We start from the raw sequence: 195,412 nt of genomic DNA, 5'->3' as shown, positions 1-195,412 counted from the left end.
CACTCATTCAAAAAACCATGGACTTTCAGGCAAAGAACTTGGCAACGCTCAGCATGGTGCGGTAGATGCCCCAGCACAGGGGAAGGCCTACTGCAACCCAGGCAAACACCACAACCGCCGGGCTGACGGCATCGGCACCACCACCTTGGGCGCGGTGCAGCTCATTGGAGACCGCCTTGTCATGCGCCAGGCGCTTTTCCTCAGCCAATTCTGCTTCGGTCATGAACCATTTATTGTCCAGCGGGCGAACCAACAGATTGCAAATGAGACCCACAGCCAGCATGCCGACAAGGATATACATGGTCTGGTTGTAGACCTGCTCGCGTGGAATGCCCAGGCCCAGCTGGTATTCACGCATGTAGTTCACCACCACCGGACCCAACACACCGGCCGTAGCCCAGGCGGTGAGGAGACGGCCGTGAATGGCGCCCACCATCTGCGTGCCGAAAATGTCGGCCAAGTAGGCAGGCACGGTGGCAAAGCCGCCGCCGTACATGCTCAGGATCACACAGAAGGCGGAGACGAACAGCAGGATGCTGCCAGCCGCAGCGCTGCCGGGCACGCTGAAATACATGGCGCCCCCCAGCACGAAGAACACCACGTAGGTCATTCTGCGGCCCAATTTGTCGGACAGGCTGGCCCAAAAGAAACGACCACCGATGTTGAACAGGCTCAGCAACGCGGTAAAGCCGGCCGCCACCGTGGCGATGGACGCCAATTGCGCCTTGTCCAGCTCCCCGAACTTCTTGGCCACACCGATCAGCGAACCACCAAAGACTTCCTGCAACATGGGCGACGCCATGCCGATCACGCCAATGCCGGCGCTCACGTTCATGCACAGCACCATCCAGATCAGCCAGAACTGGGGAATGCCCCAGACCTTATTCACGTGCACATGGTGCTTGGTGATCATCACGTTGCTCACCTGGGCCTGGGGTGCCACCCAGCCTTTAGGTGTCCAGCCGGTCTCGGGTACGCGGTAGCCAAAGGCGCCAGCCATCATGAATACAAAGTAGATCAGCGCCATGACCACAAAGGTCTGCATCACGCCTACGTCGGTAGGAGAGGCGAAATACTTCATCAGGTCGGCCGCCAGAGGGGAACCGATCATGGCTCCGCCGCCAAAGCCCATGATGGCCATGCCAGTGGCCATGCCGCGCCGGTCAGGGAACCACTTGATCAGCGTGGACACCGGAGAGATGTAGCCCAGGCCCAGCCCGATGCCACCGATCACTCCGGAGCCCAAGATCATCATCCAGAACTGGTGCAGGTACACGCCCAGGGCAGAAATCAGCATGCCGCCGCACCAGCACAGCGCCGACACCACACCGGCCTTGCGCGGACCGGCCCGCTCCAGCCAGCCGCCCCAGGTGGCCGCACTGGTGCCCAGCAGCACAAAGAACAGGGTGTACATCCAACCCAGGGTGGAAATCTGCCAGTCGCAGGTGGTGGTGAACAGCTGGCCGATGAAGCCAACGTCTGGGCCGCACTTGATAGCCTCCTTGATACCGAGCGCCTTGCTCAAAGGCAGCCAGAACACCGAGAAGCCGTAGGCCATGCCGATACACAGGTGAATGGCCAGGGCGGCCGGAGGTACCAGCCAGCGGTTGAAACCGGGGCCGGCAATGATGCGCTCTTTATCCAGCAGTCCAGGGGAAGCAGTGGTCATGTTGTCTCCATACGTATTTGTCTTTTGATTTCCAACGCCAATGCGACATTGAAACCACGTCTTTGCGACGTGGGCGGAGTATGCAATTGGGCCGCGATAGGCGTCCAATTGATTCGCCACATGGTTTGATACAAGTTTTGAATGTGGCGGCGCACCAAGTGATGTCTACACATCATGATTCGATCAAGTGACTGTTTTAGAACCCAGAGAAGATTCTGCCGACGCAATCGCTTTGCAATGACCCAAAGACAGGATGCGTGAAGTCGATCCCATACCCGTTTGACAGATACCGAGACATGAAACAGCTGCTCTTTGCCTTTGCCATCCAAATCACCTTTTCAGTGGCATTTGCGATAGACGTTACTCCCCTCCAGAAGCCACACCAAACGCCCGACGGCGCAAAGGTCGTCGATCTGCGCCTGGACCCACACTACCTCTACCTCAAGACTGGTACGAATGAACACGGATCAGACAACGATTTCGTGCGCATCGACAAAGCCGCTCTGCTGGAAGGACGAACCGAATTCGAAACAACGACCTCCAATATTTGGAATTCGATCCAGGCTTCACGTTCGAACCTGAAAGTCGTTGAAGACAACAGGCGACCAGATGAGAACACCTGGCTGTTTGGCAAACAAAAAATTGAAGTCGGACGAGCCTACTGTGCAGAAAACTTGCGCAAGTCGCACAGCTTACGAATAGATGGCAAAAAAATCGCCACGGGGATACCAAACTGCATGGCGCTGCTGGAGCCTGTGCTTTTTGACGGGAAACTATGGTTTGGCACGACCTACCCGGGTGAATATGGTGACTCCCCCGGCGTCGGCATCCTGCTAATTGATGTCACAAGCCGACGCCGCCTGGCCCCCATTCGCAAAGACCTAATAGATAGCCAATCGGGGATCATGCGTGTTGACCCAGACCTTCAAGGAGTTTGGGTTGTCAACGACCACGCCGTTCACTTCTTTGATCGCGCACTAAAGAGAAGGGCGTTGGCTTTCTATAGCGAGCAATTCGATCCCGCACACGATAACTGGTCAACCATACAGATTTCCATCGATCGCAAGATGCACAATCCTTTCGCAGTCGCTGCGCGAATCGTCATGGCACGCGATAGGGACACACAAGATGTAGAGCGCGCATCGCGCCAGTCTTTTGGCCGCTGGCGGTCCATGGTGGGGATTGGTGCTTACGAGAAGGCAGTTGCCGAGCTTCCGCAGCATATTCGCTCCAACTTCTGGATTCAATACGATCCTCTTGAGAGACGTCCTGTCCCTTATTGGGGAAACAGTCTTATGACGTACAAAAATGGCGGGAGAGAGTTCAGGCGAGCGAGCAAGCTTCTCTCGTGCATATACGAATCGGCTGGCTACCCAGATTGGGGAGTCCAGTCGTTGATTCTCAACATTGTGGTTGCTGCAGAGAACATGAAGAACACCTCTGACGCGCAGCTTTACCAGCCGAATTGCGAAAAACAGGCGGCCGTCCCCTGAGTGTGCGGACCATATAGATCACGCCATCAGCAGCCCGCTGTGCGCAGCCGCATGGCGCAGCCAGGCTCCGTCTTGCGCCAATACAAGGCCCGCCTCCAGGGCACGGGAGGGACGCGCCAGGGCGTGGGTAATGAAGCCAATGCGGGTCTTGACGTCAGGCTCCACCAGGGGCAGCGCCTCCAGCTCGCTGTAGCCGCGCACCGTGTCCACCAAGGAGCCGGGTAGCACGCTGCAGACGCTGCCCTCCACCACGCTGAGCATCATGGTCATGATGGAGTTGGTCTCTATGGCCGGGATGACCCGCACACCTGCCGTGGTGAAGGCCGCGTCCACAATGGCCCGGTTGTGCATGGTGGACGTAAGCAGACACAGGGGTAGCATTGTTGCGTCCTTCCAAGACATGGGCTTGCCGATCTGCAAGCCGTTGGCACCGGGCTTTGCCGCCTTGCGCAGCAGAAAGTAGTGCTCCACATACTGCGGCCATACACGCAGCTTGCCGCCCTGCACCTTCATGCGGTCGCTGTAGCCCAGGGCCATGTCAATGGATAGGTCTTCCAAGCCCTGCTCCAGCTCATTGGAGCTCAGCGACAGCACCACTGGCTGAATGCCGTTGTGGCGCGTGTGCAGCATGGCGGCAAAACGCGCGGCAATCGGGATGGCTGTGGGCACGGCGCCAATGTGCACCGCGCCGCGGGGCAGCATGGTTTCGCTCTGCAATTCCTGCTGCAAGTTGGCATGCTCGTGCAGCATGAGCTGGGCCGACGCCAGCACCCGCTCGCCCTGGGGCGTCAACCCGGCAAAGTTGCGGTCGCGCTTGACGATGACCACATTGAACTCACGCTCCAGCGCCCGTATGGCATTGGACAGCGCGGGCTGGGTGATGTGGCACGCCTGCGCTGCCCGGCCAAAATGCTTGTGTTCTTGCAGCGCAACCAGATAGCGCAGGGAGGAAAGAAGGTTCATGGGTGGGCAGCAGGCTTCATGGCGGACCCATGATAAGTGAGGCGGTCGACCTTGCGCGCAAATGTCTTCTGCTTAACGTGCGGATGTGGTAACTTAGCTTCCAAATAAATCGCACGTCCAAACCAAGCCACATCGCTCGTCCCCATGTCATCCGCTGAAAATGCCTTGAAAGACGAGCTGCTGCAGGCCCAGTTGACGGTGCGGGAGCTCAAGACAGCGGTAGCCATCCTGCGCAGCAAGCTGGAGCAAGCCAGTTTCGAGCGCGAGCAGGCGGTCCAGAACGAACGCGTCACCCAGACCAACGAAGCCAACCAACTCCAGAAAACCATTGCGGCGCTGCGTCAGGCTCTGGAAAACATGATGGCGGACAACTACAAGGTGGAGCAGTCCTCCAGTTCGCGCTACCAGAGCGAGATTGAGCAGCTCAAGGGCACCATCATCGGTCTGCGCATTTCCATCGAAAGCCTGAATCAGCAGAACCTGAACATGGAACGCAAGATCAATCAGCAGTATGCAGACGAACGGGCGCAACTGATGCGAACCATTCGCGAATTGCGCTCCAAACTGGAAACGGTTGCGCCCCATGCCTGATAGGTCTGCAGCCCCGGCGCTTACCACCGAAGCAGACTGGGAGGCTGCGCGCGAGCGCTTGCAGCGCTGTGAAATGCTGCTGGATGTGAGCTTTCGCCTGAGCAAGTGCAAGACCCTGGACGAAATCATCGACACCCTGGTGAGCGTGTTCTCCAACGAATTGCGCTGTGAGCGCGGCTCCCTGTTCCTGAATGACCCCAATTCCAGCGAGCTGTATTCGCGCATCCTGCTGCACGGTGCCTTTCGCGAGATCCGCATCCTGAATTCCCTGGGCATTGCCGGTCATGTGTTCACGGAGGGGCAGCCCCTCATCGTTGACGACGCCTATGCCGACATGCGCTTCAACCGCTCGGTGGACGAGCAGACCGGCTTTGGAACGCGCAGCATTTTGTGCCTACCGATCCGCACCTTTACCGGCGAAATCATGGGCGTGGCCGAGGCGCTGAACAAGATAGGCGGCAACTTTACCGAGCAGGACATGCAGTTGCTGGAAGAAATCGTGCGCCAGGGCACCATGGCACTGCAGGGCGCGCAGCTGATTGAGAGCATGCAGGCCAAGCGCCGCCAGGAGATGCAGTTCATCGACGTGGTGTCGGAGATGACCGAGGACATCAAGCTGGGTTCCCTGCTGCAACGGGTGATGGGCGAAGCCACGCGGCTGCTCAATGCCGAGCGCTCTACCCTGTTCCTCAACGACGAAAAGACCGGAGAGCTGTGGTCGGAAGTGGGCCAAGGTCTGGAGAGCGTGCAGATCCGCCTGCCCAACAATGTCGGCATTGCGGGTGCGGTGTTCAGCTCGGGCAAGTCCATCAACATCCCCTACGCCTACGCCGATTTGCGCTTCAACCCCGAGTTCGACCGCAAGACCGGTTTCTTTACCCGCTCGATTCTGTGCGTGCCCATCGTCAACAAGCGCGGCATGACCATTGGCGTCACCCAGGTGCTCAATCGGCGCGGCGGTGCCTTTACCGACGAGGACGAGTCGCGCCTGCGCGCCTTTACTGCCCAGATTTCCATCGCCCTGGAAAACGCCAAGCTGTTTGCCGACGTGCAGGCGATGAAGAACTACAACGAGTCCATGCTGGAGTCCATGTCCAGCGGCGTGATCACCTTTGATGCAGAAGACCGCATCGTCACCTGCAACGCGGCCGGGCTGCGCATTCTGCGGGTGCAGGCGGAGCAGATACTGCACAAGCCGGCAGCCGACTTCTTTGGTACCGACAACGCCTGGTTTGTGGAACGGCTGCGCCTGCTGGTGGGTGAAAAGAGCGTGGTGGCACTGATGGATGCCGAGTTCAAGCTGGGCGACGACAAGGTCTCGGTCAACCTGACCTTGCAGCCTCTGTTGTCTGCCGAAGGGCAGCGCATGGGCGCCATGGCCCTCTTGGACAACATCTCCAACGAGAAGCGCCTGAAGTCCACCATGGCGCGCTACATGGACCCCGGCATTGCCGACCAGATGCTGGCCCATGGGGCCGAGGCCTTGGGCGGCAAGAGCGTGATGGCCACCGTGCTGTTCTCGGACATACGCGGCTTCACCACACTGACCGAGGCGCTGGGCGCGCAGGAGACCGTGTCGCTCCTCAACGAGTATTTCTCGCTGATGGTGGCCTGCATCAAGAACGAAGACGGCATGCTCGACAAGTTCATCGGCGACGCCATCATGTCGGCCTTTGGCATTCCGATGGAGCACAACGACGACCCGGACCGGGCCGTGCGTGCAGCCATCCAGATGATGCGCGAACTGGCCGAATGGAACCGCGCCCGTGCCGCGCAAGGCAAACTCACGGTAGATATCGGCATAGGCATCAACACCGACAACGTGGTGTCCGGCAACATCGGGTCGCAAAAGCGCATGGACTACACCATCATCGGCGACGGTGTGAACCTGGCCGCGCGGTTGGAGTCGGCATGCAAGATGTACGGCACGCATATCCTGATCAGCGAGTACACCTACAAGCAGCTCCGTGGCACCTACTACTGCCGTGAGGTGGACTTGGTCATCGTCAAAGGCAAGACGCAGCCCGTGGCTGTGTACGAAGTGATGGACTACCACACGCCGCAGAGTTACCCCAATCTGGCCGATGCGTTGCACGTGTACCGGGTGGCTCTGGGCAAGTACCGCTCAGCACGCTGGGCCTCGGCCATTGAAGAGTTCGAGCGCCTGCTCGACCTGAACCCGTTGGACAACCTCGCGCCGCTCTATCTGGAGCGCTGCCGGTTCTTTGCCATTAACCCACCTGGTGCAGAATGGTCCGGCGTGTGGGAAATGCAGGAGAAGTGATGTAGCGCAGCATTTCTTGCGCCGGGGCGCCCGGACATTACGGCAGAATGCCGCTGTGAAGCGGTTCAGCAAGGACAGGCGTGGGGGCAACCGTTGCCAGCCACGCAGAGGATTCAACAATAATGAAGTTATCTATCGATCACGGACCCGGCATGTATGCCCTGTTGCAAAGCAATGGTGGGAGCAGAACATGACCGAAGCCAGCGAAACGTTCGTGACCCCAGCATCCAGCACAGATGAGCTGCTGGAATGCCTGCTGATCGTCGCCCGCTCCCACGGGGAATCGCCCACCCGCGAAACGGTGATGGCCGGTCTGCCCGCACAAGATGCCCGCCTGAGCCCTGCCCTGTTTGAGCGTGCCGCCAAGCGCGCCCGCCTGAGCAGCCGGCTTGCCAAGACGCCGCTGGAGCAACTCAAGGACGGCTTGCTGCCGGCCATTGTGTTGCTGCAGCACAAAAAAGCCTGCGTGTTGCTGGGCTTCAACGAAGACCGCAGCCAGGCCCAGGTGGTGTATCCCGAGCTGCCGGACGCGCCGGTCAGCGTGCCCTTGGGCGATCTCAACGCCCAGTACCTGGGAACCACCATTTACGCCCGACCAGCGCACCGCTTTGACGCGCGCACGCCGCAGGTGCGCAAGGCGCGCCAGGGCCACTGGTTCTGGAGCGTGATGGCTGAAAGCCGCCCGCTCTACATGGACGTGCTGTTTGCCGCCCTGCTGGCCAATCTGTTTGCGCTGGGCATGCCGCTGTTCACCATGAACGTGTACGACCGGGTGGTGCCCAACCACGCCTTCGAGACGCTGTGGGTGCTGGCCTTCGGGCTGCTGCTGATGCTGCTGGGCGACCTGGTGCTGCGCACCATGCGCAGCCGCTTTGTGGACCTGGCCAGCAGCCGGGTGGACGTCAAGCTGTCGGCCTTCATCATGGAACGGGTGCTGGGCACGCGCATGGAGCAGCGTCCGGCCTCGGCAGGCTCGTTTGCCTCCAACCTGCGGGCATTCGAATCGGTTCGGGACTTCATTGGCTCGGCCACCGTGGTGGCGTTCATCGACCTGCCGTTTTCGCTGATCTTCATGGTCACCATCGCCTGGATCTCCTGGATGATGCTGATACCGCTGGTGGTGGGCTCGCTCATCATGCTGCTGTATTCGCTGGCCGTGCAGGACCGTATGCATGAGCTGGCGGAAACCACCTACCGAGCCAGCGCGCAGCGCAACGCCACGCTGATTGAAGGCCTGGTCGGCTTTGAAACCATCAAGGCGCTGTCGGCCGAGTCCAATATCCAGACCAAATGGGAAAAGAGTGCCGCCCTGCTGGCCCGTGTGGGCGCACAGCTGCGGCTGCTGTCCTCCACGGCGGCCAGCTCATCGGCCTTTGTGCAGCAACTGGTCAACCTTGCGATTGTGGTGATTGGCGTCTATGCCATCTCCGAAAAGGAACTCACCATGGGCGGCCTGATTGCCTGCACCATGCTGGCCTCACGCGCCATGGCGCCGGTGGGCCAGGTGGCTGGCTTGCTGGTGCAGTTCCATACCGCTTCCACCGCGCTGACCTCGCTCGACGAGATGATGAAGCGCGACGTCGAACGCCCGACAGACGCCAACTACATCAACCGGGGCCGTCTGCAGGGCGCCATCGATTTCCGCGGCGTGGGCTTTACCTATCCCGGCCAGACCACACCGTCCCTGCAGAACCTGAACTTCAGGATCAAGCCGGGTGAAAAAGTGGCCATTCTGGGCCGTATCGGTTCGGGCAAGACCACGCTGGAAAAACTCATCCTGGGCCTGTACCAGCCCACCGAAGGCGCGGTGCTGGTAGACGGCATCGACTTGCGCCAACTGGACCCGGCCGAGCTGCGCAGCCAGATTGGCTATGTGCAGCAGGACATCATGCTGTTTTACGGCACCCTGCGTGAAAACATCACGCTGGGCGCACCACTGGCCTCGCACCAGGACATCGTGCGCGCCGCTGAAATTGGTGGCGTGATCAATCTGGTGAACCAGCACCCGCAAGGCTTTGACATGCTGGTAGGCGAGCGCGGTGAGTCCCTCTCCGGCGGTCAGCGCCAGGGCGTGGCGATTGCCCGCGCCGTCATCAACGATCCACCAATATTGCTGCTGGACGAGCCCACCTCGAGCATGGACTACTCCAGCGAGGAGGACATCAAGCGCCGCATTACCGAGTTTGCGCACGACAAGACCGTGATCCTGATCAGCCACCGCACCGCGCTGCTGGATCTGGTGGACCGCATCATCGTGATGGACGGTGGTCGCATCGTTGCAGATGGTCCCAAGGAACAGGTCGTTACCGCCCTGCGCCAGGGCCGCATTGGAAAGGCTGCATGATGGCTTGGTTTGGCGAAAAAGCATTCAACCGCACCGGCAAACTGGTGGCAAAAACCGCTGCCACCAGCACCGCAACCTTTGGCCCCTTTGTCAAACGGCTGACGCCGGTAGAGGACGAGGTGGATACCGACTGGGCTGGCGAGGCCGACTGGGCCCGTCTGCAGCAGGACCCGATGCGCGCGCGCCTGCTCATGCGGGTGGTTGGTATCACCTTGATCGGATTGATCGTATGGGCCGCGTTTGCCAAGGTGGACGAAGTGACCCGGGGCGAAGCCCGCGTGGTGCCCACCAGCCAGGTGCAGGTGGTGCAAAGCGTGGATGGCGGCGTGGTGGAAGAGCTGCTGGTCAAGGAGGGGCAGATTGTCGAAGCCGGACAGTTGCTGATGCGGGTGGACCCCACCCGCTTCGTTTCCAACCTGCAGGAAAGCAAGGTCAGCCAGGCCGCCCTCAAGGCCAAGGTGCTGCGGCTGGAAGCGCTCACCCGCGGTACCGCCTTCAACCCGCCGCCCGACCTGATCAAGGAAGCGCCTGAAGCGGTTGCCCAGGAGGCCCGGCTGTATGAATCGCGCCGCGCCGAAATCAGTGCACAGGTATCCATCTCGCAGAACCAGTTGTCCCAGCGTCAGCAGGAGCTCAATGAGGTCAAGGCGCGCAAGGAACAGGCCGAACGCACCCTGGAGCTGATGACCAAGGAGCTCAATGCCACCCGCCCCATGATTGCCACCGGCGCGGTCTCGGAAGTGGAGGTACTGCGGCTGGAGCGCGAAATCGCACGCATGAAGGGTGACCGCGAGCAGGCCACGGCGCAGATTTCACGCGTGCAGGCAGCGATTCAGGAAGCCTCCCGCAAGATCGAGGAAGTGACGCTGACCAGCCGCAACCAGATGAGTGGCGAGCTGTCTGAAACCATGGGCAAGCTTGCCGCCCTGAACGAAAGTGGCAAGACCCTGGAAGACAAGGTCAAGAAGGCCGATGTGCGCTCCCCCATGCGTGGCACGGTCAAGCGTCTGCTGGTCAACACGCTGGGTGCGGTGGTGCAACCCGGCAAGGAACTGGTGGAAGTGGTGCCGCTGGATGACGCCCTCATTCTGGAAGTGCAGATCGCGCCCAAGGACATCGGCTTCCTCAGGCCCAACCAACAGGCCACGGTCAAGTTCACCGCCTATGACTACTCCATCTATGGCGGGCTGACTGCCGATGTGATCAACATCGGCGCCGACTCGGTGCTGGACGAAAAAGGCAATGCGTTCTACCACGTGCGTGTGCGCACGCACAAACCCAGCCTGGGCCCCGGCCTGCCCATCATTCCGGGCATGGTGGCCCAGGTGGACATCCTGACCGGCAAGAAGACCGTGTTGTCCTACCTGCTCAAACCGGTGCTGCGCGCCCGCGCCAATGCCCTGACCGAACGATGAATACGCAACACCTGTTTCTTTGCGCCAACGCCAGCCGGCCCAGCCCGCGCTGGCTGGAAGCCTTTCCTCAGGGCAGGAAGGTCGATGCCGCGACACTGAATGCACAGATCGCCGATGGGAAAACCACCTCGTACATCGTCTGGCTGGGTACGGATAACCCGCAATGGCGGCAGACGCTGCAGCAGACCATGGCATCACATGCCGGTACACGGTTTGTGGTGGTAAGTGGTTCCCCGGAGCCCGCCGAGGGCCTGAGTGCGCTGGATGCCGGTGCCATGGGCTATACCCATTCCTATGCCCTGCCCGAACTGTTGCGCGAGGTGGCCATGGTGGTCGATCACGGTGGCCTGTGGGCCGGCCCGGACCTGATCAAACGCTTGGTGGCATCCACCAGCGCCGCCCTGGCGCGCCTGCCGGAACCCGCCCATGGCCCCGGCACCGTGGCGCAGGGCTACGCAAAGGCCTGGGCTACCCTCTCTGCCCGCGAGGCACAGGTAGCCAGCCACGTCGCCCAAGGCAAGTCCAACAAGGAAGTTGCGGACCAGCTCTTTGTTTCGGAACGCACCATCAAGGCCCATCTGGGCTCCATCTTCGAGAAGCTGGGCGTGCGCGACCGGTTGCAGCTGGCCCTGCTGGTGGCAGCCATCCCCGTTGAAAACCGGGTTATCAAGGACACATCCCCATGAGCGAATCCATGCCCGAACTGCCAGAAGACCCCGAAGCGCAGCAAGCCGAGGAATTGCTCAGCCAGTCCGACACCGCCATTGCCCGTGTGCTGGAGGATTTGATCGATGTCCTGATCACCCGTGGCGTCATCCAGTTCACCGATCTGCCGGAGGCCGCACAGGACAAACTCCTGTCACGCCGTCAGACCCGTGCCCGACTCAAGGATTCGCTGCAACTGCTTCCCGGCGACGGCGACGGCGGCTTGCTGTAGCCGGTCTGCTGCAGGCGGTTTGACCGCAAATTTGTACCTTAGTCCAATACCCAAAAAAGCGCCGGGCGCCTAACCTTGGGCCAAGCTCGCGCCATGCCACAGGGCATTGCGTGGGACTTCCAACGACATACATGGAGTTCTCACATGGCCACCATTGCAACCATCGCCGCCATCAATGGCACCGGTTCCGTCTACGCAGTCAATGCCCAGGGCGTGCAACGCCTACTCAAGGCCGGTGACGCACTGGAAAAGGGCGAAACCATACGCACCGTGGGTGATGTCAATGTGGAGCTCCTGTCGGAAGACATGCGTGCCCTGCACATCAACCCCGATCAAGTCGTCAAGCTCGACGACAACGTGTTCCAGTCTGAGCAGACCCCCACGACTGCGGATGCAGCGGTCACCACGCCAGCGACAACCAACACCGTTATCCAGGCCCTGGAGAACGGCCAGGATCTGAGCACCCAGCTCGATGCCACTGCGGCCGGTCTGGGTGACGGCGGAGGAGGTGGTGGCGCCAGCTTTGTGCAGCTGACGCGCATTAGCGAAGGCGTCAACGGCAATACCTATGGGTTTGATTTCAATGGCCTGGGTACTCCGGGAATCGACCCCGGCGTGGGCACCGCATCGTCTACCGGCACGACTGCACCCACGACAACCACTACCTCCACCACGCTGACACTGACCGCCGATCCCGCCAGCGTGGCCGAGGGCGGGCATGTCACCTATACGGTGAAGTTGGGCGCACCTGTCACGTCGGACATGACCATTACCCTGAGCAATGGCGCAACCATTCTGGTGACGGCAGGCTCTTCCACCGGTGTCTCCCAGCCCATCGATGTCCGTTCCAATGACGTCTATGTCGAAGGCAATGTCGATGTAAAGGTCACGGTTGCAACGGCGCAAGGCGGCGGCTTTGACCACTTGGTCGTCAACGATGGCAATGTCGTGACCGTAGTCGGTGACTCCATCGACACCACCACCGTTACCCTGAGCGTTTCCGGCCAGTCCTCCGGGGAAGGCTCTGAAGCCGTTGTGGTCGCCAATGGTTCCACCGTCACGGTGACTGCCCATGTGGATCATGCTCCGCAGACCGATCTGGTCATCACGCTCAACACCAGCACCAATGGCGTTGCCGACACCATCACCATCAAGGCAGGCCAACTCAGTGGTTCGACCAATGTGGTGGCGCATGCCGATATCTCCGAGACCCAGACTGCCCCGGTCAACGTCAACGTGACTGCCGCCACGGGTGGCAACTACGAGAACCTGGACACGTCCGGCGCCGCGGCTTCCGTCACGGTTACCGACATCAAGAACATCACCACCGTCACCATCACCTCCAGCGGCGATGTGACCGAGAACGATGCCGGTGTGACCTTCACCGTCCAGCTCAGCAACCCGCCACAGACTGGTACCACCGCCACGGCCACTGTCACGGTAGATGGGGTCGCTCACGCGGTGACGCTGGACGCCAATGGCAAGGGCACGTTGGTCATCGACACGCACAACCCGGACGTCTACAAGGACGGCCATACCGTCACCGCCACCGTGACTGGCGTCACCGGCGGCAACTTCGAAGCCATCAGTCTGAATGGTGCCACTGCTTCCGCCCATGTTGCGGATGTGACTGACACCACCACCGTCACCATCACCTCCAGCGGCAACGTGACCGAGAACGACGCCGGTGTGACCTTCACCGTGCAGCTCAGCAATCCACCACAAACAGGTACCACCGCCACGGCCACCGTCATGGTGGGTGAGGTCGCTCACGTGGTGACACTGGATGCCAACGGCAAGGGCACGTTGGTCATCGACACGCACAACCCGGACGTCTACAAGGACGGCCATACCGTCACCGCCACCGTGACCGGTGTCACCGGCGGCAACTTCGAAGCCACCAGCGTCGAAGGCGCCACTGCCACGGCTCAAGTTACGGATGTGACTGACACCACCACTGTCACCATCACCTCCAGCGGCAATGTGACCGAGAACGACGCCGGTGTGACCTTCACCGTGCAGCTCAGCAACCCACCACAAACAGGTACCACCGCCACGGCCACCGTCATGGTGGGTGAGGTCGCTCACGTGGTCACACTGGATGCCAACGGCAAGGGAACATTGTTTGTAGAAACACAGAACCCCGACGTTTACAAGGATGGCCATACCGTCACCGCCACGGTGACCGCCATCAACGGCGGCAACTTCGAAGCCACCAGCGTCGAAGGCGCCACTGCCACGGCTCAAGTTACGGATGTGACTGACACCACCACTGTCACCATCACCTCCAGCGGCAATGTGACCGAGAACGACGCCGGTGTGACCTTCACGGTGCAGCTCAGCAATCCACCACAAACAGGTACCACCGCCACGGCCACCGTCATGGTGGGTGAGGTCGCTCACGTGGTGACACTGGATGCCAACGGCAAGGGAACATTGTTTGTAGAAACACAGAACCCCGACGTTTACAAGGACGGCCATACCGTCACCGCCACGGTGACCGCCATCAACGGCGGCAACTTCGAAGCCACCAGCGTGGAAGGCGCCACCGCTTCGGCATATGTTGCTGACACTGTTGATGCCTACAAGGTTGTTCTCTCCTCCGTAAGCTCGGTGGTTGAGGGCTCCGGCGTGGTTACCTACACAGCCACATTGGTTCATGTGAAATCGGACGGAACCACTGAGGCGGTGACCAGCAATCCCTATGGTCAGGCCATTACTGTCACCCTCAGCGACAACAGTACGATCACCATTCCTGCCAACGGCTTGACCGCTACGCATGACATGGTCGTACAAGGCAATGACGTTTATCACGACCCTTCCACAATTTCGCTTTCCATCACAGGCCTTGCCCTTGCCGGTACTGCGCAGGCTGAGTCCCTGACTCCCGATACGACACCGGTCACAGTGTCTGTGACAGACTCCATTGACCCCACCACGGTCACCTTGGGCGCCATCTCGGTAGATCCCACTACCGGATTGACGACGATCTCGGCAACGGTGGATCACGCGCCGCAGGCGGGTTCTCCACTGACGGTCACACTGAGCAATGGTGCAATCATTACTTTTGATGCGGACCACACGTCGGCCACTTCGACGGCGTTCGTGGCGCCCACTGCCACGACAACGTACTCCATCGACTCCAGCCAAACATCTGGTGGCAATTTCGAACAGTTGAATTTGACCAGCACGGCGACGTTGACGGTTACCGATACGCTGATCATTGGTGGCACAGGTGATGACACCAACCTGAATGGCGGCATAGGCAAGGACATCGTTGTCGGCGACCCGGGCAGCACCGCACTGAAGGCGGGACAAAGCGCCAATATTGTCTTCGTGCTTGATACATCCGGCAGCATGATCAGTCCGATCAGCTTCACAAATAGCACGGGAACGCATACCGAAACGCGCCTGCAGGCTCTGGAGGATTCCGTCATTGCAACATTGAAGCAATTGGCGAGCTCGGGCGCTCATGTGGTAGTCCACCTGGACCAGTTCAGTGACACGGCCAGCTCCATTGGAACGTTTGACCTGAGTGAGCCGGGCAAATTGGATCTGGCCATATCGGCAGTGAAAGGCCTTACCCCTGGCGGCAACACCAACTACGAAGCAGGGTTGCAATCCGCGTTGAATTGGATCAATACCGCGACGGTTGCCGATGTGAACAAGGTGGTATTCGTCTCCGACGGACAACCCAATGCTTTGAACAACAACACCGGAAATGGCACCGAGACCACCAACGAATCGTCCAGCACGAGCGACCAGGCCATTGCGGCCGTGCTGGGAACGCTCTCCGCTTCCGGCTCCATCCATGCCGACCATGTTTCCGAAGTGGCCGCCATTGCTGCCAAGGGCTACGACCTGCAAGCCGTTGGCATCAACGTAGGAAGTGGCTTGGGCACCTCTGCTTCTCCTACTGCACTGGGCTTCCTGAGCGAACTCGAAGGTTACAACTACGGCACGGTCACCACCGGACACACAGCCGACAACATCACCACCGCCAATCAACTGGCCAGCACCATCGGATCGCTCACGGGATCACAAACGATAGCAACAGCTGCCGGAAGCGACGTGTTGCACGGCGGCGCTGGCAACGATCTGATCTTTGGCGACGCCATGAATACCGACAAGCTGGCTGCCGACCATGGCTTGACCGGCCTGTACCCTGCAGGTTCCGGCAGCGCGGTGTTCACGGCGCTGGAGAGCGGCAACTCCGGCTGGACCCGTACCGACACAGTGAACTACATCCAGACCCATGCGGATGAACTGGGTGCGGAAAGCGGTCGCAGCGGTGGCAACGATGTCATTTACGGCGACGCTGGCGATGACCGCATCTATGGGCAAGAAGGCAACGACATCCTCAATGGCGGCTTTGGCAACGACACCATCAATGGCGGATCCGGCAATGACATCCTCAATGGTGGTGCCGGAAACGACACGCTGACAGGCGGTGTGGGCGCCGACGTGTTCGCCTGGAGCCTGGGAGACCAGGGCACTTCTTCCGCCAAGGCGGTGGACCACATCACGGACTTCCAAGCCAATATGGCAGGCGAAGCCATCGATTTGCGCGACCTGCTGCAGGGCGAGCACTCCGCAGCGGCCATGGGTGGCACGGCAGCCTCTGGCAGCCTGACCCAGTTCGTCAAGTTCGACCTCACCACGGACGGCAAGCTGGAGATGCTGGTCACGCACGATCCGGTTCACAACAGCGGAGTGACCCAGGCCATTGTGCTGGACAACTTCACCGGGGCCAATGTAGATGTGGCCAAGGCCAGTCTGGCGCACACGCTGGATGCGTCGTTTAGTGCAAGCTCCATCAGTGATGCCGATCTGCTGAAGAAGCTGATTGACACCGGCCACCTGAAGACAGACGCATAAGGCTGTGCCCGCCCGCTTGTGCCAATGGTGCAGGCGGGCCTTGCAACGGAGAAGGTAACTAAGAACTTTGCGTCAATTTATGCGTTGATTGCAGTGAATGCATGTAGTATCGTCGGCAACAGTTGGGAGTGGCATGGCTCCGGTGTCTTAGAGGCCCCAGCTGAATTGACGAAAAGAATATGAATACCACATTGAAACGATCCTTCGTTGCCGCATCCGTGGCGTTGGCATTCACCGCCAGTGCGCAGACCAAGGCGCCTTTACCCGAACCCCTGCTGCAAGCGATCCACAAAGCTGTCGCCACCAATCCCGATGTACAGGCCAAGTGGAATGCCTTCAAGGCTGCGGACAGCCAGCGGGATGTGGCCAAGGCAGGTTTCTTTCCCACCGTTGATCTGTCTGCCTCTGCCGGCAGCGAGAGCCGTGTCACCGGCGGTGTTGATCTGGGCAGCTACAGCGTCAACTCGGCCCAGATCACCCTGGACCAGATCCTTTTTGACGGCCTCTATACCGTCAATGAAGTCAAGCGTCTGGGTGCTGCCAAGCTGACGCGCTACTACGAACTGCTGGACGCATCTGAAAACGCTGCATTGGAAGCAGCGAAAGCCTACGCCGACGTGGTGCGATACCGGGAACTGGTGGACCTGGCCACACAGAACTACGTGGAACACAAGCAGTCCACCATGCTGGTGGAAGAACGTGCCAATTCCGGCGTGGGGAGGCGCGTGGACGTAGAGCAGGCCAATGGCCGTCTGGCCCTGGCGGAATCCAACCTTCTGACCGAGCTGACCAATTTGCACGACGTGAGTGCCCGTTACCTGCGCGTGGTGGGTGAGCAGCCTCCGGCCAGTTTGCCCAGCCTGCCTGATCCATTCAAACTGGTCACCCTGCCCGCTTCCGCTCAAGCCCTGATGCTGGAAGGCATGAGGAACAGCCCCACGCTGCTGGCTGCCATTCAGAATGCCCGCGCCAGCCGCATTGCCGTGGACTCTGCAAAGGCCGCCTACATGCCCCGTGTGGATTTTCAGGTGTACGCCAACCAGGGCAACAACTCGGGTGGCGTCATTGGAGACAGCCGCGCAACCGGCGCGGCCGTTGCGCTAACCTACAACCTGTTCCGTGGCGGCGCCGACAAGGCCAAGGAAAAGCAGGCGGTCTACCTCGCAGCACAGGCGGTCAATCTGCAGGAAAAGGCCTGCCGGGATTTGCGCCAGACGCTGTCCGTGGCCTATAGCGACACACGCTCATTGAACGAGCAACTCATCTACATTGACCAGCACCGTCTGTCTGCCGAGAAGACGCGGGAAGCGTACCGCCAGCAATTTGACATCGGCCAGCGAACGCTGCTGGACTTGCTGGATACCCAGAACGAATTCTTTGAGGCATCGCGCTCCTACATCAACTCCCGGCACGACCAGGCCATTGCCCAGGCCCGCACGCTGGCCGGCATAGGTCAGCTGGTGGTAACCACCGGAGCCAACCGCGATGACGTACCCAGCCCGCAGGATGCGGGTCTGGACACTGCCGACCTGTCACAGACGGAAAGCCTCTGTCCGATTGAAGAGACCGTGGTGGACACCTTGGAAAAGATCAAGGCAGAAGCAGTCATCCCCAGCCGCGCCAAACCGGCACCTGCCGCCGTGGAAATGCCCACGCCCGCTGGCGCTGACAAGTGCGGACGCATCACCCTGCTGCCCGATGAAGACGGCAAAGTGGGCCGTGTCTTTGTCAAGGACGGCAAGGGTGACGAGGTCAAACTGGAAACCGCCTACGCTGCCAGCCTGGACGACTGCCAGAAGGTGACTCCAGGGCAGTCCACAGACCCGCGTTACAAGGCAATGGTGAAGAAGCTGCCAGAAGCAGCACGCTACTACCGCATCAACTTCGTTCTGGGCAAGGATGAGATGCTGCCCGAGTCGGCCACCGTCTTCAAATTCCTGCTGGAGGACTATCGCAAGACGGCCGCTCCCGAGGTCACCCTCATCGGCCACTCCGACAAGGTCGGCGATCCGGCAACCAACCTGCGGCTGTCCCAGAAACGCGCCAAGGCCGTTTACGACTTGCTGACCAAGGATGGGGCTGTACCCAAGTCCGACATTGAGCAAGCCTGGCGTGGTGACAAGGAGCCCTTGCCCGGCACCGAGGGCGCCAAGTCCGAACCACGCAACCGCCGTGTGGAAGTCAAGATTCAATAAAACCGCGAATTGCCAACCAGCCTGTTTCGCAAAGGATTACCCATGAATTCCCTGACCTTTCTACCTGCAAAAAAAATGCTGCTGGCCAGCCTGACGGTCTTTTGCCTCGTGGCGACTGGCGCGAGCCACGCGCAATCCGTGGCCGGTGTCGTGAAAAAGAAAGAGGGCACCGTCGAAATCGTTCGCAATGGCAAGTCCATTCCCGTGGAGGTCGGCAGCACCGTATCGGCGGGAGACACGGTCAAAACGTCCAAGGACTCCACCGTCGGCCTGATGCTCAAAGACTCATCCCGCATGTCACTGGGCCCCAACAGCGAAATGTCGCTCGACAAGTTTGGCTTCAATGCCAACACCTACAGCGGCAACCTGTTGGTCAGCGTGGTCAAGGGCACCTTTGCCATGATCTCCGGGTTGGTCGTCAAGAACAATCCGGCCAATTCGATGATCAAGACGCCCACCTCCACCGCCGGCATTCGCGGCACAACCTTCGTGGTGGAAGTGCCCTGAATTCAGGAGATGCCAGGGCCAGTTGCGCCGTCAAAGCCCAACTTGGCCAGTAGCGGCAGGTCTTCCTTCTTCTCCACCCCCTGCGCCACCACGGTGATACCGATGGCATGTGCGACCTTGCACAGGCCCGTGAGGAATTCCTGATTGCCCACGTTGTCGGCAATGCCGCGGATGTAACTGGGGTGCACCTTGATGTAGTCCAGCGCCAGATCCGCCAGCTTGTCGCTCTCGGCAAATCGCTGGCCGAAGTACTCCACACCGATGCGGCAGCCCAGCGACTTGAGCGTGCGAGCCAGGTCGCGGAAGGCATCAAACTGACGGAACACACCGTACTCAGGCACCTCAAACAACAGGCGCTTGCAGACATCCGGATAGGCCTTGAGCAGGAGGGCCAATTCGTTGCGGAAGTGGAAGTCGGCAATGGTCTCGGCAGAGAGATTGACCGCCACATCGCCACTGCTTTTCTGCAGGTATTCGATGGCCAGTTTGACCACGCCCAAGTCCAGTGGCGCGGTCAAGTTGAGTTGGGCCGCCATGGGCATGAAGTCGCCGGCGGTCATCAGGGTGCCTGCGTCGTCCATCTTCAGGCGGATCACACTTTCGCGGTGCAAGGAACTCTTGCCGTCACCCGACATCACGGGGTAGAAGCTCAGTGCCAGCCGCCCTCCCCCTACCGCTTCGGTCAATAGGGTGCGCCAAGTCTCGGCCGCGATGGCCGGCTTGGCATTGGCATCGTCCAATGCCTCGTAGGTATTGCTGCCCTTGGCTGCCGCCTTGGCCAGCGCTTCATCCGCACTGGACAGCAAGCTGCCCAGATTCTGGTTGCGCGCATAGCGCACGGCACCGATATGGAACAGGTCAGGCACCTTGTCCTTCCACTTGGGCAGCACCTTGTCATGCAGGCGCTCGTAGATTTCCTTGGCGGCCGCTTCGGCCGTGGCATGGCTGGGACAGACCACCGCGAACTCGGCCCCCTTGACGCGGCCCGCGCGCTGACCGATGCGGCCATTCCCGCTTTCATACAACTCGGTTCCGATCTCCTTGAGCAGCGCGTCTGCCCCTTGGCGACCCAGCGCCGTATTGAGATCGTTCAGGTCAGTCAGGCGCACCAGCACCAGGCTGCCGCTGGCGCCAAACTGCTCACCAGTCAGCACCTCGCGCAGGTGCGACAAAAAGTATTCCCGGCTGGACAGACCCGTCACCGCATCGCGATTGACTTTCTTGCGCAGCGCATCCAGGCGTGCGGACTCCTCGTTGAACATGGTCTTGAGTCGCCCCACCATGTCGTTCATGCCGCGTGCCAGGGCCTTGAGCTCCGGTGTGCGTGGCTCGGGGATCAGCACAAAGCGCCGCTCCGTGATTGCCTCGGCCTGACCAACCACCGCATCCAGCGGACGGGTAATGAATCGCAGCAGAAAGGTACCCACAATGCCGGTACCAATGCCGCCCACAACAAACCACAGCAACAGTTCCAGCGTTTCGTCCCAGAGGGTCTTGTAGACGTACTGCTCCTGGCTGGCCAGCGTCAGCGTGCCGTACTGGATCCATTTGTCCTGGATCAGCGCCTGCCCCGGATGGACCACGATGGGAATCAGGTCAATGAACCACTGGGGTGCCCCTTCGATCTTGCCTTCGAACACGCGCTCCACAATCAGTTCCCCCTTGGGAGAGACGATGCGGATGAAGCGGTAGTGCCCGGCATCGAACTGCGCTGCCACCTGCAGCTCCACCGTAACCGGGTCCTTGGGCAACTGCGACAGCGACAAGGCCAGCGCGGTGGCGTTGTCGACGTTCTTCACCTGCAGCTGCTGCTGCAGATACTGCCGCGCCGACAGGACGCTGGTGACCGTGCTGGCGGCAAATGCCATGGCCATGACCAGGATGATGGCAGCCCAAAGTTGTTTGATAAGTGACATGGAGGTCTCGCTGAAAAAACTATAGGTCGGTATCAAAGTCCGTCCTGGCGCATGCGCTCGAGCACATCGCGCCAGCGTGACAGGCGGGTCGTAGGATCGGCACTGGAGGTTGTCGCACCGCCAACCCACAGTCCGTCGCTATTGAAGCTGTACACCGGGGTCAGGTCGGTACGCATGGAGGCCGGGCGAATGCTGGTGACCATGTTGTCCAGAATCACGGGCTCTTCGGTCGGTTGGGCGTAATAGCCCAGCACCATGTGCGCAATGGGGGCCGTGTTGCCGGTCTGGTAACGCACGTACACCAGCCGCAGGCGTTCATTCGGCACGCCCAGGGCCCGCAGCGTCATGTATTTGGCAATCACGAAGTCCTCGCAGTCCCCGGCTCCATGGCCCATGAACTCCAGCGGCGTGGCCCAGTAGTCCTCCACCTTGTAGACCTCCATGTCGGTCTTGTAGAGGATGCGACGGTTGAAGAAGGTGTTGACCTTGTTGAGCTTGTCGTTCTCCGCCAAGTTGGCAGACTCTTCGATCAACTTGCGCCACGCGGCTACGGTTTGTGCGGCATTGGCGCCATATTGCTGCTGCGCCAACATCAGCATGCGGTCAAAGTCAGGCGCCGCAATGCCCAGTGCAAACAGGCCAGCCAACAGCGCCGCGGCCAGACTCCAACGCAAGGCGCGAAGAGCTGCCACCCTGCGCAGGCTTTGAACGGCAACGCGCAAGCCCACCCGGCATTGGGGGGTGAGTGGGTTTGCCATCAGCATGGTGGGGAGATTGCCGCTTACTGGAATACGCTTCTGAGAACCGTGTTCACCTTGTCGAATGGCGGGCAGCCATTGGCAAACACGGGCGACACCACCATTTCGATGTCGGCCTTGCCGCCTGGTGCAATATCGGTCAACGGACTGGAGAGGTCGCGATACAGCTGCGTGCCCTGCCCAAACACCGCCACATCCAGCACCGATTTCCTGGACAAGGTCTTTCCAGACTGGTTGTTCAGCTTGCCGGTGATGAAGGCAAAGCAGCTCTTGCTATTGACCTTGGAAGCCTTTTTTTCCACCTGGTAGTCCAGCGAAAAGCCGTCCCCCAATTCGGCATGGAAACGCTCCACCGTGTGGACGACAGCCGGAGGTGCGGCCGGTTCGGCAACCGGAGCAGGCGCATTGGCGCACCCTGCCAGCAGAGCGCTGGCCACCAGCACTGCGGCATACCCGTCTTGGCCTAGGCCCTTGTTGCGAAGGGCTGCACTGCCAGCCTTTGTATTTGGTTCAAACATCTACGCTCCCGGGTGCATGGTGCACCTCTGTCGCAATTATGGCGGGGACTGCGCCAGCGGCACAGTCCGCGCCAGCAGGCTCTGCAACAGCGCTACGCGCTCAGGTGTTCTTGCTGATGGTGATGGTGGGGAACTTGGAGGAAAAGTCCTTGTTCTTGGCCGCTACCGACAAGGCCACCTTGCGTGCCACGTCCTTGTACAACCCGGCAACTTCCCCATCGGGCTCGGCCACCACCGTAGGCTTGCCACCATCGGCCTGGATACGGATCTGCATGGCCAGGGGCAATGCACCCAGGTAGTCCATGCCGTACTGCGCCGCCATGGTCTTGCCGCCGTCCACACCAAAGATGTGTTCGACGTGACCGCAGTTGCTGCACACGTGCACCGCCATGTTTTCCACGATGCCCAGGATGGGCACACCCACCTTTTCGAACATCTTGATGCCTTTCTTGGCATCCAGCAGCGCAATGTCCTGCGGCGTGGTCACCACCACGGCGCCGGTCAGCGGCACGCGCTGGGACAGTGTCAGCTGGATGTCACCGGTGCCGGGCGGCATGTCCACGATCAGGTAATCCAGGTCCTTCCAGTGGGTCTGGCGCAGCAGTTGCTCCAGCGCCTGGGTCGCCATGGGGCCGCGCCAGATCATGGCTTCGTCTTGCGCCACCAGGAACCCAATGGACATGACCTGCACGCCGTAGTTCTGCATAGGCTCCATGGTCTTGCCGTCCTCGGACTCGGGGCGGCCCTCGATGCCCATCATCATGGGCTGGCTGGGGCCGTAGATATCGGCGTCCAGCAGACCCACCCTGGCGCCTTCGGCCGCCAGTGCCAATGCCAGATTGGCCGCCGTGGTGCTCTTGCCCACGCCGCCTTTGCCGGAGGCCACGGCCACGATGTTCTTCACGCCCGGCAGAAGCTGTACACCGCGCTGCACCGCATGGGCCAGCACATTCAGCCGGGGCGTGACTTCCACACTCTGTACTCCATCCACCGTTCGGGCGGCGGCACTGAGTGCATCGGCAAACTGCTGCTCCTGGCTCTTGGCGGGATACCCTAGTTCCAATGTGAAACGCACGGCACCACCACTGACGGTGAGCTCCTTGATGCATTTGCTGGAAACAAAATCCTTGCCCGTATTCGGGTCGATGACGCTTTGCAAAGCGCCCATGATTGCTTGCTCGGTAACGGCCATTCAATGCTCCTTCTGAGCCCAGAGTCTAGCTCTGCACGCCTTGCCCTTTGCTGCGCAGGCCCAAAGACTGCTGCGACGGACCGGGTTTGTGATGCGCTCTAGGGTTAACCCCCTTCGCCCGGATGCTTGGCGTTTGGCCGCTACACCCCATAATGAATTCATGGATCGTGCCGCAGCAGAAATCCGCGCCACCGTGAAACCCGCCGGGCTCATGCTCTCGGGCGGTGGTGCACGTGCCGCCTACCAGGTCGGCGTGCTCGAAGCCATTGCCGACATCCGCCTGCAATGCGGAGCCGGCCAGGAGCCCAACCCCTTTCCCATCATCACCGGCACCTCTGCCGGTGCCATCAATGCCTCGGCACTGGCCTGCGGCAGTGACAACTTTGATGCCGCGGTGCGTCTGATTGCCCACACCTGGCGCAACTTCAGCGCGGACCAGGTCTATTGCGCCGACCACATCAGCATGCTGCGCTCCGGTGCGAAATGGATGACATTGCTGTCGCTGGGCTGGCTGCTGGCCAAATGGCGGCGCATCAAACCGCGCTCCCTGCTGGACAACAGCCCGCTGGGTGAACTGCTGCGGCGCCTGGTACCGCTGGAACGGCTGCCCGAACTGATCCGCCAGGGCCACATCCAGGCACTTGCCGTCACGGCTTCCAGCTACAGCTCGGGCGAGCACGTGACTTTTTTTGAAGGGGACAAGCGCCTCTTGCCGTGGGTGCGCTCCCAACGCATATCGGTGCGGGACCACATCACCCATGACCATCTGCTGGCTTCCAGCGCCATTCCCTTTGTGTTTCCGGCAACCGAACTGCACATCAACGGTCATACCGAGTACTTCGGGGACGGCTCCATGCGCCAGAGCGCACCGGTGGCGCCAGCCATCCATCTGGGCGCGGAACGTCTGTTGGTCGTAGGTGCCGGGCGCATGAATGAGCCCAAGGGCGAGGCCCCTTCCGCCCTTGCCAATGGCTACCCGAGCATTGCGCAGATTGCCGGACACGCGCTGTCCAACATCTTTCTGGATGCGCTGGCCGTCGATGTCGAGCGCGTGCGTCGCATCAACCACACACTGAACCTGGTTCCCGAAGCCCTGCGCCAGCAGAGCGCTCTCAAGCCCATCGATCTGCTGGTGATCTCACCCAGCCAGCGACTGGACGTGGTTGCCTCACGCCACATCGACGATCTGCCCCACGCGGTGCGCACCATGCTCAACGGGGTAGGCATCTCGTCCGCCAAGGCCGATGTCAAGGGCTCTGCCCTGGCAAGCTACCTGCTATTCGAGTCCAGCTACACCGGCGAGCTGATGGCGCTGGGCTACGCGGACGCACAGAAACAGCGGGCCGAAGTGTGCGCATTCTTTGGCTGGACCGATCCCCATGCAGCCACTGACACAGGCAAAACCAGACCTGGCAAGGAGCGTCGCCAGGATCCGTTGCGGGTGCGGTGATTTCATGATCCAGCTCAATTACTATCCAAAACGGCAGTGATCAAATGCGCCGGAGGGCTGCACCCCGCGTGTGCGTTCCGGGCGGGTCGACCAAATTCAAGGCAGGGAGTTCTCAATGCACGCTGCAGGGCGGCAAACCACGGTGCTGGTAGTAGATGACACCAAGGAAAACTTGTTGATCATTGGCCAGTTGCTGCGCCCCCACTACCACGTGCGGGTGGCCAATTCCGGCATGCAGGCCCTGCGCGTGGCGGAGTCCGAACCCCGTCCCGACCTGATTCTGCTGGACGTCATGATGCCGGACATGGACGGCTACCAGGTACTGCGGATTCTGCGCAGCAAGCCGCAAACCCAGTCAATACCGGTGATCTTTGTCACGGCGATGGATGCGGATGCAGACGAGGAACACGGTCTGTCCCTGGGTGCCGTGGACTACGTCACCAAACCGGTCAAGCCGGGTCTGCTGCTGGCCCGGGTACACGCCCACCTCGAACTCAAGGCGGCCCGCGACGCGCTGGCACGACAGAACGCCGAACTGGACGCCGAGGTCCACCGACGCATGGCCGAGAACGACCTGATCAAGGACTTCAGCCTGCATGCCCTGGCCACCCTGGCCGAAAAGCGAGACAACGAAACCGGCAACCATCTGCGCCGCACCCAGGCCTACATGGAAGTCCTGATGCAGCACCTGAAGGACCACCCGCGCTTTTCAGCAGAGCTGGCGGACCCCGCCGCGCGCGACCGCATTGCCAAGGCGACGCCCTTGCATGACATCGGAAAGGTGGGCATACCCGACGCCATTCTGCTCAAGCCGGGTCGACTCACGGTCGAAGAGTTCGCCATCATGAAAACCCACGCCAGCATTGGCGCCCAGGCCATTGGGGAAGCCATTCGCAGCGTGCAGGCAGCCCGCAGCCTGGACGAACCCGCCGTTTCCCCGAGCGACGCTGCGCTCAGGGCCCAGTCGCTGAGTTTTTTGGAAACCACGCGCCAGATTGCAGGCAGCCACCACGAGAAATGGGACGGCAGCGGCTACCCCGACAGGCTCTCGGGTGCGGCCATTCCGCTGCCAGCCAGGCTCATGGCGCTGGCCGACGTGTTTGATGCCCTCATTTCCAAGCGCCACTACAAGGAAGCCTATTCCATGCAGCAAACCGTGGAGACCATCCTCCAGGGCAAGGGGGGGCACTTCGACCCGGACATTGTTGACGCCTTCATTGCCGTACAGGACCAGTTTGCCGACATTGCAAAACGCTACGTAGATCCACCGCCGCAGGAGCACTGAACCATGACCCGCCATTCGCTACTGATCCGAATCCTCGCCGCTTGCGCCACCGTCCTGACCGCCACCGGCATTGTGTGGGCACAAGGCGCTGAGACTGCCTTTGTGGAAAAAATGGCCACCCCGGAGCTGCTGACCGAACTGCGCAAGGGCGGCTACGTGCTCTACATGCGCCACGGCACCACCGACAACAGCCGTGCAGACCGCGCACCATCCGTCGACCTGAACGACTGCTCGACACAGCGTGTGCTCAACGATGAAGGGCGCAAGTTGTCCGCAGCCATCGGACGGGAACTGGTCAAGGCAAGGATTCCCGTTGGCGAGGTTTTCTTCAGCCCGCTCTGCCGTGCCCGTGAAAGCGCCGAGCTGGCCTTTCCCGCGATGAAAGGGAAAATGCACTCCGATCTGAATCTGGCCTATTCCGCCAACCTCACGGCCGAGGAAAAGAAACCGGTGCTGGCCGCCACACGCAAGCTCGTGTCCGCCCCTGTTGCGCCAGGCACCAACCGCGTACTGGTGGCGCATGCGCCCAACATGGCAGACCTGATGGGCTACTTCGTCAAACCCGAAGGCACGGTGGTCGTGCTCCGCCCCCTAGGGCAAGACCGGTTTGAATACCTCGGCAGCATACCGCCCACCTTGTGGGCAACTCTGCTCAAATGAGTCACACCAACCGCAGCCAGCTGCGGCGCATTCTCTTTCTGCTGTATTTCTTTGTGCCGGTGGCGGTGGCGCTGAGTTGCGGTGCGGCGTTTGACCGTTGGGCACAGTCCAGTCTGCGCGAGAAGCAAGAAGCACTCTCGGCAGAGTTTGACGCGGATGCGCGCACCGCGTCCGACGCGGCCGACATCAGCCGCAACCTGCTGCTGGTTCAACAACGCGTCATGTTGGCACTGAATGAGGCCGAGGAAGGCAAGATAGACGAAGCCCAAGCGTACAGGCTGCATAGCCAGATCGTCGAGCAGGTTGCAGTGCTGCAAAAGCGTCTTTCCGAGCTGGGAAGCGCCAGAGACCAAGTCCTGGTGCAGGCCAAACTGTCGCTGGCTCTGGCGTCTTTTCTGCAATTCCGGCAGTTCGTCCTGATGAGCACGGACATCATTTCCGTGGATCACAAGCAGGCGGCAAAGTACCTGGCAGACGCCAATCCGCATTACGCCGACTTCGCCCTGCAGATCGCAGACATTGCCTCCATCTACACCGACCACGCCATGAAGAGTGGTGCCGAGGGCCGCGCCCGCCTGGCTTATGAAGCAAAAAAACTCAGCGCGTTCAGCACATTGGCCACCATGGGGATGATCTTGCTGTGGTTGATGGCTTCGGTAACCCTGACGCGGCGCCTGGACCTGCTGCAGAACAGTCTGCAGAACCTGAGCGAGGGACACACCGGACCTGCCGATGAGCAGGCTTTCAGCGCCATCGCAACGATGGCCAAACGCAGCGGCACATTGATCGGCGAAATGGCCAACGCGGTGCTGGCCTTCCGTCGGGTCCAGCAGGAACACCTGATCGCACAAGAAGAGCTGCGTGATCGGGAAGAGCTGTACTCCAATATCGTGAGCCAGGCCCCTATCGGCATAGGGGTGCTGGACCTGAAGACGCTGCATTTCTCCAGCTTCAACCGCGCCACCCATGAGGCGCTGGGCTATACGGCCGAAGAGTTTGCAAAGCTGACCATTTACGACCTGCAGGTCGACATGGATCGCGCCGGTGTGGACGAACGCGTGCTCCGCATCATGGACGGAACCGGCCAGACCTTCGAAAACCGGCGCCGCACCAAGTCCGGCCAGCTGCGCGATTTCTGGATCTCCATGCGCCCGCTGGTACTGCGCAACGGAACTTTCCTGACCGGGGTCTGGGTGGACATCACCGACCGCAAACGCAGCGAGCGTGAGCTAGCGCGCTACCGCGAAGAGCTGGAAACCATGGTGAAGGACCGCACTGCCGCACTGGAAAAGACCAGCCAGGCGCTGGAGCTGCAAACGCAGGAGCTGCAAAAAACCAACGAGGCACTGCGCGCTGCCAAGGAAGTGGCAGAAGAGGCCAACCGGGCCAAGAGCTCGTTCCTGGCCAATATGAGCCACGAAATCCGCACGCCCATGAACGCCATCATTGGTCTCACGCACCTGATACGCCGCGACACCACCAAGAACCGCCATATACAACAGCTCGACAAGATTTCCGGCGCGGCCATCCACCTGCTGGCCGTCATCAACGACATCCTGGACTTTTCCAAGATCGAAGCCGGCAAGATGACCCTGGACCCCACCAACTTCGAGCTGGAGCGCGTGGTGGCCAACATCTTCACCCTCACCCACGACAAGGCCGAAGAGAAGGGCCTGGAAGTGGTGGCCGACATCCGCAACGTGCCGGAAGTGCTGCATGGCGACGGCGTGCGCCTGGGGCAGATCCTGCTCAACTTTGTGGCCAATGCCATCAAGTTCACCCAGCGCGGCAGCGTGGTTCTGCACGGTGAAGTGGTGCGCCGCGAAGGCGATGTCGACCACGTGCGCTTCGAGGTGCGCGACACCGGCATCGGCCTGAGTCCGGAACAACAGTCCAGGCTGTTTGCAGCGTTTCAGCAGGCTGACGTGTCCACCACCCGCACCTACGGCGGTACCGGTCTGGGCCTGGCCATCTCGCGGCGCCTGGCCGACCTCATGGGTGGCAGCGTGGGCGTCAGCAGTGAGGTAGGCAGAGGCAGCACCTTCTGGCTGGAAGCCCCATTTGGCGTGTGCTCCGCCAAGCCATCCCGCGCCGCGGGCGCCATGCCGCCGCGCACCCGGGTATTGGTCATCGATGACATGGAAGAGGCGCGCGAGCCTCTGGTGGACATGCTCACCAGCCTGGGGGCCCGAGCTGACGCGGTATCCAACGGGACCATGGCGCTGGAACGCGTCACCGAGGCCGATGCCAACGGTGACCCCTACCAGATGATTTTTACCGACTGGCAGATGCCGGGCCTCAATGGAACGCAGACCTGGCAACGTATCCGGCAGTTGCCGCTACGCCTCAAGCCGGTTTGCGTGCTGGTCAGCGGCAGCAGCGGCTGTCCGGACAACGTGCTGGATGACAACGAGTTCGCCGACTTCATCGCCAAGCCGGTGATGCCCGCGCGGCTGGCGGAGAGCATTGCCAAGACCTGGGGCCTGGCCCAGGTGGCCGACGACCATCCGAACCCGCCGGATACCGTGCCCCGCTTTTTGCCCGGCAAGAAGGTATTGCTGGTCGAAGACAACGCGCTCAACCAGGAAGTGGCCACCGAACTGCTGCTGGACATGGGTTTTGATGTGGACCTTGCCGAAGACGGCGTGATCGCCGTAGACAAGGCAGGCCGCAAGGCCTATGACCTGATCCTGATGGACATGCAGATGCCGCGCATGGACGGACTGGAAGCCACCCGCCGGATCCGCAAGCTCAGCGGCCATGCCGACACGCCCATAGTCGCCATGACGGCCAACGCCTTTGCCGAAGACCGGGCAGCCTCCGTGGAGGCCGGCATGAATGACCACCTGTCCAAACCGGTGGACCCGGAGCTGCTGGCCCATGTGCTGGCCCTGTGGCTACCCGGTGCGGTGAGCCACATGGAGGAATCCCAATGGACCTCACAATGGCCCGAGCAGGTGGACGCCGATCCGGCACTGGGCCACTTGATGCGGCAGCTGGACTGCGTTCCGGGGCTCAGCCTCAGGCACGGGCTGCGCAGCTTCCGGGGCAATGCCGAGCATCTGGCGCGACTGTTGCAGCGTTTTGTCAATGACCATGGCAATGACCTGCAGCTCACCCGCCAGCAGCTGCAAGCCGGCGACAGCGCAGCTGCGCAACGCACACTGCACACATTCAAGGGCCTTGCAGGCACAGCCGGTCTGCTGGATTTGCAAGCCCTGGCCGCCGACGCGGAACGGCATGTGCGCCAGGGCGACTCCGACGAGCAGGTTGCCAATGCACTGCAACAGATGGCGCCGGCAATGGCTGCGTTGCAGGACGCGCTGCACGACTGGGAGCCGCACAGCCCTGCCGCCAATGCCAGCAGCCGCGAAGAGCTGCTGCAGCGTCTGCTCACCCTGCGTACCCTGCTTTCCACCGACGACCTGGACGCCGCCGACTACTACGCCGGTGTGCGGGATTCCATGGCAATGCACTTTCCCGGGCAGTGCCAGGCCCTGGGCAAGGCCATGGATGACTTTGCCTTCAACGACGCCCTGCAACTGCTGGAACCGCTGCTGGCGCAGGCCAGCGGGCCATCCTGAAGCCACCTTCGCGCAGCTCTGCCTGACCCCCGGACTAAAATCGGGGACTGTCTTTGAAAGTCTTCCCCCATGTCCCGCCAACTATTTGTCACCACTGCGCTGCCCTACGCCAACGGCAACTTCCATATCGGCCACATCATGGAATACATCCAGGCCGACATCTGGGTGCGTTTCCAGCGCATGCAGGGCCATGCGGTGAACTTTGTAGGTGCAGACGACACGCACGGCGCGCCCATCATGATCGCCGCCGAAAAGGTCGGCAAGACGCCGCAGCAGTTCGTAGCCGACATTGCCGCTGGCCGCAAGCAATATCTGGATGGCTTTCATATCAGCTTTGACAACTGGCACAGCACCGACGGCCCCGAGAACCACGAGCTAGCCCGTCAGATCTACCGCGACCTGCGCGACCGCGCGGACGGCTCGCTGATCGAGACCAAGACCATCGAACAGTTCTTCGACCCCGAGAAGAACATGTTCCTGCCAGACCGCTACATCAAGGGCGAATGCCCCAAGTGCCACGCCAAGGACCAGTACGGCGACAACTGCGAGGTCTGCGGCTCGGTCTATGCGCCCACCGACCTGATCAACCCCTACTCGGCGCTCTCCGGTGCCAAGCCGGAACTCAAAGCTTCGGAGCACTTCTTCTTCAAACTCTCCGACCCGCGCTGCGTGGCCTTCCTGGAACAGTGGACGCAAGACGGCAAGCTGCAGCCCGAGGTGGCCAACAAGATCAAGGAATGGTTCACCGTACGTACCAACCCGGACGGCTCCACGAGCGAAGGGCTGGGCGACTGGGACATCAGTCGCGATGCGCCCTATTTCGGCATCGAGATTCCGGATGCCCCGGGCAAGTATTTCTACGTGTGGCTGGATGCGCCCGTGGGCTACCTGGCCTCGCTCAAGAACCTGCTGGACAAGCGCGGCGAGAACTACGACGCCTATATGGCCAACCCGGCGCTGGAGCAGTACCACTTCATCGGCAAGGACATCGTCACCTTCCACACCCTGTTCTGGCCCGCCATGCTGCATTTCAGCGGTCGCAAGACGCCAGACAACGTGTTCGTGCACGGCTTCCTGACCGTCAACAACGGCGAAAAGATGAGCAAGAGCCGCGGCACCGGCCTGGACCCGCTCAAATACCTCAGCTTAGGGATGAACCCCGAATGGCTGCGCTACTACCTGGCGGCCAAACTGTCAGCACGCAACGAGGACATCGACTTCAATGCCGATGACTTCATGGCGCGGGTCAATAGCGACCTGATCGGCAAGTTCGTCAACATCGCCAGCCGCGCCGCGGGCTTTCTGACCAAGCGCTTCGAAGGCAAGCTCACCCACCAGTTCGGCACGCAAGGCGCCGCACTGGTCCATGAGCTGCGCGGCGCTGCCGACGGCATTGCGCAGATGTATGAAGCCCGCGAATACGGCAAGGCTACCCGGGAGATCATGCTGCTGGCCGACAAGGTCAATGCCTATGTGGATCAGAACAAGCCCTGGGACCTGGCCAAGGACGTGGCCAACAATGAGGCACTGCACCAGGTGTGCTCGGTGCTGATCAACAGCTTTGCGGTGCTGACGCGCTACCTGGCACCGGTGCTGCCGGGCCTGGCGCGGGCAGTGGAGCAATTCACCGGCAGCAGCATGGGAGAGTGGAATCTGGTGAAGCACGACGTCCAGGCCATCCAGCCCTACCAGCACCTGATGCAACGCGTCACCCCCGAGCAGCTCGACGCCCTGTTCGAGCCCCCCCCCGCGCCGGTAGTAGAAAAGTTGCATCCCGGCGGCGAGGAGATCGCCCCCACCATCAGCATCGACGACTTCGCCAAGATCGACCTGCGCATTGCCAAAATCGTGAACTGCGAAGCAGTGGAAGGCTCTACCAAGCTGCTGCGCCTCACGCTGGACGTGGGCGAGACCGATGACGCGGGCCAGTTGAAGACGCGCAATGTGTTCAGCGGCATTGCCAGCATGTACAAGCCTGAACAGCTCATTGGTCTGTACACGGTGCTGGTGGCCAACCTGGCGCCGCGCAAGATGAAGTTCGGCGTGTCCGAAGGCATGGTGCTGGCCGCCAGCCACGCCGACGAGAAGGAAGACCCCGGCATCTACATCCTGACTCCCCGCCCCGGTGCCATGCCGGGCATGCGGATCCATTAAGCGCAGAACGCCATGATCCCCCTGCTGCGCGGCTGGACTTCGGTACAGCGTACCGCCCAAAACAATCTGCGGCTGGGGGTCACTTTGTGTTTTGTGGCGGGCGCCACCAACGCCGGCGGCTTTCTCGCGGTGGGCCAATACACCTCGCACATGAGCGGCATCGTGTCATCGGTCGCTGACAATCTGGTGCTCGGTCAGTTGGGCTTGGCTCTGGCAGGTCTGGCGGCCGTGATGGCATTCATCTCCGGTGCCATGACCACCGCCTGGATGGTGAACTGGGCGCTGCGCCGCAATCTGCAAAGCGCCTATGGCAGGCCGCTGCTGCTCGAAGCCGTGTTGCTGCTGGTGTTTGGCCTGTTCGGCGCCGGCATCAATGTATGGGCCGGCTTTTTTGCGCCGCTTACCGTGCTGCTGCTGTGCTACATCATGGGTTTGCAAAACGCAGTCATCACCAAGATTTCGCATGCAGAAATACGCACCACCCACATGACCGGGCTGATCACCGACATGGGCATTGAGCTGGGCAAGCTGTTCTACGTCAACCGTCTCACGCGGGACAACAAGGTAGTAGCCAACCGGCAGCGGCTGGCCATCCACTTCAAGCTGGTAGGCAGTTTCTTCGTCGGTGCGCTGACTGGGGCCGTCGGCTTCAAGACCGTGGGCTACGTGGCCACCGTTCCCCTGTCCATTTTGCTGTTGCTGCTGGTCATGCGCCCCGTACTGGACGATGCCAGAAACTGGATTGACCCGCACTAAGCACCATGTCAAATATCGCGTCAAGCAAGAAGACCCAGCGCTTCTTCCACCCCCGTCTGCTGGATTGCCTGCAGGCTTACAACCGGCAAAAGTTGACCAAGGACATTGGCGCTGGCCTCACGGTGGGGGTGGTCGCATTGCCATTGGCCATGGCCTTTGCCATTGCCAGTGGGCTCAAGCCGGAGGCGGGTCTGTTCACCGCCATCATTGCGGGCTTTCTGGTTTCGTTGCTGGGTGGCAGCAAGGTGCAAATCGGTGGGCCAGCGGGCGCTTTCATCGTCATCGTCTACGGCATCGTGGAGCGCTACGGGCTGGCCAATCTGGTCATTGCCACCGCCATGTCCGGGGTGATGCTGTTTGCCATGGGCGTGTTCAAGATGGGCACCCTGGTGCGCTTCATACCGATCTCGGTCATCATCGGCTTTACCAATGGCATTGCAGTGCTGATTGCGCTCTCGCAGGTCAAGGACTTTCTGGGTCTGCGCATCGCCAAGCTGCCGGGCGAATTCTTTGGCATGGCATCTACATTGATCCATGCGCTGCCCAGTTTCAACCTGCCGGCCACCTGTGTGGCACTGGCGTCCCTGGCGTTGATTGTCTGCTGGCGCTTTTTGGTGCCAACCTGGGTCAAAGACCCGGTCTGGAACGAGCGCGTGCAGCTGATTCCAGGCTCGGTGCTGGCGCTGGTGCTGACTACCGCATTCGTTTCCATCACGCATCTCCCGGTCGAGACCATAGGCAGCAAGTTCGGTGGCATTCCTTCGAGCCTGCCGGCATTGGCTTGGCCGGACTTCTCCTGGGACACCGTACGCTTTCTGTTCATACCCGCCACCACGCTGGCCATGCTGGGCGCCATCGAGTCGCTGCTGTGCGCGCGGGTGGCCGACGGCATGATTGACGACCGCCACAACCCCAACCAGGAGCTGATGGCGCAGGGCATTGCCAACTTCATCACGCCCTTCTTTGGCGGTATGCCGGCCACCGGAACCATTGCGCGCACGGTTACCAATGTGAAGGGCGGCGCCACGTCACCCATCGCGGGCGTGGTGCACGCGTTCACCCTGCTGCTGGTCATGCTGGTGGCGGCTCCCCTGGCGCAGAACATTCCGCTAGCTGCCATGGCGGCCATCCTGATGTTCGTGGCATGGAACATGGGCGAGTGGCGTGAGTTCTGGCACCTGCGCCAGTTCCGCCTGCCCTACCGCGTCACGCTGCTGGCGGTGTTTTTCCTGACCGTGGTGTTCGACCTGACCGTGGCCGTGGAAGTGGGCCTGGTGGCAGCCTGCATCACCTTCATCTACCGCATCTCCAGCCTGTCGCGCTCGGAAGAGCTGACCGCAGCAGACTATCCGGATCTGGCCGGGCTGCAAGGCCAGGTCTCGGCCTACCGGCTGTATGGCGCCCTGTTTTTTGGCGCAGTGAAGATCATTGAGGAGATTCAGGACACCCTGCCTGCGCGCACCATTGTCCTGGACCTCAAGAATGTCATCTACGTGGATTCCAGCGGCGCCGATACGCTCAATGATCTGGCCCGAGCCTGCCACAAGAACCGCGTGCGTCTGGTCATCTGCGGCCTGATGCATCAGCCGCTGGACATTGCCCGGCGCAGCGGCTTTGTGGGCGCCGTGGGGCCGCAGCACATCTACCCGGACGTGGCCACTGCCATACGCGCCAGTTTCGGTCTGGCCCACCTGGATGCACCCCACACGCCCGCCACCACGTAAAATAGCGCAAAGAGGTTCCACCATGTCGATTTTCCGCCGCCCCGATTACCGTTCCGATACCACCCAGTTCCTGGACCAGCTCAAGACCACCCGCCCGGCGCTGGAAGAAGAGCAACGCAAGGGCCGCTCCCTGCTGTGGGACAAAGCCATTGACCGCTTGGCCCTCTTGGGCTTTCGCAAGGCGAAAGTGGCGCAAAAGCCCTACGTGTACCAGACGGACAACACCTAAGCTGTGTCCGATACGCCCGAGGTCGTAGACCAGGTTGCGCTGGCACGCCTCTACGGTGAGCCGCTGTTTGCGCTGCCGCAGGACCTCTACATCCCGCCGGATGCGCTGGAAGTGTTTCTGGAGGCCTTTGAAGGCCCGCTGGACTTGCTGCTCTACCTGATCCGCAAGCAGAACTTCAACATCCTCGACATCCCCATGCTCAGCGTGACCAAGCAGTACCTGGTCTACGTGGAGCAGATCCGCAAGCGCAACCTGGAACTGGCTGCTGAATACCTGCTGATGGCGGCCATGCTGATCGAGATCAAGTCGCGCATGCTGCTGCCGCCCAAGAAGGTGGCCGAAGGCGAAGAGGCCGAAGACCCGCGTGCCGAACTGGTACGCCGTCTGCTCGAATACGAGCAGATGAAGCTGGCCGCAGCACGCCTGAATGCCATCCCTCAATTCGGCCGCGACTTCCTCAAGGCCAGCATCTTCATCGAGCAAAGCCTGCAGCCGCGCTTTCCGGAGGTGCATTTGGTGGACTTGCAGGAAGCCTGGCGCGACATCCTCAAGCGTGCCAAGCTGGTGCAGCACCACAAGATCAGCCGTGCCGAGCTGTCGGTGCGTGAGCACATGAGCATCGTGCTCAAGAAGCTGCAAGGCCGCCGTTTTGTCGGTTTTGAAGACCTTTTCGATCCCGAGCTGGGCACTCCGGTATTGGTGGTGACCTTCATCGCCATGCTGGAGCTGGCCAAGGAAACTTTGATTGAAATCACCCAGGCCGAGGCCTTTGCGCCGATTTATGTGCGCCTAGCCTACTCGCCCACCTGATCCAGGCCCTCCACAAGAGCGGTTAGTATTCGGGCCAATTTCGCTGTCTTCTTGGAGATGTTATGAGCCCCCACGTTTGTCACTTCGTGTACATACTGCCCCCCAAGGGGGCCGTGCTCTCCTTGGGGCGGCCCGTCGGAGAGCTGCCATGACCGAAGCCACCACAGGCAACGCCGCTTTACATGCCACGCCCTACGGCACGTTTGCCCCGGCGTCGCCCATGCCGAGCCGCCGCCCCATGAGCCTGCCACGCCTGCAGGAAATGCGCACCCGCGGCGAAAAGATCTGCATGCTCACCGCCTACGACGCCACCTTTGCCGCAGTGGCCGATGCAGCTGGCGTGGAAACCATACTGATCGGTGATTCCCTGGGCATGGTCTGCCAGGGCCTGGCCAGCACCGTCGGCGTGAGTCTGGAAACCATGCGCTACCACACCGAGAGTGTGACCCGCGGCCTGTACCGTGCCCAGGCCACTGCCTGGGTGATTGCCGACCTGCCCTATGGCAGCTACCACGAGTCGCGCGAACAGGCCATCCGCAGCGCTTCCGTGCTGATGCAGGCGGGCGCCCATATGGTCAAACTCGAAGGCGGTGGCTGGACCACCGACACCGTGCACTTCCTGGTGGAGCGCGGCATACCAGTGTGCGCCCACCTGGGCCTGACACCCCAGACCGTACATGCGCTGGGTGGCTACCGTGTGCAGGGCAAGACCGAAGCCGGTGCCGTACAGCTCAAAAAACATGCGCATGAACTGCAGGATGCCGGCGCAGCCATGCTGGTGCTGGAAATGGTGCCGCACCAGATTGCCACCGAGCTGACCCAGGAACTGTTGCACTGCGCCACCATCGGCATCGGTGCGGGCAATGGCACCGCTGGACAAGTGCTGGTGTTGCACGACATGCTGGGCATGAACCTGGGCAAGATGCCCAAGTTCGTGCGCAACTTCATGCAGGACGCCGGCAGCGTGCGCGGCGCCATGGAAGCCTATGTTGCCGCAGTCAAAAACGGCAGCTTCCCTGACAACGCAGTCCACGCTTGGTGATCCATGAAGCTCATACACACCATTTCTGACCTGCACTCCTTGCTGGGCGCCTATCGTCATCCCGCCGTGGTACCCACCATGGGCAATCTGCATGCGGGCCACATCGCACTGGTACAGGCAGCCAAATCGCTGGGGGACGTTACCGTCGCCACGGTGTTCGTGAACCGCTTGCAGTTCGGCCCCAACGAAGACTTCGATACCTATCCGCGCACGCTGGAGCAGGACTGCGCCAAGCTCGAGGAAGTGGGTTGCGACATCGTGTTTGCCCCGGCGGAAAAAGAGCTGTATCCGCGGCCCCAGACCTATCTGGTGCAACCGCCGCCCGAGTTGGCCAACATCTTGGAAGGCGAGTTTCGCCCCGGTTTTTTCACTGGTGTGGCCACCGTGGTGATGAAGTTGCTCAGCGCCACGCAGGCGCGCACGGCGGTGTTCGGCAAGAAGGACTATCAGCAGCTGATGGTGATCCGCCAGATGGTGCAGCAGTTCGCCATGCCAGTGGACATCGTGGGCCTGGACACGCGCCGCGCCGACGATGGCCTGGCCATGTCATCCCGCAACGGTTACCTGAGCTCCTCCGAACGCCAGGCCGCGGTATTGCTGTCGCAAACCCTGAAGACCTTTGCCGATGCATTGCGCAGCGGACGCACGGACTATGCCGCGTTGGAGGCGCAAGCTATGCAAACGCTGACAGATGCGGGCTGGAAGCCGGACTATGTGACGGCACGCCGTCGCACCGACTTGCAGGCACCACACAACGGCGACGCCTTGGTGGTGCTGGCCGCTGCGCGACTGGGCACGACAAGACTGATCGACAACCTGGAAGTTTGATACGGCTTGCCCTGCATAGAAGCAGCCTACAGAAACCGATCCAATATCCGCTTGCTCTCCGCATTCAACGCAAACTGGTCCCGCACCAGATACTGAATGCCATGCGTATCCGCGATCAGCAAGGCGTTGTCCTTGCCGATGCGGCGAATGTCCTCATCACCCCGCAAGACAAACTCGGTCTCCCCACGATCGGTCTCCACCGTCCAGGTGCACGGCGTGGAAAAGCTGGTCACTGACACGATCTGCTGAATGACTGGCATGAACTCACGCGCTGCCAACTCAGCACGGATCAGGCCCTGCGTGGGCTCAGGCACATCGACCAAACGGTCCACCCGGCCCACTTCCTGGCCATCGGTGCTCACAATCGAAATGCCCACATCCGGCGACTGGATGGGGAAGGCACGTACCGGCACCACGGCCTCATGGCGATCCCCTTCGGGCGTGGTCAGGATCAGCTTGCCGAACGCATTGCGTTCCAGCACAAATGGGGTACGGTCAGGTGTGTGTGGGACGCTCATCACGCGCCCTCCTTCTCAGCGTTGTCGGAAGCCTGGTCGGCATCCATGTCCACATCCATGTTGCGTGCCTGCGCCTGGTAGAGGTTGTAGTAGGCACCTTGCTTGGCCATCAGCGCGTCATGCGTGCCCTCTTCCACCACCGAGCCACGGTCCAGCACCACCAGCCGGTCGGCGCGGTGCAAGGTGGAGAGCCGGTGGGCAATGGCGATGGTGGTGCGGCCTTGCACCAGGTTTTCCAGGGCCTTCTGGATTTCCTTTTCGGTCTCGGAGTCCACCGACGAGGTGGCCTCGTCCAGGATCAGGATGCGCGGATCGATCAGCAAGGCGCGCGCAATCGAAATGCGTTGACGCTCGCCACCCGAGAGGCCCTGGCCACGCTCACCCACCATGGAGTCATAGCCCTGCGGGAGCCGCAGGATGAACTCGTGTGCATGGGCCGCGCGTGCTGCAGCAATGATTTCCTCGCGCGAGGCATCCGGCTTGCCGTAGGCAATGTTTTCCGCAATCGTGCCGAAAAACAGGAAAGGCTCCTGCAGCACCAGACCAATATTCTTGCGAAAGTCGGCAATGGCGTAGGAGCGGATGTCCACACCGTCCACCAGAATCGCACCTTCGGACACATCGTAGAAGCGGCAGATCAGATTCACCAGGGTGCTCTTGCCGGAGCCGCTGTGGCCCACCAGCCCGATCATCTCGCCGGGCGCAATGTTCAGGTTGATGCCTTTGGTGACTTCCCGGTTGCCATAGCGGAAGCCCACCTCGCGCACCTCGATGCGACCCTGCACCTTGTCCACGTGAACCGGGTTGGCGGGCTCGGGCACGCTGGAGACGTGGTCCAGAATGTCAAATATGCGCTTGGCTGCAGAAGCCGACTTTTGTGTGACCGAGACAATGCGGCTCATGGAGTCCAGCCGCCCATAGAAGCGGCCGATGTAGGCAATGGCCGCCAGCAACATACCGACGGTGATATCGCCCTTGGACACCTGCCAGATGCCAAAGCCCCAGACCACCAGCAGACCGATCTCGGTGAGCAGCGACACGCTGGGTGAGAACAGGGACCAGATCTTGTTGATGCGATCATTCACCAACAGGTTGTGGCGGTTGGCCTCGCGAAAACGCTTGGCCTCGCGCTGCTCTTGGGCGAAGGCCTTGACCACGCGAATGCCGGGAATGGTGTCGGACAGCACGTTGGTGACCTCACCCCAGACCCGGTCGATCTTCTCGAACCCGGTGCGTAGGCGGTAGCGCACAAAGTGGATCATCCAGCCGATGAAGGGCAACGGCACCAGGGTGATCAGTGCCAGATAGGGATTCATGGAAAACAGGATGACGGCCGTCATCACGATCATCACCACGTCGCTGGCAAAGTCCGTGAGGTGCAGGGACAGGTAGACCGCAATACGGTCGCTCTCGCTGCCCACGCGCGACAGCAGGTCGCCCGTGCGTTTGCCGCCAAAGTATTCCAGCGAGAGGCGCAGCAAATGCTCATAGGTGGTGGTGCGCAGATCCGCGGCAATGCGCTCAGAGGCCAGCGCAAGAATGTAGGTCTTGGCCCAGCTCAGAATCCAGGCCAGCAAGCCCGCCCCCAACAGACCCGCCAGGTACCAGGCGATGGTGGAAGGCTCGATATGCTGGCCGTTCTGGAACGGAATCAGCACCTTGTCCACCAGTGGAATGGTCAGGTAGGGCGGCACCTGGCTGGCGGCAGTGCCCAGCAGCATCAGCAGGAAACCCCAGAACAACTGGCCACGGTAGGGTTTGGCAAAGCGCCACAGGCGAAACAGGGTCCAAGTGGACGGTGGCGTGTGGATCACCTTGGTGCAGACCGGGCACTCCTCCTGGCCCGGCTCCAGCGGCGCCTTGCAACTCGGGCACACGTTCTTGAGCGCCTGCACCAGCGGCTTGCCCGACACCACGCTCTCCAGCTGCAGCGTGAACTGGTCTACCAGGCGGATCGCGTGCAGGTTCTGCCCCAGGGTAAAGCGCCAGCTTGCCAGCAGGCCGGTGGCGTCCACCAGCTCCAGATGCCCCACGCCGGCATAGTCGTGGTGCTGCAGGGTCAGGCCCTTGGTCAGCGGCCAGTCCTGCCAATGCGCCGCGCCGCCATCGGTGCTAAGGACGCGCTCATTGGTCACCACCACCAGTCCCCTGACGAAGTGCAGCCGGGCGTCCAGGTCAACCTCCAGGGCGGCAAGAACGTTTTCCTGAGGGTGCAGACGGGCCTGCAAGGCGGAACGCCAAGGTACGGCAATCTCACCTGGCACAGATCGGACTAGGGAAATATCAGTGGTCATTGCAAACAAAATTCATTTTTCTTGGAATCGCAGACAGCGCTCTGGGCAGGTAGCCTTGGCAGGCGTTCCTGAAGATACCACCCCCAGGGTTGGGTCCACTGAACAGGCAACCCGTCAGTGAGCGAGAATACACAACGCGGACAGCGCCATGTCGGTGGACTGCCCATGCCACAAAGTGCCATGCAAGCCAAGATCAATATAGACATTATTCGGGTAACCCACTTACGCGGACCCAACATCTGGACCTATCGCCCGGTTATTGAGGCATGGGTTGACATTGGCGAGCTGGAGAACCATCCCTCCAACACCATCCCTGGCTTCTACGACCGCCTTACCGCCCAGCTGCCCGGCCTGATAGAGCATGAATGCAGCCCCGGCGTGCGCGGCGGCTTCCTCATGCGCCTGCAAGAAGGCACCTGGGCTGCCCACATTCTGGAACACGTCTGCCTGGAGTTGCAGAACATGGCTGGCATGCGCACCGGCTTTGGCAAGGCGCGCAGCACGTCCACCAAGGGCATTTACAAGATCGCCTTTCGCACCCGGCACGAAGACGTGGGCCGCGCCGCGTTGGCAGCCGGGCGCGAGCTGCTATTGGCCGCCATTCAAGACAAGCCATTTGACATCACCAAGACCGTGGCCGACCTGACCGACATGGTCGATGACCTGTGCCTGGGCCCCAGCACCGCGCACATTGTGGACGCCGCCACGGCACGCCGTATTCCCTCCATCCGCCTGACCGACGGCAACCTGGTGCAACTGGGCTACGGCATCGCCCAGCGCCGCATCTGGACGGCAGAAACCGACCAGACCTCGGCCATTGCCGAAGAGATCGCCAGCGACAAGGATCTGACCAAGTCCCTGCTGCAATCCTGTGGCGTACCTGTGCCCGAAGGCGAACTGGTACGCAGTGCCGATGCTGCATGGGAGGCCGCGCAGGACGTGGGCGTTCCCGTGGTGCTCAAGCCCTACGACGGCAACCACGGTCGCGGCGTTTCACTGGACCTCTGCACCGAGGCCGAAGTGCGCGCAGCCTACGAACTGGCGCACCGCAAGGGTGGCGGGGGTCCCGTGATCGTGGAGAAATACATCTCCGGCAATGAACACCGTCTGCTGGTTGTGGGCAAGAAGGTGGTGGCCGCAGCCGCGGGGGAAAACCTCTGGGTCACCGGCGACGGCGTGCACAACATCGACGAGCTGACCGACCTGCAGATCAATATCGACCCGCGCCGCGGCACCGGTGAAGACTTCCCGCTCAACGCCCTGATGCCCAGCAAGAGCGGGGAGATCATTCTGGAGCTGGAGCGTGCCGGCCTCAAACCGGAAACCGTGCCTGCCGCTGGCCAGAAGGTGCTGATACAGCGCAACGGCAACGTCCAGTTCGACATCACCGACAAGGTACACCCCAGCGTGGCCAATGCCGCCGCACTGGCCGCCCGCGTAGTAGGTCTGGACATTGCGGGTGTGGACATGGTGCTGGAAGACGCCGGCAAGCCCCTGGAGAGCCAGCGTGGCTGTGTCATCGAGGTCAACGCCAGCCCGGGTCTGCTGGCCCACATCCGCCCTGCCAACGGCAACGGCCAACCGGTGGGACGCGCCATCATTGATCACCTGTTCAGCGAGGGCAAGGACGGCCGCATTCCCATCGTCGGCATCACCGGCACCCGGAACACCGGCCGCATCGCGCGCTTGGTGGCCTGGCTGGTACACATCAGTGGCAAGCATGTGGGCCTGGCATGCAGCGAAGGCCTGTATCTGGACGGCCGCCGCATCGACGAAGCCAACTGCGCCACCTGGGAAGCGGGTCAGCGCGTGCTGATCAACCGCTCGGTGCAGGCCGCCGTTTTCGAGAATCCGGGAGCCGTCATTCTGGGTGAAGGACTGGCCTACGACAAATGCACCGTGGGCGTGATCACCGACGTGAACTGGCATGAAAGCCTGGCCCACTATGACATCCACGACGACGAGCAGACCTACAAGGTGGCTCGCACCCAGGTGGACGTGGTGCTGCCCAGTGGCACCGCCGTGCTCAACGCAGCGGACCACCAGGCCGTGGAAATGGCCGAGCTGTGCGATGGCAAGGTCATCTTCTACGGCATGCATGCCGACAACCCAGCCATCGCCGCGCATCGCGAAGCCGGTGAGCGCGTGGTGGTGCTGCAGGGTGAAGCCATCGTCCTGGCCCAAGGCGCCCAGATCGCTGCCAGCCTGCCGCTGTCCAGTCTGACGCCGGCCAAGGCATCCAAGCCCGAGATGGTGATGGCCGCTGTAGCCGCAGCCTGGGCATTGAACATTCCCGTCGAATTGATTGGCGCCGGATTGCGCACCTTCGAATCCGCCCCCAAGAAAACCCCTTACTGAGCACGCCACATGGAAGTCACACGCATTCGCGCCCTGCGCGGTCCCAATCTGTGGAGCCACCACACGGCCATCCAATCCATCGTGTCCTGTGCGCCGCAAGAAAACTCGATTGACGAGTTGCCCGGCTTTGAGGTGCGGCTGCGCGAGCGCTTTCCCGAACTCAGCCCGCTGCAGCCTACAGGCCACAACGACAGAATTTCACTGGCCCACGTGCTGGAGCTGGTGACGCTGGGGTTGCAGGCACAGGCCGGCTGTCCGGTGACCTTCAGTTGCACAACACCCACGTTGGACGACAACGTGTACCAGGTGGTAGTGGAGTACAGCGAGGAAGAGGTTGGTCGCAAGGCGCTGGAGATCGCTGAGCAGCTATGCAATGCCGCACTCAGCGACACACCTTTTGATGTGGCTACCGCACTGGCCGCGCTGCGTGAACTGGATGAAGACGTTCGCTTAGGGCCAAGTACCGGTTCCATCGTGGATGCTGCCGTCGCGCGTGGCATTCCCTATGCCCGCATGACCTCAGGCAGCATGGTGCGCTTTGGTTGGGGCAGCAAAAAGCGCCGCATCCAGGCGGCCGAAATTGACGCCACCAGCGCCATTTCTGAAGCCATTGCGCAGGACAAGCAACTCACCAAGAAGCTGCTGGCCGCTGCCGGAGTGCCCGTACCCACAGGGCGCGCGGTCAGCGACGCGGATGACGCCTGGAAGGCGGCCCTGGAAATCGGCCTGCCGGTGGTGGTCAAGCCGCTGGACGGCAATCAGGGCAAGGGTGTAACAGTCAACATCACCAGCGAAGAGCAATTGCGCAAGGCCTACGAGGTTGCCAGCACGTTCAGCGACGACATCCTGGTGGAGCGCTACATGCCGGGCAACGATTTCCGCCTGCTGGTGGTGGGTGACCGTCTAGTGGCCGCCGCCCGACGCGATCCACCCAAAGTGGTGGGTGACGGCGTGAGCACCATTGCGCAACTGGTGGAGCAGGTCAACAAGGACCCGCGTCGTGGCTCAGGACACTCCACTTCGCTCACCAAGATCCGCTTCGATGAAATCGCCAAGGAATGCCTGGCCAACCAGGGTTTCACCGCCGATTCGGTGCCGCTCAAGGGACAGCGCGTCAATCTGCGCAACAACGCCAACCTGTCCACCGGCGGCTCCGCCACCGACGTGACAGATGACGTGCATCCGGACGTAGCCGCCCGCGCCGTCGCCGCCGCCCACATGGTGGGCCTGGACATCTGCGGCGTTGACGTGGTGAGCGACAGCATCCTGCGCCCCCTGGAAGAACAGGGTGGCGGGGTCGTGGAAGTAAACGCGGCCCCGGGGTTGCGCATGCACCTGGCCCCCTCGTTTGGCAAAGGTCGCGCCGTGGGTGAGGCCATCATTTCGCTGCTGTTCAAGAATGGTGACAACGGGCGCATTCCGGTAGTCGCCGTCACAGGAACCAATGGCAAGACCACGACCGTGCGTCTGATTTCGCACCTGCTCAAGACCAACGGCCTGCGGGTGGGCATGACCAATACCGACGGCGTCTACGTGGATGGCCAGTGTATTGACACGGGCGACTGCAGCGGCCCCAAGAGTGCACGCAGTGTTCTGCTGCACCCTGACGTGGATGCGGCGGTTCTGGAAACCGCCCGCGGTGGCGTGCTACGCGAGGGGCTTGCCTTCGACCGTTGTGACGTGGCCGTGGTCACCAATGTGGGCAGCGGCGACCACCTCGGCCTGAACTACATCACCACGGTGCAGGAGCTCGCCGTTCTCAAGCGCGTCATCGTGCAGAACGTGGCGCCCACCGGCGTTGCCGTTCTCAATGCGGCCGACCCCAATGTGGCCAGCATGGCCAGCAAATGCAAGGGTTCGGTCACCTTCTTCACTCAGGACCGGCACCATCCGGTGATGGCCACGCACCGAGCCCAAGGGCATGCGGTGGTCTACGTGGATGAAGGCAATCTGGTGGCAGCCAAGGGCGACTTCAAGCACCACATTCCCCTCAACAAAGTCCCGATCACCATGGGTGGGGCCATCGGCTTTCAGGTTGAGAACGTGATGGCTTCGGTAGCGGCCGCCTGGGCACTGAAGGTGGACTGGGTGACCATTGAAACCGGACTGTCTTCGTTCTCCAACGACAGTGACAACGCGGCGGGCCGATTCAATATGTTCAAGCATCGCGGTGCCACCGTGATTGCTGACTACGGACACAACCCCGATGCCATGGCGGCGTTGGTACAAGCCGTCGAGAGCATTCCCGCCACCCGCCGCAGTGTCGTCATCAGCGGGGCTGGCGACCGGCGTGACCAGGACATCCGGCAACAAACCGAGATTCTGGGCCGCGCCTTTGACGAGGTGGTGATGTTCGAAGACCAGTGCCAACGTGGTCGCAGCGACGGCGAAGTCATTGCCTTGTTGCGCGAAGGACTCAAGGGCGCACCGCGCACCAAGGAGTCATCTGAAATCTACGGTGAATTTCTGGCCATCGACAAGGCCATGGACAAACTCAAGGAAGGCGAGCTCTGCCTCATTCTGGTGGACCAAGTGGAAGAAGCCATGGCCCACATCGCGGCCAAGGTGGCTGCGGGTTGAGTGGTACTGCAGGCTCAGGCCTGCGGCACTTCCATGCGCGGCTCACGCCCCATCAGCAAGGCCACGGCCTGCGCGGGCTGAATATGTCCTTCCAGCAAAGCGACTACGCACTCGGTGATGGGAACTTCCACATTGAGGCTGCGTGAACGCTGCAACACGGTGTGGGCGCAGTACACGCCTTCGGCCACATGGCCCAGCTCATGTACAGCCTGCTCCAAGGATTTGCCCTGCGCCAATGCCAGACCGACACGTCGGTTGCGCGACAGGTCGCCGGTGGCAGTCAGCACCAGATCGCCCAGGCCGCTCAGCCCCATGAAAGTCTCGGCCTTGGCTCCCAGCGCCAAACCCAGACGGGTGATTTCCGTCAGCCCCCGGGTGATCAGCGCGGCACGGGCATTGAGGCCCAACTGCAGTCCGTCACACAGTCCGGTGGCGATGGCCAGCACGTTCTTCACGGCACCGCCGACCTCCACACCCACCACGTCATCGTTGGCATAGACGCGCAAGCTGCTGTTGTGAAACGCCGCCACCAGCGCATCACGCACCTCGGGGTGGGTGCTGGCGGCTACCAGTGCCGTGGGTTTGCACAAGGCAACCTCCTGGGCAAAGCTGGGGCCACTGAGCACTCCGGCCAGCATTGCCGGAGCCACCTGGGCCTGCACTTCATGCCCCAGCAACCCAAAGTTGTCTTCGCGCTCGGCTTCAAATCCCTTGCACAGCCAGGCCACCGGCTTCTGGAACCCACGCAATTGGGCAAGCATGTCGCGCAGACCGGCCATGGGTGAGGCGATTACCAGCAAGTCCTGTTGTGCCAACAATGCTGGCAACGCCTCCAGGCTGCTGCAGGTGATCCGCAATGCCTCGGGGAACGCAATGCCGGGCAGATAACGCGCATTGCTGCGGCTGCTTTGCATGGCAGCCGCCTGACCCTGGTCGCGGGCCCAGAGGGTTACCTGGTGCACGCCAGAAGCCTGGGCTGCATTCAACGCCAGTGCAGTGCCCCAGGCACCTGCTCCCAGTACGAGGATATTCATGACAGTCCGTTGTGCAAACGGGGTTCTGCCCGTTTGCCAGTGGATTTACTGCGGCAGGCTATCGGAAGCGCCAGCTGCTTCGTTGCGCTGTTGCTCATACATGGCCTGGAAGTTGATTTCCTGCAGATGTACGGGCGGGAAGCCAGCGCGCTGCACCAGGTCTGCCACGTTGCCGCGCAGATAGGGGTAGACGATTTGCGGGCAGGCGATGCCCATGATCTGGCCCAGCTGTGCTTCATCCAGGTTGCGGATTTCGAAAATGCCGGCCTGCTTGGCTTCCACCAGGAAAACGGTCTTTTCCTTGATCTTGGTGTGCACCGTGGCGGTAACGCTCACCTCAAACACGCCATCGGCCACGGGTGCGGCCTCCACACCCAACTGGATATCCACCGAGGGCTGTTCCTGCTCCAGCAGGATGGCAGGCGAGTTGGGCTGCTCCAGGGAGGCTTCTTTGAGGTACACGCGTTGAATCTGGAAAACAGGAGCTTGATCAGCCATGGGAACGGTCTTTCTAGGTAAAGAAAAGCCCACTTCAGAACGTCAGCGGGCTGGAATTGGAATTGTCGCAGGCGATTATGTCAGGCGCCGTTCAGCAGGGGCACCAGCCCCCCTTTGCCATCCAGCGCCATCAAATCATCGCAGCCCCCCACATGGGTGCTACCGATGAAAATTTGCGGCACGGTGCGCCGGCCGGTGATCTCCATCATGCGCAAGCGCTCCTGCGGATTGGCATCCACCCGGACTTCTTCAATGGCAGTGACGCCGCGCGACTGCAGCAGGCGTTTGGCCTGAATGCAATAGGGGCAGACTGCCGTGGTGTACATCTTGACGGTTTGCATGGGCATTCGCTCGCCAATCAGGCTTTTTCAATGGGCAAGTTGGCGCCCTTCCACGCGGTCAGACCGCCACCCAGGCTCTGGGCCTGCTCATAGCCCAGTTTCTTGGCAATGGCTACAGCCCGGCCCGAGCGCGCACCGGTCTGGCATACCAGGATCAGGGGTAGCGTCTTGTTTTTCACGGTGGCCACCAGCTTGTTCTCCAGTTCACCCAAGGGAATATTCTTGGCGCTGCCCAAGTGACCAGCGGCAAATTCACCGGGTTCCGACACGTCAACAACCACCGCCTTTTCACGGTTGATCAGCAATACGGCGCCTGCCGGGCTCAGACCCGCTGTGGCCGCACCTTGCAGCACCGGCCACAAAAGCAGGCCGCCGGAGACCATCGCCAGGGAGATCAACATCCAGTTATCGAGAATAAATTTCACTTTGTTCCTTGTTCGTACTTGCGCACCTGCGAAAGCATTAGCCCTCCATTTTAGAATGCTGAACCTGGCCCATGTTGGGCATGGGCCATTGATCACTCCACCACAGTCCGTTCACCATGTACAAACTTGTTCTTGTTCGCCACGGCGAATCCACCTGGAATCTTGAAAACCGCTTTACCGGCTGGACCGATGTGGATTTGACCCCCACTGGCGTGGAACAGGCCAAGAATGCGGGCCGACTGCTCAAGGCCGAAGGCTACGAATTTGACCTGGCCTACACCAGCGTGCTCAAGCGTGCGACCCGTACCCTGTGGCACTGCCTGGACGAGATGGACCGCACCTGGCTGCCCGTGGTGCACTCCTGGCGCCTCAACGAGCGCCATTACGGCGCCCTGCAGGGATTGAACAAGACCGACATGGCCAAGCAGTACGGCGATGCCCAGGTGCTGATCTGGCGCCGCAGCTACGACACGCCCCCCCCCGCCCTGGAGCCGACCGACCCCCGCAGTGAACGTGGCGATCTGCGCTATGCCAAGCTGCAGCCCGAACAGGTGCCTCTGACCGAATGCCTGAAGGACACCGTGGCCCGCGTGCTGCCGTTCTGGAACGAGTCCATTGCACCGGCCATCCGTTCAGGCAAGAAGGTCCTGATTGCTGCGCACGGCAACTCCATCCGCGCGTTGGTAAAGTACCTTGACAATATTGCGGACGATGCCATCGTGGGCGTGAACATTCCCAACGGCATCCCGCTGGTGTATGAGTTGGATGCGGACCTCAAACCCATCCGCAACTACTACCTGGGTGATGCAGAAGCCGCCGCCAAGGCCGCTGCAGCGGTGGCATCCCAAGGTAAAGCGTAAGTAAAAAAGACCCTATTCCATCCGAGGAGCCCGGGCCGGGTCTGCCCGGTGTTTACCTCACGGTGTATATTGGCGCGAGACAGGAACACATATGGGTCAAAAATTGAAAATCACCGGATGGATAGCCGTCGGCGCGCTCGCGGGTGCGCTGACAACTGTGTCCCTGCAGACGGTTGCGCGGAGTGCCATGGCGCCGCTACCACTGGAAGAGTTGCAGCAACTCGCCGCGGTATTTGGCATGATCAAGAGTGATTATGTGGAGCCGGTGGACGAGAAGAAACTGATCACCGACGCCATCGCTGGCATGGTCTCCAGCCTGGATCCGCATTCGCAATATTTTGACAAGAAGTCCTTCAAGGAATTCAAGGAAGGCACCTCCGGCAAGTTCGTAGGCGTAGGCATCGAGATCACCCAGGAAGACGGTTTGGTCAAGGTGGTTTCGCCCATTGAGGACTCCCCTGCCTTCCGCGCCGGCCTCAAGCCCAATGACCTGATCACCAAGATTGACGATACCGCCGTCAAGGGTCTGAGCATGAATGAGGCGGTCAAGCGTATGCGTGGCGAGCCCGCCACCAAGGTGGTGCTCACGATTTACCGCAAAGATGAGAACCGCACGTTCCCGGTGACCATCATCCGCGAAGAAATCAAGCAGCAGTCGGTGCGCGGCAAGCTGGTGGAACCCGGCTATGCCTGGATTCGGTTGAACCAGTTCCAGGAACGTACCGTGGACGACTTTGTGCGCAAGGTCAACGAGATCTACCACCAGGACCCCAAGATCAAGGGCTTTGTGCTGGACTTGCGCAACGACCCCGGCGGTTTGCTCAATGCGGCCGTAGCGATCTCGGCGGCCTTTCTTCCCGAAGACGTGACCGTGGTTTCGACCAACGGGCAGACGCCTGAAAGCAAGCAGGTGCTCAAGGCCACGCCGGCAGACTTCCGTGGCATTCCCGGTGCGGATGCCATCAAGACACTGCCGCCTGAGCTGAAGAAAGTGCCTTTGGTGGTTTTGGTGAACGAAGGCTCGGCCTCCGCCAGTGAAATCGTGGCTGGCGCCTTGCAGGACCACAAGCGGGCCACCCTGATGGGCAGCCAGACCTTTGGCAAGGGCTCGGTGCAGACCTTCCGCGCCCTGGGGCCTGACACGGGACTGAAGATCACCACTTCACGTTACTACACACCGAGCGGACGCTCGATTCAGGCCAAGGGCATTGTCCCTGACGTCATGGTGGACGAAACCGAAGAAGGCAGCCCTTACGCCGTGCTGCGCATGCGCGAAGCGGATTACGACAAGCACCTGACCAGTGGCCAGGGCGAGGAAAAGAAAGATCCGGAACGGGAAAAGGCCAGGGACGAGGCACTCAAGCGCCTGGAAGAGGAGTCGCGCAAGCCAGTCTCCGAGCGCAAGGCTCCCGAGTTCGGCTCCGATAAGGACTTCCAGTTGATGCAGGCCATCAACCAGCTCAAGGGCAAGCCTGTACTGGTCAGCAAGACCATGGTCGAACGCAAGGAAGAGCAGAAAGAAGAGTAAGCGCAGTATGCAGGACGAAGAGCTGCTGCGCTATTCGCGGCATATCCTGCTCGATGACATCGGTATCGAGGGTCAGGAGCGGATTCGTGCCGCACACGCATTGGTCATCGGTGCCGGCGGGCTGGGTTCCCCGGTTGCGATGTACCTGGCCTGCGCAGGAGTGGGCACTATCACGGTCACGGACGACGACACGGTGGACCTGACCAATCTGCAACGTCAAATTGCCCACCGGACCGAGTCGGTCGGAACGCCCAAGGTTGCGTCACTCAAGAACACCTTGCAAGCGCTCAATCCACACACGCAGGTCAACGCAATGCAAACCCGAGTCGACGCCAAGGCGCTTGACGCACTGGTTCAGCATGCTGACGTCGTACTGGACTGCTGTGACAACTTCAAGACGCGCCAAGCCGTCAACGCCGCATGTGTCCAACATCGCAAGCCGCTGGTTTCTGGAGCCGCCATTCAATTCGATGGACAGATCAGCGTATATGACTCAGGTCAAGCAGATGCCCCTTGTTACGCCTGCATCTTTCCACCGGAAGCCACCTTCGAGGAAGTTCGATGTTCCACCATGGGCGTGTTTGCTCCCTTGGTCGGAATCATTGGCTCCATGCAGGCTGCAGAGGCGCTCAAATTGATCGTTGGAATCGGACGCAGCCTACAGGGCCGATTGCTGATGCTGGACGGGCGTGCCATGGAATGGAATGAAATCCGCATGCCGCGCAATCCGACTTGTCCGGTTTGTGGTACGAGCCCATCAAAGCAGGAACTGGCGGGGGAACACGCGGCATAAAGTTGTAACTGATACGGGTCTTGCTGTTAGACTTTGAGCTGAACTTTATTTCCCGACAGTGGCATCTTCCCCTCCCGCACCCCTTTTAGCGTTAGATCAATTGCGTCTCGATGACGCAAAGGCGCTTTTGGATCGGGACAGTGCGGTCGCCTTGCCCTCCCCTACCGCCTCACCCTTGGAATATCTTCAGGGAGTGATCGATGGTTTGTGCGAACTGTCGCTCAAGGACCCACTGACCGGATTGTCCAATCGGCGCCACTTCCGCTCGGTGCTGGACCGAACAACCGAGATGGTGGCACGCTCAGGTGATCCGGCGCTGCTATTGATGGTGGACATAGACCACTTCAAAAGCGTAAATGACACCCATGGTCACCAAGCTGGAGATCAGGTTCTACAGGCCGTGGCCATGGCGCTGGCCAAGTGCGTGCGCCCCATGGATACTTTGTCGCGCTACGGTGGTGAAGAATTTGCCGTGGTACTGCCGAATTGCCATACCTTCTTTGGTGGCACGGTCGCGGAGCGGATCCGCCAGACCATTCAGAACATGCCGATAGAACTGGCTTCCGGCCAGGTACTCAATATCACCGTCAGTATTGGAGGCGCATACGCCCCGGAATGGGTGCGCTCCACTGCAGCGCTTTGGACCGAGCGTGCCGACGTGCAGCTGTACCGGGCCAAGCGGGAGGGACGCAATCGTGTGTTCCTGGATACCCAGCAGGAAATTTTTGTCAGTGCCGAAGAAAAAAATATGTTGTTTGGACATCTGTCGTTGGGTGACCCGGCGTGGATTGAAGCTGGAACGGGTGAAGTTTCAGCGAGTGGTACGGGGCAAAGGGTTAATTGATGTCTGATGCTGTAATTCCGAGCGCTGAAGAAGGCGCTTTACCGGAGGTGCCCCTGACCCCATTGGGCAAGGTGGTGGCCGTGACCAGCGGCAAGGGCGGCGTGGGCAAGACTTTTGTTTCCGCCAACCTGGCTGCTGCATTGGCCAAACGCGGCTTGCGCGTGTTGGTGCTGGACGCCGACTTGGGACTGGCCAATCTGGATGTAGTGCTCAACCTGTACCCCAAGATTACGCTGCATGACGTGTTCACAGGCAAGGCCAAGATTGAAGAGGCCATCATCAAGGCGCCCGGCGGTTTCTCCGTGCTTCTGGCAGGCTCAGGCATGGTGGAGTATTCGCGCCTGACTCCGGAAGTGCGTGGCGATTTCCTGAAGATTATGTCCAGCATGGTGCCGCACTACGATATCGTGCTGCTGGACACCGGTGCCGGTATCTCCGACGTAGTCCTGTTTGCCGTATCCCTGGCCTCCGAGGTGATTGTTGTTGCAACGCCCGAACCCACCTCACTTACGGACGCATACGCCACCATCAAGGTATTGGTGGGACAGCAAAAGCGCCAGAACATCCGCATGGTGATCAACCAAACAGCTCGCTTGGGCGACGGCCGTGCCATCACCGTGCAATTGCAGCAGGTGCTGGACCGCTTCGTTACGACCGAACCAGGGCGCCCCATCAAGCTGGTGCACATGGGTGATATCCCGGCGGATCCATCGGTGCGTCAGGCCGTCATGCGCAGGCAGTTGCTGATCCAGTCTGCCCCCGGTTGCGCGGCGTCGCTGGCCATTACGCAATTGGCCCAGAAGATTCAGGAAACGGTGATTCCTCGCATCTGAATGCCTGCCGCTGTGTGGCGGATTTCAGGCACTTAATATCCAGCCCTCCAGTGGATCCAGGTCCGGCGGCAAGCCATACAACGGTTTTCCCAGGCTATGCTGGTGCTGCGCCCACGCCGCCTGCACCAGGCACAGCGTTGCATCCAGACTATCGCCACTGGCATCCGCAATCAGCGTATCGCGTTGGGCATGGCTCAGCTTCAATCGCAGACCCAACCGCGTTTGCCCCAGCTCCAATGCGTTGATCAGGTCCTTGCGGGCAATCAGTCGCTCTGCTGTTTGCTTGGCGCGATCGTCACTCTTGTAACTGCGGCTTCCGAGTATTTCGCGAGCCAGCAGGCCGGGGTAGGCCTCCAACGCCACACGTTCTTTCGCAGCACTCAGAGACTGCAGTCCCGGCAGATAAACTCCCGCGTCGAGCAACCGGGGCACGCCCGCGTGCAGCATGTAGGCGACCGGCGGATTCACCCATTTCATGGATGGACTGCTGAGTGCCGGCCTGTCGGTGGCACGGTGTGCGAACTTCCCGCCCACAGGTCGCGCATTGCAAAAGCCCGCAAACAGGTCGCGGATTTCGGCACGGCTCAGGCTTGCATAGTGGTGCATGCAGTCCTGCCATTCCAGAGGCCAGCCCAAGGTTTCAACCAGCTCACGCGGCAGACCGAAAGGCAGATCAAAGCCTCCCACCCAGGCGGGCTCGCGAACCAGCATGTCCGAAAAAGCCTGCAAGCTCGCCAGTTGCTCCAGTTCCACCAGTTGAACACGAGCGCCTTGCACCCTGCCCCACGCCACCACAATGGGTTTTCGCGGGCTCGGACTACTGGAAAAATCGCACCCCAGTAACTGCACCATAGGGCGCTACCCCAGGGACAGGGCAACCACGCCCAAACCGATGCAGGCGGCCCCTGTCAGGCGTGCCAAACGATCCCCCTCGCCCAACAAATGGCCGCCCAGCAAGGCGGCAAACAGCATGGACACTTCCCTGGCTGGTGCCACATGGCTCATGGGCGCTATCTGCAGCGCGTACAGCACCATCACATAAGACACCGGACTGACGGCCCCTACGATCAGCGCATATTTCCACTGCTTCTGCCAATGCTGGCGCGTCTGCTGCCGGTCCCTCCATACGGTCGGCGCCAGCAGCACCGTCTGCGTGAAACTGGACATGTAGAACAGCAGCATGGGAGACAGCAGCAAGGCCTTGATGGAATAGCCATCCACCACGGTGTAGCTGGCTATGGTCAAGCCCGTGAGCAGCCCATAGACAATGCCTTTGCGGGTACGGGCGCGCTGCTTAGCGTCATGGGCGTTGCGCCAGATACCGGGGCCACCCGCAATCAGAAAGACACCCAGTCCCACCACGGCAATGCCGGACAGCCCCAGAACAGAAACCTTTTCACCAAACAGCGCTATGGCTACCAAAGAGGAAACCATGGGCCCGGAACCGCGCGCCAATGGGTAGACAACCGTCAGGTCCGCCTTGCGATAGCCGCGCAACAGTACGACAAAATAGGCCACATGGATCAGTCCGCTGGCAACAGCTCCCATCCACGCCGCTAGTCCCCAAGCAGGCAATTGTTGCCAGCCCAGAAACGCGCCCACGGGCAACCAGATCACCACGGTTACTGCGGAGATGAAGAAAGCAAAGCGGACGTCGCCATTGGCCTTCTTGGCGGCGATATTCCAGAACGCGTGAACCAGCCCTGCCAGGACGACCAGAACCAGGGCGGAAAAAGGCATCTACGGGTTCAGGCCCGGCCCATGATGGAAGCAGTAGCCATCAGTTCTTCCAGCAAGGCCAGAGATACGGAGCCCGAAACGGAATACGGGTCGAGTTCAGGCTTCTCTGCGTACTTGAGCAGGATGCTGGCATTGACCTTGGCCATGTTGACCTGTCCCATGGTCCAGCCGCCAAAACGGCGCTCATTGATTTCCTCGTAGTGCAGCAGCACCACGTCCTTGTGGCGAGGGTCTTTCTGGATGTGTCCGTAAAGGTCATTGACCGCCATGCGTCCGCCTTCGATGGCCTGCAAGAAGATGCCGCCGCCGTAACACAGGATCCCGGTGATTCCGCTGATGGGATTGAACTGGCGGCAATGCGCCAGGATTTCCTCTACTGCACTGCAAGCAGGGTCAGTAGCACGACTGGCATACAACAAGCGGACCAACATGGTTCAGCCTTTCCGAGGGATCAGGGACAGGAATTCACGACGCAGATTAGGGTCTTTGAGGAACACTCCGCGCATCACGGAGTTGATCATCTTGCTATCCATATCCTTCACCCCGCGCCAAGCCATGCAGTAGTGGCTGGCTTCCATGACAATCGCTAGACCATCGGGTTGGGTCTTTTGCTGGATCAGGTCAGCCAGTTGCACGACCGCTTCTTCCTGGATCTGTGGACGGCCCATGATCCATTCAGCCAAACGCGCGTACTTGGACAGTCCAATGACATTGGTGTGCTCGTTGGGCATGACGCCAATCCAGATCTTGCCGATCACAGGACAGAAATGGTGACTGCAAGCGCTGCGCACCGTGATGGGCCCAACAATCATCAGCTCATTGAGGTGTTCCGCATTGGGGAACTCGGTAATCGTGGGCGCCTCCACGTAGCGGCCACGGAACACTTCGTTCACGTACATCTTGGCCACGCGGCGCGCGGTGTTGTCGGTGTTGTGGTCTGACTCGGTATCGATGACCAGGCTGCTGAGCACACCCTTCATCTTCTCTTCCACTTCGTCCAGCAGAAGCGCCAGCTCACCCGGCTCTACGAACGCAGCAATATTGTCATTGGCATTGAAGCGCTTGCGCGCGGCCAGAATGCGCTCGCGGATCTTGACGGAAACCGGGATCCCCTCTTCGGCATCAGTTGGGTTCATGCTGCTCTGCATTTTCATTAACATGGAATGATGTTACCAGTCTTTGCGCCATAGGGTTATAGGCCATTTGCGCCTATGGATATTGGATGCTGCGCTATCAATTTAGTAGTCTTTGCCGCTCAGGAACAGGGTCAGGCGCATCACGATGTAGGCCGCGCGGTCCTTCAGTCGCTGCCACAGTGGCCGGTGCTCAAACCGGGCTTTGTCCAATTGGGAGCTATGGCGTTGAATCGCATCGTTCAGGTGCCCACGCAGGTTTTGCGCGAATGCCGCATCGGAAACCACCACATTGGCTTCCCTGGCCAACAGCAGACTCAAAGGGTCCAGATTCGACGAACCCACTGTCGCCCATTTGCCATCGATGACAGCAACCTTGGCGTGCAGAAAGCCGGCCTGGTATTCATGGATTTCCACTCCCGCGTCCAGCATGGCGCCGTAGAACGGCTTGGCGGCGTGGAATTGCATGAAGAATTCATAGCGCCCCTGCAGCAGCAACCGCACTCGCACGCCGCGCTGCACGGCGTGCACCAGGGCTCGGCGCAATTTGACGCCGGGCATGAAGTAGGCGTTGGCAATCAGGACTTCAGATTTAGCGTGGGCAATGGCCTGTCGGTAGGCACGCTCAATGCGTCTGCGGTTGCGCACGTTGTCGCGCAGCAGAAGTCCGGCATGCACATCGCCATCCCCTTTGTCTTGGGCACGTGCGAGCCCGTCCGCCCCCGGCCTGCCGCCCATGTGTTCGAACTCGCGCCGCGCATCGCCGAACTGACCGCGCTCAATTTGCCGCGTGACCTGCAGACGGCTCCAAAACTGCTCCATGACAGCATGAACCTGCTTCACCAGAGGACCGCGGACCTGGACCGCAAAGTCGAATCGCGGCGTGGGCTGGCGACCATGGTTGAGTTCGAAGAAGTCATCCAGCACATTGATGCCACCACAGAAGGCCAATGCACAATCCACCACGCACAGCTTACGGTGCAGGCGCCGCCAGCGACCGGGGATCAGCATGCCGAAGTTTCCCAACGGTGAGAACTGTTGCCAACGCACACCACTGGCGTTCAGGCGCTCCTGCCAGGTCTTCGGTATCTGGGGTGTGCCGATGCCATCCATCACCAGATACACCGCCACTCCACGTCGCGCAGCCCGCTCCAGGGCACCCAGGACGGACTCTCCTGCATCGTCTTCGTGAAAGATGTAGGTCTCAAAGCGCACTTCCTGTAGCGCCGCCTCTATCGCTTCGATCAGCGCCGGGAAGAACTGCTGCCCGCTTACCAGCAACTGCACGGAATGCCCGCCATGAAGAGGATGCGTGCTCACCCGTGCTGGTCCATCAACTCAAACTCTGCGATCAAAGGCAGGTGATCCGACATGCGCCACCAGATACGGCCACGCGGAACATGGTGGGACAGCGGCGTCATGCCACGCACGAACACGTGGTCGAATTGCACGATGGGCAGTCGTGCCGGAAACGTGGGCGTTTGCGGCAAGCCACCAGCGTGGAGCCCCACGGTTGCCATGGGCCTGGTCAATATGGCCCCCCAGTCGTTGAAGTCACCGGCGACGATGACCGGATCGTGCTGAGGGATGTCGCGAGCGATATAGCGGGCCAGTTGTGCCATCTGGCGCACGCGGCTACCGCGTATCAGCCCGAGATGCACCACCACCACATGGATGTGATGACCGTCCACTTCCACTTCGGCATGCAGCAGTCCGCGTTGTTCGAACCGATGGTCTGACATGTCCTCGTGCTGGTGCCCCAGGACCGGCCAGCGCGACAGCATGGCATTGCCATGCTCTCCGTGCCGGGTAACGGCATTGGTGCGGTAGACGGCATGGTATCCCTCGGGTGCCAGGTAGTCTGCCTGGGGTTGTTGTGGCCAGTGTTCGAAATAGGTGGCACCCCGGTTATGGATCTTGCGCACCTCCTGCAGGCAGACGATGTCTGCGTCGAACTGCTCCACCGCCAATCCCAGGTTGTGGATTTCCAGACGGCGGTTGGGGCCGAGCCCCTGAACGCCCTTGTGGATGTTGTAGGTGGCAACCCGGATACGTGTCATGGCTCAGCCCTTGGTATGCGGTTGGGTGTCAGTAGCGGGACCGCAAAGCGCGGCAGCGTCAGAATCGCCTCGGCATTGGATGGCGAAAAACACAAGGAGGCGGCTTCCTGATAAGGCAACCACTGGTAATCCGTATGCTCTCGCGGGCTCAGTCGCACAGGTATTCCAGCCGGGACGCGCAGGCCAAACACCCGTTCGGTGTTGTGCACGGTGCCTGGAGCGTAGCGGTGCAGCCAGCGGGGGTAAATGCTGTACACGTTCTCCAGCCCCCAGTCCTGCAAACCCGCGTACAGGGTCGTACCTTGCGAACAGTCTATGCCAGTTTCCTCGCCCACTTCACGGATGGCGGTGGCCTCATAGCTGTGCTCGGGCGCATCTTTGGAACCGGTGACGGACTGCCAGAAATCTTCCGGCGTATCCGCGCGGCGTATCAACAACACGTCCAACTGTGGCGTGTAGATCACCACCAGAACCGACTGCGCAATCTTGAATGTTGGGGCCATAAAAAAGGGCGCTGGATAAGCGCCCTTTCATTGTGCACTAGTGTATGTCGCCAAACAGAAGCTCAGCTAGACGCCACCGGCTTACGCCGCCTTGGTCAGATCGGCATTGCGCAGCCGGATGTGCAACTCACGCAACTGCTTTTCGTCCACCGGGCTGGGCGCCTGTGTCAGCAGACACTGGGCACGCTGGGTCTTGGGGAAGGCGATCACGTCACGGATGGACTCGGCACCGGTCATCAGGGTGATGATGCGGTCCAGGCCGAAGGCCAGGCCACCGTGCGGGGGAGCACCATACTGCAGCGCGTCCAGCAGGAAACCAAACTTGGCCTGTGCTTCTTCGGGCGTGATCTTCAGGGCATCAAACACTTTCTGCTGCACATCGGCACGGTGGATACGCACCGAACCACCACCCATCTCCCAGCCGTTCAACACCATGTCGTAGCCCTGGGAAATGCACTTCTCCGGAGCGGTGACCATCCAGTCCTCATGACCTTCCTTGGGCGCGGTAAAGGGATGGTGCACAGCGGTATAGCGCTGGTTTTCCTCGTCGAACTCGAACATGGGGAAGTCCACCACCCACATCGGGCGCCAGCCCGCGGTGAACAAGCCGTTCTTCTTGCCAAACTCGCTGTGGCCGATCTTGATGCGCAAGGCGCCGATGGCGTCGTTGACGATCTTCTCTTTGTCGGCGCCGAAGAAGATCAGGTCACCGTCCTGCGCACCGGTGCGCTCCAGCACGGCTTGCAGCGCCTTGTCGTGGATGTTCTTGACGATGGGGCTTTGCAGGCCGTCGCGGCCCTTCGCCAATTCGTTGACGCGGATATAGGCCAGACCCTTGGCGCCGTAAATCTTGACGAACTCGGTGTAGGCGTCGATTTCGCCGCGGCTGATGCCGCCGCCTTCCTTGGAGCCGCCCGGAACGCGCAGGGCGACCACGCGACCACCCTTCATGGTGGCAGCACCCGAGAAGACTTTGAAGTCCACATCGGCCATCACGTCGGTCAACTCCGCGAACTGCAGGTTGACACGCAAATCGGGCTTGTCCGAGCCGTACAGATGCATCGCATCCTGGTAGGTCATGACCGGGAATTCGCCCAGGTCCACACCAATGGTGTTCTTGAACACGGTGGTGATCATGCCCTGGAACATTTCACGGATGTCTTCTTCGCTCAGAAAAGAAGTCTCGATATCGATCTGGGTAAATTCAGGCTGGCGGTCGGCGCGTAAGTCCTCGTCACGGAAACACTTGGTGATCTGGTAGTAGCGGTCAAAGCCCGCCACCATCAGCAACTGCTTGAAGAGCTGGGGCGATTGCGGCAGCGCAAAGAAATGACCGTCGTGCACGCGGCTGGGCACCAGGTAATCGCGCGCACCTTCAGGCGTGCTCTTGGTCAGCATGGGTGTTTCGATGTCCACAAAGCCATTGGCGTCGAGGAATTTGCGCACTTCCATGGCCACACGGTAACGCAACATCAGATTGTTCTGCATGTAGGGGCGGCGCAGGTCCAGCACGCGGTGGGTCAGACGTGTGGTTTCCGACAGATTGTCGTCATCGAGCTGGAACGGAGGGGTGACCGACGGATTGAGCACGGTCAACTCGTGGCACAGCACTTCGATCTTGCCGCTCTTGAGGTTCTCGTTAACGGTACCTTCGGGGCGTGCACGCACCAGGCCCTTGATCTGCACGCAAAATTCGTTGCGCAGGTCTTCCGCGACCTTGAACATCTCCGCGCGATCGGGATCGCACACGACCTGCACATAACCCTCACGGTCGCGCAGGTCGACAAAGATCACGCCGCCATGGTCACGGCGACGGTTCACCCATCCGCACAGGGTAACGGTTTGGCCCATCAGGGCTTCGGTCACAAGACCGCAATAGTGGGAACGCATGGCCATAGCTTGCTTTCTTGACACTGCACTGGAGGCAGCTTGGTTTCTAAAAAATTAATGGGAAGAGACGGGGTTTGGTTTGACCGGAAGGGCCTGCTCGGCAGGTGCCACCGAACCCATGGAAATCACATACGTCAATGCCTCATCCACACTCATGTTGAGCTCGATGACCTCGGAACGCGGCAGCATCAAAAAGAAGCCGCTGGTCGGGTTGGGCGTGGTGGGAACATACACGCTGACAAAGTCATCACCCAAGTGGGATCGCACCTCTCCGCCGGGGATACCCGTCTGGAAGGCGATGGTCCAGCTACCTGCGCGCGGATACTGAATCAGCATGGCAGTGCGGAAGGCATTGCCATTGCTGGAGAACAGCGTATCAGAGACTTTCTTGACGCTGTTGTAGATCGACTTGACGATGGGAATGTTGGTAAACAAGGTATCCCATTGGCGCAACCACCAGCGACCCGCCACGTTGGAGACGAGAGCGCCAGTCAACAGCAGCGCGGCAGCTACCAGCACCACGCCCAGCCCGGGAATACCGTGCAGGCGTTCAACCATCGGACCCATTGCTGTCGGCGCAACGGCAGAAAAGCCAGCCAGCACACCGAAGAACACGGAGTCCAGCGTGCCAACCAGCCACAGCAGGACCCAGATGGTGATGGCCAGGGGCAGCCAGACCATCAGGCCGGTGAGCAGGTATTTCTTGAAGGGCACGGTAACTCCGGTGGGTGTGTACGGCGTATCAGCTGGCTGTCGGCTTGGCGGCAGGTGCAGCGGGCACAGCCGTTTCGGTCTTGCTGGAAGACGACTCGGCTGCAGTGCTGGCTGCCGGAGCCGCACTCTCCCCGGTCGCTGGTGCCGTGGCGGGAGCGGATGTCGAGCCGGAAGAGCCCTTGAAGTCCGTTACGTACCAGCCCGAACCCTTGAGCTGGAAGCCCGCGGCGGTGACCTGTTTCTGGAAGCTGGACTTGCCGCAGGAGGGGCATTCGGTCAGCACCGGATCAGAGATTTTTTGCAGCACGTCCTTGGCAAACCCGCAGGACTCGCATTTATAAGCGTATATAGGCATGGGATGAGACTTTGACCAGTGGTTGCAAAGCCTTAAATTATAAAGCCGTGCCTAAAATGGCCGTACTCTGACCAGGAACATCATTACGCCCGCGCCGAAGCATGCGCCGAAAAAGACTGCAATCAGCATCTGCAGCATGCGGTTGGTGCGCTTTTGCTCCAGCAGCAGCTCGGTTACCAGCTTGTCGGAAATGGCTGGTTCGTTGCTACGCTTGAGGTAGCTGTGCAGCAGCATGGGCAACTCCGGTAGCAGCTTGGCGTAGTGCGGCGCCTGGTCCTTGAGCTGGTGGAAGAATTTTTGCGGTCCAACCTGCTCCAGCATCCATTTTTCAAGGAAAGGCTTGGCGGTGGCCCACAGGTCCAGCTCCGGGTCCAGGTCTCGCCCCAAGCCCTCGATATTGAGCAGCGTTTTCTGCAACAACACCAGCTGTGGCTGGATTTCCACCTGGAACCGGCGCGACATCTGGAACAGACGCATCAGCAGCAGGCCCAGTGAGATTTCCTTCAACGGCCGGTCGAAATACGGCTCGCAGACCGACCGCACCGACGCTTCCAGCTCGTCCACGCGGGTCGTGGCGGGCACCCAGCCGGACTCGACGTGCAACTCGGCCACCCGCTTGTAGTCGCGCCGGAAGAACGCGGCAAAGTTCTGTGCCAGGTATTCCTTGTCGACCTCGGTGAGTGTGCCCACGATGCCAAAGTCCAGCGAGATGTAACGGCCAAAGGTTTTGGGATCCAGGCTGACCTGGATATTGCCCGGATGCATGTCCGCGTGGAAGAAGCCATCCCGGAACACCTGGGTAAAAAACAGGGTGACGCCGTCACGTGCGAGTTTGCGGATATCCACTCCAGCACTGCGCAGCTTTTCCACCTGGTTGATGGGAACGCCCACCATGCGCTCCATGACCAGCACCTCGGTCGTGCAGAAATCCCACAGCATCTCGGGGATCAGCACCAGTTGCAGGCCTTCCATGTTGCGGCGCAGTTGTGCGGCGCTGGAGGCCTCGCGAATCAGATCCAGTTCGTCGTGCAGATACTTGTCAAACTCGGCCACCACCTCGCGCGGCTTGAGTCGCTTTCCATCTCCTGAGAGGCCTTCCACCCAACCGGCCATCATGCGCATCAGGCTCAGGTCTTTGTCGATAGTGGACAGCATGCCGGGGCGAAGCACTTTGACTGCCACATCGCGAACCTGGCCGCTACGGTCCTTCACCACGGCAAAGTGCACCTGCGCAATGGAAGCACTGGCAACCGGCACCTGGTCAAAAGACACAAAAATCTCTGCCAAAGGCTTGCGCAATGTGCGCTCGATGATGGCAATAGCCTGCTCTACCGGAAACGGCGGAACCCGGTCCTGTAATTTGGCCAACTCATCCGCAATATCCACGGGCATCAGATCACGGCGAGTGGACATCACCTGACCGAACTTGACGAAGATCGGGCCCAGCCGCTCCAGTGCCTCCCGCAGCCGCTGGCCGCGCGGCGCATCACGTCGGCCCACGGACACCACACGTGCAATCCAGTGCAGCCAGGGTTTCTGGAAACTACTGAGGACCAGTTCGTCCAGCCCGTAGCGCAGGACGATCCAGACAATGAACAAGCCGCGGCCCAGGCGACTCATGGGGTATTGCCGGTGCTTGCGTCGGATGCGGACTTGTCGCCCGCTCTTTTACCCAGAAAATCCCGTAGCGCACCCGTGATCTTGCGTCCGGCCTCCATCAGCATATGGGAAGGTGCATCACCCACAATGCGGGAGAGATCCTCTTCCACGTCCCAGCGCAGGTTGTCTGCCAGCCAGTTGACCTCCGCGGCAAGTTGCACGTCCCCTTCGATACGCACTGGAGGCTTCTCGCCCTGCATCAGGCACCCAGCCAGTGCGAGAGGCGACTCTTCCGTCAGCACCAGCGTGAGATCGGGGGTGGCATCTTCAGTGGCCAGATCGAGCAGCCCTGCGGGTGTTACCAGCAGCCTGAACGTGAAACTGCGCCATTGCGCCAGAATCACCCTGCCCGACTGTCGCACCAGCCGCTGCATGGCTTGGGGCTCCTGCATCAGCACATGGTTGAGCATCAGCACGCATTTGCGATGTGCCTCGTCTACCGCCCAGGCCGGGGGTGTGGGAAGGGGAAACTTCTGAAAGACATCTTCCAGAAAGGAAAAAGGGGACTGTGTTGCCATAGTCCCCGATTATTCCCTGAAAGTGATGCGCTTTGATGTCTATTGCAGCGCCTGCACGCCGGCCACCAGCCAACCGCCGCCACTCTTGGGCTTGGTCATGTTCCACACCTCGCGGAACGGGCTCGGGCCTGCGGAAGGTTCTTCGCGGATCATGCCCGAGAACTCCACACTGGCCATGTATTCGCTGGGCAACTCCTCAATGCCCAGAAGGCGTGCCTCGATCATCACCACTTCCGTGCTGTTGGGAGTTGATCCGGCGTGTGCCTCACGTTCGGCCAACTGGGTGCGGATTTCGCTCAGCATTTCGTCGGTCATCATGGCGCGCAGAGCCGGTATGTCCGAACGGTCCCAGGCCGCCTGCAGCGTCACGAAGTTGGTCTTGGCTGCGCGCAGGAAGCCCTCCGTATCGAATCCGGCCGGTATACCCCAGGTTTGCGAACCCGAAAGTGCCGAACCAATGATGGAGGCGCCATTGCCATCCAGCGGTGACATGCCGCTGCGCTCAAAGGGGCGTGCCGAAGCATCATTGCCAACGTTCTCCGGCCTGTAGGGAACGGTGGGAGGCATGACACCTCCACTGCCCTGGAAGGCAAATGGACTGGCCACGGCAGCATCGGCGTTGCGTTTGCGCATGAAGAAACTCAGCAGCATGAACACGCCCAAAGCCAGCACGGCAAACATCAGCACTTGGCCAAATGCCTCACCCATGCCCAGGGACTGCGCCAACCAGGCCAGCCCCAGGCCGGCGGCCAGACCGCCCAGCATGGCGCCCCAAGGACGTCGCTGCGGCGCGACCGACGGAACAGCTGCGGGTGCGGGTTTGGCGGCCGTGTTGTTGACACCCTGGCTGGGTGCTGCAGGCGCCACCTGGCGTTGGGTCACATTGCTGGACTGCTTGCCCAGGGATCCGCCGCCGCCCAATCGTTTGGCTGCCTCGGCATTCATAGCACCGAGCGCCAGGGCGATAGCCAAAATCCAGACTGACCACTTCATCGAATACTCCAAAAAATTACTTGCTTAGCACTTGATTCCAACATGCAACGCCGCCACACCGGCGGTGAGGTTGTGGTAGTCCACATGTCCGAAACCACCTTTGTGCATCATGGCCTTTAGCTCCTGCTGACCGGGATGCATGCGGATGGACTCGGCCAGATAGCGGTAACTGGCATCATCCCCAGCCACCAGCTTGCCAAGGCGCGGCAACACCTTGAAGGAATACCAGTCATAGGCCTTTTCCAGTGGCTTGGCCACCTTGGAGAATTCCAGTACCAGCAGCTTGCCGCCGGGTTTGAGGACCCGGTTCATTTCGGCCAAAGCCACGTCCTTGTGGGTCATGTTGCGCAAGCCGAACGCCACACTGACCAGATCGAAATAGTTGTCGGCAAACGGCAGCTTTTCGGCATCACAGACGATGGTTGGCAGCACCACGCCAGCGTCCAGCAGGCGGTTACGCCCGGTGCTGAGCATGGCTTCGTTGATATCGGTGTGCACCACCTGTCCGCTGGCGCCGACCTTCTTGGCAAAGGCCATGGCCAGATCGCCCGTGCCCCCTGCAATGTCGAGTGCACGGTCCCCTTCCTTCAGGTTGGCGACCATCACGGTGTAGGCCTTCCATGCACGGTGCAGGCCCGCCGACATGAGGTCGTTCATCAGGTCGTATTTGGGTGCGACAGAGTCAAACACACCGCGCACTTTGCGCGCTTTTTCCGCCTCGTCGACGGATTCGAAACCAAAATGGGTGGTAGTCATGCACTGATTTTATGCAGTTCACCACCCTGCACCCGATTAATGCAGCCTGAATTGCCATTCGGTCGCATATGCGTTGTGTTTGTGCACGCAGCCGTGCATGCACAGGGAGGATCTAGTCAGTGGCTGGCGCAGCCATGACCGGCCTTTTCGGGCATGGGCGCATCACGATCCATTCCTGCGGCCTTGAGCTTCTGCTCGTATTCCTGCCAGAGCTGCTCCTGCTGAGAGCCCAGAAAGTACAAGTAATCCCAGGTGAACAGCCCGCTGTCGTGGCCGTCCGAGAAGCTAGGCTGAACCGCGTAATTGCCCACCGGCTCCAGGCCGGTCAGGGTCACGTTGCGCTTACCGGTTTGCAATGTCTCCTGGCCCGGGCCGTGGCCCTGTACTTCGGCCGAAGGAGAATAGACACGCATCAATTCGAACGGAATGCGAAAGTTCGCACCGTCAGAGAAACGGATTTCCAGCACGCGCGACTGCGCGTGCACCGTGAGCGCCTCTGGAGTGGGCGAGCCTGTTTGTAATCCAGCCATGCGGGCATTGTACGAAGCACCCAATCCTGGGTGCTTCGCAAGGCCAAAGCCCAGTCTTAGACCAGTACCCGCTCAATACCGCCGGCGTTGGCCTTTTGCACGTAGGCCTGCAGCCACTCCTCACCCAAAATCTTGCGTGCCATCTCGACCACAATGTAGTCGGCCTCCAGCAAGCCGTTGTTGAGGTCATTGCCGTAGCGTGTCAGACCCTGCAGACAACTGGGGCAGCTGGTGAGTATCTTCAGGTTGCCTTTGTCCTGGGAGCCATCTCCAGATGTTGCCGTCAATGCGCGCAGCTCGGCCTCGCCCTTGCGCAGCTCCTCTTCCTTACGGAAGCGGATCTGGGTCGAGATATCGGGGCGCGACACACCCAGCGTGCCCGACTCGCCGCAGCAGCGATCGCTCTTGAGAACGGTATCACCTACCAACGCCTTGACCGTCTTCATGGGGTCCTGCAGCTTCATGGGGCTGTGGCAGGGGTCGTGGAACAGGTAACCGTCTCCCGTACCACCTTGCGGCACCAGGGTGATGCCCTTCTCCAGGAGGTACTCATGGATGTCGATGATGCGGCTACCAGGGAATATCTTGTCGAACTCGTAACCCTGCAGCTGGTCATAACAGGTACCGCAGCTCACCACCACGGTCTTGATGTCCAGGTAGTTCAAGGTATTGGCCACGCGGTGGAACAGCACCCGGTTGTCGGTGATGATTTTCTCGGCCTTGTCGGCCTGGCCGGAGCCGCGCTGCGGATAACCGCAGCACAGGTAACCCGGTGGCAACACGGTCTGCACCCCGGCATGCCAGAGCATGGCCTGGGTGGCCAGCCCCACCTGGCTGAACAGGCGCTCAGAGCCACAGCCGGGGAAGTAGAACACTGCTTCCGTCTCGGGTGTGGTGTCCTTGGGGTTTCGGATGATGGGCACGTAATCCCCATCCTCGATGTCCAGTAGGGCACGCGCGGTCTTCTTGGGCAAACCACCGGGCATCTTCTTGTTGATGAAGTGGATCACCTGTTCCTTGATGGGCGCAGTACCCACGGTGGCTGGCGGCTTGTTGGTCTGCGCCCTGGCAGCCAATCGCAACACCTGATTGGCAAAGCGCTGCACCTTGAAGCCAATGCCCACCATGCCTGCACGCACCAGCTTGATGGTCTGCGGGTTGGTGGCATTCAGGAAGAACATGGCCGCAGCGTTGCCAGGCCGGAAGCTTTTCTGCCCCATCTTGCGCAGCAGGTTGCGCATGTTCATGGTGACGTCACCGAAGTCGATCTTCACCGGACAAGGCGACTCGCATTTGTGGCAGACGGTGCAGTGGTCAGCCACATCCTCGAACTCTTCCCAATGGCGGATGCTGATGCCGCGACGGGTCTGCTCTTCGTACAAGAAGGCTTCCACCAGCAGCGAAGTGGCCAGGATCTTGTTGCGGGGGCTATAGAGCAGGTTGGCACGCGGCACGTGAGTGGCACATACCGGCTTGCATTTGCCGCAGCGCAGGCAGTCCTTGACCGAGTCGGCAATGGCGCCGATATCGCTCTGCTGCATGATCAGCGACTCGTGGCCCATCAACCCAAAGGACGGCGTGTAGGCGTTGGTCAGGTCGGCATGGGCATCCGGACTACGCAGCAATTTGCCCTTGTTGAAATGCCCGTCTGGATCGATCTTGGCCTTGTAGGCACTGAACGGTGCCAGTTCGGCATCGCTCAAAAATTCCAGCTTGGTGATGCCAATGCCGTGCTCACCAGAGATCACCCCGTCTAGCGAGCGGGCCAAGGCCATGATGCGTTTGACGGCACCGTGCGCCGCCTGCAGCATGTCGTAATCATCGCTGTTGACCGGGATGTTGGTGTGCACATTGCCGTCGCCAGCATGCATGTGCAGCGCCACCCAGACCCGGCCCTTGAGCACGCGCTGGTGAATGGCATTGCATTCCTTGAGCACGGCTTCGAACGCGCCACCGGTGAAGATGCCTTGCAAGGGTGCGCGGATCTGGGTCTTCCAGCTTGCACGCAGGTTGTGGTTCTGCAATTGCGTGAACAGGTCTGCAACATTGCTCAGCCAGTCCTGCCATTGCCCACGTACTTCGGCAATCAAGGCAATCGCCTGATCCACCTTTTCCTGCAACAGCGCAGGCTCGGGCACATCGTTGGTGTCGCTGGCCTTGCTCAGCGGCAAATTGCCTTGCTGCAGGAACTCAGTCAACGCATCGCACAGGGCCAGCTTGTTCTGCAGGCTCAGCTCGATGTTGATGCGCTCGATGCCGTCGGTGTATTCGGCCATGCGCGGCAGCGGGATCACTACGTCTTCATTGATCTTGAAGGCGTTGGTGTGGCGGCTGATGGCTGCGGTCTTCTTGCGATCCAGCCAGAATTTCTTGCGCGCTTCCGCGCTGATGGCAATAAAGCCCTCGCCGCTGCGCGAATTGGCAATGCGCACGACTTCGGAAGTGGCGCGCGCCACCGCGTCGGCATCGTCACCCGCAATGTCGCCAAACAAGGCCATCTTGGGCAAGCCGCCGCGCTTGGACTTGGTGGCGTAGCCCACCGCCTTGAGGTAGCGGTCATCCAGGTGCTCCAACCCGGCCAGCAGGACGCCGCTGCGCTTTTGCTCGGCAAACATGAAGTCGATGATCTCGACGATGCTGGGCACCGCCAGCTTGGCATCGCCAAAAAACTCCAGGCACACGGTGCGGGTGTGCTGGGGCATGCGGTGCACCACCCAGCGTGCGCTGGTGATGAGGCCGTCACAACCCTCCTTCTGGATGCCGGGCAGGCCACTCAGGAACTTGTCGGTCACATCCTTGCCCAGGCCTTCCTTGCGGAAGGACCGCCCGGGAATATCCAGGCGCTCGGTGCGCAGCCGCGTCTTGCCATCGGCCTTGAAATACTGCAACTCGAAGCTGGCCACGTCCGCATCATGGATCTTGCCCATGTTGTGGTTGATGCGGGTCACTTCCAGCCACTCGGCCTGCGGCGTCACCATACGCCAGCTGGCCAGGTTGTCCAAGGCCGTACCCCACAGCACAGCCTTCTTGCCGCCTGCATTCATGGCGATATTGCCGCCTATGCAGCTGGCCTCGGCCGATGTGGGGTCTACCGCGAACACATAGCCGGCACGTTCGGCCGCATCGGCCACGCGCTGGGTCACCACGCCCGCCTCGCTCCAGACAGTGGCTACTTCGCGGTCCATGCCAGGCAAGCGTTTCATCTCCACCTCGGTCATGGCCTCCAGCTTTTCGGTGTTGATGACCGCGCTCTTCCAGGTCAGCGGGACGGCGCCGCCGGTGTAGCCCGTGCCACCTCCGCGGGGAATGATGGTCAGACCAAGGTCGATACAGCCCTTGACCAGGCCCGCCATCTCTTCTTCCGAGTCCGGCGTAAGCACCACAAAGGGGTATTCCACGCGCCAGTCGGTGGCGTCGGTGACGTGGCTGACGCGCGAGAGGCCGTCAAACTTGATGTTGTCCTTGGCCGTGACCCGGTTCAGCTGGCGCAGTGCCTTGCGGCGCAACGCGGCGACTTCCTCAAAGGCGGCATCAAAAGCCTTGACCGATGCGCTGGCGGCGGTCAGCAACTCGCCCACCATGGCGTCGCGTTCCGGGTCCACGTCCGGGGTGCGGCGCTTGGCCACTTCGCTCAGCCGATGGTGCAAAGCCTCCACCAGCATGCCGCGGCGCTTGGGGTTGTCCAGCAGGTCGTCCTGCAGGTAGGGGTTGCGCTGGACCACCCAGATGTCGCCCAGCACCTCGTACAACATACGGGCAGAGCGGCCGGTACGGCGCTCCTCACGCAGCTTGTTGAGCGTCTCCCAGGCCTGTTCGCCCAGCAGTCGGATGACGATTTCCCGATCGGAAAAGGAGGTGTAGTTGTAAGGGATCTCGCGAATGCGCTCGTGCGGATGGGCTGCAGCCGCTTGAGCGGCAGGGTCGGCGCTGGTCAGATGCGTGATTAGAGTGGGTGCGTTCATCGGGTAGGGTCTGGGCAACCGGAGGAGCTGAAAGGCCAGTCCACAGGCTGAAATGGCAGACCTGCGATGGTACCGCAGTGCACCAAAGCGACCGTTTCTGTTCTGAAAAGGCCACACCGGCAGCACAGTCTGCAACAGTGCCCGGCTGACGCACAATGTTGAAATAACCTTTGCCCGATTTGATCCCTCATGAACCCACGCACTTTGCCTGCCTGGCCTTATCCCCGCTGGATTGCCCACCGCGGAGCCGGAAAGCTGGCCCCCGAAAACACCCTGGCGTCTTTCCGTACCGGTGCCGGCCATGGCTACCGCATGTTCGAGTGCGACGTGAAACTCAGCGCCGATGGCGTGCCATTCCTGATGCATGACGCAGAACTGCAGCGAACCACCAACGCTGCCGAGCGACTGGGTGTGGGGCAGCCAGGCGTCAGTGACATTGCGGGAAGCCACGGTTGGCACGCACTGTCCCAGTTGGACGCCGGCAGTTGGCACTCCCGCATTTTTGTAGCGGAGCCACTACCTACTTTCGAGGCCATAGCGCGGTTTTGCGTACGCAACAGTTTTTTTCTGAACGTTGAAATCAAGCCCACGCCGGGCACCGAATACCGCACCGGTGAAGTGGTGGCGCAACACGCTGCACGCCATTTCAACGGCGTTGCAATTCCACCACTGCTCACTTCCTTTGACATTCCCGCACTGGAAGGTGCCCTGGCATCGCAACCCGAACTGCCGCGCGGGTTGTTGATCGATGCGCTGGAAGAGCTGCCCTGGTCCGCCTGGCTCTCCAAGGCACAGACACTGCAATGCCAGGCCATCGTGTGCAACCACACGCTATGGAATGCAGACACCGTGTTGCAAGCCAAGGCAGCCGGCTTCAGAACCTTGAGCTATACGGTGAACGACACACAAGAGGCGGCACGTCTGATTTCCTTGGGCACCGACGGCGTGATCACGGACCGGGTGGACTTGTTCAGTCCTGCTGCATAGCGCAAAAAATTTCTTGTTTCCGACATCGCGCGCTGTGTTTTTTTAGCCACTTTGGGTTTATTCACCTTAGGTCTATTGTTCTCTTTCGGTAAACCCCAACTTTCATTGAAACGTTTGGATTAGTATGGAAACAATACCTACACTTCCGGCATCGGAGTGATTGGTTGTGTTGCTGTTACTTGCCAGGAGTTCTTATGGACGCGATTGGTAATTACGTAGCCCGCTTTGCGCGTAGCCGCGAAGAAGAGATGAGCCTCGACGAGTATCTGCTCGAGTGCAAACGCAATCCTTTGGCCTACGCAACTGCGGCGGAGCGCATGCTCAAAGCCATCGGTGAGCCACAGGTGCTGGACACCCGCAACGACCCACGCTTGTCGCGCATATTTGCCAACAAGCTGATCAAGATCTACCCCGCCTTTTCCGAGTTCTTCGGCATGGAAGAGGTGGTGGAACAGGTCGTGAGCTACTTCCGCCACGCCGCGCAGGGCCTGGAAGAGCGCAAGCAGATTCTGTATCTGCTAGGCCCGGTTGGTGGTGGCAAGAGTTCGCTCGCAGAGCGCCTCAAACACTTGATGCAACAGGTGCCCTTCTATGCCATCAAAGGATCCCCGGTCAATGAAAGCCCACTAGGCCTGTTCGATGCGGTTGAAGACGGGCCGATATTGCAGGATAGCTACGGTATTCCAACGCGCTATCTGCAGCGCATCCTGTCACCTTGGGCCGTCAAGCGTTTGGATGAGTTCGGCGGAGACATACGCCAGTTCCGGGTGGTCAAGCGCTACCCCAACGTGCTCAAGCAGATCGCCATTTCCAAGACCGAACCGGGTGACGAAAACAACCAGGACATTTCGTCCCTGGTCGGCAAGGTGGATATCCGCAAGCTGGAAACCTTCTCCCAGGATGATCCGGACGCTTACAGTTTCTCTGGCGGTCTGTGCCAGGCCAACCAGGGCCTGCTGGAATTCGTGGAAATGTTCAAGGCGCCCATCAAGGTGCTGCACCCACTGCTCACGGCAACGCAGGAAGGCAACTTCAAGGGAACGGAAGGCTTCGGCGCCATTCCGTTTGATGGGGTGGTGCTGGCGCACAGCAACGAAAGTGAATGGAAGACCTTTCGGAACAACAAGCACAACGAGGCCTTCCTGGATCGCATCTACATCGTTAAGGTGCCCTACTGTCTGCGCGTGAGCGACGAGATCAAGATCTATGAAAAACTGATCCGCGAGTCGTCACTCGGTTCCGCCACCTGTGCACCGGGTACGTTCAAGATGATGAGTCAGTTCGCAGTCTTGACCCGACTCAAGGAGCCCGAGAACTCCAGCCTGTTCAGCAAGATGGCGGTGTATGACGGTGAAAGCCTCAAGGACACCGACCCGCGTGCCAAGAGCTATCTGGAATACCGCGACTATGCTGGCATGGATGAAGGGATGACGGGCGTGTCCACCCGCTTTGCTTTCAAGATCCTGTCCAAGGTGTTCAACTTTGACAGCACCGAAGTGGCCGCCAATCCGGTTCACCTGATGTACGTGCTGGAGCAACAGATCGAGCGCGAACAGCTTCCGCCCGAGTTGGAACAGAAGTACACCGGCTTTATCAAGGAGCTGTTGGCGCCCCGCTACGCGGAGTTCATTGGCAAGGAAATCCAGACCGCCTATCTGGAGAGCTACAGCGAATACGGCCAGAACATCTTTGATCGCTACGTCACCTACGCGGACTACTGGATTCAGGACAACGAATACCGCGACACCGACACAGGTGAGGTGTTTGACCGTGTGGCCCTGAACGCCGAGCTGGAGAAGATCGAAAAGCCTGCAGGCATTGCCAATCCCAAGGATTTCCGCAACGAGATCGTCAACTTCGTGCTGCGTGCCCGTGCCAACAACCAGGGCAAGAATCCATCCTGGACCAGCTACGAAAAGCTGCGGGTGGTCATCGAAAAGAAGATGTTCTCGAATACCGAAGAGCTGTTGCCCGTCATCAGCTTCAATGCCAAGGCCAGCGCCGACGATGCGCGCAAGCACGAGGACTTCGTGACACGCATGGTGGCCAAGGGCTACACATCCAAGCAAGTGCGGCTGCTGTGTGAGTGGTATTTGCGGGTGCGCAAGAGTTCCTGAGGTCGCCCAACCTGAAGTCACCCTATGGCCCTACACATTGTTGACCGCCGGCTTGCCGGCAAAAACAAGTCCATCGGCAACAGGGAGCGGTTCTTGCGCCGCCATCAGGAGCAGATTCGGGAGGCCGTGCGCAAGGCCGTTGCGGGACGCAGCATCCGCGACATGGAGCAGGCCGAAGACGTCACCATTCCCAGGAAAGACATCAGCGAACCCGTGTTTCACCATGGGTCGGGAGGCGTGCGTGATTTGGTGCATCCGGGCAACACCGACCATTTGCGTGGCGACCGCATCAAGCGCCCGCAAGACGGAGGTGGTGGCAAGGGGGGCGGCAAAGCCAGCGACTCCGGTGAAGGCGAAGACGATTTCATCTTCACCCTGAGCAAAGAGGAGTTCATGCAAGTCTTCTTTGACGGGCTTGCTTTACCGCGCCTGATTCGCAACCAGATCGGCGAAACGCCGGAGTGGAAATCGCACCGGGCCGGCTACACCAAGGACGGCACACCCAGCAACCTGCATATCGTGCGGTCCATGCGGCATGCGCTGGGTCGACGCCTGTCACTGGGTGCGGGCGCACGCCAGGATTTGAAAGACAAGATTGCCGCTCTAGCGGAGCTGGAGCGCTTTCCCTTGGGGCATGAGGCTGCCATCCGGGCGCTGCGTCAGGAGATCAAGGACCTGGAACTGCGGCTCAAGCGCATCCCATTTCTGGACCCGCTGGACCTGCGCTTTCGCGGTGTGGTGAAGACGCCGGTGCCCATGGTCAAGGCCGTCATGTTTTGCCTGATGGATGTGTCAGGCTCCATGGACGAGGGGCGCAAGAACCTGGCCAAGCAATTTTTCATCTTGCTGTACCTGTTCCTGACCCGCCATTACGAAAAGATCGACATCGTCTTCATCCGCCATCACACCCAGGCGCAGGAAGTGGATGAGGACACCTTCTTCCACGCCACGGAGAGCGGGGGCACGGTAGTCAGCAGCGCGCTGGACCTGATGCAGAAGATCATCTCTCAGCGCTATTCGCCCAGCGAATGGAACATCTACGGTGCCCAGGCCAGCGATGGCGACAACTTCAGCAGCGACAGCGGCCGCTGCCGCGAGTTGCTGGCCGACACACTGCTGCCACTGTGCCGTTATTACGCTTACATCCAGGTTGCCGAGGAGGAACAGAACCTCTGGGAAGAATACGCAGCAATCGGTGCTGACCATGCCAACTTTGCGATGCGCAAGGTCATCGAACCCACCGACATCTACCCCATCTTCCGGGATCTGTTCAAAAAGGAAGGGGCCAACGCATGAACACGCCGCTCACCAGCGTCAGTGGTCGAACGGCCGAAAACCGGCACATGGATGATGTCGCACGCATTCCTGTGGCCGGGGAACGCAGGGCGCGCCACACATTGCAGCAACCCTTGCCAGCACCTCCACGAGCCCACCACCCTTTGCCTGATACCAGTGACTGGACGTTTGACATCATCGAGCAGTACCACGACGTGATTCGCGATACGGCGCAGCGCTTTGGCCTGGACACCTATCCCAACCAGCTGGAAATCATCACCGCCGAACAAATGATGGACGCATACGCCAGTGTGGGCATGCCCATCAACTACCGGCATTGGAGCTATGGCAAGGAGTTCATTGCCACCGACAAGCGCTACCGCCGCGGCAACATGGGACTGGCCTATGAAATCGTCATCAACTCCAACCCCTGCATCAGCTACCTGATGGAAGAGAACACCACCGCCATGCAGGCCCTGGTGATTGCCCATGCGGCCTACGGCCACAACAGCTTCTTCAAGGGCAATTACCTCTTTCGCATGTGGACGGATGCCTCGTCCATCATCGATTACCTGGTCTTTGCGCGCAGCTACATCGCCGAATGCGAGGAACGCTATGGGCTGGACGCGGTGGAATCCGTGCTCGACTCCTGCCATGCCTTGGCTAATTTCGGCGTGGACCGCTATCGCCGCCCCAGCAAGAAAAGTCTGGCGGTGGAGCTGGCGGAGCGACGTGCACGTGAGGCCCATGCCCAGCTCCAGGTCAATGATCTCTGGCGCACCCTGCCCCAGCGCCTGGACAAGGCGGAAGATGCACCGGCAGCGCAGCGCTTTCCCAGCGAGCCCCAGGAAAACCTGCTGTACTTCATTGAAAAGAACTCTCCGCTGCTGGAGCCTTGGCAACGCGAAGTAGTGCGCTTGGTGCGCAAGATCGCCCAATACTTCTACCCGCAGCGGCAGACACAGGTCATGAACGAAGGCTGGGCCACCTTCTGGCACCACAAATTGCTCAACACCATGTACGACGACGGTCAACTGAGCGACGGCGTGATGATGGAATGGCTGAGTTCGCATACCAATGTGATCTACCAGCCGCCGGTTGGGCACCGCGCCTACAGCGGAATCAACCCCTACGCGCTGGGCTTTGCCATGTACACCGACATCCAGCGCATTTGCGAACACCCGACCGAGGAAGACCGGCGCTGGTTTCCCGACATGGCCGGAGCGCCGTGGCTGCCCACGCTGGACCATGCCATGCGCAACTACAAGGACGAGAGCTTTATCGGCCAGTTTCTCAGTCCCAAGCTGATGCGCGACTTCCGGCTATTTGCCATTCATGACGACGAGCGCAAGGTCGAACTGGAGGTGGGCGCCATCCACGACGAGGCGGGCTACGCCGAACTGCGCCAGGCCCTGTCGCAGCAGTACGACCTGGGTACGCGCGAGCCCAACATTCAGGTCTGGAATGTCAATCTGCGCGGGGACCGCACGCTGATACTGCGCCATTTCCCCTACCAGGACCGGCCTTTAGGAGACAGCACGCAGGAAGTGCTGAAGCATACGGCGCGCCTTTGGGGATTCGGCGTGAAGCTGGAGAGTGTCAATGCCAACAGTGACGTCACCAAGCAGTGGAGCGTTCCCGCCCCGACGGTTTGAAGGCGAGCTTCAGCTGCGCCAGGCACCAGCCATCAACCATTGGCAGCTTGCGCAGGCCAATACCATGGCCGCATAACTGGCCATCTTGCCGTCGTGACCGAAAAACCAAAGCCCACTAAGCAGGGCAATAAAACATGCTAGAGAATTGATAGCGCCCTGCATGAGCCAGCTATGATGGGTGCGCGCCTTCTTGATCACCAGCGGCGCCAACACAGCGACCAGGAGCCCGACGGTGAACGCTGGCAGCAGGAAATTCAGCAGGTGATCGATCAAGCCAAACAGACTCATGGGAAGGGGCGAAGTCCGTAAAACGGCTCAACTTTGGTATAGCAATGGCCGGGATTTTATAATCCACTAATAAACGTATGGCAGTCTGGGCATTAGGAATCAACCACACCACCGCACCGCTGGACCTGCGCGGTCGGTTTGCGTTCGCCATGGACTCGGTGGAGCCCCATCTGGTAGCCCTGCGGGAAAGCCTGGCCCGCAACCCGGAGGCCGCTATTGTTTCCACCTGCAATCGCACCGAGATCTATTGCGCAGGTGACGAAGCTGCACTGGAACAAACGCTGAACTGGCTGGCCCAGTCGGGCGGTGTTTCTCCCCATGAGCTGCGCTCTCACACCTACCACCTGGAGGGCGATCAGGCCGCCCGCCATGCCTTTCGCGTAGCCAGCGGGCTGGACTCGATGGTGCTGGGCGAGCCCCAGATCCTGGGTCAAATAAAGGATGCTGTGCGTGCTGCCGATGCGGCTGGCGCGCTGGGCACCACGCTGTCGCAGATGTTCCAGCGCTCGTTTGCTGTGGCCAAGGAGGTTCGCACCTCCACGGAAATCGGCGCACATTCGATCAGCATGGCCGCTGCCGCCGTGCGCTTGTCGTCGCAATTGTTCGAAGACCTGGCCAAGGTCAAGGTGCTGTTTGTAGGTGCGGGCGAAATGATCGAACTCTGCGCCACCCACTTCGCAGCCAAGAATCCCCAATCCATCGCCATTGCCAACCGCACCCTGGAACGCGGTGAAAAGCTGGCCGTGCGCTTTGGTGCTGAAGTCATGCGTCTGGCCGACCTGCCTGAGCGCCTGCACGAGTTTGACGCGGTGATCAGCTGCACCGCCAGCTCCCTGCCCATCATCGGCTTGGGTGCCGTGGAGCGTGCGCTCAAGAAGCGCCGCCACCGCCCTATGTTCATGGTGGACCTGGCCGTGCCGCGCGACATTGAGCCTGAGGTCAAGGCGCTGGGCGATGTGTACCTCTACACCGTGGACGATCTGGCCAGCGTGGTGCAGACCGCCCAGGCCAACCGCCAGGCAGCGGTGGCACAGGCCGAGGCCATCGTGGATGCCGGGGTGCAGAGCTTCATGCACTGGATCGAACAGCGCAACTCGGTGCCGCTGATCCAGCAACTCAACTCCCAGGCCGAGCAGTGGCGTGCCACCGAACTGGCGCGCGCCCGCAAGCTGCTGGCGCGTGACGGCGATGTGGACGCAGCCCTGGAAGCACTGGCCAAGGGTCTCACGCAAAAGATGCTGCACGGCGCCATGGCCGAACTGCATGCGGGCGACGTGACTGCGCGCGAGCGTGCCAGCACCGCCATCCAACGCTTTTTCCTGCGCAAAGAACGTTAGCGGCCCTGCCCTGTCGCCGCCTCTGCCCGCTTCATTGGGGCAGTTTCTTTGTTCTTTGTCTTTTGCAACACCATGAAACCATTTCTGCGCCAACAACTTGCCCGCTACGCCGACCGTCTGGGAGAGCTCGAATTCCTGCTCTCACGCGAAGACATCATGCAGGACATGAAGCAATTCCTGGCGCTCTCACGGGAACACACCGAAGTGGGCGCAGTGGCCAGCCGCTGGGCGCGTTACCAGCAGCGCGAGGCCGATCTGGCAGCCGGGCAAGAGATGTTGAAGGCCTCTGCCGACGACGAGGATATGCTGGCCATGGCGCAAGAAGAGGTAGACAGCGCCACCGCCGAGCTAGCCCAGTTGGACCAAGAGTTGCAGCGCATGCTGTTGCCCAAGGACCCGGACGATCAGCGACCTGCCTTTGTGGAAATCCGCGCCGGCACCGGTGGCGATGAATCCGCCCTGTTTGCGGCGGACCTGGCCCGCATGTACACCCGCTATTGCGATGCCCAGGGCCTCAAGACGGAAATCATGAGCTCGTCGGAGAGCGAACTGGGTGGCTACAAGGAAGTGGTGCTGCGGGTGGAGGGCACGGTGATGACCAGTACCGGCGCCTGTGGCGCCTATGGGCTGCTCAAGTTTGAGTCGGGCGGCCACCGCGTGCAACGTGTGCCAGCGACCGAAACCCAGGGCCGCATCCACACCAGTGCCTGCACGGTGGCCGTGCTGGCCGAGCAAGACGAGGCTGAGGCCATCAAGATCAATCCATCGGATTTGCGCATTGACACCTTCCGCGCCAGCGGCGCCGGCGGCCAGCACATCAACAAGACCGACTCGGCCGTGCGCATCACCCACATTCCCACCGGCATCGTGGCTGAGTGCCAGGACGGGCGCAGCCAGCACAGCAACAAGGCGCAGGCCCTCAAGGTGCTGACTGCCCGCATCCATGAGAAAGAGCGTTCCGAACGCGCCGCAAAGGATGCCGCAGAGCGCAAGAGCCTGGTGGGCAGCGGCGATCGCAGCGACCGCATCCGCACCTACAACTTCCCGCAAGGCCGCCTCACCGACCACCGCATCAACCTCACGCTGTACAAGCTGTTGTCCATCATGGAAGGCGATCTGGGCGACGTGATTGAAGCCCTGCAGGCCTATGAAGCCGCACAGCAAATGGCAGCCCTGGAGCTCAACGCGTGAACCTGACGCAGGCCATGTTGCATGTCCAGTCCCTGGGCATCGATCGGTTGGACGCGCAGATGTTGGTGCTGCATGCCCTGCAGCGCCCCACCAGCGACCGGGCCTGGCTGCTGGCGCATGGCAGTGACGAGCTCAGTGCGCAGACGCAAGACCACGTGCACACCCTGGCGCAACGCCGCGCGCGCGGGGAACCCATGGCCTATATCACCGGGCACAAGGAGTTCTATGGCCTGGATTTGGCCGTGGACGCGCGCGTGCTGGATCCGCGCGCAGATACTGAATCCCTGGTGGACTGGGCGCTTGAGGTGATGGATGCCTGGCACTCGATCGGAGCCGAAGCGCTCAGCGCCATCGACTTGGGCACCGGCAGTGGCGCCATTGCGCTGGCGCTAAAGCACCAACGCCCCCATTGGCAGATCCATGCGCTGGACTTCAGCACGGACGCCCTGGCGGTGGCAGAGGGCAATGCAGCACGACTGCGGCTTGCCGTTCACTTCCACAAGGGTTCCTGGCTGCAAAACGTGCAAGAACGCTTTTCGCTGATCGTCTCCAACCCTCCGTATATCGCGGCACAGGATGCGCATCTGGCTGCGCTGACGCATGAGCCCCTGCAGGCGTTGGTCAGTGGAGAGGACGGACTGGATGCAATCCGTACCATCGTTGCGCAATCGCCCACGTGTTTGCTGCCAGGCGGATGGCTGTTGCTGGAGCATGGCTATGACCAAGCCCCTGCCGTACGCACCCTGTTGCAAAATGCCGGCTTTCACAACGTCCAATCCCGCCGCGACCTGCCAGGCATTGAGCGCTGCAGCGGCGGCCAATGGCAGGCTTGAACAGAAAGCACAAAACCCTATGCAGACCATCAATGTACGGCTGGCAACGCCAGCTGATCTGGATACCGTAGCTCTTCTGTTCAATGGCTACCGGCAGTTCTACGAACAGCCGGATGATCTGGCGCTGGCCAGACGGTTCATTGGCGAGCGCATGGCCAAAGGGCAGTCCACCATCCTGATCGCCGAGGACGCCATGGGCACTGCACGGGGTTTCAGCCAGCTCTACCCAAGCTTTTGCTCGGTGATTGCAGCCCCGATTTATGTGCTGTATGACTTGTATGTGGCCCCGGGGGAACGCAAGTCCGGCGTGGGCAAAGCGCTGCTGCAGTTTGCGGCACAGTATGCGAGGCAACAGGGCGCTGCCCGCATGGACCTCACCACGGCGCGCACCAATCAGCCGGCGCAAGCGCTGTACGCTTCCTTGGGCTGGCAGCTCGACGAAGTCTTCCTGGCCTACAACCTGAACCTTTGAACCTGCCTTCAGCTGCTACGCGCGCCCATCAGGGCGCCGCTTCTTCGGCATGGCAGCACACACAGAGCTTGTTGCCGTCCAGGTCGCGGAAGTAGGCGCCATAGTAGTTGGCGTGGTACTGCGGCCTCAGGCCCGGCGCCCCTTCGCTGTGGGCCCCTTGGGCTAAGGCGGTGGCATAGGTTTGGTCCACCACGGCCCTGGTGGGCGCCAGCAGTGCCACCATCTGGCCGTTGCCAGCCGCGTGGGGCTGTCCGTCGAAAGGTCTGCCAATCAGAAACAGTGGTCGCGCCTGGTGGGGCACCATCCAGCCAGCCCACGCTTTTTCGGGCTCACTGAACTTCAACACCCAGCCCAACGCAGACAGCACCCGCTCGTAGAAGGCAAAGGCCCTATCGAAGTCGGTAATGCCGATGTGCGTGTGGGAGATCACGCTACGGCCTCCTCCACCTTGTCGTGCGCGCCCTCGATCTGCAAGCCCAGCCGATTCACGCCGCTGACCAATGCCTTGAGCGAGGCCGTGACGATATTGCTGTCCAGTCCAACGCCATAGCGCTCCATGCGGTTGCCAACGGCCGCCAACTCGATGAAGGCACAGGCCTGCGCATCGCCGGCATGCTGGCTGGCCTTGATGGAGCGCTCTTCAAAGCTGCGCACCTGCACCTCCAGACCTGCGCTTTGCAGCGCATGCACGGCTGCGTCAATGGGGCCATTGCCCACACCTCTGAGCTGCACGGAACGCCCTTCCATGCTCAGTTGCAACTCGATGCCTTGCGCCGGTGTCTTGCCATGCCCGGCGACTTCAAACAGGTGGTGGCCCAGGTAACGCACGCTGGCGTTGTCGGCGTCCAAATAGGTGGCATCGAACAGGCTCCAGATGTCCTGTGCCGTCATCTCACCGCCGTGGGTATCGGTGTAGCTCTGCACTTCACTGGAGAACTCCACTTGCAGGCGGCGCGGCATGACCACGCCGTATTCCACCTCCATGAGATACGCCACGCCGCCCTTGCCACTTTGGCTGTTGACGCGGATGACCGAGTCGTAGCTGCGCCCCAGGTCTGCTGGATCAATCGGCATGTAAGGCACATCCCAGATCGTGTCCTTCTTCTGCGCGGCAAGCCCCTTCTTGATGGCATCCTGGTGCGAGCCGCTGAAGGCCGTGAAGACCAGATCGCCCACATAAGGGTGACGGGGATGGATGGGAAGCTGGTTGCAGTATTCCACCGTGCGCGCCACTGCATTGATGTCGGAAAAGTCCAGGCCAGGCGCCACGCCCTGCGTGTACAGATTGAGCGCCAACGTCACGATATCCACATTACCGGTACGCTCGCCATTGCCGAACAGGCAACCCTCCACCCGGTCGGCGCCAGCCAGCAAACCCAACTCGGCGGCAGCAACCGCAGTACCCCGGTCATTGTGCGGGTGCAGGCTCAGGACAATGCTGTCACGCCGTGCCAGATGGCGATGCATCCACTCGATCTGGTCTGCGTAGACATTGGGGGTTGCGCCTTCCACGGTGGCGGGCAGGTTGAGGATGACCCTGTTGGAAGGTGTTGCGCCCCATTCCGCCGTTACTGCATTGCAGATTTCGAGTGCGAATTCGGGCTCGGTACTGCTAAAGACCTCAGGGCTGTACTCCAACTGGAACTCCGTGCCCGGCTGCTGGGCCGCCAGATCCTTGATGAGGCGCACCGACTGCACGGCCATTTCCACGACCTCGGCCTTCTGCATGCCAAAGACCACCTCACGGAATACGGGTGCAGTGGCGTTGTAGACGTGCACGATGGCGCGGCGTGCCCCTTGGAGGGACTCGAAAGTGCGACGAATCAGATGTTCGCGTGACTGGGTCAGCACTTCAATGGTCACGTCTGCCGGAATGTGACCGCCCTCGATCAGGTTGCGCACGAAATCGAAGTCGGTCTGGGATGCGCTGGGAAAGGCCACCTCGATTTCCTTGAAGCCCACTTCACACAGCTTGCGGAACATGCGCATCTTGCGCTCGCCGTTCATGGGTTCAAACAGGGACTGGTTGCCATCACGCAAGTCGCTGCTCATCCAGATGGGAGCCGCGGTCAGCGTTTTGGAAGGCCATTGGCGGTCAGCAAGCTGGACGCCCTGGAAAGGTCGGTACTTGGAAGCGGGATTGGCTAACACGGGCAAACTCCTTATAAGACTTACGAACGGGTATAAGAAGCATGTTATGCCATTGCAGTGCGCAGATTATTGCCAATGCATGCTTTAAATCAAATTTATTTGGCAACAACTACCAATTTTTAATAAAATTAAGCATTATTTATGATAATTCGAACGTTTTCTCGCCAGCATACTTACCGACCAGTGCACGCAGTCGATCTGCATTTACCGGTTTGCTGAGAAAGTCATTGGCGCCTGCAGCCAGAGCCTGGCCATTGGCGTCGTTCATGACGTCAGCGGTAAGCACCACAATCGTCAGTTTGGAAGCTGCACCTTGCAGAGCACGAATGGCGCGGGTCGCGGTCAGACCGTCCATGACCGGCATGTTCACATCCATCAGCACCATGTCAAAGGGTTTGCGTTGAACCCAGTCCAGTGCCTGTTCCCCGTTTTCACAGAACGTGGCCTCACAGCCCATGCGACGCAACAGGACCGCAACCAGCTTTTGGTTGATCGGGTGGTCTTCCACCACCAGCACCCGCATATCCTGTGTGACCACGTCTGCTGTAGCGCCTTCGCCCGTCACAGTCGGCTCCTGAGTCACAGGATTCGGCTGAACCAATGGTGAGTTGGCTGCCGCAGCACTCAGCCCTGGATGAAATGGCACCCGCACTTTGACCGTGAAGGTCGACCCGGTCCCCACCACGCTTCGCACCGTGATCTCACCATCCATCATGCGCGCCAGGGACTGCGATATTTCCAAGCCGAGGCCGGCGCCACCGAACCTGCGTGTACGGCTGTCATCCCCCTGAGAGAAGCGCTGGAACAACCGCGAAAGTGTCAGGGAATCCATACCAATGCCGGTATCGGTGATTTCAAATTCCAGGGCAATGGTCTGCTCCATGCGCATGGCCTCGAAAACCTTCAGGTGCACATGACCGATTTCGGTGAACTTGATGGCGTTGTTCAACAGATTGAACAGGATTTGCTTGAGACGCGTCTCATCCACGAAGACCAGAGGCAGCACAGCCTGCGGCAGATCGATGTGAAATTCCAGGCCCTTGCTTTTGGCCAGCGGCTGCATCAGGGCTGCCACGTCCGCCAGCACATGCGGAACTGCCACATAGGTGGATTTCAGTGAAAGTTTGCCGGACTCTAGCGCGGACAAGTCCAGCACATCGTTCAACAACGTCAGCAGATGGCCGGCAGATGTGCGTGCCATCTGGACATAGTCGGTTTGCTCGGCGTTCATGGGCGTGCTTTGCAGCAGGTCCAGCATGCCGATGAGCCCGTTGAACGGGGTACGAAGCTCGTGGCTCATGTTCGCCAGGAACTGACTTTTGCCCCGGCTTGCAGACTCGGCACGATAGCGAGCTTCACGCAATTCCTGGGTGAGTTGCTCCATGGCCCTCCGCTCGGCCTCCAGGCGCCTGTGGCGCATGACAAGGGCGCCCGAGGCGATCGTCAGCAAAGCCAGTTGTGCAATAGTCAGCCAGACAATGAGGCCGTTTTGCCTGCCCATGGCGTCCGATTGGTGCTCCAGCAGCAACGCGACCTCGGAATCTGCTGCAAGAGTCAGTGCCTGCACATCGGGCCCAAGCGTGTTGAGTCTTTTCTGAACGTTGGCAAGCCCGGCAAATCGGATAGGTCTGTCGGACAGCGCCGCGTCCATCTCCACCAACAAAGGCTCCAGGCCTGCAAAGACCTTGCGGTACTCCTCGCGTCCCGTCAACAGCGCAACACTGGGGCTGTCACGCAGCAGGGTCAGGCGACTGAGAAAGATGTCATAGCGCAGCGACAGGGCGTCGGCGTCGTTCTCCGTACGGCTGACCAGCGCTTCGCCCAATGCCTGCCTGGTACGCAGAAATTCCCGCTCAAACTGGAAAACCAGCGCAGTCAGTGAATCCGAGCGCAGGGCGTTGCTCTTATCGATGGCGCGCATTTGCGCAATCTCGGATACCAGCAACGCCGCCATGGCCAGTGCCATGGCGGCCGTCCCCAACGCAAGCCAGAGCAAAAAGCCCCGGTTATTTCTGCCGCCAGACATCGCCGGTCTATTCGATCGTCAGTGACTTGAGCTGCCAGGCCGAGCGTTCGTAATAGATGGCAGAGCGAAGCTCCGGATTAGAGTCGTAGGGATAGACGATGAACAAGGGGCCTTTGGTCTTGACCGGAATGCTCTTGCCATTCATCTTGTGGGCCAGAATCACATCGAACTTCTGCGCGTCCTCGAACGGCACGGATGTCTGGTAATCATTCAGTGCAACTGCCTTCAAAAGGGTGCCGGAGGCCTTGGCGGCCGCCAGCACATCGCGCAACAAAGGTCCGGTGAACGCGATAGGCTGCTTATCCCACGGCGTCATGGTGGTAAACGTGCGCTGCGGCAGCTTCTCCACCATCTCCATGTCAAACACCGCTGCATTGGGCGCGTTCTTTTCGCCGACATTGCCGGAAAGCGTCAATACGACTTTGCTTTTGGCAGGCTGCAACGCGGCCGCAGGAAGTGCCATGCTTAGAACCACACTGATGCCACAAAGGACAAAAATGCGAAAAAGCATTGAAATCATAAAAACGGCCTTTTTGATAAAATCGGAAAGGCCAAACTCTACACCGGAAAGCTTACATAACGTCAGTGGTGGTGACCGTGGGCTCCATGCACGTGTCCGTGGGCCACTTCTTCCTCAGTGGCGGGCCGTACTTCCAGAACCTTCAGTCCAAAGCGCAGTGGCTTACCAGCCAAGGGATGGTTCCCGTCCAAGTAGACCGTATCACCTTTGATCTTCAGGACGGTAAACACGATGGTGTGACCGCTTTCGTCACGGCCTTCCAGCTGACCGCCGATCTTGACGCCGGGCGGGAACTGCTTCTTTGGAATGGTCTGCAGGAGCGCTTCATTGCGGGCGCCAAAGGCATCTTCCGGTTGAAGCTCAATCGTCGCTTGATACCCCGCTTCTTTGCCTTCCAATGCCTCTTCGATCTTGGCGAAGGTGTTGCCATAGCCGCCATGCAGGTAAGACATGGGCTCTTTGCTTTCTTCCAGCAGCTTGCCGGTGATTTCGGAAACCGTATAGCGCAGGGTAACTGCCGAGTTTTTTTCGATTTTCATAAGATTGGGGGTGAGTGGATGGGGCATTATCGACAAAAACCCTCTTGAACTAGGCAGCATGCGCCGACGGCATCCCTCCCAATGTGCGAAGGTGGATAATTCGCTTCTGTATCCATTTGAGGTTTTTGACATGAGTGACGCACAACACCGTATTGATGAACTGGTTAAATCCAACGAAGTCCTGCTGTTCATGAAGGGCACGGCCAGTTTCCCGCAATGTGGCTTCTCCGGTCGCGCAATCCAGATTCTCAAAGCCTGTGGCGTGGACCCCAAGTCCATCAAGACCGTCAACGTGCTCGAAGACGATGAAATCCGTCAGGGCATCAAGGAATACAGCCAGTGGCCCACCATTCCGCAGCTCTACATCAAGGGCGAGTTCATTGGCGGCTCCGACATCATGATGGAGATGTACGAGTCTGGCGAACTGGCCCAGACTCTGGCGTCCAAACCGGCCTGAGGATTCAGGCGGCAAACTCCCAGCGCCGCTTGGCTCCCAGCACCGCATCCGGATACGCTGCCTTGCCGCGCGAGCCGTTATAGCGCCCCAGGGCCAGGAATTGGTCTTCGCGCTCCAGGTCCAGGTAGTGGCGCAATATCACGCAGCCGAAGCGCAGGTTGACCTTCATCCGGAAAAGGCTGTTGGCGTCACCATCGCCAATGCTGCGCGTCCAGAATGGCATCACCTGCATATATCCCCGGGCTCCTACGCTACTGACCGCGTACTGGCGAAAGTTGCTCTCCACCTGAATCAGCCCCAACACCAGAGCAATATCCAGTCGGGCCCGCTTGCAGTCGTACCACAAGGTCTGCAGGAACTCTGTGCGCTGCTGCAGGGTCCTCAGGTCGGAGCGGCGCGCCACAAGGCGCTCGTTCATCTCCAGCTTCCAGCGCAGGTAATGCATCTTGGCCTCGGTGCTGGAAAACGGTGGCTCAGGCGGCTCGCCGCTGGCAACTGCTGCACTCAGTGCATTGCGAACCGCGTCTGCCAAGGGTTCTTCGATTTGCCCACCTGCGTGCGCCACCCGTCCAAGACCGGCTAAACCCGGCGCGGCCAAATATTGCAGCAATCGGCGACGACCCAGGCCGAGCGCCTGTGCGTCTGGCTTCATGCCTTCAAACGTGACCGGATCAACTCCACGATTTCAGCGACGGCGACATTGGTTGCAGCCTTGTCTCGGCGGTGCTGGTACTCCACCACACCCTCTTTCAGACCACGATCTCCAAGCGTCACACGATGGGGGACACCGATCAGCTCCCAATCGGCGAACATGGCGCCTGGTCGCTCATTGCGGTCATCCAGAATCACGTCCACACCCGCCTCCAGCAACTCGCCATACAGCTTGTCGGCTGCCGCCTTGACGTCGGGGAAGCGATCCGGGCTGATGGGACACAGAACTACCGTGAAGGGCGCAATGGCATCCGGCCAGATGATGCCGCGCTCGTCGTGGTTCTGCTCAATGGCTGCTGCCGGCAAACGGGTAATGCCGATGCCATAGCAACCCATTTCCATGAACTGCGGCTTGCCGTTGACGTCCAGGAACGTGGCGTTCATGGCACGGCTGTATTTGGTTCCCAAATAGAAGACGTGGCCCACTTCAATGCCGCGCTCGATGGCTAAGGTGCCCTTGCCATCCGGCGACAGATCCCCTTCGACCACATTGCGCAGGTCGACCACCACATCCGGTTCGGGCAGATCACGCCCCCAATTCACGCCGCTCAAGTGGTAGTCCACCTCATTGGCACCGCAGATCCAGTCCGACATCAACGCGACTTCCCGGTCTGCCACGACGCGCAAAGGCTTCTTCAATCCAACCGGTCCCAAATACCCCGGTTCGCAGCCAAAATGCTCATCGATTTCGGCCAAAGTTGCAAAACGGAAACCTGCCAGTCCAGGCACCTTGCCCACCTTGATCTCATTCATGCTGCGATCGCCGCGAATCAGCAGCAACCAGACCTGGGATTTGACGATTTCACCCTTTTCATCACGGGTGTCTGTTGCAACCACCAGAGACTTCAGGGAGTTTTCGATCGGCAACTTCAAGTAATTTGCCACATCAACGCAAGTGCTCATGCCAGGCGTGGCCACTTTTGCCAATGTCTGGGCGGGCGCCGGGCGCGGCCCCGCGGGAGCCAAGGCTTCAGCCTTTTCCATATTGGCGGCGTATTCGCTTTGCGGGCAGTAGACGATGGCATCTTCCCCGGTGGCGGCAATCACCTGGAACTCTTCGGACAGATCACCACCAATGGCGCCACTATCGGCCGCTACTGCACGATAGACCAAACCAAAGCGGTCAAAGATCCTGCGATAGGCCTTGGCCATGATCTGGTAGCTCACCTTGGCAGCGTCTTGGTCGCGGTCGAAGCTGTACGCGTCCTTCATGATGAATTCGCGCCCGCGCATCAACCCAAAGCGTGGACGCCGCTCATCGCGGAACTTGGTCTGGATTTGGTACAGGTTCTTGGGCAGCTGCTTGTAGCTCTTGATTTCCTGACGCGCAATATCGGTAACCACTTCTTCACTGGTCGGCTGCACCACGTAATCGCGTTCGTGCCGGTCCTTGATACGCAATAGTTCCGGGCCCATGGCTTCAAATCGCCCGGTCTCCTGCCAAAGCTCCGCGGGTTGCACCACGGGCATGGTCAGTTCGACGGCACCGGCACGGTTCATTTCCTCGCGCACGATGGCCTCCACCTTGCGTATCACCCGCAGGCCCATGGGCATGTAGTTGTAAATGCCTGCGCCCAGCTTCTTGATCAACCCAGCCCGCGTCATCAGCTTGTGACTGACGACCTCTGCATCGGCTGGCGCTTCTTTCAGGGTGGAAATGAGGAACTGGGAGGCTTTCATGACAACTACTCGATCAACTTCAAAGGCTGCTAGGGCAATTCGTCACTTGATGCACGCCGCTTGCTGTGCATAATGAACGAAGTTTAAGAATTGGGGTTTGATTATGCTTGACCGGGACGGCTTTCGCCCCAACGTCGGCATCATCCTGCTCAACCATAAAAATCAGGTATTTTGGGGCAAGCGCATACGAACCCACTCGTGGCAGTTTCCGCAGGGTGGCATTGACCGGGGCGAAACCCCCGAGCAGGCCATGTTCCGTGAATTGCACGAAGAAGTCGGACTCCATCCGGAGCATGTTGCGATAGTTGCCCGTACCCGAGATTGGTTGCGCTATGAGGTGCCAGACAGGTACATACGACGCGATGCGCGTGGCCACTACAAGGGCCAAAAGCAGATTTGGTATTTGCTGCAACTCACCGGCCACGACTGGGATTTGAACCTGCGCGCGACCGACCATCCGGAGTTTGACGCGTGGCGCTGGAATGATTACTGGGTTCCGCTGGAGGCCGTGGTCGAATTCAAGCGTGGTGTCTACGAAATGGCGTTGACCGAGCTTGCCCGGTTTTTGCCGCGCCATGACGCCCGCAATCGCTATTTACGCCATGGGCATAGACCCAGGGAGCAGGAATTGCCCGCACAGGGCAATGCCCTGCCAATCTCCAACAATTCAACCGGCTCCATGGGTGACACCCAAGGCGGGACCGGAAACCCTGTATCGGACTCGCATGAAACTTAAGGTCCTTGCAACCTGGACGTTGATGTTTTCGTTCACATTGCTCAGCACTAACAGCTTGGCTCAGACTACCAAGGTAACCGAAGAAGATGAATGGGTGGAAGAACAAGCGCCTCCACCGCCAGCATTTTCAAAGGAGCATCTGATACCAATTGACTTGCCATTGCATATGACCGTCAAGGTGGGAGCAGATCCCAACAGCATTGTTGTGGGAACTGACGGTGTCGTTCGCTATGTGTTGGTCATCACCAATACGACCGGCACCACCAGTGCTTTGTACGAAGGAATTCGCTGTACAACCGACGAGGTAAAGACGTATGCACGGCTGGGCTCATCGGGAACGTGGACTACTCTTGCGTCCCCAACCTGGAAGCCCGTGAGTGACAATTTGCCCTCCGGAATCTCGCTGGCTTTTGCGCGCCAGGGCGGCTGCCAGAACAGGCTTGCCACTTCAAAAAGCGAAATCATTGCCGCTCTTACAGTGCGTGTGCGAGTTGGGCCTTCAATGCGTGGCCAGTAAGGCTGACCAAGTTACTTGGTGATCACCAGATTGTCCCGGTGCAACATTTCGGCCTCTGCCGCATAACCCAACAGCTTTTCAATCTGTGAAGAGGGTTTTCGGCAAATGATGCGGGCTTCTGCACTGGAATAGTTCGCTAGGCCGCGCGCGATTTCCAAGCCTGCGTCGTCACGCACCGCGATGACGTCGCCGCGCGAAAAATCGCCCTCCACCTGTACCATGCCGATGGGCAACAGGCTCTTGCCCTCATCACGCAGCTTGACGACGGCACCTGCATCCACCACAACTGCACCGCGCAATTGCAGGTGATCTGCAATCCACTGCTTGCGTGCCTGGGTCTTCTGCGTTTGCGCAACCAACAAGGTACCGATGGCCTCGCCGGCGGTCAACCGTATCAGGGCATCTGGTTCACGGCCCCAGGCGATGACGGTGGAAGCCCCTGAACCGGCTGCACGCTTGGCGGCCAGTATCTTGGTAATCATGCCGCCGCGCCCAATGCTGGAACCGGCCCCACCGGCCATCCGTTCCAGCTCAGGGTCTCCGGCCTTGGCCTCGTGGACAAAGCGGGCGTTGGCGTCTTTGCGGGGATCCGCGGTATACAGGCCCTTTTGGTCCGTCAGGATGATCAGCGCGTCCGCTTCCACCAGATTGGCAACCAGTGCGCCCAGCGTATCGTTGTCGCCAAATTTGATTTCGTCGTTGACCACGGTGTCGTTTTCATTGATCACCGGAACCACACCCAGCTTCAGCAAGGTCAACAACGTGGAGCGCGCATTGAGGTAGCGCTCGCGATCTGCCAAATCCGCATGCGTGAGCAGCACTTGCGCGCTGCCCAGTTCGTTGAGGCGCAACTTGGTTTCATACATTTGTGCCAAGCCCATTTGCCCAACCGCTGCGGCCGCCTGAAGTTCCTGCACAGCCTTGGGACGGGTACTCCACCCCAACCGCTTCATGCCCTCAGCGATGGCGCCGCTGGACACCATGATCACCTCACGCTTGTCACGGATCAGATGCGCGATCTGACGGCACCACTCGCCTATGGCCTGTTCATCCAGGCCCTGACCATCGTTGGTCACCAGGCTGGAGCCCACTTTGACCACCACGCGCCTGGCTTTACGCAGTACGGAAGATTGCGATTTTTTTGTCATTTTTCTGTGCTGGCTGGGGCGTGGGCTTCAGAAAGTCTCAGGCGCGCACGCCTGGCTGGATTTAAGACTTGGCAGGATCGGCCTGAACGTCCGTAAATCGGGGATCTACTTCTACATGCGGCTGCTCGGCCACTTGCTGGGCTTTGACGTGTTTGTAGATTTCCTTTATCAATGGTTCACAGCCTTCGCGTGTGAGCGCAGAGATCTCAAACACCGGCCCCTTGAACTTGAAGCGCTTGATGAAATCCTTGACGCGGGCCTCTCGCTCTTCGTCGGGCAGCATGTCCACCTTGTTGAGTACCAGCCAGCGCGGTTTCTTGTACAGGTTTTCATCGTACTTCTTCAACTCGTTGACGATGGCTTTGGCCTGCTTGACGGTATCCACACCCTCATCGAACGGCGCAATGTCCACAATGTGCAAGAGCAATCGGGTTCGCTGCAAATGCCGCAGGAACTGATGGCCCAGACCAGCGCCTTCAGCCGCACCTTCAATCAATCCGGGCAGGTCGGCCACGACAAAGCTCTGCTCGGGGCCCACGCGGACCACCCCCAGATTGGGATGCAAGGTCGTAAACGGGTAATCCGCAATGCGTGGGCGCGCGTTCGAAACCGCTGTGATGAAAGTGGACTTGCCAGCATTGGGCATACCCAGCAGGCCGACATCTGCCAAAACCTTCAGTTCCAGCTTGAGATTGCGCTTTTCCCCTGGCCAACCTGGGGTCTTCTGACGTGGTGCGCGGTTGATGGCACTCTTGAAGCGCAGATTGCCAAAGCCACCATCACCACCCTTCGCAATAGTGATAACCTCGCCGGGAACCAGCAGCTCAAACAGTACTTCTCCGGTTTCGGCATCGCTGATGATGGTTCCAACGGGCATTTTGAGGGTGATGTCCTCGCCTGCAGCGCCGAACATATCGGAGCCCATGCCATGTTCTCCGCGCTTGGCGTCATACCGGCGCGCAAAGCGGTAGTCCACCAAGGTGTTGAGATTGGGATCGGCAACTGCGAAGACGTGGCCACCACGACCACCGTCCCCACCGTTGGGGCCGCCAAATTCCTTGTACTTCTCATGCCGGAACGAGACGCACCCCGCTCCGCCGTCTCCAGCAGAGATATCGATATAGGCTTCGTCAACGAACTTCATGGTGGCTATTTTCCCAAATGGCAACCCGCTTGCGGATTGCGTAGGAGCTTAACTTCGCGCAACGGAGTTAAACAGGGCGGGCTGAAAACAAAAACCCCGCGCTTGGAAAGCGCAGGGTTTTTGGGGTGAGCTTGCTGCAGATTAAGCAGCAGTGACGCTCACTGTGTGCTTGTTCAAAGCACCCTTGACCGCAAACGACACAGTGCCGTCTACCAGTGCAAACAAGGTGTGATCCTTGCCGATACCGACATTGGTGCCGGGATGGAACTTGGTACCACGTTGACGAACAATGATCGCGCCAGCGCTGATCACTTCACCACCGTAGGACTTCACACCGAGCATCTTGGGCTTGGAATCGCGCCCGTTTCGCGTAGAGCCGCCGCCTTTTTTCTGTGCCATGACCCTTGCTCCTTATGCTGCAATCGCGCCGATTTGCAGCTCTGTGAACTGCTGGCGGTGCCCTTGACGTTTCTGATAGTGCTTACGACGACGCATCTTGAAAATGCGCACTTTGTCGTGCTTGCCGTGTGCCACTACAGTGACAGTAACCGTTGCGCCGGACACCAAGGGCGTACCAACCTTCAGCTCGGTGCCGTTTCCGACAGCCAGAACTTGGTCGATAACAATCTCTTGGCCTACGTCCGCAGCAATCTGTTCTACTTTAATTTTTTCGCCAGCAGCAACCCGATATTGCTTGCCACCGGTTTTTATGACCGCGTACATGTTGACCTCTTTATCTAGACTCTGAGAACGAATTTTCGCAGAGCCTTGGATTATAGCCCTAAAGCCAACTTTCTCCAAATTTGCCTGTCATGTCAGATTGGAGGCAGGGCAAGTTTCTATAATCGCCGCACAACCAACCGGCCTATCGTCTTGCAAGTCAATCCAAGCAGCACATCATCTGGACTCTCCATCATTGAGGGCGACATGCGTCAGGTGGACGCCGTCATCGCCCAGCGGCTCAACTCTGGAGTTCCCCTTGTAGGTAGTGTTTCGCAATACATCATCACAGCGGGAGGCAAGCGCCTGAGACCCTCGCTTCTGTTGCTGTGCTGCGGCGCGCTGGGCTGTGACAGCGAACAGCGATTCAACATGGCAGCCGTCGTCGAGTTCATCCATACGGCAACCCTCCTGCACGACGATGTCGTGGACGACTCCGCACTACGTCGTGGACGTGCCACTGCGAACGCCACGTTTGGCAATCCGGCAAGCGTCCTGGTCGGCGACTTCTTGTACTCCCGTGCTTTTCAAATGATGGTGGACGCCCAAAGCATGCGCATCATGCAAGTGCTGGCGGATGCCACCAACGTGATTGCCGAAGGCGAGGTCATGCAGCTGATGAACATGCACAACGCAGAACTGGACGAAGCGGGGTATTTGCATGTCATTCGCTCCAAGACTGCAAAGCTGTTTGAAGCCAGTGCGCGCGTTGGCGCAATTCTGGCTGACGCTGAGTCAGCGCTGGAGGAGGCATGTGCAGAATATGGGCAGGCACTGGGCACGGCCTTCCAAGTCATTGACGACGTGCTCGACTATGCGGGAGATGCGTCGGTAATGGGCAAAAGCGTGGGAGACGACTTACGCGAAGGCAAGGCAACCCTGCCACTGATAGCCGCCATGCAGCGTGGCACACCAGAGGAATCGGCAACCATCAAGAAGGCCATCGAGACCGGCGACCTTTCCATGCTCGAACTGATTGTCTCCATCGTCAAAAAGACAGGCGCCTTGGACGTTGCCCGCAACGCGGCACGACAAGAGGCATTACGCGCCATTTCGGCTGCCAAGCGCCTGCCCCAGGCCCCGCACACCGACTGTTTGATACAATTGGCGACCCAATTGTTGGAGCGCGATCACTGAGATTCGTCTCCCACTGTCATCAAACCGCGGGGTGTAGCTTAGTCTGGTAAAGCGCTACGTTCGGGACGTAGAGACCGGAGGTTCGAATCCTCTCACCCCGACCACGGTGTTTGGTCATTTCCCAATAAAAATTGCTCGGCAGCTTAGGCGACAATGCCGCGATATTCTGGGAAAAAGACATGACCATCCTTGTAACCGGCGGCGCCGGCTTCATTGGCAGTAATTTTGTGCTGGACTGGCTGGCCCATTCAGACGAACAAGTTGTCAACCTGGACAAGCTCACGTATGCGGGCAACCTGCAGAACCTGGCGTCTGTGTCCTCCAACCCCGCCCATATCTTCGTGCAAGGCGACATAGGCGATGCATCCTTGATGAATGAGCTGCTGGCGCACTACAAGCCCCGCGCCGTGCTGAACTTTGCCGCCGAGAGCCATGTAGATCGCTCCATCCTGGGCCCGGGTGAATTCATCCAGACCAACATCGTAGGCACCTTCAATCTGCTGGAAGCCATGCGCGCCTACTGGGGCGGCTTGGAGGCAGCAGCCAAGACAGTCTTTCGCTTCCTGCACGTCTCCACCGACGAGGTCTATGGTTCGCTGTCCAAGACCGATCCGGCTTTTTCCGAGACCAACCGCTACAAGCCCAACAGCCCATATTCGGCATCCAAGGCTGCCAGTGACCATCTGGTACGTGCCTACCACCACACCTACGGGCTACCGGTGCTCACCACCAACTGCTCCAACAACTATGGCCCGTATCACTTCCCCGAGAAGCTCATCCCCCTCATCATCGTCAACGCCCAGGCGGGTAAGGCGCTTCCCGTGTACGGTGACGGCCAGCAGATCAGGGATTGGCTGTACGTGAAAGACCACTGCAGCGCCATCCGCCGCGTGCTCGAAGCGGGCGTGCCCGGTGAGACCTACAACGTAGGCGGCTGGAACGAGAAGCCCAACCTGGAGATCGTGCACACCGTGTGCACGCTCCTGGATGAACTGAGCCCCAGAGCAGACGGCAAGCCTTATAGCGAGCAAATCACCTTTGTCACCGACCGCCCCGGGCACGATCGGCGCTACGCCATCGATGCTGGCAAGATCGAGCGCGAGCTGGGTTGGAAGCCAGCCGAGACCTTTGAGTCGGGCATTCGTAAGACCGTGCAGTGGTACTTGGCCAACCCCGAGTGGGTTGCCAATGTGCAAAGCGGCGGCTACCGTGACTGGGTGAGCCTCCAATACGGCAACAGTGACCAAGCTGCGGCCGCTCTATGAGAATCCTGCTCTTGGGCTGTAACGGCCAGGTGGGATGGGAGCTGCAGCGAAGCCTTTCGGTGCTGGGCGAAGTCGTTGCCCTGGGCTCGGATGCAAAGAAGAACCCGCAAGGCCTGAGCGGCAATTTGACCGATCTTGACGGTCTTGCACAAACAGTACAGACAGTGCGCCCGGATGTGATCGTCAATGCCGCGGCCCACACCGCAGTGGACAAGGCAGAGTCCGAACCAGAGCTGGCACGTACCATCAACGCCCTGGCTCCCGGCGTGCTGGCTGCCGAAGCACACAAGCTAGGTGCCTGGCTGATCCACTACTCCACCGACTACGTATTCGACGGCAGTGGCTCTACACCCTGGACGGAGACCGATGCAACGGGTCCATTGAGCGTGTATGGTGCAACCAAGTTGGAAGGTGAGCAGCTTGTTGCAGCCAACAATCCCAAACACCTGATCCTGCGCACCAGCTGGGTGTACGGAGCCCGCGGCGGCAACTTTGCCAAGACCATGCTGCGCCTGGCCTCGGAGCGCGAGGCGCTCACTGTCATCAATGACCAGTTCGGTGCCCCCACCTCGGCAGAATTGCTGGCCGATGTGACGGCACATGCCATTCGCAGCCTGCAAAGCCACCCTGATCTGGCCGGTGTGTACCACTGTGTAGCCAGCGGAGAGGCCACCTGGCATGGCTATGCCCGCTTTGTGCTGCAAACGGCACGGGCCTTGGGCACCGTGCTCAAGGCGAGCCCCGAACAAGTTGCCCCGACCAGCACACAGAGCTACCCCACACCGGCCAAACGGCCACTGAACTCGCGCCTGAACACAGCCAAGCTGCAGGACGCCTTCAACCTCACCCTGCCCCATTGGCAGGCGGGGGTGGCACGTATGCTCACAGAGATATCAGGGAAGTAGGAACAAGAACATGACCAACACGACAACACCAGCCCAGTCCAAAGCCCGCAAAGGCATCATCCTGGCAGGAGGCTCGGGCACACGGCTGTATCCAGCCACCCAGGTGGTGAGCAAGCAGTTGCTACCCATCTACGACAAGCCCATGATCTACTACCCGCTGACCACGCTGCTGCTGGCGGGCATTCGCGAAGTGCTGGTGATCTCCACCCCACAAGATACACCGCGCTTTGAGCAGCTCTTGGGGGACGGCAGCCAGTGGGGCATCAAGATCCAGTACGCGGTTCAGCCCTCGCCCGACGGACTAGCCCAGGCCTTTCTGATCGGCGAGCAGTTCCTGGCCGGGGCACCCAGCGCCCTGGTGCTGGGAGACAACATCTTTTACGGCCACGACTTTGCGTCCCTGCTCAAGGGCGCGAACCAGAGAACCACCGGCGCCACCGTGTTTGCCTATGCGGTCAATGACCCGGAGCGCTATGGCGTGGTGGAATTCAGCCCGCAGGGGCGTGCCATCAGCCTGGAGGAGAAACCCCAAGCGCCCAAGAGCCGCTACGCGGTCACGGGCCTGTACTTCTATGACGAGCAGGTGGTCAGCCTGGCCAAGCAGGTCAAACCGAGCGCACGCGGGGAGTTGGAGATCACTGATCTGAACCGGATGTACCTGGACCAGGGCCAGCTCGATGTGCAGACCATGGGGCGGGGCTATGCCTGGCTGGACACGGGCACCCACGAATCCATGCTGGAGGCCAGCCAGTTCATCTACACCATCGAGAATCGCCAGGGGCTCAAAGTGGCTGCCCCGGAAGAAGTGGTCTGGCGCCATGGCTGGATTGACAATGTCCAGCTGGAAAAACTCGCCGCACCGCTGGCCAAGACGGGTTATGGTCAGTACCTGCTGCGACTGCTCAAGGAAAAGGTGTTTTGATGAAGGTAACAAAGACAGCAATTGCCGATGTACTGTTGCTCGAGCCCAAGGTGTTCGGGGACGCGCGCGGCTTCTTCTTTGAGAGCTTCAACCAGCGGGTGTTTGAAGAGGCCACCGGAGTGAAGACACAGTTTGTGCAGGACAACCACTCCAAATCGGCCAAGGGCGTGTTACGGGGTCTGCACTACCAGGTCAAAAATCCGCAAGGCAAGCTGGTGCGGGTAACGCAAGGAGCGGTGTTTGATGTGGCGGTGGACATCCGCAAGGACTCGCCCACCTATGGGCAGTGGGTGGGTGATATCCTGAGTGCGGACAACAAGCGTCAGCTGTGGATTCCAGCCGGGTTGGCCCATGGCTTTGTGGTGCTCTCCGAGGCCGCCGAGTTCCTCTACAAGACCACCGACTACTATGCGCCGGAGCAAGAGCGCTGCATCATCTGGAACGACCCGACACTGGCCATCGACTGGCGGCTCAATGGGCTGACGCCATTGCTCTCGCAAAAGGACTTGCACGGTGCAAGCTTTGCCGACGCAGCTTTGTAGTGTCCAATCTGCCTGCGATAGTGCAATCCTGCAACAATGGGCCACATTTACATTGGTTACCCGATCAACGATGATTGTCAAATCTGTCACGCACTGTTTATGCTGTAAATAATGGCCGCACCCGTAGATTCATTCCTGCAAGATTCGAGCGCAATAGCGCTGCCCGGCCTGGGGCGTGCCATGGTGGCCGCCGGAAAGCTTGAACAAAAAGCCGCCGAGGACATTTACCGTAAGTCGATTTCCAACAAGACCAGCTTCATCTCCGAGCTGGTGGGGTCGGGCGCCGTATCGGCCTCGGACCTGGCGCATACGCTGTCCCAGGCATTTGCCGCCCCTCTGATCAATCTGGACGCGCTGGACCCCCAGCGCTTGCCCAAGGGATTGCTGGACAACAAGACCTGCCAGGACTACCGCCTGGTGGTCCTGAGCAAGCGCAACAACCGCCTCCTGGTAGCTACAGCCGACCCGTCTGACCAGCGTGCGGCGGAAAAAATCAAGTTTTCCACCCAGATGGGGGTGGACTGGATCATCGCCGAATACGACAAGCTTTCGAAAATGGTGGAGGCCAATTCGGTCAGTGCTACCGAGGCCGTGGAAGACATCATTGGCGGCGACTTCGAATTCGACGAAAACGCCGTCGATACCGCGGTGGAACAGTCGCAAGTCACAGCCGAGGTGGAAGACGCGCCCGTGGTGCGCTTCTTGCAGAAAATGCTGCTGGATGCCTTCAGCATGCGGGCCTCGGACTTGCACTTCGAACCGTACGAACACAGTTACCGGGTGCGATTCCGTATCGACGGCCAGCTGCGAGAAATTGCCAGCCCCCCCATCGCCATCAAGGACAAGCTTGCCTCCCGTATCAAGGTGATTTCCCGCATGGATATCTCCGAGAAGCGCGTACCGCAGGACGGACGCATGAAACTGAAGGTCGGCCCCGACCGGGTCATCGATTTCCGTGTCAGCACCCTGCCCACGCTGTTCGGCGAGAAGATCGTGATCCGTATCCTGGACCCCTCCAGCGCCAAACTGGGTATTGACGCTCTGGGCTATGAGCCGGAGGAAAAAGAACGCCTGCTCAAGGCCATCAGCAGACCGTACGGGATGATTCTGGTCACCGGCCCCACTGGCTCGGGCAAGACCGTGTCCTTGTACACCTGCCTGAACCTGCTGAATCAACCGGGTGTCAATATCGCCACGGCGGAAGACCCCTCCGAAATCAACTTGCCTGGTGTCAACCAGGTCAATGTGAATGAAAAAGCCGGACTGACGTTTGCCGCAGCCCTGAAGTCCTTTCTGCGCCAGGATCCGGACATCATCATGGTGGGTGAAATCCGGGACCTGGAAACGGCAGACATCTCCATCAAGGCGGCGCAAACCGGCCACCTGGTCCTGTCCACCCTGCACACCAACGACGCACCGACCACGCTCACACGTATGCGCAATATGGGCATTGCCCCGTTCAATATTGCCTCCAGCGTGATCCTGATCACCGCCCAGCGTCTGGCCCGCAAACTGTGCCCCACCTGCCGCAAGCCAGCCGACATTCCCAAGCAGGCCCTGCTGGACGCCGGCTTTACCGAAGACATGCTCGACGGTTCCTGGAAGCCCTACAAGCCAGTTGGCTGCTCAAGCTGCAACATGGGTTACAAAGGCCGCGTGGGCATTTACCAGGTGATGCCGGTATCGGAAGAAATTCAGCGCATCATTCTCGCGGATGGCAGTTCCCTCGACATTGCGAAGCAGGCCGAGCGGGAAGGGGTGCGATCCCTGAGACAATCGGGCCTGAGGAAAGTGCAGACTGGCCATACCTCGCTTGAAGAGGTTCTGGCTGTGACCAACGAATAAGGCTTACCCAAGGGACGCTATGGCTACGAATCCAGCTAAAACTGCCAACAACAATGAAGCAGTCTACGAATGGGAAGGCAAGGACAAGAATGGCAAGCAGGTACGCGGTGAGATTCGTGCCGGCGGCGAAAACCAGGTCAAGTCCGCCTTGCGTCGCCAGGGTGTCACTCCCACCAAGATAAAGAAGCGGCGCACCCGCTCCGGCAAGTCCATCAAGCCCAAGGATCTGGCCATCTTCACGCGTCAGCTGGCCACCATGATGAAGGCGGGCGTTCCCTTGCTGCAGGCTTTCGATATCGTGGGTCGCGGCAACCCCAACCCCAGTGTCACCAAGCTGCTCAACGACATCCGCAACGACGTGGAGACTGGCACATCGCTAAGCGTTGCATTCCGCAAATACCCGATCTACTTCGACAACCTGTACTGCAATCTGGTCGAGGCCGGTGAAGCGGCCGGTATCCTGGACCAGTTGCTGGATCGCCTGGCGGTCTACATGGAAAAGACCGAAGCCATCAAGTCCAAGATCAAGTCGGCCCTGATGTATCCCATCTCGGTTCTGATCGTAGCGTTTGTGGTGGTCGCTGTGATCATGATTTTCGTGGTGCCCTCGTTCAAGCAGGTGTTTACCTCCTTCGGTGGCGAGCTGCCTGGACCAACCCTGGTCGTGATTGCCATGAGTGAGTATTTCGTCAAGTACTGGTACCTGATTTTCGGCGGTCTGGGGGGAGGAATCTACTTCTTCCTCGAGTCCTGGAAGCGCAATGAAAAGGTCCAGGAATTCATGGACAGGCTGATGCGCAAGCTTCCCATCTTTGGTGTTCTGGTCGACAAGTCCTGTATCGCGCGCTGGACACGCACGCTCTCCACCATGTTTGCCGCCGGTGTCCCGCTGGTGGAAGCACTGGACTCGGTGGGAGGAGCTGCCGGCAACATCGTATACCAGCATGCAACCCAGAAGATCCAGCAGGAAGTCTCCACGGGTACTGCGTTGACTGCGGCCATGACCAACGCCAACCTGTTTCCGTCCATGGTGCTGCAGATGTGCGCCATCGGAGAGGAATCCGGCTCGATCGACCACATGCTGGGCAAGTGCGCCGACTTCTATGAAGCCGAAGTGGACGACATGGTGGCCGGCATTTCCAGCCTGATGGAACCCATCATCATCGTGGTGCTGGGTACCATCATCGGTGGCATTGTGGTGGCCATGTACCTGCCCATCTTCAAGCTGGGTCAAGTGGTTTGATGCTTTCCGGAGTTCAATGGCTGGACGCCAGCCTGATGGGCCTGCTTGGCCTGTTGATCGGCAGTTTTCTGAACGTCGTCGTATACCGCCTGCCCAAAATGATGGAGCGGCAATGGCAGCTGGAAGCTGCCGAAATGGCGGGCCAGGAGCTCGCCAAGCAGGAAGCCTTCAACCTGGTGGTGCCCCGCTCGCGTTGTCCGCATTGCGGCCATGCAATTGCCTGGTATGAAAACATCCCGGTTCTGAGCTACCTCGCACTGGGTGGCAAATGTTCGGCCTGCAAGAGCCCCATCAGCGCACGCTATCCGCTGGTTGAAGCCACTGTAGCAGCACTGTTCTTCTATTGCACTTGGACCTACGGTGCCAATGCCTCCGGTCTTGCGTGGAGTGCGTTCGCAACCGTTCTGGTCGCCCTGGCACTGATCGACTGGGACACCACCCTGCTGCCGGACGACCTTACCCTGCCTCTGGTCTGGCTGGGGCTGATAGCCGCGGCATTGCAATGGATACCGGTCACACTCAATGCCTCGCTGTGGGGTGCCGTTGGTGGCTACATGTCGTTGTGGACGGTCTACTGGGCCTTCAAGCTGGTGACTGGCAAGGAAGGCATGGGCTATGGCGACTTCAAGCTGTTTGCGGCTTTGGGCGCCTGGTTCGGATGGCAGACGCTGATTCCCATGATCCTGATTGCTTCCATCATCGGCGCGATTGTGGGAATCGCCATGAAGCTCAATGCCAGCCTGCGCGAGGGAGGCTATGTGCCCTTTGGTCCGTTTCTGGCGGGCGCCGGTTTGTGTGCACTGTTTGTTGGTCCTGCCGCTTTGCGGCACGCCGTTGGTCTGTAGAGATGCCCGGCCCACTGAAACTTGGCCTGACCGGTGGAATTGGTAGTGGCAAGAGTACGGTTGCGGGCCTGCTGGCACAGCACGGCGCCGGTGTGATCGATGCCGATGCCATATCACGCGCCACCACAGCCCGTCAGGGTGCGGCCATACCGTTGATTCGTGCGGCGTTTGGCGAGGAATTCATAGGCCCGGACGGTGCGCTCCAGCGCGAGCACATGCGCCAGCACATATTTGACAACCCGCAGGCCAAGCAGGCACTGGAGGCCATCATCCATCCCCTGGTCGGCCAGGCCATTGCCGAACAGCAGCGCCAACTCACGCAAACCGGCAAGAAATGCCTGGTGTTCGACATCCCGTTGCTGGTGGAGTCCGGGCATTGGCGCAAAACCCTGGACCGTGTGCTTGTGGTGGACTGCAGTGAACAGACGCAAGTGCAGCGCGTCTGCGCCCGCAGCGCCTTGCCTGCCTCTGAAGTGCAGAAAATCATCGCTGCCCAGGTGAGCCGCTTACAACGCCTGGCAGCGGCAGACGTGGTGCTCTGCAACGACGGTATTTCATTGGATGAATTGGCCGCGCAAGTGGCTGAACTCAGTCCGCAGTTCGGGCTATGATGCGGCCACACGAAAGTACAGCGTGATTCTCTACGAATACCCATTTAACGAGCGCATTCGCACTTACCTGCGGCTCGAACATCTGTTTTTGCGGTTGGCCACGCTGGTCTCCCGACAAGCTCCGCTGGACCACCATTTTGCCCTGACCACCATCTTTGAAGTCATGGACGTGGGCGCGCGCGCCGATCTCAAATCGGATGTGCTCAAGGATCTGGACAAACAAAAGCAGGTGCTTGGCAGTTACCGCGGCAACCCCGCCATTTCGGAAGCCGCATTGGAGCAAGTCATTTCCCAGGTGGAAGGCTGCTTTGAGGCACTCAACGCCACTGCGGGCAAGGCAGGACAGTCGCTCACCGAAAATGATTGGCTGATGAGTATCCGCAGCCGTGTCGGCATTCCTGGCGGTACCTGCGAGTTTGACTTGCCGGCCTACTTTGCCTGGCAACACCGCAGCCCCGAAGTGCGCGTCAAGGATTTGCATCGCTGGGCCGCCACGCTGGCGCCACTGGCGGACTCCATTCACCTGCTGCTCAAGATGCTGCGGGACTCCGGCGCTCCGCAAAAGGTGATCGCAGCAGGTGGCCAGTTTCAGCAGAACCTGCCACAGGGCCGCACCTTCCAGTTGCTGCGGCTGGCACTCGATCCGGCGCTGCAGCTGATTCCCGAAATCAGCGGCAACCGGCTGATGGTGTCCATCCGCTTGATGCGCCTGGATGCCGACGAAAAGTTGCATCCCGCAGGCGAAGACGGCGCGTTCGAATTGGCCCTGTGCGCCTGAACGGCAGGTGGTTTTGATGGAAGCGGAAACTCCCAGAAAGATCGTGCGTTGCCCAGCCTGTGGCGGCGACAGCGTGTATGCGGTGAGCAATCCGTATCGGCCGTTCTGCAGCGAACGCTGCAAGAACCTGGACTTTGGCGCCTGGGCCAGCGAGGCCTTCCGCGTGCCAACCGAAGCGCCCCCGGAAGACGAGCTCTACGGCGACCCCAAGCTGCAATAAGTTGCGGCCGTAAAGCCGCGCTCCTTGGCAAACCAACCCAGCACCGGCACCGTACCTGGCAGCACCGGCTGCACCTGCACCGGCAGTTGCGCCCAGGAAAAGTTCTGAGCCTCCCGCATCTGCAGCTCGCCCTGCCATTCGAAGACCTTGCAGAAATTCAGGCGCACCAGCGCATGCGGGTAATCCACCATCTCCACACGCCAGGGCGTTACGGCGCCGATATCGATGCCCAGCTCTTCGTGCAATTCGCGGCGCAGCGCCTGTTCCACTGACTCGCCCGCCTCGAGCTTGCCGCCCGGAAACTCCCAGTAGCCTGAGTACGGCTTGCCAGCAGGTCGCGAGGTGAGGAGAAAGGCTCCGTCAGCGCGCACCAGCACACCCACGGCCACTTCGGTCACCGGTCGGTCCGGACCGCCCACGCGCTCGGCGTGCCCATCGGCAACCAGTGGTTTGTTGCTCATGCAGACACCGACTTGCGGCCCGCATAGTCTTGGGCAAACTGCCAGGCCACGCGGCCGCTACGAGAGCCACGCTCCAGTGCCCAGAGCAAGGCCTCGGGCCGCGCTGCTTCAATTTCACTTTGCGCAACACCCAACACCGCCAGCCACTGGGCCGCAATGTGCAGGTATTCGTCCTGCGAGAAGGGGTAGAAACTCACCCACAGACCGAAGCGCTCGGAGAGCGAAATCTTTTCTTCCACGACTTCACCCGGGTGCACCTCGCCTTCCGGCGTATGGGTGTAGGTCAGGTTTTCGGACATGTATTCGGGCAATAGATGACGCCGGTTGCTGGTGGCATACACCAGCACATTGGGCGTGGCGGCGGCCACGGAGCCATCCAGCACCGACTTGAGCGCCTTGTAGCCCGGCTCACCTTCGTCGAAGCTCAGGTCATCGCAGAACACAATGAACTTCTCAGGCCGCTTGGCCACCAGCTCCACGATGTCGGGAAGGTCTACCAAATCTGCTTTGTCCACCTCGATCAGGCGCAAACCCTGGTCCGCATAGGCATGCAGGCAAGCGCGGATCAGGGACGACTTGCCGGTCCCGCGTGCACCCGTCAGCAGCACATTGTTGGCCGTGGCACCGCGCACGAACTGCGCCGTGTTGCGCTGGATCTTTTCCTTCTGCTGGTCGATCTCTTTGAGGTCCGCCAACTTCATCGCGCCCACGTGGTGCACGGCCGAGATCACCCCTTGCCCGCTGGAACGGCGGCGGTAACGGAACGCAATCGACGCCCCCCAGTCCGGCTCCGTCAGCCCGTGCGGCAAAGACGCCTCCACCCGAGCCATGAACAACTCGGCGCGCTCCAAGAAATCGGCAATTTTCTTATCCATATTCAAAACCCAAGTATCCGAAGCGAAGGCCTTACCAATTCAGAAACACCGCGGAACCGGCTCTGCCGGTCCGTTGGTGTTGCCCCCTGCAAGGGGGAAAGCGGCTACGCGCAGCGAGCAAGCCGGGGGGTGTTCACGATCTGTAGTCAGCGTTGATGGTCACATACTCGTGGCTGAAGTCACAGGTCCACACCGTTTCGGTGGCGTCGCCTCGACCCAGCCCCACGCGCACCGTGATCTCGCTTTGCTTCATAACGCGCTGGCCGTCTTCTTCGCGATATGCCGGATTGCGCCCGCCTTGGGTTGCCACATGCACATCGTCCAGGAACAGCTCGATCTTCGACTGGTCCAGATCATCGATACCTGCGTAACCCACTGCAGCCAGGATTCGGCCGAGGTTGGGGTCGCTGGCATAGAAAGCGGTCTTCACCAAAGGCGAGTGGGCAATTGCGTAGGCCACCTTGCGGCACTCCTCGGCATTGCGTCCACCTTCGATCACCACGCTGATGAACTTGGTGGCGCCCTCTCCGTCACGCACAATGGCCTGAGCCAGTTTGCGTGCCACTTCCAGCATCAGCGCCTTGAGTGCCTGCCCCTCTGCGGAGTCCAGCGAGGTGATGGGTGTATTGCCAGCCTTGTTGCTTGCGATCACCACCAGCGAGTCGTTGGTGGAAGTGTCGCCATCCACTGTGACGCGGTTGAATGAGCCTTCTGCCAACTCCAACGCCAGTTGCTTCATCACGCTCTGGTCTACATGGGCGTCGGTGGCAATAAAGCCCAGCATGGTCGCCATATTGGGGCGGATCATGCCGGCACCCTTGCTGATGCCGGACACGCTCACCTGCTTGCCGCCCACCAGCCCTTGCACGCCAAAGGCCTTGGGTTGGGTGTCCGTGGTCATGATGCCCTCGGCCGCCTTGAGCCAGTTATCCGCCTTGGCGTCAGCGATGGCGGCGTCCAGTCCGGCCTCGATGCGGTCGATCGGCAGCGTTTCCATGATGACGCCAGTGGAAAACGGCAACACCTGATCGGCATCCACACCAAGGCGTTTGGCCACAGCCGCGCAGGTGCTGCGTGCGCGACTCAGACCATCGGCACCGGTACCGGCGTTGGCATTGCCGGTATTGATGACCATGGCACGGATGGCCTTTTGAGTGAGCAAGTGCTCACGGCAGAGCTGGACCGGAGCGGCACAAAAGCGGTTGGACGTGAACACGCCCGAAACGCTGGCGCCTTCGTCGATCAGGACCACGGTAAGGTCCTTGCGGTTGGCTTTGCGGATACCTGCTTCGGTCACGCCGATGCGCACGCCCGCAATGGGGTGCAGCGTGGCCAAGTCGGGCAAGGGCAAATTGACGGGCATGGTCTTCCTTTAAACGAGTTTGCCGTGGCAGTGCTTGTACTTCTTGCCGCTGCCGCATGGGCAGGGGTCGTTGCGACCAACGCGCCCTATGGCAGCCACGGCTGCGGCAGCCGCTGTTGCGGTAGCGCTCCTGGCCTGCCCCAGCGTCTCCGCATCGACAGTGGTCTGCACTTCGCCAGTTTCCGTGGGGGCGCTGTAAGTCACGTTGGAGATGGACTCTGCGCGCGCTTCCATTTGCTGGGCCGCTTCATCGGCCTGCTCGGCAGACTGGATCTTGACCGTCATCAGCGTCTTGGTGACTTCGTTCTTCACCGAGTCCAGCAGCTGGCCAAACAACTCAAAGGCTTCGCGCTTGTATTCCTGCTTGGGTTGTTTCTGGGCGTAGCCACGCAGGTGGATGCCCTGGCGCAGATAGTCCAGCGCACTCAGGTGGTCACGCCAGTGGCTGTCAATGCTCTGCAGCAGCACCATGCGTTCAAACTGGGTGAAGTTGGCCTCACCGACCTGATCGACCTTGGCCTGGAAGGCCTTGTCTGCCGCCGTAGCCACGGTTTGCAGTAAATCTTCGTCGGTGATGGCACTGGCCTCGGCGACCTGCTTCTTGAGGTCCAGCTCGATCTGCCAGTCTTCGGTCAACACCTTCTGCAAACCGGTGATGTCCCACTGCTCTTCCACCGACTCCTGCGGCACAAACTGGCGCACCAGGTCGTGGAAGCAGCCTTCGCGCAACGAGGCAATCTGTGCGTTGAGGTCCTGCGCGTCCAGAATCGCATTGCGCTGCTGGTAGATCACCTTGCGCTGGTCGTTGGAAACGTCGTCGTACTCCAGCAATTGCTTACGCATGTCGAAGTTGCGGGCTTCCACCTTGCGTTGCGCACTCTCGATGCTGCGGGTGACGATGCCGGCCTCGATAGCCTCGCCTTCGGGCATCTTCAGGCGTTCCATGATGGACTTGACGCGGTCACCAGCGAAGATGCGCATCAGTGAATCGTCCAGGCTCAGGTAAAAGCGCGAAGAGCCCGGGTCACCCTGACGACCGGAGCGGCCACGCAGCTGGTTGTCGATACGGCGCGACTCGTGGCGCTCGGTGGCAATGATGCGCAGGCCACCCAGCGCCTTGATGGCTTCGTGGTCGCGCTGCCATTCGGTCCGGATCTCGGTGATGCGCACCTGCTTGGCTGCTTCGTCCAGCGCCTCATCGGCTTCCACCGCCTCTATGGCCTTCTGGATGCTGCCACCCAAAACGATGTCGGTTCCCCGGCCGGCCATGTTGGTGGCGATGGTGATCATCTTGGCGCGACCGGCTTGGGCCACGATCTCAGCTTCACGGGCATGCTGCTTGGCGTTGAGCACCTGGTGCGGCAGCTTTTCCTTTTCAAGCAGGGTCGAAATGATTTCGGAGTTTTCGATGGACGTAGTGCCCACCAGCACCGGCTGGCCGCGCTCATAGCATTCGCGGATGTCCTTGATGGCGGCGTCGTACTTTTCCTTGGTGGTCTTGTAGACGCGGTCCAGCTGGTCTTCGCGGCGACTGGCGCGGTTGGGCGGGATGACCACCGTCTCCAGGCCATAGATTTCCTGGAACTCGTAGGCCTCGGTATCGGCAGTACCGGTCATGCCGGCCAGCTTTCCGTACAGGCGGAAGTAGTTCTGGAAGGTGATGGAGGCCAGCGTCTGGTTCTCGGCCTGGATTTCCACGCCTTCCTTGGCTTCCACGGCCTGATGCAAGCCATCGCTCCAGCGGCGACCGGTCATCAGGCGGCCGGTGAACTCGTCGACGATGACGATCTCACCCTGCTGCACCACGTAGTGCTGGTCGCGGTGGTACAGGTGGTTGGCACGCAGCGCTGCATACAGGTGGTGCATCAGCGTGATGTTGGCCGGGTCGTAGAGGGAAGCGCCCTCGGCAATCAGCCCCAGGCCGGCCAGAATGCGCTCGGCATTCTCGTGACCCGCTTCGGTCAGATAGACCTGGTGGGCCTTTTCATCGACGGTGAAGTCACCGGGCTTGGTGACGCCCTCACCGGTGTGCGGATCGGCCTCGCCTTCCTGGCGCACCATGAGCGGCACGATCTTGTTGATGGCAATGTAGAGGTCGGTATGGTCTTCGGCCTGGCCGCTGATGATCAAAGGCGTACGCGCTTCATCGATCAGGATGGAGTCCACCTCGTCGACGATGGCGTAGTTCAGGCCGCGTTGCACCCGGTCGGCCACCTCGTACACCATGTTGTCGCGCAGGTAGTCAAAGCCGTATTCGTTGTTGGTACCGTAGGTGATGTCGGCACGGTACGCGGCCTGCTTGTCCTCACGCGGCGCCTGCGGCAGGTTGATGCCAACGGTCAGGCCTAGGAAGTTGTAGAGGCGCCCCATCCACTGCGCGTCGCGACTGGCCAGGTAATCATTCACCGTCACCACATGCACACCCTTGCCGGTCAGCGCATTCAGGTACACCGGCAGAGTGGAGGTAAGCGTCTTGCCTTCGCCCGTGCCCATTTCGGAAATCTTGCCGTAGTGCAGCGACATGCCACCCAGCATCTGCACATCGAAGTGGCGCATCTTCATGACGCGCTTGGAGCCTTCACGGACCACGGCAAAGGCCTCCGGCAGGATGGAGTCCAGCGACTCGCCATTGGCGACGCGAGTCTTGAACTCTTCGGTCTTGGCCTTCAGAGCTTCATCGGTGAGCTTCTCGAACTGCGGCTCCAGCGCATTGATGCGGGACACCACGGAGCGGTATTGCTTGAGCAGACGGTCGTTACGACTTCCGAATATTTTGGTAAGAATGTTGATGGCCATGCAAGCAAGACTGGCCTGTTGCCCACCACGGGCGCACAGAACAGCGCAGTCCTTTTTTAGTCAAGGTGAAATGAGGGCATTCCGGCAAAAAACAAGCGCCACGGGGCGCTTGCTACTTACACAGCCTGCGAAAACGACGATTTTAGCGTTTGCCCAAGACCGCCAGGTTACTGCCGGCATTCAGAAACTTCTGGGGGTCCTGCGGTACGCCCTGAACCAGCACCTCAAAGTGCAAATGGGCGCCGGTAGAGCGACCGGTATTGCCCACTTCGGCAATCTTCTGGCCCCGTTTGATCAGGTCCCCCAGCTTGACGAACACCTTGGATGAGTGCGCATAGCGGGTAATCAGGTCGTTGCCATGGCTGACCTCGATCATGTTGCCGTACTGGGGGTGAAACTCCTGTGCCACCACCACCCCGCCGGCGGCGGCGTAGATCGGTGTACCCACGTCCGCCGGGAAGTCCAGCCCGGTGTGCAGGGCCGAATGTCCGGTAAACGGATCAATGCGCCAACCGAAGGTGGAGCCCAGCGCAACGTCCTTGACCGGCTGCTCTGTGGGCACCATCAGCTTCTTTATCTTTTGTTCAAACAGGCGCGATTCGATCACGGTCATGACATCGGTGTGCTGGTTGGTCAACTGGTCCAGGTCGGACAAGGCCGCCTGCAATTCCTGCATGGAGAGCGGGTGGGCCGCCACCTGCACACCGCCCTGCCCCGGTCTGGCCCGTATATCGGCAGGGTTGATGCCCGCAAGGCCCGAAACCCGCTCGCCCAGGGACTCCAGTTGCAGCACCTTGGCCTGCATCTCGCCCACGCGCCTGGCCATGACATCGATGTTTTCGCGCATGAAGCGCTCGCGCTGCGCCACTTCGTCCTTCACCACCAGCTTCACCAACTGGCTGATGACAGGCCAGCCCTCGCGCGCGCCCTTCAAAAACACCCAGTGGTACAAACCGGCTGACACCAGCATCAGGCACAGGGAAACGGCCAGCACAAACGCAATCAGGCGCACCCCGCTGAGCTGAATGGTGCGGCTCCTGAACCGTGCATCCGTGATAATCAACTGCATTGCCATCCTTTCCCCAACATCCCACCGGGCCATGATCCGCCGCAACCACGCCATCTCCCTGCTACAGGCGACCCAGGAGTCCGAAACTCTGAGCCGCCTGTGCGATCTGGCTGAAGAGTCGGCACAACGGCTGAAATCGATAGAGCCACTGTTGCCGGGGCCTCTGCGCGCCTGCGTGCGCCCCGGGCCCATTGACGGCTCCGTCTGGTGCCTGCTCCTTGACAACAATGCGGTGGCTGCCAAGGTCAAACAACTTTTGCCCGCGCTGCAAGCCCATTTGCGGACCAAGGGCTGGGAGGTTAGCGCAATTCGGCTAAAGGTTCAAACGTCGGCCACCCCGCGTTAATCGAGGAGCACAAGACATGACCAAATGGACTCTGCCTCAGAAGACCAAGCACAGTGTTGTCGTCAAAGGTAACAAGGTCCAGCTCTCGGGGTTCAATTCGGCGGATGTTCTGGCTGCGTATGAGGCAGGACGCAGGGAGGCGCTGGAAGAGGCGGCACAACTTTGCGATGCCCTGGAAAAGGACTACAAGAAGAAGCGGGAAGAAATCGACAGCCTGGAAGATTCCCTGTATTGGGGTATGTCTTGTGGTGCGTTCGAAAGCGCGGCCGAAATAAGAAAACTGCTGGCACGCATGCCCGTCGACAAACCCTCACCGAGTGATTCCTGACGGCGCAGATGCGTCCTCAGTCCGATTAAATAATGGGCAAACCAATTCCCGGTTTGCCGCTAAATTGAATGGATTGAGAATTACGCCCGTGCGTCACCCCAGCGCAACTCGGAAGAATCGTCACCCCGGTAAATGGTGCGACCGGCACGATCCACACAATACTCCGGTGAAACAATCATTTCCCGAATGGCCGTCCCATTGGGGATGCGCGTATATTCAAACAAAACACTGCGCTCGATGACTGCACCGGCCTTGACGTGGCAACCGTGGCCAATCCAGGCCGGGCCAATAATGGTGGCGCCGGGCTCCACCTTGACGCTGGAGCCAAAATAAACCGGCCCCTGGATATTGACCTGGTCCCAGGGGATACAGACGTTCAAACCCACCCACACACCCGGACGCACTTCGACACCGGGCATATTCATTTCAGCCACGCCTCCGCGCAACACGCGTTGCAGCACGGACCAGTAATCGCTCACCCGCCCAATATCTATCCAGTTGAAGAAGCGCTTTTGTGCGTAAAAGGGCAATTGGCGTTCCACCAATTGCGGAAACAATTGGGAGCCAATGTCGTACACGGTGCCGGAAGGCACCAAATCCAATATGGAGGGCTCAAATATGTAAATGCCCGTACTGGCCATGGTGGACTTGGCTTCTGCCGGGCTGGGTTTTTCCTGGAAGGATTTGATCTGCCCGTCTTCACCCGAGACAACAATGCCGTAATTGCTGACATCTTCCCGCGGCACGTCCAGTGTTACCACACTGGCCATTGCGCCTTTGAATTTGTGTTCGCTCAAGGCCGCGCCAATATCCAGGTCAATCAATGCATCGCCGCACAAGACCAGCGTGGTTTCGTCAAAAAAGCCGCTGAAATCCTGAATCTTGCGCATACCCCCGGCAGATCCCATGGGACGGGGCAATATGTCTCCGTGGTCCAAAACGCCTTCGTAGGAATAACCCAGCTCCACACCCCAGCGATGCCCGTCGCCAAAATAGCGCTCGATTTTCTGGTGGTGGTAAGCCACGTTGACCATGATCTGCTTGATGCCGTGGCGCGCCAAATGCTCAATCAGGTATTCCATCAAAGGCTTGCCAAGAATCGGCACCATGGGTTTGGGCAGGTCCTTGGTCAGAGGCCGTACACGCGTTCCTTGGCCTGCAGCCAGAATCATTCCTTTAGCCATTTTTCTCAATCCCCTTGTTTCTAGTCCATCGAAGACACATAGCAGCAGGGCACTGTAAACCGGTTACGTTACAGAATGCCCCTACCCTCTAGCTTGCGTACCCGGTGGGGTTGTTTTTTTGCCAGCGCCAGGCGTCTGCGCACATGGTCTTCAAATCGCGCGTGGCCTGCCAAGCCAGCAGCTCCTTGGCCAAGGTTGGCTCAGCGTAACAGGCCGCGATATCGCCCGGCCTGCGCGCCTGTATTTGATAGGGTACGGGCTTGCCGCTGGCAGCCTCAAAGGCCTTGACCATTTCCAGAACGCTGTAGCCAACCCCAGTGCCCAGATTGATGGCCACGCATTGCCCCACGCCCGGGACGGCTGCCGGCTTGCTCAGTGCCTCCAAGGCACACAAATGCCCCATGGCCAAGTCCACCACATGGATGTAGTCGCGCACCCCGGTGCCATCGGGCGTGGCATAGTCGTTACCCCATACGTTCAGGAACTCCCTGCGCCCCACGGCAACCTGGGCCACAAAAGGCAGGAGATTGTTCGGGGTGCCCTGTGGGTCTTCGCCAATCAGACCACTCTCGTGTGCCCCAACCGGGTTGAAGTAACGCAAGATGCCAAAACGCCAGCTGGAATCCCCTGCGAACGCATCGCGCAGCATGTCTTCAATGACCAGCTTGGTCCGTCCATAAGGATTGGTCGCCGAGAGCGGATGGTCCTCTGTCAGGGGCAGGCGTTGCGGATCGCCATATACGGTGGCCGAAGAGCTGAATACCAGCGTCTTCACTCCGCAGACATTCATGGCCTCCAGAAGACGCAGCGTCCCCACAACATTGTTGTCGTAATAGCGCAGCGGCTGCTGCACGGATTCGCCCACCGCCTTGAGGCCGGCAAAGTGGATGACCGCCTGCGCGCCACTCTCGCGCAAGGCCCGCTCCATTGCTGCGCCATCCCGTATATCGGCCTGCACCCGCGCAATGGATTTGCCGGCAATTTTCTCAACGCGATTCAGAGACTCGGGACTGCTGTTGCAGTAGTTATCCAGCGAGGTGACGCTGTACCCGGCCTTCAGCAGTTCCAAACAGGTGTGAGAGCCAATGTAACCGGCACCGCCGGTAACCAGTATTTTCATATTTGTGTGCATTCAGCAGTATGGCCTTGGGTATATGGCAGCTCCATGACCCGGGGTCAGGAAACCTGATCGTAGTGGATTATTTTGTATTTACCGATGCATTGGCCTGATTTGCCCAATAAAACACGCCCATTTTTCCTTCCCGAAAAGAATGCATTCCAAATACACTATTGACTATATAAATTCACCCGCGTCTGCAACATGCAAAAACATACATTGCACCTGACTTTGGTATGTCTTTTCCTGGCTGCATGCGGTGAAGAGGCCAAACCGGTTGCCCAGGCACCGAGCGCGCCTTTTGTCAAAACAATTTCCCCGACCCAGAGCGCCAAGCAAGATCTTGGATTATCCGGCACCATTCGAGCCCGGGTGGAGTCGCCCATAGCGTTCCAGGTCAATGGCCGGATCGCCAAACGAATGGTTGACGCAGGACAAGAAGTCAAAGCTGGCCAGGTCCTGTTTGCGCTGGATAGACGTGACCTGGAGCTGGCCTTGCAGTCGGCGCAAGCCGATGTGGCCGCTGCCGAGGCAGCCAAAGCCACGGCAGATGCGGACCTGGCCCGTACCAAACAGCTCAAAGACCAAGGCTTCATCAGCACGCAAGCCACCGATATGGCGCAACTGGCTGCCCGCGAAGCACACACCCGGCTGGCCGCAGCGGCATCGCGCCAGGCGCAAAGCCGCAATGGCCTGGACTATGGCTTGGTGCGCGCGCCCGCTGCCGGCGTCATGTTGGATGTCGTGGGCGAGCAAGGCCAGGTGATATCGGCCGGCCAAAGTATCGCAGTGCTGGCACAGGCAGGCGAGCGCGAAGTGGAAGTGAACTTCCCCGATGGCGTGCCGCCTCCGACTGAAGGCAAGCTGCAATATGCCCAAGGCGTCCTGCCACTGAAATTGCGGGAAGTTGCCGGCAGCGTGGACCCCTTGAGTCGCACCCTGCGCGCCCGCTACACGGTCATGGAGAACGCGCAGGCGCTGGTGCTCGGCAGTGTCGTGAAAACGTCGTTTCCAGAAGGTGCTGGCGCCGTCCCCACCAAGGCGGTTCCACTGGCTGCCGTGGATGAGCGCGGCCAAGGCCCCAGGGTCTGGATCTACAAGGAAGGCCATGTGCGCGCCCTGCCCGTCAAGCTGGTCGCCATCGATGGGCAGACTGCACATATCCAGGCAGAGTTGCCCGCCGGAGCCAAGGTGGTTGCCATGGGCACGCATCTCCTGACGGACGGCATGCCGGTACGGGAGTTGGCTCAGTGAGCTTCCCCAATCTGTCTGCGCTCGCGGTCCGCGAGCGCTCGGTCACCCTGTTCTTTCTGCTGATTGCCGGCATTGCCGGAGTGTTCTCTTTCCTGGCACTCGGGCGTGCTGAAGACCCCGCGTTCACCGTTCGGGCGATGGTGGTCACCGTAGTCTGGCCCGGCGCGACGCCGCAGGAGCTTCAATCCCAGGTGGTGGATCGGCTGGAGAAGCGGGTGCAGGAAGTTCCGTACCTCTATCGCATGGAGAGCACCATCCGTTCCGGACAGGCCAGCCTGCAGATTGAATTTGAAGACTATGCACCCAACTCGCGCATACCCGACCTGTTCTATCAGGTGCGCAAGCGCATGGAGGACGAGTCCCACACCCTGCCCCCTGGCGTGATCGGGCCTATCGTCAACGATGATTTCTCCGATGTGTACTTCACACTGGTATCCGTGACCGCACCTGGCATGCCCATGCGCGAACTCACCCATGTCATGGAGTCCATGCGTGACCGATTGCAGCATGTGGAGGGTGTGCAAAAGGCCCTGATACTGGGCGAGCGTACCGAGCGCATGTTTGTCGAGTTCAACCAGGAAAAGCTGGTCAACCTGGGGCTTTCGCCACAGGCCGTGTTTGAGGCGATCGACGCCAGCAACCGCCTGGTACCTTCCGGCAAGATTGAAACGCAGGGCCCGCGCGCCTATCTGCGGCTGGATGCCGACCTATCGGACCCCAAGCAGATCGAGTCTCTGCCGATTCGGGTGGGAACCAAACTGATCCGGCTCTCGGACGTCGCCCTGGTGCGGCGCGGCTATGAAGACCCGCCCAGCTATCTGGTGCGATCGCGGGGCCAGGATGCCATGCTGCTGGGCACGGTCATGGCAAAGGGCGAGAACGGCCAGGCACTTGGAAAGCGCCTGGACAAGTTCATCGAAACAGAACGCAGCCGCATGCCACTGGGCATGACGCTGGAGGTGCTGACCAATCAGGCCGAAGCGATTGATCACGCGGTGGACCTCTTCCAGATCAAGTTTCTGGTGGCGGTCATCGTGGTGATTGGCGTCAGTGTCCTGGCATTGGGGTTGCGCGCGGGACTTATCGTCGGCATCGCCGTGCCTTTCACCTTGGGCATCAGCTTTCTGATCATGATGCTGTTGGATATCAATCTGGACCGCATCACCTTGGGCGCACTGATCATCGCCCTGGGTCTGTTGGTGGACGACGCGATCATCTCCGTCGAGATGATGTTGGTGAAGATGGCCGAGGGCTGGGATCGCGTGCGTGCCGCGGCCCACGCGTGGACCGTTACCGCCGCCCCCATGCTGCTGGGCACACTGGTGACCGTTGCAGGCTTCTTTCCGATCGGCTTTGCCAAATCTGCCGTAGGCGAATACGCCGGCAATATTTTCTGGGTGCTTGCCATCACGCTGGTGGTTTCGTGGTTTGTCGCGGTCACCTTTGTTCCCTACCTCGGGGTGAAGCTGTTGCCGGCACTCACCGACGCGCAGGCCCAGGCGCACCACGGTGCTTACCATTCCCCGCTCTACCAGCGCCTGCGTCGCCTGATCACCTGGTGCGTGGTCTGGCGCAAAAGCGTGGTGGCCATGACGGTTGCACTGCTGGTGTTGTCCGTCATTGGCATGGCAGTACTGGTGCACAAACAGTTCTTCCCCAACTCGGATCGCACCGAGGTTCTGATCAGCGTCTACCAGCCGCAGGGCAGTGGAATCGCCGCCACCGACAAGACCATCCGCAAGATCGAAACCTTGCTGGCGCCCATGCCCGAGGTGAAGTCCCTGTCTTCCTATGTGGGCGCCGGTGCCCCCCGCTTCTTCATTTCTGCCACACCGGAACCACCGGATCCGGCTTTCGGAAAGATCATTGCCGTTGCCCGGGACACTGCAGCGCGCGACAAAATCATCGCGCTGGTAAAGCAGCACATTGCCGCCGGCGAATATTCCGAGGCACGGGTGCGCCCCTACCGGCTACTGTACGGCCCGCCCGTCGTATGGCCCGTGACCTTGAGGGTTGTCGGCCCGGACCCTGTGGTGCTGCGCAAGATCGCCCACCAGGTCCGCGATGTGATGACCAAGAACCCGCACCTGGTGGATCCCCACCTGGAGTGGGACGAGCGGGCACCCACGCTGCACTTGAGTACCGATGCAGAACGACTGAGCCTGCTCGGGATGACGCCCATGGAAGTGTCGCAGCAGTTGCAGTTCTTGCTGGACGGGGCAACGGTGACACAGCTGCGGCAGGACCTGCGCTCCGTCGATCTGGTGGCGCGCGGCATTCGCAGCGAATCGGGGTTGACAGCCGAGCGCCTGGGCGCAGAGGAACTGATCACCCACGATGGCCGCAAGGTGCCGTTGGCACAGTTGGGGCGCATCGAGGTGCGTTACGAAGATCCGGTCATCAAGCGCTACAACCGCGAGGGATTTCTGGCAGTCTTTGCCGACATCCAGGATGCTGAACCCAACGACGTGACCGATGCGGTATGGCTTGCCCTGGCTGACGTGCGCAGCCAATTGCCCGCGGGCTACCGGATTGACGTTGCAGGCTCCGTGGAGCAGTCCGGCAAGGCCGATCTGTCCATCCAGAGGCTGCAGCCAGCCATGGCGGCGTTCATGATGATCTTCATCATGATTCAGATGCGCTCCTTCAAGGGCACCTTCGTGGTCGTGGCAACGGCCCCTCTCGGACTGATGGGTGCGGTATTGGCTCTGCTGCTGTTTCGCCAACCCTTTGGCTTCGTGGCGCTGCTGGGCCTTATAGGGCTGGCCGGCATTCTCATGCGCAACACGCTGATTCTGACCCAGCAGATTTCCGACAATGACGCAGCCGGCATGGCACCCTTCGAAGGCGTTGTGGAAGCGGCTGTGCAGCGCGCCAGACCGGTGATCCTGACCGCTTTTGCTGCGGTATTCGCCTTCATTCCATTGACGCACGATAGCTTGTGGGGCGCATTGGCCTATGTGCTGATAGGCGGTGTGGCCGTGGGGACGGTCATCACGCTACTGTTTGTCCCGGCACTCTATGCCATATGGTTCAAACGGGAAGTGAAGGCCTGACAGTTCAGTGGCGCAAGGCGCGCCGCCGCCATGCGCGTATGGCCCATACGGCCGCACCGATGGCAAGCAACAAGACAACCACCACCAGCCAGCTGGTACGGCCGGGGTTCTGAATGGCATCCAGCACCTTCTCTATGAACAGCGCAATTGCCAGGGTGCCAGGAGCCATTCCGAGAAAAGTGCCCAACAAGAGGTCTGCCAGGCGGATATGGGATGCCCCGGCAACCATGTTGATGACGGCAAAAGGCGCCACCGGAACCATGCGCACGGCAATGATGGCCAACAAGCCGCGCTCACCCAGCTTTTGACTCAGTCGATTGGCGCGCTCGCCACCCAGCTTTCGCAAGATGTCCCTGCCCAGCGCAGCGCCTAGGCCGTAACTGCACAAGGCGCCAAGCTGCGCGCCCAGCATCACGCACAGGAACCCATTCAGCGATCCCATTGCCACAATGAAAACCACGGTCAGAAAGGTCAATGGAACGGCAACGATCAGCGCCAGGGCAAAGGCCAGCACCGCCGCCACCAGTCCGAAATGTTGCGCGATCTGCCGTAGCGACGTCACGACACGAGGAACATCCAGCGCTTCACGCAAGGGTGAAAACGACCACGCAAGCGCGCAAACCACCACAAGCAGAACCACAGCCACTGCCAACACCTGCTTGTGGCGTATATGCCTGGCAGACATAGGCTTATTGATCTGCGCCCCGAAGGACCCTGGCCAGTCCGGCTATCTGGTCGGCTTCGAAGATGGAGCCATGCAGTCCCTGAATCAAACTCTCGGTCAGCCTGCCCTTTTGCAATGTTCGCCAGGGCGCAAAGAACAACCAGTCCCAGCGTGAAAGTCCGGACGTCTTCACCAGCAGCGTACGTCCTTCGAATCGATGCGCACGGTATCCCGCCATGGCCAGTACCTGGCCCACCAAGGCGGCGTCGTTGATCATCGCGCTGATCTTTCGGCCGTTCATCATCAGGTCGCCCAGGCGGAAGTTCCTCACCAGCCAGACAAACAGGTGCCAGAAAATGGTACCGCCCCAGATCGCGCGTGGATACAAGGTGTCCAACAGGATCAGACCGCGCAAGGGATACCCACGCTTCTGCAGCACACATGCGGTCTCCAGAGCGGTGATACCACCGACAGAGAAGCCGGAGATGAATCCTGGCAGCGCATCCTGCGATTCGACAATGTCCGCATACAGCTCCGCCAGCTGCGAAACACCGGAGATAGGCTGGCCCAACGGGGGCTGCAGCATTCTGACGTCGTAGATATCCTGCAACTCCTGCGCCAGCGCCTGAAAACGAATCAAGTCGCCATGACCGGAAGCGGCTATGTAGAACGGCGCCTTGTTGGAGTTCGCATTGAAACTCACGATGGAACTGGGAGCCTCAATGGGCTTGCGCAGCATTTGCGCCAGTGCCTCAACGGTTGGGTTCTCGGTCAGCAGGAACAAGGGCACGGAATGGCCCACCATTTTTTCGAGACCGGCCAGGATGGTGACGGCGTCCAGCGAGTCCCCTCCCACTTCAAAGAAGTTGTCGTACACGCTCAAGGGGCGGACATCCAGAACGTCCTCCCACATGGCGAGCAGCTTCTGCTCCATTTCGTTCTTGGGCGGACGCGCAGCCTGCGGAACAAAAAGATCCGAGGGTTCGGGCAATGCTGCATAGTCAATCTTGCCGGTGTCCCCCATGGGCAGCTCCGGCAGTATGGTGATGCCTGCTGGAATCATGTAGTCGGGCACACGCAAACGCAGAGCTTGCTGCAATTCATCGGACCCCAGCTTGGTCGACGTGGAGACCCACGCATGCAGCACAGGCTTGTCGCCTCTTTGCACCACCTTCACCGCCGCCTCAGTCACACCATCCACACGAAGCAGTCCGGCTTCAATCTCGCCGAGCTCAATGCGGTAGCCGCGCAACTTGATCTGTCGATCCAGACGCCCGACAAAATGCAGATTGCCATCCTCGCCGAACCAGCCCGTGTCACCGGTGCGGTACATGCGTCCACCCGGCCTGAAGGGGTCGGGGTAGAAGGCCTGTGCATCCAGATCGGGGCGGTTCAGGTAGCCACGCGCAACGGCCGCACCCCCAATGAATATTTGCCCATGCATTCCCAGCGGGAGTTGGTGCAACTTGGAATCCAGCACATAGATGGACGTATCGTCCACCGGAAAACCAATGGGCAGCACATTGGATGCGGGCCCGCTCACGCACTCCCAGGCTGTGGCAAAAATGCAAGCCTCGGTCGGCCCATACACATTGAACAGCCGGGCTTTGGTGGAAGACAGATAGCGATTGACCAGCTCGGCAGGGAGCACTTCGCCTCCGCAGCATGCCACCCGCAGTTTCAGGTTGGGATGGCCGCCTGCCTTGTCCAGAAACCGGGTCAGGGTGGAAGGGACAAATGCGATGAACGTGGCACCGTGGCGGATGGCAAATTCGGCAAGGGTCTCCGGTAGTAGCCGGCCGGGCGGCGGCAATGCCACGCTGGCCCCGTTGATCAAGGGCAGGCACAGCTCGATCAACGATGGATCAAAGGTAATCTGGGTACTGAGTGCAGACCGGTCCCTGGGGGTGACCTGGTAGGCCTTGGTCAGCCATTTGAGCCGATGCGCCAAAGCCGAATGGGACATCATCACGCCCTTGGGTCGTCCTGTGGAGCCCGAGGTAAATAGCACATAGGCCAGCGATTCGGGAGTCACTTCCACCGCCAACGGCGCCATTGCTTCGTCGTCCAACGGATCGCTTAGTGAAACAACCAGTGTCTTGGCATGCAGGGAGGCCAGTCGCTCCGGCCCCTGAGCCTGGATGACCAGGGCCAGGGCACCGCTTTCCTGCACGATGTCTGCCAGCCGCGCTGTCGGTGCGTCGGGGTCCAGAGGCAAAAATGCAGCACCTGCCTTGGACACAGCCAGCACTGCAACCACCAGTTCTGCTGACCTGGGCAAGGCCAATGCCACCACCGCATCCGTTGTGGCGCCAAGAGCACGCAGGCGTCGCGCCAGCAGATTGGAACGTTGATCCAGCTCCGCGTAACTCATGCTGCCGCCGTCCCATACCAGTGCAACGGCGCTGGGGTTGGCATGGGCCTGCGCCGCAAACTGCGTAACGTAGGGTGTGGAGCCCTCGTTCCACTGCGTGCTGGGGTGCAGTGCGCGCACCTGCAGGTGCTGCGAATCGGACAACAGTGGAAGTGAGTCGAGGGGCGCGTCGGGCGTCGCACTCATGCGCAACACCAGGCTCCAGATACGCTGGCCAATCTGTGCCACTTCCTGCTCGGAGAAACAGGCGGAACTTCCCTCCAGCACCATCTCGGGATGCTGGGTGGTCTGAAATTCGCAGATCGTCACGCCCAGTGGATAGCGCGCTTTCCCATTGAACAGCTGGCGCGATTCAGCCATGACGGCGTCGCCAAAGGCCACGTCGTAATCCTGCCTCTCAAAGGACAGCAGCACATCGAATATTCCGTCCCGTCCCAGTCGCATGACCTCCAGCGCCCGCCCCATCTCGCTCAGCGGATAGCGCGAATGCCGCAGCGCCCCGCGCATGGTGGAGCCGATGGAGACCAGCAGTTCCTTCACCGTCATGCCGGGCGTCAACGTGACATTCACTGGGAACACGCCCACAAACATGCCCAGCGTATTGCGGAACTTCTTTCCGGCGCGATTCAGATTGGGCACTCCGATAGCAACCGATTGGCGGTTGGTAATGCGTGCGAAGTACACCGCCATCGCGGCCAGGAAGTAGTTGAATACGGTGCTGCCACTCTCCGCTGCGGAGGAGCGGAGTTTTTCGTAGTCTGCCAACGGGAGCGAAATATCGCTCAACCATGCGTCGGCCAATGCGGCGGAGTCGCTTTCGTTTGAATGCCGCCGGTCGATGAGAACCGGCGGCAGCGTTGGCATCTGTTCCAGCCAGTAGGTCCCGTCGCTTTCAAATGTGGCGGACTTCATGTATTTGTTGGAGTCATCCACAAAGCTGCTGTAGCTCGCAGAGGCATCCGGTTCGACAGCCTTGCCCTGATGCAGCAGGTTGTAGATTTCACTCCAGCGCTGGATCAATCGGGCAGTTCCCCACCCGTCAATCATCAGATGGTGGTATTGCATGACCAGCGCGTTGCGATTTGCTTCCCCCTGGATCAGCCCGAATTGCCAAGGAGGACGGCCACTCCAGGAGAAGGTGCTCTGCAGATGCTGCTTCCACCAGGACTGCGCAGCCTCATGGATATCCTGACCAACCGCAGCCGTGGTGATGTCCAGTGGAATGTCCATGTCCTGCAGCAACACTTGCGTACCATCCTCATTGGGTACGAGGCGCATTGCGTCACTTTCTGCCACGAGAATTTTCAGCGCCGCGGCAAGCGTCTCCACCTGAAGATGGCCTTCAAGATATGCCACCCCACCGATGATGAGGTGCGTGCTGCCAGGCCAAGCCCTTTGGTCCAGCCACACTTCGCGCTGGCTCAGGGAGAGCGGCAACACGTTGCTGCCCAAATTGTTAGCGGTTACCTCTTCCACTTGCTCACGCGCTCCATTGTGTGTCGATAGCCGACTTCAGCTATTTCAGCAGCACTGCGGTATCCCATCATGGAATAGCTGCTGACCGGTGGTTCCAGATAGATATCTGCCTGTGCAATCGTCTGACCGCGCTGGTTGAGACCACCGATATGTCCGGCGCGGTACATGATTTGGGCGATGGTCGGCGTCTTGGATGAATTGGGAAGAAGCGAATTTTTTACCGTCTTCCATACGGACAACTTGAGCAAGTCGGGAGGCGCGCTCAATTCATCCTGCACATCGACATCCACTGCAATGATGGTCCCGTTTCCGCGCCGCCGCTCCTGTGCGGTCCCCAGGCGCATACGCATGGCGGCTACGGGTACGTTTTCCAGAATGGCCCCGTCCACCAACAACTCTCCATTGACCAGTACCGGAGGGAACAATCCGGCTGGCGAATTGCTCGCCAGAACCGCCCGCCACAGTGGCCCGCTGTCCTGAACGGTGGTGCAGCCCTTGGTGAGATTGCAGGCTGCAGAAAAATACGGACGCCACAGGCCATCCACCTGCAAGTCGCCAAACATGCGGATCAGATCCCGTCGGACCCGGTTACCGGACACCAGTGAAATCAGCGGCAGGGTGGGAAACTCTCCGCCCGCAGCAAACTTCTGCGTACGTTCGCGGATCTCGTCCAGAGGGATATCGCAGGCGTACTGCGCCCCGATCAAGGCGCCCATGCTGTTGCCGCCAATCAGGTCGATGGGCACGCCCGACTCATGCAACGCCTTCAGCACGCCCAAGTGGGCAAAGCCCCGTGCGCCACCGCCGCCAAGGACAATGCCCACTGCGCTCCCGGTGATGAAGCGCGCCAGGCGGTCGTAATCGCCGGAGTGGCCGCGACGTGTAGGGTAGTAGCGCTCAACGTCCCGGCCGCGATGCCAATGCCCCCGTTCGGACGGGTACAAGGAGCCGGGCGAATGCAGGACCACCAGGTGCCTGCGCTTCATGGCGTAGCCAGGCTCTTTCATGAGCTGGCTCTCCAGTGCGGAGATGTCCTGCGATGCGCCCGCCGTTCCCACAAAGACAATCTGGTCCGCCTGTCTGAAGGCGCGCTGGGTCCAGGCGGTTGCGTCCATACCGGCTTCATAGACCAGAAACCCGACATCAGACTCCAGTGATTCCTGGCGCCTGATTTCTTCTACATCCTGATCGCCCGCAATCTGGGCAAACTTGCTGTTGTCCGCCAAGGTATAGCGGTGTGTGGACCCCATCTTTGCAAAGGCCTGCGCAAGCCCCGTGGAGACCTCCAGAGCGTCCGCGTCGTTGTGCAGAGGCACGACCACAATGGATTCGGCGTGCCGCTTCTTGGTCAGGTTGTTGTGACGCAGGTAGTTGTAGATAGCCTGAACAAATACGCGATTGAGCGCCAACGGGTGCTTGGCTAGCAGTGCCTCGTATTCGTCCTTGTGCAGTACCGCAAGGGTCGAATCCCGCACAGCCACCACGTCGGCCGAGCGTGGCTGTTGAAGAATCAGGCCGGCCTCACCTACGCTCTCGCCCGGTCGGACTTCATTGAACAGCAGCAACTTGCCGGTACTGTCCTTGCGGGAAACTCTCAGTCCTCCCGCAATGACAAACATCATGCTGTTCGAAGGGTCGCCTTCGCGCAAGACGGTTTCACCGCCGCGTGCTGTTTGAATCTTCAGATCGTTGGCAAGATCTGCTATGACGAAATCATCGAGTGATCCAAAGACATTGCTGGCTCTCAGGACGTCGACCACCCGAGCACGAAGCGTTTCGTCGATTTTCATTTCCACTGCCCTACGTTTATTTTGAATTTGCCTGATTGTCTTCCCGTCCACCCAGACATCAAATGGTTCTTATGCGTTATATGCGCCTACCTCCGCCCTGACCGTGTTCAAGTCTAATCAATTCGAACCTTGCTTTTGCAGTATTTGCGTCACAAAGTTGGATGGAATGGCATAACTGATGCCTGATGGTTGACTCAGCAGCGATTCCTTGGTTGCCTTGACAAATACCATGTTGATTACGCCCACCACCTCGCCTGATTCGGAATCAAAGAGCGGGCCGCCGCTGTTGCCCGGGTAGGCCGTTGCGTCCAGCTGAAAGATATTGAAAGTGCCGCTGCGCAGACTGGCTATCGTGCGCGCGTTCAGTTGCTGGGCATTGCCCGAAGGAAGTGCGATTGGCGTGATGGACGACACGATGCCACGGTGCGTCACCGCAGAAAAGCCCAGAACGCCTCCGATGGGGAAACCCATGAATGCCACCGACTGCCCTTCTCGAACCGTATCCGAGTTTCTCAATGCCAAGGCCGGAGCCGGTGCGCCGTCAAATTGCAGCAGCGCGAGGTCATGCAACTTGTCCACGTCCACGACAGTCGCCAGCCGCATGCTGAGGTCGTCCTGGCCGGTCAGCCCTTTGGGATTGGTTCTCACCTGGACCACCAATTTGGAATCGGGCTCCAGATCGGTGCCTTCCGGAATGACGTGCGCATTCGTTATGGCCCAGTTTCCCTTGCCCGCGACAAAGCCCGTGCCGCGCAGAACGAATCGTGGCGTCTTGATAGGGGAATACGTTCCGACGATGACGACAGAGGGTTTGACTTTGGAAATGGTCTCAACCGTATCCGCATGGGCAATCCCCAGAAACAAAGCGACAAGAAGGAAACACCTGGTTGCCAGGAGCAAGGGGTTCCAACGTATCGGGTGTTTCATGTTTCTTCCGTGAACCGCCGCTTCCAGGCCTTACGAACCAGATGGGGAACTACCAGCTGCAGTGGCATGCGCAACGCATGGGAACGTACATAGAGCAGCCACCGCGCCAGACCGGTCAGGCGCATGTCACTGCTGGGGTGGGCAGGCCTCAGTGCCAGACCCAGAGCCCATTCCATGAACACCTTCGCCCCACCAGAGGGCCCCATCTTCTGAACTCTGGGGACCAATGCCGCAGGAGGCACCGTTCCAAATAGCCGTTCCAGATGGTGCAGGGCATGAAAAAGAGGTATCTGCAGACCCAGCTGAATGGCGCGATCCAGCAATACATTCCAGAAGGTGGCTCTCTGCGCAAAGTGCTTCACCAGATCATTCAGATCCAGCAAGTCGCGCAACCCGGCGTAGAACTCGCCTTCGGTGAACAGATGCACTGCGCTGTGCAGCACCATGTCCTCGGGGGCCAGCACATAAATATTCTGGTAGCCAGGTATGGGCTCTATACGCTGCAGCAAATGCGCCCCATCGACGTTGAATCGCGAAACCGGCGGAGTGATCGTATGGTGGATATCGATGTATGTGTTGCGCTGCACATGCCGCAGTGGTGGGATCTCGTGCATCCACTGCCGGTAGTAGCGCTGGTTGTAAGCATCGCGCTCATCCGAAATCCAACCCGCGGCAAACATGGAACTCTCGACCATGTCCACCTTGTCGCGCGGCACCAGCAGATCGATATCGGAGAACAGGCGCCCTCGCGCTGCGGGCAACTCCGCCATCAGGTAAGCGGCGCCTTTCAAAAGCACCACGGCGACGTTCTTGTCGCGCAGCGCATGTGCAATGCGATTGACTTCCCAGCGGACTTCGTGCTGCTGGCGTTCCGTGAGCCGCAGGCCGCTTTCCAGATGCAAAAAAGGTCCCACGCGCACCTGCGGCATCCAGCCTCTGTCGACAAAATGGGCCGCCAATCGACCCAGCAGTCGGGATTGACGCGCCTGCCCCAGCACAGTTTCCCATTCAGCGCCGGTCCACTGTGGTTGCTTGTCCGGGTGAGCCCAGAACGACTCCAGCATGGAAGGGTTCACGCGTTTCTCCCCTCCACCAGTTGGTTGAATACCGCCAGCGCATCGTCCAGCTGGCTGTATCTGAAATCGTAGCAATCACTGGCATCCACTACCGCCGAGAGCGTTTCAAATCCGGTGCGTCCCAGGACCATGTAATTGAATGAATTGCGCCCCAGCTCCAGCATGCTGCTGGCCTTGGATCGGCGCTGGAGCTCGGGAGCGGATCCGCCCACGTACTTCGGGAATATCACCCACCGTGGTCGCGCCTTTTCGTGGATGCGCAACAGTTGCTCCGTCGGCACTTTCAGGTGGGTGACACTGCCTTTGGTGGTGTCGGGCGTGATGCTGTTGAACACAGCGCCGGGCACATACTGCCGAATCAAGTCGATGGACTGGTTCTTGAGGCTGATGGGTCGCCCCACCGGGGTGATGCTGGCGTCGGTCAGTGAAATCAATGCAAGCTCATCAGACAGCAGACGCCAGCCCCTGTTGATCAAGGCGGCACACAGCGTGCTCTTCCCCGAACCGGGAGGTGCAGGCATGATCACCGCGCAGCCTTCGCGTTCAATCACTGACGAGTGCAGTATCAGATACTGATGCGCCTGTGTGGACACGCACCAGTTCATGGCCCATTCCAGCAGAGGAAAGGCATGGTTTTCTGGAAGTGGGGTAAACGGCTCAATCCCGTCAAACCGGAAAATTGCCTGCGGATGCATCCAGCGCCGCAATCCACCGCCGCCGGCGATGTGCACCGTGTAGTCCACGAACTGATCTTCAGCAGCCTCCGGGTAGTCCGGATACAGCGTGATCAAGCCGTCCGCAATCGACTCTATATTGGAAACGATACGAAAGGTGAAAGGTCCGACGTGAATGGCAAGCCCAGGGTGTTTGAGTTTCTTGCGAATCTCTGCATACGACAGGCTACCCAGGTTCACACAGATGTTCTTTCCAACAAGCCGACTGTTTCAAACTCTTCGATGACGCTGTGGAGCAGTTGGGTCGCCGCTTCCGGGCTTTGAACGGCCATGGCACTCACCATGTCCGCCAACAGGTCGCTGACCTGGATTTCCCCTTCAAGTGCCGAGTTCAGGACAAAGGCCCGGAATGCATCCAGCTGATGTGTCTGCCCCGAACTCTCTTCAAAAACTACGTACTCATCGTCCCAGCTGACCCAATGCAATTGGGCAACCGGATTCAGCCTGAACGCTCCAGTCAAATTTGCCACAGGTACCTGAGGCAAGGATCAGGAGTAGCAAGACTCCATGTGGGTACCGAAGAAGCTCTCGCAGTCCTTGCGGCTAGGATAGCCGTTGGAGCCGGCCTGCCGGTAGTGGGTCACGATTTCATTGGCATCGTAAGGGTAGTTTTTGGAGACACAGGTCTGCGCATTCAAAAACGCAGTCACCCAGCGGCAACTACTGCTGGAGCTGTCGTTTTTCACGATGTCATAACAGGTTCTGTTGTCTGAGGTTCCAGGGAAAATATCATTGAACTTTTTGTTCACGCAAGAAGTGTCCTTGCGCGGATCGCTGTTGTAACCTGGCCAGCAGGACTTCTGGGTGTAATGCGAGCAGTGGTAGCCTTGGCTGACAGGCGTATCTGCAGGAATGCGCGAACCCACTGCAGAGTGGCATCCCGACACGGTGGCCCACACCACTTGCCCGGTGTGACCATCGGTCTTGCAACGGGTCGAAGTGCTTGCCAGGGTATGCATGGGAACCGAAGCCGCCGCCAGCACCACGGAACCCTTGCCCAGACCACTCAACAACACGCGCCTGCGGGCCAGCGCATCAACTGCCATGGCCCCGGTGTCGAGCGACGGCTTGGACGGTGATGTATTGAGTTCTTCGGACATAGAAACTTCCCGTTAAGTACAGACTTTGGCAATTATCAGCCTTTTGCGGCATGAACGCAATTTTCAGGCCAGCTCAAAGCTCCGCTAATTAGTCATTTAAATTCAACAACTTATCTCTGCAAAGCCACAGACAACCGGGAAAAACACGACGCCCGCAAGAGAGTTGTAAATTTTCCCGACAGCGGTTGGTCACAAGTCCTTCAACAAGCTGGCCACTTCAGCCTGACCAGGAAACTTGTCGCCCAATTTACTCAGCTCGGACAGAATAACCTTGGCTTCTGCCTTGTGCCCCGCCTTGAGCTGGATCTTCGCCAGGTTCAACTGGAAACCAGGCGCGGAACGGCTCAGCTCCACCACTTTCTTCTGGATTTCAATGGCCTTGTCGTACTCACCCTTTTCAGCCAACAAACCCGACAGGGTGTCCATAAATGCCGGCTGGTTGGGCGCAAGGGATACCGCCTTCTCGGCATAGGCAATCGCGCCATCCTTGTGCAACTTCGCCGTTATCCAAGCCAGATTGTTGTAAATCATGGCATTGTTGGGCTGCTGTTTGAGCAATGCAAGATACGAACGCTCACCTTGCTGGTAGTCCTTGCGGGCGATCGCTCCATCGGCCAGATACATCTGGAATGCAAGGTCTTGCAGATGGTCTTTTTGCCATGTGGCAGAGAACTTGTCGGCGTCTGCAGACTTGCCTGAGGCCTGCAGGGCGGTGAGCAGTTTGATTGCCAGTTCGGTAGATGGCGCCTGCTTCAGGCCATTGCGGTAGGCGGTGGTTGCCGCGTCCCACTTCTTCAGGATTGCATTGATGTCGCCTTCCAGAACGTACCCCGAAGAATCCGCCGGTGCCTGCGACTGCATGGTACGCGCCGTTGCCACAGCGCCCTGGTAATTCTTGGCGTCCATATCCAGAATGACGCTACCTGTTTGGGCCTGCTTCAGATCCGGCTTGATCTCCAGCGCCTTGCGCAGACTTTGCGCGGCGGCAGTCTTGTCCTTGGCTGCCATATAGGCGTCCGCCAGACGCAAATAAGGCTGCGGCGACATGGGCTGCAGGGCCGCCATCTTGTTGTAGCTCGTGATGGCCTGATTCAAATCACCATTGGCCTGCTGCGCGCGTCCCAATGCCTCCAACGCTTCCGGGCTGTCGGGGAGCGCAGTCTGGGCATCCTGCGCCACGGAAAGCGCCTGCTTCAGGTCCTTGTTACGAAGATGAAATTCGATCAGGAGCAGCCGTGGAGCCACATCCGTGGGATTGGCCGTGACGGCTTTGGTGATCAAGGTCCCGACCACGTCCTTGCTGGCGCCGGTGTTGGCGGCCAGTTCAGCCAAGGCCAGCAGGGCCTGGCCACTCTTGGGGTTCTTGTCCAGGAAAGCCTCAAAGCGCTTCTTGGCATCTTCCGGCTTCTTGTCGGCAAAATCCAAACCCGCGAGGCTGGCAACTGGCGTGAAAGAACTGGGGTCCAGGCCCATGGCTCTCTCGAAGCTCTTGCGTGCGCTGGCCAGATCCTTCTTGGCCAAGTAGACGCGGCCTTGCAGTATGGCAGTGCCTGCCTTTCCAGGATCCTTCTTTTCCAGCGCATCAATGGCCTTCAGCGCCTTGTCGTATTGTTGGCGATTCAAATGGGCACTGATCAATGCCATGTCAGCCACCGTACTGCTGTCGGATCCGGCAATTTGTTCCAGTTCGGCAATGCCGGAATCGACCTTGCCCTCGGCCAAACGCGTCACTGCCAATGCGGTGCGCTTGCGCGCATTCTGCGGATCCTGCTTGATGGCTCTGGCCAAATACTCCTCGGCCTTCTTGGCGTCTCCACCCTGCAGATATATCTGCCCTGCCAGGGACAGCACGTCCGGATCGACCGGCTCAGTTGCCAAGGCAGGCTCCAGCGTGGCGATTGCCTTGGCAGTATTGCCAGACCGGGCATAGGTAGCCGCCAAAAGCCTTCTTGCCGATGTCAACTCAGGCGCCAACTGCACTGCCTTGCTCAGAAAACTCTCTGCCTGCAGTACCGAGTTGAATTGCAGTTCCGTCGCACCGGCAACTTGAAGGGCCATTGGATATTCAGGTGCTGCCTTGAGCGCCTGCTGAGACAGGGCGCGCGCCGATTTGAAATCCTTGCGTTGAAACGCCAATTGGGCTTCCAACGTCTTGGTCATGGGATGGTTGGGCGCTACCGCCTTCAAACCGGCCAGTTGCTTCTCCACTTCATCGAGCTTGTTCTGCTGGAACAGCACGCGGACCGCATCTACGTGCCCGACAACAAAATCAGGCCGAACGCTGATACTCTTGCGATAGGCTTCCAGTGCCTCGTCCGGCTTGTTCTTGCCGAACATCAGCAGGTCACCCTTGAGCTTCCAGCCCTGGTAGTTTTGTGGAGATTTGGCAAGGATTGCGTCAACATCACCCAGCGCGCCATCCATGTCATTGCGTGCGCGTAGGCGCGCCTGCAACAAGCGCGCAGGCTCAAAGTTGGCGTCTGCCTTCAACGCCTCGCCCAAGGCAGCTTGAGACTTGTCGACTTTGCTCAAAGAACCATAGGCCAAGGACAGTGTGGTCTGCAAGTCTGCGTTGGCTGTGGCTTGCGTAAGCGCAGTTTGGCCAAATTCATCTACCACTTTCTGGGCTTTTCCCTGGGCCAGCAGGGCGGTTGCCAGCAGGGGCACCACCTGGTCTTCTGGCGCCTTGAGATTCAATGCCTTGCGCAGTTCGGTTTCTGCACCCACTGCGTCTCCTGCTTCAAGCAATGCCTTGCCCAAGAGGAGGCGCGCCTCCGGCAGGTCCGGATTGGCTTGCAGTGCGTTCTTGATCTGAATGACCGCTGACTTGGTGTCATTTTTCGCCAGGAAATCCTTGGCAGACGACAGCATGGCCTCGGGCTTCTGTCCGCACCCAGCAAGAACCAGTGCCAACACCAAGGCAGATAGACGAGCACCACGAACCATTTTTGTAGAGCGCATTGTTGTTCTCACAGAATATTGAAAAGCAGAAAAAAACTACTTGATGCCGAGCCGGTGCATCAAGTCGTAAAGCGTGGGACGACTGACACCCAGAAGTTCGGAGGCCTTGACCATATTCCCGTTGACACGACCCAAGGCCGCTATCACGGCACCGCGTTCGGCATTGTCGCGAATAAGGCGCAAGTCCAAGGAATTATCTTCCGTACTGTCTTGTGCCGGGCTGGCCAGCCCCACATCTTCCAGGGTGATCTGGTTGGAATCCGCCATGATCACCGCTCGCTTGATGCGGTTTTCCAGCTCGCGGATATTGCCCGGCCAGGGGTAGGCCTCGATCGCCTTGAGGGCCCCTTCGTTCAAGGACATGGAGGTCCGGTTCTGTTCCTGCGCAAAACGCCGGACAAAGGCATGGGCCAAGAGCGCGGCATCTCCCACGCGTGAGCGCAAGGCCGGGATGTTCACCACAATCTCTGCAAGCCGGTAATACAAGTCTTCCCGGAACCGGTTCTCCTTGCTCAGCGCATGCAGGTCCTGGTGGGTCGCACAAACAATGCGCACGTCCACGGCTATCTCCTGACGCCCGCCCAACCTCTCGATCTTGCGTTCCTGCAAGAAGCGCAATAGCTTGGCCTGCAGGGAAAATGGCAAGTCGCCAATTTCGTCCAGCATCAGGGTGCCGCCGTTGGCCGTCTCGATCTTGCCCAGCGTCTGTTTGGATGCGCCAGTAAACGCGCCTTTTTCAAACCCGAACAGCTCGCTTTCCAGCAGGTTCTCCGGAATGGCCGCACAGTTGATGGCGACGAACTTTCCGTTCTTGCGCGACGAGGCATCGTGCAAACCCCGCGCCAGCACTTCCTTGCCGGTACCGCTTTCCCCCAACAGCATGACGGTCGCATTGGTGTTGGCTACCTTTTCAATGGTGCGGCAAATGCGCAGCATTTCCGGGTCACGCGTAATCAGCCCGCTCAAGGCGTCGGGATGGTGGAAACTGCGCAAACGTTCGTTTTCCGCCTGCAGCTGGGATATCCGGAAGGTACGCTCAACAATAACGTCCAAAATCTCGGGCTCGAACGGCTTGGCGAGGAAATCGCATGCTCCCATGGCAATGGCGCGCAAGGCGTTGGACTGGTCATTCTGTCCCGTCAGGACAATGACCCGGGTATGGGGGGCCGTGGCCATGATCTGTTCCAGCAGCTTGAAGCCCTCGGATACCGAATCGGGGTCCGGTGGCAATCCCAGATCCATGGTGACAACGGCCGGTGCGTGCTTGCGCAACTGCACGAGCGCACTTTCGCGGTCATGTGCGGTGACTGAATCAAAACGATCCAGCGACCATTTGATTTGCTTTTGCAGTGCCAGATCGTCTTCGACGATCAGCAATCCGCGTGTTTTTTCGGTGCTCATGAGTCCTCTAATTAAGGAAGGTCAGATTGATTGTGAGGCTCAAACAGCGGCAGCAGCACAGTGACCACCGTTCCCACGCCCACCTCACTTTGGACGTCTATTTTTCCGCCGATCTCCTGCAGATAATGGAAGCTTTCATAGACTCCAATCCCCATGCCGGCTTGCTTGGTCGTTTGAAAAGGCTTGAACAGCTTTTCCCGTATGAATTCCTGCGACATGCCTTGCCCAGTATCGCCGACAACGATCCGGGCCTGACCTGCCGCACGATCCAGGCGCAACCAGACCCGGCCCGACTTGTCGGTCGCATCGAACGCATTCTGCACAATATGGCCAATGACGCGCTCCAATCGATCCGCATGGCCCCGTGTGGCAACCGGATCCTTGCGCTCCACTTCCAGAACACGGTCGCGCCCTTTTGCCATGGCCACCAGGCTATCCACAATTCCAGCCAGATCCACACCAAAGGTCGACCCGGAAGGAGTTGCCCCTTCCCGCAGTTGCAGCATCATCTGACGCATACGGTCCAGCGAGTTTTCCACGGTCTTGAGCATGTCCTCCTGAAACTCGGGGTTGCCGCTCAAGCGCCGTGCATTCTTCATCATCAGTGACAGCTGGGTCACGATGTTCTTGAGGTCGTGCACCACAAATGCCGACATCCGATTAAATGCATCGAACTTGCGTGCCTCCAGCAACGCCTCGGTCGCCTGCATCTGGGCCAGGAAGCTGGCCGCCTGCAGACCCGCCGTCTTGAGCAAGTCGTTCACTTCCCAATTCACGTCCATGCGCGTGCGCGCACTGGCAAGGACCACAAAGCCGATCAGTGTCGTCCCTACCAGCAAGGGAACGACCAGCCAGGCCTGCGACATTTCCGACAGCCACCGCGGCAGCTTCATCTGCCCGTAGCGGCCCGGATACGAGCGGTATTCCTCCAGATTGACTGCCCAGCCACTGGTCTCCAGAAAGCGGCAAAGCTCCGAATCGGCAGACTCGCTCTCCTGCGACGGGCTCATGTTCCAGAAGGCCGTTTGGGTGAGCACATCCTTTCCCTGCCCCCGCATCCACAAGGCGCCCGCCGGACTCTCCAGCATGTCGGCCAAGCCGCGAATGACTTGCTCCCCCATTTCCCGTGGCGAGTTTCTTTGGGACAAGGTGTAAGTGAACTTCAGCCACTCCTCGCGGTAGTCGTAGCGGTAGCGAAAGAAGTGCTTTCCCAGAAACACCTTCAGACTGGCCCGCAGCGAACCGGACATGGCCAGTGTGATCATCAGGATCAGGCCGAAAAACACCAGCCCCACCTGCAGTGCCCGCCCCCACTCGCCACCGAAGTAGCGCACGTAGTAACCCACGGCGGAAATGAAGATCAAATACACGCCCGCAATCAGCAGCGTGGCGGAGTGGAATGCCGCCTTGGGTGAAATGCTGATCTTTGACACCCAGTCACTGCGGCGCGTCATTGCCAGGAACAGAAAAGGTGTCACCAGTGCATGCACCGTGTCGCGGATGTTGAAGGCGTCCGCGTCCGCCCGGTTGAACATGACAGCTTCGGAAAAAATGTACATGTCAAACAGGAATGCGCCCGACAGGCCGATGCACAAAGGCTTGATGTTCCAGCGTGAGTCCGCCGTGACGTTGCGAAACACCTGCTCCAACAGCACCAGTGCAAACAGCGGCGTGACCATCCACACCAGACGTGTCCAGCGCAGCAGGCTGGCCCTCAATCCATCGGGTACATAGGCTTGCAGGTCAAATGGCAATCCCAACACGATCACCACCACCGCAATGACGGCAAGCGTGGTGATGTTGATGGCCGCCAGCTTGGAGTGGCCCCTGCCGATCAGAACCAGCAGAAATGCATACCAACCCGCGTAACGCAGCGAGTCCATCCAGCGGCTCAGCAACAGCCAACGGGCATCACCGGTAATGCTGGACACCAGACCCAGCCAGCCCCACAAGGCACTGGCCAGAATGGCAAAAATGACCAGCGCATTGGCCGTGGCAGCATCCGCCCGTTGGCTCTTGACCTGAATCAGCCGGATGGCAAACAGGGAGTAGGCCAGGCCTACCAGGGCCTGTCCCCAGGCCGCAAGGTTCATTTACTGCGCTCCCTTGCCCAGCAGCACCACACCTACGGTTTCAAACAGAATCACGATATCCAGAAACAGCGAATGATTCTTCACGTAAAACAAGTCGTACTGCAACTTCTCGGCCGCATCCTCCACCGAGGCACCGTACTGGTAACGCACCTGGGCCCAACCCGTCACGCCAGGCTTGACGCTCTGGCGTACCGCGAAGAAAGGGATCTGCTGGGTCAGCTGGTCCACAAAATAGGGACGTTCCGGACGCGGCCCCACCATGCTCATGGACCCACCCAGCACCACGAACAACTGAGGCAACTCGTCGATACGCAGCTTGCGAATGATTCGACCTACGCGTGTCACCCGGGAATCGCCAGCCGTCGCCCACCGGGGCTTGCCGTCCTTCTCAGCGTCGCTGCGCATGCTGCGAAATTTCACCACGTTGAACACCCGCCCGTTGAGCCCCACGCGCTCCTGCGAGTACAGCATGCTGCCCGGACTCTCCAGCACAATCAGGATGCCGGTGATGACCATGATGGGCAGCGTCAGGACAATCAGGATGCTGGCGCACACAATGTCAAAAATCCGCTTGACCCAGGACTTGACCCATCCGTGCACAAAGCCTTCACCGAAGATCAGCCAGCCTGCAGATACCGAATCCAGCCGGATCTGTCCCAGTGTCTTCTCGAAGTGGGTGGAGATATCGACTACGCGGATGCCGCGTAGCTTGCAGTCCAGCAGTTCGCGCAGCGGCATGCTGCCGCCACGACGCTCGGTAAGCGCAACGACGATTTCATCCACCTTGAGTTCGTCCGCCACTTGGGATATCGATTTGGTTACCTCCAAAACGCCCCAAGCTGACACTTCCGGCTTGGCCTCGTTGGGGCTGGCGTAATAGCCAACCACGTCCACCGAAGGGTCCGATGCCTTCAGACTGCCTCCGACCATTTTGGCGGGCTTGCCTGTGCCATAAATAAGCACACGCTGGCGCATGTATTCGCGCGGCGTCATATAGGTGAGGTAGATCCGCGTGATCAGCATCAGCACCAGCACACAAACCAATGCGACTACCAGCAATTCAGATGGGGGCGACAGCAGTTTGATGAATCCGGCCAGCACAGCCGAAGCACACAAAGCCAGGATGGCACGGGCGTAGGTTTGTCCGACGGTGCGGTTGTGCACCCGCAGATAGAAACCCAATCCGGCATTGATCAGCAACACGCCAAATGCCATGGTGAATGCTTGTACAAAAGCCAGATTGCGGCTGTTGGAGGGCTCCGGGTCGTGAACCAGCAAAACGTACAGCATCACGCCGCTTACCAGAAACAAGTCAAAACTGACCTGCAACAGCGTTCGACGATTGAAGTAATGACCGAAAATCTTTATCAATTGTTTCCCCCTATACCCCTGGCGTAATGGCGGCCCAACCGCATAAGTCTATCAAGGGGCCCCAGCGCGCTGTCATTTTGCCTTTTTTTCGCGCTTTTTTACCTCTGGTTACTCTTTCCTATCAATAACATGGGAAGTAAATAGAAAAGCAGCGCCACCCGGGGCACATCCATGATGCTGCTGACCAGTCCAACTACCAATGCGCCACACAATCCGGCAGCCGTGGCAGTAAGTGCAGATCCGCGCACCTGGGGTGAGAGCAGGAAGCTGGCCATTGCCCAGAGGATGAGGCCCGCCAGGCCCAACACGCCCAACACGCCCCGTTCGATCAGCACCTCCAGATACAGATTGTCAATATGCCAGGGCACGTAATAACTCTGTGCCGACGGCAACCAATGCGCCATGCGTTCGCTGAAGTCCCCGTTGAGCAGCAGCTCCTGGCCCGCATCACCAGTTACCTGCAACTGGGTGATGTCGGCTGACGCGCCCGGCGTGTCCAAGGACACAGCAAAAGTGATGGGTATGGAGCCCCAGACCAAAGGTGGACCCGACAAGGGCAATTGCACCGCCTGCCATTCGCCCAGGCCCGACTCCACGTGGGTGCTAGCCCCCTGGCAATCGCGGTCATACAGAAGGTACCGCTGGCACAGGACCACCGTCAATGCGACCGGCTTGTCCACCCGCACACGCATTTGAACAATATTCACATTGCTGCCCGACAGGTCCACGCGCTGCGTGAGAGCAAAGTTTCCAGTCAAGTCCTCCAGATTGTCCGGGACGCTCAGAACGGCGTAGCGTCGGGCATTTCCGTCCGACAGGGTTTCGCTGCGTAGGGCAACACTTCCAGAGAAGTTTTCTCCTGGGACCTGGGCGGAGTAGTTTGCGGGCAGTCGGCCCAGGCCCTTGCCAGCCAACCAATCTGCGGGACTCTTCAGCAGACCCACACCGGACCACCAGTGCGCCAGTCTACGGGTCATGTCCTGCCCGGAACTGGCAAGACGCTTGTTCATGTAGGAGTCGCCGCCAAGCACGGCATATATCTCCATCACAACCAGGACCGCCACGACAAAGGTACCCCAAATGCGCCAGCGTGCCCACAGCTGCTTTACCAGCGTGGAGTACTTGCACCACTCATATATTGCAAACAGAAGCTGTAACCCCACCGCCAGATAGACCCCTCTGGAAAAGGTGGTCAGACTGGCATAGGCCGCAAGCAGGGTCAGGACCGATGCCATACCCCAAGCAACAGGCCGCCTGGCACTGGCCAGCGCCAGAAACGCAAAGGGCGTGGCCATCGCCAGATAGGCATCGATGGCAGCTCCGCCCACATGCATTTCCCAGAAGGTTGCCACCGTACGGTAGTTGGCATCCGTGTCGAAGATGCCGACAAAATTGTGGCGATCCCAAAGAACCGCCAGACTGACCCAGGCCAGCCCCACCATCATCCCCAGAGCGAACAGGCGTTGAGACCGCTGTGGATTGCAACGCAGCTGCCGGTCCATCAGCGGCCACAGCAACAGTGCATACACCAGACTCTTGGATACACGCACGGTATTGACGGCATGCGTATACGTTCCAAACCAGTCGAACGCCCAGCCCCCCGCATCCGTGACGCCACGTACAAAGGACACGGCGCCCGTCACGGTTAATGCAAACAGCAGCGGAGCGAACAACCCATTGCGCCGTGAACCAGCGACCACTGGTTCACTGGCATACCCCACTACCAACCGTATGTAGCCACCAGCCAGAACTGCCAGCAGCATCAGATCCAGTTCCTCAAAAGCGACCCAACCCGTCCACGGAGAAAAGTTCAGGAAAGGCAGGCTGGCAGGCACCAGGAACAGCCACGCTCCGGGGTAGGCCACCTCGAGCACCAGCACACAGGACTGCAGCACGAGCATGCCCATGGGCCAGAGTGGGTGGTTCAACGCCATGGCGAAACCTGCCAAACCGGAGGCCGCCGCTATCAGCGCACAAAGGAACGACCTCGCGGACAAGCCTTACACCAACACTTCCGTACAAGGGGGATGACCCAAGAAGGCCTGGGGACTGGCACTGGCGCCATAGGCTCCCGATTGGTACACCACCACCCAATCCCCTGCCTGAGCAACGGGCAGTTGCATACGGTCTGCCAACAGATCCAGCGGAGTGCACAAAGGGCCAACAACTGACGCCACTTCGGTAGCGGATTCATCCACCCGGTTGCCAATGGCGACCGGGTAGTTCTTGCGCAGAACCTGACCGAAGTTGCCCGATGCCGCAAGATGGTGGTGCATGCCCCCATCGGTGACCAGGAATACCTGCCCATGGGACACCTTGCGGTCCAACACCTGGGCCACGTATACGCCGGCCTCTGCCACCAGATAGCGCCCCAGTTCCAGCACCAGGGTGGCTTGTGGCAGCGCGGACTGCGCCTGCGCCACCAAGTCGGCCAGATTGCTGCAGACGGGGCCCAGTTCCAGGCGACGCTCACCCGGGAAATAGGGAACCCCGAAACCGCCGCCCAGATTCAGCGTCTTCACCGCAGAGGGGGCATGCGCGGCCAACCGCACGACCAGTTCCAGCGTCTTTTGCTGCGCTTCGCAGATGGAAGCTGCCTGCAGATTCTGGGAGCCTGCGTACACATGGAAGCCTTCAAATGCCAGACCGGCACGACCGATGTCTGCAAGCAGCCCGGGAACCTGCGCTTCATCGACACCAAACGGTTTGGCTCCACCGCCCATCTTCATGCCCGAACTCTTGAGCTCGAACTCCGGATTCACCCGCACGGCCACACGGGCCGGCAGTCCCAGCTCCTGCGACGCCGCTTGCAACACCACCAACTCGCGAGCGGACTCCACATTCACCAGAACCCCTGCAGCCACCGCCTGCCTCAGCTCCACATCGCGCTTGCCAGGGCCGGCGAAACTGATGTGATGCGGATCGACGCCGGCATCCAGTGCCACCTTGAGCTCCCCGGCGGAGGCCAGGTCCACGCCGTCCACCAGACTGCGCATCCAGCCCACCAGAGCGGGCATGGGGTTGGCCTTCATGGCGTAGTGCAACCTGACTTGCGTTGGCAACAGGGCACGCAACTCACCAATGCGCTGCGCAATCAGTCCGCGGTCATAGGCATAAAACGGCGTCTGGCCTACGCGTGCCACCAGTTGCGACAGACGTTGGCCACCAATGAGCAGTTCCCCCTGCGCATGCGCAAACTGGTCCATGGCGACGTGGACGGGCGTGGCCGTCCGGGCTGGGGTTTCAGATGCGGTGTGGGGTGCGTTCATGGCAGTGTGTGCTTTGCTTCCGTAGTGCCTTGATGGTCTGTTATCCAGGCCGCACGCAAGCCCTTGCGATCGATTTTGCCGTTCATGTTGCGCGGCAAGGGCTGGCCCACCACCTGCACGCCTGCGGGGACCATGTAGGCCGGCAAACCGGCCCTGCAGGCGTCCAGGAGTTCACTCTGGACATCGCTTTGCATGGTATCAGGGGTGCAATACACCAGCACCTGGATCACCTGGCCCAGCACCGGATGATCCACGCCAAAGGCTACGCACTCGATAACCCGCCCGGTTGCGTGGATGGCCTCTTCCACTTCGGTCGGGCTCACGCGGTATCCCGAAGTCTTGATCATTTCGTCCTTGCGGCCCACGAAGTACAGATACCCTTGCGCATCCCTGCGCACGGTGTCGCCGGAAAACACCGCGTATTCGGGCAACTGCAGGCCAGCTGGATGCCATGGCGTGGAGCCCGTCAGCGGCTTGAATCGCTCAGCAGTCTGCTCCGGGCTGTTCCAGTACCCCAGGCTCACCAGGGGGCCGCGATGAACCAGCTCACCCGGTTCATCGGCCGCGCATTCAGAACCGTCAGCGCGCAGCACCAGCACCTCGGCATTGGGGATGGCTTTTCCTATCGAGTCTGGACGCAGATCCACCTGGTCGGGATGCAGATAGGTTGAGCGGAACGCTTCGGTCAGGCCGTACATGAGAAATGGCTTGACCTGCGGGGCACGCTCGCGCAAGACCCGCAATGTCTCCTGCGGCATGCGCCCGCCGGTGTTGGCAAAGTAGCGCAGTGTGCCCGTCACGCCTTCCGGCCAAGTCAGCTGGGCCAGCTGCATGTACAGGGGCGGCACCGCGGTCAGCCCCGTCACACGATGCTGTTGCATGGCCTTGAGCACGTCGCGCGGCATCAGGTAGTTCAGCAACGCGACGCGTGCCCCCACCGCAAAGGCCGTTGTCAGCTGGCTGAAGCCCGCATCAAACGACAGCGGCAGCACTGCAAGCAAGGTGTCCTGCGCGGTGTTCTCCAGGTAGGCGTTCACGCTATGGGCACCCACCACCATGTTCCGGTGCGACAGCACCACGCCTTTGGGGCTGCCGGTGCTGCCAGATGTGTACAGAATGGCCGCCATGTCGGTATCAATCACCCGGTGGCCGGCGCTTGCAGGCGCCGACAGCAGATCATCCCAATAGGTGATCACCGTCTGCCCCGGAGCGGGGCTGAATGCGCCCACCTCGTCTTGAGGTGCGTTCAGAAGCACCACATGGCGCACATCAGGACACTTTCCCAGCACCTCATGCAGCAATGCCAGGCGCTCGACCGATGTCACCAGAACCCGCACGTTGCAGTCACGCAGCACATAGGCAACTTGCTCGGCCTTCAGCAGCGGATTGACCGGCACATGCACCGCACCGGCAGCGCTGGCGCCAAAGCTGCTCACCACCGTCTCCATGCGCTTTTCCAGATAGACGGCGACGCGTTCGTTGCGCTGCACCCCCAATGCCAGCAGGCCCGAGGCGAACTGCCCGACCGCGGTGTTCAGCTCCAGATAGCTCAAGGATTGCTCGCCGTGAACCAGTGCGGTGGCCTCCGGCGTGCGCTGGGCCGAAGCGGCGACCAGTTCGTGCAGGAGGCCTCCTGTATTGTGCAAACTGCTCATGGTTTGAAGGTTCCCATCCATTGCAATACGGCTTGTTCGGCAGACGCGCGCCACTGCTGTCTGGAAAACGTGTGGTCAGCGCCATCCACGTCCACACGCTCCAGACCCGGCCTGTGCAGCAGGCCGCTCCAGAGCGTATCGGTACTGGCGGTTTCCAGAAACTCCTTGGCGGTGTAGTCGTTTGCGCTCAGCAGTAGCAGCACCCGTCCAGAATATTGGCGCAATGCCTGCGCCATGCGCACTTGGAAGGGCGATTCGGCGCCTTGGTGCGATGCGCCGCTGCGCGAAACTTGGAAGTTGCCCCACAATTCCCTGAGGGACTGCAGCACACGGAATTTGCCTGAAAACACTTTCTTCCAGAAATCCACCTGCAACAGGCGCGCGCTGTAGTGGTGTTTGAGGTGGGTACGTGCCAGCGTCGCCTCCGAACGAACCCACGGATTGAGCAGACACAGTCCTGCCACCCGCGCATCGCGCGTGGCACCGCAATACAGCAGGGCCGCGGCCGCACCATCACACAGGCCCCAGAGCACCACGCTGCCTACCGAGGGGCAGGCCTGCTTCAGCGCATCGATGGCCGCTGCAATGTCCTGGTCGATGGACTCGAAACCTCTGGCCTCGCCCTCGCTGTCGCCCATGCCCCGGTAATCAAAACGCAAGACCGGATAACCCGCACTGGCCAGGCGACGCGCAAGCAGTACAAACTGCCGGTGGCTACCCACCCGGTATTGCGGCCCACCAACCACCACCACCAGGCCCAGAGTGGACGGCACACCAGGACGGGAGAGCACACCAACCATGGCGTCGCCTTGGCAAGGTATCAACAGGGCATGTTCGGTGAACTGCATGGGCTCAGGCCTCCACCAGGGCCGCCACGGTGGCGTCCATCAGCGCGGTGCAGAGTTGGGCCTCGGGCAATTGCCAGAAGGCCTCACCTTCTACCGCCGTGGTCTGGGTAGCAATGCCGGCGCTGGTCCAGCGCTGGATTTGCGCCGCCAACGCTGGGGAAGCTGTATAGCCCTGTGCCTGGCCTGGCGCCACAACCTCAAGGCATACCACTTGCCGGACGTTCACCAAAGCATCTAGGGTGGCCTCCGCCAAGCCCTTGGCCAGTCCCGGCGCCAGGGCATAACCGGCCACCTCCACGGCTTGCCCTTGTTCCAGTTGCGTCAGTAGTGCGTCGGTACCGATCTTGCCGCCACCCTGCACGACTTCCGCCATTTGCCGCAGTCGCAAGAACTGCTGCAGATGCTGACGCCCGGCCACGACCGGTTGCCACATCAACAAACGCGCAGGCACGTCTGGCTGTTGCCGGGTACTCGCGGCCGCCAACAGACAGCCGGCACGCACGCCCCACAGCCACAGAGGCGCGTCATAACGCTGGGCCAGCCACTGACGCCCCGCGCCTACGTCGCTGAGCCAGACATCCCATGTCGCATCGGAAAAGTCACCGGAACTGTCCCCACATCCAAGCAGGTCCATCTGCAGGACGGCAAAGCCGCAGCGGGCCAGTGCACGGGCCTGCAAACTGGCCATGCGTCGGCAGCGGTTCAGCTCTTCGGCCAGGGGGTGGATATACAAAACGGCGCCCCTGCACGGTTGACCGGCAGGCGGCACATGCAGCAGACAAAACCGCTCTCCTTGGGGTGTTGGCAGGAAAAACGCGTCCACCACAGCCTGGCTACAGCGTTGGGCCGACTTGGGCCGCAAGCCAGTCGGCCAGCGTGCCCACGGTGGAAAAGGCCGCACCGTCTATCGTGTCGTCGTGGATGGTGATGCCAAAGCGCTCCTCCAGCATCGTGATCACATTCAGCACGCCCATGGAGTCCAGTTCAGGCAGCGCCCCCAGCAACACCGTCGATCGCCCAAAGGACGCAGAGCGTCCGCGCAAGCTCAACGCTGCCTCCAATACCTCCATTACTTCTTTTTCCAATGCCACGGGCATTCCTTATATTGAAACCTCTCTGGGTATGATACCCACGGCAATATGTAGCACGGGAGCAGCTAATGAAAATCTCAGTGGTAGGCGAAGGATACGTGGGATTGGTCGCGCCTGCCCAAGACGCCGCTGAACTGTGCAGTACCCAAGCCGCCCCACCGATCCGATCCAGCGCTGTAGGCGTTGCATATGGTTGAACCCGGTGTCGATGTATTGCATTCGTTCGAAGAGCTGCGGGTGGCGTTGCGCGCACGCGGACTGTGTCCGCAGGCGGTACCGGAGTCGGCAGATGTGTTCTGCACCCTGCCTTGGCTGGAAAACCTTGCTACCCATGGCTTGCCGTTTCCAACCACTGCCGCCGATTGCCGGTTGCTGCTGACAGGCTCTGACAAGCACCTGGCCGTGTGCCTGCCACTGCTGGCACACGGATCCAATTGGACCGGCCTGAGCAACTATTACAGCAGTCTTTTTTCGCCCCTGTGCTGGCCTTCGCCTGACAGGGATTCCGAAGGCGCACAAGCCCCAGAATCTGCTGACAGTGGTTATTGCCTGCGGGCGCTATGTGCCTCGTTGCGCGCGGCACGCCAGCGTCCGACCATGCTCACCTTGTCACCGCTGGACAAGGACGACCGGCAGTTTCAGGCGCTTCAGGATGCGCTGCGCGCCGCGGGCTACTGGGTGGACACCTTCTACTGTTTTGGCAACTGGTACTTTCCTGTGCGCGGGCAGACGTTCGCAGCCTATCTGGCCGCCCTGCCTTCTGCCCTGCGCCACAGCATGGACCGCGGACAGCGCCGCCTCACGCGGGCCGGCCCGTGGAACCTGCGCATCCAATGTGCGCAGCCCGCGTCGCTGGAGCAGGCGATTGCCGATTTCGTGCAGGTCTACAACCACAGCTGGAAGCAGCCCGAGCCTTTGCCAGACTTCATACCGCAGATGGCTCGCATGGCCGCTGCGCAAGGCTGGTTGCGTCTGGGCGTGCTGTCGCTGAACGGCGACCCCATTGCGGCCCAGCTGTGGCTTATCAAGGACGGCAAGGCCAACATCTACAAACTGGCCTATAAACAGGGGTTCGAGCGCTATTCGGCGGGCTCCTTGCTGACAAAGGCCATGATGGAGCACGTGTTCAATATCGACCGCGTGCTGGAAGTGGACTACTTGACCGGCGACGATGGTTACAAGCAAGACTGGATGTCGCAACGACGCGAGCGCTGGGGCATCGTGGCGTTTGAGCCGCGCAGTTTGCGGGGCTTGGCCCAGGCTGGCCGGCATTGGCTAGCTAGGCAATTCAGGCACTGGAGACACACGTGAAGAATCCAAGCGGACAAGAAAAAGGGCAGAAACGCGGACGCAGCAAGTGGACATGGCCAGCCCTCGGCGTCGGCATAGGTGCGCTCGGCCTGGTCGTGGTTCTGCTGAACGCCGTAGCCATCGTGAACAGGTTGGCCGAGTCCGCCAACCGCTCCCCTGCAGAACTAATTCGCTATGCCAAGCACCGCATGCAGGGACATACCAACTTGGAAGCCTTGGCGCTCGGACCGCTCAACAGCTTGCAGGACCAAATCGTGCGGTCGGCCAACGCCCCCGGCCTGCCCGACCTGGGCAAAGGCCAACGGCGCTACCCGTTGGCACCGGTACGCTATTCCCAGGTGGGCCAGCCCCTGGAAGAAACCGCTGCCGCCGCACCCGACACCCTGCCGTCCGGCAGGGCGGTGCTGGTGCAGAGTGCAGAGGAGCTTGCACGCGCCATCAGCGGCGCCGTGGCAGGTCAAACGCTGTTGCTTGCGCCGGGGCACTACACGATCCGGCAAAAGCTCAACACCCGCTCGGGCGGTAGCCGCGAACAGCCCATCACGGTCCGGGCTGCCGCTCCCGGTCAGGTGACCTTGGAGTTTGATACCGAAGAAGGCTTTGTCGTCTACCACCCATTCTGGATTTTCGAGAACCTCACCATCCGCGGCGTCTGCGCCAGGCAAAAAAACTGCGAACATGCCTTTCACGTGGTCGGTGACGCCCGCAACATCGTGATACGCAACAACCTTGTGGAGGAGTTCAACGCCCATATCAAGGTCAACGGCCTGGATGACAAATGGCCGGACGGCGGACTGGTGCAGTTCAATACCCTCACCAACAGCACCGCACGCGAAACCGAAGGCAGACCGATGACGCCCATTGACCTGGTGGGCGCCGATCGCTGGGTCTATGCCGACAACCTGATCAGCAATTTCGTCAAGGCGGACGGCAACCAGATCTCCTACGGCGCCTTCATGAAGGGGGCCGGTCACGGCGGCAGGATAGAGCGCAATCTGGTGATCTGTACACCTAGCGATGTCGCACAACCGGGTGCCCGCATCGGCCTGTCTTTCGGTGGCGGGGGCACATTCCCGGCCGCCGTGTGCCGTGACAAGCAGTGCGTGTTCGAGCACAAGGACGGCCTGATAGCCAACAACATCGTGCTGGACTGCGTGGACGAGGGTGTGGACATCAACCGCTCCGTCGGTGCCCTGGTGGCACACAACACCCTGATCAATACAGCCGGTGTGGCCATGCGCCGCGGCCCGGCTTCGGCACGCGTCTATGGCAACCTGCTGGAGGGCGGCCTGCGCAACCGCGACGCCGGACCCTGGAAGCTGGAAATGAACGAGCTGGTCACCATGCCTGCGACCTTCGAGGATGCAGACAGGCTGTCCTTGAACTGGAAAAAGACGCCTGATCGAATCCCCTCGATCCTGGCCGTCCCACACGATTTCTGCGGTCATACGCGTGCCGACGGCACCCTGCCGGGAGCGTTGGCAGACACGACGCCCTGCCCCACAGGAACTCCATGAATAAGGGAACCCCTATCGCGCTCCGGTCTATAAAATCAACCACCATCCGCGACAGAACTGAACGACAGACGATCCATGCTACCCACCAACCTAATCTGGAGCTGAACATTGAACTCCATCCGTAGCAAGATAGGCCTTCAGTTCATTGTTTCCAATGGCTCTTTCGCCGCGCACTTCGCCCTTACGGTTGTGCTGGCGCGGCTGCTGTCGCCCAGCGAAGTCGGCATCTTCTCCATCGCCGCGGTGTTTGTCGGGTTTACCCATGTCTTTCGAGACTTCGGTGTGGTGGCATTCATCAAACGCCAAAAGGTGCTGACGCCGCAGGCCCAGCGTGCGGCCATGGGAGTCTTGTTGACTTCTTCCTGGACCTTTGCTGTATTGCTGTACCTACTCTCCGGCGTGCTTGCCAATTTCTTTCAGCAGCCCGGCATTCGTGAAATCATGCCCGTGCTCGCGCTGGGCTTTGTATTTATCCCGTTCGGTGCTATCCCACTGGCTGTTCTCTCGCGTGAACTGCAAGTACAGAAGACAGCCGCGGTCACTGCCGCGGCAACAGTGACCTATATCGCCACCTGTATTACGTTGGCATCCCTCAAGTTCAGCTACATGAGCATGGCGTGGGCCAACTTGGCCAGCATCGTCGTCAGCGGCCTGCTGGCCACCATGCTCATGCCTAAACACCGGTTGCTACTACCTTCATTTACGGGCTGGAAGAACGTGGTGCAGTTTGGCGCAGGAGCAATACTGACATCGTCCATCAAAGCGCTGGACACCGCGTTGCCGGACATCATTCTGGGCAAATTGACCGGACCGCACGTGGTTGGTATCTATAGCCGTGCAAATTCCACAGTCAACATCTTGAACACGGTGACCGCGCCAACCATCGAGTACTTTGCGCTACCTTATCTGGCCAAGGTTCACCATGGAGGTGAGAGACTCAGCACCAGGCTGGTCCCTACTATCGCCTTGCTGACGGGTATCGTTTGGCCCGCACTGGCCGCCACCGCAGTCATTGCCAACGACCTCATTGCTTTCCTTTACGGCGCAACATGGAGTGAAAGCGCCTCTGTGGTGCCGTGGTTGTGCTTGGCAGTTTGCGTCCAGGTAACCTTTGCCATCGTGCAACCGGCCATGACCGCCATGGGTCGACCGTACCTTAGCGCCCTACCGCTTGGGTGCACCATGGGCGCCAAGGCTATGTTGGCGCTTAGCCTGTATGACGGGTCCCTGATTTCATTCGCCCGTGCAGTTGCGCTGGCTGAGTGCCTCGGCATACCGGCCTATCTTTTGCTGGGGCGATGGCACCTGGCCATGGGCGCGTTGGAATGGAGACGATCGCTGGCCAACAGCGCTGGCGTGGCACTAACAGTACTCGGCACTGTTCTGCTGTTCTACCATCTTGTGGACGGTCTGGGTTCGCCATTCTTGCGTCTCTGTGCAGTTTCCTTCCTGTTTCTCACAGCCTGGCTACTGGCACTGCATCTATTCCGGCACCCGTTGAGGCATGAGTTCCACAAGGCGCTCGAAATGGTCAAGGGACTGATGGTGAAGGGACGGGGAAACAACGAACCTGTGACCCCAGTAGTGGACGAGGTGGTCTTGTATGGCGCTGTTGCAGCACCGCCGCCACCCATGGGCTTTTTCGCCCATTTGCGCAGTGAAGCGAAGTTCGCAATCAAGGCTGCGCGCGATACGCTGCGCTGGAAGCGAGGATCGCTGGCTCAGCTGGATTATCGCGACTACGTCACCTCTGCTTCTTACAACCGCGGAGACGAAGCCATCGTGCTGGCGTCGCTTGAAGCGCTTCTCGCAAATCAGCCGGGTCGCCGTGCCCTGCGCAGCAACTGGGGAGATCGCGAGAATTTCATTGACACGCCAGCAGGTAACCGGCTGATTTGCATATGTGGAAGCGGGTATATTGCTTTCGAACACGATGGCCAGTTGGCACGTCGCGTGATAGCCGATTTAGAGGTACTGGAAACGATTGCAGCACCCGTGGTGCTCTACGGTATCGGCATAAACCGCCACCTTGAGCCGGGCATGAAGGACCAACCCTTCACATCCGCGGCCGATGAGGCAGTAGTACGACGCCTTTTGCAGCGCTGTGCCCACATCAGTGTGCGTGACGCCGATTCACAACGTGTCCTGGCACAGTACACAGATAAACCGGTACTGCTTGTCGGAGATCCGGCATTTCTGTACGCGAAGGAAGGGCGACACCTCACCCAAGTGACAGGTATGCAAAGTAATGTGCGGCCTGTCATTGGAATAAACCTACCCTTTCATTTCCAGGAAGTTGCACAGCGCATCAGGCAGGATCTGCCAGAGTGCGTGGCCATGCTCAGGCAAATTCAGCAGGCCACGCATTGCAGCTTCCGTTACATGGTGCATTTCGACACCGAACACGTAATCGCGAAGATGATCATGGCATCCGGAATCGAGCTGGAAGTCGTCAGCGGCAACCCGGACGTGCTTTGCGCAGGCTATTCCGGGATGAACCTTCATTTGGGCGGAATGTTGCATTCCTGCATCCTGGCAGCGAGCACCGGCACACCCTGTGTGGCGCTCGCCTACGACACGAAGCATGCGGGGTTTTTTAGCCTGATCGGTCTACCGCAGTACTGCATCCCGTCTTCCCCCTTTGACAAGGATCGTTTCGTGGCCGCGGTGCTGGAGGCATTGGCGCAGGAGAGAGAGCTCCGCGCCACTATCCATGCTGCACGACAGCGATATGAGCAAGAATCTCGGCGCTTTGTTTCCGAAGTCAATGCAGCAATGCTGGGTCTACGTCCTTCGCCTCCAGTGTCGGCCTTGCGCAAGACCGAATCCGGTGCCGATGGACTGCCCCGCGTCTCCATCATCATGCCAGTGCGCAACGGCAAGGATTTCATCGACGAGGCTGTGGATAGTGCGCTGGCACAGAGCTATTCCAGCTTTGAACTACTGATCATCGACGATGCCTCCGATGACATGGACTACCGTTTGCTGGAAGCCAAGGACAAGCGGATACGCGTCATTCGGCAGCAGGCTGGCGGTGTTTCTCGGGCCCGCAACAATGGCATCGCTCACGCACGGGGTGAATTCATTGCCTTCCTTGACGCCGACGACTACTGGTTTCCCGGCAAGTTGGAAGCGCAGGTGCGGTATTTCGACGCGCACCCTGACGTCGGATTCGTCTTTGGCCGCTATCTGAGATGGTCCGCTGGCCCGGAAAGGCGATTTCCCGTTGCAGCCAGCATGGCACCGGATTGCAGGGACGTGGTGTCCGCCGATCTCCATCGCTCCGGTTGGGGCTACAACCGCATGCTGATGGGCATGCTGGTAGGCATGAGCGCGGCCGTCGTGCGCAAATCCGTTTGCAGACAAATTGGCCCATTCAACGAAGGCATGCGCATCGGCGAGGACTATGAATTCTGGTTCCGCGCATCCAGGGTCACCGAGATGCACGCACTGGATGCGGTAGTGTCGCTCTATCGGGCGCATGGTGCCAGCACCATGGCGCGCGTCACACCGACCAATCATATGCTTCGGCTTCTGTGCATGGTGGAGCAACGTTGGGGGACCAGCAATCCTGACCACACGCATCTTTCGCAACGGGACTTTCGCAGGCGGCTGGGGCAAGTCCATTTTGATCATGGCTACATGCATTTCTGGAAAGGTGACATTGCAATAGCCAGACACGAATTCCTGTGGTCCTTTCTTATGGGCCGTCGTCGTCTGCAGTCACTGGGATATTTGAGTATGGCGATGGTCGCACAGGTGTTCCCCTGGATCAGGCCGCCAAGAGAGAGCGCATGACCAACATGCATCGCCAGGCATTTGCCCGCTGGAACGCCTTACAGGCCTTGGGTAATCGCTACTCTTGGTGGCTTGGAAAACGCTCCGCACCATTGCGTGTCATCATTGACAGCACTGGCTGGCGATTGTCTCGCGTCGCTTACCAGCTAGCGGGAAGACCTAAGGCCACGCTCAGTTGGCCACTGGGATTATCCTATCTATTGCTCAATGGCGAGCCAACCAAACTGACCGCGCAAGCACGCTGGGTTGATCACGGGCTTTCGCAAATTTCGCTCGCGGACCAAGCACAATCGCGGCTGCACATTGACATGGGCGGTCTGGGTTACGCGGCGTTGGCGCTGGAATCCGGTTACGGCTTCCAGCGCGGCTATCTGGAGCAAGCGCGAAGCATGGGTGAACGCTACCTGTCCCGCACGGGCGCAGGTGCCGGTCTTATCACCTATGCAGAACACCGCAGTGAAGTGCTGGTGGACACTTTGGCCATGCTGTGCCCATTTCTCGCACGATTGAGTCGCCTCACCGATGACTCGCGCTACCTCGAAACCGCTTTGGCCCAGTTAAACAGTTTCATGCGGTTTGCTGAAAATGCCGAGACGGGTTGGGTGACGCACGGTTTCGACGCAAAGACCCTGACGCCACTGGGCCCACCCGGCTGGGGACGTGGCATAGGCTGGCAATTGCTGGGGTTGACCGACACGCTGATGGAGATCGACGATCCGACAATGCGTGAACCCCTCGAACGCGCTTGCAAAGCACTATTGACCAAACTGGCGGAGGTACAACTCGCCAATGGTCACTGGCCCTGGCTGTTGACCGACGCCACACAACAAAGCGATAGCTCTGTCACTGCCTTGCTGTGCTATGGCCTGGGACGCTTGCTTAGCCAAGAAGGCGATGCTTCAAGTCCTTTCGTCGAATTTCTGCCGTTGTTAAAACGGGGCCGCACCGCATTGGACAGCAGCACCACTGAAACGGGACTGGTAGATGACAGCTCTGGCGAGGCCGCAGGTGTTGGCAGTTACAGTCGCCAATTTGGATGCCATCTATGGTCTTTGGCGCCTACAGTGGCGTTGGACGCCATATCGCAGACCACTTCAGCACCTATGGAGATACCAGGAACGTTAAGCGCACGGCTCTGACAACTAACGCAATCGTCGGCGATCGCTGTCATGCACTTGCGCAATCCAAGACATTAGTCATCGACGAACCTGGCGGGAGTCAGCAGATTTCTGGCCAACTGCAGGGCAATGCTCAGGGAGCTTCGTCCCCACGGTGTGAAGCGTGGAATCTGGTACACCCAGTCGGCACCGCCCAATCCAATCCCGCGCTGGGTGGTGACTGCACTCGTGAAACCGGCTTTCTTCACCATATCCACGTGCTGTGCCGAAAAGTCCGCGTAGGGCCTTCCGTTCGGATACGCGAATGACCGTACCGGCCCCCCTACGTATCCCGCCAGTGTTTCCCTGACCGCACCTATTTCCCGCATGGCGGCGGCTTGGTCGCAGTACACCAATATGGGGTGGTTGTCGGTGTGGGCACCGATGCCAAAGCCACGGTTGTGGATGGTCCGCAGATCTTGCGTGGACATACGTGTCACGTGCTCGGGCCCGGTTCCCACTGCGCACTCCATACGGTGCAGCAATTCGTCTCGCGCTTCCACTGCGAAGTACTTCAAGAACCGCTCGAGCTGCACCACGGCGGCAGAGCGCTCTTCCAGTGTCCCAACGGGCAGCGGGGCGCACGCCGGATGCACGATGTCCAGCAGCGGGCCAGGCGCACAACGCACCACATTGGCAATGCGCTCGTGCCACAAGGGCCGTCCCTCGAATTGCCCGGTGGTGATATAGAAGGTCGCGTGCATATTGCGGCGCTCCAGCGCCGGTATGACGCCCGGCAACCAGGTGTCGTAACCGTCATCGAAGGTGATGCAAGCTGCGCGCAAGGGCAAATTGCCGCCTAGCAAACCCGCAACCGCCTTGTCCAAGGGAATGACATTGAAAGCAGACACAACGGAGTCCAGCAATTGCTCAAAAGAGCACAAGTCCAGGTCGTACGGCATCAACGGGTCAACCTGGCCCGGCACCTTGTGGAATAGGAAGACCGACAGTTTCTTGCTCGCAAGGTAACGCAGCGGAAGCAATTTTGTGGGGTGCATTAGGGGCGAGTCCTCCTCAACCATGTGCCGGCATATCTGTGTCTCTTGCCCGTGAATGGCCAGGAAGTTAATTGCACTTTGCGCCTCTAGCCTCTATTTAGTTTGTACAAAATTCTAGTTCATGTGGCTGATCAGGCCGTCAGTGGTGAAAACGTCGTCAGAGGGCTCGCATCTGCGGGTCTTTTCGGTTTTCTACTAGTCGTGTAGAGTTCACCCGGTTCCCAAGGGGGGAATTCGCTATGCACACTGGATTCTCGCCAGGGCATCACGTCTCGTTTTCACAATTGGAGAACCGTAAGATGAACCCTGTCATCCTGATTGAATTCAACGAATTGTGCCCATCCCTTCTGGACCGTTGGATGGCCGAAGGGAAGCTCCCCAACTTCAAGAAATTTCACGAGAATTCGGATGTCTTTGTCACGGAAGCCGATGAGAAGGAGGCTCCTAATCTGGAGCCCTGGATTCAGTGGTATTCGCTGCACACGGGAGTTCCCTTCCGAGACCATCAGGTCTTCCACCTGACCGACGGCCCCCGTGCCACCCAGCGCGATATCTGGCAGCGCCTGCTGGACAAGAACAAAGTGGTATGGAACTGCTCGAGCATGAATACCAAGGGACTTGCCCACGAACGAAGCGTGTTCCTTCCTGACCCTTGGTGTACCAGTGAGACACCCTTCCCTGCCGAGCTGAAGGACTTCCATCGATTCGTAGCCAGCCAAGTACAAGAGTACAGCAACGCCGACAGGGGACTCCAATTGGGCGACGTCCTGCGCTTTCTGGGCTTTATGGTGGGTCACGGGCTCAGGGCCAAGACTGTCATGGCTATATTGCGCCAGCTCCTATCGGAGCGGCGCAATGGTGGTGAATCCGCGTGGAGACGTGCCACCATCCTGGACAAATTGCTTTTTGATGTATTCCGTCATTACCAGCTAACGCGCCGGCCGGATTTTTCGACCTTCTTTGCCAATAGCACGGCGCATCTGCAACACAGCTATTGGCGTTGCATGGATCCCGATGCCTTCACTGTAAAGCCCGGTGACGAAGACATTCGAAAGCACGGTGACGCGGTGTTGTTTGGTTACCAGGAAATGGACCGGCTTCTGGGTGATTTCTTCCAGCTGGAGGAAGAGTGTGGTGCGACCCTCGTTTTCGCCACAGCCCTCAGTCAACAGCCGTTTCTGAAATATGAGGCCACCGGAGGACAGCATTTTTACCGGCCACGACGGGTTGAGGATCTGCTGAAATCACTGGGCCTGGCATGGACCGAGCTTGCCCCCGTAATGACCCACCAGTACGTGATGCATTTCGCCAATGCAGCCATGCGCAACGTCGCAGAGCAGCGCCTGCGAGCGGTGACCGTGGACGGCGTGGAAGTGTTTCGTATTGAACCGACCAATACCGAGACCAGTCTGTATTTCGGCTGCAAGTTGAACCAGAAAATTGCATCGGATGCCCAGTTGAATCTGGGAGTGGGGCAATCTGCGACACCGTTCTTTGGTGTTTTTTATCGCATTGAGGAAATCAAGAGCGGGCGCCACCACCCGGATGGATGCTTCTGGGTCAAGTCCGGACGGCATACGCAACACCCGCAGAAGGTTTCCATCCTTGATATTGCGCCCACACTTCTGGGCATGCTGCAAGTGGACGAAGCGGACCTCAGTGGCCGCAACTTGCTGCGGGCTTGAACGCAGCGCCCACTATGCGACCACTTTGCGGGCGCCGTTGGAGTCTGTGAGACGTCGTTCGCGGCGAAGGTGGAGCTTTAGCACTTCCAGCAGCATACAGACGATGTAGGGCATCTCAAAATAGGCCGCAGATAACAAGGCGCCGCCGGCCAAGTAGGCAATGATGGTCAACAGCAGCATTTCTGCAAGGTTCCTGGCCCACTCAAATTCCGGGCCTAGCGCTATCGCTTCTCGGATCACCGTACGCGCCGTGAAAATGGCGTTAAGGAAGACAGTCAGGAAAATGATCAGCCCCAGAAAGCCACCATCTCCCATGACTTCAAAATAAATGCTGTGCGCAGCTCTCGCGATGTTGAAGTCCATGCCTTGAATGGTGGGCAACAGGCTGGGGGCATTCTGGAATCGCTCCCACACCGGGCGAGCCTGCACCGCGTGGAAACCACCACCGAATACAGGATTTTCCAGGGCGATGGCGCTGCTGACTTTCCACGCAGAGACACGCTGCATGAAGGAGTTGTCAGCCCCCGCATCGCGCATGGTGTTCATGCGTTCGGTCCAATCTGCAGGCGCCATGGCGACCACCAGAACGGCAGATACGGACACCAGAAGCAATCCCGCCATTTTGCGCTTGCTAGTGGCAATGAACCACAAGGCCACTGCGACCATGCAGGCCAGGCCTCCACGCGAATGGGTGGCCACAACTGCCAGCACGGTAAGTACGGTGACACCCATGAAGCCGAGTTTGATTAGCCTGCTGCTGACGAAGCGCGAGATATAAATCAACAAGGGAAGCGACATCACGAGCACCAGCGCAAAATGGTTGTTGTCCCCGAACTTGCCTATGCCCATGGCGACGTGCCTGCCGGCATTGGCTATGAACTTCAGCCCATCCAGCAGCCCGTGCAGACCAGTGGCTATGGCGAGCATGACGACAAAGGCGTGAATGCGGTAACGACTGGTCAGCACCATGGGCATCAGCACACAGTACAAAAGAGTCTTGATGAGGTTGACGGCCAATTCCCAATTTCGCGCCAGATCTGGGTAAGCCAGCGTTGCGCATACAAGCGCTTGAGCGGTGTAGACCAGATATATGCTGGATGTACGGTTGAGGGCAAAAGGCTGTCGCTCATCATCCTTGCCCATCACTATCAGGACCAGGGTGATGATGGCAAATACCTGCACGATCGGCTGCGTTTGCATGAAGCCGAAGACGTAGTAATTGACGGCAGCCAAACCCGCCCAGCCCCACAGCATATAGGCAATGAAGGTATTGCCCACTGCGAGTGCAAAAAACACCAGCATGGCGCCAAACAACATCAGGTCACGCATGCGGATTTACCTTCTTGGCAGCCCCGGGCTTTGCGGGTTTAACTGGCTTTTCCAGCAACTCAGCGTACGAAAAAATGCCCAACGTCTTGCGCGCGCCCCGCTTGCTGGAGCGATAGACATTCCAGATCAACAGCATCATGCCGAACAGGGCGAGCGCCAGGAGTCCTGCTTCAATCAACTTGTGATACCTCCCCTGTTCATTCTGCCAAGAATGTCGGAAAACAACTGCAGCTGCGCTTGGGTGGTAGCGTCCCAGGAAAAGGACTCCGCATGGTGGCGCGTCGCATCGCGCTCCGGATAGTGCGCATACAGGGCCTCGAAGCCTTGCACCAATCCCGCTGGCGTGCGCTCGGGCATCAGCACGCCGGCGTCGGGGGAACCGACCACTTCCGGCGTGCCCCAGATATTGCTGGCAATGACCGGCGTGCCGCAGGCCATGGATTCCAGAAGCACATTGGCCCACCCCTCCCGGCTGGAACACAGCACCAGCGCGTCGACAGCGCTGTACCACCACTTCAAGTCGGTCTGGGGCACCACGCCGGCAAAGCGCACACGTTCCTTGACACCTAGGCGCTGGGCAAGCGCCTCCAGATTGTGACGCTCTGCGCCCGCGCCAACGATCAACAGCTGCACATCGGGAGGAAGCAGGGGGAGCGCAGAGATGGCGATGTCATGCCCTTTGCGCTCGATCAGATGCCCGACAGACAGCAGGTAACGGACCTGGAGTTGCAGGCCCAGTTGCTGGCGGGCGACTTCCCGAGGCAGGGGAGAAAACCGCTCCAGATCCACACCATTGCGCATCACATGCAGTTTGGCCGGGTCGGCCCCCAATTCGGCCAGTCGCACCATCAGCGCCTTGGCAACGCCGATCGAGCCACCTGCCTGGGCGGCAGTCTCCAGTATCAGGCGGCGCGGGCGCGCAAATTCGGGTATCTGGTTGAGATCGGTGCCGCGTGCCGTCACTGTGAAGGGCTTGCCCAATGCCTTGGCAAGGTAACTGGCGGCTACACCGTCGGGGTAGTAGTAGTGCGCATCGATGAGGTCGAAATCGAATCCTTCGGCAATCAGCTTGCGAATGGTTGGCAATGCGCCGCGCCACAGCAGTGAAGGCGCGAGGTTCATGCCGACTTTGGGGGGCAGAAAGTAGCGTGGATGGTAAACCTCGATGCCGTTGCGCACTTCGAAGCGAGGTGCACGGGCGTGCAGGGCGTACTCACCAAATCGCGCATGTGTGAAGGGAAACCAAGGGACCGGCGCTACGACTTTCGCCTGCACTTGGCCTGACTTGAGCAATTCGCGCAACCGGGTTTCCACAAATATGCCGTGGATGGGGCGCACCGAATTCGGATACAGCGTGGAAAAAAGCAGGATTCGGATGGGGCGGGCAGTCATACGGGTTCAGCGGGTGACAGCATGGGTGCGGTGGCGCTCCAAGGCACCCAGGCAGATCTTCTCGAACACTTCAGCCGCAACCTTGTGGCCAAAGCGTTGGTCCACAACTGCGCGTGCCTCGCTTGATATGCGCTGCCGCAACGCCGCATCCTCCAAGAGTGCCAACACGGCATCGGCCATGGGCTGTGCGCCATCACGCTCCAGAAAGTGACGCTCCGGCTCAGCGCCGAGACCTTCCGTGCCCAGTGACGTGGAGACGATGGGACAACCCATCGCCATGGCCTCGAAGGCCTTGATGCGTGTGCCTCCACCCACCAGCAGCGGTATGACAAAGGCATGGGCCGCATGCACATAGGGTCGGACGTCGTCCACAAATCCAGTGAACTCCACGTTGCGCGCGGATTGTCCCAGTGCCTTCAGCGTATTCGGGGGATTCCGCCCGACGACCACGAAGCGCGCATCGGGTTGCCGCCGCAGAATGAGAGGCCAGACTTCATTCAAGAAGTACTGCACTCCATCGATGTTGGCCGTCCAATCCATGGAACCGGTAAACACCACTGTGGGGGGGTGCGCCCCATCCACGGGCGGCGGAACCTGCCAGGAAAAGAAATCCAGATCCACGCCAGTGGGAATGGCGTGGCAGTCTGCTATGGCATAGGAATTCCGGAAGAACTGCGCGTCGCGCTCCGAGACGGCAATGACGGTGGTGAAGCGCTCCAACGCGTCGCGTTCGAAGCGGGCCATCTTGCGGTACTGGGAGGACCACATCCATCGTCGCGCCCCATCTTTTGCCTTGCTGGCGTGACGCGCAAAGATCTCGGCCTCCACGTTATGGGTGAAACACACGCTGGCTTGCTGCAGTTGCTCAGGCATGAGTACCGCGCTGTGCACGAAATCAAACACGATGAGATCACCCGGCGCCTGCGCCAGTTGCCGCACAGCGTTGGCGCCGGCCTCTGTGCGGTCAGCCACTACGTTGACGGGCAGCTCGCGCAACAAGTCCAGTGCACGCAACCATTTGGGCCGCTCTGGTGCCGGTTGCCACGCAACGAAGCGGTCGCACACGCCGGCAATCTCTGCAGCCCAACGCCGCTGTTGGGCCTCATCAGCCACACTGACCAGCGTGATGTCAAAGGCGCCACCTTTCAGTCCACGCAAAATATTGGTGGTGCGTATCTTCCCGCCCGCATCGTTGGGGAAAAGAAAGACCGGCGAAACGAAGACCAGCCGAGGCTTGCGTGGCGTCACCAGCAAATGCCCTCGTACTCAACGCCGTCCAGGTTGCGCAACTCCGCATAGCCCGACAAATCAACAATGCGCCGTCCCTTTGCCCGGGAAACAATCAGCTGTCGCACCTGCGGCTCGGCATGGCCGATGACAAGCACTTCGGCGTCGTGGAGTGCAGCTTCTGGCGATTCGCGCAAAAGCCTGTCCAGGTGCGGAATTTCTCGCTCGATGAATTCCTTGTTCTTGCCCAGCAGGCGGCTGAGTTTGACAAAACCGTCATAAATGCACAGGTCAAAGCCCTTGCCCAGCAACCGCTCTGCCAGCGCCACCAGCGGCGAGTCACGCATGTCGTCCGTGCCGGGCTTGAATGCCAGACCGAAGAGCGCCACCTTGCGCCGTCCGTCACGGGCGATCAGATCGTATGCGCGCTTGATGTGCGCTTCGTTGCTATCCAGGAGGCCCCCCAGCACGGGAATGGGAACGTTGAGGCCACGAGCCAGTGTCAGGAAGCCTTTGACCTCCTTGGGCAGGCATGAGCCGCCGAAGGCGAATCCCGGGCGCAGATACGCTGGAGAGATATTGAGTTGCGCGTCGTTGCAGAATATCTTCATGACCTCGCGACCATCCAGGCCGGTGGCCTTGAGCACCGACCCGGCTTCATTGGCAAACACGATCTTCATTGCGTGGAACACATTGCACAGGTACTTGACCGACTCGGCCACGGCGTTGCTGGTGCGCACGAACTGACCGGGCAGGCCTTCGTACATCTGCTCCAGAGCCAGGTACCCCGCTTCATCCAGGCTGCCGATGACGGTCTGCGGCGGGTTGTGAAAGTCTTTGACGGAAGAGCCTTCCCGCAGGAATTCGGGGTTGAACACCAGCGACAGGTTCTGTCCCACCTTGCGCCCGGAACTTTCTTCCAGAATGGGCAATATGCGGCCTTCGGTGGTGCCAGGCGGGACCGTGCTGCGCAATACCACGACGTGCGGCGTGCTCTTCTTGCGCAACACCTGACCAATGGATCGAATGACGGCGTCTACCGCCGTGAGATTGGGCGAATAATCGGGATTGGAGGGCGTGGCCACCGAAATCAGCGAAACGTCGGTATTGAGCACCGCATACTCCACGTCAGGAGTGGCTTGGAGCTTGCCTGCCTGGACGGCAGACGCAATCAGCTCATTGATGCCATCTTCCACCACGGGTGACTGGCCATCGTTGATCATTTTGACCTTGAGCGGATTGGTATCCACACCAATCACGTCGTGACCCAGTTCGGGAAGGCAGCCACAGGACACGGCGCCCACATACCCCAAACCAAAAACGGAAATCTTCATGCCTACCCTTTCAAAACGCCTCCGAAGTGGCAAAAACGAATGCTACTTGGAACTACACAGCTAGCCGCGTCCCGGCTTGAACACGAGATGCCTGGCCACCAGAAAATTGAAAACCATGGCAACACCCGAGGCTAAGGCCAAGGGAACCAGCGGGTACTGCTTCAGGTCAGTCCAGCATGCCAGGGCGAGAAAAAAAACTGAAAAATTAATGCCGGCACCCATGGTCTGACCAGCAAGGTACTCAATGTAGGCGCGGCGCGCCCTGCGCGGCTGCGGGTGTGAAAACGTCCAGGCCCTGTTCAGGGTCCATGTGACGGTGACGGCCAAGCCGAAGGATGCCAGACGTGCCGCTAGCAGGGGGGCACCCAATCGCAGCAGGCCCATCATCACGCCCGCATCGACCCCAAAGCCGACTCCCCCCACCACCATGAAGCGCGCAAAATCACGCATGGGTTGTGGCATCGGGAACGCGCGGCACGCCGTGGCTCACACACGTTCCCCCTGGGTGGCAGGAACCGAGAGATACAGCAGTCGCTTCATCTCCTGGCGGCCACGGGTGACGGTATCGAGGATCAGGCCTGCCGTCACGCTGAGAACAGCCGTCAACATCAAGCCAACCACCAGAACTGCCGTAGGCAGACGGGGCACCAGGCCAGTTTCCAGGAAAGTCATGATCAGCGGCACGGAGAGACCCAGACTCAGAATGGCCAGCACGGCTCCGCAGGCACCGAAGAACTGCATGGGACGCTCTTCCTTCAGGAAGCGCGCAATGGTTGTGAGGATCCGCCAACCGTCACGGTACGTGCTCAGCTTGCTGATCGACCCTTCCGGACGCTCTCGGTACGCCACCGTCATTTCGCCCACAGCCATACGCATTTCCAGCGCATGCACGGTCAACTCGGTTTCAATATCGAAGCCACGCGTGAGCGCAGGAAAGGATTTGACGAAGCGGCGCGAGAATATCTTCAGGCCCGACAACATGTCATTGAATTCCTTGCGGAAAAAAGTGCCCACCAGCCCCGTCAACAGGCGATTGCCAAACTGATGCCCGAAACGGTAAGCCTGTTCACTTTCATGGATGCGCTCACCATTCACCATGTCCAGGTTGTTTGCCAGCATGTACTCTAAGAAAGAGGGCACACAGGAGGCGTCATAGGTGTCGTCTCCATCCACCATGACGTACAGGTCGGCATCGATGTCCGCAAACATTCGACGAATCACATTGCCTTTGCCCTGGGACCGCTCGCCACGAACGACGGCGCCCGCTTCCTTTGCACGGGCTACCGTGTCATCCTTGGAATTGTTGTCGTACACATAGATGACGGCCTCAGGAAGTGCTTTTCGAAAGTCTCGCACCACGTTGGCAACGGTCTGACCCTCGTTGTAGCAAGGCACCAGGACAGCGACTTTCAGATTTCGGAAGCTCGTGTTTGCCATAGTTTCATTCTATCTATTCAATGTGGGACCAGGTCGTGGAGCAGGCGGGGCATCGATTCAGCGGCTGGTGGAATCTTGCACACCTGCCGGCAACGGTGGCGCGGGCAAGCGGAACAAGGCGGCGTGACGCGGCTGGAAATTGAGCTTGCGTGCCACGGCATCCGGCAACACATGGTCCAGGCCCATGCCGAATATCAGCGCGATCATGGGACGTGGCGGCTCCTGCATTTGCGCAACCTCAATCCAGTCGGAACCCGGACGCTGAACGGGCCAGTCTTTCGGCAGGCCGCGTCTTGGCCGGTCGTAGAAGAAATACAGATCGCCCGGACGAGGCGGCTCAGCGACAACACGTTGTGCGCTTTCGTTTGCATCCAGCAGCCATGCCGCACCTCGCAAAGTGCCAGGGTCCGTACTTATCCTGGAAGCGGTGCCCTGTGCTGCAATGTGTGCCAGCGCCTTTTCCCCAAAGAGAGGATTGCGGTCCGATACACCAATGGCAAGCAAAGCAAACCCCGCGGCCGCACAGACAACACCCACTGCCACCACCATGCGCCCTTTGCGAATCGTGTCCGCAAGGTAGATTGCAAGCGGCATGGCCAGGGCGGTGGCTGTGAGAATTTGGTAACGCGGCACGAGCCATAAGAACGTGAACACGAATGACATCACCAGAAACCATACCGCTGCCAGCAATAGAACCATGCGGCTGATAGTTCTGATGCGGGCCACAGCCTTGACGGAAAGATAGACCGTTGCCGCCAGACCCAACCACGGCAAGATGCCAAAATTCTGGTTGAAGAACAACACAATCCAGGCCTGCAACCAGCGGGGTGCAGTCAACGAGCCAAACCGGTCAAGCCCTTGCTGGGTCTGGAATTGGCCCACCATGTCAGGATTGTCACCTTTCACACCCTGTTGGCTTATATGCAGTCTGTACAACAAGTCGCCGCTACTGCCCGCCAGGTACGCGGTGTCAATGGCCAGGACGAGCGCCACGCCAACACCTATCCAGAGGTAGATGTCACGCCGCCCGCCATAGTTCCGCATCATCAGAATGCCGTAGAACACGGCAAGAACCACACTGGTCTCCCGTGTGATCAGTCCCAAGCCAGCAAAGATGCCGCACAAGACGAACTGCCAGACGCGGCCTCCCGTCTCCAGAGCATATAGAAACAGCCAAACGGAAGCTAACAGGAAAAAGGTCTCCGGCAGGTCGGTCGTTACCCAGGAAGCGCCGGAGACGATCACCGGCGTGGAGGCCACCAGCGCTACGGCGAGAAGGCCGCCGTAATAGCCCGCTATCCTGCGCACACAGACAAAGCTCAAACCGAGAAGCAGCACGAAGTACAGCAGCGAGGGAAATACGAGTGTCATCTCGTTGCGGCCAAACACCGCAAACCCCAGAGCCATAGGCAGGACAATGGCGTGACGCAGTCCCCAGTGGTTTGCTGCCAGGTGAAAGTGCCCTACCCACTGCTGAGCCGCCGTGGCATAAAAAACGTCATCACTCTCGGAAAAGCCAATCCAAGCATAACGGACCAACAGCAGCACATACGTGAGCGTCAGCAGCGCAGCTACCCAGCTCCAAATACCTCCACCTGCATCGGTGTGCATCGAGCTTTTCGTGCCAGATGAATGTGCCAGATCACTCCCCCTTGGATAGAGCGCTACGCCCTTGTTGTTTGAAGCGACTTCATTCACGGGCTACAGCAAATCGCCTTGCCAATGAACGGATGATGTCGCGACCCGGGTATTCTATCCAGCGATAGGTGCACCAAGCGATCGGGATGGTCGTAAGTGAGCCGGCAAACGCAACGGCCAGGGCCGCCGTCTGACCAAGCGCTTGGGAATGCAGTTGCTTGACCAGACTGAGCTCCAGGTACGCAATAGGGTAGTGAATCATGTATAGGGAAAAAGAAATCACCCCCATGAAGTACATGAAGCGATGGTCCAGCACCCTGGTCACCCAACTGCTGTTGTATGCAACGCCCAGGATGATGAACGGAAACGTCAAAACCGCCACAAGGTCCCACAGGCGCAGCAACATCATGGTGGCCGCAATCAACAACATGATGGAAAGGACGACATCGGTGCCAAAGCGCTTTGCACGGGGATCCATGGAATAGCTGTGATACACCACCATGCCCAGCACAAATTCTGAAAAACAGCGGACCAAAGTCCACGATACCGTTTGCGTTTCCAGACTCAGCCGATGCCCATGCATGGCAGTTGCTGCCAGTGCAAGTACAGCCCCGACTGCCAACAGACCTCGAATCCAAGAACTTGTGTGAAAAACGAGTTTCAGGAACAAGGGGAACGCCAGATAGGCGAAAAATTCAACACTGATTGACCAGGACGGACCATTCATGTTGGGAGCAAGTCCCAGACCTTGCAGTAACAAAAGATTGAAAATCACATCTCGCACCGGGTTCGCGGATTCAAACGCTGGCTTGACCGAACCAGTGAACCCTGGCGATACAGCCAATGTATAGGTCAATAGTGCAAATGTGATAAACCAGTGCAGCGGAATCAGACGGGCAACGCGCTTGATCATGAAGGATGGAGCGGCACGCACAAATCCGTATTGTCGGAAGTCCGCCGCATAGGAGTACGTCATGATGAAGCCGCTGAGTACAAAGAAAAGATCAACGGCAAGGTACCCTCGCGGTGCCAGTGACGGGATGGTGGCTACGGCGTGGTGCTCGAAGGCAGTCGAAAAATGTAGCAGCACCACGTAAAACGCTGCCAGACCACGCAAGGACGTCAACGCGCGCAATTCAACCATAGACAGTTACCCGTTTGCTCTGCGGTTTGGGTGGGCCAAGCCAGCTTCCCGTTGGCGGACAGCCAGAAAGTCTGGGCACTTTCCTGCTGCAAAAGAATGGGCGAATTATTCGTGCGAAAGGTGTTGATTCTACCGTAGTCACGCCTCGAAGCCATGGCCGCAGGCACTTGGCCGGACGGCTGCGTGCTCCCCCCTAGTCCACGGCACCAACAGTGTTGGTACGTCGAGGGCTAACAAACTGCTGATGCTGATATCCCGGCGTACCCACCACTGTGCTGGAATTCACCTGAATCGGATTGCGAAGGCGGAACGACTGGTCTATGCCATTGAAATTGACAATGGAATAACCGGTGCCGAAATAAGTGCCAGCCTTCCAGTTCGGTGATGGGGTCTGGCAATAGCCAACAAATACGTTGTTGCGGATGTGCAGGTTTTCTGGCGCCACAGGCGCCTTGCTATTGAGGAAGAAAGGATACGTCTCGTGCTTCAAGCTGTCGTAATAACGCGAGAATGTGACAAAAGTGTTGTGCTCGATGGTCAGCGCCCAGGGACGGGACATGTCAAAGGTTCCCGCGCCTTTTTCCACCCCGTAGGTAACGGCAGCACCATTGGTAGAGTCACCGGAATAGTTCTTGGCAAAAATATTGTTGCGCAAAACCAGGTCTCCCCCTTCAGGGATGTCCACCAACCACGACTCACGCATCTCTCCCTGCGCAGACCGTGAGCCCTGAAAGTAGTTGCCTTCCAGCAGATTGATCTGGGCACGCGATTTGAATAGATGGCCGTAGTAGGAATTGTGTGACCAGGAGCCCGTCATCTTGACCGTGAAATTGGGATCACGCAGGCTGGCATTGATATAGATGTTGTGCTCGGGCCCACCGCCCCCGCCGTTGTCAGCAAGCTCCACGTTCTGCAGCAACAGCAGCCCGCTGTTTGCGTTCGTGCCGAATATGCCGTTGGCCGATTGCCTGTGAAAGCCACTGACGCGGATATTCTTCAGCGTCAGATTGTGTACGCCATTGACATAGATACCCGCCTTGCCAACCAGTACGTTGCGGTCGCTGGAGACGACGTCGAGGTTCTCAAGCGTGATGTTCTCCGACTGGCCGATGTAGATAATTCCCTGGCCCAGGGTGTTGTTGCTGACCCCGCTTGCCGGCAGCTTGATGACGGGCCGCACGCCGTTGACGGTGACACCCCGCACGGTGATGTTCCTGGGCACCACGAACTGCTTGGCGTAGTAGGCAGCATCGTTCTCGGCGTTGGGGCCGATGAAGATCTGCTGATCTTCACCTTCGTACACAGCCGGATATACCTCGAACACGTCACCGTCCTTCCACTGCGTATACAGCTGGCGCCGGAACGGCCCCACCGAATTGTCCTTGCCGTCCACATTGTTGGGCCTGCTGCGTCCGCCCGAAAGCCGGCTGTAGGTGGCGATGACCACGTTGTTGCGTATGTGCTTGATAAGGGGTGTGCCCGAGGTGGCGCCAACCACCTGTGGGTCCACGGTGGCCGGATTCCACTCCCATTGGCTGGGATAGGTGTTGTCGCTGCAATAGCTGTTGCTGTAGGACGTTTCGGCCGAATACCCATCAACCTTTCTGGCGGACTCATCCGCTTCGGTTGCCGTAACCGGATGTTCGCAATGGGAAGGCGCCACGGCGCACGACCAGTCTCCCAGGTTACCCAATCGGACCAGCGCCCCCTTGGTCAGCGGCCCCATGGCGTATACGGAACTGCCCGATACACCAAGCAACATCTGGGTGCCAGAGTAGTAACGGAAGATGTAGCCCTGCGTCTTCTGGCTGGCCGGGTTGCCAGGAAACAGGGACGCGTAGCTGCGCTGAGCCCAATCCAGAAATTCCCCTGCGGTGGGAGCCTGCGGCACAGTGGCGTTTTGCACCGCTGGCTGGCTGGGCAGGTTCGGGCCATGTGCCCCTAGCAGGGTCATCATACGCACACACTCGCCGTCCACCAACTGGAACACGATAGCCGGAGAAGCCGGGTTTGGTGGCACAGCTTCCGCACACTGGGCAGGATCGACCACCACGCTGCGAGGCGACGGGGGTTCAACGGGAGACAGACTGGCAGTGGAGCCACTGACGCTGCAAGCCAGCAGTACAAAGCACACCAGCAATCGTAGACAGGACCGCATGGACAAGATCATTTCTTTTCGGTAGATCATTCGGATGCCTGGAAGGCGCGGCACGCGGGTAACGCGTTCAGATGATACGCTAATGCCTCTACACTGACGACACGCCAAGATGGGGCGCATCGAACACCAGGTCAAGACGACCATCGAACAGCTTCCGCCATTGGGCAACCATGACCTGCTCCGAATAATGCTGCCGCACTTGGCTCAGGCCCGCTTCAACCCACCGCGGCCACTCGGCGCGTGCATCCACCGCGCCCAACAATGCTGCGCAGAAGGATGCATCATCCGGTTCTGACAAGCCCGCCCTTGCCGACTCCGGCAATATGTGCGGCACGTCGCCCACCCGGGTAGCAACAACGGGCACACCTGCGGCCATGGCTTCCAGCATGGCGATGGGAAGCTGCTCGGTGTCCGAGGAAAGAGCAAACAGGTCAAACTGGGCAAGGCGTGTCCCCGGTGCGGCCAGGTAACCAGCGAACTCGACGTCAGCGGCCACGCCCAACTGGGTGGCCAACTGCTGCAATTCGGCCCGCAGGGCGCCATCGCCAACGATGACCAAGCGTGCGGCCTGGCGCGCACGCAGCGCGGCAAATGCACGCAGCAAACGTGCAATGTTCTTTTCGGGGCGAAGACCCGCCACCGTGCCAACCACCAGCGGTGCACTCGGATCTGGGCTGGCAGTCGCACTGGGCGGCACATCGTGCAGTACCACACCATTGGGAATGAAACGCACGTAGCGGGCACGCAGCTTCCAGACATCCAACGCAATGCGTTGCAGGTTGCGCGACGCCACCACCACGGGAAGGGGTCGCCACCCCAGCAATGCACGGCGCATCAGCACGCGACGGGGCAGTTGGCTTTGCGCCTCTTCCGGCCCAAACCCGTCCTCCACATGGACCTGAGGAACCAGCTTGGGCAAATTGGCTGCAGCCCACTCCATGGCACCCCAGTTGTAGCTGAACAGAACATCGGGCTTTCGGGCAAGCAAGACATCTCGCAATGTGGAGCGGTTTGCCAATCCACCACCGCGACGGTTCGGCAACGGCAGGCGCTCCCAACTCACGTGCGGCCCCAGGCGTTCACCGGCTTCGAAGCAGTTGTCCATGGCCGCCACCACGTGGTGGTAGTCCGGTCCCAGCGCATTGGCCAATTGCACGAACCGGGCTTGCGGACCGCCCAACTTGAATGTCGAAAAACCGTGCAATATAACGCGCGCCATCAGCTCAGACCTTTCTGTCCAGTCTCAACTTTCTGCGTGCACGGCCAGCGCGCGCTGGTGGAATACATGCGGGTCGGATGCTGGCGTCCACCCCAGATCGCGCTTGGCGTCGGAGCAATCAAATCCTGCCTTGAGACCGCGCGACAGGATGTCGCGTCGGTACGGGCGCTTGACCTTCTGACCGGCGACTTTCTTCACCGCCCACTTGCCCATTTCCGTCAACCACAGTCCAGTGGGAGAGGACGGCACAAAATGCAGGGGACGCTGCAGCACCTTGGACAGATCCTGCAGGTATTGGCGCGCACTGGGGCGCACGTCCCCCACGAGGTTGTAGGCCTTGCCAGGCGCGCTGGGAGAGGTCAGCGCGGAAACAATTGCATCCGCACAGTCTTCGACCAGTACCCAGGGCAAGGCATTGCCGCCATCATTCCAGCCCACACAATACTGGTCATTGTTGAAGAAGCCCAGACCGCCGTGGAAAGGCGAGGTGCCAGCGCCAACCACCAGCCCGGGGCGCAGCAGAACCACAGGCAGGCCCTGGCGGTGCGCCTTGAGCATCTCGGCATCGGCCAACGCCTTGGCATGGGAGTAGTCATTGCGGGTATAGGGCCGCGGATCGGGTGGGGTTTCGCCGGTGATGACATCACCACCATCGCCCAGATATAGGCCTGAGATGGAGCCTACGTGCACTAGCCGCTTGATGTTGCTGGAGCGGCATACATCGGCAACTGCCACGGCCGTATCCACCATTGCCGCGCGAATTGCCTCGAAATTGGCTCCGCCTCCGCCATGGGCCAAATTGACGACAAAATCCGCACCTGCCATCACGCGCTCCAGATCTGCCTTGCGTTTGACATCGCCACGGACGATCTCCACCCCCGGTTCATAGAACACCGGCTGCAGGTTTGCGGCGCCACGCCCCATGGCACGCACGCGGTATCCCTTGCGCAGCAAGGCTGCCACCGTGTGCGCCCCGATGAACCCAGTGCCTCCCAGCACGGCCACGATGATGCCCTGTGGCGCCGCTTTGGCAGAAGACGGATGGTCGACTGCTGTAGGAGGCAAGGGTTTGAACGCGGTAACCACCTGCTCGCATACATTGACCAGATGGGCACCAAAGGACAAATCAATACGGGGTCGCTGACGTGCCTGCAAGTCAGCATAGAAAGATTGCAGACTGCCCTTCATACCCAGATAGAAAGCATCACTACGTGGCCTGAGCTTGACCATGGCCAACGCATAGTCACGCAGTCCGGCGAAACCCTGTGACGCGATCTGCTTGCCCGTTGCACGTGCCGAGAGCCAGTTATCGATAGGCTCCATGTAGGCACTGCGTTCCAATGTATGGAACTGGTTGGAGAAAATGTCGGCAACAGCCACGCCGTCATCGCAGACCACCGTCATGCGACACACCGTGAAATTGGAGCCGACGTGGAACCGCAGGTTCGCAGGCATGCGCTCGCACAGCATGGACACTTGACATGCATTGTGAAGCCCCACTCCGGGGGAAATTTCTACAGGCGTTTCGGCCAGCGTGACCAGCTCTTTGACCTTGCCGGCCAGATCCACGATCTGCGACATGGGATGCACAGCCTGCTCCAACAGGATGTTCAGCGGTTGGCGAAACATCCAGTGACCGAACTGCTTGCCCGTGAGCTGGCGCAATGGAGCCTCGTACACGTAATTGATGTAACGCGGACGCCCCAATCGGCCCGAGGTGATGGCTTCCCGTAGTTGCACGTAGGCTGGGTTGAAGACCAGATTCTGGTTCACACCGATTACCGCACCAGAGCGTTGCGCGGCTGCTGCAAGTGCGTCGCACTCCGCAGTACTCACACCCACAGGTTTTTCCATCAGCACGGCTTTGCCGGCCTCAACAAAAGGCATGGCGGTGGACAAATGCAGGTCTGGCGGCGTCAGGACATGCACCGCATCAGCGGCAGAGGCCGCCGCACTCTCGAGCGTGGTGAATACGTTTGCGGCTCCAAACTCCTTTGCGAAACTCTCGGCAACCTTGGGATTGATGTCGAATACGCCAAACAATTCCGTTCCGGCGACTTCCCTCAATGCAGAAGCATGGGTTTTGGCGATATTTCCCGCACCAACCAAAACGACTTTTCTCTTGTTCAAAATAACTCCCAACAAATGTGTTTTAGAGCCTGTACGGCACGATCATAAGCGTACGCGACGAGGGTAGAAGACCGCGTTTCGCGTGCGTTGCTGCAGCCCGGAAATCCACCTTACTGCGGTGCCCGACCGTCGCCGGCCTGACGCAGAAAGGCATCAAACATCAGCAGCGACCACAGCGGCACCGAGAAATCGCGCTGGCCGCTCTGGTGTTGCGTCACCATGGACTTGAGTGTGGCCGGGTTGAAGTAGCCGCTGTCGAGCATGCGCGGGCCCAGCACGGAATCGCGCGTTCGCTGTGCCAGCGGGCCGCGCAGCCACTTGGCCAACGGCACCGAGAAGCCCATCTTGGGCCGGTACAGCACTTCGTGGGGCAGCTTGGACTCAAAGGCCTTCTTGAGAAGGTACTTGCCCTCCTGGCCCTGAATCTTGTGGCTGTTGGGCAGCGTGGCCAGCCATTCGATGAGCTGGTGGTCCATCAAAGGTTCGCGCACCTCCAGCGAGTGCGCCATGGCAGCTCGGTCTACCTTGGTGTTGATGTCCCCCACCAGCCAGGTCTTGTAGTCCAGGTACTGGATCATGGCCAGCGGATCGTCGGTGCCGGAGCGCGCTGCGTGCTCGCGAAAGATCTGCACCGCACCGTAGCCGCCCAGCTGTGCCTTGAATCCGTCGGAATAGAGCGCCGCGCGTTCATCGCTGCGCATCACCGACATGCTGTGCTGGTAAGCCTCTGCGGCGTCCATGGCCAGTGCCTGAAAGGTGGTCTTGGCGCGGAACATGCGCGGTGCCCAGTCGGCCTTGGGGTACAACCGGCCCAGCACACCAAACAGCGGCCGACGCAAGCCCATGGGCAGCATGCCTCGCGCCTTCTCTTCGGCCATATGCAGCCGATAGCGGCGATAGCCGCCAAAGCTCTCGTCCCCGCCATCGCCAGACAGGGCCACGGTAACGTGCTTGCGGGCCATCTGGCATACGCGGTAGGTTGGTATGGCGGAGCTGTCCGCATACGGCTCGTCGTAATGCCAGGCCAGGGTATCGATCAGATCGAAGTCATCACTCTTCACCACTTCCAGCCGGTGGTCGGTGTGGTAGCGGTCAGCCACCATCTGTGCAAACGCCGACTCGTTGAAGTTCGGGTCATCAAACCCGATGGCACAGGTGCGAATGGGCGTGCTGGTAAGTCCCGCCATGGTGGCTACCACGGCACTGCTGTCCACGCCGCCCGACAAGAATGCGCCCAGGGGCACGTCGGCAATCATGCGTAGCCGCACGGACTCCTGCAGCCGTTGCATCAACTCGGCTTGGGCGTCACGGCTGCTGATGGCGTTGTCCAGGCTGAAGTGCACATCCCAATATGGCTTGGACGGCGGCACGGGTTGCCCGTGGCGCAAGGTGAGCGTATGCCCTGGCGTGAGCTTGTGCGCACCGCGGTAGATGCAGCGGGGGTCCGCAACATAGCCCAGGGCGAAGTACTCCTCCACCGCCAGCGGGTCTATGGCCCGGTTGAAGCCGGGGTGCGCGGTAATGACCTTGAGCTCGGAGCCGAAGATAAAGGTGCCATCGTCCAGCAGCGCGTAGTGCATGGGCTTGACGCCCAGGCGGTCGCGTGCCATGAACAGCGTCTGCTGGTTGCGGTCCCAAATTGCGAAGGCAAACATGCCGCGCAGGCGCTGCACACAGGCCTCACCCCAGGCCTCCCAGGCGTGGATGATGACTTCCGTATCACTGCGGGTATGGAACACATGGCCCAGCGCCTTGAGCTCGGGCACCAGTTCTTGGTAGTTGTAGATCTCACCGTTGAACAGAATGACCACGGACTGGTCTTCATTGAACAGCGGCTGCTGGCCCGTGGCCAGGTCAATCACCGACAGGCGGCGGTGACCGAACGCGATGCCGGGCTCCTGATGCAGCCCCAGCTCATCCGGCCCGCGATGGGCCTGGACGTTGTTGATGCGAGCGATCAGCTCGGTGGCAAAGTTCTGTTTGCCACGGGTGTCAAAAAGTCCGGCTATGCCACACATGATGCGTTACTGGTAAGTTGAGTGCCGAATGGATTGCAGCCAGGCGCCAATGGCCGAGGCGTTGGCCTGCATGAATGCTTCCAGCGCACGTTCGCCCTGCCCGGCTTCCCCTTTGGGCGCATACACGATCACTACCGCCGAGTCATCACCCTGACCCATCAAGCTATAGAGCGCCGTGTATATCTTGGCCAGCATGTCACTGGAAGTGAGCGTGCCGTTGACCCAATAGTACTGCCACACCGTGAGTCGTTCGGCGCCGACGACGCCAGGTATGGGCGAGCCGCGCAGCTCCGCAGTGCGGACCTTGAGCGAACCGTTGGCAAGCTGCAGGGTGCGAACACCGCTGGCCACCTGAGCCCAATCGGTGACCTGGCTCTTGACCAGCACATTGTCGGAGCTGACCATCTTGCGATCCGCATTCTGGTTGCGGTAGTACGCCATGTACAACTTCACTGCACGCTCGCCACTGCCATAGCTGGTGGTCAGCTGCGAAGACGGGTTATTGAAAACAGGCTGCCACTTGGGGGCCGGTTCAGGCGTAGCGGTCCACCCGGGTGACAGCTCGGCAGGAGCCGCCAGATTGGGTTGCGGCAGGCCGGCCACAGCACGGTGTATCTGCCAGCGGCCAAGAGGCGGCAGAGCCACCACCATCAAGACAATCACACTGGCAAGCACCCAGCGCTGTGGGCGCGGTGCGCTGCCGCTGACCGCATTGGCTGGATTGGCTGCGGAGGGCTGCAAGTCCGGTTCCGGCTCGGACCAGCGTGCACCGATCCAGAACATCAGCATGATCACCACCCCGAAGAACACCCACCCGTAGATGATGTGGTCCACACCGGTAGCCAGCTTGTTGCCCGACAGGTGGCCCAGCATGACGATCATGTAGGCACGAATCCAGTTGGCCAGTACGGGCACCAGCAATGAAACCACCATGAACAGAACCCGGCGTCGCAAGGTCTGGTAATTGAGGTAGGCAAACAGGGTGCCCACGGCCAGCGATGCGATGATGTAACGAATGCCGCTGCAGGCTTCGATCACCGACCAGGCACCGCTTGGGATGATGAACTGCAATCCTTCGCGGTATACCGGCACGCCACTGGCGCGCAGGGCCAGCACCGTGAAATCCGCCGTCCACTGCATGAGCTGCGGCATGGCGAATTCACCAAAGGGCACGCCGAAAAACAGGAATGCCAAGGGGAATGCAATAGAGGCGGCGACACCATACCCCAGCAACGTGGGCACCAGCAGCACCAGCATGGAGACCATGGCAAACTGGCTCAGCGCATTGACCGCAGCCAGCTCGCCCAGCAACCATGCCAGCCCTGCCAACGCCAGCAACACGCCCGCCCACAGGCTGGGCACGGGTGCAATGCCCGCCAACACATGCCGCCTGCGCCAGACCAGCCACAACACGATGGGCAGCACCAGGAAGCCGTGCGCAAAGGTGTCTGAGCGTGACCAAATGCCGACTATGGATGCACCCGTGTCCAGATACAGCAGAACAAATGCGAGAGCCACCACGACAAATGCCGTCAGCGCCTGTCTCCACACGGCTGAGTTACTGGTCAAGGTTTTGGTCATGGCATGCTCAGGATACGGGCGTGGAAGAAAGGTAACGGTCAATGCCGCCCAGATGGGCAGTCCAGCTGTAATGCTGCACCACGCATTCGCGACCGGCGTGCCCCACCGCGACCGCGCGTTCCGGTGCATTCAGCAGCGCCTGGATCTGGTCCACAAATTCCGATGCGGTGCCAGCAGACAGGAGTTCCTTGCCCTCGACTGCCGAGACCGCACCCGCACACTCGCGCGATGCAATCACCGGTCGCGCCATGGCCATGGCTTCCAGGATCTTGTTCTGAATGCCGCGCGCCACACGCAGTGGTGCCACGACCAAGGTAGCGTGCTGCAGATAGGGGCGCACGTCAGCCACCGTACCGGTGACCACGACGGAAGGCGACGCCAAGTTCTGCACGGTGGGCGGTGGATTGCGGCCGACAATGTAAAAGCGCAGCCCCGGCCAACGCGTCAACAGCTGGGGCAAGACATCGCTGACAAACCAGGCTACCGCATCAATGTTGGGCCAATAGTCCATCGCACCGGTAAACACCAGCGACACTGCCCCGTCACCTGTTGAGCCAACGGCAAAGGGAGAGGCGCGTTGCGGGTCCGGTGCAAAGTACTCGGCATCGACTCCGTTGCAGAGTGCGTCCACCTTCTGGGCACACTCGGGCGCCAGCCGTTGAAAGAGCGCCACTTCGTTTTCTGTGACCAGGAAGCTGCGGCGTGCGCGTGCGGCAACCTCTCGCTCAAACGCCAGCAGGCGCTCGCCTTCGCGTCGATACAGCCAGGATAGCGGCCAGCGGTGGTTGGCCGCGTATTGGCTCCACTTGGCAGAGTCCACGTCTACAAAGTCCACCAGCATGGGAACCGACTTCTGTGAATTCACTGGAATGTATTGCGCCATCACCGACGAGAAGATGACGATGGCGTCGATCTGGTTCTCGGCCAACACCTGATTCACCCACGCCTGCAAACCGGCATTGCGGTAATAGCGCAAGCCCAGCGCCTGGTGATGCAACAGGCCGATAAGGCTACGCAGCTTGGCCCAGCGCGGATTCAAGCCAGCCACATGCAGTTGCGTACACAGTGCCCGCACCGTGTCCACATGCTGCCAGTCATCCGGGTCGTCCACAAAGGTGCCCAGGTACACCTGGTTGCTGGCGCTCAGATGCTTGAGCAGGTGGTAGGAGCGTACCTTGTCCCCTTTGTTCGGGGGGTAGGGCAACCGGTGCGCCAGATACAGAAGGTTGCCCATAACCCCGTCAGCCCAGGTTACGGACGATGAACGGCCCCAGCCAGTTGGCCATCGCGATGGGCATGCGCCGCCAGGCGCTGATCATCAGCTTGTATTTGGCGTTGTTGGGGTTGTTCTGTGGAATGGCGTCGCGCTTGTACAGGCAGAACGCATAGTGCAGCGGCTTGGGCTCGAAGCCCCAGTTCTTCTTGAACGCATAAGGGCCGGTGCCTTGCTTGCTGCGTCCGTAGTCAAACACCTTGAGCCCTCTGACGCAGGCGCGGCGCATGAGCTCCCAGTATTTGAAGTCGTTGGCGGCCAAGTCCCGTGCCGCTTCATCGTCCCCTGCATAGTAGGGGAGCACTTCGTCGCGGAAGTAAAAACTGAGTACCGAGCTCAAGGGTTTGCCGTCGTTGGTGGTGACCGTGAGGACCTCACAGTCCGCACCAAACTCCTTTTGCAGCGCTTGAAAATATTTCTTCGGCATGGCTGGCGTGCCATGGCGATGCACATTGTCGGCAAACAGTTTGAAGAAGCGGTCCACGGTCGGATCTATGTGGCTCACCAGTTCATTCTTGATGCCCTTGCGCACCATGGCGCGCTGCTTGCGGGGAATGGCGAGCATGTTCTCGTCTTCCGTGGGCAATATTTCCTTGCGAAAGGTGACGTAGAGGTCCTGCGTGGGCCAGTCGGGGTGACGGGACTCCACATTGCGCAGCTCCAAGTGGTCGACGCCCAGATCCACTGCAATGCGTTGTGCCTCCTGCTCCAGCGCGTCTGCAGCCTGCTCCGAGGTTGCGGCCACGCCACCGTAGACGGTAAACGGCAGACCGGTAAGGGCGTTGCCAAACAGCCAGCTGTTCACATGCCCCAGAGGCAGCACGCCTTCGATGGCGCCGTTGCGCTCGGCATACAGGAAGTAGGTGTCGTGCCGGAATACCTTGGCGATGATGTTCTGCCATCCGGCGCGATGAAAAAAAGTGGCCTGCGGGCAGGCCATGACGAAGGCTTCCCAACGCGCAACGTTCGAGGAATCATCGGCACCCAGGCGCTTGACGGTAAGTGATGCGGACTCAGTGGGCGTGGGCATGCGGCAATGGTTTATCCAGAAATATGTGATCCATGCGGCCCCAGCGGAAGTCGGTCAGCAACTGGTTCAGCCGCGCCTCTACCCGGTCAATATTGACGTAGTGCCGGAAGCGCGTCTTGGCACTGATGCCTTCAATGCGCGGTTGCTGCGTATCGATTTCCCACGGGTGGAAGTAGAAGATGCCGGCCTGCCCGTCGTCGGCGTTCACGCGTTGCAGCATCCAGCGCGTCAGCGCATAGGGCAGCAAGCGGAAATAGCCGCCACCGCTGGAAGGAAAGTTGCGACCGAAAGCGCGCAGGGTAGTGATGGGGACCTCGATCAAACCCGGGCGCACTTCGTGCACAAAGCGGGGGGAGTCGGGCATGCCGTAATGGTCATGCGCTATCGGGTAGATGCTGGAGCTGTAGCGATGACCGGTTTCTGCCAGGCAATCAAAGGCCCACAGATTGCTCTTGCCAATGGAGAAGCTGGGCGCGCGGTAGCCCACGACGGCGCTTCCGGATATGTCTTCCAAAATCGCCTTGGCCGAGCGTATATCTTCCAGAAAGGCAGCTTGCGTCAGATCACTGGCGCGTTCGTGGCCATAGCCATGGCTGGCCAGTTCGTGACCACCTTCCACGATCTGCCGGACCAGTTGGGGGTAGCGCTGCGCCACCCAACCCAGTGTAAAAAAGGTCGCCTTGGTGTTGTGCTGCTCCAGCAGCGCAAGAATGCGGTGCACATTGCGCTCCACACGACATTCGCAGTTGTCCCACGTTGCCCGGTCAATGTGCGGTGCAAACGCCGAGACCTGGAAATAGTCTTCCACATCGATGGTCAGCGCGTTGGTGATCATGGCTCGCCAGGCTCCTTGGGTTTGGCCAGCGCTGTTACGAGTTTCTGCAATAGCACCAGCACTTCCAGATTGATACGCTCCAGATGCAGCACGCTGCGCTCCAGCCTGCGCATGCGCGCGTCCAGTTGCTCTCCGCCCAGGCCACCGATCCGGCGCGAGAGCTCCTCGCCCAGTGCCGGCTTGAGTTGCAATTTGCCGATGTCGATGTCCACCGCGCTCTGCCCGCTCTCCACCGGCAGAATCGAATCACCATCGTTCCTGTCGGTTGTGCCGGCGACGAAGGGGGCTGCATATTCTTCCTGCAGCTCGCCCACCACTTCGTTGACCTCGGCTATGCCAAAGGCATCCTTGCTGGCAAGATATCCCGACAGCAGCAGACGGTCGCAGATCTGATTGATGCGCCGGGGAATGCCGCCGGACGCTTCAAAGATGCCTTTGTAGGCCTCTGCATCAAAGCTGGGGCGATCCTTGGCACCCACGCAATGCAGGCGATGCTCGATATAGCCCTGGGTCTCTTCGAGATCCATGGGCCCGAGGTGACAGGTAGCCGTCACGCGTTGACGCAGCTGCTGCATGGAAGGGCTGCGCAAGATGGTGCGGAACTCGGGCTGGCCCACCAGGAAGGTCTGCAGCAGAGCCTGCTGGCCGAACTGGAAGTTGGAGAGCATGCGCAACTCCTCCACCGCCTTGGGCGTGAGGTTCTGCGCCTCGTCCACGATCAACAGGCAGCGCTTACCTTCGGTGACCTGGTTGACGAAGAACGCCTCCAGCGACATGAGCAGGTCCGCCTTGGAAACGTCCTTGACGCGTACGCCAAATGCGGCACCTACCATGCGCAAGGTATCGTCGGCATCCAGTTGCGTGGTGACCAGATTGGCGGCGAGCACGTTGCCCTCCTCCAGCGTGGCCAACAGGCCGCGCACGATGGTCGTCTTGCCCGCACCCACGTCTCCCGTGATGACAATGAAGCCCTCGTTGCGCTGCACGCCATACTTGAGATAGGCGCTTGCGCGACGGTGCTGCTTGCTGGCGAAATAAAAGGCCGGATCAGGATTGAGCTGAAATGGCTTGCCGCTTAACCCGTAATACTCTTCATACATGAATTAGAACTGCAGTTTGAAGGTGCCAGTGACAGCGGTTTCTGAATATGGAATCAGACTGCTGTCTGACTCCGAATGACGAAAGCCCAGTGTCACGTTGGACCGAAGGCCGACCTTGCCGGTCAGACTCAGGTTCACTGAACGCAACGTGTTGGACTGGGAGCTCACCGATCCGGTGGTGGCCACCTGCGAAAGCAGAAGTGCCAGGGAGTAATCCGGTGTAAGCCGATGGGCAAGATTTACGCTCAGACCAGTCTGACGTACCAGCGTTGCGGTGGAAAAATCATCAACGGCCGTCGTGAGCGCATCAAAACGGTTGCTCTCTGACTGTGTTGCGACAAATGTAATGGTGTCGCGCACACCCAGCAGTGCAAAAGAGGCCTCCTGACGATGCTGCATGGTGAGCGACGAAGCGGTAAAGCCCATGCCAACCGTTGCCCCCAGAGGAATACCGTAGGACTGCAAGAAGGCAGTAACAAACTGCGCACGAGCCCCAGGATCCGGCACGACGGTGGCAAACTGCGCGTAATACAGGTCATACGCCGTGCCCACGGAGACGGTACCGTTCTGATTGGGAGTCTGGGTAATGTCCTTGGTATCGGAAAAATGCCAGATGGTGCGGCTGGTGCGGCGGTCAAAACTCACCTGGTAGGTATCGCCATAGGCGTGATGGCGCGCACTGGCGGACAACTTGGTCACCTCGGACGGTGTCCAGGAGAAACCGAATCCTGTCAGTGAATTGGTTTGTCTGTCCAGGCTAGTGAAGTTGTTGGATTCAGAACCTGCCTCGACCGAGACATTGACCTGCGGCGTGATGGCATAGTTGAGGCCCAGGACGGCGGTGTCGTTGTCGGTCGACCTGCCTGCGCTGTAGCTGACATCTTGGTGCGTGACATCGGCAGACCAGCCCAGGTACCTCTGACCATTCCCACCCTTCAATCCAAATGACGCATCATTGGTGGCGACATCGCCCGAGGAACCGCCGCTGGTGACGGTGCGGCTGTAGCGGCCCAGATAATTGACCGCGCCCGCGAAGCTGCCCTGCACATAAGGTGATACACGGTAGGTGGAAACTTCGGTGCTGTTGGAGTTGACCGAGCTGGTGCTGGTCGACTGCGTGCCAAATGCCGAGATTGCCTGCTGGCTGATGGAGCCGCTGGCATCGATGAAGAACGTGTTGTCCACGGCCTCCAGCGTCATGTTGGACGCCAGCGCGTTGGTGGTGCGACTGGGGGAACTGGACTGCGCGTAGGTCGCTCCAGTCAGTGTGTAATCAAGAAAGCCCTTGAGTCGGGCCTTGTTCACATCGACACGTAGTCCGGGACTGATTTCGGTGACCTGATCCGCCTTCTTGGCGCTGCTCAGGCTTACATTATCGGTCCAGGTTTCTGTCACCGAAACACGGGGCACCACGCTCACAGCGGGTTTGGGGCCGGGTGTTGCCGCGTCGTCCGTTACCTGTGCCGAAGCGAGAGGCGACAGGCAGGCGAGCCCCCATGGCAGCAATACGCGCAGCACATGTGCTTTAGGTGCCAGTTTGCTGACCATACCCATACCCATACCCGTAGCCATATCCATAGCCGTCTTTGAACGGGGTTGTCGCCTGGTTCAGGAGCACGAACTTCACCGGGCAATCTTCTATGGTGCTCAGCGCGCTGCGTACATCCGAGCGCAAGGTGGAATCGGCCTTGACGACCATCACGATCTGTCCCATGTGGGTGGCCAGCACCCGTGACTCCGTTGTCAACAGCAAAGGAGGCGAGTCAAAAATGATGATGCGGTCCGAATACCGGCTGCCAATATCTTCCAGCAGGCGCGTCATGGAGTCGCTGGCCAGCAGTTCAGTTGCTCTTGGATGAGGCGTACCGCTGGGCAGCAGGGTGAGCTTCTCGATATTGGTCTTGAGCAGCACACTGGACAGATCAAACGAACCGTTCACCACAAGGTCCAGCAAGCCGGGACTGGGCTCCAGCCCCAATCGGTTCAACACCGACGGTCTGGCCACGTCTGCATCCACCAGCATCACTGTGTAATCCAGCTCGGTGGCAATGCTCATCGCCAGATTGATGGCGGTAAAACTCTTACCTTCGCCCGGCAGGGCGCTGGTCACCATGATCAGGTTTCCATTGGCAATCGGTGTGGCCCCCTTGCCTACCGCATTGGCAAGCAGAGGACGCTTGATGACCCGGAATTGGTCCGCTATCAACGACCTGGGCGCATGCGGACTGACGATGCCCGCCGCTGCCAGCGTGTCCAGGTCAATCTCCACACTGCGCGAATAACTGACAGGCGCAGTCGCGGCTTCTGCAGCCGGCTGTGTTGTTGCCACAGGCGGCGGCACCGCTCCGGCAGCGACGGCAGCAGCAACCGCTGCGGGAGATGCTGCTGGAACCTCTGCGCCTGCACGCTTGAGTTGTTCCAGGCGCTGTGCGGCTTTTTCGATCAGGCTACTCATGTTGTTTCATCCCGCCCGCCCAGACAAAAAGATTATTAAGGCCATGCCAATGGCATATACGAGCAACAGCACACCAAACGCACCTGCAAACTTCTTGAGGTCCGCCTTCCTCTTTGCCAGACCGGCTTCATCCAGATTGAGCGATACCGTTCCCAGCAGCGGCAGTCCGGTCATTTCAGTCAGAGAGCGCGGATCAAAGAACACCGCCCGTATCTGACTCAGCAAGAAGGCGACTCCAAGGCCCGCCGCAATGGCGGCTGCCAGCGCCATGGGCAACAGGATCAGGCGGTTGGGAGCAACCGGCTTGGGCGAAGTGCGCGGCGGATCGATGAGGCGGAAATCAGCCACCCCGGCCGCATTGTCCAAGTCGCCGGAAAGCGCCGCCGACTCGCGGCGTGCCACCATGTCGTTGTAGTTCTTCTTGTTGATGTCGTAGTCGCGGTTGAGCTGTGCAAACTCGGCCTCAATCTGCGGAGCACTCTTCATCAATTGGCGGGCACGCTCATACCTTGCGGAATATTCGCCAACGCGGGCGCGAAGCGACGCGACCTGCACTTCGGCATTGGCCAAAAGGCGGCTCATTTCCTGCTGCGCCGGGCTGGCGGCGGCGGGTGAACCTGGGTTGGCCAAAGCCGCCTTGCGCAATTCGGCAACTTCCTTGCGCTTCATTTCTTCAAGTTCCTGGATCATGCGGCGCGCGCCGGTGACGTCGGGGTGCTTGTCGGTGTACTTTTGCAGCAAGGCATCCAGATTGCGTTTCTGGGCATCTATACGGGCATCGATCTCGGGAGTCGCGACCGTGGGCGAAGTGTCTTGCGACAGGCTGCGTGAATACGAAGCACGCTCCTGCTCCAACTGGCGTTTGGCCGAATCCCTGGCGTTCTCAGCCTCGCGCAGCTCCAGACGCGCCTGGCTCAGCTGATCTCCGATGGCGCCGATCTGCTCGACCACACCCTTGCCATCGCCAGTCTGCATATCGATGTTGCGAAGCTTGAACTCTTTCAGACGGGTCTCGGCCTCTTCCAGCTTGGTCTCATAAGCCTTGATCTGCTCATCGATGAACTTCTTGGCGACCTCGGAATCCTTGCGACTATCGCCAAGGCTCGACTCCACAAAGATGGACACCAGTGACTGGACAACCCGTTTGGCCTTGTCCGGACTGGAGTCTCTGTAGGACAGAGCGTAGAGGTTGTCTCGCCCCACCGACTTGATTTCAAGCGCCTTGGTGAGTTCGTCAATCAGCGCTTCCTGCGCCTCCTTGGACTTGGTTCCCAGATCCAGGTCCGCCATGCGGATGAGCTTTTCCACATTGGGGCGGCTGATCAATGTGCGGCTCAGCATCGTGACTTGCTGTTCCACATTGGGCTGCACCGCCAGGCCGGACATCAGTGGTTTGAGAATGGACTGGGTATCTACAAATATGCGCGCTGTCGCCTCATATTTGTCGGGAACAGCAACTACTGCACCTGCGCCAAGGATCGCCACGATCCAGGCGACCGCCAACGCCGCCCACCTGTGTCTCCACATGCCGCGAGCAACAGATAGAACATGGCCGATTACCTCTTCCATAGGGGGTGTTTCTCTTTGATCGTAAGAATCAGTATCCAGCGGCCAAGGCGAATACCGCCTTGTTGCCGAGACCCGACCGGAATCAGAACCAACCTTGCGGAATGGTCAGAATATCGCCCGGACGCATTTCAACATTTGCAGAAATGTCACCACGCTTGAGCAGATCCTTCAGACGCACGGAATAGCGCTTGCCACCTTCCGAGGCACGGGTGATGGAAGCCGCATTGCCGTCTGCAAAATCGGTCAAACCACCCACAGCAATCATGACATCCAGCACTGTCATCTTTTGCTTGTAAGGAAGAGCCTGTGGCTTGGCGGCCTCGCCAATGACGCGAATCTGTTCACTGTACGGACCGACGAAACTGGTGACGATGACGGTGACAACAGGGTCCCGCACGAATTTACCCAATTCGGTTTCGACTTCACGCGCAATTTCAATGGAGGTCTTGCCTTGAGCAACCAATTCGTCAACCAGTGGGGTGGACACTTTGCCATCAGGACGCACAGGCACGGAAAGCGAGAGCTCCGGATTGCGCCACACAATAATATTAAGAGTATCGCCCGGACCTACGAGGTAGTTGTAGTCCTGCGAAGAGGCAGTAACTGGCGCTTCGTTAAGGCTGACGCTATTGCTGGCACACGCAGTAACCAAGCCTGTGAAAAGTACCAGCGCTACCCAGCGAAAACAAGTGCCCAGTGCGGCGTTTAGAAATTTCAAGGCGACCTCCCCAAAAGGCAAAAAGACTGCATGTATGTGCAGTTGTGGAATATAGCGCATTTACCGGAAGTGCAAGACGGGTTAGTTTGAGTGAGCAACTAAAATCCCGGCCAATGACAAAACTATTGTTCGTTTGCACGGCCAACATATGCAGATCCCCAATGGCACTCGTCGTTGCGCAGAAGATGGCACGTGATCTGGGCGTTGGCAGAAAGTTGCAAATCGATTCGGCCGGCACCCACGCACCCTCGCCCGCGCAGCGCACCGACCCGCGCGCCATTGCGGCGCTGGAGCGCCGCGGCTACAGCGCCAAACGCCAGCGCTCCAGCCGCATTGCGAGCAGCCACTTCACCGATGCCGATCTGGTGCTGGCCATGGACAACCAGAACATGGCAGCCCTCCAGAAAATCTGCCCGGCCGAGCACGCGCACAAGCTACGGTTGCTTTTGAGCTTTGCCCCCGAATGCGATCGAACCGAAGTACCCGACCCCTATCACAGTAATGCACAGGCCTTTGATCTGGTGCTTGACCTCTGCGAGGCAGCTATCGGCGCATTGCTGCGGCACTACACTTTGTAATAGCTGCGATACCAATCCACAAAGCTTCGCACACCTTTGTCGATCGGGGTCGCGGGAGCAAAGCCCACCCAGTCATTCAACGCCTGGGTGTCGGCATATGTAGCCGGAACATCGCCATCCTGCATGGGCAGCAATTCCTTGTTGGCCTGCAAGCCGAGAGCCGACTCTAGGCATGCAATAAAGTCCAGCAGCGGCACTGGTTGGTGGTTGCCAATATTGAAGACGCGATAGGGAGCCGTGCTTTCCGAAGACGTTGCCACCTTGTCCAATACCCGGACAACCCCTTCAACAATGTCATCTATGTACGTGAAATCGCGCCGCATGTCTCCGTAATTGAAGACTTTGATAGGGTCGCCGGCCAAAATGGCCTTGGTAAACAGGATGGATGCCATATCCGGCCTGCTCCAGGGTCCATATACGGTGAAAAACCGCAACCCCGTCGTCGGCACTCCAAACAGATGGCTATAGGTATGGGCCATCAACTCGTTGGCCTTCTTGGTGGCGGCGTACAAACTGACCGGATGGTCCACGTTGTCCACTTCCGAGAACGGCATCTTGGTATTGCCGCCATACACACTGGAGCTGGAAGCGTACACAAGGTGTTCGATGGCGTTGTTGCGACAGGCCTCCAGCACATTCACAAACCCCACGAGGTTGCTGTCTACGTAGGCATGGGGGTTTTGCAACGAATAGCGTACTCCGGCCTGCCCGCCAAGATGCACGACGCGTTCGAACTTTTCCTTCGCGAAAAGCCCCGCGATTTCTTCCCTGTCGGCGAGGTCCATCTTCATGAAGCGAAAACCCGGGTGTCGGTCCAGCAGCGCCAGGCGACTCAGTTTCAGGCTTGGGTCATAATAGTCATTGAGGTTGTCTATCCCGACGACAGTGTCGCCCCGGGCAAGAAGACGAAGGGCAGTAGCCGCCCCAATAAAGCCAGCCACGCCAGTTACAAGTATTTTCATGGTGCTATTCTGGCATGTGGTTGGGGAGCCATTGACCCGTTCGGCAACCCAAAAAGATGTCGGTATTGTTTACACGCCATCCTCAAAGAAGTCGACCAAACGTCGTAAGCCGTTGATTTTAAAAGAACTAAAAAACTTGGCACACCCTTTGCTTTATTGATTGCGCAACAAGTTTTTTTGCAACTCATTTAAAGGGGATCAACATGATCAAGGTAAAACGTTCACTCTTCGCTGCCGCTGCGCTAGGCCTGGCCTTGATTAGCTCCGGCGCTCAAGCTGCATATTCTTCTTTCTGGTTTGATCCGGATGGCGCGGGTGCTGCAGCTGCTATTAAGGTTGTTGGTAGCACTGGCTTTACGCTTGGTAGCGACCCAGTAACAGTGACTGACAGTTTTACTGGGGGCGGTAACTTTACCTTTACCCAGACTGGACTCGTAGGTGTCTCTTACAACCACACTTTGGTTGGATGGCTTGACGTTGTGGGATCGGGCGTTGGCACACAAAACGGAACCTTTAGCTACACCGGTGGGAGCGTGACATTTTTGAATGTTGCACAAACAACTACGCTGGCTACCTATGCCATCACGGGTGGCGGTGGTCTGCTTGCTGATTTGACTCCTAAGGCGCTTACCTCGATTGTTGTGGACGCAAATCAATCGACCATTAACTCGGGTTATTTTTTCCAGGATGTTGGTGGCGTACAAGGCGCTGACTTTTCTACCTTTGAAACTGGAAAGCCTGTTTTTGCACTTTCCCATACTGACTTCTCAAGCCCTGTGGTCACTTTGCTGAGAGACGGCGAACAAATTTTCGGTGCCACGATTGTTGGCAACAGTGCAGGTCAGTTCTACTTGGAAATCCCTGAGCCAGAAAGCCTGGCCCTGATGGGTCTGGGTCTGGTGGCTCTGGTTGCATCGCGTCGCCGCAAAGCAGCCAAGTAATTCAAGAAGCAATTCTTTGAATCAAAAAGGGGCCTTCGGGCCCCTTTTTTGTATTTGGAAATAATAGGTGAGATATCAGCGGTCTCACTACAATGATTCCTTCCAATACCAGGGTGACAGAATATGAATTCATCGCATTCCACGGGCGCCATTCAAACCACCAATGTAACCGGACGGGATTTTCCGGTAGGTGCAATTCATAGACCCACTACCACCCTGGAAGTCATTGATCTGGTGAATCAGTCCCGCATTGCAAAACGCGCGTTGTATCCGGTGTCGACAGGCTTCAACTGGGGCTACGGCTCGAACTCTCCGGCAAAGGCGGGATGTGATCTGGTCGACCTGAGTGGAATGAACCGCATATTGAATGCCGATGAAATTTCCCTATCCAATCCTGTTGCCGTTCTGGAGCCGGGCGTCACACAGGGGCAGCTTTATGATTTTCTGCAGAAGCATTGCCCAGAATTGACTTTCAATGTCTCCGGCTCCGCACGCGACACAAGCATTCTGGGCAATGCGCTAGACCGCGGTGTAGGTTATTTCGGACCACGCAAGGAAGACGTATTTGGCCTGGAAGTGGTTTGTGGTTCCGGCAAGTTGTTGAAGACCGGTTTTCGGCGCCTCGGTGAAGATTCACCTCTGGCTCACAGCCACCCTTTCGGCCTGGGCCCCATGCTCGACGGTTTGTTCTTTCAGGGCAATTACGGCATTGTCACCAGTGCCTGCTTCCGGCTGACTCCCCGCCGTCCCAAAGAGGTCGCTGTTTCCTTGGCACTTTATGACAGTGCGCGACTGGGTGAATTCATTGATGAGTTGGCACACCTCAAGCGCGAGGGTCTGTTGGTTTCTGTAACCCATATAGCCAATCGCGCGCGCACGCACTCATCCATGATGTACGGCATGTGTACTTATCTGGAGAAGGAATGCCACCTTCCTCCGGCCGAGGCCTACGCAGCGGCAGAGAAGGCCATCAGTCTGGTGGCTCCCAATGAATGGGCCAGCCTGGGCGCGGTCACAGGCAACAAGGGCCAGGTCACTGCAGCACTTCGTGAGATCAAGTCCCGCATGGGCAAACTTGCCCGGGTCACCGTAGTCAGCAACGGCTTACTGGATCTGGGGTATGCAGTGATGAATACCTTGCGCTTCATTCCACAGGCGCGTGCGTTGGCAGCGTCCATCTCCGCGCTGCGACCGTTGCACAACCTCTCGGTGGGGGTGCCAACCAATGTAGCCATTGACAACCTCTTGTGGAAGTACGGCCACAGTGAATGGGGCACTGAAAAGCTGGACGAGACCAATTGTGGCCTGATGTTCATATCACCGGCCCTCCCCTCCAATGGAAAGGTAGTTGCCAAACTGTTGACCGGTATGAACGCCGTTGCTGCCAAATTCGGTCACGTGCTGTATATGACCGTGAACATCGAAACATCCATGTCACTTGTGGCGGTTATCAATATCCTATTTGACCGTAGCAAACCTGAGTCGGTGAAGGTAGCACATGAGTGCGCCGATGCCTTGTTGCTGCACATCCATGAACAAAAGCTCTCGGTGTATCGCGCACGATCGGACGCCATGCCGGATATCGTCTCCCGTGACCCCGCCTATTGGGAGATCGTCAGAGGACTGAAAAGCGAGCTGGACCCGGACAACATCATTGCTCCAGGCCGGTACAACTTGGCAAATTAGCTACTGGCTTGCCCCCCAGGGCGCCTCGAGCGTCCTGCACGGATCTGCAATTGTGCCCCGGAACCTTCCCCATCACCCCCCCAATTTTCTCGACGTCTGTCCAAACACACCATGCCCCATACAACAGCACAGCTCAGCGAACGCATGCTTCGCCATATTGCGCTTGCCCTGCTTTGCTCATTGAACCTGTTGACACCACATGCTGCGCTTGCAACCGATGCAAAGGCCTCAAAATACTATGAGGATGCCTTGGTTCGATATGAGAAGAAAGATCTGGAAGGTGCCATCATCCAGCTCAAGAATGCGCTGCAGATCGACAAGAACATGCTGCCGGTCCAGATGCTATTGGGCAAGGCGCTGCTGCAGAGTGGAGACGTAGTGGCCGCAGAAGTCGCCTTCAATGAGGCATTGCGTCTGGGCGTCAACCGCGCCGAAGTGGTCATCCCCTTGGGACAGGCCTATATGGCACAGGGCAAGCTGGTTCCATTGCTGCAACAGCAGCAGTTCAATCCTGCAGGCCTGCCACCTGCTGTGCAGATCCAGGTATTGTTGCTGCGTGCCGCCGCCAACTCGGATCTGGGTGATACGCGCAACGCCCTTAAGAACATTGAAGAAGCACGAGCGATAGATCCAAAATCAGCCTCATCCTGGTTGGCGGAAGTGCCCATTCGCATTCGCGCGCTGCAATTCAAGGAGGCTGCTGCAGCCGCTGACCGGGGAATGGCATTGGCTCCGGACTCTGCTGAAGCCTGGTACCAGAAGGGCTCCGTACAGCACAGTACAGGAGACTTGACTGGTGCAGTTGCTTCCTACAGCAAGGCACTGTCCATCGACGCTGATCGGGTGGATGTGCGGGTTGCAAGGGTCGGAATTTACGTGGACCTGGGACAGAAGAAAGAAGCCACAAGCGAAGTGACGCAGTTGGTGGGGCTCCTGCCTGGCGAGCCCCGTGTTGCCTACTTGCAGGCATTGCTGGCAGAGCAGGACAACCGGCCTGTGGACGCACGAACTGCGTTGAAGGAAGTGGTCAACCTGATTGACCCGGTTCCACCTGACTATCTGCGCTACCGCCCGCAGTTGCTGATGCTCAACGGACTGGCGCACTATGGTCTGAACGAAAGAGAAAAGGCCAAACAGTATCTGGAAGCATTTCAAAAAGTCCAGGGCAACAGCGCGGCGACCAAGATCTTGGCGCAGATCTATTTGTCCGAGCCCAATATCGATCGTGCCATTGAGGTGTTGGAAACCTATTTGAAGGCGCAACCCACCGACAGCCAAGCCATGACCATGCTGGGTTCTGCGTTGATGGTGAAGGGACAAAACGCGCGCGCCACTACGCTCATGAAAAAGGCTTTGCAGACGCAAGACGCACCGGGACTGCGCACGGTGCTGGGCATGAGTCTGATCCGCAGTGGCCAATCCGGCAGTGGCATCAGTGAACTTGAATCAGCCTACAAGAAGAACCCCAAACAAACCGGAGCGGCAACCGCATTGCTTAACATGTACTTGAAGGCGGGCCAGACCGCCAAAGCGATTGCCGTTGCCGAAGATCTTGTCAAGCAACAGCCCACCAACGCGGAATTCTTCAATTTGCTGGGCATGGCCCGCGGGCAGTCCAGAAACTATCCGGCTGCCCGTACTGCCTTCGAGCAATCGCTGAAGCTTGTCAGCACCTATATTCCCCCAAGCCTGAATCTGGCACGTCTTGACATTGCGACCAAAGCCTACGATGCGGCTACAAAGCGGCTCAATGACGTTCTGAAAGTGGACCCGCGCAATGCCGAAGCCATGGCAGAGATGGCGATTATTTCGGAACGCACAGGAAAGCTTCCCGAAGCACAACGCTGGCTGGAGAAGGCGGTCGATGTATCGGGGCCCAAGGAACAGCGTTGGAACCTGGCACTTTCTGACTTTCATTTACGCAATGCCAATGCCTCAGCTGCCCTGGATGCTGCCAAGAGTGCATCTGCAAAGGGTCCCGAAGAACTCTCCGTTCTGATGGCTTACGCAAAGGCCCAATTGGCAGTCGGTGATATCGCCGCAGCCAAGAACCTGCTCATGACAGCCACCAAATTGGCGGATTACGATCCGGCGAAGCAAGTCCAAATAGCCATGCTTCAGCTCGCCGCCAACAACCTTCCAGGAGCCTCTTACAGTTTGGATAAGGCGCTTTCCGGTCAGGCGGATTTTTTGCCCGCCCAAGCGCTTATGGCAGAAGTCGATTTGCGCCAAGGAGACCAGGCCAAGGCGGAGAAGCGCGCCCGCGAAATCATTGCATCCCAGCCCAAACGAGCCGTTGGCTACAGCCTGCTGGGCGACATATCGATGGCGCGCGGGCAAAAAGCGGCTGCACTGGACAACTACCGCAAGGCCCACCAACTTGAACCCTCCACAGAAACCTTGCTGCGACTGTCGCGCGCCATGGGGGATCAGGATGGCGGCAAGGCAGCAGCCCAACTGGCGGAGCAATGGACCAAGACACACCCCAAGGACATCATTTCCCAGAAGGCACTGGCCGATGGTTACGCCCGATCCGGTAACCTGCCGCAGGCCCGCCTGGCCTACGAAAGGGTATTGAAATTGGATCCAGACGACGCAGAGGCACTTAACAATCTGGCCAATATTCTCTTGTTGCTCAATGACTCTGGAGCCATCAAGATCGCGGAACAGGCTGTGGCGAAAAATCCTGGTAATGCTGGAACGATAGATACCCTGGGTTGGATCTTGTTCAAGAATGGCCAGCCGGACAGGGCTTTGCAGCTCCTCCGCGATGCGCGCTTGAGGCAACCCGGAAATCCGGAAATCGCTTACCATTTGGCGGCAGCATTGGCGCAAGCTGGACGCAAAGCGGAGGCAAAGGCGGAGCTGGAATCGGCACTCAGGTCGGGTAGTTCGTTTGACGGAGCGGACCAGGCGAAGACGCTGCTCAAATCATTGAATTGATAATTTCGACAAAGTGATGTCGGCGGTTTTTACATTTCATCAAAGATTCCACTTTGACAAATCGTAACTTATTGATTTTAAATGATTTTAATTGTTGGCTCGAATATTGCTGGAATTGCATGAATAGGGTGGCAGGTTAATCTATTTGACGCCTGACCTGAATTGCACGGAGAACATGATGAAGCGAAATATCTACTTGGCAATTGCGATCGCGATCGGCACCTGCGGTGCATCCGCATGGGCGAGTTCAACGTGGTCTCAAAATCTGGTCGCTGATTGCACATCGAGCGCTGCAAGCCAAGCCTGCAGCGGAAGCCCCGCCGTGTCGCTGAGTGGCTGGTCTACAGGCTCGGGCACCATTACCAACCCGACGGCTGGCAGCTCCTTTGCTGCGGCAACGGTATACAACTATGGCAGTTCCTACGGCTTGGGCGTGGTTGCCAGCAATGAGTCTGCATCCGCTACTGGCCCCCATGCAACGGACAACATCAATGGCATCGATGCCATGCTATTGAGCTTCAGCAATGGTCCAGTGAACTTGTCCAGTGTGAGTATTGGATGGAACGGTACTGACAATGGCACCTCACCCTATAACGATTCCGATTTGTCCATCCTGGCCTGGACCGGCAGCACAACTCCTCCCACCATGGCTGGCGCCAGCTTAAGCGGATTGCTGTCCTCTGGCTGGAGCCTGATTGGCAATTTCAGTAACGTGGGCGCCCAAGCTGGCAATACCGCAACCAGCAGCAACACCTCCACCTACTCAAGCTACTGGCTAATCAGCGCTTACAGTACCTCCTATGGCCCAACAAGCACCAATGGTCAAACCCTGGACCAGGGCAATGACGCGTTCAAGCTCCTGTCGGTAGCCGGAAATACTTGTGCCGGCACGGTGAGCGGGTCCCAGTGCAACCCCAACAAGACTCCAGAGCCTGGTTCGGTGGCCCTGTTGGGAGCCGGTCTGTTGGGCCTAATTGCCTCGCGTCGCCGTTTTTCCAAGCGTTGATCAGCCGGTTGTGGGCCTAGCCCCGCCAGCACCTCCGGGTGCCCAGCACCATGCAAAATAAAACCCACTGTCCGATTACGGAAGTGGGTTTTTTTATTGGGGCGCTACTGGAGTAACTCTTGGTGCCGCTTGTCGGATTCGAACTGACGACCTACCGCTTACAAGGCGGTTGCTCTACCAACTGAGCTAAAGCGGCACGGGGTGTATTCTACCCTAGCGTGCAGCGGCGAAATGCCGACGCACTACATGAATTTACTTCACACGCGTGAGTGACGGCCTGCCACTCCCACCTGGGCGTGGAGCCTCAGGTGGTGGCGTGTCGGACTGGCTGGTATCAGACGCTTTTTCTACTGCCACTGGGGCCTCGGACAAAGTCCCGGATTCAGTAGCCGAGGTGCTTGCCAGCAATGGGAACGCCATGCCCTGTCCATTCTCCCGTGCATAGATGGCAAGCACATGATCCACCGGCACCAGAATGTCGCGCGCCACACCACCAAAGCGGCCCTTGAACTCAATGTAGTCATTGCCCAGCTTCAAGGCACTGGTGGCGTCAAAGCTGATGTTCAGGACAATTTCGCCATCACGCACGTACTCTGTAGGAACCCGCACGGACTCGTCCACCAAGACCGCGATGAACGGAGTAAAGCCGTTGTCCGTACACCATTCGTACAAAGCACGAATCAGGTACGGGCGCGTGGAGTTCGAGTCTTTGGCGTCAATCATGTCTGAACTGCAATTACTTGCGCATGACTTTTTCAGAAGGTGTCAGCGCTTCAATGTAGGCCGGGCGAGAGAACACGCGCTCTGCATACTTGAGCAGCGGTGCCGCGTTCTTGCTGAGGTCGATACCGTAGTAATCCAGGCGCCAGAGTAGCGGAGCAATGGCAACGTCCAGCATCGAGAAGTTATCGCCCAGCATGTACTTGTTCTTCATGAACACGGGGGCCAACTGGGTCAGGCGGTCACGGATATGGGCGCGGGCCTTTTCCAGGGCCTTCTCATTTCCTTTGGACGCACGGGCTTCCAGCGTGGATACATGCACGAACAATTCTTTTTCAAAGTTCAGCAGGAACAGGCGAACACGCGCGCGGTCCACTGGATCTCCGGGCATGAGCTGAGGATGCGGGAAGCGCTCGTCAATGTACTCATTGATGATGTTGGACTCATACAGAATCAGGTCACGCTCGACCAGAATCGGCACTTGCCCATAAGGGTTCATGACGCTGATGTCTTCGGGCTTGTTGTACAAGTCCACGTCACGGATCTCGAAGTCCATGCCCTTTTCAAACAACACAAAGCGGCAGCGGTGGGAAAAGGGGCAGGTTGTTCCTGAATACAGAACCATCATGACAAGAGACTCCTAAAAATTAAAAAGAGTGGGCTGCCAAATGCGAGCCCACTCTCCAATGTCCTGACGCTTTGAACGACAGGACTTGACTGTGAATTACTTGACTTCTTTCCAGAAGGCCGCATTCATGCGCCAGGTAAACAGCGTCAGCACACACAAGAACAGCAAGACCCACACTCCCACTCGAACACGGGTGTTTTGTGCAGGCTCTGCCATCCATTGCAGGTAGTTCACCAGATCACCCACGGTCTGGTCGTATTGTTCCGGGGTCATAGTTCCAGGAGTGACCTGTTCCCAGCCCTTGAAGACGTGCACTTCCTTGCCATGCTCTTCAACGGTTTCATAGATTGGAACACGCTTGCCCTGGAGCTGCCACAGCACATGGGGCATACCCACATTGGGGAAAGCCAGATTGTTCCAGCCTGTGGGCTTGGCGTCGTCGGCATAGAAGGTACGCATGTAGGTATAGAGGTAATCAGCACCCGTACCTTGCCCTTGGGCAGAACGTGAACGCGCCAGCACCGTCAGATCGGGCGGATTGGCACCGAACCACTCCTTGGCCTGCTTGGGATCAATGGCCGACTTCATGGTTTCACCCACTTTGTCGGTGGTGAACAGCAGGTTGTCCTTGATCTGTTGCTCCGTCAGTCCAATGTCTCTCAGACGGTTGTAGCGCATGAAGGCGGCCGAATGGCAGTTCAGGCAATAGTTCACGAAGATCTTGGCACCATTTTGCAGAGCGGCTAAGTCATTGGTCTTGACGGGCGCCTTGTCCCAGGCAATGCCGCCCGTGTTGGCTTGCACACCCAGGCTGACGCCGAGGGCCATGAGCAGAGATACGAGTACTTTTTTCATTGTGTTTGTTTCCATCTCAGTGGGCAACAAAGTTGACACGTGTTGGCACCGGTTTGGGTTCACCGATGCGACTCCACCAGGGCATCAGAATGAAGAAGCCGAAATAGAACAGCGTGCCGATTTGCGAAACGCGCTCGCCCACGGGGGATGGAGGTTGGGTACCCAGCCAAGCCAGAATCACGAAAACCACCACGAACACAGCGTACAAATACTTGTGCCAGCTGGCGCGATACCGGATGGACTTGACCGGGCTGTGGTCCAGCCAAGGCAGGAAGAACAGAATCACGACGGCACCGCCCATGACCACCACGCCCCAGAACTTGGCGTCGGTGGAGAGCATCATGGCAACCACAGCTGCAGCAACCACGGCGATAACCGGCTTGAATACCTTGGGCAGCTTGGCCTTGAAGATGCCAAACAGTGCGCCACCGATCACACAAGCGATCAGGACGTACATCATTTCGCTGGTGATGGCACGCAGCATCGAGTAGAACGGCGTGAAGTACCAGACCGGCGCAATGTGCAGCGGCGTCTTGAACGGATCGGCCGGAATGAAGTTGTTGTATTCGAGGAAGTAACCACCAAACTCGGGGGCAAAGAAGATGATGGCGGAGAACACCATCAGGAACATGCTGACACCGAAGATGTCATGCACTGTGTAGTACGGATGGAATGGAATGCCATCCAACGGGTGACCGGCGGCATCACGCGGTGCGTCGGGGCCCTTGATTTCAATACCGTCGGGATTGTTGGAGCCCACGTCGTGCAAGGCCAGCAAGTGAGCAACCACTAGGCCCAGCAGCACCAGCGGCACGGCGATCACATGGAAGCTGAAGAAGCGGTTCAAAGTGGCATCGCCAACTACGTAATCACCACGAATCAGCAGAGCTAGGTCGGGGCCGACAAACGGCACGGCGGAGAACAGATTCACGATCACCTGAGCGCCCCAGTAGGACATTTGTCCCCAGGGAAGCAAGTAGCCCATGAAGGCTTCGGCCATCAGGCACAGGAAGATCGCGCAACCAAAGATCCACACCAGCTCACGCGGTTTGCGGTAGCTGCCGTACATCAGGCCACGGAACATGTGCAGGTAGACAACAATGAAGAACGCGGAAGCGCCTGTGGAGTGCATGTAGCGGATCAACCAGCCCCATGGCACATCACGCATGATGTACTCAACGGAGCCGAACGCCAGCGCGGCATCAGGCTTGTAGTGCATGACCAGGAAAATACCGGTCACGATTTGGATCACCAGCACCAGCAGCGAGAGCGAGCCGAAGATGTACCAGAAGTTGAAGTTCTTCGGAGCGTAGTACTCCGACATGTGCACCTTGTAGGCATCAAACGCGGTCGGGAAGCGGTTTTCAAACCAGTTGGTGAGCTTGGCGCCCGCCGATGCGTTGGGAGAAATTTCCTTGAATGTCGCCATGTTTTGAGTCCTCAGGCTTTCTTGTCTTCGCCGATCAGCAGCTTACTGTCGGACAGGTACATGTGCGGCGGCACTTCCAGGTTGTCAGGTGCGGGCTTGTTCTTGAAGACTCGGCCAGCCAGATCGAAGGTGGAGCCATGGCAGGGGCAGAGGAAGCCACCCTTCCAGTCATCCGGCAGGGAAGGCTGGGCACCGGGCTGGAACTTGTCAGACGGAGAGCAGCCCAGATGGGTGCAGATTCCGACTGCGACGAATACGTCCGGCTTGATGGAACGGCCTTCGTTAAGTGCGTATTCGGGGGTCTGTTCACCGCGCTTGCGCTCGGATTTGGGGTCTGCCAGCAGAGGATCGAGCTTGGGCAGTTCGGCAATTTGCTCAGGTGTGCGACGCATGATCCACACGGGCTTGCCGCGCCATTCCACGGTGATTTTTTCGCCAGGCTTGATGGCTGCAATGTCCACTTCGACAGCTGCGCCAGCGGCTTTGGCGCGTTCTGATGGCTGGAAAGTGCTGACAAACGGTATCGCGGTAGCAATACCGCCCACTGCACCAGCACAGCCGGAAGCAATCATCCAAGTCCGCTTACTGGCGTCGATCGATTTGGTGTCGACTAGGGTTTCACTCATGAGAATCCTCGATGAACTTCACAACTAAGGGCAAACTCCGATTGTAGCTGACCGTAAAGGGCCAACGACCCTGGGCTGGATCAATGGTTGTTGCCAATCACGACGTCTCTGCGACACTACAGCTCTGTCTTAATTGAATGAGGAGTTTTTCATGGCAATGTTGCAAGAATTCAAGGAGTTTGCAATCAAGGGCAACGCGGTAGATCTAGCCGTCGGTGTGATTATTGGCGGCGCATTCGGAAAAATCGTGGATTCCATTGTGGGCGACCTGATCATGCCTTTGGTGAGCGCCGTAGTGGGCAAAGTGGATTTTTCCAACCTGTTTGTCACCTTGGGTACCGTACCTGCTGGAACCGACATGACCCTGGCTGCCATCAAGAAGGCGGGGGTACCGGTATTTGCTTACGGCAGTTTCATTACCATCGCAGTGAACTTTGCCATCCTGGCTTTCATCGTCTTCATGATGGTCAAGCAGCTCAACCGCCTGAAGAAGGCCGAACCCGCTGCGGAGGCAGCCCCTCCGCCAGTTGCAGAGGACGTTTTACTCCTGCGCGAAATCCGCGATAGCCTCAGGAAGTAAGCAGCGCACGCGCCATCCGTACCGCCTCGATCAGGCTGGACGGGTCGGCAATTCCGCGTCCGGCAATATCGAACGCGGTACCGTGGTCTGGGCTGGTACGCACCAGCGGCAAGCCCAGCGTCACATTCACCCCTTTCTCCACACCCAGGTATTTGACCGGAATCAGGCCCTGGTCGTGGTACATGGCCACTACGACGTCAAACTCCGCATCCAGTCCCGGCTTCTTGCGGGCCCGCATGAACACCGTATCCGGCGCCCATGGACCACTGAGCAGACAACCCTGCGCGCGTGCCATTTGCATGGCGGGCACGATGACATCCAGTTCCTCGCGCCCGAACAGTCCACCCTCTCCCGCATGGGGGTTGAGTCCTGCAACCGCCATGCGTGGTGCCCTTCTCAGAACGCGGCCGAGTGACGCATGCGTGATGAGCAAGGTCTGCAAGACGTTTTCCACCGTCACCGCCGCAATAGCCTCACGCAAGGATACGTGAATGGAAACCAGCACGGTGCGCAGCTCATCATTGGCCAGCATCATGCGCACCGGGACCTCCGACACGGGCTTCCCCAGATGCCCTGCCGCCACGGCTTGCAGCATTTCCGTATGCCCCGGAAACTGGTCAAACGGGGTGCCGGCGGCGTGCAGTGCCTCCTTGTGCAGAGGCGCAGTCACCAAGGCCGCAACGTCGCCGCGAATCGCCGCCTCTGCGGCCTGCATCACGCATCGTCCTGCAAATGCCCCGGCAACTGCGTGCACTCTGCCCATAGGCAGATCGGGCAACACGTCCCCAGCCTGCAATACCGGTACACAGTGTGATGGAACTTCCGTCAACTCTTGCGGGCTGGCAATGTGCGCAACCGGATGCGGCACGCCGCCGGGCTGCACCAGCCGAAACGCGCGACGCATGCTGCCAACGTCGCCCCAGACAAAGCAGTCCTGCAGAAGATCGGGGCGCTGCAGGTAGGCTTTGGCGATGATTTCGGGGCCTATGCCTGCGGCATCTCCCATCGTGATGGCAATGGGCTTGTGTTCAACGTGGGTTGTCATGCAGGGTTGTCTATGTCAATGAATACATGCTCCAACCCCAGGCCATAGGCCACATGAGCAGCCAGTGCTGGGGCTCCATAGCGTTCGCTGGCATGATGACCGCAGGCGATGAAGCTCACACCGCATTCACGCGCCAGATGTGCCTGCGGTTCGGAAATCTCTCCAGTTACGAAGACATCGGCCCCGGCGGCAATGGCCGGCTCAAAATAGCCCTGTGCGCCGCCCGTGCACCAGGCTACGCGTCGCATGGGCCCGCTTTTACCATCCACCAGCGTGACACTTCGACCCAGCACCAACTGGATATGTTCGGCCAGCGCCTTGGGGCTGGCCATGATGGATTGGGATGCTTCACCCAAGCAACCCAGTTGCTGCTCGCCAAAACATTCCTGTACTGCAAAGCCGAGTTTCAAGCCCAACTGCGCGTTGTTGCCCCATTCCGGATGCGCATCCAATGGCAGGTGGTATGCAAAAAGATTGATGTTGTGCTGCAAAAGCAGGCCCAGTCTGTGGCGCAACCAACCTGTCACACGTCCGTCATACCCCCGCCAGAACAATCCATGGTGAACAAAGAGAGCATCAGCACCTTCATTGACTGCGGCCTCTATCAGCGCCAGGCTGGCAGTCACGCCGGACACGATCTTGCGAATCTCCTGTTTCCCCTCCACCTGCAGGCCGTTGGGGCAATAGTCCTTGAAACGCTCGGGCTGCAGCAAGGTGTCAAAGGTATCCAGAAGCTGTTGGCGTTCAATCATGGTGTCAGTCGCTGTCCTTATCGGCACGGGACTCCATTGTGGGGGACGCCACGGGCTCCAGCGCACAATCACAGCCAGAGCCTGCCGCAATCCACCGCGCGACCGTTCGGGCACGAAGACGCGCAAAGCTTGACCTCTGCAGGCCGGACAGCCCCTCCACCGCATGTTCCCCCGATTGCACAGATGTTCCCAGCGCGCCGCAGCGGTATTGCTTCAGACCAGCGGTCCATTGCAGTGCCTTGCAAGGCCCTTTGCGGCTACGCGACAGCAGCACGCCCAATGGGCACGGCTCGACCAGACAACATACACCGCAGCCATTGCAGGCCATGCCCTGCGCTGGCTTAGGGGGTGCCTCAGTTTGTATGTGTATCACCTGGTGAAGCGGCATAGTGTGGTGTTTGTGGAGACGCCATACGCAATGTACGCGCTCCTTGGATAACTTCATGAGTTCCAACCGATAGCGCGGCCTACAATTTGACACTATGAAAAGACTTTGGCTGATTTTTTCGCAAACCGCGACGGTTCTGCTGGCTGCCTATTTTGTGGTGGCCACCCTCAAACCCCAGTGGCTGAACCGTGCTCCTAGCAGTGTGGGTGGCGCCGTGGCGCTGATAGAAGCGCCCGGCAACGCACCCGGGGAAATTCCGCCGGGTAGCCTGCGGGTGGCGGCTCAGAGGGCCTCCGCCGCGGTGGTCAGCATCAGCACCAGCCAAACTGCACGCAAACGCTCCAACTCCAACGATCCGTGGTTCAAGTTCTTCTACGGCGACCAGGGCGACGAGCCCCAGGGTGGATTGGGCAGTGGTGTCATCGTCAGCCCCAGCGGCTATATCCTGACCAATAACCATGTGGTGGAAGAAGCCGACGAGATTGAAGTCATTCTCAATGACAGCCGGCACGCCAAAGGCAAAGTCATTGGTACCGACCCGGACAGCGACCTGGCCGTGCTCAAGATTGAGCTGGACAAACTCCCCACCATCGTTCTGGGCAATTCTGACTCGCTGCAGGTGGGCGATCAGGTGCTGGCGATTGGCAATCCGTTTGGCGTAGGACAAACCGTAACCAGCGGCATCGTCAGCGCGCTGGGACGAAACCAGCTGGGCATCAATACTTTCGAGAACTTCATCCAGACCGACGCGGCCATCAACCCCGGCAACTCCGGCGGCGCTCTGGTAGATACCAACGGCAACCTGCTGGGCATCAACACAGCC

Annotated in this window: 162 protein-coding genes and 2 tRNA genes (1 of these 164 running past the window's edge); 67 read left to right on the top strand and 97 right to left on the bottom strand. The window is 59.5% G+C overall.

What is annotated here, in order from left to right; translation table 11 throughout:
• Nucleotides 1-25: 25 nt before the first annotated feature.
• Nucleotides 26-1,669, bottom strand: a complete 1,644-nt coding sequence (locus AC1RMF_RS14550) for an OFA family MFS transporter (protein ID WP_342618631.1) — start codon at nucleotides 1,667-1,669, stop codon at nucleotides 26-28.
• A 296-nt stretch (nucleotides 1,670-1,965) separates the two neighbouring features.
• Between AC1RMF_RS14550 and AC1RMF_RS14545 the strand changes: the two genes are divergently transcribed.
• Nucleotides 1,966-3,162 carry a hypothetical protein gene (locus AC1RMF_RS14545; protein WP_493142331.1) on the top strand — a complete coding sequence of 399 codons (1,197 nt, stop codon included), beginning with the start codon at nucleotides 1,966-1,968 and terminating at the stop codon, nucleotides 3,160-3,162.
• 18 nt (nucleotides 3,163-3,180) lie between these two features.
• On the opposite strand, the gene AC1RMF_RS14540 is transcribed toward AC1RMF_RS14545, so the two are convergent.
• Nucleotides 3,181-4,125, bottom strand: a complete 945-nt coding sequence (locus AC1RMF_RS14540) for a LysR family transcriptional regulator (RefSeq protein WP_493142329.1) — start codon at nucleotides 4,123-4,125, stop codon at nucleotides 3,181-3,183.
• Nucleotides 4,126-4,269: 144 nt separating this feature from the next.
• Between AC1RMF_RS14540 and AC1RMF_RS14535 the strand changes: the two genes are divergently transcribed.
• From AC1RMF_RS14535 to AC1RMF_RS14495, 9 genes are all read left to right on the top strand, one after another.
• Nucleotides 4,270-4,716: a hypothetical protein gene (locus AC1RMF_RS14535; protein WP_342618633.1), complete on the top strand. Its 447-nt coding sequence runs from the start codon at nucleotides 4,270-4,272 to the stop codon at nucleotides 4,714-4,716.
• Nucleotides 4,709-7,000: a GAF domain-containing protein gene (locus AC1RMF_RS14530; protein WP_493142326.1), complete on the top strand. Its 2,292-nt coding sequence runs from the start codon at nucleotides 4,709-4,711 to the stop codon at nucleotides 6,998-7,000. Before AC1RMF_RS14535 ends, AC1RMF_RS14530 begins: the two co-directional genes overlap by 8 nt.
• A gap of 190 nt (nucleotides 7,001-7,190) precedes the next feature.
• On the top strand, nucleotides 7,191-9,344 hold the full coding sequence (locus AC1RMF_RS14525) for a type I secretion system permease/ATPase (protein WP_493142324.1): 2,154 nt from the start codon (nucleotides 7,191-7,193) through the stop codon (nucleotides 9,342-9,344).
• Entirely contained in the window at nucleotides 9,341-10,759 is a 1,419-nt protein-coding gene (locus AC1RMF_RS14520; RefSeq protein ID WP_493142322.1) for an HlyD family type I secretion periplasmic adaptor subunit, read from the top strand. The genes AC1RMF_RS14525 and AC1RMF_RS14520 overlap by 4 nt, the downstream gene beginning before the upstream one ends.
• Nucleotides 10,756-11,445, top strand: coding sequence for a helix-turn-helix transcriptional regulator (locus tag AC1RMF_RS14515; protein WP_493142319.1), 690 nt, complete (start codon nucleotides 10,756-10,758; stop codon nucleotides 11,443-11,445). Before AC1RMF_RS14520 ends, AC1RMF_RS14515 begins: the two co-directional genes overlap by 4 nt.
• A complete protein-coding gene (locus AC1RMF_RS14510; RefSeq protein ID WP_493142318.1) occupies nucleotides 11,442-11,696 on the top strand; it encodes a hypothetical protein in 255 nt (84 codons plus the stop codon). The genes AC1RMF_RS14515 and AC1RMF_RS14510 overlap by 4 nt, the downstream gene beginning before the upstream one ends.
• Before the next feature lie 144 nt (nucleotides 11,697-11,840).
• Nucleotides 11,841-16,574, top strand: a complete 4,734-nt coding sequence (locus tag AC1RMF_RS14505; protein WP_493142316.1) for a retention module-containing protein — start codon at nucleotides 11,841-11,843, stop codon at nucleotides 16,572-16,574.
• Between the two features lie 179 nt (nucleotides 16,575-16,753).
• The gene (locus AC1RMF_RS14500) at nucleotides 16,754-18,769 is read left to right on the top strand and encodes a TolC family outer membrane protein (RefSeq protein ID WP_342618640.1); all 2,016 of its coding nucleotides are present in this window, start codon (nucleotides 16,754-16,756) and stop codon (nucleotides 18,767-18,769) included.
• A gap of 42 nt (nucleotides 18,770-18,811) precedes the next feature.
• Nucleotides 18,812-19,276: a FecR family protein gene (locus AC1RMF_RS14495; RefSeq protein WP_342618641.1), complete on the top strand. Its 465-nt coding sequence runs from the start codon at nucleotides 18,812-18,814 to the stop codon at nucleotides 19,274-19,276.
• Nucleotides 19,277-19,278: 2 nt separating this feature from the next.
• Here the strand turns inward: AC1RMF_RS14495 and AC1RMF_RS14490 are convergent, their stop codons facing one another.
• The 4 genes from AC1RMF_RS14490 to apbC all read right to left on the bottom strand — a co-directional run bounded on the left by AC1RMF_RS14490 (nucleotide 19,279) and on the right by apbC (nucleotide 23,660).
• A complete protein-coding gene (locus AC1RMF_RS14490; protein ID WP_342618642.1) occupies nucleotides 19,279-21,192 on the bottom strand; it encodes a bifunctional diguanylate cyclase/phosphodiesterase in 1,914 nt (637 codons plus the stop codon).
• A gap of 32 nt (nucleotides 21,193-21,224) precedes the next feature.
• Nucleotides 21,225-21,956, bottom strand: a complete 732-nt coding sequence (locus AC1RMF_RS14485; RefSeq protein WP_342618643.1) for a transglutaminase-like cysteine peptidase — start codon at nucleotides 21,954-21,956, stop codon at nucleotides 21,225-21,227.
• A 17-nt stretch (nucleotides 21,957-21,973) separates the two neighbouring features.
• Nucleotides 21,974-22,468, bottom strand: coding sequence for a hypothetical protein (locus tag AC1RMF_RS14480; protein WP_493142313.1), 495 nt, complete (start codon nucleotides 22,466-22,468; stop codon nucleotides 21,974-21,976).
• 100 nt (nucleotides 22,469-22,568) lie between these two features.
• A complete protein-coding gene (apbC, locus tag AC1RMF_RS14475; RefSeq protein ID WP_493142311.1) occupies nucleotides 22,569-23,660 on the bottom strand; it encodes an iron-sulfur cluster carrier protein ApbC in 1,092 nt (363 codons plus the stop codon).
• Nucleotides 23,661-23,820: 160 nt separating this feature from the next.
• On the opposite strand from apbC, the gene AC1RMF_RS14470 reads away from it, so the two are divergent.
• The 11 genes from AC1RMF_RS14470 to panC all read left to right on the top strand — a co-directional run bounded on the left by AC1RMF_RS14470 (nucleotide 23,821) and on the right by panC (nucleotide 38,182).
• Nucleotides 23,821-25,110 carry a patatin-like phospholipase family protein gene (locus AC1RMF_RS14470; protein WP_342618646.1) on the top strand — a complete coding sequence of 430 codons (1,290 nt, stop codon included), beginning with the start codon at nucleotides 23,821-23,823 and terminating at the stop codon, nucleotides 25,108-25,110.
• Between the two features lie 115 nt (nucleotides 25,111-25,225).
• The gene (locus AC1RMF_RS14465; protein ID WP_493142309.1) at nucleotides 25,226-26,395 is read left to right on the top strand and encodes a response regulator; all 1,170 of its coding nucleotides are present in this window, start codon (nucleotides 25,226-25,228) and stop codon (nucleotides 26,393-26,395) included.
• A 3-nt stretch (nucleotides 26,396-26,398) separates the two neighbouring features.
• The gene (locus tag AC1RMF_RS14460) at nucleotides 26,399-27,055 is read left to right on the top strand and encodes a histidine phosphatase family protein (protein WP_493142307.1); all 657 of its coding nucleotides are present in this window, start codon (nucleotides 26,399-26,401) and stop codon (nucleotides 27,053-27,055) included.
• Nucleotides 27,052-30,639 (top strand): PAS domain-containing hybrid sensor histidine kinase/response regulator, encoded by a 3,588-nt coding sequence (locus AC1RMF_RS14455; protein WP_493142305.1) that lies wholly within the window; start codon nucleotides 27,052-27,054, stop codon nucleotides 30,637-30,639. Before AC1RMF_RS14460 ends, AC1RMF_RS14455 begins: the two co-directional genes overlap by 4 nt.
• Before the next feature lie 69 nt (nucleotides 30,640-30,708).
• Nucleotides 30,709-32,793, top strand: coding sequence for a methionine--tRNA ligase (gene metG, locus AC1RMF_RS14450; protein ID WP_493142303.1), 2,085 nt, complete (start codon nucleotides 30,709-30,711; stop codon nucleotides 32,791-32,793).
• 12 nt (nucleotides 32,794-32,805) lie between these two features.
• Complete coding sequence (locus tag AC1RMF_RS14445) at nucleotides 32,806-33,549, top strand: YoaK family protein (protein WP_493142301.1); 744 nt, start codon at nucleotides 32,806-32,808, stop codon at nucleotides 33,547-33,549.
• Nucleotides 33,550-33,554: 5 nt separating this feature from the next.
• The gene (locus tag AC1RMF_RS14440; RefSeq protein ID WP_493142299.1) at nucleotides 33,555-35,273 is read left to right on the top strand and encodes a SulP family inorganic anion transporter; all 1,719 of its coding nucleotides are present in this window, start codon (nucleotides 33,555-33,557) and stop codon (nucleotides 35,271-35,273) included.
• 22 nt (nucleotides 35,274-35,295) lie between these two features.
• Nucleotides 35,296-35,502, top strand: coding sequence for a DUF3460 family protein (locus AC1RMF_RS14435; RefSeq protein WP_493142297.1), 207 nt, complete (start codon nucleotides 35,296-35,298; stop codon nucleotides 35,500-35,502).
• 3 nt (nucleotides 35,503-35,505) lie between these two features.
• Nucleotides 35,506-36,312 carry a segregation and condensation protein A gene (locus tag AC1RMF_RS14430; protein ID WP_342618654.1) on the top strand — a complete coding sequence of 269 codons (807 nt, stop codon included), beginning with the start codon at nucleotides 35,506-35,508 and terminating at the stop codon, nucleotides 36,310-36,312.
• A gap of 148 nt (nucleotides 36,313-36,460) precedes the next feature.
• Nucleotides 36,461-37,354 (top strand): 3-methyl-2-oxobutanoate hydroxymethyltransferase, encoded by an 894-nt coding sequence (gene panB, locus AC1RMF_RS14425; protein ID WP_493142295.1) that lies wholly within the window; start codon nucleotides 36,461-36,463, stop codon nucleotides 37,352-37,354.
• A gap of 3 nt (nucleotides 37,355-37,357) precedes the next feature.
• On the top strand, nucleotides 37,358-38,182 hold the full coding sequence (gene panC / locus AC1RMF_RS14420) for a pantoate--beta-alanine ligase (protein WP_493142292.1): 825 nt from the start codon (nucleotides 37,358-37,360) through the stop codon (nucleotides 38,180-38,182).
• Nucleotides 38,183-38,208: 26 nt separating this feature from the next.
• Here panC and AC1RMF_RS14415 read toward each other — a convergent pair whose 3' ends face one another.
• The gene (locus AC1RMF_RS14415) at nucleotides 38,209-38,700 is read right to left on the bottom strand and encodes a cyanophycin metabolism-associated DUF1854 family protein (RefSeq protein ID WP_493142290.1); all 492 of its coding nucleotides are present in this window, start codon (nucleotides 38,698-38,700) and stop codon (nucleotides 38,209-38,211) included.
• The gene (locus AC1RMF_RS14410; RefSeq protein ID WP_342618658.1) at nucleotides 38,700-40,994 is read right to left on the bottom strand and encodes a cyanophycin metabolism-associated ABC transporter; all 2,295 of its coding nucleotides are present in this window, start codon (nucleotides 40,992-40,994) and stop codon (nucleotides 38,700-38,702) included. Before AC1RMF_RS14410 ends, AC1RMF_RS14415 begins: the two co-directional genes overlap by 1 nt.
• A 180-nt stretch (nucleotides 40,995-41,174) precedes the next feature.
• Here AC1RMF_RS14410 and AC1RMF_RS14405 point away from each other — a divergent pair, with 180 nt between their 5' ends.
• Complete coding sequence (locus AC1RMF_RS14405; protein WP_493142341.1) at nucleotides 41,175-43,352, top strand: cyanophycin synthetase; 2,178 nt, start codon at nucleotides 41,175-41,177, stop codon at nucleotides 43,350-43,352.
• 9 nt (nucleotides 43,353-43,361) lie between these two features.
• Nucleotides 43,362-45,932, top strand: coding sequence for a cyanophycin synthetase (cphA, locus tag AC1RMF_RS14400; protein ID WP_493142287.1), 2,571 nt, complete (start codon nucleotides 43,362-43,364; stop codon nucleotides 45,930-45,932).
• 14 nt (nucleotides 45,933-45,946) lie between these two features.
• Here the strand turns inward: cphA and AC1RMF_RS14395 are convergent, their stop codons facing one another.
• From AC1RMF_RS14395 to AC1RMF_RS14380, 4 genes are all read right to left on the bottom strand, one after another.
• A complete protein-coding gene (locus AC1RMF_RS14395; RefSeq protein ID WP_342618660.1) occupies nucleotides 45,947-46,966 on the bottom strand; it encodes an NAD(P)H-dependent glycerol-3-phosphate dehydrogenase in 1,020 nt (339 codons plus the stop codon).
• A gap of 45 nt (nucleotides 46,967-47,011) precedes the next feature.
• A complete protein-coding gene (gene secB / locus AC1RMF_RS14390) occupies nucleotides 47,012-47,464 on the bottom strand; it encodes a protein-export chaperone SecB (protein ID WP_342618661.1) in 453 nt (150 codons plus the stop codon).
• A gap of 80 nt (nucleotides 47,465-47,544) precedes the next feature.
• Nucleotides 47,545-47,805 (bottom strand): glutaredoxin 3, encoded by a 261-nt coding sequence (gene grxC, locus AC1RMF_RS14385; protein ID WP_493142284.1) that lies wholly within the window; start codon nucleotides 47,803-47,805, stop codon nucleotides 47,545-47,547.
• 17 nt (nucleotides 47,806-47,822) lie between these two features.
• Nucleotides 47,823-48,230, bottom strand: a complete 408-nt coding sequence (locus tag AC1RMF_RS14380) for a rhodanese-like domain-containing protein (protein WP_493142282.1) — start codon at nucleotides 48,228-48,230, stop codon at nucleotides 47,823-47,825.
• A 116-nt stretch (nucleotides 48,231-48,346) separates the two neighbouring features.
• On the opposite strand from AC1RMF_RS14380, the gene gpmA reads away from it, so the two are divergent.
• From gpmA to AC1RMF_RS14355, 5 genes are all read left to right on the top strand, one after another.
• Nucleotides 48,347-49,090, top strand: a complete 744-nt coding sequence (gene gpmA, locus AC1RMF_RS14375) for a 2,3-diphosphoglycerate-dependent phosphoglycerate mutase (RefSeq protein WP_493142280.1) — start codon at nucleotides 48,347-48,349, stop codon at nucleotides 49,088-49,090.
• 91 nt (nucleotides 49,091-49,181) lie between these two features.
• Nucleotides 49,182-50,618 (top strand): S41 family peptidase, encoded by a 1,437-nt coding sequence (locus tag AC1RMF_RS14370; RefSeq protein WP_342618665.1) that lies wholly within the window; start codon nucleotides 49,182-49,184, stop codon nucleotides 50,616-50,618.
• A 7-nt stretch (nucleotides 50,619-50,625) separates the two neighbouring features.
• Nucleotides 50,626-51,411 (top strand): HesA/MoeB/ThiF family protein, encoded by a 786-nt coding sequence (locus AC1RMF_RS14365; protein ID WP_342618666.1) that lies wholly within the window; start codon nucleotides 50,626-50,628, stop codon nucleotides 51,409-51,411.
• 175 nt (nucleotides 51,412-51,586) lie between these two features.
• On the top strand, nucleotides 51,587-52,255 hold the full coding sequence (locus tag AC1RMF_RS14360; RefSeq protein ID WP_446737963.1) for a GGDEF domain-containing protein: 669 nt from the start codon (nucleotides 51,587-51,589) through the stop codon (nucleotides 52,253-52,255).
• Nucleotides 52,255-53,088, top strand: a complete 834-nt coding sequence (locus tag AC1RMF_RS14355; protein ID WP_342618668.1) for a MinD/ParA family protein — start codon at nucleotides 52,255-52,257, stop codon at nucleotides 53,086-53,088. Before AC1RMF_RS14360 ends, AC1RMF_RS14355 begins: the two co-directional genes overlap by 1 nt.
• A gap of 24 nt (nucleotides 53,089-53,112) precedes the next feature.
• Here the strand turns inward: AC1RMF_RS14355 and AC1RMF_RS14350 are convergent, their stop codons facing one another.
• The 16 genes from AC1RMF_RS14350 to AC1RMF_RS14275 all read right to left on the bottom strand — a co-directional run bounded on the left by AC1RMF_RS14350 (nucleotide 53,113) and on the right by AC1RMF_RS14275 (nucleotide 69,901).
• A complete protein-coding gene (locus AC1RMF_RS14350; RefSeq protein ID WP_493142276.1) occupies nucleotides 53,113-53,940 on the bottom strand; it encodes a DUF429 domain-containing protein in 828 nt (275 codons plus the stop codon).
• A gap of 6 nt (nucleotides 53,941-53,946) precedes the next feature.
• Nucleotides 53,947-54,828: an EamA family transporter gene (locus tag AC1RMF_RS14345; RefSeq protein WP_493142275.1), complete on the bottom strand. Its 882-nt coding sequence runs from the start codon at nucleotides 54,826-54,828 to the stop codon at nucleotides 53,947-53,949.
• A gap of 8 nt (nucleotides 54,829-54,836) precedes the next feature.
• Entirely contained in the window at nucleotides 54,837-55,259 is a 423-nt protein-coding gene (locus AC1RMF_RS14340) for a BLUF domain-containing protein (RefSeq protein ID WP_342618671.1), read from the bottom strand.
• 3 nt (nucleotides 55,260-55,262) lie between these two features.
• Nucleotides 55,263-55,964 carry a GTP cyclohydrolase I gene (gene folE / locus AC1RMF_RS14335; RefSeq protein ID WP_342618672.1) on the bottom strand — a complete coding sequence of 234 codons (702 nt, stop codon included), beginning with the start codon at nucleotides 55,962-55,964 and terminating at the stop codon, nucleotides 55,263-55,265.
• 102 nt (nucleotides 55,965-56,066) lie between these two features.
• The gene (gene clsB / locus AC1RMF_RS14330) at nucleotides 56,067-57,281 is read right to left on the bottom strand and encodes a cardiolipin synthase ClsB (protein WP_493142274.1); all 1,215 of its coding nucleotides are present in this window, start codon (nucleotides 57,279-57,281) and stop codon (nucleotides 56,067-56,069) included.
• Nucleotides 57,278-58,021, bottom strand: a complete 744-nt coding sequence (locus AC1RMF_RS14325) for an endonuclease/exonuclease/phosphatase family protein (RefSeq protein WP_493142273.1) — start codon at nucleotides 58,019-58,021, stop codon at nucleotides 57,278-57,280. The genes clsB and AC1RMF_RS14325 overlap by 4 nt, the downstream gene beginning before the upstream one ends.
• Nucleotides 58,018-58,524 carry a dihydroneopterin triphosphate diphosphatase gene (gene nudB / locus AC1RMF_RS14320; protein ID WP_493142272.1) on the bottom strand — a complete coding sequence of 169 codons (507 nt, stop codon included), beginning with the start codon at nucleotides 58,522-58,524 and terminating at the stop codon, nucleotides 58,018-58,020. Before nudB ends, AC1RMF_RS14325 begins: the two co-directional genes overlap by 4 nt.
• An 81-nt stretch (nucleotides 58,525-58,605) precedes the next feature.
• Complete coding sequence (aspS, locus tag AC1RMF_RS14315; protein WP_493142270.1) at nucleotides 58,606-60,420, bottom strand: aspartate--tRNA ligase; 1,815 nt, start codon at nucleotides 60,418-60,420, stop codon at nucleotides 58,606-58,608.
• A gap of 48 nt (nucleotides 60,421-60,468) precedes the next feature.
• The gene (locus AC1RMF_RS14310) at nucleotides 60,469-61,095 is read right to left on the bottom strand and encodes a DUF502 domain-containing protein (protein WP_493142340.1); all 627 of its coding nucleotides are present in this window, start codon (nucleotides 61,093-61,095) and stop codon (nucleotides 60,469-60,471) included.
• Between the two features lie 61 nt (nucleotides 61,096-61,156).
• Entirely contained in the window at nucleotides 61,157-61,483 is a 327-nt protein-coding gene (locus AC1RMF_RS14305; protein ID WP_493142268.1) for an FmdB family zinc ribbon protein, read from the bottom strand.
• A gap of 51 nt (nucleotides 61,484-61,534) precedes the next feature.
• Nucleotides 61,535-63,103 carry a ubiquinone biosynthesis regulatory protein kinase UbiB gene (gene ubiB / locus AC1RMF_RS14300; protein ID WP_493142265.1) on the bottom strand — a complete coding sequence of 523 codons (1,569 nt, stop codon included), beginning with the start codon at nucleotides 63,101-63,103 and terminating at the stop codon, nucleotides 61,535-61,537.
• Nucleotides 63,100-63,660 carry a ubiquinone biosynthesis accessory factor UbiJ gene (locus AC1RMF_RS14295; RefSeq protein ID WP_493142264.1) on the bottom strand — a complete coding sequence of 187 codons (561 nt, stop codon included), beginning with the start codon at nucleotides 63,658-63,660 and terminating at the stop codon, nucleotides 63,100-63,102. The genes ubiB and AC1RMF_RS14295 overlap by 4 nt, the downstream gene beginning before the upstream one ends.
• 39 nt (nucleotides 63,661-63,699) lie before the next feature.
• A complete protein-coding gene (locus tag AC1RMF_RS14290) occupies nucleotides 63,700-64,653 on the bottom strand; it encodes a Tim44 domain-containing protein (RefSeq protein ID WP_493142263.1) in 954 nt (317 codons plus the stop codon).
• Nucleotides 64,654-64,677: 24 nt separating this feature from the next.
• A complete protein-coding gene (ubiE, locus tag AC1RMF_RS14285) occupies nucleotides 64,678-65,409 on the bottom strand; it encodes a bifunctional demethylmenaquinone methyltransferase/2-methoxy-6-polyprenyl-1,4-benzoquinol methylase UbiE (RefSeq protein ID WP_493142262.1) in 732 nt (243 codons plus the stop codon).
• Nucleotides 65,410-65,525: 116 nt separating this feature from the next.
• Nucleotides 65,526-65,939 (bottom strand): gamma-butyrobetaine hydroxylase family protein, encoded by a 414-nt coding sequence (locus AC1RMF_RS14280; protein ID WP_342618681.1) that lies wholly within the window; start codon nucleotides 65,937-65,939, stop codon nucleotides 65,526-65,528.
• 56 nt (nucleotides 65,940-65,995) lie between these two features.
• A complete protein-coding gene (locus AC1RMF_RS14275; RefSeq protein WP_493142260.1) occupies nucleotides 65,996-69,901 on the bottom strand; it encodes a DUF3683 domain-containing protein in 3,906 nt (1,301 codons plus the stop codon).
• 189 nt (nucleotides 69,902-70,090) lie between these two features.
• Here AC1RMF_RS14275 and ugpQ point away from each other — a divergent pair, with 189 nt between their 5' ends.
• The 4 genes from ugpQ to AC1RMF_RS14255 all read left to right on the top strand — a co-directional run bounded on the left by ugpQ (nucleotide 70,091) and on the right by AC1RMF_RS14255 (nucleotide 75,935).
• Entirely contained in the window at nucleotides 70,091-70,888 is a 798-nt protein-coding gene (gene ugpQ, locus AC1RMF_RS14270) for a glycerophosphodiester phosphodiesterase (RefSeq protein WP_493142258.1), read from the top strand.
• A 194-nt stretch (nucleotides 70,889-71,082) separates the two neighbouring features.
• On the top strand, nucleotides 71,083-73,005 hold the full coding sequence (locus AC1RMF_RS14265; RefSeq protein WP_342618684.1) for a PrkA family serine protein kinase: 1,923 nt from the start codon (nucleotides 71,083-71,085) through the stop codon (nucleotides 73,003-73,005).
• A 24-nt stretch (nucleotides 73,006-73,029) separates the two neighbouring features.
• Nucleotides 73,030-74,301 carry a YeaH/YhbH family protein gene (locus AC1RMF_RS14260; protein ID WP_493142255.1) on the top strand — a complete coding sequence of 424 codons (1,272 nt, stop codon included), beginning with the start codon at nucleotides 73,030-73,032 and terminating at the stop codon, nucleotides 74,299-74,301.
• Nucleotides 74,298-75,935 (top strand): SpoVR family protein, encoded by a 1,638-nt coding sequence (locus tag AC1RMF_RS14255; RefSeq protein WP_493142253.1) that lies wholly within the window; start codon nucleotides 74,298-74,300, stop codon nucleotides 75,933-75,935. The genes AC1RMF_RS14260 and AC1RMF_RS14255 overlap by 4 nt, the downstream gene beginning before the upstream one ends.
• Nucleotides 75,936-75,944: 9 nt before the next feature.
• On the opposite strand, the gene AC1RMF_RS14250 is transcribed toward AC1RMF_RS14255, so the two are convergent.
• Nucleotides 75,945-76,223, bottom strand: coding sequence for a hypothetical protein (locus AC1RMF_RS14250; protein ID WP_493142251.1), 279 nt, complete (start codon nucleotides 76,221-76,223; stop codon nucleotides 75,945-75,947).
• A gap of 77 nt (nucleotides 76,224-76,300) precedes the next feature.
• Between AC1RMF_RS14250 and hemA the strand changes: the two genes are divergently transcribed.
• From hemA to AC1RMF_RS14230, 4 genes are all read left to right on the top strand, one after another.
• Entirely contained in the window at nucleotides 76,301-77,560 is a 1,260-nt protein-coding gene (gene hemA, locus AC1RMF_RS14245; protein ID WP_342618687.1) for a glutamyl-tRNA reductase, read from the top strand.
• Nucleotides 77,561-77,632: 72 nt separating this feature from the next.
• Nucleotides 77,633-78,751 (top strand): peptide chain release factor 1, encoded by a 1,119-nt coding sequence (prfA, locus tag AC1RMF_RS14240; RefSeq protein WP_493142249.1) that lies wholly within the window; start codon nucleotides 77,633-77,635, stop codon nucleotides 78,749-78,751.
• Nucleotides 78,752-78,765: 14 nt separating this feature from the next.
• Nucleotides 78,766-79,584 (top strand): peptide chain release factor N(5)-glutamine methyltransferase, encoded by an 819-nt coding sequence (gene prmC, locus AC1RMF_RS14235; RefSeq protein ID WP_493142338.1) that lies wholly within the window; start codon nucleotides 78,766-78,768, stop codon nucleotides 79,582-79,584.
• 19 nt (nucleotides 79,585-79,603) lie between these two features.
• Entirely contained in the window at nucleotides 79,604-80,056 is a 453-nt protein-coding gene (locus AC1RMF_RS14230) for a GNAT family N-acetyltransferase (RefSeq protein WP_493142247.1), read from the top strand.
• 28 nt (nucleotides 80,057-80,084) lie between these two features.
• Here the strand turns inward: AC1RMF_RS14230 and AC1RMF_RS14225 are convergent, their stop codons facing one another.
• The 5 genes from AC1RMF_RS14225 to AC1RMF_RS14205 all read right to left on the bottom strand — a co-directional run bounded on the left by AC1RMF_RS14225 (nucleotide 80,085) and on the right by AC1RMF_RS14205 (nucleotide 85,292).
• Complete coding sequence (locus AC1RMF_RS14225) at nucleotides 80,085-80,486, bottom strand: VOC family protein (protein ID WP_493142246.1); 402 nt, start codon at nucleotides 80,484-80,486, stop codon at nucleotides 80,085-80,087.
• A complete protein-coding gene (leuA, locus tag AC1RMF_RS14220) occupies nucleotides 80,483-82,207 on the bottom strand; it encodes a 2-isopropylmalate synthase (RefSeq protein WP_493142245.1) in 1,725 nt (574 codons plus the stop codon). The genes AC1RMF_RS14225 and leuA overlap by 4 nt, the downstream gene beginning before the upstream one ends.
• 139 nt (nucleotides 82,208-82,346) lie before the next feature.
• Nucleotides 82,347-84,233, bottom strand: coding sequence for a response regulator (locus AC1RMF_RS14215; protein ID WP_493142244.1), 1,887 nt, complete (start codon nucleotides 84,231-84,233; stop codon nucleotides 82,347-82,349).
• A 7-nt stretch (nucleotides 84,234-84,240) separates the two neighbouring features.
• Entirely contained in the window at nucleotides 84,241-84,696 is a 456-nt protein-coding gene (locus AC1RMF_RS14210; protein WP_342618694.1) for a putative pterin-binding protein, read from the bottom strand.
• 119 nt (nucleotides 84,697-84,815) lie between these two features.
• Nucleotides 84,816-85,292, bottom strand: coding sequence for an FKBP-type peptidyl-prolyl cis-trans isomerase (locus AC1RMF_RS14205; protein WP_342618695.1), 477 nt, complete (start codon nucleotides 85,290-85,292; stop codon nucleotides 84,816-84,818).
• A gap of 130 nt (nucleotides 85,293-85,422) precedes the next feature.
• Between AC1RMF_RS14205 and grxD the strand changes: the two genes are divergently transcribed.
• A complete protein-coding gene (gene grxD, locus AC1RMF_RS14200) occupies nucleotides 85,423-85,749 on the top strand; it encodes a Grx4 family monothiol glutaredoxin (RefSeq protein ID WP_342618696.1) in 327 nt (108 codons plus the stop codon).
• Between the two features lie 4 nt (nucleotides 85,750-85,753).
• Here the strand turns inward: grxD and AC1RMF_RS14195 are convergent, their stop codons facing one another.
• Both AC1RMF_RS14195 and AC1RMF_RS14190 read right to left on the bottom strand, forming a co-directional pair.
• Complete coding sequence (locus AC1RMF_RS14195) at nucleotides 85,754-86,401, bottom strand: lytic transglycosylase domain-containing protein (protein WP_493142243.1); 648 nt, start codon at nucleotides 86,399-86,401, stop codon at nucleotides 85,754-85,756.
• Nucleotides 86,398-88,140, bottom strand: coding sequence for a proline--tRNA ligase (locus AC1RMF_RS14190; protein WP_493142241.1), 1,743 nt, complete (start codon nucleotides 88,138-88,140; stop codon nucleotides 86,398-86,400). Before AC1RMF_RS14190 ends, AC1RMF_RS14195 begins: the two co-directional genes overlap by 4 nt.
• A 103-nt stretch (nucleotides 88,141-88,243) precedes the next feature.
• On the opposite strand from AC1RMF_RS14190, the gene AC1RMF_RS14185 reads away from it, so the two are divergent.
• Together AC1RMF_RS14185 and AC1RMF_RS14180 are read left to right on the top strand one after the other, a co-directional pair.
• Nucleotides 88,244-88,876, top strand: a complete 633-nt coding sequence (locus tag AC1RMF_RS14185) for an RNA pyrophosphohydrolase (RefSeq protein ID WP_446737966.1) — start codon at nucleotides 88,244-88,246, stop codon at nucleotides 88,874-88,876.
• Nucleotides 88,866-89,393, top strand: coding sequence for a CNP1-like family protein (locus AC1RMF_RS14180; RefSeq protein WP_493142239.1), 528 nt, complete (start codon nucleotides 88,866-88,868; stop codon nucleotides 89,391-89,393). The genes AC1RMF_RS14185 and AC1RMF_RS14180 overlap by 11 nt, the downstream gene beginning before the upstream one ends.
• 11 nt (nucleotides 89,394-89,404) lie before the next feature.
• Here the strand turns inward: AC1RMF_RS14180 and proB are convergent, their stop codons facing one another.
• The 4 genes from proB to rplU form a co-directional block, all read right to left on the bottom strand.
• A complete protein-coding gene (gene proB / locus AC1RMF_RS14175; RefSeq protein ID WP_493142237.1) occupies nucleotides 89,405-90,541 on the bottom strand; it encodes a glutamate 5-kinase in 1,137 nt (378 codons plus the stop codon).
• A 61-nt stretch (nucleotides 90,542-90,602) separates the two neighbouring features.
• Nucleotides 90,603-91,685, bottom strand: a complete 1,083-nt coding sequence (gene cgtA / locus AC1RMF_RS14170) for an Obg family GTPase CgtA (RefSeq protein ID WP_493142236.1) — start codon at nucleotides 91,683-91,685, stop codon at nucleotides 90,603-90,605.
• 141 nt (nucleotides 91,686-91,826) lie between these two features.
• Nucleotides 91,827-92,084 carry a 50S ribosomal protein L27 gene (gene rpmA / locus AC1RMF_RS14165; RefSeq protein WP_342618702.1) on the bottom strand — a complete coding sequence of 86 codons (258 nt, stop codon included), beginning with the start codon at nucleotides 92,082-92,084 and terminating at the stop codon, nucleotides 91,827-91,829.
• A 12-nt stretch (nucleotides 92,085-92,096) separates the two neighbouring features.
• On the bottom strand, nucleotides 92,097-92,408 hold the full coding sequence (gene rplU / locus AC1RMF_RS14160) for a 50S ribosomal protein L21 (RefSeq protein ID WP_342618703.1): 312 nt from the start codon (nucleotides 92,406-92,408) through the stop codon (nucleotides 92,097-92,099).
• Between the two features lie 150 nt (nucleotides 92,409-92,558).
• Here rplU and AC1RMF_RS14155 point away from each other — a divergent pair, with 150 nt between their 5' ends.
• From AC1RMF_RS14155 to AC1RMF_RS14100, 12 genes are all read left to right on the top strand, one after another.
• The gene (locus AC1RMF_RS14155; RefSeq protein ID WP_493142234.1) at nucleotides 92,559-93,542 is read left to right on the top strand and encodes a polyprenyl synthetase family protein; all 984 of its coding nucleotides are present in this window, start codon (nucleotides 92,559-92,561) and stop codon (nucleotides 93,540-93,542) included.
• Nucleotides 93,543-93,569: 27 nt separating this feature from the next.
• Nucleotides 93,570-93,646: transfer RNA gene (locus AC1RMF_RS14150), tRNA-Pro, on the top strand.
• Nucleotides 93,647-93,721: 75 nt separating this feature from the next.
• Nucleotides 93,722-94,807, top strand: coding sequence for a dTDP-glucose 4,6-dehydratase (gene rfbB / locus AC1RMF_RS14145; protein ID WP_493142232.1), 1,086 nt, complete (start codon nucleotides 93,722-93,724; stop codon nucleotides 94,805-94,807).
• Complete coding sequence (gene rfbD, locus AC1RMF_RS14140; protein ID WP_493142229.1) at nucleotides 94,804-95,712, top strand: dTDP-4-dehydrorhamnose reductase; 909 nt, start codon at nucleotides 94,804-94,806, stop codon at nucleotides 95,710-95,712. The genes rfbB and rfbD overlap by 4 nt, the downstream gene beginning before the upstream one ends.
• A gap of 10 nt (nucleotides 95,713-95,722) precedes the next feature.
• Nucleotides 95,723-96,634, top strand: a complete 912-nt coding sequence (gene rfbA, locus AC1RMF_RS14135) for a glucose-1-phosphate thymidylyltransferase RfbA (protein WP_493142228.1) — start codon at nucleotides 95,723-95,725, stop codon at nucleotides 96,632-96,634.
• Nucleotides 96,634-97,176 carry a dTDP-4-dehydrorhamnose 3,5-epimerase gene (gene rfbC / locus AC1RMF_RS14130; RefSeq protein ID WP_493142226.1) on the top strand — a complete coding sequence of 181 codons (543 nt, stop codon included), beginning with the start codon at nucleotides 96,634-96,636 and terminating at the stop codon, nucleotides 97,174-97,176. The genes rfbA and rfbC overlap by 1 nt, the downstream gene beginning before the upstream one ends.
• A 111-nt stretch (nucleotides 97,177-97,287) precedes the next feature.
• Complete coding sequence (pilB, locus tag AC1RMF_RS14125) at nucleotides 97,288-99,021, top strand: type IV-A pilus assembly ATPase PilB (protein WP_342618709.1); 1,734 nt, start codon at nucleotides 97,288-97,290, stop codon at nucleotides 99,019-99,021.
• Between the two features lie 19 nt (nucleotides 99,022-99,040).
• Entirely contained in the window at nucleotides 99,041-100,264 is a 1,224-nt protein-coding gene (locus AC1RMF_RS14120; RefSeq protein WP_493142224.1) for a type II secretion system F family protein, read from the top strand.
• A complete protein-coding gene (locus tag AC1RMF_RS14115; protein WP_493142223.1) occupies nucleotides 100,264-101,109 on the top strand; it encodes a prepilin peptidase in 846 nt (281 codons plus the stop codon). Before AC1RMF_RS14120 ends, AC1RMF_RS14115 begins: the two co-directional genes overlap by 1 nt.
• A 2-nt stretch (nucleotides 101,110-101,111) precedes the next feature.
• Complete coding sequence (gene coaE / locus AC1RMF_RS14110; RefSeq protein WP_493142222.1) at nucleotides 101,112-101,720, top strand: dephospho-CoA kinase; 609 nt, start codon at nucleotides 101,112-101,114, stop codon at nucleotides 101,718-101,720.
• A 22-nt stretch (nucleotides 101,721-101,742) separates the two neighbouring features.
• Nucleotides 101,743-102,498 (top strand): cell division protein ZapD, encoded by a 756-nt coding sequence (gene zapD / locus AC1RMF_RS14105; protein WP_493142220.1) that lies wholly within the window; start codon nucleotides 101,743-101,745, stop codon nucleotides 102,496-102,498.
• A gap of 16 nt (nucleotides 102,499-102,514) precedes the next feature.
• Nucleotides 102,515-102,718: a DNA gyrase inhibitor YacG gene (locus AC1RMF_RS14100; RefSeq protein ID WP_493142218.1), complete on the top strand. Its 204-nt coding sequence runs from the start codon at nucleotides 102,515-102,517 to the stop codon at nucleotides 102,716-102,718.
• On the opposite strand, the gene AC1RMF_RS14095 is transcribed toward AC1RMF_RS14100, so the two are convergent.
• From AC1RMF_RS14095 to AC1RMF_RS14075, 5 genes are all read right to left on the bottom strand, one after another.
• Nucleotides 102,694-103,179: an NUDIX domain-containing protein gene (locus AC1RMF_RS14095; protein WP_493142216.1), complete on the bottom strand. Its 486-nt coding sequence runs from the start codon at nucleotides 103,177-103,179 to the stop codon at nucleotides 102,694-102,696. The genes AC1RMF_RS14100 and AC1RMF_RS14095 overlap by 25 nt on opposite strands.
• Nucleotides 103,176-104,054, bottom strand: coding sequence for an ATP-binding protein (locus AC1RMF_RS14090; RefSeq protein ID WP_493142214.1), 879 nt, complete (start codon nucleotides 104,052-104,054; stop codon nucleotides 103,176-103,178). Before AC1RMF_RS14090 ends, AC1RMF_RS14095 begins: the two co-directional genes overlap by 4 nt.
• 133 nt (nucleotides 104,055-104,187) lie before the next feature.
• Nucleotides 104,188-105,417: a bifunctional glutamate N-acetyltransferase/amino-acid acetyltransferase ArgJ gene (gene argJ / locus AC1RMF_RS14085; protein ID WP_493142213.1), complete on the bottom strand. Its 1,230-nt coding sequence runs from the start codon at nucleotides 105,415-105,417 to the stop codon at nucleotides 104,188-104,190.
• Between the two features lie 9 nt (nucleotides 105,418-105,426).
• Nucleotides 105,427-108,213 carry a preprotein translocase subunit SecA gene (gene secA / locus AC1RMF_RS14080; RefSeq protein ID WP_493142211.1) on the bottom strand — a complete coding sequence of 929 codons (2,787 nt, stop codon included), beginning with the start codon at nucleotides 108,211-108,213 and terminating at the stop codon, nucleotides 105,427-105,429.
• A 142-nt stretch (nucleotides 108,214-108,355) separates the two neighbouring features.
• Nucleotides 108,356-109,282 (bottom strand): M23 family metallopeptidase, encoded by a 927-nt coding sequence (locus AC1RMF_RS14075; protein ID WP_493142209.1) that lies wholly within the window; start codon nucleotides 109,280-109,282, stop codon nucleotides 108,356-108,358.
• 31 nt (nucleotides 109,283-109,313) lie between these two features.
• On the opposite strand from AC1RMF_RS14075, the gene AC1RMF_RS14070 reads away from it, so the two are divergent.
• Entirely contained in the window at nucleotides 109,314-109,628 is a 315-nt protein-coding gene (locus AC1RMF_RS14070) for a hypothetical protein (RefSeq protein WP_342618720.1), read from the top strand.
• A 16-nt stretch (nucleotides 109,629-109,644) separates the two neighbouring features.
• Complete coding sequence (locus AC1RMF_RS14065; protein ID WP_342618721.1) at nucleotides 109,645-109,956, top strand: hypothetical protein; 312 nt, start codon at nucleotides 109,645-109,647, stop codon at nucleotides 109,954-109,956.
• Nucleotides 109,957-110,036: 80 nt separating this feature from the next.
• On the opposite strand, the gene AC1RMF_RS14060 is transcribed toward AC1RMF_RS14065, so the two are convergent.
• Both AC1RMF_RS14060 and galE read right to left on the bottom strand, forming a co-directional pair.
• Nucleotides 110,037-111,128, bottom strand: coding sequence for a nucleotidyltransferase family protein (locus tag AC1RMF_RS14060; protein ID WP_342621194.1), 1,092 nt, complete (start codon nucleotides 111,126-111,128; stop codon nucleotides 110,037-110,039).
• A gap of 100 nt (nucleotides 111,129-111,228) precedes the next feature.
• Nucleotides 111,229-112,260 carry a UDP-glucose 4-epimerase GalE gene (gene galE, locus AC1RMF_RS14055; protein WP_493142206.1) on the bottom strand — a complete coding sequence of 344 codons (1,032 nt, stop codon included), beginning with the start codon at nucleotides 112,258-112,260 and terminating at the stop codon, nucleotides 111,229-111,231.
• Between the two features lie 201 nt (nucleotides 112,261-112,461).
• On the opposite strand from galE, the gene AC1RMF_RS14050 reads away from it, so the two are divergent.
• Together AC1RMF_RS14050 and AC1RMF_RS14045 are read left to right on the top strand one after the other, a co-directional pair.
• Nucleotides 112,462-113,511 (top strand): efflux RND transporter periplasmic adaptor subunit, encoded by a 1,050-nt coding sequence (locus AC1RMF_RS14050; protein ID WP_493142204.1) that lies wholly within the window; start codon nucleotides 112,462-112,464, stop codon nucleotides 113,509-113,511.
• On the top strand, nucleotides 113,508-116,567 hold the full coding sequence (locus AC1RMF_RS14045) for an efflux RND transporter permease subunit (RefSeq protein ID WP_493142203.1): 3,060 nt from the start codon (nucleotides 113,508-113,510) through the stop codon (nucleotides 116,565-116,567). Before AC1RMF_RS14050 ends, AC1RMF_RS14045 begins: the two co-directional genes overlap by 4 nt.
• A 4-nt stretch (nucleotides 116,568-116,571) precedes the next feature.
• Here AC1RMF_RS14045 and AC1RMF_RS14040 read toward each other — a convergent pair whose 3' ends face one another.
• The 18 genes from AC1RMF_RS14040 to AC1RMF_RS13955 form a co-directional block, all read right to left on the bottom strand.
• Nucleotides 116,572-117,252, bottom strand: a complete 681-nt coding sequence (locus AC1RMF_RS14040) for a TVP38/TMEM64 family protein (protein ID WP_493142201.1) — start codon at nucleotides 117,250-117,252, stop codon at nucleotides 116,572-116,574.
• A 4-nt stretch (nucleotides 117,253-117,256) separates the two neighbouring features.
• Nucleotides 117,257-121,045 carry a non-ribosomal peptide synthetase gene (locus tag AC1RMF_RS14035; RefSeq protein ID WP_493142200.1) on the bottom strand — a complete coding sequence of 1,263 codons (3,789 nt, stop codon included), beginning with the start codon at nucleotides 121,043-121,045 and terminating at the stop codon, nucleotides 117,257-117,259.
• 23 nt (nucleotides 121,046-121,068) lie between these two features.
• Nucleotides 121,069-122,871 carry a cyclic nucleotide-binding and patatin-like phospholipase domain-containing protein gene (locus tag AC1RMF_RS14030; protein ID WP_493142199.1) on the bottom strand — a complete coding sequence of 601 codons (1,803 nt, stop codon included), beginning with the start codon at nucleotides 122,869-122,871 and terminating at the stop codon, nucleotides 121,069-121,071.
• 117 nt (nucleotides 122,872-122,988) lie between these two features.
• A complete protein-coding gene (locus AC1RMF_RS14025) occupies nucleotides 122,989-123,798 on the bottom strand; it encodes a S1C family serine protease (RefSeq protein ID WP_342618728.1) in 810 nt (269 codons plus the stop codon).
• Nucleotides 123,795-124,874, bottom strand: coding sequence for a nucleotidyltransferase domain-containing protein (locus AC1RMF_RS14020; RefSeq protein WP_493142196.1), 1,080 nt, complete (start codon nucleotides 124,872-124,874; stop codon nucleotides 123,795-123,797). Before AC1RMF_RS14020 ends, AC1RMF_RS14025 begins: the two co-directional genes overlap by 4 nt.
• Nucleotides 124,871-125,788, bottom strand: coding sequence for an HprK-related kinase A (locus AC1RMF_RS14015; RefSeq protein ID WP_493142195.1), 918 nt, complete (start codon nucleotides 125,786-125,788; stop codon nucleotides 124,871-124,873). Before AC1RMF_RS14015 ends, AC1RMF_RS14020 begins: the two co-directional genes overlap by 4 nt.
• Nucleotides 125,785-126,078, bottom strand: a complete 294-nt coding sequence (locus tag AC1RMF_RS14010; RefSeq protein ID WP_493142193.1) for an HPr-rel-A system PqqD family peptide chaperone — start codon at nucleotides 126,076-126,078, stop codon at nucleotides 125,785-125,787. Before AC1RMF_RS14010 ends, AC1RMF_RS14015 begins: the two co-directional genes overlap by 4 nt.
• Nucleotides 126,079-126,096: 18 nt before the next feature.
• The gene (locus AC1RMF_RS14005) at nucleotides 126,097-126,708 is read right to left on the bottom strand and encodes a hypothetical protein (protein WP_493142192.1); all 612 of its coding nucleotides are present in this window, start codon (nucleotides 126,706-126,708) and stop codon (nucleotides 126,097-126,099) included.
• A gap of 189 nt (nucleotides 126,709-126,897) precedes the next feature.
• On the bottom strand, nucleotides 126,898-129,669 hold the full coding sequence (gene prsT, locus AC1RMF_RS14000; protein ID WP_493142190.1) for an XrtA/PEP-CTERM system TPR-repeat protein PrsT: 2,772 nt from the start codon (nucleotides 129,667-129,669) through the stop codon (nucleotides 126,898-126,900).
• Between the two features lie 36 nt (nucleotides 129,670-129,705).
• Nucleotides 129,706-131,070 carry a PEP-CTERM-box response regulator transcription factor gene (gene prsR / locus AC1RMF_RS13995; protein ID WP_493142189.1) on the bottom strand — a complete coding sequence of 455 codons (1,365 nt, stop codon included), beginning with the start codon at nucleotides 131,068-131,070 and terminating at the stop codon, nucleotides 129,706-129,708.
• 11 nt (nucleotides 131,071-131,081) lie between these two features.
• On the bottom strand, nucleotides 131,082-133,163 hold the full coding sequence (gene prsK, locus AC1RMF_RS13990) for an XrtA/PEP-CTERM system histidine kinase PrsK (RefSeq protein ID WP_342618735.1): 2,082 nt from the start codon (nucleotides 133,161-133,163) through the stop codon (nucleotides 131,082-131,084).
• Complete coding sequence (locus tag AC1RMF_RS13985; protein ID WP_493142187.1) at nucleotides 133,164-134,534, bottom strand: TIGR03013 family XrtA/PEP-CTERM system glycosyltransferase; 1,371 nt, start codon at nucleotides 134,532-134,534, stop codon at nucleotides 133,164-133,166.
• Nucleotides 134,535-134,632: 98 nt separating this feature from the next.
• Nucleotides 134,633-136,468 (bottom strand): hypothetical protein, encoded by a 1,836-nt coding sequence (locus AC1RMF_RS13980; protein WP_493142185.1) that lies wholly within the window; start codon nucleotides 136,466-136,468, stop codon nucleotides 134,633-134,635.
• A gap of 66 nt (nucleotides 136,469-136,534) precedes the next feature.
• Entirely contained in the window at nucleotides 136,535-137,803 is a 1,269-nt protein-coding gene (locus tag AC1RMF_RS13975) for a pyridoxal-dependent decarboxylase, exosortase A system-associated (protein ID WP_493142183.1), read from the bottom strand.
• Nucleotides 137,800-139,458 (bottom strand): acyl-CoA ligase (AMP-forming), exosortase A system-associated, encoded by a 1,659-nt coding sequence (locus AC1RMF_RS13970; protein ID WP_493142180.1) that lies wholly within the window; start codon nucleotides 139,456-139,458, stop codon nucleotides 137,800-137,802. The genes AC1RMF_RS13975 and AC1RMF_RS13970 overlap by 4 nt, the downstream gene beginning before the upstream one ends.
• Nucleotides 139,455-140,306 carry a hydrolase 1, exosortase A system-associated gene (locus tag AC1RMF_RS13965; protein WP_493142178.1) on the bottom strand — a complete coding sequence of 284 codons (852 nt, stop codon included), beginning with the start codon at nucleotides 140,304-140,306 and terminating at the stop codon, nucleotides 139,455-139,457. The genes AC1RMF_RS13970 and AC1RMF_RS13965 overlap by 4 nt, the downstream gene beginning before the upstream one ends.
• A 4-nt stretch (nucleotides 140,307-140,310) precedes the next feature.
• Complete coding sequence (locus AC1RMF_RS13960) at nucleotides 140,311-141,129, bottom strand: hydrolase 2, exosortase A system-associated (protein WP_493142177.1); 819 nt, start codon at nucleotides 141,127-141,129, stop codon at nucleotides 140,311-140,313.
• A gap of 10 nt (nucleotides 141,130-141,139) precedes the next feature.
• Nucleotides 141,140-141,397: an acyl carrier protein gene (locus tag AC1RMF_RS13955; protein ID WP_493142175.1), complete on the bottom strand. Its 258-nt coding sequence runs from the start codon at nucleotides 141,395-141,397 to the stop codon at nucleotides 141,140-141,142.
• Nucleotides 141,398-141,586: 189 nt separating this feature from the next.
• On the opposite strand from AC1RMF_RS13955, the gene AC1RMF_RS13950 reads away from it, so the two are divergent.
• From AC1RMF_RS13950 to AC1RMF_RS13935, 4 genes are all read left to right on the top strand, one after another.
• Nucleotides 141,587-142,708, top strand: a complete 1,122-nt coding sequence (locus AC1RMF_RS13950) for a GNAT family N-acetyltransferase (protein WP_493142174.1) — start codon at nucleotides 141,587-141,589, stop codon at nucleotides 142,706-142,708.
• Complete coding sequence (locus tag AC1RMF_RS13945; RefSeq protein ID WP_493142172.1) at nucleotides 142,705-144,225, top strand: chondroitinase-B domain-containing protein; 1,521 nt, start codon at nucleotides 142,705-142,707, stop codon at nucleotides 144,223-144,225. Before AC1RMF_RS13950 ends, AC1RMF_RS13945 begins: the two co-directional genes overlap by 4 nt.
• A 108-nt stretch (nucleotides 144,226-144,333) precedes the next feature.
• The gene (locus tag AC1RMF_RS13940; RefSeq protein ID WP_493142170.1) at nucleotides 144,334-148,023 is read left to right on the top strand and encodes an oligosaccharide flippase family protein; all 3,690 of its coding nucleotides are present in this window, start codon (nucleotides 144,334-144,336) and stop codon (nucleotides 148,021-148,023) included.
• Nucleotides 148,020-149,162: a glycoside hydrolase family 88 protein gene (locus AC1RMF_RS13935; protein WP_493142168.1), complete on the top strand. Its 1,143-nt coding sequence runs from the start codon at nucleotides 148,020-148,022 to the stop codon at nucleotides 149,160-149,162. Before AC1RMF_RS13940 ends, AC1RMF_RS13935 begins: the two co-directional genes overlap by 4 nt.
• A 53-nt stretch (nucleotides 149,163-149,215) precedes the next feature.
• Here the strand turns inward: AC1RMF_RS13935 and AC1RMF_RS13930 are convergent, their stop codons facing one another.
• The gene (locus AC1RMF_RS13930; protein WP_493142166.1) at nucleotides 149,216-150,178 is read right to left on the bottom strand and encodes a polysaccharide deacetylase family protein; all 963 of its coding nucleotides are present in this window, start codon (nucleotides 150,176-150,178) and stop codon (nucleotides 149,216-149,218) included.
• A 239-nt stretch (nucleotides 150,179-150,417) separates the two neighbouring features.
• Here AC1RMF_RS13930 and AC1RMF_RS13925 point away from each other — a divergent pair, with 239 nt between their 5' ends.
• Nucleotides 150,418-151,863, top strand: coding sequence for a hypothetical protein (locus AC1RMF_RS13925; RefSeq protein WP_493142165.1), 1,446 nt, complete (start codon nucleotides 150,418-150,420; stop codon nucleotides 151,861-151,863).
• A gap of 12 nt (nucleotides 151,864-151,875) precedes the next feature.
• On the opposite strand, the gene AC1RMF_RS13920 is transcribed toward AC1RMF_RS13925, so the two are convergent.
• The 22 genes from AC1RMF_RS13920 to AC1RMF_RS13815 form a co-directional block, all read right to left on the bottom strand.
• A complete protein-coding gene (locus AC1RMF_RS13920) occupies nucleotides 151,876-153,192 on the bottom strand; it encodes a putative O-glycosylation ligase, exosortase A system-associated (protein WP_493142163.1) in 1,317 nt (438 codons plus the stop codon).
• Nucleotides 153,185-153,370 carry a hypothetical protein gene (locus AC1RMF_RS13915; RefSeq protein WP_342618749.1) on the bottom strand — a complete coding sequence of 62 codons (186 nt, stop codon included), beginning with the start codon at nucleotides 153,368-153,370 and terminating at the stop codon, nucleotides 153,185-153,187. The genes AC1RMF_RS13920 and AC1RMF_RS13915 overlap by 8 nt, the downstream gene beginning before the upstream one ends.
• Nucleotides 153,367-154,584, bottom strand: coding sequence for a glycosyltransferase family 4 protein (locus tag AC1RMF_RS13910; RefSeq protein ID WP_342618750.1), 1,218 nt, complete (start codon nucleotides 154,582-154,584; stop codon nucleotides 153,367-153,369). The genes AC1RMF_RS13915 and AC1RMF_RS13910 overlap by 4 nt, the downstream gene beginning before the upstream one ends.
• 6 nt (nucleotides 154,585-154,590) lie before the next feature.
• Nucleotides 154,591-155,832, bottom strand: a complete 1,242-nt coding sequence (locus AC1RMF_RS13905; RefSeq protein WP_493142161.1) for a glycosyltransferase — start codon at nucleotides 155,830-155,832, stop codon at nucleotides 154,591-154,593.
• Nucleotides 155,829-157,145 carry a nucleotide sugar dehydrogenase gene (locus AC1RMF_RS13900; protein ID WP_493142159.1) on the bottom strand — a complete coding sequence of 439 codons (1,317 nt, stop codon included), beginning with the start codon at nucleotides 157,143-157,145 and terminating at the stop codon, nucleotides 155,829-155,831. The genes AC1RMF_RS13905 and AC1RMF_RS13900 overlap by 4 nt, the downstream gene beginning before the upstream one ends.
• A gap of 60 nt (nucleotides 157,146-157,205) precedes the next feature.
• On the bottom strand, nucleotides 157,206-157,595 hold the full coding sequence (locus AC1RMF_RS13895) for a GtrA family protein (protein WP_493142157.1): 390 nt from the start codon (nucleotides 157,593-157,595) through the stop codon (nucleotides 157,206-157,208).
• Between the two features lie 36 nt (nucleotides 157,596-157,631).
• The gene (locus tag AC1RMF_RS13890) at nucleotides 157,632-158,582 is read right to left on the bottom strand and encodes a glycosyltransferase family 2 protein (RefSeq protein ID WP_493142156.1); all 951 of its coding nucleotides are present in this window, start codon (nucleotides 158,580-158,582) and stop codon (nucleotides 157,632-157,634) included.
• A 57-nt stretch (nucleotides 158,583-158,639) separates the two neighbouring features.
• Entirely contained in the window at nucleotides 158,640-160,193 is a 1,554-nt protein-coding gene (locus AC1RMF_RS13885; protein ID WP_493142154.1) for a glycosyltransferase family 39 protein, read from the bottom strand.
• Between the two features lie 79 nt (nucleotides 160,194-160,272).
• Nucleotides 160,273-161,364, bottom strand: coding sequence for an acyltransferase family protein (locus tag AC1RMF_RS13880; RefSeq protein ID WP_493142152.1), 1,092 nt, complete (start codon nucleotides 161,362-161,364; stop codon nucleotides 160,273-160,275).
• A gap of 193 nt (nucleotides 161,365-161,557) precedes the next feature.
• Complete coding sequence (locus AC1RMF_RS13875; RefSeq protein WP_493142150.1) at nucleotides 161,558-163,522, bottom strand: right-handed parallel beta-helix repeat-containing protein; 1,965 nt, start codon at nucleotides 163,520-163,522, stop codon at nucleotides 161,558-161,560.
• An 88-nt stretch (nucleotides 163,523-163,610) separates the two neighbouring features.
• Nucleotides 163,611-164,741 (bottom strand): glycosyltransferase family 4 protein, encoded by a 1,131-nt coding sequence (locus AC1RMF_RS13870; protein WP_493142149.1) that lies wholly within the window; start codon nucleotides 164,739-164,741, stop codon nucleotides 163,611-163,613.
• Nucleotides 164,742-164,765: 24 nt separating this feature from the next.
• Nucleotides 164,766-166,871, bottom strand: coding sequence for an NAD-dependent epimerase/dehydratase family protein (locus tag AC1RMF_RS13865; protein WP_493142148.1), 2,106 nt, complete (start codon nucleotides 166,869-166,871; stop codon nucleotides 164,766-164,768).
• Nucleotides 166,872-166,981: 110 nt separating this feature from the next.
• Nucleotides 166,982-168,889, bottom strand: coding sequence for an XrtA/PEP-CTERM system amidotransferase (locus tag AC1RMF_RS13860; protein WP_493142147.1), 1,908 nt, complete (start codon nucleotides 168,887-168,889; stop codon nucleotides 166,982-166,984).
• A 6-nt stretch (nucleotides 168,890-168,895) separates the two neighbouring features.
• Nucleotides 168,896-170,470 (bottom strand): exosortase A, encoded by a 1,575-nt coding sequence (xrtA, locus tag AC1RMF_RS13855; RefSeq protein ID WP_493142145.1) that lies wholly within the window; start codon nucleotides 170,468-170,470, stop codon nucleotides 168,896-168,898.
• Between the two features lie 7 nt (nucleotides 170,471-170,477).
• Nucleotides 170,478-171,704, bottom strand: a complete 1,227-nt coding sequence (locus AC1RMF_RS13850) for a TIGR03087 family PEP-CTERM/XrtA system glycosyltransferase (RefSeq protein ID WP_493142144.1) — start codon at nucleotides 171,702-171,704, stop codon at nucleotides 170,478-170,480.
• A gap of 7 nt (nucleotides 171,705-171,711) precedes the next feature.
• Entirely contained in the window at nucleotides 171,712-172,773 is a 1,062-nt protein-coding gene (locus tag AC1RMF_RS13845; protein WP_493142142.1) for a FemAB family XrtA/PEP-CTERM system-associated protein, read from the bottom strand.
• Nucleotides 172,757-173,608, bottom strand: a complete 852-nt coding sequence (locus AC1RMF_RS13840; protein ID WP_342618764.1) for an XrtA system polysaccharide deacetylase — start codon at nucleotides 173,606-173,608, stop codon at nucleotides 172,757-172,759. The genes AC1RMF_RS13845 and AC1RMF_RS13840 overlap by 17 nt, the downstream gene beginning before the upstream one ends.
• The gene (locus AC1RMF_RS13835; RefSeq protein WP_493142140.1) at nucleotides 173,605-174,708 is read right to left on the bottom strand and encodes an XrtA/PEP-CTERM system-associated ATPase; all 1,104 of its coding nucleotides are present in this window, start codon (nucleotides 174,706-174,708) and stop codon (nucleotides 173,605-173,607) included. The genes AC1RMF_RS13840 and AC1RMF_RS13835 overlap by 4 nt, the downstream gene beginning before the upstream one ends.
• Nucleotides 174,709-174,711: 3 nt before the next feature.
• Nucleotides 174,712-176,256: a TIGR03016 family PEP-CTERM system-associated outer membrane protein gene (locus tag AC1RMF_RS13830; protein ID WP_493142139.1), complete on the bottom strand. Its 1,545-nt coding sequence runs from the start codon at nucleotides 176,254-176,256 to the stop codon at nucleotides 174,712-174,714.
• Complete coding sequence (locus tag AC1RMF_RS13825; RefSeq protein ID WP_493142137.1) at nucleotides 176,234-177,163, bottom strand: XrtA-associated tyrosine autokinase; 930 nt, start codon at nucleotides 177,161-177,163, stop codon at nucleotides 176,234-176,236. Before AC1RMF_RS13825 ends, AC1RMF_RS13830 begins: the two co-directional genes overlap by 23 nt.
• A 6-nt stretch (nucleotides 177,164-177,169) precedes the next feature.
• Complete coding sequence (locus tag AC1RMF_RS13820) at nucleotides 177,170-178,732, bottom strand: XrtA system polysaccharide chain length determinant (RefSeq protein WP_493142136.1); 1,563 nt, start codon at nucleotides 178,730-178,732, stop codon at nucleotides 177,170-177,172.
• A gap of 82 nt (nucleotides 178,733-178,814) precedes the next feature.
• A complete protein-coding gene (locus tag AC1RMF_RS13815) occupies nucleotides 178,815-179,384 on the bottom strand; it encodes an XrtA/PEP-CTERM system exopolysaccharide export protein (protein WP_342621196.1) in 570 nt (189 codons plus the stop codon).
• Nucleotides 179,385-179,563: 179 nt separating this feature from the next.
• Here AC1RMF_RS13815 and AC1RMF_RS13810 point away from each other — a divergent pair, with 179 nt between their 5' ends.
• Nucleotides 179,564-180,028, top strand: a complete 465-nt coding sequence (locus tag AC1RMF_RS13810; RefSeq protein WP_493142135.1) for a low molecular weight protein-tyrosine-phosphatase — start codon at nucleotides 179,564-179,566, stop codon at nucleotides 180,026-180,028.
• On the opposite strand, the gene AC1RMF_RS13805 is transcribed toward AC1RMF_RS13810, so the two are convergent.
• Entirely contained in the window at nucleotides 180,016-180,990 is a 975-nt protein-coding gene (locus AC1RMF_RS13805) for an NAD-dependent epimerase (protein WP_493142133.1), read from the bottom strand. The genes AC1RMF_RS13810 and AC1RMF_RS13805 overlap by 13 nt on opposite strands.
• A 203-nt stretch (nucleotides 180,991-181,193) precedes the next feature.
• Here AC1RMF_RS13805 and AC1RMF_RS13800 point away from each other — a divergent pair, with 203 nt between their 5' ends.
• The 4 genes from AC1RMF_RS13800 to xdp1 all read left to right on the top strand — a co-directional run bounded on the left by AC1RMF_RS13800 (nucleotide 181,194) and on the right by xdp1 (nucleotide 187,566).
• Nucleotides 181,194-181,931: a PEP-CTERM sorting domain-containing protein gene (locus AC1RMF_RS13800; RefSeq protein WP_493142132.1), complete on the top strand. Its 738-nt coding sequence runs from the start codon at nucleotides 181,194-181,196 to the stop codon at nucleotides 181,929-181,931.
• Between the two features lie 123 nt (nucleotides 181,932-182,054).
• A complete protein-coding gene (locus tag AC1RMF_RS13795) occupies nucleotides 182,055-183,617 on the top strand; it encodes an FAD-binding oxidoreductase (RefSeq protein ID WP_493142130.1) in 1,563 nt (520 codons plus the stop codon).
• A gap of 111 nt (nucleotides 183,618-183,728) precedes the next feature.
• Nucleotides 183,729-186,560 (top strand): XrtA/PEP-CTERM system TPR-repeat protein PrsT, encoded by a 2,832-nt coding sequence (gene prsT / locus AC1RMF_RS13790; protein ID WP_342618773.1) that lies wholly within the window; start codon nucleotides 183,729-183,731, stop codon nucleotides 186,558-186,560.
• 175 nt (nucleotides 186,561-186,735) lie between these two features.
• A complete protein-coding gene (gene xdp1 / locus AC1RMF_RS13785) occupies nucleotides 186,736-187,566 on the top strand; it encodes an exosortase-dependent surface protein XDP1 (protein ID WP_493142128.1) in 831 nt (276 codons plus the stop codon).
• A gap of 120 nt (nucleotides 187,567-187,686) precedes the next feature.
• Here the strand turns inward: xdp1 and AC1RMF_RS13780 are convergent.
• From AC1RMF_RS13780 to petA, 6 genes are all read right to left on the bottom strand, one after another.
• Nucleotides 187,687-187,762, bottom strand: a tRNA-Thr gene (locus AC1RMF_RS13780).
• Between the two features lie 56 nt (nucleotides 187,763-187,818).
• Entirely contained in the window at nucleotides 187,819-188,289 is a 471-nt protein-coding gene (locus AC1RMF_RS13775; protein WP_342618775.1) for a ClpXP protease specificity-enhancing factor, read from the bottom strand.
• A gap of 13 nt (nucleotides 188,290-188,302) precedes the next feature.
• Nucleotides 188,303-188,914, bottom strand: a complete 612-nt coding sequence (locus tag AC1RMF_RS13770) for a glutathione S-transferase N-terminal domain-containing protein (protein ID WP_342618776.1) — start codon at nucleotides 188,912-188,914, stop codon at nucleotides 188,303-188,305.
• Between the two features lie 96 nt (nucleotides 188,915-189,010).
• Nucleotides 189,011-189,769 (bottom strand): cytochrome c1, encoded by a 759-nt coding sequence (locus AC1RMF_RS13765; protein ID WP_493142126.1) that lies wholly within the window; start codon nucleotides 189,767-189,769, stop codon nucleotides 189,011-189,013.
• Nucleotides 189,770-189,785: 16 nt separating this feature from the next.
• On the bottom strand, nucleotides 189,786-191,198 hold the full coding sequence (locus AC1RMF_RS13760) for a cytochrome b (RefSeq protein WP_493142124.1): 1,413 nt from the start codon (nucleotides 191,196-191,198) through the stop codon (nucleotides 189,786-189,788).
• An 11-nt stretch (nucleotides 191,199-191,209) separates the two neighbouring features.
• Nucleotides 191,210-191,824 carry a ubiquinol-cytochrome c reductase iron-sulfur subunit gene (gene petA, locus AC1RMF_RS13755; protein ID WP_342618779.1) on the bottom strand — a complete coding sequence of 205 codons (615 nt, stop codon included), beginning with the start codon at nucleotides 191,822-191,824 and terminating at the stop codon, nucleotides 191,210-191,212.
• Nucleotides 191,825-191,975: 151 nt separating this feature from the next.
• Between petA and mscL the strand changes: the two genes are divergently transcribed.
• Nucleotides 191,976-192,404: a large conductance mechanosensitive channel protein MscL gene (gene mscL / locus AC1RMF_RS13750; RefSeq protein WP_493142122.1), complete on the top strand. Its 429-nt coding sequence runs from the start codon at nucleotides 191,976-191,978 to the stop codon at nucleotides 192,402-192,404.
• Here mscL and pdxA read toward each other — a convergent pair.
• Nucleotides 192,394-193,449 (bottom strand): 4-hydroxythreonine-4-phosphate dehydrogenase PdxA, encoded by a 1,056-nt coding sequence (pdxA, locus tag AC1RMF_RS13745; RefSeq protein WP_493142120.1) that lies wholly within the window; start codon nucleotides 193,447-193,449, stop codon nucleotides 192,394-192,396. The two genes, mscL and pdxA, sit on opposite strands and share 11 nt — an antisense overlap.
• Nucleotides 193,446-194,201, bottom strand: a complete 756-nt coding sequence (locus AC1RMF_RS13740) for a Nif3-like dinuclear metal center hexameric protein (protein ID WP_493142118.1) — start codon at nucleotides 194,199-194,201, stop codon at nucleotides 193,446-193,448. The genes pdxA and AC1RMF_RS13740 overlap by 4 nt, the downstream gene beginning before the upstream one ends.
• A gap of 482 nt (nucleotides 194,202-194,683) precedes the next feature.
• Between AC1RMF_RS13740 and AC1RMF_RS13735 the strand changes: the two genes are divergently transcribed.
• Nucleotides 194,684-195,412: the 5' portion of a S1C family serine protease gene (locus tag AC1RMF_RS13735; RefSeq protein ID WP_342618784.1), read on the top strand. 417 nt of this gene lie beyond the right edge of the window; only the first 729 of its 1,146 coding nucleotides appear in the window; the start codon lies at nucleotides 194,684-194,686; its stop codon lies beyond the right edge, outside the window.

It is taken from the genome of Rhodoferax sp. GW822-FHT04A08 (genome assembly GCF_058801025.1).
The sequence above is the reverse complement of the archived record's forward strand: the minus strand, read 5'-3'. Positions and strand labels throughout refer to the sequence as shown.

Coding starts and splice junctions, on each gene's coding strand:
- AC1RMF_RS14550 (WP_342618631.1), bottom strand. CDS start 1,669: ATGACCACTGCTTCCCCTGGACTGCTGGATAAAGAGCGCATCATTGCC.
- AC1RMF_RS14545 (WP_493142331.1), top strand. CDS start 1,966: ATGAAACAGCTGCTCTTTGCCTTTGCCATCCAAATCACCTTTTCAGTG.
- AC1RMF_RS14540 (WP_493142329.1), bottom strand. CDS start 4,125: ATGAACCTTCTTTCCTCCCTGCGCTATCTGGTTGCGCTGCAAGAACAC.
- AC1RMF_RS14535 (WP_342618633.1), top strand. CDS start 4,270: ATGTCATCCGCTGAAAATGCCTTGAAAGACGAGCTGCTGCAGGCCCAG.
- AC1RMF_RS14530 (WP_493142326.1), top strand. CDS start 4,709: ATGCCTGATAGGTCTGCAGCCCCGGCGCTTACCACCGAAGCAGACTGG.
- AC1RMF_RS14525 (WP_493142324.1), top strand. CDS start 7,191: ATGACCGAAGCCAGCGAAACGTTCGTGACCCCAGCATCCAGCACAGAT.
- AC1RMF_RS14520 (WP_493142322.1), top strand. CDS start 9,341: ATGATGGCTTGGTTTGGCGAAAAAGCATTCAACCGCACCGGCAAACTG.
- AC1RMF_RS14515 (WP_493142319.1), top strand. CDS start 10,756: ATGAATACGCAACACCTGTTTCTTTGCGCCAACGCCAGCCGGCCCAGC.
- AC1RMF_RS14510 (WP_493142318.1), top strand. CDS start 11,442: ATGAGCGAATCCATGCCCGAACTGCCAGAAGACCCCGAAGCGCAGCAA.
- AC1RMF_RS14505 (WP_493142316.1), top strand. CDS start 11,841: ATGGCCACCATTGCAACCATCGCCGCCATCAATGGCACCGGTTCCGTC.
- AC1RMF_RS14500 (WP_342618640.1), top strand. CDS start 16,754: ATGAATACCACATTGAAACGATCCTTCGTTGCCGCATCCGTGGCGTTG.
- AC1RMF_RS14495 (WP_342618641.1), top strand. CDS start 18,812: ATGAATTCCCTGACCTTTCTACCTGCAAAAAAAATGCTGCTGGCCAGC.
- AC1RMF_RS14490 (WP_342618642.1), bottom strand. CDS start 21,192: ATGTCACTTATCAAACAACTTTGGGCTGCCATCATCCTGGTCATGGCC.
- AC1RMF_RS14485 (WP_342618643.1), bottom strand. CDS start 21,956: ATGCTGATGGCAAACCCACTCACCCCCCAATGCCGGGTGGGCTTGCGC.
- AC1RMF_RS14480 (WP_493142313.1), bottom strand. CDS start 22,468: ATGTTTGAACCAAATACAAAGGCTGGCAGTGCAGCCCTTCGCAACAAG.
- apbC (WP_493142311.1), bottom strand. CDS start 23,660: ATGGCCGTTACCGAGCAAGCAATCATGGGCGCTTTGCAAAGCGTCATC.
- AC1RMF_RS14470 (WP_342618646.1), top strand. CDS start 23,821: ATGGATCGTGCCGCAGCAGAAATCCGCGCCACCGTGAAACCCGCCGGG.
- AC1RMF_RS14465 (WP_493142309.1), top strand. CDS start 25,226: ATGCACGCTGCAGGGCGGCAAACCACGGTGCTGGTAGTAGATGACACC.
- AC1RMF_RS14460 (WP_493142307.1), top strand. CDS start 26,399: ATGACCCGCCATTCGCTACTGATCCGAATCCTCGCCGCTTGCGCCACC.
- AC1RMF_RS14455 (WP_493142305.1), top strand. CDS start 27,052: ATGAGTCACACCAACCGCAGCCAGCTGCGGCGCATTCTCTTTCTGCTG.
- metG (WP_493142303.1), top strand. CDS start 30,709: ATGTCCCGCCAACTATTTGTCACCACTGCGCTGCCCTACGCCAACGGC.
- AC1RMF_RS14445 (WP_493142301.1), top strand. CDS start 32,806: ATGATCCCCCTGCTGCGCGGCTGGACTTCGGTACAGCGTACCGCCCAA.
- AC1RMF_RS14440 (WP_493142299.1), top strand. CDS start 33,555: ATGTCAAATATCGCGTCAAGCAAGAAGACCCAGCGCTTCTTCCACCCC.
- AC1RMF_RS14435 (WP_493142297.1), top strand. CDS start 35,296: ATGTCGATTTTCCGCCGCCCCGATTACCGTTCCGATACCACCCAGTTC.
- panB (WP_493142295.1), top strand. CDS start 36,461: ATGACCGAAGCCACCACAGGCAACGCCGCTTTACATGCCACGCCCTAC.
- panC (WP_493142292.1), top strand. CDS start 37,358: ATGAAGCTCATACACACCATTTCTGACCTGCACTCCTTGCTGGGCGCC.
- AC1RMF_RS14415 (WP_493142290.1), bottom strand. CDS start 38,700: ATGAGCGTCCCACACACACCTGACCGTACCCCATTTGTGCTGGAACGC.
- AC1RMF_RS14410 (WP_342618658.1), bottom strand. CDS start 40,994: ATGACCACTGATATTTCCCTAGTCCGATCTGTGCCAGGTGAGATTGCC.
- AC1RMF_RS14405 (WP_493142341.1), top strand. CDS start 41,175: ATGCAAGCCAAGATCAATATAGACATTATTCGGGTAACCCACTTACGC.
- cphA (WP_493142287.1), top strand. CDS start 43,362: ATGGAAGTCACACGCATTCGCGCCCTGCGCGGTCCCAATCTGTGGAGC.
- AC1RMF_RS14395 (WP_342618660.1), bottom strand. CDS start 46,966: ATGAATATCCTCGTACTGGGAGCAGGTGCCTGGGGCACTGCACTGGCG.
- secB (WP_342618661.1), bottom strand. CDS start 47,464: ATGGCTGATCAAGCTCCTGTTTTCCAGATTCAACGCGTGTACCTCAAA.
- grxC (WP_493142284.1), bottom strand. CDS start 47,805: ATGCAAACCGTCAAGATGTACACCACGGCAGTCTGCCCCTATTGCATT.
- gpmA (WP_493142280.1), top strand. CDS start 48,347: ATGTACAAACTTGTTCTTGTTCGCCACGGCGAATCCACCTGGAATCTT.
- AC1RMF_RS14370 (WP_342618665.1), top strand. CDS start 49,182: ATGGGTCAAAAATTGAAAATCACCGGATGGATAGCCGTCGGCGCGCTC.
- AC1RMF_RS14365 (WP_342618666.1), top strand. CDS start 50,626: ATGCAGGACGAAGAGCTGCTGCGCTATTCGCGGCATATCCTGCTCGAT.
- AC1RMF_RS14355 (WP_342618668.1), top strand. CDS start 52,255: ATGTCTGATGCTGTAATTCCGAGCGCTGAAGAAGGCGCTTTACCGGAG.
- AC1RMF_RS14350 (WP_493142276.1), bottom strand. CDS start 53,940: ATGGTGCAGTTACTGGGGTGCGATTTTTCCAGTAGTCCGAGCCCGCGA.
- AC1RMF_RS14345 (WP_493142275.1), bottom strand. CDS start 54,828: ATGCCTTTTTCCGCCCTGGTTCTGGTCGTCCTGGCAGGGCTGGTTCAC.
- AC1RMF_RS14340 (WP_342618671.1), bottom strand. CDS start 55,259: ATGTTGGTCCGCTTGTTGTATGCCAGTCGTGCTACTGACCCTGCTTGC.
- folE (WP_342618672.1), bottom strand. CDS start 55,964: ATGAACCCAACTGATGCCGAAGAGGGGATCCCGGTTTCCGTCAAGATC.
- AC1RMF_RS14325 (WP_493142273.1), bottom strand. CDS start 58,021: ATGACACGTATCCGGGTTGCCACCTACAACATCCACAAGGGCGTTCAG.
- nudB (WP_493142272.1), bottom strand. CDS start 58,524: ATGGCCCCAACATTCAAGATTGCGCAGTCGGTTCTGGTGGTGATCTAC.
- aspS (WP_493142270.1), bottom strand. CDS start 60,420: ATGGCCATGCGTTCCCACTATTGCGGTCTTGTGACCGAAGCCCTGATG.
- AC1RMF_RS14310 (WP_493142340.1), bottom strand. CDS start 61,095: ATGGTCTGGCTGCCCCTGGCCATCACCATCTGGGTCCTGCTGTGGCTG.
- AC1RMF_RS14305 (WP_493142268.1), bottom strand. CDS start 61,483: ATGCCTATATACGCTTATAAATGCGAGTCCTGCGGGTTTGCCAAGGAC.
- ubiB (WP_493142265.1), bottom strand. CDS start 63,103: ATGAGTCGCCTGGGCCGCGGCTTGTTCATTGTCTGGATCGTCCTGCGC.
- AC1RMF_RS14295 (WP_493142264.1), bottom strand. CDS start 63,660: ATGGCAACACAGTCCCCTTTTTCCTTTCTGGAAGATGTCTTTCAGAAG.
- AC1RMF_RS14290 (WP_493142263.1), bottom strand. CDS start 64,653: ATGAAGTGGTCAGTCTGGATTTTGGCTATCGCCCTGGCGCTCGGTGCT.
- ubiE (WP_493142262.1), bottom strand. CDS start 65,409: ATGACTACCACCCATTTTGGTTTCGAATCCGTCGACGAGGCGGAAAAA.
- AC1RMF_RS14280 (WP_342618681.1), bottom strand. CDS start 65,939: ATGGCTGGATTACAAACAGGCTCGCCCACTCCAGAGGCGCTCACGGTG.
- AC1RMF_RS14275 (WP_493142260.1), bottom strand. CDS start 69,901: ATGAACGCACCCACTCTAATCACGCATCTGACCAGCGCCGACCCTGCC.
- ugpQ (WP_493142258.1), top strand. CDS start 70,091: ATGAACCCACGCACTTTGCCTGCCTGGCCTTATCCCCGCTGGATTGCC.
- AC1RMF_RS14265 (WP_342618684.1), top strand. CDS start 71,083: ATGGACGCGATTGGTAATTACGTAGCCCGCTTTGCGCGTAGCCGCGAA.
- AC1RMF_RS14260 (WP_493142255.1), top strand. CDS start 73,030: ATGGCCCTACACATTGTTGACCGCCGGCTTGCCGGCAAAAACAAGTCC.
- AC1RMF_RS14255 (WP_493142253.1), top strand. CDS start 74,298: ATGAACACGCCGCTCACCAGCGTCAGTGGTCGAACGGCCGAAAACCGG.
- AC1RMF_RS14250 (WP_493142251.1), bottom strand. CDS start 76,223: ATGAGTCTGTTTGGCTTGATCGATCACCTGCTGAATTTCCTGCTGCCA.
- hemA (WP_342618687.1), top strand. CDS start 76,301: ATGGCAGTCTGGGCATTAGGAATCAACCACACCACCGCACCGCTGGAC.
- prfA (WP_493142249.1), top strand. CDS start 77,633: ATGAAACCATTTCTGCGCCAACAACTTGCCCGCTACGCCGACCGTCTG.
- prmC (WP_493142338.1), top strand. CDS start 78,766: ATGTTGCATGTCCAGTCCCTGGGCATCGATCGGTTGGACGCGCAGATG.
- AC1RMF_RS14230 (WP_493142247.1), top strand. CDS start 79,604: ATGCAGACCATCAATGTACGGCTGGCAACGCCAGCTGATCTGGATACC.
- AC1RMF_RS14215 (WP_493142244.1), bottom strand. CDS start 84,233: ATGTCTGGCGGCAGAAATAACCGGGGCTTTTTGCTCTGGCTTGCGTTG.
- AC1RMF_RS14210 (WP_342618694.1), bottom strand. CDS start 84,696: ATGGCACTTCCTGCGGCCGCGTTGCAGCCTGCCAAAAGCAAAGTCGTA.
- AC1RMF_RS14205 (WP_342618695.1), bottom strand. CDS start 85,292: ATGAAAATCGAAAAAAACTCGGCAGTTACCCTGCGCTATACGGTTTCC.
- grxD (WP_342618696.1), top strand. CDS start 85,423: ATGAGTGACGCACAACACCGTATTGATGAACTGGTTAAATCCAACGAA.
- AC1RMF_RS14195 (WP_493142243.1), bottom strand. CDS start 86,401: ATGAAGCCAGACGCACAGGCGCTCGGCCTGGGTCGTCGCCGATTGCTG.
- AC1RMF_RS14190 (WP_493142241.1), bottom strand. CDS start 88,140: ATGAAAGCCTCCCAGTTCCTCATTTCCACCCTGAAAGAAGCGCCAGCC.
- AC1RMF_RS14185 (WP_446737966.1), top strand. CDS start 88,244: ATGCTTGACCGGGACGGCTTTCGCCCCAACGTCGGCATCATCCTGCTC.
- AC1RMF_RS14180 (WP_493142239.1), top strand. CDS start 88,866: ATGAAACTTAAGGTCCTTGCAACCTGGACGTTGATGTTTTCGTTCACA.
- proB (WP_493142237.1), bottom strand. CDS start 90,541: ATGACAAAAAAATCGCAATCTTCCGTACTGCGTAAAGCCAGGCGCGTG.
- cgtA (WP_493142236.1), bottom strand. CDS start 91,685: ATGAAGTTCGTTGACGAAGCCTATATCGATATCTCTGCTGGAGACGGC.
- rpmA (WP_342618702.1), bottom strand. CDS start 92,084: ATGGCACAGAAAAAAGGCGGCGGCTCTACGCGAAACGGGCGCGATTCC.
- rplU (WP_342618703.1), bottom strand. CDS start 92,408: ATGTACGCGGTCATAAAAACCGGTGGCAAGCAATATCGGGTTGCTGCT.
- rfbB (WP_493142232.1), top strand. CDS start 93,722: ATGACCATCCTTGTAACCGGCGGCGCCGGCTTCATTGGCAGTAATTTT.
- rfbD (WP_493142229.1), top strand. CDS start 94,804: ATGAGAATCCTGCTCTTGGGCTGTAACGGCCAGGTGGGATGGGAGCTG.
- rfbA (WP_493142228.1), top strand. CDS start 95,723: ATGACCAACACGACAACACCAGCCCAGTCCAAAGCCCGCAAAGGCATC.
- rfbC (WP_493142226.1), top strand. CDS start 96,634: ATGAAGGTAACAAAGACAGCAATTGCCGATGTACTGTTGCTCGAGCCC.
- pilB (WP_342618709.1), top strand. CDS start 97,288: ATGGCCGCACCCGTAGATTCATTCCTGCAAGATTCGAGCGCAATAGCG.
- AC1RMF_RS14120 (WP_493142224.1), top strand. CDS start 99,041: ATGGCTACGAATCCAGCTAAAACTGCCAACAACAATGAAGCAGTCTAC.
- AC1RMF_RS14115 (WP_493142223.1), top strand. CDS start 100,264: ATGCTTTCCGGAGTTCAATGGCTGGACGCCAGCCTGATGGGCCTGCTT.
- coaE (WP_493142222.1), top strand. CDS start 101,112: ATGCCCGGCCCACTGAAACTTGGCCTGACCGGTGGAATTGGTAGTGGC.
- AC1RMF_RS14100 (WP_493142218.1), top strand. CDS start 102,515: ATGGAAGCGGAAACTCCCAGAAAGATCGTGCGTTGCCCAGCCTGTGGC.
- AC1RMF_RS14095 (WP_493142216.1), bottom strand. CDS start 103,179: ATGAGCAACAAACCACTGGTTGCCGATGGGCACGCCGAGCGCGTGGGC.
- AC1RMF_RS14090 (WP_493142214.1), bottom strand. CDS start 104,054: ATGGATAAGAAAATTGCCGATTTCTTGGAGCGCGCCGAGTTGTTCATG.
- argJ (WP_493142213.1), bottom strand. CDS start 105,417: ATGCCCGTCAATTTGCCCTTGCCCGACTTGGCCACGCTGCACCCCATT.
- secA (WP_493142211.1), bottom strand. CDS start 108,213: ATGGCCATCAACATTCTTACCAAAATATTCGGAAGTCGTAACGACCGT.
- AC1RMF_RS14075 (WP_493142209.1), bottom strand. CDS start 109,282: ATGCAGTTGATTATCACGGATGCACGGTTCAGGAGCCGCACCATTCAG.
- AC1RMF_RS14070 (WP_342618720.1), top strand. CDS start 109,314: ATGATCCGCCGCAACCACGCCATCTCCCTGCTACAGGCGACCCAGGAG.
- AC1RMF_RS14065 (WP_342618721.1), top strand. CDS start 109,645: ATGACCAAATGGACTCTGCCTCAGAAGACCAAGCACAGTGTTGTCGTC.
- AC1RMF_RS14060 (WP_342621194.1), bottom strand. CDS start 111,128: ATGATTCTGGCTGCAGGCCAAGGAACGCGTGTACGGCCTCTGACCAAG.
- galE (WP_493142206.1), bottom strand. CDS start 112,260: ATGAAAATACTGGTTACCGGCGGTGCCGGTTACATTGGCTCTCACACC.
- AC1RMF_RS14050 (WP_493142204.1), top strand. CDS start 112,462: ATGCAAAAACATACATTGCACCTGACTTTGGTATGTCTTTTCCTGGCT.
- AC1RMF_RS14040 (WP_493142201.1), bottom strand. CDS start 117,252: ATGTCTGCCAGGCATATACGCCACAAGCAGGTGTTGGCAGTGGCTGTG.
- AC1RMF_RS14030 (WP_493142199.1), bottom strand. CDS start 122,871: ATGAAAATCGACGAAACGCTTCGTGCTCGGGTGGTCGACGTCCTGAGA.
- AC1RMF_RS14025 (WP_342618728.1), bottom strand. CDS start 123,798: ATGAAACACCCGATACGTTGGAACCCCTTGCTCCTGGCAACCAGGTGT.
- AC1RMF_RS14005 (WP_493142192.1), bottom strand. CDS start 126,708: ATGTCCGAAGAACTCAATACATCACCGTCCAAGCCGTCGCTCGACACC.
- prsT (WP_493142190.1), bottom strand. CDS start 129,669: ATGCGCTCTACAAAAATGGTTCGTGGTGCTCGTCTATCTGCCTTGGTG.
- prsR (WP_493142189.1), bottom strand. CDS start 131,070: ATGAGCACCGAAAAAACACGCGGATTGCTGATCGTCGAAGACGATCTG.
- prsK (WP_342618735.1), bottom strand. CDS start 133,163: ATGAACCTTGCGGCCTGGGGACAGGCCCTGGTAGGCCTGGCCTACTCC.
- AC1RMF_RS13980 (WP_493142185.1), bottom strand. CDS start 136,468: ATGGCGTTGAACCACCCACTCTGGCCCATGGGCATGCTCGTGCTGCAG.
- AC1RMF_RS13975 (WP_493142183.1), bottom strand. CDS start 137,803: ATGAACGCACCCCACACCGCATCTGAAACCCCAGCCCGGACGGCCACG.
- AC1RMF_RS13970 (WP_493142180.1), bottom strand. CDS start 139,458: ATGAGCAGTTTGCACAATACAGGAGGCCTCCTGCACGAACTGGTCGCC.
- AC1RMF_RS13965 (WP_493142178.1), bottom strand. CDS start 140,306: ATGCAGTTCACCGAACATGCCCTGTTGATACCTTGCCAAGGCGACGCC.
- AC1RMF_RS13950 (WP_493142174.1), top strand. CDS start 141,587: ATGGTTGAACCCGGTGTCGATGTATTGCATTCGTTCGAAGAGCTGCGG.
- AC1RMF_RS13935 (WP_493142168.1), top strand. CDS start 148,020: ATGACCAACATGCATCGCCAGGCATTTGCCCGCTGGAACGCCTTACAG.
- AC1RMF_RS13930 (WP_493142166.1), bottom strand. CDS start 150,178: ATGCACCCCACAAAATTGCTTCCGCTGCGTTACCTTGCGAGCAAGAAA.
- AC1RMF_RS13925 (WP_493142165.1), top strand. CDS start 150,418: ATGCACACTGGATTCTCGCCAGGGCATCACGTCTCGTTTTCACAATTG.
- AC1RMF_RS13920 (WP_493142163.1), bottom strand. CDS start 153,192: ATGCGTGACCTGATGTTGTTTGGCGCCATGCTGGTGTTTTTTGCACTC.
- AC1RMF_RS13910 (WP_342618750.1), bottom strand. CDS start 154,584: ATGACTGCCCGCCCCATCCGAATCCTGCTTTTTTCCACGCTGTATCCG.
- AC1RMF_RS13900 (WP_493142159.1), bottom strand. CDS start 157,145: ATGAAGATTTCCGTTTTTGGTTTGGGGTATGTGGGCGCCGTGTCCTGT.
- AC1RMF_RS13895 (WP_493142157.1), bottom strand. CDS start 157,595: ATGCGTGATTTTGCGCGCTTCATGGTGGTGGGGGGAGTCGGCTTTGGG.
- AC1RMF_RS13890 (WP_493142156.1), bottom strand. CDS start 158,582: ATGGCAAACACGAGCTTCCGAAATCTGAAAGTCGCTGTCCTGGTGCCT.
- AC1RMF_RS13885 (WP_493142154.1), bottom strand. CDS start 160,193: ATGCACACCGATGCAGGTGGAGGTATTTGGAGCTGGGTAGCTGCGCTG.
- AC1RMF_RS13880 (WP_493142152.1), bottom strand. CDS start 161,364: ATGGTTGAATTGCGCGCGTTGACGTCCTTGCGTGGTCTGGCAGCGTTT.
- AC1RMF_RS13875 (WP_493142150.1), bottom strand. CDS start 163,522: ATGCGGTCCTGTCTACGATTGCTGGTGTGCTTTGTACTGCTGGCTTGC.
- AC1RMF_RS13870 (WP_493142149.1), bottom strand. CDS start 164,741: ATGGCGCGCGTTATATTGCACGGTTTTTCGACATTCAAGTTGGGCGGT.
- AC1RMF_RS13860 (WP_493142147.1), bottom strand. CDS start 168,889: ATGTGTGGCATAGCCGGACTTTTTGACACCCGTGGCAAACAGAACTTT.
- xrtA (WP_493142145.1), bottom strand. CDS start 170,470: ATGACCAAAACCTTGACCAGTAACTCAGCCGTGTGGAGACAGGCGCTG.
- AC1RMF_RS13850 (WP_493142144.1), bottom strand. CDS start 171,704: ATGGGCAACCTTCTGTATCTGGCGCACCGGTTGCCCTACCCCCCGAAC.
- AC1RMF_RS13845 (WP_493142142.1), bottom strand. CDS start 172,773: ATGCCCACGCCCACTGAGTCCGCATCACTTACCGTCAAGCGCCTGGGT.
- AC1RMF_RS13840 (WP_342618764.1), bottom strand. CDS start 173,608: ATGATCACCAACGCGCTGACCATCGATGTGGAAGACTATTTCCAGGTC.
- AC1RMF_RS13835 (WP_493142140.1), bottom strand. CDS start 174,708: ATGTATGAAGAGTATTACGGGTTAAGCGGCAAGCCATTTCAGCTCAAT.
- AC1RMF_RS13830 (WP_493142139.1), bottom strand. CDS start 176,256: ATGGTCAGCAAACTGGCACCTAAAGCACATGTGCTGCGCGTATTGCTG.
- AC1RMF_RS13825 (WP_493142137.1), bottom strand. CDS start 177,163: ATGAGTAGCCTGATCGAAAAAGCCGCACAGCGCCTGGAACAACTCAAG.
- AC1RMF_RS13820 (WP_493142136.1), bottom strand. CDS start 178,732: ATGGAAGAGGTAATCGGCCATGTTCTATCTGTTGCTCGCGGCATGTGG.
- AC1RMF_RS13810 (WP_493142135.1), top strand. CDS start 179,564: ATGACAAAACTATTGTTCGTTTGCACGGCCAACATATGCAGATCCCCA.
- AC1RMF_RS13805 (WP_493142133.1), bottom strand. CDS start 180,990: ATGAAAATACTTGTAACTGGCGTGGCTGGCTTTATTGGGGCGGCTACT.
- AC1RMF_RS13800 (WP_493142132.1), top strand. CDS start 181,194: ATGATCAAGGTAAAACGTTCACTCTTCGCTGCCGCTGCGCTAGGCCTG.
- AC1RMF_RS13795 (WP_493142130.1), top strand. CDS start 182,055: ATGAATTCATCGCATTCCACGGGCGCCATTCAAACCACCAATGTAACC.
- prsT (WP_342618773.1), top strand. CDS start 183,729: ATGCCCCATACAACAGCACAGCTCAGCGAACGCATGCTTCGCCATATT.
- xdp1 (WP_493142128.1), top strand. CDS start 186,736: ATGATGAAGCGAAATATCTACTTGGCAATTGCGATCGCGATCGGCACC.
- AC1RMF_RS13775 (WP_342618775.1), bottom strand. CDS start 188,289: ATGATTGACGCCAAAGACTCGAACTCCACGCGCCCGTACCTGATTCGT.
- AC1RMF_RS13770 (WP_342618776.1), bottom strand. CDS start 188,914: ATGATGGTTCTGTATTCAGGAACAACCTGCCCCTTTTCCCACCGCTGC.
- AC1RMF_RS13765 (WP_493142126.1), bottom strand. CDS start 189,769: ATGAAAAAAGTACTCGTATCTCTGCTCATGGCCCTCGGCGTCAGCCTG.
- AC1RMF_RS13760 (WP_493142124.1), bottom strand. CDS start 191,198: ATGGCGACATTCAAGGAAATTTCTCCCAACGCATCGGCGGGCGCCAAG.
- petA (WP_342618779.1), bottom strand. CDS start 191,824: ATGAGTGAAACCCTAGTCGACACCAAATCGATCGACGCCAGTAAGCGG.
- mscL (WP_493142122.1), top strand. CDS start 191,976: ATGGCAATGTTGCAAGAATTCAAGGAGTTTGCAATCAAGGGCAACGCG.
- pdxA (WP_493142120.1), bottom strand. CDS start 193,449: ATGACAACCCACGTTGAACACAAGCCCATTGCCATCACGATGGGAGAT.
- AC1RMF_RS13740 (WP_493142118.1), bottom strand. CDS start 194,201: ATGATTGAACGCCAACAGCTTCTGGATACCTTTGACACCTTGCTGCAG.